Source organism: Pseudaquidulcibacter saccharophilus (assembly GCF_019455445.1).
Lineage (GTDB): Bacteria > Pseudomonadota > Alphaproteobacteria > Caulobacterales > Aquidulcibacteraceae > Pseudaquidulcibacter > Pseudaquidulcibacter saccharophilus.
In genome coordinates, this window is record NZ_JAHWUS010000002.1 from 1 (window position 1) to 230,686 (window position 230,686).

General features: G+C 41.4%; 223 protein-coding genes, 7 tRNA genes, 1 pseudogene and 1 riboswitch (1 of these 232 cut by a window edge). Of the genes and pseudogenes, 132 read left to right on the plus strand and 99 right to left on the minus strand.

Annotated features, from left to right (window positions below):
• Positions 1-136: pseudogene (locus KXV15_RS05670) on the minus strand (UTP--glucose-1-phosphate uridylyltransferase); the annotation flags it as partial.
• A 344-nt stretch (positions 137-480) separates the two neighbouring features.
• Here KXV15_RS05670 and KXV15_RS05675 point away from each other — a divergent pair.
• Together KXV15_RS05675 and KXV15_RS05680 are read left to right on the plus strand one after the other, a co-directional pair.
• Positions 481-1,368, plus strand: coding sequence for a glycoside hydrolase family 16 protein (locus KXV15_RS05675; RefSeq protein ID WP_240007212.1), 888 nt, complete (start codon positions 481-483; stop codon positions 1,366-1,368).
• A gap of 459 nt (positions 1,369-1,827) precedes the next feature.
• Positions 1,828-2,532 (plus strand): sugar transferase, encoded by a 705-nt coding sequence (locus tag KXV15_RS05680; protein WP_240007213.1) that lies wholly within the window; start codon positions 1,828-1,830, stop codon positions 2,530-2,532.
• 38 nt (positions 2,533-2,570) lie between these two features.
• Here KXV15_RS05680 and KXV15_RS05685 read toward each other — a convergent pair whose 3' ends face one another.
• From KXV15_RS05685 to KXV15_RS05710, 6 genes are all read right to left on the minus strand, one after another.
• Entirely contained in the window at positions 2,571-2,918 is a 348-nt protein-coding gene (locus KXV15_RS05685; protein ID WP_240007214.1) for a VanZ family protein, read from the minus strand.
• Positions 2,919-3,089: 171 nt separating this feature from the next.
• On the minus strand, positions 3,090-4,376 hold the full coding sequence (locus tag KXV15_RS05690) for an O-antigen ligase family protein (protein ID WP_240007215.1): 1,287 nt from the start codon (positions 4,374-4,376) through the stop codon (positions 3,090-3,092).
• 208 nt (positions 4,377-4,584) lie between these two features.
• The gene (locus tag KXV15_RS05695) at positions 4,585-5,622 is read right to left on the minus strand and encodes a glycosyltransferase family 2 protein (protein WP_240007216.1); all 1,038 of its coding nucleotides are present in this window, start codon (positions 5,620-5,622) and stop codon (positions 4,585-4,587) included.
• A gap of 152 nt (positions 5,623-5,774) precedes the next feature.
• Entirely contained in the window at positions 5,775-6,674 is a 900-nt protein-coding gene (locus KXV15_RS05700) for a glycosyltransferase family 8 protein (RefSeq protein ID WP_240007217.1), read from the minus strand.
• A gap of 11 nt (positions 6,675-6,685) precedes the next feature.
• On the minus strand, positions 6,686-7,678 hold the full coding sequence (locus KXV15_RS05705) for a glycosyltransferase family 2 protein (protein WP_240007218.1): 993 nt from the start codon (positions 7,676-7,678) through the stop codon (positions 6,686-6,688).
• Between the two features lie 8 nt (positions 7,679-7,686).
• The gene (locus KXV15_RS05710; protein WP_240007219.1) at positions 7,687-8,619 is read right to left on the minus strand and encodes a glycosyltransferase; all 933 of its coding nucleotides are present in this window, start codon (positions 8,617-8,619) and stop codon (positions 7,687-7,689) included.
• Between the two features lie 237 nt (positions 8,620-8,856).
• Here KXV15_RS05710 and KXV15_RS05715 point away from each other — a divergent pair, with 237 nt between their 5' ends.
• The 4 genes from KXV15_RS05715 to KXV15_RS05730 all read left to right on the plus strand — a co-directional run bounded on the left by KXV15_RS05715 (position 8,857) and on the right by KXV15_RS05730 (position 13,845).
• Positions 8,857-10,314: a lipopolysaccharide biosynthesis protein gene (locus KXV15_RS05715; RefSeq protein WP_240007220.1), complete on the plus strand. Its 1,458-nt coding sequence runs from the start codon at positions 8,857-8,859 to the stop codon at positions 10,312-10,314.
• Positions 10,315-10,371: 57 nt separating this feature from the next.
• Positions 10,372-11,385 carry a polysaccharide pyruvyl transferase family protein gene (locus KXV15_RS05720; protein ID WP_240007221.1) on the plus strand — a complete coding sequence of 338 codons (1,014 nt, stop codon included), beginning with the start codon at positions 10,372-10,374 and terminating at the stop codon, positions 11,383-11,385.
• A gap of 310 nt (positions 11,386-11,695) precedes the next feature.
• The gene (locus KXV15_RS05725) at positions 11,696-12,901 is read left to right on the plus strand and encodes a glycosyltransferase family 2 protein (RefSeq protein WP_240007222.1); all 1,206 of its coding nucleotides are present in this window, start codon (positions 11,696-11,698) and stop codon (positions 12,899-12,901) included.
• Entirely contained in the window at positions 12,898-13,845 is a 948-nt protein-coding gene (locus KXV15_RS05730; RefSeq protein ID WP_240007223.1) for a glycosyltransferase family 2 protein, read from the plus strand. The genes KXV15_RS05725 and KXV15_RS05730 overlap by 4 nt, the downstream gene beginning before the upstream one ends.
• Here the strand turns inward: KXV15_RS05730 and KXV15_RS05735 are convergent.
• The 6 genes from KXV15_RS05735 to KXV15_RS05760 form a co-directional block, all read right to left on the minus strand.
• On the minus strand, positions 13,842-15,596 hold the full coding sequence (locus KXV15_RS05735) for an ABC transporter ATP-binding protein (protein WP_240007224.1): 1,755 nt from the start codon (positions 15,594-15,596) through the stop codon (positions 13,842-13,844). The two genes, KXV15_RS05730 and KXV15_RS05735, sit on opposite strands and share 4 nt — an antisense overlap.
• Positions 15,586-16,473: a phosphoenolpyruvate carboxykinase (ATP) gene (locus KXV15_RS05740; protein ID WP_240007225.1), complete on the minus strand. Its 888-nt coding sequence runs from the start codon at positions 16,471-16,473 to the stop codon at positions 15,586-15,588. The genes KXV15_RS05735 and KXV15_RS05740 overlap by 11 nt, the downstream gene beginning before the upstream one ends.
• Positions 16,474-18,348, minus strand: a complete 1,875-nt coding sequence (locus KXV15_RS05745; RefSeq protein WP_240007226.1) for an asparagine synthase-related protein — start codon at positions 18,346-18,348, stop codon at positions 16,474-16,476. It abuts the gene before it with no gap.
• Positions 18,349-18,352: 4 nt separating this feature from the next.
• A complete protein-coding gene (locus tag KXV15_RS05750) occupies positions 18,353-18,742 on the minus strand; it encodes a lasso peptide biosynthesis B2 protein (RefSeq protein ID WP_240007227.1) in 390 nt (129 codons plus the stop codon).
• 1 nt (position 18,743) lies between these two features.
• Complete coding sequence (locus tag KXV15_RS05755) at positions 18,744-19,034, minus strand: PqqD family protein (RefSeq protein WP_240007228.1); 291 nt, start codon at positions 19,032-19,034, stop codon at positions 18,744-18,746.
• Positions 19,035-19,119: 85 nt separating this feature from the next.
• Positions 19,120-19,272 (minus strand): lasso RiPP family leader peptide-containing protein, encoded by a 153-nt coding sequence (locus KXV15_RS05760; RefSeq protein WP_240007229.1) that lies wholly within the window; start codon positions 19,270-19,272, stop codon positions 19,120-19,122.
• 685 nt (positions 19,273-19,957) lie between these two features.
• On the opposite strand from KXV15_RS05760, the gene KXV15_RS05765 reads away from it, so the two are divergent.
• The 4 genes from KXV15_RS05765 (at position 19,958) to KXV15_RS05780 (ending at position 24,403) form a co-directional block, all read left to right on the plus strand.
• Positions 19,958-21,073, plus strand: coding sequence for a glycosyltransferase family protein (locus KXV15_RS05765; protein WP_240007230.1), 1,116 nt, complete (start codon positions 19,958-19,960; stop codon positions 21,071-21,073).
• 6 nt (positions 21,074-21,079) lie between these two features.
• The gene (locus KXV15_RS05770) at positions 21,080-22,081 is read left to right on the plus strand and encodes a glycosyltransferase family 2 protein (RefSeq protein WP_240007231.1); all 1,002 of its coding nucleotides are present in this window, start codon (positions 21,080-21,082) and stop codon (positions 22,079-22,081) included.
• Between the two features lie 178 nt (positions 22,082-22,259).
• The gene (locus KXV15_RS05775; RefSeq protein WP_240007232.1) at positions 22,260-23,324 is read left to right on the plus strand and encodes a glycosyltransferase family 4 protein; all 1,065 of its coding nucleotides are present in this window, start codon (positions 22,260-22,262) and stop codon (positions 23,322-23,324) included.
• A 20-nt stretch (positions 23,325-23,344) separates the two neighbouring features.
• Positions 23,345-24,403 (plus strand): nucleotidyltransferase family protein, encoded by a 1,059-nt coding sequence (locus tag KXV15_RS05780; protein WP_240007233.1) that lies wholly within the window; start codon positions 23,345-23,347, stop codon positions 24,401-24,403.
• A 16-nt stretch (positions 24,404-24,419) separates the two neighbouring features.
• Here the strand turns inward: KXV15_RS05780 and KXV15_RS05785 are convergent, their stop codons facing one another.
• The 7 genes from KXV15_RS05785 to KXV15_RS05815 form a co-directional block, all read right to left on the minus strand.
• The gene (locus KXV15_RS05785) at positions 24,420-26,570 is read right to left on the minus strand and encodes a GumC family protein (protein WP_240007234.1); all 2,151 of its coding nucleotides are present in this window, start codon (positions 26,568-26,570) and stop codon (positions 24,420-24,422) included.
• Positions 26,571-26,737: 167 nt separating this feature from the next.
• The gene (locus KXV15_RS05790; RefSeq protein WP_240007235.1) at positions 26,738-27,994 is read right to left on the minus strand and encodes an outer membrane beta-barrel protein; all 1,257 of its coding nucleotides are present in this window, start codon (positions 27,992-27,994) and stop codon (positions 26,738-26,740) included.
• 63 nt (positions 27,995-28,057) lie between these two features.
• Positions 28,058-28,957 carry a polysaccharide biosynthesis/export family protein gene (locus KXV15_RS05795; RefSeq protein ID WP_240007236.1) on the minus strand — a complete coding sequence of 300 codons (900 nt, stop codon included), beginning with the start codon at positions 28,955-28,957 and terminating at the stop codon, positions 28,058-28,060.
• A 34-nt stretch (positions 28,958-28,991) separates the two neighbouring features.
• Complete coding sequence (locus tag KXV15_RS05800) at positions 28,992-29,759, minus strand: metallophosphoesterase (protein ID WP_240007237.1); 768 nt, start codon at positions 29,757-29,759, stop codon at positions 28,992-28,994.
• Between the two features lie 248 nt (positions 29,760-30,007).
• Positions 30,008-30,097: transfer RNA gene (locus KXV15_RS05805), tRNA-Ser, on the minus strand.
• A 213-nt stretch (positions 30,098-30,310) separates the two neighbouring features.
• Complete coding sequence (locus KXV15_RS05810; protein ID WP_240007238.1) at positions 30,311-31,981, minus strand: MFS transporter; 1,671 nt, start codon at positions 31,979-31,981, stop codon at positions 30,311-30,313.
• A 164-nt stretch (positions 31,982-32,145) separates the two neighbouring features.
• On the minus strand, positions 32,146-33,477 hold the full coding sequence (locus KXV15_RS05815) for a DcaP family trimeric outer membrane transporter (RefSeq protein ID WP_240007239.1): 1,332 nt from the start codon (positions 33,475-33,477) through the stop codon (positions 32,146-32,148).
• Positions 33,478-33,784: 307 nt separating this feature from the next.
• Between KXV15_RS05815 and KXV15_RS05820 the strand changes: the two genes are divergently transcribed.
• On the plus strand, positions 33,785-34,411 hold the full coding sequence (locus KXV15_RS05820) for a response regulator transcription factor (RefSeq protein WP_240007240.1): 627 nt from the start codon (positions 33,785-33,787) through the stop codon (positions 34,409-34,411).
• 702 nt (positions 34,412-35,113) lie between these two features.
• Here the strand turns inward: KXV15_RS05820 and KXV15_RS05825 are convergent.
• The 4 genes from KXV15_RS05825 to KXV15_RS05840 all read right to left on the minus strand — a co-directional run bounded on the left by KXV15_RS05825 (position 35,114) and on the right by KXV15_RS05840 (position 40,820).
• Complete coding sequence (locus KXV15_RS05825) at positions 35,114-35,812, minus strand: hypothetical protein (RefSeq protein ID WP_240007241.1); 699 nt, start codon at positions 35,810-35,812, stop codon at positions 35,114-35,116.
• A gap of 120 nt (positions 35,813-35,932) precedes the next feature.
• On the minus strand, positions 35,933-39,304 hold the full coding sequence (locus KXV15_RS05830) for a hybrid sensor histidine kinase/response regulator (protein WP_240007242.1): 3,372 nt from the start codon (positions 39,302-39,304) through the stop codon (positions 35,933-35,935).
• Between the two features lie 56 nt (positions 39,305-39,360).
• On the minus strand, positions 39,361-39,810 hold the full coding sequence (locus tag KXV15_RS05835; protein WP_240007243.1) for an NfeD family protein: 450 nt from the start codon (positions 39,808-39,810) through the stop codon (positions 39,361-39,363).
• A 14-nt stretch (positions 39,811-39,824) separates the two neighbouring features.
• The gene (locus KXV15_RS05840; RefSeq protein ID WP_240007244.1) at positions 39,825-40,820 is read right to left on the minus strand and encodes an SPFH domain-containing protein; all 996 of its coding nucleotides are present in this window, start codon (positions 40,818-40,820) and stop codon (positions 39,825-39,827) included.
• Positions 40,821-41,445: 625 nt separating this feature from the next.
• On the opposite strand from KXV15_RS05840, the gene KXV15_RS05845 reads away from it, so the two are divergent.
• The 6 genes from KXV15_RS05845 (at position 41,446) to KXV15_RS05870 (ending at position 48,647) form a co-directional block, all read left to right on the plus strand.
• Positions 41,446-43,398: a S46 family peptidase gene (locus KXV15_RS05845; protein WP_240007245.1), complete on the plus strand. Its 1,953-nt coding sequence runs from the start codon at positions 41,446-41,448 to the stop codon at positions 43,396-43,398.
• 79 nt (positions 43,399-43,477) lie between these two features.
• Positions 43,478-43,562, plus strand: a riboswitch (glycine riboswitch).
• 158 nt (positions 43,563-43,720) lie between these two features.
• Entirely contained in the window at positions 43,721-44,866 is a 1,146-nt protein-coding gene (gene gcvT, locus KXV15_RS05850) for a glycine cleavage system aminomethyltransferase GcvT (RefSeq protein WP_240007246.1), read from the plus strand.
• A 17-nt stretch (positions 44,867-44,883) separates the two neighbouring features.
• Entirely contained in the window at positions 44,884-45,255 is a 372-nt protein-coding gene (gene gcvH / locus KXV15_RS05855; RefSeq protein WP_240007247.1) for a glycine cleavage system protein GcvH, read from the plus strand.
• A 9-nt stretch (positions 45,256-45,264) separates the two neighbouring features.
• Positions 45,265-46,623: an aminomethyl-transferring glycine dehydrogenase subunit GcvPA gene (gene gcvPA / locus KXV15_RS05860; protein WP_240007248.1), complete on the plus strand. Its 1,359-nt coding sequence runs from the start codon at positions 45,265-45,267 to the stop codon at positions 46,621-46,623.
• Positions 46,623-48,110, plus strand: a complete 1,488-nt coding sequence (gene gcvPB / locus KXV15_RS05865) for an aminomethyl-transferring glycine dehydrogenase subunit GcvPB (RefSeq protein ID WP_240007249.1) — start codon at positions 46,623-46,625, stop codon at positions 48,108-48,110. The genes gcvPA and gcvPB overlap by 1 nt, the downstream gene beginning before the upstream one ends.
• A gap of 174 nt (positions 48,111-48,284) precedes the next feature.
• Positions 48,285-48,647, plus strand: a complete 363-nt coding sequence (locus tag KXV15_RS05870) for a nuclear transport factor 2 family protein (RefSeq protein ID WP_240007250.1) — start codon at positions 48,285-48,287, stop codon at positions 48,645-48,647.
• Here the strand turns inward: KXV15_RS05870 and KXV15_RS05875 are convergent.
• The 4 genes from KXV15_RS05875 to KXV15_RS05890 form a co-directional block, all read right to left on the minus strand.
• Positions 48,610-50,019: an ATP-binding cassette domain-containing protein gene (locus tag KXV15_RS05875; protein ID WP_240007251.1), complete on the minus strand. Its 1,410-nt coding sequence runs from the start codon at positions 50,017-50,019 to the stop codon at positions 48,610-48,612. The two genes, KXV15_RS05870 and KXV15_RS05875, sit on opposite strands and share 38 nt — an antisense overlap.
• Before the next feature lie 133 nt (positions 50,020-50,152).
• Positions 50,153-50,719: a hypothetical protein gene (locus KXV15_RS05880; RefSeq protein ID WP_240007252.1), complete on the minus strand. Its 567-nt coding sequence runs from the start codon at positions 50,717-50,719 to the stop codon at positions 50,153-50,155.
• A 9-nt stretch (positions 50,720-50,728) separates the two neighbouring features.
• Positions 50,729-51,409, minus strand: coding sequence for a response regulator (locus KXV15_RS05885; protein WP_240007253.1), 681 nt, complete (start codon positions 51,407-51,409; stop codon positions 50,729-50,731).
• A gap of 25 nt (positions 51,410-51,434) precedes the next feature.
• Positions 51,435-51,935, minus strand: a complete 501-nt coding sequence (locus KXV15_RS05890; RefSeq protein WP_240007254.1) for a MarR family winged helix-turn-helix transcriptional regulator — start codon at positions 51,933-51,935, stop codon at positions 51,435-51,437.
• Positions 51,936-52,066: 131 nt separating this feature from the next.
• Here KXV15_RS05890 and KXV15_RS05895 point away from each other — a divergent pair, with 131 nt between their 5' ends.
• The 3 genes from KXV15_RS05895 (at position 52,067) to KXV15_RS05905 (ending at position 54,231) form a co-directional block, all read left to right on the plus strand.
• Positions 52,067-52,936 (plus strand): branched-chain amino acid aminotransferase, encoded by an 870-nt coding sequence (locus tag KXV15_RS05895; protein ID WP_240007255.1) that lies wholly within the window; start codon positions 52,067-52,069, stop codon positions 52,934-52,936.
• A gap of 19 nt (positions 52,937-52,955) precedes the next feature.
• A complete protein-coding gene (locus KXV15_RS05900; RefSeq protein WP_240007256.1) occupies positions 52,956-53,669 on the plus strand; it encodes a hypothetical protein in 714 nt (237 codons plus the stop codon).
• A 220-nt stretch (positions 53,670-53,889) separates the two neighbouring features.
• Positions 53,890-54,231: a gamma-glutamylcyclotransferase family protein gene (locus KXV15_RS05905; RefSeq protein ID WP_240007257.1), complete on the plus strand. Its 342-nt coding sequence runs from the start codon at positions 53,890-53,892 to the stop codon at positions 54,229-54,231.
• 1 nt (position 54,232) lies between these two features.
• On the opposite strand, the gene KXV15_RS05910 is transcribed toward KXV15_RS05905, so the two are convergent.
• Positions 54,233-54,691: an NUDIX domain-containing protein gene (locus tag KXV15_RS05910; RefSeq protein WP_240007258.1), complete on the minus strand. Its 459-nt coding sequence runs from the start codon at positions 54,689-54,691 to the stop codon at positions 54,233-54,235.
• A gap of 84 nt (positions 54,692-54,775) precedes the next feature.
• Between KXV15_RS05910 and KXV15_RS05915 the strand changes: the two genes are divergently transcribed.
• On the plus strand, positions 54,776-55,393 hold the full coding sequence (locus tag KXV15_RS05915) for a glutathione S-transferase family protein (RefSeq protein ID WP_240007259.1): 618 nt from the start codon (positions 54,776-54,778) through the stop codon (positions 55,391-55,393).
• Between the two features lie 174 nt (positions 55,394-55,567).
• Here KXV15_RS05915 and KXV15_RS05920 read toward each other — a convergent pair whose 3' ends face one another.
• A complete protein-coding gene (locus KXV15_RS05920) occupies positions 55,568-57,025 on the minus strand; it encodes a response regulator (RefSeq protein WP_240007260.1) in 1,458 nt (485 codons plus the stop codon).
• 206 nt (positions 57,026-57,231) lie between these two features.
• On the opposite strand from KXV15_RS05920, the gene folB reads away from it, so the two are divergent.
• Positions 57,232-57,744 carry a dihydroneopterin aldolase gene (gene folB / locus KXV15_RS05925; protein WP_240007261.1) on the plus strand — a complete coding sequence of 171 codons (513 nt, stop codon included), beginning with the start codon at positions 57,232-57,234 and terminating at the stop codon, positions 57,742-57,744.
• A 1-nt stretch (position 57,745) separates the two neighbouring features.
• On the opposite strand, the gene KXV15_RS05930 is transcribed toward folB, so the two are convergent.
• From KXV15_RS05930 to uvrC, 3 genes are all read right to left on the minus strand, one after another.
• A complete protein-coding gene (locus tag KXV15_RS05930) occupies positions 57,746-59,107 on the minus strand; it encodes a globin-coupled sensor protein (RefSeq protein ID WP_240007262.1) in 1,362 nt (453 codons plus the stop codon).
• Between the two features lie 178 nt (positions 59,108-59,285).
• Positions 59,286-59,873, minus strand: a complete 588-nt coding sequence (locus KXV15_RS05935) for a CDP-alcohol phosphatidyltransferase family protein (protein ID WP_240007263.1) — start codon at positions 59,871-59,873, stop codon at positions 59,286-59,288.
• Positions 59,870-61,783 (minus strand): excinuclease ABC subunit UvrC, encoded by a 1,914-nt coding sequence (gene uvrC, locus KXV15_RS05940; protein WP_240007264.1) that lies wholly within the window; start codon positions 61,781-61,783, stop codon positions 59,870-59,872. The genes KXV15_RS05935 and uvrC overlap by 4 nt, the downstream gene beginning before the upstream one ends.
• Positions 61,784-61,860: 77 nt before the next feature.
• On the opposite strand from uvrC, the gene KXV15_RS05945 reads away from it, so the two are divergent.
• Both KXV15_RS05945 and murB read left to right on the plus strand, forming a co-directional pair.
• Positions 61,861-62,247, plus strand: coding sequence for a YbaN family protein (locus KXV15_RS05945; RefSeq protein WP_240007265.1), 387 nt, complete (start codon positions 61,861-61,863; stop codon positions 62,245-62,247).
• Between the two features lie 37 nt (positions 62,248-62,284).
• A complete protein-coding gene (murB, locus tag KXV15_RS05950) occupies positions 62,285-63,211 on the plus strand; it encodes a UDP-N-acetylmuramate dehydrogenase (protein ID WP_240007266.1) in 927 nt (308 codons plus the stop codon).
• Here murB and KXV15_RS05955 read toward each other — a convergent pair whose 3' ends face one another.
• From KXV15_RS05955 to KXV15_RS06005, 11 genes are all read right to left on the minus strand, one after another.
• A complete protein-coding gene (locus KXV15_RS05955) occupies positions 63,212-64,321 on the minus strand; it encodes an acyltransferase family protein (RefSeq protein WP_240007267.1) in 1,110 nt (369 codons plus the stop codon).
• 88 nt (positions 64,322-64,409) lie between these two features.
• Positions 64,410-64,904 carry a F0F1 ATP synthase subunit B family protein gene (locus KXV15_RS05960; protein ID WP_240007268.1) on the minus strand — a complete coding sequence of 165 codons (495 nt, stop codon included), beginning with the start codon at positions 64,902-64,904 and terminating at the stop codon, positions 64,410-64,412.
• On the minus strand, positions 64,904-65,449 hold the full coding sequence (locus KXV15_RS05965) for a F0F1 ATP synthase subunit B family protein (protein WP_240007269.1): 546 nt from the start codon (positions 65,447-65,449) through the stop codon (positions 64,904-64,906). The genes KXV15_RS05960 and KXV15_RS05965 overlap by 1 nt, the downstream gene beginning before the upstream one ends.
• A 101-nt stretch (positions 65,450-65,550) precedes the next feature.
• On the minus strand, positions 65,551-65,778 hold the full coding sequence (locus tag KXV15_RS05970; protein WP_240007270.1) for a F0F1 ATP synthase subunit C: 228 nt from the start codon (positions 65,776-65,778) through the stop codon (positions 65,551-65,553).
• Positions 65,779-65,833: 55 nt separating this feature from the next.
• On the minus strand, positions 65,834-66,589 hold the full coding sequence (locus tag KXV15_RS05975) for a F0F1 ATP synthase subunit A (protein ID WP_240007271.1): 756 nt from the start codon (positions 66,587-66,589) through the stop codon (positions 65,834-65,836).
• A gap of 28 nt (positions 66,590-66,617) precedes the next feature.
• Positions 66,618-66,968 carry an AtpZ/AtpI family protein gene (locus KXV15_RS05980; RefSeq protein WP_240007272.1) on the minus strand — a complete coding sequence of 117 codons (351 nt, stop codon included), beginning with the start codon at positions 66,966-66,968 and terminating at the stop codon, positions 66,618-66,620.
• A 176-nt stretch (positions 66,969-67,144) separates the two neighbouring features.
• Positions 67,145-70,609 (minus strand): chromosome segregation protein SMC, encoded by a 3,465-nt coding sequence (gene smc, locus KXV15_RS05985; RefSeq protein ID WP_240007753.1) that lies wholly within the window; start codon positions 70,607-70,609, stop codon positions 67,145-67,147.
• Between the two features lie 24 nt (positions 70,610-70,633).
• On the minus strand, positions 70,634-71,266 hold the full coding sequence (locus KXV15_RS05990) for a thioredoxin domain-containing protein (protein ID WP_240007273.1): 633 nt from the start codon (positions 71,264-71,266) through the stop codon (positions 70,634-70,636).
• Between the two features lie 27 nt (positions 71,267-71,293).
• Positions 71,294-71,968, minus strand: a complete 675-nt coding sequence (locus tag KXV15_RS05995) for a DsbA family protein (RefSeq protein WP_240007274.1) — start codon at positions 71,966-71,968, stop codon at positions 71,294-71,296.
• 29 nt (positions 71,969-71,997) lie between these two features.
• Positions 71,998-72,555: a DciA family protein gene (locus KXV15_RS06000; RefSeq protein ID WP_240007275.1), complete on the minus strand. Its 558-nt coding sequence runs from the start codon at positions 72,553-72,555 to the stop codon at positions 71,998-72,000.
• A gap of 58 nt (positions 72,556-72,613) precedes the next feature.
• Complete coding sequence (locus KXV15_RS06005; RefSeq protein ID WP_240007754.1) at positions 72,614-73,645, minus strand: site-specific DNA-methyltransferase; 1,032 nt, start codon at positions 73,643-73,645, stop codon at positions 72,614-72,616.
• Between the two features lie 200 nt (positions 73,646-73,845).
• Here KXV15_RS06005 and KXV15_RS06010 point away from each other — a divergent pair, with 200 nt between their 5' ends.
• A complete protein-coding gene (locus tag KXV15_RS06010; RefSeq protein ID WP_338050418.1) occupies positions 73,846-74,214 on the plus strand; it encodes a type IIL restriction-modification enzyme MmeI in 369 nt (122 codons plus the stop codon).
• Positions 74,215-74,273: 59 nt separating this feature from the next.
• Positions 74,274-74,603, plus strand: a complete 330-nt coding sequence (locus KXV15_RS06015) for a terminase small subunit (RefSeq protein WP_240007277.1) — start codon at positions 74,274-74,276, stop codon at positions 74,601-74,603.
• 5 nt (positions 74,604-74,608) lie between these two features.
• Here KXV15_RS06015 and KXV15_RS06020 read toward each other — a convergent pair whose 3' ends face one another.
• Positions 74,609-75,229 carry a ribonuclease HII gene (locus KXV15_RS06020; protein ID WP_240007278.1) on the minus strand — a complete coding sequence of 207 codons (621 nt, stop codon included), beginning with the start codon at positions 75,227-75,229 and terminating at the stop codon, positions 74,609-74,611.
• 199 nt (positions 75,230-75,428) lie between these two features.
• On the opposite strand from KXV15_RS06020, the gene KXV15_RS06025 reads away from it, so the two are divergent.
• The 3 genes from KXV15_RS06025 (at position 75,429) to spbR (ending at position 77,278) form a co-directional block, all read left to right on the plus strand.
• Positions 75,429-75,713 carry a hypothetical protein gene (locus KXV15_RS06025; RefSeq protein WP_240007279.1) on the plus strand — a complete coding sequence of 95 codons (285 nt, stop codon included), beginning with the start codon at positions 75,429-75,431 and terminating at the stop codon, positions 75,711-75,713.
• Positions 75,714-75,792: 79 nt separating this feature from the next.
• Positions 75,793-75,987 (plus strand): hypothetical protein, encoded by a 195-nt coding sequence (locus KXV15_RS06030; protein ID WP_240007280.1) that lies wholly within the window; start codon positions 75,793-75,795, stop codon positions 75,985-75,987.
• 139 nt (positions 75,988-76,126) lie between these two features.
• Positions 76,127-77,278: a SpbR family protein gene (spbR, locus tag KXV15_RS06035; RefSeq protein WP_240007281.1), complete on the plus strand. Its 1,152-nt coding sequence runs from the start codon at positions 76,127-76,129 to the stop codon at positions 77,276-77,278.
• 72 nt (positions 77,279-77,350) lie between these two features.
• On the opposite strand, the gene KXV15_RS06040 is transcribed toward spbR, so the two are convergent.
• The 3 genes from KXV15_RS06040 to KXV15_RS06050 form a co-directional block, all read right to left on the minus strand.
• On the minus strand, positions 77,351-77,842 hold the full coding sequence (locus KXV15_RS06040) for an Hpt domain-containing protein (protein ID WP_240007282.1): 492 nt from the start codon (positions 77,840-77,842) through the stop codon (positions 77,351-77,353).
• Between the two features lie 100 nt (positions 77,843-77,942).
• Complete coding sequence (locus KXV15_RS06045; RefSeq protein ID WP_240007283.1) at positions 77,943-78,722, minus strand: NAD kinase; 780 nt, start codon at positions 78,720-78,722, stop codon at positions 77,943-77,945.
• A gap of 68 nt (positions 78,723-78,790) precedes the next feature.
• Positions 78,791-79,771 (minus strand): DUF2336 domain-containing protein, encoded by a 981-nt coding sequence (locus KXV15_RS06050; RefSeq protein WP_240007284.1) that lies wholly within the window; start codon positions 79,769-79,771, stop codon positions 78,791-78,793.
• Between the two features lie 90 nt (positions 79,772-79,861).
• Between KXV15_RS06050 and KXV15_RS06055 the strand changes: the two genes are divergently transcribed.
• On the plus strand, positions 79,862-80,554 hold the full coding sequence (locus KXV15_RS06055) for a hypothetical protein (protein ID WP_240007285.1): 693 nt from the start codon (positions 79,862-79,864) through the stop codon (positions 80,552-80,554).
• Positions 80,555-80,604: 50 nt separating this feature from the next.
• On the opposite strand, the gene ftsZ is transcribed toward KXV15_RS06055, so the two are convergent.
• Positions 80,605-82,140, minus strand: coding sequence for a cell division protein FtsZ (gene ftsZ / locus KXV15_RS06060; RefSeq protein ID WP_240007286.1), 1,536 nt, complete (start codon positions 82,138-82,140; stop codon positions 80,605-80,607).
• Positions 82,141-82,479: 339 nt separating this feature from the next.
• Between ftsZ and tldD the strand changes: the two genes are divergently transcribed.
• Positions 82,480-83,901 carry a metalloprotease TldD gene (tldD, locus tag KXV15_RS06065; RefSeq protein WP_420830574.1) on the plus strand — a complete coding sequence of 474 codons (1,422 nt, stop codon included), beginning with the start codon at positions 82,480-82,482 and terminating at the stop codon, positions 83,899-83,901.
• A gap of 99 nt (positions 83,902-84,000) precedes the next feature.
• Here the strand turns inward: tldD and KXV15_RS06070 are convergent, their stop codons facing one another.
• Positions 84,001-84,978, minus strand: coding sequence for a quinone oxidoreductase family protein (locus KXV15_RS06070; protein ID WP_240007288.1), 978 nt, complete (start codon positions 84,976-84,978; stop codon positions 84,001-84,003).
• Between the two features lie 4 nt (positions 84,979-84,982).
• On the minus strand, positions 84,983-85,771 hold the full coding sequence (locus KXV15_RS06075; RefSeq protein WP_240007289.1) for an SDR family NAD(P)-dependent oxidoreductase: 789 nt from the start codon (positions 85,769-85,771) through the stop codon (positions 84,983-84,985).
• A gap of 108 nt (positions 85,772-85,879) precedes the next feature.
• Here KXV15_RS06075 and KXV15_RS06080 point away from each other — a divergent pair, with 108 nt between their 5' ends.
• Positions 85,880-86,584, plus strand: a complete 705-nt coding sequence (locus KXV15_RS06080) for a pirin family protein (RefSeq protein WP_240007290.1) — start codon at positions 85,880-85,882, stop codon at positions 86,582-86,584.
• On the opposite strand, the gene KXV15_RS06085 is transcribed toward KXV15_RS06080, so the two are convergent.
• From KXV15_RS06085 to KXV15_RS06115, 7 genes are all read right to left on the minus strand, one after another.
• Complete coding sequence (locus tag KXV15_RS06085; protein WP_240007291.1) at positions 86,581-87,126, minus strand: hypothetical protein; 546 nt, start codon at positions 87,124-87,126, stop codon at positions 86,581-86,583. The genes KXV15_RS06080 and KXV15_RS06085 overlap by 4 nt on opposite strands.
• 2 nt (positions 87,127-87,128) lie before the next feature.
• A complete protein-coding gene (locus tag KXV15_RS06090; RefSeq protein WP_240007292.1) occupies positions 87,129-87,917 on the minus strand; it encodes an alpha/beta hydrolase in 789 nt (262 codons plus the stop codon).
• A complete protein-coding gene (locus KXV15_RS06095; protein ID WP_240007293.1) occupies positions 87,918-88,406 on the minus strand; it encodes an RNA pyrophosphohydrolase in 489 nt (162 codons plus the stop codon).
• 79 nt (positions 88,407-88,485) lie between these two features.
• Positions 88,486-89,799: a divergent polysaccharide deacetylase family protein gene (locus KXV15_RS06100; protein ID WP_240007294.1), complete on the minus strand. Its 1,314-nt coding sequence runs from the start codon at positions 89,797-89,799 to the stop codon at positions 88,486-88,488.
• A 637-nt stretch (positions 89,800-90,436) separates the two neighbouring features.
• The gene (locus KXV15_RS06105) at positions 90,437-90,886 is read right to left on the minus strand and encodes a hypothetical protein (protein ID WP_240007295.1); all 450 of its coding nucleotides are present in this window, start codon (positions 90,884-90,886) and stop codon (positions 90,437-90,439) included.
• A 3-nt stretch (positions 90,887-90,889) separates the two neighbouring features.
• Positions 90,890-91,216, minus strand: coding sequence for a rod-binding protein (locus tag KXV15_RS06110; protein WP_240007296.1), 327 nt, complete (start codon positions 91,214-91,216; stop codon positions 90,890-90,892).
• 8 nt (positions 91,217-91,224) lie between these two features.
• Positions 91,225-92,319: a flagellar basal body P-ring protein FlgI gene (locus tag KXV15_RS06115; protein WP_240007297.1), complete on the minus strand. Its 1,095-nt coding sequence runs from the start codon at positions 92,317-92,319 to the stop codon at positions 91,225-91,227.
• A 256-nt stretch (positions 92,320-92,575) separates the two neighbouring features.
• Between KXV15_RS06115 and KXV15_RS06120 the strand changes: the two genes are divergently transcribed.
• The 5 genes from KXV15_RS06120 to KXV15_RS06140 all read left to right on the plus strand — a co-directional run bounded on the left by KXV15_RS06120 (position 92,576) and on the right by KXV15_RS06140 (position 94,874).
• Positions 92,576-92,992 (plus strand): flagellar assembly protein FliX, encoded by a 417-nt coding sequence (locus KXV15_RS06120; RefSeq protein WP_240007298.1) that lies wholly within the window; start codon positions 92,576-92,578, stop codon positions 92,990-92,992.
• A 238-nt stretch (positions 92,993-93,230) separates the two neighbouring features.
• Positions 93,231-93,644 (plus strand): RNA polymerase-binding protein DksA, encoded by a 414-nt coding sequence (dksA, locus tag KXV15_RS06125; RefSeq protein WP_240007755.1) that lies wholly within the window; start codon positions 93,231-93,233, stop codon positions 93,642-93,644.
• A gap of 105 nt (positions 93,645-93,749) precedes the next feature.
• Positions 93,750-93,826, plus strand: a tRNA-Arg gene (locus KXV15_RS06130).
• 161 nt (positions 93,827-93,987) lie between these two features.
• Positions 93,988-94,482: a hypothetical protein gene (locus KXV15_RS06135; protein WP_240007299.1), complete on the plus strand. Its 495-nt coding sequence runs from the start codon at positions 93,988-93,990 to the stop codon at positions 94,480-94,482.
• 86 nt (positions 94,483-94,568) lie between these two features.
• Positions 94,569-94,874, plus strand: coding sequence for an ETC complex I subunit (locus KXV15_RS06140; RefSeq protein WP_240007300.1), 306 nt, complete (start codon positions 94,569-94,571; stop codon positions 94,872-94,874).
• 67 nt (positions 94,875-94,941) lie between these two features.
• Here the strand turns inward: KXV15_RS06140 and KXV15_RS06145 are convergent, their stop codons facing one another.
• The gene (locus tag KXV15_RS06145) at positions 94,942-95,310 is read right to left on the minus strand and encodes a DUF805 domain-containing protein (RefSeq protein WP_240007301.1); all 369 of its coding nucleotides are present in this window, start codon (positions 95,308-95,310) and stop codon (positions 94,942-94,944) included.
• Between the two features lie 65 nt (positions 95,311-95,375).
• Complete coding sequence (gene uvrA, locus KXV15_RS06150; RefSeq protein WP_240007302.1) at positions 95,376-98,246, minus strand: excinuclease ABC subunit UvrA; 2,871 nt, start codon at positions 98,244-98,246, stop codon at positions 95,376-95,378.
• Positions 98,247-98,421: 175 nt separating this feature from the next.
• Between uvrA and ssb the strand changes: the two genes are divergently transcribed.
• The 10 genes from ssb to tgt all read left to right on the plus strand — a co-directional run bounded on the left by ssb (position 98,422) and on the right by tgt (position 108,223).
• The gene (gene ssb, locus KXV15_RS06155) at positions 98,422-98,913 is read left to right on the plus strand and encodes a single-stranded DNA-binding protein (protein WP_240007303.1); all 492 of its coding nucleotides are present in this window, start codon (positions 98,422-98,424) and stop codon (positions 98,911-98,913) included.
• Between the two features lie 112 nt (positions 98,914-99,025).
• The gene (locus tag KXV15_RS06160) at positions 99,026-99,421 is read left to right on the plus strand and encodes a GFA family protein (protein ID WP_240007304.1); all 396 of its coding nucleotides are present in this window, start codon (positions 99,026-99,028) and stop codon (positions 99,419-99,421) included.
• Positions 99,422-99,548: 127 nt separating this feature from the next.
• Complete coding sequence (gene gyrA, locus KXV15_RS06165; RefSeq protein ID WP_240007305.1) at positions 99,549-102,380, plus strand: DNA gyrase subunit A; 2,832 nt, start codon at positions 99,549-99,551, stop codon at positions 102,378-102,380.
• A 190-nt stretch (positions 102,381-102,570) separates the two neighbouring features.
• Positions 102,571-103,089, plus strand: coding sequence for a pantetheine-phosphate adenylyltransferase (gene coaD, locus KXV15_RS06170; protein WP_240007306.1), 519 nt, complete (start codon positions 102,571-102,573; stop codon positions 103,087-103,089).
• A gap of 4 nt (positions 103,090-103,093) precedes the next feature.
• On the plus strand, positions 103,094-103,948 hold the full coding sequence (locus KXV15_RS06175) for a peptidylprolyl isomerase (RefSeq protein WP_275671578.1): 855 nt from the start codon (positions 103,094-103,096) through the stop codon (positions 103,946-103,948).
• A 142-nt stretch (positions 103,949-104,090) separates the two neighbouring features.
• Positions 104,091-104,705, plus strand: coding sequence for a superoxide dismutase (locus tag KXV15_RS06180; protein ID WP_240007307.1), 615 nt, complete (start codon positions 104,091-104,093; stop codon positions 104,703-104,705).
• A gap of 71 nt (positions 104,706-104,776) precedes the next feature.
• A complete protein-coding gene (locus KXV15_RS06185; protein WP_240007308.1) occupies positions 104,777-105,523 on the plus strand; it encodes a COG4705 family protein in 747 nt (248 codons plus the stop codon).
• Between the two features lie 79 nt (positions 105,524-105,602).
• Positions 105,603-106,055 (plus strand): peptidylprolyl isomerase, encoded by a 453-nt coding sequence (locus tag KXV15_RS06190; RefSeq protein ID WP_240007309.1) that lies wholly within the window; start codon positions 105,603-105,605, stop codon positions 106,053-106,055.
• A complete protein-coding gene (queA, locus tag KXV15_RS06195) occupies positions 106,055-107,119 on the plus strand; it encodes a tRNA preQ1(34) S-adenosylmethionine ribosyltransferase-isomerase QueA (protein WP_240007310.1) in 1,065 nt (354 codons plus the stop codon). Before KXV15_RS06190 ends, queA begins: the two co-directional genes overlap by 1 nt.
• The gene (gene tgt, locus KXV15_RS06200) at positions 107,120-108,223 is read left to right on the plus strand and encodes a tRNA guanosine(34) transglycosylase Tgt (protein ID WP_240007311.1); all 1,104 of its coding nucleotides are present in this window, start codon (positions 107,120-107,122) and stop codon (positions 108,221-108,223) included.
• A 4-nt stretch (positions 108,224-108,227) separates the two neighbouring features.
• On the opposite strand, the gene KXV15_RS06205 is transcribed toward tgt, so the two are convergent.
• On the minus strand, positions 108,228-108,749 hold the full coding sequence (locus tag KXV15_RS06205) for a hypothetical protein (protein WP_240007312.1): 522 nt from the start codon (positions 108,747-108,749) through the stop codon (positions 108,228-108,230).
• Positions 108,750-109,010: 261 nt separating this feature from the next.
• Between KXV15_RS06205 and KXV15_RS06210 the strand changes: the two genes are divergently transcribed.
• From KXV15_RS06210 to KXV15_RS06220, 3 genes are all read left to right on the plus strand, one after another.
• Positions 109,011-109,085, plus strand: a tRNA-Lys gene (locus KXV15_RS06210).
• A 270-nt stretch (positions 109,086-109,355) separates the two neighbouring features.
• Positions 109,356-110,537: an SH3 domain-containing protein gene (locus KXV15_RS06215; protein ID WP_240007313.1), complete on the plus strand. Its 1,182-nt coding sequence runs from the start codon at positions 109,356-109,358 to the stop codon at positions 110,535-110,537.
• Positions 110,538-110,615: 78 nt separating this feature from the next.
• Complete coding sequence (locus tag KXV15_RS06220) at positions 110,616-111,683, plus strand: SH3 domain-containing protein (protein ID WP_240007314.1); 1,068 nt, start codon at positions 110,616-110,618, stop codon at positions 111,681-111,683.
• A gap of 64 nt (positions 111,684-111,747) precedes the next feature.
• On the opposite strand, the gene KXV15_RS06225 is transcribed toward KXV15_RS06220, so the two are convergent.
• Positions 111,748-112,233 carry an outer membrane protein assembly factor BamE gene (locus tag KXV15_RS06225; protein WP_240007315.1) on the minus strand — a complete coding sequence of 162 codons (486 nt, stop codon included), beginning with the start codon at positions 112,231-112,233 and terminating at the stop codon, positions 111,748-111,750.
• 36 nt (positions 112,234-112,269) lie between these two features.
• On the opposite strand from KXV15_RS06225, the gene KXV15_RS06230 reads away from it, so the two are divergent.
• From KXV15_RS06230 to KXV15_RS06265, 8 genes are all read left to right on the plus strand, one after another.
• Positions 112,270-112,848 (plus strand): ubiquinol-cytochrome C chaperone family protein, encoded by a 579-nt coding sequence (locus KXV15_RS06230; RefSeq protein WP_240007316.1) that lies wholly within the window; start codon positions 112,270-112,272, stop codon positions 112,846-112,848.
• A 73-nt stretch (positions 112,849-112,921) separates the two neighbouring features.
• Positions 112,922-114,016, plus strand: coding sequence for a phosphate acyltransferase PlsX (gene plsX / locus KXV15_RS06235; protein ID WP_240007317.1), 1,095 nt, complete (start codon positions 112,922-112,924; stop codon positions 114,014-114,016).
• An 86-nt stretch (positions 114,017-114,102) separates the two neighbouring features.
• Positions 114,103-115,074: a beta-ketoacyl-ACP synthase III gene (locus KXV15_RS06240; RefSeq protein WP_240007318.1), complete on the plus strand. Its 972-nt coding sequence runs from the start codon at positions 114,103-114,105 to the stop codon at positions 115,072-115,074.
• A 152-nt stretch (positions 115,075-115,226) separates the two neighbouring features.
• Positions 115,227-115,517, plus strand: coding sequence for an integration host factor subunit alpha (locus KXV15_RS06245; protein ID WP_240007319.1), 291 nt, complete (start codon positions 115,227-115,229; stop codon positions 115,515-115,517).
• Position 115,518: 1 nt separating this feature from the next.
• Positions 115,519-116,004: a MerR family transcriptional regulator gene (locus KXV15_RS06250; protein ID WP_240007320.1), complete on the plus strand. Its 486-nt coding sequence runs from the start codon at positions 115,519-115,521 to the stop codon at positions 116,002-116,004.
• Positions 116,001-116,531: a GNAT family N-acetyltransferase gene (locus KXV15_RS06255; protein ID WP_240007321.1), complete on the plus strand. Its 531-nt coding sequence runs from the start codon at positions 116,001-116,003 to the stop codon at positions 116,529-116,531. Before KXV15_RS06250 ends, KXV15_RS06255 begins: the two co-directional genes overlap by 4 nt.
• Before the next feature lie 103 nt (positions 116,532-116,634).
• Positions 116,635-116,711 (plus strand) — tRNA-Pro (locus tag KXV15_RS06260).
• Positions 116,712-116,787: 76 nt separating this feature from the next.
• Entirely contained in the window at positions 116,788-117,468 is a 681-nt protein-coding gene (locus KXV15_RS06265) for a GNAT family N-acetyltransferase (RefSeq protein WP_240007322.1), read from the plus strand.
• Positions 117,469-117,549: 81 nt separating this feature from the next.
• On the opposite strand, the gene KXV15_RS06270 is transcribed toward KXV15_RS06265, so the two are convergent.
• Both KXV15_RS06270 and KXV15_RS06275 read right to left on the minus strand, forming a co-directional pair.
• A tRNA-Asn gene (locus KXV15_RS06270) sits at positions 117,550-117,625 on the minus strand.
• 474 nt (positions 117,626-118,099) lie between these two features.
• Positions 118,100-118,173: transfer RNA gene (locus KXV15_RS06275), tRNA-Cys, on the minus strand.
• Between the two features lie 208 nt (positions 118,174-118,381).
• On the opposite strand from KXV15_RS06275, the gene KXV15_RS06280 reads away from it, so the two are divergent.
• From KXV15_RS06280 to KXV15_RS06295, 4 genes are all read left to right on the plus strand, one after another.
• The gene (locus tag KXV15_RS06280) at positions 118,382-119,002 is read left to right on the plus strand and encodes a protein-L-isoaspartate O-methyltransferase family protein (protein WP_240007323.1); all 621 of its coding nucleotides are present in this window, start codon (positions 118,382-118,384) and stop codon (positions 119,000-119,002) included.
• Between the two features lie 139 nt (positions 119,003-119,141).
• Positions 119,142-119,858, plus strand: coding sequence for a DUF2497 domain-containing protein (locus tag KXV15_RS06285; RefSeq protein ID WP_240007324.1), 717 nt, complete (start codon positions 119,142-119,144; stop codon positions 119,856-119,858).
• Positions 119,859-120,025: 167 nt separating this feature from the next.
• Entirely contained in the window at positions 120,026-122,752 is a 2,727-nt protein-coding gene (locus tag KXV15_RS06290) for a valine--tRNA ligase (RefSeq protein WP_240007325.1), read from the plus strand.
• A gap of 126 nt (positions 122,753-122,878) precedes the next feature.
• Positions 122,879-123,403: an RBBP9/YdeN family alpha/beta hydrolase gene (locus KXV15_RS06295; protein ID WP_240007326.1), complete on the plus strand. Its 525-nt coding sequence runs from the start codon at positions 122,879-122,881 to the stop codon at positions 123,401-123,403.
• An 88-nt stretch (positions 123,404-123,491) separates the two neighbouring features.
• Here the strand turns inward: KXV15_RS06295 and KXV15_RS06300 are convergent, their stop codons facing one another.
• From KXV15_RS06300 to aspS, 3 genes are all read right to left on the minus strand, one after another.
• Entirely contained in the window at positions 123,492-125,366 is a 1,875-nt protein-coding gene (locus KXV15_RS06300; protein ID WP_240007327.1) for an AMP-binding protein, read from the minus strand.
• Positions 125,367-126,068: 702 nt separating this feature from the next.
• Complete coding sequence (locus KXV15_RS06305; RefSeq protein WP_240007328.1) at positions 126,069-127,598, minus strand: pentapeptide repeat-containing protein; 1,530 nt, start codon at positions 127,596-127,598, stop codon at positions 126,069-126,071.
• A gap of 79 nt (positions 127,599-127,677) precedes the next feature.
• Entirely contained in the window at positions 127,678-129,459 is a 1,782-nt protein-coding gene (aspS, locus tag KXV15_RS06310; protein ID WP_240007757.1) for an aspartate--tRNA ligase, read from the minus strand.
• A 172-nt stretch (positions 129,460-129,631) separates the two neighbouring features.
• On the opposite strand from aspS, the gene rnd reads away from it, so the two are divergent.
• Positions 129,632-130,801 carry a ribonuclease D gene (gene rnd, locus KXV15_RS06315; protein ID WP_240007329.1) on the plus strand — a complete coding sequence of 390 codons (1,170 nt, stop codon included), beginning with the start codon at positions 129,632-129,634 and terminating at the stop codon, positions 130,799-130,801.
• A 2-nt stretch (positions 130,802-130,803) separates the two neighbouring features.
• Here the strand turns inward: rnd and KXV15_RS06320 are convergent, their stop codons facing one another.
• Complete coding sequence (locus KXV15_RS06320) at positions 130,804-131,193, minus strand: Hpt domain-containing protein (RefSeq protein ID WP_240007330.1); 390 nt, start codon at positions 131,191-131,193, stop codon at positions 130,804-130,806.
• Between the two features lie 133 nt (positions 131,194-131,326).
• Here KXV15_RS06320 and KXV15_RS06325 point away from each other — a divergent pair, with 133 nt between their 5' ends.
• From KXV15_RS06325 to KXV15_RS06340, 4 genes are all read left to right on the plus strand, one after another.
• A complete protein-coding gene (locus KXV15_RS06325) occupies positions 131,327-132,304 on the plus strand; it encodes a hypothetical protein (protein ID WP_240007331.1) in 978 nt (325 codons plus the stop codon).
• Positions 132,305-132,442: 138 nt separating this feature from the next.
• Positions 132,443-133,423 carry a hypothetical protein gene (locus tag KXV15_RS06330; protein WP_240007332.1) on the plus strand — a complete coding sequence of 327 codons (981 nt, stop codon included), beginning with the start codon at positions 132,443-132,445 and terminating at the stop codon, positions 133,421-133,423.
• Positions 133,424-133,429: 6 nt separating this feature from the next.
• Entirely contained in the window at positions 133,430-134,035 is a 606-nt protein-coding gene (locus tag KXV15_RS06335; protein WP_240007333.1) for a TMEM175 family protein, read from the plus strand.
• A gap of 127 nt (positions 134,036-134,162) precedes the next feature.
• A complete protein-coding gene (locus KXV15_RS06340) occupies positions 134,163-135,713 on the plus strand; it encodes a YifB family Mg chelatase-like AAA ATPase (protein ID WP_240007334.1) in 1,551 nt (516 codons plus the stop codon).
• Here the strand turns inward: KXV15_RS06340 and dut are convergent, their stop codons facing one another.
• Positions 135,714-136,187 carry a dUTP diphosphatase gene (gene dut / locus KXV15_RS06345; protein ID WP_240007758.1) on the minus strand — a complete coding sequence of 158 codons (474 nt, stop codon included), beginning with the start codon at positions 136,185-136,187 and terminating at the stop codon, positions 135,714-135,716. It abuts the gene before it with no gap.
• 239 nt (positions 136,188-136,426) lie between these two features.
• Positions 136,427-136,768, minus strand: coding sequence for a hypothetical protein (locus tag KXV15_RS06350; protein ID WP_240007335.1), 342 nt, complete (start codon positions 136,766-136,768; stop codon positions 136,427-136,429).
• Positions 136,769-136,881: 113 nt separating this feature from the next.
• Here KXV15_RS06350 and KXV15_RS06355 point away from each other — a divergent pair, with 113 nt between their 5' ends.
• From KXV15_RS06355 to KXV15_RS06405, 11 genes are all read left to right on the plus strand, one after another.
• Entirely contained in the window at positions 136,882-138,834 is a 1,953-nt protein-coding gene (locus KXV15_RS06355; RefSeq protein ID WP_240007336.1) for a S9 family peptidase, read from the plus strand.
• A gap of 86 nt (positions 138,835-138,920) precedes the next feature.
• Positions 138,921-140,129 carry a threonine ammonia-lyase gene (locus KXV15_RS06360; RefSeq protein ID WP_240007337.1) on the plus strand — a complete coding sequence of 403 codons (1,209 nt, stop codon included), beginning with the start codon at positions 138,921-138,923 and terminating at the stop codon, positions 140,127-140,129.
• A 21-nt stretch (positions 140,130-140,150) separates the two neighbouring features.
• A complete protein-coding gene (locus KXV15_RS06365; RefSeq protein ID WP_240007338.1) occupies positions 140,151-140,768 on the plus strand; it encodes an FKBP-type peptidyl-prolyl cis-trans isomerase in 618 nt (205 codons plus the stop codon).
• A 24-nt stretch (positions 140,769-140,792) separates the two neighbouring features.
• Positions 140,793-141,938: an acetylornithine deacetylase gene (gene argE, locus KXV15_RS06370; RefSeq protein ID WP_240007339.1), complete on the plus strand. Its 1,146-nt coding sequence runs from the start codon at positions 140,793-140,795 to the stop codon at positions 141,936-141,938.
• 119 nt (positions 141,939-142,057) lie between these two features.
• Entirely contained in the window at positions 142,058-142,924 is an 867-nt protein-coding gene (gene motA / locus KXV15_RS06375; RefSeq protein ID WP_240007340.1) for a flagellar motor stator protein MotA, read from the plus strand.
• A gap of 489 nt (positions 142,925-143,413) precedes the next feature.
• Positions 143,414-143,674 carry a hypothetical protein gene (locus KXV15_RS06380; RefSeq protein ID WP_240007341.1) on the plus strand — a complete coding sequence of 87 codons (261 nt, stop codon included), beginning with the start codon at positions 143,414-143,416 and terminating at the stop codon, positions 143,672-143,674.
• A gap of 95 nt (positions 143,675-143,769) precedes the next feature.
• On the plus strand, positions 143,770-145,527 hold the full coding sequence (gene mnmC2, locus KXV15_RS06385) for a tRNA (5-methylaminomethyl-2-thiouridine)(34)-methyltransferase MnmC2 (RefSeq protein ID WP_240007342.1): 1,758 nt from the start codon (positions 143,770-143,772) through the stop codon (positions 145,525-145,527).
• A 40-nt stretch (positions 145,528-145,567) separates the two neighbouring features.
• On the plus strand, positions 145,568-146,371 hold the full coding sequence (locus KXV15_RS06390; protein ID WP_240007343.1) for a WecB/TagA/CpsF family glycosyltransferase: 804 nt from the start codon (positions 145,568-145,570) through the stop codon (positions 146,369-146,371).
• Between the two features lie 48 nt (positions 146,372-146,419).
• The gene (locus KXV15_RS06395; RefSeq protein WP_240007344.1) at positions 146,420-146,980 is read left to right on the plus strand and encodes a hypothetical protein; all 561 of its coding nucleotides are present in this window, start codon (positions 146,420-146,422) and stop codon (positions 146,978-146,980) included.
• Between the two features lie 89 nt (positions 146,981-147,069).
• A complete protein-coding gene (locus KXV15_RS06400) occupies positions 147,070-148,551 on the plus strand; it encodes a lytic murein transglycosylase (RefSeq protein ID WP_240007345.1) in 1,482 nt (493 codons plus the stop codon).
• Positions 148,552-148,663: 112 nt separating this feature from the next.
• Entirely contained in the window at positions 148,664-149,089 is a 426-nt protein-coding gene (locus tag KXV15_RS06405) for a hypothetical protein (protein WP_240007346.1), read from the plus strand.
• A 34-nt stretch (positions 149,090-149,123) separates the two neighbouring features.
• Here the strand turns inward: KXV15_RS06405 and KXV15_RS06410 are convergent, their stop codons facing one another.
• Entirely contained in the window at positions 149,124-150,548 is a 1,425-nt protein-coding gene (locus KXV15_RS06410; protein WP_240007347.1) for a cryptochrome/photolyase family protein, read from the minus strand.
• Positions 150,548-151,105 (minus strand): YqgE/AlgH family protein, encoded by a 558-nt coding sequence (locus tag KXV15_RS06415; RefSeq protein WP_240007348.1) that lies wholly within the window; start codon positions 151,103-151,105, stop codon positions 150,548-150,550. The genes KXV15_RS06410 and KXV15_RS06415 overlap by 1 nt, the downstream gene beginning before the upstream one ends.
• 123 nt (positions 151,106-151,228) lie before the next feature.
• On the opposite strand from KXV15_RS06415, the gene KXV15_RS06420 reads away from it, so the two are divergent.
• From KXV15_RS06420 to KXV15_RS06455, 8 genes are all read left to right on the plus strand, one after another.
• Entirely contained in the window at positions 151,229-151,711 is a 483-nt protein-coding gene (locus KXV15_RS06420; RefSeq protein WP_240007349.1) for a peroxiredoxin, read from the plus strand.
• On the plus strand, positions 151,708-152,118 hold the full coding sequence (locus KXV15_RS06425; protein ID WP_240007350.1) for a GtrA family protein: 411 nt from the start codon (positions 151,708-151,710) through the stop codon (positions 152,116-152,118). Before KXV15_RS06420 ends, KXV15_RS06425 begins: the two co-directional genes overlap by 4 nt.
• Complete coding sequence (locus KXV15_RS06430) at positions 152,115-152,858, plus strand: ABC transporter ATP-binding protein (RefSeq protein ID WP_240007351.1); 744 nt, start codon at positions 152,115-152,117, stop codon at positions 152,856-152,858. Before KXV15_RS06425 ends, KXV15_RS06430 begins: the two co-directional genes overlap by 4 nt.
• Positions 152,855-154,444 carry a hypothetical protein gene (locus tag KXV15_RS06435; RefSeq protein WP_240007352.1) on the plus strand — a complete coding sequence of 530 codons (1,590 nt, stop codon included), beginning with the start codon at positions 152,855-152,857 and terminating at the stop codon, positions 154,442-154,444. The genes KXV15_RS06430 and KXV15_RS06435 overlap by 4 nt, the downstream gene beginning before the upstream one ends.
• Before the next feature lie 14 nt (positions 154,445-154,458).
• A complete protein-coding gene (gene dnaG / locus KXV15_RS06440; RefSeq protein ID WP_240007353.1) occupies positions 154,459-156,363 on the plus strand; it encodes a DNA primase in 1,905 nt (634 codons plus the stop codon).
• An 85-nt stretch (positions 156,364-156,448) separates the two neighbouring features.
• Entirely contained in the window at positions 156,449-158,428 is a 1,980-nt protein-coding gene (gene rpoD, locus KXV15_RS06445) for an RNA polymerase sigma factor RpoD (RefSeq protein ID WP_240007354.1), read from the plus strand.
• Positions 158,429-158,480: 52 nt separating this feature from the next.
• Complete coding sequence (locus KXV15_RS06450) at positions 158,481-158,960, plus strand: hypothetical protein (RefSeq protein WP_240007355.1); 480 nt, start codon at positions 158,481-158,483, stop codon at positions 158,958-158,960.
• A 46-nt stretch (positions 158,961-159,006) separates the two neighbouring features.
• The gene (locus KXV15_RS06455; protein ID WP_240007356.1) at positions 159,007-159,678 is read left to right on the plus strand and encodes a DUF1345 domain-containing protein; all 672 of its coding nucleotides are present in this window, start codon (positions 159,007-159,009) and stop codon (positions 159,676-159,678) included.
• Here KXV15_RS06455 and KXV15_RS06460 read toward each other — a convergent pair.
• The 4 genes from KXV15_RS06460 to KXV15_RS06475 form a co-directional block, all read right to left on the minus strand.
• Positions 159,675-160,211: a GNAT family N-acetyltransferase gene (locus KXV15_RS06460; RefSeq protein ID WP_240007357.1), complete on the minus strand. Its 537-nt coding sequence runs from the start codon at positions 160,209-160,211 to the stop codon at positions 159,675-159,677. The genes KXV15_RS06455 and KXV15_RS06460 overlap by 4 nt on opposite strands.
• 124 nt (positions 160,212-160,335) lie before the next feature.
• Positions 160,336-161,877, minus strand: a complete 1,542-nt coding sequence (locus tag KXV15_RS06465; protein ID WP_338050424.1) for a 2-isopropylmalate synthase — start codon at positions 161,875-161,877, stop codon at positions 160,336-160,338.
• 103 nt (positions 161,878-161,980) lie between these two features.
• A complete protein-coding gene (locus KXV15_RS06470; protein ID WP_240007358.1) occupies positions 161,981-162,715 on the minus strand; it encodes a TVP38/TMEM64 family protein in 735 nt (244 codons plus the stop codon).
• A 93-nt stretch (positions 162,716-162,808) separates the two neighbouring features.
• On the minus strand, positions 162,809-164,086 hold the full coding sequence (locus KXV15_RS06475; RefSeq protein ID WP_240007359.1) for an O-acetylhomoserine aminocarboxypropyltransferase: 1,278 nt from the start codon (positions 164,084-164,086) through the stop codon (positions 162,809-162,811).
• 114 nt (positions 164,087-164,200) lie between these two features.
• Between KXV15_RS06475 and KXV15_RS06480 the strand changes: the two genes are divergently transcribed.
• Together KXV15_RS06480 and KXV15_RS06485 are read left to right on the plus strand one after the other, a co-directional pair.
• The gene (locus tag KXV15_RS06480) at positions 164,201-164,710 is read left to right on the plus strand and encodes a DUF1697 domain-containing protein (RefSeq protein ID WP_240007360.1); all 510 of its coding nucleotides are present in this window, start codon (positions 164,201-164,203) and stop codon (positions 164,708-164,710) included.
• Positions 164,711-164,744: 34 nt separating this feature from the next.
• On the plus strand, positions 164,745-166,502 hold the full coding sequence (locus KXV15_RS06485; protein ID WP_240007361.1) for an amidohydrolase: 1,758 nt from the start codon (positions 164,745-164,747) through the stop codon (positions 166,500-166,502).
• Here KXV15_RS06485 and KXV15_RS06490 read toward each other — a convergent pair whose 3' ends face one another.
• Entirely contained in the window at positions 166,503-167,186 is a 684-nt protein-coding gene (locus tag KXV15_RS06490) for a hypothetical protein (protein WP_240007362.1), read from the minus strand.
• Positions 167,187-167,340: 154 nt separating this feature from the next.
• On the minus strand, positions 167,341-170,049 hold the full coding sequence (locus tag KXV15_RS06495) for a TonB-dependent receptor plug domain-containing protein (protein ID WP_240007363.1): 2,709 nt from the start codon (positions 170,047-170,049) through the stop codon (positions 167,341-167,343).
• A gap of 169 nt (positions 170,050-170,218) precedes the next feature.
• Between KXV15_RS06495 and KXV15_RS06500 the strand changes: the two genes are divergently transcribed.
• The 5 genes from KXV15_RS06500 to KXV15_RS06520 all read left to right on the plus strand — a co-directional run bounded on the left by KXV15_RS06500 (position 170,219) and on the right by KXV15_RS06520 (position 176,840).
• Positions 170,219-172,189 (plus strand): isoaspartyl peptidase/L-asparaginase, encoded by a 1,971-nt coding sequence (locus tag KXV15_RS06500; RefSeq protein ID WP_240007364.1) that lies wholly within the window; start codon positions 170,219-170,221, stop codon positions 172,187-172,189.
• Between the two features lie 79 nt (positions 172,190-172,268).
• Entirely contained in the window at positions 172,269-172,625 is a 357-nt protein-coding gene (panD, locus tag KXV15_RS06505) for an aspartate 1-decarboxylase (protein ID WP_240007365.1), read from the plus strand.
• Positions 172,626-172,850: 225 nt separating this feature from the next.
• On the plus strand, positions 172,851-174,740 hold the full coding sequence (locus tag KXV15_RS06510; protein WP_240007366.1) for a potassium transporter Kup: 1,890 nt from the start codon (positions 172,851-172,853) through the stop codon (positions 174,738-174,740).
• A gap of 8 nt (positions 174,741-174,748) precedes the next feature.
• Entirely contained in the window at positions 174,749-176,158 is a 1,410-nt protein-coding gene (locus tag KXV15_RS06515; RefSeq protein ID WP_240007367.1) for a DUF4118 domain-containing protein, read from the plus strand.
• Positions 176,151-176,840 carry a response regulator gene (locus KXV15_RS06520; protein WP_240007368.1) on the plus strand — a complete coding sequence of 230 codons (690 nt, stop codon included), beginning with the start codon at positions 176,151-176,153 and terminating at the stop codon, positions 176,838-176,840. The genes KXV15_RS06515 and KXV15_RS06520 overlap by 8 nt, the downstream gene beginning before the upstream one ends.
• Before the next feature lie 4 nt (positions 176,841-176,844).
• Here the strand turns inward: KXV15_RS06520 and KXV15_RS06525 are convergent, their stop codons facing one another.
• Together KXV15_RS06525 and KXV15_RS06530 are read right to left on the minus strand one after the other, a co-directional pair.
• Complete coding sequence (locus KXV15_RS06525) at positions 176,845-177,063, minus strand: hypothetical protein (protein WP_240007369.1); 219 nt, start codon at positions 177,061-177,063, stop codon at positions 176,845-176,847.
• Positions 177,064-177,215: 152 nt separating this feature from the next.
• The gene (locus tag KXV15_RS06530) at positions 177,216-178,442 is read right to left on the minus strand and encodes a lytic murein transglycosylase (RefSeq protein ID WP_240007370.1); all 1,227 of its coding nucleotides are present in this window, start codon (positions 178,440-178,442) and stop codon (positions 177,216-177,218) included.
• A 365-nt stretch (positions 178,443-178,807) separates the two neighbouring features.
• Between KXV15_RS06530 and KXV15_RS06535 the strand changes: the two genes are divergently transcribed.
• The 3 genes from KXV15_RS06535 (at position 178,808) to KXV15_RS06545 (ending at position 182,916) form a co-directional block, all read left to right on the plus strand.
• On the plus strand, positions 178,808-180,001 hold the full coding sequence (locus KXV15_RS06535; protein WP_240007371.1) for a mechanosensitive ion channel: 1,194 nt from the start codon (positions 178,808-178,810) through the stop codon (positions 179,999-180,001).
• Between the two features lie 132 nt (positions 180,002-180,133).
• The gene (carA, locus tag KXV15_RS06540) at positions 180,134-181,315 is read left to right on the plus strand and encodes a glutamine-hydrolyzing carbamoyl-phosphate synthase small subunit (RefSeq protein WP_240007372.1); all 1,182 of its coding nucleotides are present in this window, start codon (positions 180,134-180,136) and stop codon (positions 181,313-181,315) included.
• Between the two features lie 38 nt (positions 181,316-181,353).
• Positions 181,354-182,916 (plus strand): peptide ABC transporter substrate-binding protein, encoded by a 1,563-nt coding sequence (locus KXV15_RS06545; protein WP_240007373.1) that lies wholly within the window; start codon positions 181,354-181,356, stop codon positions 182,914-182,916.
• A 99-nt stretch (positions 182,917-183,015) separates the two neighbouring features.
• Here the strand turns inward: KXV15_RS06545 and KXV15_RS13460 are convergent, their stop codons facing one another.
• A complete protein-coding gene (locus tag KXV15_RS13460) occupies positions 183,016-183,819 on the minus strand; it encodes an OmpA family protein (protein ID WP_338050425.1) in 804 nt (267 codons plus the stop codon).
• A 243-nt stretch (positions 183,820-184,062) separates the two neighbouring features.
• Here KXV15_RS13460 and hisS point away from each other — a divergent pair, with 243 nt between their 5' ends.
• From hisS to KXV15_RS06575, 5 genes are all read left to right on the plus strand, one after another.
• Complete coding sequence (hisS, locus tag KXV15_RS06555; protein ID WP_240007374.1) at positions 184,063-185,541, plus strand: histidine--tRNA ligase; 1,479 nt, start codon at positions 184,063-184,065, stop codon at positions 185,539-185,541.
• Entirely contained in the window at positions 185,534-186,640 is a 1,107-nt protein-coding gene (locus tag KXV15_RS06560) for an ATP phosphoribosyltransferase regulatory subunit (protein ID WP_240007375.1), read from the plus strand. Before hisS ends, KXV15_RS06560 begins: the two co-directional genes overlap by 8 nt.
• On the plus strand, positions 186,640-187,338 hold the full coding sequence (gene hisG, locus KXV15_RS06565; RefSeq protein WP_240007376.1) for an ATP phosphoribosyltransferase: 699 nt from the start codon (positions 186,640-186,642) through the stop codon (positions 187,336-187,338). Before KXV15_RS06560 ends, hisG begins: the two co-directional genes overlap by 1 nt.
• Positions 187,339-187,413: 75 nt before the next feature.
• Positions 187,414-187,749 (plus strand): hypothetical protein, encoded by a 336-nt coding sequence (locus tag KXV15_RS06570; protein WP_240007377.1) that lies wholly within the window; start codon positions 187,414-187,416, stop codon positions 187,747-187,749.
• 1 nt (position 187,750) lies between these two features.
• Entirely contained in the window at positions 187,751-188,152 is a 402-nt protein-coding gene (locus KXV15_RS06575) for a cell division protein ZapA (protein ID WP_240007378.1), read from the plus strand.
• 13 nt (positions 188,153-188,165) lie between these two features.
• Here the strand turns inward: KXV15_RS06575 and KXV15_RS06580 are convergent, their stop codons facing one another.
• Positions 188,166-188,924: an SDR family oxidoreductase gene (locus KXV15_RS06580; RefSeq protein WP_240007379.1), complete on the minus strand. Its 759-nt coding sequence runs from the start codon at positions 188,922-188,924 to the stop codon at positions 188,166-188,168.
• 104 nt (positions 188,925-189,028) lie between these two features.
• Here KXV15_RS06580 and KXV15_RS06585 point away from each other — a divergent pair, with 104 nt between their 5' ends.
• The 6 genes from KXV15_RS06585 (at position 189,029) to KXV15_RS06610 (ending at position 195,157) form a co-directional block, all read left to right on the plus strand.
• Positions 189,029-189,352: an ArsR/SmtB family transcription factor gene (locus tag KXV15_RS06585; RefSeq protein ID WP_240007380.1), complete on the plus strand. Its 324-nt coding sequence runs from the start codon at positions 189,029-189,031 to the stop codon at positions 189,350-189,352.
• A gap of 157 nt (positions 189,353-189,509) precedes the next feature.
• Entirely contained in the window at positions 189,510-190,961 is a 1,452-nt protein-coding gene (locus tag KXV15_RS06590) for a circularly permuted type 2 ATP-grasp protein (RefSeq protein WP_240007381.1), read from the plus strand.
• A complete protein-coding gene (locus KXV15_RS06595; protein WP_240007382.1) occupies positions 190,962-191,894 on the plus strand; it encodes an alpha-E domain-containing protein in 933 nt (310 codons plus the stop codon).
• A 6-nt stretch (positions 191,895-191,900) separates the two neighbouring features.
• A complete protein-coding gene (locus KXV15_RS06600) occupies positions 191,901-192,731 on the plus strand; it encodes a transglutaminase family protein (protein ID WP_240007383.1) in 831 nt (276 codons plus the stop codon).
• A gap of 114 nt (positions 192,732-192,845) precedes the next feature.
• The gene (locus tag KXV15_RS06605) at positions 192,846-193,592 is read left to right on the plus strand and encodes a proteasome-type protease (RefSeq protein ID WP_240007384.1); all 747 of its coding nucleotides are present in this window, start codon (positions 192,846-192,848) and stop codon (positions 193,590-193,592) included.
• A 20-nt stretch (positions 193,593-193,612) separates the two neighbouring features.
• The gene (locus KXV15_RS06610) at positions 193,613-195,157 is read left to right on the plus strand and encodes an amidase (protein ID WP_240007385.1); all 1,545 of its coding nucleotides are present in this window, start codon (positions 193,613-193,615) and stop codon (positions 195,155-195,157) included.
• Here the strand turns inward: KXV15_RS06610 and KXV15_RS06615 are convergent.
• From KXV15_RS06615 to KXV15_RS06630, 4 genes are all read right to left on the minus strand, one after another.
• Positions 195,154-196,536, minus strand: a complete 1,383-nt coding sequence (locus tag KXV15_RS06615; protein ID WP_240007386.1) for an FAD-binding oxidoreductase — start codon at positions 196,534-196,536, stop codon at positions 195,154-195,156. The genes KXV15_RS06610 and KXV15_RS06615 overlap by 4 nt on opposite strands.
• A gap of 12 nt (positions 196,537-196,548) precedes the next feature.
• Positions 196,549-197,724, minus strand: coding sequence for a vWA domain-containing protein (locus tag KXV15_RS06620; RefSeq protein WP_240007387.1), 1,176 nt, complete (start codon positions 197,722-197,724; stop codon positions 196,549-196,551).
• Positions 197,725-197,809: 85 nt separating this feature from the next.
• Positions 197,810-198,214 (minus strand): DUF3597 domain-containing protein, encoded by a 405-nt coding sequence (locus KXV15_RS06625; RefSeq protein ID WP_240007388.1) that lies wholly within the window; start codon positions 198,212-198,214, stop codon positions 197,810-197,812.
• Between the two features lie 83 nt (positions 198,215-198,297).
• Positions 198,298-200,211 (minus strand): CocE/NonD family hydrolase, encoded by a 1,914-nt coding sequence (locus tag KXV15_RS06630; RefSeq protein WP_240007389.1) that lies wholly within the window; start codon positions 200,209-200,211, stop codon positions 198,298-198,300.
• A 98-nt stretch (positions 200,212-200,309) separates the two neighbouring features.
• Here KXV15_RS06630 and KXV15_RS06635 point away from each other — a divergent pair, with 98 nt between their 5' ends.
• Positions 200,310-200,783, plus strand: a complete 474-nt coding sequence (locus KXV15_RS06635) for a cupin domain-containing protein (protein WP_240007390.1) — start codon at positions 200,310-200,312, stop codon at positions 200,781-200,783.
• On the opposite strand, the gene KXV15_RS06640 is transcribed toward KXV15_RS06635, so the two are convergent.
• Positions 200,780-201,493 carry a dienelactone hydrolase family protein gene (locus KXV15_RS06640; protein ID WP_240007391.1) on the minus strand — a complete coding sequence of 238 codons (714 nt, stop codon included), beginning with the start codon at positions 201,491-201,493 and terminating at the stop codon, positions 200,780-200,782. The genes KXV15_RS06635 and KXV15_RS06640 overlap by 4 nt on opposite strands.
• A 290-nt stretch (positions 201,494-201,783) precedes the next feature.
• Here KXV15_RS06640 and KXV15_RS06645 point away from each other — a divergent pair, with 290 nt between their 5' ends.
• Entirely contained in the window at positions 201,784-202,275 is a 492-nt protein-coding gene (locus tag KXV15_RS06645) for an Lrp/AsnC family transcriptional regulator (RefSeq protein ID WP_240007392.1), read from the plus strand.
• A gap of 23 nt (positions 202,276-202,298) precedes the next feature.
• On the opposite strand, the gene KXV15_RS06650 is transcribed toward KXV15_RS06645, so the two are convergent.
• Positions 202,299-202,814 (minus strand): hypothetical protein, encoded by a 516-nt coding sequence (locus KXV15_RS06650; protein WP_240007393.1) that lies wholly within the window; start codon positions 202,812-202,814, stop codon positions 202,299-202,301.
• A 64-nt stretch (positions 202,815-202,878) separates the two neighbouring features.
• On the minus strand, positions 202,879-204,144 hold the full coding sequence (locus KXV15_RS06655; RefSeq protein ID WP_240007394.1) for a DNA recombination protein RmuC: 1,266 nt from the start codon (positions 204,142-204,144) through the stop codon (positions 202,879-202,881).
• Positions 204,145-204,386: 242 nt separating this feature from the next.
• Between KXV15_RS06655 and KXV15_RS06660 the strand changes: the two genes are divergently transcribed.
• A complete protein-coding gene (locus KXV15_RS06660) occupies positions 204,387-204,644 on the plus strand; it encodes a YjhX family toxin (protein ID WP_240007395.1) in 258 nt (85 codons plus the stop codon).
• 59 nt (positions 204,645-204,703) lie between these two features.
• Here KXV15_RS06660 and KXV15_RS06665 read toward each other — a convergent pair whose 3' ends face one another.
• The 3 genes from KXV15_RS06665 to KXV15_RS06675 form a co-directional block, all read right to left on the minus strand.
• Positions 204,704-205,807: a M48 family metalloprotease gene (locus KXV15_RS06665; protein WP_240007396.1), complete on the minus strand. Its 1,104-nt coding sequence runs from the start codon at positions 205,805-205,807 to the stop codon at positions 204,704-204,706.
• Entirely contained in the window at positions 205,804-206,859 is a 1,056-nt protein-coding gene (locus KXV15_RS06670; RefSeq protein WP_240007397.1) for a DUF898 domain-containing protein, read from the minus strand. The genes KXV15_RS06665 and KXV15_RS06670 overlap by 4 nt, the downstream gene beginning before the upstream one ends.
• Positions 206,860-206,924: 65 nt before the next feature.
• Complete coding sequence (locus KXV15_RS06675) at positions 206,925-207,416, minus strand: Lrp/AsnC family transcriptional regulator (RefSeq protein WP_240007761.1); 492 nt, start codon at positions 207,414-207,416, stop codon at positions 206,925-206,927.
• 291 nt (positions 207,417-207,707) lie between these two features.
• On the opposite strand from KXV15_RS06675, the gene KXV15_RS06680 reads away from it, so the two are divergent.
• The 4 genes from KXV15_RS06680 (at position 207,708) to KXV15_RS06695 (ending at position 210,724) form a co-directional block, all read left to right on the plus strand.
• Positions 207,708-207,784: transfer RNA gene (locus KXV15_RS06680), tRNA-Met, on the plus strand.
• A 197-nt stretch (positions 207,785-207,981) separates the two neighbouring features.
• Positions 207,982-208,683: a 7-cyano-7-deazaguanine synthase QueC gene (queC, locus tag KXV15_RS06685; protein WP_240007398.1), complete on the plus strand. Its 702-nt coding sequence runs from the start codon at positions 207,982-207,984 to the stop codon at positions 208,681-208,683.
• 154 nt (positions 208,684-208,837) lie between these two features.
• Positions 208,838-209,479: a 7-carboxy-7-deazaguanine synthase gene (gene queE / locus KXV15_RS06690; protein ID WP_240007399.1), complete on the plus strand. Its 642-nt coding sequence runs from the start codon at positions 208,838-208,840 to the stop codon at positions 209,477-209,479.
• 60 nt (positions 209,480-209,539) lie between these two features.
• Positions 209,540-210,724, plus strand: a complete 1,185-nt coding sequence (locus KXV15_RS06695) for an acyltransferase family protein (RefSeq protein WP_240007400.1) — start codon at positions 209,540-209,542, stop codon at positions 210,722-210,724.
• Position 210,725: 1 nt separating this feature from the next.
• Here KXV15_RS06695 and KXV15_RS06700 read toward each other — a convergent pair whose 3' ends face one another.
• Positions 210,726-211,721, minus strand: a complete 996-nt coding sequence (locus KXV15_RS06700) for an RNA methyltransferase (protein ID WP_240007401.1) — start codon at positions 211,719-211,721, stop codon at positions 210,726-210,728.
• Between the two features lie 170 nt (positions 211,722-211,891).
• On the opposite strand from KXV15_RS06700, the gene KXV15_RS06705 reads away from it, so the two are divergent.
• The 3 genes from KXV15_RS06705 to KXV15_RS06715 all read left to right on the plus strand — a co-directional run bounded on the left by KXV15_RS06705 (position 211,892) and on the right by KXV15_RS06715 (position 213,846).
• Positions 211,892-212,461: a hypothetical protein gene (locus KXV15_RS06705; protein ID WP_240007402.1), complete on the plus strand. Its 570-nt coding sequence runs from the start codon at positions 211,892-211,894 to the stop codon at positions 212,459-212,461.
• Between the two features lie 141 nt (positions 212,462-212,602).
• Positions 212,603-213,211, plus strand: a complete 609-nt coding sequence (locus KXV15_RS06710) for a hypothetical protein (protein ID WP_240007403.1) — start codon at positions 212,603-212,605, stop codon at positions 213,209-213,211.
• Positions 213,212-213,249: 38 nt separating this feature from the next.
• Positions 213,250-213,846 (plus strand): hypothetical protein, encoded by a 597-nt coding sequence (locus KXV15_RS06715; protein WP_240007404.1) that lies wholly within the window; start codon positions 213,250-213,252, stop codon positions 213,844-213,846.
• A 37-nt stretch (positions 213,847-213,883) separates the two neighbouring features.
• Here the strand turns inward: KXV15_RS06715 and KXV15_RS06720 are convergent, their stop codons facing one another.
• On the minus strand, positions 213,884-214,075 hold the full coding sequence (locus KXV15_RS06720; protein WP_240007405.1) for a hypothetical protein: 192 nt from the start codon (positions 214,073-214,075) through the stop codon (positions 213,884-213,886).
• A gap of 146 nt (positions 214,076-214,221) precedes the next feature.
• Between KXV15_RS06720 and KXV15_RS06725 the strand changes: the two genes are divergently transcribed.
• The 7 genes from KXV15_RS06725 (at position 214,222) to KXV15_RS06755 (ending at position 218,894) form a co-directional block, all read left to right on the plus strand.
• Positions 214,222-214,542 (plus strand): terminase small subunit, encoded by a 321-nt coding sequence (locus tag KXV15_RS06725; RefSeq protein WP_240007406.1) that lies wholly within the window; start codon positions 214,222-214,224, stop codon positions 214,540-214,542.
• 109 nt (positions 214,543-214,651) lie between these two features.
• Positions 214,652-215,869 (plus strand): NADP-dependent isocitrate dehydrogenase, encoded by a 1,218-nt coding sequence (locus tag KXV15_RS06730; protein WP_240007407.1) that lies wholly within the window; start codon positions 214,652-214,654, stop codon positions 215,867-215,869.
• A gap of 179 nt (positions 215,870-216,048) precedes the next feature.
• Positions 216,049-216,378, plus strand: a complete 330-nt coding sequence (locus tag KXV15_RS06735) for a hypothetical protein (protein WP_240007408.1) — start codon at positions 216,049-216,051, stop codon at positions 216,376-216,378.
• 112 nt (positions 216,379-216,490) lie between these two features.
• Positions 216,491-217,027: a hypothetical protein gene (locus KXV15_RS06740; RefSeq protein WP_240007409.1), complete on the plus strand. Its 537-nt coding sequence runs from the start codon at positions 216,491-216,493 to the stop codon at positions 217,025-217,027.
• Between the two features lie 4 nt (positions 217,028-217,031).
• Positions 217,032-217,673 carry a hypothetical protein gene (locus KXV15_RS06745; RefSeq protein ID WP_240007410.1) on the plus strand — a complete coding sequence of 214 codons (642 nt, stop codon included), beginning with the start codon at positions 217,032-217,034 and terminating at the stop codon, positions 217,671-217,673.
• Between the two features lie 17 nt (positions 217,674-217,690).
• Entirely contained in the window at positions 217,691-218,284 is a 594-nt protein-coding gene (locus KXV15_RS06750; protein WP_240007411.1) for a hypothetical protein, read from the plus strand.
• Positions 218,285-218,366: 82 nt separating this feature from the next.
• A complete protein-coding gene (locus KXV15_RS06755) occupies positions 218,367-218,894 on the plus strand; it encodes a hypothetical protein (RefSeq protein ID WP_240007412.1) in 528 nt (175 codons plus the stop codon).
• Here the strand turns inward: KXV15_RS06755 and hspQ are convergent.
• On the minus strand, positions 218,891-219,226 hold the full coding sequence (gene hspQ, locus KXV15_RS06760; RefSeq protein WP_240007413.1) for a heat shock protein HspQ: 336 nt from the start codon (positions 219,224-219,226) through the stop codon (positions 218,891-218,893). The genes KXV15_RS06755 and hspQ overlap by 4 nt on opposite strands.
• Before the next feature lie 83 nt (positions 219,227-219,309).
• Here hspQ and KXV15_RS06765 point away from each other — a divergent pair, with 83 nt between their 5' ends.
• From KXV15_RS06765 to KXV15_RS06785, 5 genes are read left to right on the plus strand one after another with little or no spacing between them, the layout of a single operon-like run.
• Positions 219,310-220,032: an RlmE family RNA methyltransferase gene (locus KXV15_RS06765; protein WP_240007414.1), complete on the plus strand. Its 723-nt coding sequence runs from the start codon at positions 219,310-219,312 to the stop codon at positions 220,030-220,032.
• Positions 220,033-220,092: 60 nt separating this feature from the next.
• Positions 220,093-221,565, plus strand: coding sequence for an IMP dehydrogenase (gene guaB, locus KXV15_RS06770; RefSeq protein ID WP_338050433.1), 1,473 nt, complete (start codon positions 220,093-220,095; stop codon positions 221,563-221,565).
• Entirely contained in the window at positions 221,566-222,864 is a 1,299-nt protein-coding gene (locus tag KXV15_RS06775; protein ID WP_240007416.1) for an RsmB/NOP family class I SAM-dependent RNA methyltransferase, read from the plus strand.
• An 11-nt stretch (positions 222,865-222,875) separates the two neighbouring features.
• A complete protein-coding gene (guaA, locus tag KXV15_RS06780) occupies positions 222,876-224,444 on the plus strand; it encodes a glutamine-hydrolyzing GMP synthase (RefSeq protein WP_240007417.1) in 1,569 nt (522 codons plus the stop codon).
• A 3-nt stretch (positions 224,445-224,447) separates the two neighbouring features.
• Positions 224,448-225,101: an FMN-binding negative transcriptional regulator gene (locus KXV15_RS06785; protein ID WP_240007418.1), complete on the plus strand. Its 654-nt coding sequence runs from the start codon at positions 224,448-224,450 to the stop codon at positions 225,099-225,101.
• 8 nt (positions 225,102-225,109) lie between these two features.
• Here the strand turns inward: KXV15_RS06785 and KXV15_RS06790 are convergent, their stop codons facing one another.
• On the minus strand, positions 225,110-225,511 hold the full coding sequence (locus tag KXV15_RS06790; protein ID WP_240007419.1) for a winged helix-turn-helix transcriptional regulator: 402 nt from the start codon (positions 225,509-225,511) through the stop codon (positions 225,110-225,112).
• Between the two features lie 99 nt (positions 225,512-225,610).
• On the opposite strand from KXV15_RS06790, the gene KXV15_RS06795 reads away from it, so the two are divergent.
• Genes KXV15_RS06795 through KXV15_RS06805 form a run of 3 tightly spaced genes read left to right on the plus strand, consistent with a single transcriptional unit; the run spans position 225,611 to position 227,148 of the window.
• Positions 225,611-226,462 carry an SDR family oxidoreductase gene (locus KXV15_RS06795; protein WP_240007420.1) on the plus strand — a complete coding sequence of 284 codons (852 nt, stop codon included), beginning with the start codon at positions 225,611-225,613 and terminating at the stop codon, positions 226,460-226,462.
• A 23-nt stretch (positions 226,463-226,485) separates the two neighbouring features.
• Complete coding sequence (locus tag KXV15_RS06800; protein ID WP_240007421.1) at positions 226,486-226,920, plus strand: GNAT family acetyltransferase; 435 nt, start codon at positions 226,486-226,488, stop codon at positions 226,918-226,920.
• Between the two features lie 21 nt (positions 226,921-226,941).
• Positions 226,942-227,148, plus strand: a complete 207-nt coding sequence (locus tag KXV15_RS06805) for a zinc ribbon domain-containing protein (protein WP_240007422.1) — start codon at positions 226,942-226,944, stop codon at positions 227,146-227,148.
• Here the strand turns inward: KXV15_RS06805 and KXV15_RS06810 are convergent.
• The 3 genes from KXV15_RS06810 to ychF form a co-directional block, all read right to left on the minus strand.
• Positions 227,145-228,113 carry a bile acid:sodium symporter family protein gene (locus tag KXV15_RS06810; protein ID WP_240007423.1) on the minus strand — a complete coding sequence of 323 codons (969 nt, stop codon included), beginning with the start codon at positions 228,111-228,113 and terminating at the stop codon, positions 227,145-227,147. The two genes, KXV15_RS06805 and KXV15_RS06810, sit on opposite strands and share 4 nt — an antisense overlap.
• A gap of 12 nt (positions 228,114-228,125) precedes the next feature.
• The gene (locus tag KXV15_RS06815; protein WP_240007424.1) at positions 228,126-230,045 is read right to left on the minus strand and encodes a D-alanyl-D-alanine carboxypeptidase; all 1,920 of its coding nucleotides are present in this window, start codon (positions 230,043-230,045) and stop codon (positions 228,126-228,128) included.
• Between the two features lie 505 nt (positions 230,046-230,550).
• Positions 230,551-230,686, minus strand: partial view of a redox-regulated ATPase YchF gene (gene ychF, locus KXV15_RS06820; protein WP_240007762.1) — the end only. It continues 965 nt past the right edge of the window; only the last 136 of its 1,101 coding nucleotides appear in the window; the start codon falls outside the window, past its right edge; its stop codon occupies positions 230,551-230,553.

Below are 230,686 nucleotides of genomic sequence, written 5' to 3' on the forward strand. Positions count from 1 at the left end.
CATCAACAACCCAGTGAACCGCAGGTCTATCAAATACCGGAAGCATTTCTTTTGGTAAGCTCTTGGTCGCCGGCAATACTCTTGTCCCAAATCCCGCCACTGGCAATATCGCCTTACGAATCTTTTTCTTATTCATATTTTTTTCCATTTTCGAATATTAATTTGTTCTTATTATTATTTTTTCGGGTATTATTACACGAGGAAGTTATGGGCAACTTTGTAGGGTTGGCTATCCTACACATTATCAATAGCGCATTAAATTTAATCAAAATTAGAAATTGGTGCGAAAGTTTTAGCCGATTTTCACATTTTTCAGCAAAATTATTGTAGTAATATATAAAGTTTATGATTTACCAAAATATTCAGCTTTTATTTTTATGCCCTAGCACTTATAGTGCCACAAAGTGTCATATTATTCATATAACCAAAACAAACAAATTAAAATTACTGGCAATGACGCTTTAATGACGGGATAGCAAAATGAAACTTACAACTGCTATATTGGTATTTCTTATTGCCGTAGGTGCAATAATTATCAACCGTAAGACTATTGAAGCCGCAGCATTCGAACAGGTTGCAGGTTATAAAAGCAATTTGCCATCTTATGTTCCCAAAAACTATAAACTAATTTGGGCAGAAGATTTTAATGACGGAACGCGCCCCAATCCGAAATATTGGAATTATAGTACATATGCCAATAATGTTCTTTGGTGGCATAATGAACGACAATATTATACCGATAATAATGAGAAAAATGCTCGCATTCAAAAAGGCGAATTAATTATAGAGGCGCATAATGAAAAACTTGACCATGCGCCAGGCTGGGTAGGGCAGGAGTTCTCATCAGCTAGGTTGACAACTGAAGGTAAGAAAAATTTCAAATATGGTTTCTTTGATGTAAGGGCAAAGCTAACCTGTGCCAAGGGATCTTGGCCTGCGATATGGATGATGGGTGAAAAGCCACAATCTTCTTGGCCAAAAGATGGCGAAATTGATATTATGGAACATGTATCATTTAACCCGCAGACTATTTATGGTTCTGCGCATAATGAATATTCCGAAAAACACGGCATTAAATATACCGGAAGCGCTAATATTAAAAATCCTTGCGGTGAGTATCATAATTATCAGATTGATTGGCGCCCTGATTATATAGCATATCTTGTGGATGGGAATGAATATTATAGATTTTCAAAAAGCGTTTCTGGTGATGGTACGCCAGCTGATTATCAAAAATGGCCATTCAACCATAATTTCTATCTAATACTAAACGTGGCTGTCGGTGGTGCGTGGGGTGGGCAACAAGGAATTGACCCAAGTCAATACCCTGGACAAATGGCAGTAGATTATATTCACGTATATCAATAAAAGTTGAGTCAATGATCCGACAAAAACGCAACAAATATAGGCAATCTCGTTAACCATAAAAATTAACTATTAACCTATTACGCAGGGTAATTATAGATATAATCTATTAAAAATGCGCAAATCAATAAAAATTATTCATATAAGAAAAATCTAAAATATTTTAACTAAAACGCCGTTTTAACCTTTTAAGTAATTGAATATAAAAAGAAAAAATATGATTTTTGAAAAATTCCCCAATTTAGGGAATATCAATTTTAAAGAATCCAAGCGCGCGTAATGCTGATGAACTGTAACCAAAGTTTTAACAATATATAATCAAATCTATACAATTAGGGCTTAAAAATTAAGCAAACCCAGTGATTTTTGCATTGCAGCATGCGATTTGATTGACCTTGGGTTTGTTGGGCATGTATTAAACTGAAAAGACGGATAACACCGAAGCTACTAAATGGTAAGAATATGATGGAAGCAGTTTTAAGAAAAAGACATAATGTAAATGTTGCTGATGGCGAGAGAAATCAAAGCCAAGCAGGAAGCAACATTTATGAATCCAATGTTGAGCTGTTTACTCGTGCTTGCGATATTGCTCTAAGCGTTGCCGCCTTGGTTTTCTTGGCGCCAGTTTTGTTTACAGTTGCACTATTTGTTTATTTGCAAGATGGCGGCCCGATTTTCTATGGGCAAGACAGAATTGGTAAAAACGGCAAAAAATTTAAGTGCTATAAATTTCGCTCGATGCTTGTAGATTCTGCGGAGCGTCTTGAGAAACTTTTGGCGACCGATGCAGAAGCTCGTGAAGAGTGGGAAAGGGATCATAAATTAAAAAATGACCCTCGAATCACAAAGTTCGGCAATTTTATTAGAAAAACAAGCCTTGATGAGTTTCCGCAACTTTGGAACGTAATTAAAGGTGAAATGAGCCTAGTTGGACCGCGTCCAATTGTTTATAATGAAATTGTTAAATATGGCTCTTCATTCAGATATTATAAATCTGTTAAGCCAGGCATTACAGGCATGTGGCAAGTTTCAGGCCGTAACAACATTGATTATGTTCGCCGTGTTGCTATTGACCGTAAGTTTGTACAATCAAAAAGCGCGTTCTTGTATCTTTACATTATTTTTGCAACCGTTCCTGCGGTATTGGCGCAAAAAGGCTCATATTAATATAAAGAATAAATCGCATGAAATTCAAGCCCGTTGGTTTACCACGGGCTTGTTCTTCTTTCTGGGGCGCGGTTATTTTTGCTATATATTCCGCGTGAATAAAGTGGAAGTATAGCAAGGGTTATGCCAATTGCATCGGCGCACCAATCATAGAAATTCGCATCACGACCAACGAATCCTTGTAGCAATTCGCTCAAGGTTGCGTAGCCAAGCATGATAACAAAAATATCAAATTTTCGAATTGTTTGTAGAACACCAAGTGACATACAGGTCACTACATAAAAGGCAACAAAGTGCATAAATTTATCATTTATGCCAATTGCACTTTCTTCTTTGCTAAACGGTCCCAGTAATAAAACCGATAATAAGACGATCGCTAATGTCAAAATAGAATAGCTGATCACCTTGAAGATGTCACTTCTTTGCATCTATACCCACCATATTTTTTATATGATTAATCTTTCTGATTAAGGGCATTATAGCAGGCAAAGAATAAATTTTACTTAACAATAGCCTTGATTTTATAGGTTTTGGCCACGCAGGCAGATACAAGTGACCTAAGCGCTTTTTACTCTGTTATTTGCGTAATATCTATATCCACTCATTGCGGCTTTTATAGATGGTTTAAAGGCATAGGTAATGGCAATGATTGAAATGATTGATGACATTGAAAATTGAATGAAAAGCGGCACTTCAACCATGCTACGGATGATATAAAAGAATAAAATCACCGCAAAGAATAATGTAATTCTATCAGGTTTTGTAATCGCATTTTTCAGGCTGATGAAAAAACCGGTATAAAGAAGGAATGATTGGTAAAGCACGCCCAAAATACCAATTTCAACAGCGTTTGAAATATACATATTATGGAAGTGGAAGCCGGTTCGGCTTCCGATTAGAAATTTTTGCCAGAAATATTCTGCTGGCGGATTTCCCTTTACCCAAAAAGCTTGGAATCCTAATCCTAAAACTGGTTTTTCTTTAATAAGGCCAATACCATAATCCCATAATTCAGTTCTCCCGGTAAGGGTTGGGTCTTTGCCCAAAAATGTCAAAACCGCATTTTGAATGTAATCAAAATTCATAACAATTATCACACCAATTAATGCAGACAAAACGGCAGTGAAAATAGTTATCAACCAGCGGGCCTGAATATTAACTCCTTGAATGAGCATAATATAAACACCAAAACCAATAGTGGGTAAAAGCGCCATAAAGGCACCAGCTGATTGCGATTTAATAAATAGAGGGAAACACAATAGAAATACGAAAAATGCGATTACGTTATAAATGCGGTTGTTATGTTTAAACATCATCGCACTAAGTGATAAAATCATAAGGATTGAAATCATATCTGCAAATTGGTTCTTACTTGCGAAAATACCCTGCCAAGGGCGATCCGGAAGGTTGCGCCCAAAAACCAAGCAAATAATCAATGTGATTATATAGGTGGAAAGTAATACGTTAAATAAAAGGGATGGCTTAATCCGAAGTGCTATTAATATTGCAATTACAAATGTCAAAATTAATTGTATTGCGTGCCTAAATGTATCTTGTGGAAAAATTGACCACGAAATGCTTGCCAAACAAAAGATCGGGAAAAGTAAAATGAACCAGTTAGATAGCAAATCATGAATACTCTTTTTGATATCGGTCGCAAGAAGCGCTAAGCCAAAAATCAAGAATATAGCCGCAGAATATTTGCCAAAAAGCGGGTCAAGAATGATGGCAACCAATGATAAGGTGATAAGCGCGCTATCAACAAAATCTTGAATAATTTTGTTACGTTTTTGAAGGGCAATCTTTCGCGCAGTGAAAACCTCCTGTGTACTAAAAGTTGCCATTCTTAACGCCCTCTTTCACTTCAAATATTCCATTTTGCCTTTGGCAAATTATTATGCTTATAACCTGCGACGCTTAAATATGATATAGATTTTATTGTCAAATTTTTGAATTTAAAATCCGACAAAAAAAGCAATATCCAACATTATTGCATTATTTTAAATCGAAATATGCTATTAATCGTTACACTAAACCCATTGTTTTGCATTTTTATAACGTCAACATTGCCTTAAATCCTAATAGCTTTTTATAAAATTCATGACGGTTAAAACGCAATGTTACTAGCTTGTTTACCAAATCATTTGGCGCGATGAATAGTGCCGAAAACCAGGCAATATTTGATAATTTACCCTTTAATGAACTGCACGAGACAAGTGAAAGCTTTATACCGTTTTTGAATAATTTAAAGCTGCTATCGTTTTCATAGCCACTATATTTTTGCCCTAATTTTCTGGCAATCAGGCGATAGTTTACAAAAACAAGCTCGTTATCAAGAAAATTATCATCGGGCAGGGGATAGTTTAACAATTTTGCATTGTTTTTTAAAAGCTCGAATTCTGCGGTTCTTATATCAATGCTATATGAAAAATCTGGAACTTTATGCTGTTCGCCCGATTTGTTGCGCCGGCTAAGGTTGTTACTATGAACCCGATATTGCCCAAGTGGATAGGGGATTGTTATTATATCACCATAAAGGGGGGCAATGGTGTTTAATGCCCCATCCTGTGGCCCAACATCTAATGGCATAATTTGGGCCAAGAATTTTTTTGAATAGGCATTTCCAGAAGTAACTGGCCAAATATAAGTTCCGGTTTTGTCAAATTGCTTTCGCGCGGCGGCTTGATCATAATCATTAGAAAATTTGCAAAAACAACGACCAACTTTTTCACCAGTCGCGTCAATTAATTCTAAATCAAATTGAACCTTTGCAGCCTTATTATTCCAATGCTTTACAACTTCTTCCATGGCATTTGGGGACAATGCGTCATCGGCATCAAGGAATAAAATTATGTCACCAGTTGCTTTTTTATAGCCAAAATTACGCGCGTCACTTACACCGCCATTTTCTTTGCTAAGGCTTATAATCTTATTGCCATAGCCTTGAATGATTTTTGGTGAATTATCGGTTGAACCATCATCAACAACAATAATCTCGTCAACCGCAATAGTTTGTGCCAAGACACTATCAATCGCGTGTGCAACATATTTTTCATAATTATATACGGTAATAATTATTGTAGTTTTCAAGCGGTTTCCGAATAATGATGCAATGTATATTTGATTTACAGAGTAGTTTGATTCTATAAATATTTTTTCTTTTAAGACATTAGATAGTTATAATTTAAACAGATTTGCCTATATAAATGAAATATTGCCAATATTTTGAATTATTTTTGACTTTATTTAGCTAGTATACTTTTAAGTTTGTAATACTGGTAAACGGCATAGGATTTAAATATATAAAACCAACTTAATTTCTTTTGTCTTATATATTCATTTGCAAAAGGTGTTTTTAATAGGGCTTTGACATAAAGCCAACGTAAAGGATGCCACTCATCATTCTTCCAAGGCTTATATGCTTCTGTAAAGTGTATGATATTTGGTTTATATCTTAAGTTGTTATAAAGATTGTTGTTTTGATTATCTTCATAAAGGAATTTTCGTTGATAGTTCCATGAAATGTCAATTGCTTTCCAATTACCAAATAATGCAACATTTAAGGCATCTTGATCTGAATATTCGCATTTTTTTTCGTTTTTTCGCAATACATCAATAGATTTCTTGAAAAAACTATATCTTCTAATCTGTGTCATATCTAAAAGCATGATACCAGCGTTAAAATAGCCTGCATCAGTTTCAAAACCCCACTTTTTGGCAAATTCAAATGAATTTACGCCTGGATCAGTAACTGCTGCACATGACTTACCATCAAGTTGCTCGTCCCAAAGTAGTCTAACATTTCCGCATACCGTAATATCTACATCAAGATATAGAATTTTATCTAATTGCGTGGGGAGTAAGTCATCCATTAAAAGCCTTAAATACGTTGCTTTTGAAATATAACCTACTTCTTTAAAATTGATGTCATCATCATTCTCAACTTTTATCCAATTTATTTTAATCTTTGGTACAGATTTTTCGACTTTATTTTGAAGTTCTTCATCAATATCACTATGAATTACATAAACTTCGTACGAATTATCCTTACCATAATCTTGAACTGATACGAGCATGGCAGCCAAGTGGGGGGCGTAATTTTTATCAAGTCCGCAGGCAATTCTTATAACATCTAAACTCATTTTTTGTACCGTTAATTAGGTTTATATATGCCGAATAATTTTGCAAACCCAACCGTACTAAAAAAAAATATTACGTCAGGTATTTGTTTTGGGCTTTCTCTGAGTAAAGATATAAGTTCATCTGGAACTTTTCTATTCTTTACAAATTTCCTGATGATGAAAAAGGCATAATCAAAACCAAAATTGAAATAAGTTTTCCTTATCATTTGTTTGTTTTCACTTGATAAATTTTTTATTTTTAAAACATACCAGAAAGATATAAAGCGATCTCGTGCAATTAATAATCTACTAGGGCTGTCCCAATTAGTATATTCATTAAAAAAAATATTAATCCCATCTGCGCATGTTACCAATTTTTCTTTAGTAAAAATGATTTTATTTGCCCTTGCTATTAACTCTGTGAAAAATAGTATATCTTCACCTGCATTTTTTATATTGATATTAAAGATAAGCCCTTCCAAAAGTGCTTTTTTAAATGCAACAGTGGATGCATGGGTAATAAAATAATTTAGGTTGCAATTAATTAAATCTTCTTTTTCAATTTCAAAGTTGTTATTTCCGATATCTTTTATACTATAACCGCCTTCAAAAAATGCGTTTTTCATTATTGAATCATAAGAACCTAATCTTTCGTGGTCACAGAAGAAGAAATCCGCTCCGTTTTTTAATGCATTAATGCTTGATTGAATCTTGTTAGGATGCCAAAAATCATCAGAATCCATAAAGAGTACAATTTCTGTATTATCAGATATATTCGCAATTCCAGTATTTCTTGCCCCAGAAACTCCCGCGTTTTTTTGTTTTATAATTTTTGGTTTAATGCAATTTGTGAAATTTATTCCATCTACTTCTGCTTCTGCGGGTATTGGGGATTCATCGTCAACAATTAAAATTTCTATATTGACGTTATCATCAAGTTTTTGAAGCGCAATTGAATCAATGGCACGTCTTAAAATGCCAGGCTTCTTTTGATAATATGGTATAATAATTGATATATTTGACATGTGTAATTCTATTTATAAGATAAAAATCCATTGTAGAAATTATTCTCAATCAAAAACTCTAGAGACTTTTTCGTGTTTTTTAATTGTTTAAACCAGTGGTACTTCAGAAATGTAATGAAATATTCTTTATAAACCCAAAAAGGCTTGTTGTTTATCTTATATCTACCACTTACTTGTCTTATAAAATTATATTTACCTTCGGTAGATAAATAAGCAGCAGTTTCGCCAACTGATTGATAATAAATTGCAATATATTCCTTGGTAAGGCGTTTGGCGGGAATGTAATGGAATACTTTTGAAACAGGATTCCAGATACCCGATTTGTGTTTTCTCATAAGTTTTATAATTACATCAGTCTCTTCGCCAAGCCTTTTAATTAAAGGGCTGACGCCAAGGTTAATATCATAAATTTCTTCACGCTGTTCCTTGGCTCTGACTGCAAAATTTGCGCCATACGGCAGCATATTTTTATCAACTGACAGAGAGATATATTCATCACCGAGGTTTCTTGTGGCAACGATATGCTCAAGCAATTTTGCATTCTCAACCCACCATTTCGGAAATTCTGTTTCTGCAACTGGTTCTACGACACCACCAAAAACAACGGCATCTGGATATTTTTTAAAAGCTTCTACATAGCCAACAAGCCATTTTTCATCGACTTTTACGTCGTCATCGGTCCAGCATATATATTCACCAGTGGCATTTTTTACGCCGGTGTTGCGGGCATTCGATAGGCCAGGGGTTTCTTCAATAACGCTTCTAATTGGAAGTTTGTCTTTATATGAATTTATAACTTCTTGTGTATTATCACTACTGCCGTTATCGACGAGAAGCATTTCCCAATCTTCGGATGGTTTATCCATCGCAATAAAACTGTCTAATACATTGCAAAGTTGTGAAGCGCGGTTTCTGGTACATATTATAACTGTTACAAACATTCTCTATCCGTATTTTTGTTTTGAGCTTATAGCCATGGTAAGGGGTAATTGATACGGAATTATTGCAAATTTGCAATAAATTAGGCGGATTGACTAATTTTTAGGCTAAATAACAGCGATTAACCATAAAGCTGTTATAATGTTCTGTGTATAAATTGAATTTAACGTGAAACGCTTGCTTTAAGCACGAATTTTGGCTTGATTGCCAAATTGAGATAGAGGTTGAGTATGAATGAAATGAAGGGCAAATTAGCACAAGGTGCAATTTGGATATTTGCCTCTCGTATGGTTGTAAACCTCTTGTCACTCATAAGCACCATTTTGCTTGCAAGGTTGCTTACACCCGAAGATTTCGGTTTGGTGGCGATGGCAACAGCAGTTCTTGCAATTGTTTCTGCGGTTACGGATTTACCAATCAGCTCAGTTTTGGTGCAACGCGACCACGTTGAAGATGTGCATTATGATAATTGTTTTTCAATCGGGCTTTTGCGTGGCATAATAATAACGATATTGTTTGCATTAATCGCATACCCCGTATCCGTAATGTTTAAAGATCCACGCTTGATTGCGTTGATGTTCGTGCTTGGCCTAACAAGTTTTATTCCCAATCTGAACAATCCTAAACTAGCAATTTTTACTCGCGATTTAGTTTTTTGGCAGACTTTGGTAATGGATGCATCGTCAAAGCTAATCGGCCTTATAATTGCTGCTGCAATTGCGATAATTTATAAATCATATTGGGCTTTGGTAATTGGTTCATTGGCAACACAATTGGTATCTCTTGCAATTTCATATGTCCTTATACCATATCTACCGCGTCTGAACTTTTCTAAATTTAAAGAGTTTTTCCACTACTCTATATGGCTATCCTTGGGGCAGGCGTTGCAGCAACTAAATTGGAAACTAGACCAATTTTTAATCGGTGTATTTCTTGGCAAGGCGCCACTCGGTATTTATACTTTTGCCGATAATCTTTCTAATCTTCCCACGCGTGAGGCAACAATGCCAATTGGGAATACATTGTTTCCGGCATATTCAAGGCTAAAAAATGATAAGGAAAAACTGAAACGGGCGTTTTTGCTTTCACAAAAAGTTCTTTTGGCCGTCGCTTTGCCAATTGGTTTTGGTTTTGCCGCAATCGCACCTTTGCTTATTAAGCTTGCTGTCGGTACCAAGTGGGATCAGGCCATTCCCATGATACAAGTAATGTCAATTGTGTTTGCATATATTACTATAAATACACCAACACAGCATCTTGCGATGGCAATGGGGGAAACAAAAGAGCTTTTTTACCGTGACATAGTATATTTCGCTATCCGTGTTCCATTTATTATTGCGGGTCTGCTTATGGGTGGACTTATGGGAATTGTTTATGGTCGCTGTATTTCAAGTGTGATTGGTTCATTGGTTGTGATGAATATTGCAAAGAAAACCATTGATGCAAGCCTATGGGAACAGATGATGGGGTCTTTGCGATACTTAGTGGCAGCAACATTAATGTTTTTAGGTGTAAGTTGGCTCGGAAATAATAGCGTTTTAATGGGTTTTAACGACTATATAAAAATCACGTTTCAGGTTTTGGCGGGCGGGATTATATATCCGCTTGTGTCATTAATTCTTTGGTTGATACTAGGAAGACCATCTGGCGTAGAGAATGAAATAATAAAGGTTACAAGTAAAATTTTTCAAAAATAAGCGCATTATGAGCAATTAAATTCGTTAATAATAAAATGTATAGGCTAAGGTTCGGCTATGGAAAATAACATAAAAAAAGAAAGCAATATTGAATGTGTGAATCGAATTTCAAGTGAACTTAGAAGAACATACGAATACACAGCTGGCTACAATGAAAATGGGTATTACCTTCTTGATTTTCCCGACCATGCAAATGTTGGTGACAGCGCAATTTGGGTGGGAGAAGAAATTGTCTTAAACGAAATTGATGACAGAGATGCAATTAAAACATCTCTTGTAGATGACAAAGATATCCCAAAAATTAAAGCTGATACAATTATTTACTTGCATGGCGGTGGTAATTTTGGTGATATTTGGCCTGCACATCAAAATTATAGGAATAACGTCCTAAAAAACTTCAAAAATAATCCTGTGGTTCAGTTACCGCAATCAATTCATTTTGAAAATCACGACAATATAAAAGAAACCGCTGATGCCATTAAAGGGCATCCGAATTTTACGCTTTTGGTGCGTGACAACGAAAGCTTTGAATTTGCAAACAAGCATTTTGAGTGTCAAACCATCCTTTGCCCAGACAGTGCATTTGCAATTGGCCCTTTAAATAGAACTGTACCGATTAAGTATGATGTATTGCTGCTTTTGCGAACAGATAAAGAAACAAAATTCGGCAATTCCAAAGTATCGGTTCCAAATAATTGGCATATTTGCGATTGGCTCGATGACGACCCAAATATGTTTAAAACCGCATTGTGGAAGGTTAGGATAGATGCAATTAAATCATTTAATATTTCCGAATTTTCCAAAGCAAGACGTGAGTTCAATTATTATAATACCCTTGCAAATATGCGTGTTAAACGTGGGCTTGACTTATTATCCAGAGGGAAAATTATTATAACGGATCGGCTGCATGTCCATATATTATCGACATTATTGGGCATACCGCATATCGTGTTGGATAATAATTATCAAAAAATAAAGCGTTTTTCGAATGCATTCAATACATCTTGGGATGGGGTGCATTGGGCATCAACCATTGAAGAAGCAATCGAACTCGCAAAGACTATTGTTTAAATGTTTGTTTTTTTGCTTTGTTATAATATATTCTGACAACAAAGCATGCGAAAAATGATAAAAAAACTATCAATCTGTTAATGGCACAGGTCTTTGCACATCATTATGGGTATAAACCTAATTTGAAAGATGTATTAAAGTTCACCATTAATGATTATGGTGATTTGAAGTTAATGATCAGAATGGTCATTAAAATGTTATTGCCATAATTTAGAAACTAAAGACATTGTTTTTATGGTGACGGGCTCTGTAAAAACTTAGGTTGGTATTTGGGATAATTCCCAATAATTATAAAATATTGGGTTTTGGGATGACAAATTTAATTTCGGTTATAATTGCCAATTATAATTCGGCGTGTTTTATCGAGGAAACAGTAAACAGCATTATTGAGCAAACTCATAAAAATATCGAAATTATTATTGTTGACGATATCTCAAGCGATAACAGCATCGATGTCATCACAAAATTGCAATTAAAGCATCCTGAAATCACGCTTTGTGTAAACAAAGTTAATGGTGGCCCGGCATTCACGCGCAATAATGGCTTTGCCAAAGTGAAAGGGGATTGGGTCGCGATTGTTGATTCTGATGACATAATCCACAAAGACCGCTTTAAACGTCTATTAGATTTTGCCACAAAGCAGGGTGCGGATATCGTTGCCGATGATTTATTGCATTTCTATGAAAAAACCAATGAAATCAATTTTTTGCTTGAGGAAAAGAAGTATTGCACCCCCTATAAAGTAGAGGCTGCGGAATATATCCTTTCAAATTCTACACGAAGTGGCTTGCCGGTTATGGGGTATCTAAAGCCGTTTTTCCGGCGGGAATTGCTTGAGAAATATTCATATAATCAGGATCTTATAATCGCCGAAGATTATGACTTTTTATTGCGAATGCTGCTTGATGGTAAACAGTTTTGGATATTGCCAGAGCCATTATATTTCTATCGCAAACATTCAAATTCCATATCATATCGCCTTTCAGAGGGGACGATTGATAAAATGATTTCCGCGCAAAATCAGCTGCTTGCAACAATTGGAAGTCAGAATAATGAAATAATGGCGGCTTTCAAATATCGTGAAAAATCTTTGTTGCGGGATTTGTATTTTCAATCATTAATTACCGCAATAAAACGACCAAAACCTTTGCGGATAATTGGTCTTATTTTTGCGAAACCTGTGATTCTAATTGATTTGTATAATTCTGCGGCTTCTGGTCTTTTAAGAAGAATAAAGGAATTTTTTGCCAAATTTGATTTTGTTGTTGACCGTGTAAATCGGATTAAAATTAGACGCCAAAGAAAAGTGATTAATTCATCGGGTAATAAATATGATTTGGCAAATCCTGAAGCAATAGATTTCTCAGATAATTTTTTGCTAAAAGCTTATTTAAAGCTAGTAAATTTGGTAGGCATTGATAAATTTAAAAATCAAAAGGGGCGGGATAAGCTTTATGATTATTTCCGCTGGTCGGCACAGGCGCGCGGAATTACAGAATTAAAGGACAAGATTTGACAACGGTAACTGTTATTATTGCTGCCAAAAATGCGTCACCTTATATTCGGCGTGCAATTACTTCTGCGCTGGGTGACAAATATATCAAAGAAATTATTGTTGTTGACGATGGCTCAAGCGATAACACTTCGCAAATTGTCGAAGCCATGATGGCACAAAATGATATAATCCGCCTTATAAAGAATCCAAAAAGCCTTGGACCTTCTGCGGCACGCAATGCAGCTATCAAGCAAAGCAAATGTGAATATATATCGATTTTGGATGCCGATGATTACTTCCTTGAGAATCGCTTTGAAAAATTCTTCAATTGCCAAGATTGGGATATAATCGCCGACAATATAATTTTTTTTGAGGCAGGGCGTAATGTCGAAATCCCCCAATATGATTCTAGTGGGGTTTTGACGTTAAATCTGGCGGAGTTCATTGATAATAATATAAGTAAATATGGCAAAAATCGCAAAGAATGGGGCTTTTTGAAGCCTGTGATAAGAAAGCAGTTTTTACTTGATCATAATATAAAATATGATGAAGCAGTCAAACTTGGTGAAGATTTTGACATTTATTGCCGGCTTTTAATTGCCAATGCACGCTTTAAAATACTGAAAGAGTGTGGCTACGCCGCTGAAGTTCGCCCAAATTCGTTAAGCGCCAGCCATAATTCAGCACATCTTTTGGGGCTTTTGAATGTTTATAAAAATCTGGATGGGCAGATAAAAGATAAAGATGCCGCAAAGGTCCTTAAAACTGCGCTTTATAGACGTAATAAAGCTTATCAACTTGCCAAATTCCTAGAAGAAAAAAACGAAAAGGGTTGGGGCTTTGCCCTTAAAAGTCTTGCAGGTAATGCGGTGATGTTTGTCGATGTTATCGTAACACTTATACTTTTGAAAATCCCATTGTTTCGTCATACCGGCACAAGCCTGCATGGGCAAATTCTTATTTAATTTTGCAATTGCCTTTTTATATTGCCGTTTTCAATCTCATAGACTTCATCAGCTATATCGAGCAATTTATGATTATGGGTAATCAATAATATAGAGGTGTCATCCTTTAATTGCGCAATTGTTTCGGTAAGTTTGCGGGTGTTTTCCACATCCAACGCGCTTGTAAATTCGTCGAGAATTAAAAGTTTTGGATTTCGCAAAAGGGCGCGTGAGATTGAAATTCTTTGCCGTTCGCCGCCCGATAATCTTATTGCGCCTTCACCAATTTTGGTTTCGATTCCGTTTGGTAGGTTGTCAACAAATTCATTGGCGCTGGCTTTTATTAATGCCTGCTCAAGTTCTTCGTCTGTGGCATCTGGCTTGGCAATCAAAAGGTTATCACGCACGCTTGCCGACATAATGAAGGTATCTTGTGGTACATAGCTTACTTGCGTGCGCCACGCCTTGAATAGATTTGGCGTTAATGGCATGCGATCAATAATAATTTCCCCCTTGGTAGGAACCATAAGCCCCATAAGAAGGTCCACAAATGTGCTTTTACCGCTTCCCGATGGGCCAATTAATGCGGTGATTTTTCCGCCCATAATATTTAGATTTACGTTATTTAAAACGGTCCCTGCGCCATAATCAAAACTTAAATCTTTGAAAATAATACGGTCATTATAAACAACTTCTGTATTATCATCTTCATTTATATTTTCTTTGTGGCTTTCAAAATATTTGATAATGCTAATAATTTCTGTAAAGGCAGCGACGTTTAAAAGCAGGTTTTGTATTTGATTTTGTATTTCACTAAATCGCGGCGCAATTCGCATGAATATTAACAATAATAACAATAATTTAGTGAAATTTATGTGGAAAATTGCATATGCGACATAGGTGAAAATACATGCAAAGCCGGCGGTTATTGCACTGCTTAGCATGCTTCCATTTGATGATACGCGTGTTGTGTCGATGGTTATGTCTTTTAATGTCGCAAGATTATTTGCAAATGTACCAACAAATTGATTTTCCGCATTATAGCTTTTGGTGACTTTTATACCGTCCAAAAAATCACCAATAGTACGAAATTGTTTGCTATATTCTTCTGATAATTTACTGCCGATTTTGGCGGTATATTTGCGGAACGGGCTTTGAATTGCAAATGCAATGACCCCAAATACAATTGCTGTAAGCGTCATTTTTACAGAGATTATCATTGATAAAACAAGATATGCAAATAGGAAAAATGAACTTTGCACAATCATCAAAAGGCTGGCGAATGCGGCATGTGTGCGGTTGATTTCGCCATTTAACTTATGCTCAATATCGGTGTTCTTATAAATTCCAAGTGCCGACCATTTCGCATTGGCAATGCTTTTAAATAAATCAATCCGTAATTTGTTTACTAAATCGGTAATCAGTTCAATCATAAAGATTGATCTGTGCCGCATTAACAGTGCACCAAAAAGAACCACTATGAAATAGAATGATAAGATGTGCCATAATGCAAAATTAAATTCATGCCCGGCAATTACAGTCGAAAAATTATCGGTTTGTGATGTCCCATTGGCTATTTGGTTTTTACTTAACACCCCAAGCAACGGCAGCAATAAGAATACAGATAAGTTTTCCGTAACGCCATTGGCAATAATAAAAAATATGACCTGAATTGTCTTACTTTTGGCATTTGAATAAACATAGTTCGCCATATCCAAAATCGGGCGATACATTCCAATTTTACTATGTGGATTGCCTTTATTATCTGCCAATATCTTCCCGCACCAATTCAATAGTTTCCTGTATTCTGTCGATATATGCAGGAACAATAAGTTTTTTTACCAAGCCGTTTTTGGCAACTTCGACCGATTTTTTCATCACATCAGCAGAGAAACCGCCACCCATGGCATCCCTTTGGTAATAGTATGAAAACCGCATCATTGCTTCAAAACCGTCTTTAACCGAATAATCAATTATTTGGGCTTTTTCACCACGTTCCAAAACGTAAGTTCGCCCTAATTTTAAGGCTTCTGACGCAAAATGCGTGCCAAGGCCTAATTGTTGTTTTTCGAGACCTGGGAATTCAATTTTGGGCAATAAATCCCCAAAACTTAGGTCAATATTGGCAAGCAAATCATCGGTAACTTTCATTTGTGGAAAGCCGGATAAAATCTTGAAACCATCTTCAAAATTAATTGGCATGACATCGTCGGTAATTAGGTTATAGCCTTTGGAGATGAAGGCGGCAGACGTTGTAGATTTTCCGGCCCCTTTGTCGCCCATAAAACCAACTGCGAGGCCGTCCATCTCGATTGCATTTGCGTGCATCACTAGATTGCCTCTAAGCTGCAGTATAAGGCCCATAACCATTCCCATAAGTGGGTATATTACCAGCTCTTCTGGGCAATCGTACATTTCAACAAAAACTTCACTGGCATTGCGAATGTGGAATTTGGCAACAATCGTAAAGTCTAAATATTGCTCATCTGGCGAGAAATACCATGGACAATTGCCAATACGTTCAAGAAAAGTGGGGTCAATTACTGATTTGTGAACGGTAATATCGTGGGGTTGTTGATTGCATTCTATCAAACCATCGAGTTTGAAATCCGATGCAATTATGAGGTTATACGCCTTATAGTAATACATCTATTTCCCCTCTGCCTTGAATGAATCTAAAAAATAGCTAAGCGCGACCGCTTTCCAGATGTTTTGTAATAATCTATGCTCTTTAAACTTTTTGCCTCTAAATAACTTGGGCAATTCTTGTCTTAATAATTTTGTATCAAGATAATTTTCAAGCATTTTATTGTTTTCTAGAATGTCTTCTATTTCTTTTGCGTGATGAACTTTTAGGCCATTATTAATATGTACTGAAAAATCGAGTTTGGTTTTACGCCATTGTATTTTTTCTGGCAAAATGCCGTCCATGGCGTTGCGCATTATCAGGCGCGTCCATTCCTCATCCATGCTCTCTTCGGCACCAAGAGTAACACAAAATTCAATCAATCGTTTGTCATAAAATGGCATCCTTAGCTCAACACCACTTTTTGCCGCAAGAAATTCAAGGCTTTCGGTAACTATCGTAAAGAACTGGGAATTAAAATAATTTACGCGCGAATCCTGCTCACTATCGGCGGGGGTTTCATGCACAATTGGTTTTTGAAAAGCATAGCCTTTTTTGAAATAAACACTTACAGGCTTGTTAAATAGGTTGATTAGTTTGTGATATAAGCGCCCAAGTTTATAACTGCCTTTAAAGCCAGAATAACGTAAGAAGAGGGGGATAAACATCTCCAGGCGCGATTCCGCGAATAAGCCCGATGCCGCCTTAGTGGTTTTCCAAAGTTTGCGCCATTGTTTGGCTTTGGCCAGTTCAAAAAGGCGAACATTACCAAAAGCAATCACTTCGTCACCACCAGAGCCATCCAATATAACATCAAACCCTTGTTCATTTATTTTTTTATAAAATATTGCATTCATGGCTTGCCCAGGGGCAAAAACAAGTTTTTTTGAGGTGCTTATTAAATCATTCACACCTTCTAAGGATGGGTAATTATCAAATGCAATAAAATGCGGGTTAAAATGACCATTGTTTACAAGTGCTTCAATATATTCACGCTCACTTAATTGGGGCGTTTTGTCAAAGACAATTGAAAAAGTATCAAGTTTTGCATCTGAATTACGCTCTTTTATAATTGCTGCGCATGCTGATATTGATGAGGAATCAAGACCACCACTGACAAGACTTGCAACCGGTTTTGCCCCGCGTATTCGGCATTCAACAGCTTGAAAAAACAACTCTTTCAATTTTTGGGTTTTATCAATTGTTTCATCAACATCTGGTGGGCGTTTTAATTGCCAATATTTTGTTATTTGCAAACCATTTTTCGGTGAAAAGCAAAGATAGCTTCCGCCATCAAGGCGTAATATATTTCCAAAAGTTACACTTTGTGTCTCAATTAAAAGTGATTGGGCAAATGCATATATTTGGTCAGGATCAACATCAGAAAGGCCAAGGTCTTGAAATGGTTTGCCTGGCGCAATTAATGATCTTAAATCACTAGAGACAAGGAAGCCATTATCGTCATGCCGAAAGAATAATGGCTTTAGGCCTAAATGATCGCGGAACGCATAAAGGCAGTTTTGTTTAGTATCGACAATTATCACTGAAAAATCACCGACAATATGTGAAACAAAATCAACGCCCCATTTCAAATAGGCTTGTAAAAATAATTCGCCTTCAGAAATTTTATTTTTTTTGATTTTAAGGGCGGCGATTAATTCGTCACGGTTATCAATACGTGCATCACAGCTAAGATATATTTCATCATTGCTGAAAATTTTTGGTTTTTGCGGGTCTTCTGGTAGGCGGCGAGTATATGCAAGCCCAAGCCCATGTTTACCAATTTCTATTGTGGCGTTTCCGTCTTTGGCGCGATAATTTTGGGCTTCTAATAGATTGTTTAAAACCGCGTTGGTCTGTTTTTTATCTTTAAGGTATGTACCAACAACCCCACTCATAACATTATCCCATATCCATCAATGATTTATATTTGGCAAGCTGACCTTCTTCATTGCCAAGGATAATGGTTTCTCCAGACATAAGCCAGGCGTGGGCGTTTAATTTCCCAGAATCATCTTTATAAACACCGATTCTAATGGTTGAGGTGTAGCCTTTGTTTTTTAATGCGGCGCGTCCAGCAAGTGCACGTGACAAGCATGTTGCGCCAAAAACAAAGCGTGAGGTTTTGAAAATCATTCTGCCAACCCACTTTGCATAGCTTTCTGGGGCTATGTTTCCAAATTGGTCGCCTTTGATTTTAATATTCTCAAATGTATTGAAAACAATAAATAATCGATAATAGATATTTAGGGATGTGAATTTAAGCACTGAGATAAAATTTTTAAAGTCCATTTCAGACCGCCTGCTGTGAAACCTCAACAAGTCCGAAATTTGACAGGTCGTTGAGAATTTTGATTAAATCATTCTCTATAATCTCTGCTTTTACATCATATTGTTCTAATAACTTTTCTGTCAAACTTGCAACCTTTGTAGGTTCCGCAATATTTGCCCAGATAAAATTTGTTGTACCGTTCAGGTTGAAATAACTTCCAGATTTAAGATCCAGCAAAGCTGCGCCAGAATCAAGTTCACACACCACAACATCTTTTGATGCGCACACAACAGTCTCTGCATTAATCTCCAAGTAGTTACTCCGTTTATTATAAGCCGTTAAAGCTTATGATTATAGGTCAGGGTTGGGGGATTATGCCCAACCCTGAAAGCCCATATTAGTTTGAAAATGTAAGTTGATCTTTTGGAGTTTTTGGAGGGAATACAGCATCTGTATAAGTGCCGTCGCCCGCAGCCAAAGTAACTGAACCAAAATCACCTACTTTTTCGATAGAAGGTGCTTCATAAGCAATTTTTGAATTGGTAACCATCGATTTTTTCCTTGTTTAAGATGGCGGGATAATCCCACCATTAGTAATTGCACCATAACGGTGAAATTTAATCAATCATTAACTATAAACTTTATATGAATTTTTTGTGAATCGCAAAAAAATGGCAAATGCGACCATTTCGTGCAAAAAATGGATGCAAATTCCCCTTATACGCGAGTTATATTGGTTAATATGCTTGCAATTGGCTACCATCTAGTAGAGTGGGCGCGGTTCCACTTGTCACTAAACGCTAAAAGCGGTTTAAAAACGGTGCTTTTAGTCTGTAATTTTATCAGTTTCTCCTGCTATTTTACTGCATAAAAAAATCAAAAGACTGATTTTTGTGCAAATAAAACTACTAAAACTAGTAATTAGCACTGAAATTCGATACTCAAAAAAGCAAAGATTGCGATTTTGATGTTGCTTTTTGCGAATCTATATCACCATTTTTATAGCTTGAGTAACAAATCTGGCGAGAATGAGGCGCGCTACAAAAAAGATTCTTGTATGGTGTAGATTATATTAAATTTGTCGTAATTGCCTATTATGTAATCATCGACCGCCAATGTTGTTAATGAGCACCGCTAAATGTACTAAGTTTTAACGGTTTTGTTTATAAACAAATATATTCTTTATGGTAATTATATAATTACGGACATTTATCCAGAATTGTGGAAGCTTTAGTTTGAAAATATTATATCTGGTTCATGATTTGAATGACGCTGCGGTGGCAAAGCGTACCACAATGTTTAAAGCAGGACGCGCAGATATATTAATTGCCGGTTTTCGGCGTGGTCAGGAAGTTGTATCTAATATAAATGGTAATGTTCCAATTAATTTGGGGCAGACTTTTAATGGTAAGTTTTTTCAAAGAATAAAATTAGCAATAACAAAATTCGGATTTTTAAAATCCCAAATCGGGCAGGGGCGTTTTGATGTCATTGTTGCCCGTAATTTAGAAACCTTGGGGATTGGTTATTATCTTTTAAAGGCTGGTTATGCCGATAAGTTGGTTTACGAATGTCTTGATATTCATAAGATGATGCTAAGGGGTGACTTTATTGGTAAGGTATTACGCTTTATTGAGCGGCACTTTTTAAAAAAATGCGATGCAATAATGACAAGTTCACCCGCGTTTATCGAAAACTATTTTTCTGCACTTCAAAAGGTTACTAACAGGGTTATTTTGCTTGAAAATAAGGTTTTTAATGAAAAACCTTTGGGTGCAAAAATTGCAAAAATAAATAAAACTTATGCAAACCCTTTGCAAATTGGCTGGTTTGGGGTTTTACGTTGTAAAAAATCGCTTAAAATACTTTCCGAATTTGCGTTAAATATGAAAGGCGCGGTTGAGATTATTCTGCGTGGTAAGCCTGCATATGAAATTATGACTGATTTCGATGAAGTTGTTGCGCAAAACCCTTATCTAAAGTTTTGTGGCCCTTATAAAGCGCCAGATGATTTATATGATATATATAATGAGGTTAACTTTACCTGGGCGATAGATTTTTATGAGGAAGGACAAAATTCGAAATGGCTTTTGCCAAACCGACTATATGAGGGGTGTTTGTATAAAAGCATCCCAATAGTACAGGATGGAACCGAAACCGCAAATTATTTAAATAAATTGGGAATTGGCATTATGTTAGAAGATGTTTCACCTAACTCATTGGCGAAACTTTTTACAAATTTGGATGCTAATGTTTATAATAATCTACAAACGAAACTGATGAATGTGGATCCAAAATGCTTTATTGCGGACGAGGGGGATTGCATAAGTTTGATCAGGGATTTGAATTAAAACAAAATGACAATTAAAAAGAATGAAGAATTAAAAGACACATTAATAATTATTCCTTGTTTAAATGAGGAAGCCCATATCGCACATTTATTGGAATGGCTAACTTCTGAATATCAAGATAAAGGGGCAACAATTATCGTTGCCGATGGCGGTAGTACGGACAGCACGATTACGATTATTAAAGATATCGCAAGCCGTAATCCATCGCTTAAATATCTTCATAACCCTAAAAAACTACAAAGTGCGGCGGTTAATCTTGCGGTTAAAGAATATAGTAACGGCAAAAAATATTTAATTCGTATTGATGCGCACTCAAAATATCCCAAAGATTATTGTAGCAAATTAATTGAAGAAGCAGAAAAAATTGATTGCGATTCAATTACTGTTTCAATGCTATCGATTGGTAGTGATGGGTTTCAGATGCTTGCTGCATTGGCGCAAAACTCCAAACTTGGGAATGGTGGTTCTGTTCATCGCCTTTTGTCAGAGGGCCAATATGTTGACCACGGGCACCACGCGTTAATGAAGATTGAGGCGTTTAGTGCGGTTGGTGGCTATGATGAAACTTATTCACATAATGAAGATGCCGAACTTGACATAAGGCTTCGTCAGGCAAACTTTAAGATTTGGCACACTGCGACAACCTTCATTGAATATTTCCCGCGCGATAATCCCGCACGGCTTTTCCGCCAATATGTTTCATATGGTAAGGGGCGTGCCAAAAGCTATCTAAAGCATAAGTATAAGCTTAAATTACGACAATTATTACCAATAATGGTTTTTCCTGCGGCAGTTTTGGCTCTAATTGGTGTTTTCACTAATATTATTCTGGCTTTGCCATTTGTTTTATGGTTATTGGCAAGCGTTTTATTGGCATTGGATCTTGCAATTAAAGAAAAGAAAATAGCTGGGTTCTTTGCAATATTTCCTGCTGTGATAATGCACTTTTCATGGTCATTTGGCTTCTGGGCGGGGCTGTTTTTAGAGAAACTAAAGAATGATAAATAACAAAGAACCAAAAACCTATATATTAACCAATCAACGGGTGTTTCGTTCCGAATCTGGCAGTACAAAATATTTACTAGGAATTGCATCATACTTGCATAATGCAGGATGCAAAATGAACCTTATTTATTGCTCAAAATCTATGTTTGGGCGTTTGCCGTTTTTTACCTTATCTGAAGAAATGAAAATTTTTGAAACCATTAGGGTACGTGAAGGCATTAAAATTGGTAATTTGGTTTTCACACTTAATCTAAAATCTTATTTTGATGCTTTTATTTATTTAACCGAACGGGTTTTGCAAAAGCTTAAAATAATAAAAGAAGGCTTTACAGAGCCTGCACCATATTCGGTTTCATACCCGTTATCGCAAAATGATATTAAATTTGTGGACGATATCATTGCAGGTGATGCCGATATTTTAATTGCGGATTATTGCTATCTTACCAAGGCATTTCCCAAGCCAAGTGGCGGCTTCAACCCGCGCAAATATGTCGTAATGCATGACTTTATATCTCAAAGATTTGATGATTTTAAAGCATCTGGCACAAAAGAAAAAACCAGCTTCTTAACATTTGAAGATGAAATGGCATTGTTATCAAATGCTGATATTGTTATCGCAATTCAAAAAGAAGAGGCCGACAAGATAAAAAATGGGCTTCACGCCGGAACCGATGTCGTGGTTTGCCCGATTGCTGCCGATATATATGATAAATTTAATGCAAAAGACGCCAATAATGTTTTGTTTCTTGGTTCTGGTGCTGCGCCCAATGTTGACGGTATTTTGTGGTTCATTAGTGAGGTTTGGCCAAAGATAATTGAAAAAAATCCAAATGCCAGATTGAAAATTGCCGGCTCGGTTTGTTCAAAAATCAATGTCGATAACCCTACAATTGAATTAATGGGCATTGTTGACGATTTGGTTGGATTTTACCAATCAGGAAACATTGTTATTTCACCACTTAGATTGGGCTCTGGGTTAAAAGTAAAGCTTATTGAGGCCGCAGGGCATGCGAAGGCTGTTGTTGCTACCACAATCACACTTCAGGGCGTATATGACGAATTTAAAGATGCGCTTGTAATAGCTGATGAAGCAAATGATTTTGCAAATGCAATTATAAATCTGCTTGACGATAATAAAAAGCGTGAAATATTATCAGAAAATATACTTAATGTTGCTAAACAATATTTCTCTAATGAAGCAGTAAACCGCCCGTTATTGGAAGATTTATCTTTGCACATCAAATAGTATTTATTATTGGGGTTTTTTTGTACAATATCTGTGACTTAATTTTGGGGCATATTGAGGGGCAATCAATTAAAAATGAATTGTTTGACGATGACGCCGCTTTGTCAGGTCTTATAAATATTGCCAGAAAGAATAAATTGCCATTGTTGTTACGCTCTGCGCTATTATCAATTGATGGCGTTAAGGTGCCACAAGAACTGGAAAGCCTTTACCGCGCAACTTGTTTCACCAATATGCAACTTATTCACATGGCAAAATATATTAGTGGTGTCCTTAAACAAGAGGGGATTGACCACTTTTTTTATAAAGGACCATTGCAACAAAAAACGCTTTATGGAAACTTCTTTTCGAAACCTAGTGTTGATATTGATTTTAATGTAAGGCTCAAGGATTTTTCCGCCGCTCGTGAACTGTTGATTAAAAATGGCTTCGAGCTACAAAATAGAACCCAAGGAATATGGTGGACTTATTTTTTGGGCGAACAAACTCTTTTCAATTACAAAATCACAAATCAATCAGTGGATATTCACCATCGCTTGCAGCAGCCCGGTGCACCACAACCACATAATTATGATTTTTTCTTTGAAAACAATGACTTTATAGAGTTTGGTGATATTTCATTACGGGTTTTAAACGTCAAACAGACGTTGGTGGTTGCTGCAATGAATATGATTAAAAGCCTGCTACACCGTGAACATATGGGGGGGCATGCGCTTGATATTATAATGTGCCTTCGTAAACTTGGTGCGGATGATATACGTGATCTAAAGCAAAGATTACGTCAATATGGGCTTTATAATTCTGTTAGCATTTGTTCGCGAATGGCGTGTTTATTATTTAAGATCAGCGATAATTTCAATGATACCGAGATTGAGATCGCTTATGATGAAAAAAATCTATATGAGGTTATGATTGCAAATCCGCAAAACATCAAGCTTCATCCAAAGCGCAAATTATTCATGATGAAATTATGTGATGACAAGGGTGGGCAATATTTTAAAGAACTAATCCGACTTATTGCCTCGGATACCGCCCACTTTGTTCTGCATGGAAATGAAACGAGCATTAAAAACGATTAATGCCCGTTTTTCATTATTAATTCTTCAAATAACGTAGATACTCGTCACTCTTGTAATATGAGCCTTCTTTGTGGCCATAATAGCTTGATTGACGGTAATTAACCTGGGTAAGAACCAAGCCAGCAAGGTTTGCATTTGAATCTTCAATAATGTTTGCCGCAGCACTTGTGGCACGTTTTGGTGTCTTTCGCCAACGTGACAATAGAATTGTTGCATCAGCCAATTTAGTCAATGGACGGCTATCTGAAACCGGAAGCAAAGGTGCGGTATCAAAGATAATAAGGTCATAGCGGCCTTTTAAAACTTCAATTGCTTTTTTCATGCCTTCAGAGCCAAAAATATCACGTGCGGTCGCAGAGCCTTCTGACATCAGGATATAATCAACACCAGTTTTGTCATGTTGTATGATTTCATCAAGAGACGCATCATTGTTCAAATATTCAAGCAAACCTGCCTGCGGGCGTGAAGCAACAGTAGAACTTAGCGATTGTCTTCTGATATCACAATCCACAACTAAAACAGACTGACCAGACAATGCGGCAACGGTCGCCATACAAATTGAAGTCGTTGTTTTACCTTCTTTCGGGAACGCAGAAGTGATAGCAACAGTTTTTACGGATTCACCGGCCTTGGAATACAAAATTGTTGCACGCAAAGAACGGAAACCTTCAGCAAATGTTGAAAGCGGGTTTTGGATAATATAATCGCGCGGCGTGCCTTTAAACTTGCTCATAAGTTTAAGGGTTGAGCGAAGGTCATAGATACTGCCAAGGTATTGAATGCCAAGTTTTTGTTCAACATCATTTGCAGAATTTATGCCAACATCAAATAATTTGCGGATTATGAAATAAACCAAACCTGCAAATATACCACACATTATGCCAAGTAGGATTACAAGTGATTTAATAGGTGAACTAGGGCGGCTTGGAACAGCTGCATTTGAAACTATTCTCGCATCGGCCTTGATACCGCCTTCACGAGCCGCGATTTCTTTGGATTTATCCAAATAAGTCTCATAAAGAGTTTGTGCAGAGTTCGCCTGTGTTTGTAAATTGTTCAATTGGCTTGCGTATTGGTTGTTATGCGCCAAAGTTGATTGGGCGTTTGCCAATGCGCTTTGCATAGATGCTAGCTTATCACGTTTAACAATATACTGCCCATATAAGTCATTTACGATACGGTTGGTTTCAGCATTGATGTTTTTATCAATTACAATAACCTTCTGCGAGGCTTCCATATATTTAGGGTGTTTAGGGCCATAACGTGTTGCAAGGCTTGCAAGATCAGATGCTGCTTCGGCACGTCTTGTTTTAAGGCTTTGAATAACGCTTGAATCAAGTGCGTCCGAACCATTAGCCATACTTCTGCCAGATGTAGCTTTGGCAACTTCCCAACGTGATTTTGCTTCGGCAGCTTCAGAAGAAAGTTGTGCAACTTGCTGCGAATACAAGGAAATATCTTGCTCAATCATTCTGATGCCATCAGGGCTTCTTAGTTGATTAGAAAGCTTAAAGTTTTCCAAAGTTTCTTTGGCAGCAAAAGCCTGATCGCGAAGTTTGCTTTCGTTTTGTGAAACTAGCAATTTAGCATTATTGGTTGCGACCAATTTTGCATCCAATTGTTGTTCGATATATAGGCGCGCCCACTCATTCGCAATTCGTGCCGATTTTTCAGCAGAAAGTGAATTATAATTGATATCGATAACGCGGGTTAAGCCAACACGTTTAACCAAAAGTCCAGCTAATACACGGTTTACAACGCGTTCTTTCAATAATTGAGAGTTTGCATTCTGTGCAGCAGTACCCGCATATTGACCTGCAAATTCTGGATCGTCATATAATCTAAGTGAATTTATTACGGCTTCGGCAATTGACGAAGATTTTAAAACCTCAACCTCGGTATCAACCTGCGCGGTGTCGGTAGGCAAACCAGATACAACTGAATCATTGGTAAGTTCGTTATAAGGTCTTGGATCAATGATGATTGATGATGTCGCAGTATATCTTTTAGGTGCTTGAAGATTGGGAACGATTACCGCAACCGCCACAATTGCAGAGATAAGCAATATAGACGCCAAAAAGCGCATAAAATCAGCAAACAAAGACCCTAAATCAAAGGGCGATATCATCGGCAGATTTTCGTCAACAGTATCTTGTTTTCTTATCATTTCCAACTCTTCTGTACCGTCCTGATAATCCACACGGATTACCACACTAAATTTGTCTGGACACTTACTATTTCTATTTAGTTAATCGCAATTATAACGACTGAATAGCAATACAATCTGCCCGTTTTTTATCGCAATATGCCAACATTAAGTCACTTTTTGACTTTTTAATAAGCATAAACCAAACCCAAGCCAATTACATTTGAGGTGTAATCAGCCACCGAATTGGCGCCTTTTGAGTCAAGTTTAGAATATTTATACATAAACTTTGCGACATAATTTCTATTAATTCTGTATATTGCATCAAGTGATACAGAGTTACGGTTATCATTCCTGTCAATCAAAGAATAATCACCGGCTGAATTAGAAAAACCAACAGAAATTATTGAATTTCTGAAAAGCTCATAATCAACTTTGATGCCATAATTCGTGTATTTATAGCCAGGTAGCGCCGCAACCGTGCTTTCCTCTGTGCTTTGAGAGAAATCTACGGTAACGCTTGTTCTTCTTGTTGGATACCAACTTGCTTTACCTGAATATGGTGAGCTGGAACGTGTTCCATAAAGTGGGTTATCGTAATTTTGATCCTGTTTACCAACTTTGATTTCACCAGTTATAAGGTCCGTAATGTCAAAACTTGTTCCAAGGTAAACGGCGTTACTTGTTGAATCTAGATTATTGACATTGTTGTCATAGCTTATTTTTCTAGGCTCATAAGAAACAAAAAATGATAGGCTAGGGGAGGAGGCATATTCCGCACGAATTGAACCGCTAATTTCACTTCTGTCGCGATACGATTGATCGATTATTGTACCTTGAAACGATTTCACATTGCTGAATGAATATTTATCGTTATTGATTGTAAAAACGGTTCTTAGGCGGTTAAATTCTTTATTATAAGATAATTGGGAATTAAACCTTCTTACATCGATGGTTTCTGCAGCATCAGTTACAGAATAGGTTTCGCCGCGCGGCTCACCATAACCAGAATAACCTAATTGGCCGCTAAGATAGTCAAAACCAATAATATCAAGCTTTCCATTGGCCTGTGCTTTGAAATCGCTGAAGCTATTGGAGCTATTGCTAGTATATTCGCTATAGCCATAATTACCAAGGAACGACAAACTATGACGTCCCCAATCAGAACTAATTCTAATTTCTGGTTTAATTGTAATTATGCTGTCTGATGTTTTATTGCTATTTAGATAATAAATATTGTCATTATATGCCGCATTAACCGCAATCTGTGGGAATGCGGTGAAACCACCCATTTTTATGCCAAGTGGTGCATATTCGTTTGGTACACGATTAGATACTGTTGCGTTTCTATCACGAGCAAATGATGATTGAGCATAAGATGCATTAACAAAGCCAAGGCTTGTCGCCAGCATCAAAGACCCCAATAATAACCGCTTCGAAATCATTAGATATACCCTAGTAACAAATCCGTTTAAATCGCAGGATGTTGTTTGAAATTATATTAAACCTTAGAAAATTCGTTCCGCAATTCTTATGGTATCGCCAGGACTTACGTAAATAATACCATTGATTGGAACTTCGGTTTCGACTTGCTCTTTTTCGTGTTTTACAAAAAACTTACGTTTGTCGGCACGGTATGTATATCCCCCGCCGATTGCGATTGCGTTATCAAGTACGAGGCCGGAACTATATGGGTACATTCCAGGTTTATTAACCTCACCAAGGATATAGAACGGTCTAAAGCCTATCACTTCTGCGGTAACTTGTGGGTCACGCAAATATTCGCCTTTTAAAGCTTTGGTAACTGCCATACGAACTTGTTCAAGTGTTTTTCCAGATGCCTGAACTTCGCCGATAAGTGGGAAAGATACATTTCCTTCGCTTGAAACCGCGAATTCACCGCTAAGATCGGGTTCGCCGTAAACGCTAATACGAACCTTGTCACCTACACCAAGTTTATAGAAATTTTTAACATCAATTGGTTCTGGGTCGGGACGTGTAGAATATGTGATGTTATTTTGTGATGTTGTATAGGCTTGATTGGCAATAGCATCCATTTCCGCCGGATTTTTTGCCTCGGCCACGATTGCATTAGGCTGCGGCGCAGCTTGCACTGGTGGGGCAACATCTGCAGGCTTTTTCATAAAGCCAAGCATAGGTTTTTTTTCAGGCTTTGGCGCTTTTACTGGTTTTGCTTGTGGTGCAGGTGCCGCCACAACTTCAGCAGAAGGGGAAGACACTTCTTCTGAGCTATAATTACCACTAACTTTAATTGAATTTGCACGCGCCAACTGATCTTTCGCAATTACATCTTCGCTAAACGGTTTTAGCGCAGCATCAGTCGATTGGCAGCCCGCTACGCAAAGCACAGCCGAGCATATAAAAAGTTTAATAAACTTCTTGTGCATTACCAATATCCCCATCACCAATTTATACTTTTAGTTACACGTTAGAATCATTTAAATCAATCTTTAAATTATTCTGATTCACTTGTATTATTTTATATTTATCAGATTTAATATAGATTGCAGAAAGTTTTCCAGTCGCAAATGCCCCTGTATCAATCCCAATTCTGGTTCTTGTTACAACAGGATCAGTAACAATAGTATGACCATGAACGACCATATATGAGCTTGGTTTGCGATGGTTTAGAAATTCATCCCTTATTCCGGTTAAATCTTGTTCGTTTTGCTTGTCTAATGACACACTTGGACGCACGCCAGCATGGACAAAAAGAAAGTCGCCGGCAACAAAATAATTCTCCAAATTATTGTAGAAAACATAATGTTTTTGCGGCAAGTTTTTGGTTAATTCCTCTTGCACCTGATGCCAATAGGTTTCATTATTTGTACGTGAAATTATTGGCACGCCATAAGACGCAAGGCACGTATCACCACCATATTTACACCACGATAACCCGAAACTATAATCTTCTAGGAAATAAAGGATGGCGCGTTCATGATTTCCTTTTAGAAATATAGTTTCACCGAATGAACTTCTATTGGGGTGATTGTCAAAATTGCTAAGAAAATCAATAACTTCTTTTGACTTCATGCCGCGGTCTATATAATCACCAAGAAAAATTAGCCGTGGTTTTACGGAAGATTTGGCGAATTCATCGACCAATCTGTCAATCATCATTTCTAATAGATCCAACCGGCCATGAATGTCGCCAATTGCTACGGTTGGGAAGTCGATATTGTAATTCATAATTCGATTATAAACCAAAAATAAAACACATAATTACCATATTAAAAAAATTGCAGCAAATTTTTCAAGCGCTATTATTTAAGCGATTTATGCCTAAATAATAAGCGAATTTCCGCCTAATTAGACAATAGTAATTTATAAAATAAAAGAATTTAATAACGCATATCTAAGCTTTATAAAAAAGTGTAATTCTGCTCACCCTAAAATTTAACAATAAAAAAAGCCCCCTTGCGGGGGCTTCTTGATTATGGCGGACAGGGTGGGATTCGAACCCACGGTAGACTTCCACCTACGGCGGTTTTCAAGACCGCTGCCTTAAACCGCTCGGCCACCTGTCCTTGCCTATAAAGCGGTTGAAACGACATATAGATAAGGCAAAAACCTTGCAAGCCCTAATCGCAGCATTTTGGTGTGCCGTTGCAGACAAATAGCTGTTTTGGTGCAAAAAAAGCGGCGGTTATTACACCGCCGCTGAAAAGAGGGACTAATGATATATAAAGCATCGTGCGAAAAATTGGATACCGATTTCCCGCACATTGATGCGATATAGACTAGTCAATATTGCGCTTATAAGTTTCTGGTAGGAATAGCATACCAAGAACAAAAGTCGCAGCCGCAATAATGACTGGGTACCAAAGGCCATGATAAATATCGCCTTTGGCCGCCACCATCGCAAATGAGATGGTAGGCAAGAATCCGCCGAACCAGCCGTTACCGATGTGATATGGCAATGACATAGAGGTGTAGCGAATATTGGTAGGGAACAATTCGACAAGCATCGCCGCGATTGGTCCATAAACCATGGTTACAAGCAGAACCAAATAGAACAGAATTGCAATAACCATTGGTTTATTCATGGTTTTTGGATCTGCTTTTTCAGGATAGCCTGCAGTTTTAAGATCGCCTTTAACAGCGTCTTGGAACTTTTTGATTGCGTCTTTTTTCGCGTCACCTTTTAATGTTTCCACTTTTGGTGCTTCGAAAACTTTATCGCCAATTTTAACAACCGCTGTTGTGCCAGCAGGTGCATCTTGTTGAGCATAGCTTACAGCTTGTTTAGCAAGGAAGTTCTTCGCAACGTCGCAAGATTTGCTATCAAATTTTTGTTTACCCACAGGGTCAAACTGAATAGAGCAATCTGCTTTGTTCACGACAACTGTTACTGGTGAAGATGAAACCGCTTTCGCATATGCAGGGTTAGCGGCCGCAGTTAATGCCTTAAATACTGGGAAATAAGTCACAGCAGCAAGGATCAAGCCAACCATAATGATTGGTTTACGACCAATTTTATCAGACAACCAACCAAAGATTACGAAGAATGGTGTGCCAAGTGCCAATGCAATTGCAATTAGGATGTTGGCTTCAAGAGAGTCGATTTTAAGCGTTTTTTCAAGGAAGAATAACGCATAGAATTGACCAGAATACCAAACAACTGCCTGACCTGCTACTGCACCAAACAAGCAGATTAGAACGTATTTCAAATTGCCCCATTTACCAAATGCTTCGGTAAGAGGTGCTTTTGAACGTGTGCCTTCATCTTTCATTTTTTGGTAAACAGGTGACTCGCTTAGTTTCAAGCGGATAACCATAGATACGGCAAGCAAGAAAATGGAAACAAGGAATGGAATACGCCAGCCCCAGTTTTCAAAGGTTTCTTTTGGCATACCAACTTTACATGCCATAACCACCAAAAGTGCTGCAAACAAACCGAATGTTGCGGTTGTTTGGATCCAAGAGGTGTAAAGACCACGTTTGTCGTTTGGCGCGTGTTCCGCAACATAGGTTGCCGCACCACCGTATTCACCACCCAATGCAAGACCTTGGATAAGGCGCATTACAAGCAATAGGATTGGTGCACCGATGTTAAGAACATCAAAACCAGGAAGAACACCAACGCCAAATGTTGATAGACCCATTAAACCCATTGTTACCAAGAAGGTATTTTTACGACCAACAAGGTCGCCGATGCGTCCAAAAACGATTGCACCGAACGGACGAACCGCAAAGCCAGCAGCAAATGCAGCAAGTGCAAAAATAAAGCCGGTGGTTTCGTCAACGTTTGAGAAGAAATGTTTTGAGATTTGAGAAGCAAGAAGACCATAAAGATAGAAATCATACCATTCAAAAACTGTACCTAATGAGGATGCCCCGATAACAAGCTTTTCGTCTTGTAGCGCCTTGTGGTGCTTCGGCAGGTCCTCATATTCTTTTTCTGTAATCATTAAAATACTCCCTTGTATTTATAGGTATAGTCATACCATTGGCGTTGACGCCAAATGGCAGAAGCCTCTTTGGGCATATTATTTATGCCTCTATTTAAATTATATTATGGGGAGGAGTTCAGGCTGAAATAAATTCAGCCTGAAACAAATTAGTTTGATAGCAATTAGAATGCGTATTTTGCAGCGAATTCAATTCTATCAATTGTGCCATTAACGCCGCCAAATAATTCTCTTTCGGCGTGGCGATATTCAACACCGAAATCAACTTTTGGAACCGGTGAATAGAAATAGTTGATGGCAATGCTATCAAGGCGTTTTGTGATTGATGATGGGTTTGTAACCACATCTGGTAAATCAGCCTGATGCAAACCTGCCATAATGTTGATGCGTGAAGTTGGTGAAACCGCAAATTTAACAGATGCAAATGCGTTAGTTGTCGCAATTGCTTCAAGGCTGTTTGCAGTTGTAATCGCATCAGGCGTTGCCGCAGCAGCCATATAACGACCAATACCTTCACCATAAGTAACCATGAAGGTTGCTTTATGTTGTTTTTTCGCACCAAATGGAATTGCACCCGCCGCAGAAACACCGGCACCGGTTGCAGTTTCATCAAATGTGCCGCTTGCGTTTACAACGCGCAATTGGCGACCAACAGCAGCAATCGAGAACTCACCAATAGAGTTTTTAAAGTTCAAACGTGCTGCAATATCTGGAACATTATCGTCATCGTTTGAAGTCACAGAAGCCGAGTTAATAGCAGATGTAAGGGTTTGCGGGTTTTCAAGTGAAACCATGAAGTTCGCATTGTTTGAAATCTTTTTGGTATAACGAACAAGTGCTTGGCGAACGAACACTGTACCATCCAAAGTGCCTGCATAATCAGTTGATTCAGGAAGAACCGCAGGGTTTTGGAAAGTTGACCAATCTTGACCAACAGTAATGTTATCAAGGGTTACGAATGCGCGGCGAAGGGCAGGGGCATACGCGTTGGTTGCGTTTTGTGTACCTGCACCAGGGCTCGCTTGGAAGTCGCCTTCGATATATGCAGTAAGCGTGTGACCAGCAAGGTTTGAGTTAACAGTTGCCGTCATACGGGTTTGTTTTGCGTTTGCAGTAAACGCATTATAGCTTTTGCCATTGCCAACCGCGATACCCTGACCAAGGTAGAAATCGCGCAATGTGTCACTTGTTGGTTTGCCCGCAGAATATTCGGTGAAAGATCCAACAGTTTTAACAAAGCCGCTAAATTTAACGGTTGGACCAGATGGCGCAGCAGCAGCAGCAGGTGCCGGAGCAGCGGCAGCAGCAGGCAACATATCCGGTTGATGTTTTGCTTTTGCAAGTTCGGTTTGAAGAACCGATACGGTTGCTTCTAATTGTTTAAGCCTAGCTTCTAATTCTACTTCTTTTGCAGATTGTGCAAACGCCGCAGCAGGTGCAGAAAGAGCAACCGCAGCAGTAGTAGCCAATAGAATCATTTTATTTCTAAGTTTCATGTTTCGCTCCCCTAAGGAATCCGGCAAATATTCTTTTGCATACTCTTATAGTTAGTATTACGGATTTGTATAATAATTGCTTTGAGAAACGTTTTCCGATAGATAGACAATGGTCTATCATCCGAAAGACTGATAAAGCGCAGATAAAGCGCAGATAAAGCGCAAATTCGCAAGTGCGAATGTATTGATAAATATTGTGAAATATTTATAACAGCGATTGAAACATAAAGTGTGTCGGGGTTAATGGGGTTTTAATATGCCTGTGTTATGCAATCCGAAATACTTAATATCTATGCTAGGATAAGGCATGAAAAACGAAATTCTGATTGTTGATGATCACCCGCTTTTTCGTCAGGCTTTGGTGATTGCGGCATCTAATATTGACGCAAACGCAAATATTTTAGAGGCCGGAACCCTTGATGAGGCATTGTCTGCCGCTGGTAATGCAAAAAATCTTAAGCTTGTCTTGCTTGATTTAAAAATTCCGGGTGCCAATGGTTATTCTGGTGTCGCCCTTATCCATGCCGAAGTTCCTAATACGCCAATCTTGGTAATTTCTGGTGCCGATGCCCAAAAAGCGGCACAAGAAGCAAAACGATTCGGCGCAATTGGCTTTATTGGCAAAGACAACGACCTTGGCAAAATTGAAGAAGCCATCGGAACCGCGCTTAAGGATGGCAAGATTGACGATTCCTCTAGTGCCGGCGATAGCGAACTTGACGCAATGGCACAAAAAGTTGCCTCATTAACACCAATGCAATTACGCGTGCTTTTGGGGGTTCTAAACGGTCGCCTGAACAAACAAATCGCCTATGATTTGGGTATTTCAGAAGCAACAGTAAAGGCGCATTTAACCGCCATTTTCAAAAAACTTGATGTCGGCAATCGCACCCAAGCCGCCCTTGCCGCCCAGGCATTGGGAATTGGGAACTAGAATTAATAATTCAGAATTAACTCCTTCCCTTTAGGGAAGGTGGACGCGAAGCGGACGGAAGGGTGGCTTTGTCACCCCAATAACAAAATATTATCATTCAACATAACTAGCCCCAATATTTACAATGTGTAACAGCGATTATTTTTTAAAAAATAATTGATAATCAATTGGTTAATCTGATTATCGGTGCATTTCTTTTGAATTACCCCAAAACGTTGACATTTGTTGACATCCACCAAATTTAACACCGGCAAAAAACCTGACATTTCCTGACATACCCAAGCCACACCAATCAATTTAGCAAAAACCAACGCACATGAATATTAAAGGCATTTATTCAGGTGGGGATAGATGGATTAAGGATTTGCCCCCTCAGTCACGATAAATCGTGACAGCTCCCCCGTAAACAGGGGAGCATGGCAGCAATCTTTGTTCTCCCCTGCATTAGCGGAGGAGGTGGCTTACGAAGCAAGTCGGAGGGGGGCTGCTTCCCCCTTTAAGGGAAATGTCCATAATGGAATTAAGTATGCAAAACATAAAATAATAAAAATATGGCAGCTTTAATTGATATCATGTTACCGCTTTAGTAATAATGTTAACAAGAAACACGCCCTTGTTTGTTGAACGATTATATGCGTCCATATAAAGAATGGTATTCAATTAAATCATTTGACGAACTAATTGGCGTATCTGTCATTTCAATCATTCCTTAATAAAATCAATAAAGCTTAAACCCCTATAAACTATATCAACTTCAGGTCTTTTTTCATTTTCAAGCGTATCAAAGGTAAAATATTTTCCACGAAATGTCTTTTTAAATGAAGTTATCTCGTCCCTTATCCAAGGAATGACTTGCTCAACTTGCCCATAAGTCGCAGGCTCATTGGTTTTCGCAACCTCAATAGAAGTAATTTCCACACCTTCGCCAAAGTATTGCTCAATATTGTCTTTCATAACTGCTTTAACAGTATAAGGGTCATTAACGTCAGTAAAAGTGACGAACCTATATCTATAATCCGTATAATCACCTGATTTCACTTTGCCAGTTTCCCAAACATCACTTACCCGCCATGGGCTATAGCCATCTCGATAATTTGGGTCATCACTAATAAAATAGGTAAACAACAAAAACAGATATTTCCCATCAACATTGACAACTACGGCTTCGCCTTTTTTCTCACTGCTATCGCCACCGCCCAAGCCCAATAAAGGTGTTGCCCAATCTTTTACTTTGTAATTTATTATTTGTTGAATTGTTGAGCCCGAATAAGTTCTGCCATTTGCCTCGACACTGACAGTTATTTTATAATTATATTCGTACTTATCAGCAGTGTCACAGCCAGAAACCAATAAACCGAAAAAAAAGGCAATAACACTTCGCTTTCGTAAGTTTATAAACATAAACTATATCCCTTGATATTAAAACTGCGCCACCAACCTAACATAGTTCAATGTAGGAAATGTAAACATTTTACGCATAGTCAATTGCTTCAGGAACGATAATCAATCATCCCCGATGGACTACAAATTATCATCAATCCATTGCGTAAGGAATTTTGCTTTTAGGGGTTTGCGGAAAATATCTATCCCAAGTTCTAATGCCTGCGCCTGTGCCACCTCAATTGGTTTGGCGGTAATGATTGCGGCCTTTGCGCTTGGGTTGGTTTTTAATAATTCCTGCGCCAAATCCAGCCCGTTTTTATCGCCGCCCAATTCATAATCAAGCAACATGGCGTTATATGTGCCATTTTTGGCGATTGCCTCGTCATAAGAACCCGCAATATCAAAATCATAACCAAGCGCAGAAATTAATTCATTCATGCCTTTGCGTACGCGGGCATCATCATCAACAATAAGGAATTTCTTTTTATCTGTGGTGATTTTTGGTGCATCGGGTTTTATTATGCGTGTTTCTTCTTCTTTTAGTTTTTCACCATCTTCGGGTTTTTTAATCAATGGCAATGATAATGAGAAACGGCTGCCTTGATCCTCAATACTTTTAAGGTCGATTTTACCACCAATAAGGCGTGCGGTTCGTTCCACAATTGAAAGGCCAAGGCCCATCCCCGGTTCAACCTCCCGTGGGAGGCGTTCAAACTCACGGAAGATTTTTTCCTGAAAGCTTTGTGGAATGCCTTCTCCGGTATCGTAAACCTCTATTGAAACGGTTTTTCCGCGTTTGCGCACCCCAAGTAAGACCCCGCCGTCTTTTGTATATTTAATCGCATTGGAAACAAGGTTTTGCACAATAGAGCGGAATAGGGTGGGGTCGGTGTTAACCCATAAATCATTGGCGATGAATTTTAATTTTAACCCCTTTTCCAAAGCCACGGGGGTCAAAAGATTGATAATCTCTTGGCATTTATCTTTAACAGACATGTCGCGCGGTTGCGGCACAATCCCACCGGCATCAAGTTTGGAAATATCAAGCAGGCGACGCAAAAGCTTTTCGGCGCCCTCAATTGATTGGTCAATATTATGCAATAATTGTTTGTTTTGCGCCTCAATCTTTCTATCGAGTGCCGAAGTGAAAAGACGCGCAGCATGAAGTGGTTGCAACAGATCGTGGCTTGCCGCCGCCAAGAAACGGGTTTTATCTGATGCCGCTTGGGATAAGGCTTTGTTGGCGACTTTTAACTCTTTGGTGCGGGCGTCAACGCGGCGTTCAAGTTCACCACGGGCTTTTTCAAGTGCTTGGCGGGCGCGGGCTTCTGCGGTGATGTCGGTAAAACAGCTAACATAACCACCACCCGGCATTGGGCCACCAACGGTTTTAAAAACCCGACCGTCTTCACGCACCCGCTCAAAAGAGTGGCGTTGGCGGCGACGCATGTGGTTAAGGCGGCGTTCAACATGGTTTTCAACCTCACCTGGGCCGCATTCACCGTGCATTGCGTTATATCTTATAAGGTCGGCAACTGGTGCGCCAACCCGCACCATTCCAGGTGGATAATTGAATAAATCAAGATAACGACTATTCCACGCCACAAGTCTTTGGTGGCGATCAATAACGCTTACGCCGGGGTCGATGTGTTCAAGAGTTGCGGCAAGAATATCCTTGGAAAAACGTAAAGATTGTCCAGAATAATCAAGCATTTGCGCAACATCGGAAATGGTAAGACTTGAACCCGATAATGCCGACGACATCAATGCGCGTGCCGATGGTGCACCGATTACTGATGCAATCAAACGTTCGGCCTCGCGGGCGGTGGCGCGGTCGATTGGGGCGTGAATATCTTTGATATTGGCGAAATGCTCATTGGTTTGCTCTTCGCCAACAAAGCGGCGCACCAATTCAAGAAGGTCATTTTTTGTGGTTACTTTGCCAACCCGAACTTTTGAGCCAAATTCAATTAAAATCCTTGGAACCTGTAATTTGCGCGCACTGGTTAGGAAATGCACAAATAAATTTGCCCCGATTGACCACAATGTTCCATGGGTAATCGGGCTAAGACCATTGAAACCAAAAAGTCCATAGGGGTTGAAAATAGTTCCTTCGAGTGGGTGTAAAATCACTTGTGGCAGGATGGTTGGTAATAATAATGTATAGGCCCAAACCACCAAACCAGTTACAAGTGCGGATTTTGCGGCAATTGGATCACGATTTGGGGAATAAACCGCCATTATCAAAACTGGCGCAAATTGTGCCACGGCGGCAAAGCCAATCAAACCAATGGTTGCGAGTGATGATGAGTCTGGAATTAGGCTCGCATAAATAAAGGCAATCGCCATAAGTGCGAAAATGGTAAGGCGGCGAATAAGCAACATGGTCTCGCCAAAATTGGCATTTTTCGACCAGCGCGGGTTTTGCAAAAGAATTGGCGCAATCAAATCATTGGAAACCATGGTCGAAAGCGCGATGGTTTCGACCATAACCATGCCGGTTGCCGCCGAAAAGCCACCTACAAACACAAATAACGCAAGCGAGTTAAAACCCTGATGCAATGGCATATCAATTACCAACATATCCGCACTTTTGCCGCCGGGCATAATGGCAAAACTTGCAAGGGCGATTGGCAAAACAATCAAGGTTGTAAGCAAAAGATAAGTTATAAAACCCGTCCTTGCATTGGAAATGTCTGACGATGCGTTTGATTGGATAATCCCAATATAAAATTGGCGCGGAAGACAAATAATTGCGACTGCTGCCAATGCGCCAAAAACAAAGAAATCAATTGATAAATTGGCAGGGGAAAAATTATTCAACATCTGCCCAAGGGCAAAATTTTGCGATGCGGCAGGGGCCTTTAAAAACACAAAAATCGCAAATACACCTATGGAAATAAAGGCCGCAAGTTTTACAATCGATTCAACAGAAATCGCGAATAAAACCCCGTCATTGCGACTTGCAGAATCATAAGTTCGCGTTCCAAAAACCGTTGCGAAAAGGGTTAATGTAACGGCGGTAATTGCCATTGGGCCAACAATATCTTCGGCGCCCGAAAGGCGGGCATATGATGTGCCAACCGAGCGTAGTTGCAATGCCAAATATGGCACAATCCCCAATAGCGCCAATATGGTTACAAGTGCGGCGATGCCGCGTGAATTGGAAAATCGTGATCCAATAAAATGGGAAATCGAGGTTGCGTTTTCAAACTTTACCGCCTCGATTAAGCGTTCAAGGAATGGTGTGGCAAAACCAAATAATAATATTGGCCCCAAATAAATTGGCAAATAGTTCCAACCTTCGGCAACCGCAGTACCTACTGCGCCATAAAATGTCCAAGAAGTACAAAAAACCGCAAGCGCAAGATTATAGGCAATAAAACGCAAGCGGTTTGAATAACGTGGTGCGCCATTGTTTTGCATGCGCGGGCTTTTGGCCCAAAATGCAAGGGCAAAAAGCGCCATTGCATAAAGCGCCGCAACGATAAAGATTACTGTTCCTGACATTTATTTTCCCACCGGATATTAGTAATTAATGCCTAAAACCCAGTATGGCAAGACGCTTATGTTACTGGCTCAATAACCAAGGTTGCGCCGTCAACCGCAACTACTTTTAGGCTTTCACCGGCTTTGGGATTGGTTTTTGCGGTGGCCCGCCACCGTGTATCGCCATGTTTTACCGCGCCGATACCACCAACAAAATCATCGCTTACTATAACCATTTGCCCAATAAGGCGGACATTTGGATTATTAATATCTTCATTGACTTGTTTTGGCGGTGGTGGGAATAATTTACGCCCAAAAACCACCGTGATTACAGAAATAATTGAGAATATAATTACCTCACCGGTCATGCCAATATTGGGAAATATGGCGACAATTAAGGTTGTTATAAATGCCGCCACCGCAATCCAAAGAAGATACATGGTTCCGGTAAAAAGCTCTGCCACCAAAAGGAAAACGCCAATCGTTGCCCAAACCCAAATCCCACTTTGTAAAAAAGTCTCAAGCATATATTCTTCCCAATTTATTTTTTAACCGAAGGAATTGATGTCGAATTATCGGCACTTGTTTTTGAACTATCGATTAGTGTTTTAATCCCCTCAACCGCACCGGCAAGTGATGCCATATCCGCAGGGACAATAACCGTTCTCTGTTGCGGTGAAGATGCAAGTTTTCCAAATGCCTCAATATATTTTTGGGCAAGGAAATAGTTAATTGCTTGAACGTCACCACTTGCAATTGCTTCTGATACGGCCTTGGTTGCGTTGGCTTCGGCTTCGGCTGAACGTTCGCGTGCTTCGGCATCGCGGAATGCGGCTTCTTTGCGGGCTTCTGCTTCAAGGATGGTTGCCTGTTTCAATCCTTCGGCACGAAGAATTGCGGCAGCTCTTGAACCCTCTGCTTCGGTGATATCGGCACGTTTGTCACGCTCTGCCTTCATTTGGCGCGCCATGGCTTCGGACAAATTCGCAGGTGGCGTAATATCCTTAATTTCAATACGCACAACTTTTACGCCCCAAGGGGTCGTTGCGGCATCAATTGTATGCAGCAACTTGCCATTGATTGTGTCGCGTTGTGATAATACCTCATCAAGCTCCATCGAGCCGATAACGGTACGCAAATTGGTAAGTACAAGGTTGGAAATCGCCATACGAAGATTTTCGACTTCATACGCTGCTTTGGCGGCGTCATATACTTGGGTAAATACTACGGCATCGCATGAAACCATCGCGTTATCGCGCGTGATAACTTCTTGACGCGGAACATCAAAAACCGATTCCATTATCGAGATTTTATGCCCCACCGTCTCAACAAAGGGTAACAGAAAACTAATGCCTGGATGAAGAGTTCTTGTATAACGCCCAAATTGTTCAACTGTGAATTGATAACCTTGCGGAACAATCTTTACTGTTGAAGAAACCAAGGCAATTGCCAAGACGAAAAATACCAAAGAGAAAATTCCTGCACCAAATTCACCAAGAATTGATGGGATTAATGCAAGATTAGACAATATAGCCATTTATAACACCTTTACTAAGAGTTTGTAATTTTGCAATTTCTATGAATCTTTGCAAGCAAAATCGCATATTTTGCCTGTCAAATTATTTGAAGCATAGATTCCAATTGCTCTAAATTTTCTGTGGATAAGTTTTGAGGGTGATTAATAAGACGCTGATTCGTTTTGATTTTATGATTCGCAATATTGTTCACTTTTTTCTTGCAAATTTTGCTTTTTGTAATACACTTTTTCTCAAGAGCAAAGTAATAATTTGCCAATACCAAAAGCAGACTAGCGCGTATTTATGTATTGCAGACGCAATATCTATGACGCAGTCGGTGGGCGTGTTTGGAAATGTTGTTTTATACTTAAACAATACTTAATCATTATTATGATTATTAGTGTTATTACTTTGCTCCCTTATTCCCTATCATGAGGGATGGCGGGGGATGTCTTGGGTGTTTATTACAACCGCGGCATCCCCAAAATTATTTTGGCTCAAAATTATATGCCCCAAAATTCATTTTAAACGGTAGGTCGCGATACCATATACTTTATTCTCTTTGCGCAATCTAAAATTATTCAATAAATAGGAATTTGTGATTCAAATTAGTTTGTTTTTGAACGTGTTTTTAGATTGCGTGTTATGAATTATAAAATTGTCCCTGCGTTGGTCTCGGTTGCTTCTATATTTGTTGGTTCGGTTGCATTTGCAGAAGAGGGGATGTGGTCATATGACAAATTACCAACAGAGCAAATGGCCAATAAATACGGTGTCAAATTCACACCACAAGAAATTGATAAAATTATGCGCGCAAGTGTACGGGTCAATGAGGTTTGTTCGGGCGCATTTGTTTCGCCAAATGGTTTAATTCAAACCAATAGTCATTGTCTTTTCGATATTTATGCCGAAAATGATGATTTTGGCAAACAAACAACGGATAACGGCTATATTGCCCAATCACCAAAAAATGAGCGCAAGCTTCAAGACTTTTCAATACAGTTTTTTGATGGCTCAATTTACCCAGATATGGGTGCTGAAAAGGTGGTTGCCAGCGAACTTGCAACATATCACGTTAAATTTTGCGGCAATAAAGAAATTTCCGAATGTAAAGTTTTTATCGAGGGTAAATCCGGCAGATTACGTGTCGATAGCTATAAAACCATAAAAGATGTTCGATTAGCTTTTTTACCGGAAATGAATGTTGGGCTATTTGGCTTTATGAAGGATAATTTCCGCTTTCCGCATTATTCGGTGGATGTGGCCTATATTCGTGCCTATGATAAAGATGGCAAGCCATTAAATTCAAACAATTATTTTAAATGGTCAACCATAGAGCCAAAAAGGGACGATGTAATGTTTACATCAGGATATCCTGGGGTTTCGTTCCGCAATCGTACCTATAATCAAATATTGTTTGAATTTAATACAATGCACAAAGTATTGATGGAGTTGAATGGCGCCGCCATCAGTAAAATAATAAAAAATAATAAAGCACCAAACAAAGGCGAAATTTTTGAACTTAAAAACTCATATGATGCATTTAGTGCGGTTCAAGATAGTATTGATAATGGCGCAATAAAAAAATCCAAAGATGAAGAAGAAGCGATTGTTAGAAATTATCTTTCAAAAAAGCCTAATGAATTGAGTGCTGCGGCGGATCCTTGGATAAAATCGCAAGATGCCGGAGATGTGGCAACAATGAAAACATTGCACGGTCTATTCATGAAATTGGCATTGATGGAAGTTTCGCCATACGTCATGAAAATTGCAATGCCTGAAGAAGTATTGATGCATGATGGCCACGACATCTTAAACAAACCATCAAGTTTTGACGCAGCAAGTGAAAAAATAAAAATTGCAAGTTGGGGCGATGCAATTGTTAAAACGCTTGATAAGGATGATGTACCATTATTTTTGCAAAATAATACGCCCGACGAGTTTGCAGATAAATTAATTGCCGAATGCCCAGAGTTTTTTGATGCGAAAAATCCCGTGGCAAAGAAACCAAAGTCATGTGATAAACAACCACTGTTAAAACAATTAAGCCGCATGATGAACTTTACCGCAATGAAATATGGTATGATTTACAGTAATATTGCGGACGGCGTAGGGTCGCATGAAGTTATCGAACAAATAAAAGAATTAAAAGCAAAGTCAGATCCCGCGCGCTTTGATTATAGCGATGCCGATAACGAATTGCGCTTTTCATATGGAATAATTCGCCCTGATGAGAATTCAGATGTAATAAGCACCAAACTTGGCGATTTTTATGGGCAAGAAAATAAAGAATTTGATCGGATTTTGCCAAAAAAATGGAAAGATGCAAAGACAAAACTAAACCGCGAAACCACAATGAACTTTCTTTCAACCAATGATGTTGTGGGCGGTAATTCAGGATCCCCAATTTTTAACAAAGATTTGGTTATGATTGGTTCTGTCTTTGATGGTAATCAGGAATCAGCAGGGAACATGTATTTCTTTAGCAATAAAATGCGGACAATTTCTGTTTCTAATGCAGCTATTTCAGAAGCATTGAGCAAAGTTTATAATGATAACTGGCTAATTGATGAACTAAAGACAGGGATAATTCAATAAAATAAGGGGGTGAAATATTTCCCCTAAACTATAAAGCAAATTAACGCTTGACCGTTTTAAATTAAACTGGCAAGAGCAAAATCATTAAGCGGGAGAGTGTTTTAAAAACCGCCGAAGGAGCAACCGCCCCGGAAACTCTCAGGCAAAAGGACCGCTTGATACATATATCGCTGGAGAGCGTGGGCAACCACCGCCGAAGGAGCAAATCGGAATGATTCAATAGGATAATTTCGGCTAAAACTCTCAGGTCCAAAACAGCAGGGGCGCAAGTTGGCGGGTAAAACCGCATGCGCAATTGACTCAAAGTTTTGGAATGGGCGGTATGACAGAAAATCTAAAAGCAACAATCTTATCAAATTTATGGGCCGAAATGGGCGGTAAAATGGTCGGCTTTGCCGGCTATAATATGCCTGTGCAATTTAAAGAAGGCGTTGTCAAAGAACATCTTTGGACACGTGAAAACGCAGGTCTTTTTGATGTTTCCCACATGGGACCTTGTTATATTCATTTAAAAGATAAAGGCGATTTAAACCCCGAAGAATCGCATATCAAAATTGCCAAAATCCTTGAACAGGTTTTACCATGCGATATTCAAGGGCTTAAAATCGGGCAAATCCGTTATACCACATTGCTAAATGATGATGGTGGCGTGATTGATGATTTGATGGTGGCACGCGATGCACGGGGAAGCCTTTATGTGGTTGTTAATGCAGGCGGCAAAGAAGAAGATTTTGCGATTTTTGAAAAAGTTGGCGCTGGAGAGCTTGTGGTTGAACGCCTTGATATGAATGGCCTTATCGCCCTTCAAGGGCCAAAGGCAAAAGAGGTTATTAAATCTGTTGCCGTCGAAGCAACCAATCTAAACTTTATGAATTTCGCGCATTTCAAAAGCGAATTTGGCGCGCTTATTATTGCCCGTTCAGGCTATACCGGCGAAGATGGTTTTGAAATTCTTGTATTGGCGGATAATGGCGTAAAATTATGCGAATTCCTGCTGGCAAATGATGATGTAAAGCCGATTGGCCTTGGTGCACGTGACAGCTTGCGCCTAGAAGCGGGGCTTTGCCTTTATGGTCATGACCTTGACCAAACAATTTCACCAATCGAAGCTGATTTGAAATGGACCATTCAAAAATGCCGCCGCGAACGCGGTGATTTCAATGGTTCGGCACGTATCCTTGATGAACTTGCCAATAAGCCAAAACGTTTGCGAGTTGGCATAGAATTTTTGGACAAAGCCCCAGCGCGTGAAGGCGTTGAAATTCATTCAAAAGATGGTCGTAAAATTGGTGTGATTACATCTGGTGGCTTTGGGCCATCTGTTGGGACACCGATTGCAATGGGCTATGTTGAAACCGAATTTGCCGCAATTGGCACTGAAATAGATCTAATTGTGCGTGGTACGCCGCGCCCTGCGAAAATTGGTGCATTACCTTATGTGCCGCATAATTATTACAAACCTGCATAAACTTCCGGAGAGTTGAGATGACTGTTAAATTTACCCAAGAACATGAATGGATTAAAATCGAAGGCGATGTGGCGTCATTTGGTATTACTGCCTATGCCGCAGAGCAATTGGGCGACGTGGTTTATGTTGAACTGCCAGAAGTTGGCAAAACCATCAAAACCGGTGATGCTGTTGCGGTTGTTGAAAGCGTGAAAGCTGCATCGGACGTTTATGCGCCAGTTTCTGGTGAAGTTGTTGAAGCCAATGAAGAGCTTTCAGCAAGCCCAGAAAAAGTTTCCGAAGATGCCGAAGGCGAAGGTTGGTTTGCAAAAATCAAATTATCGGATGCGTCTGAACTTGATGGCTTAATGGACGTTGATGCCTACAAAGCCTTTCTTGAAAGCCTATAAGGACTAAAAATGCGTTATTTGCCGCTTAATGATGATGACCGCAAATCAATGCTTGAGACCATTGGGGTTTCAAACATTGATGAATTGTTCAAAGATATTCCTGAAAGTGCGCGCCTTGATGGCCCCGTTCACGGTTTGCCAATGGTGCAAAGTGAAATGGCGGTTGCCCGCACTTTGGGGAAAATGGCGGGTAAGAACACACCTGCTGCAAATGTTCCGTTTTTCTGTGGGGCGGGGGCGTATAAGCACCATGTTCCGGCAACTGTTGATCATATTATTCAACGTTCGGAATTTTTGACATCCTATACCCCTTATCAGCCAGAAATCGCACAAGGCACATTGCAAAGCCTGTTTGAATTCCAAACCCAGGTGGCGCGCCTTTTGGATTGCGATGTTGCCAATGCCTCTATGTATGACGGTTCAACCGCTTGTGCAGAGGCGGTGGTAATGGCGGCACGGGTTACCAAACGTAAAAAGGTCATTTTCTCTGGCGGTATTCATCCGCATTATTTTGCGGCGGCGCATATTCTTGCCGATAATATCGGGATTGAAATTGTGGCTCTGGACCCTGCTGTTGACGGCGAAAAAGCGGTTATTGAACATATCGATGCCGACACTGCTGCTGTGGTGGTTTCATGCCCGAATGTGTTCGGTACAATTACAGATTTGTCTGATATTGCTCAGGCGGCAACCGCCAAGGGCGCATTATCAATCGGTGTTTTCACCGAGGTGATGGCATTCGGCCTTATCGAACCTTTGGGTGCGATGGGCATTGATATTGTGGTCGGTGAGGGGCAGTCAATTGGCAACGCCCTAAACTTTGGCGGTCCTTATGTTGGGCTATTTGCAACGCGCGAAAAATTCATTCGCCAAATGCCGGGTCGCCTTGCAGGGCAAACCGTGGATTTGGATGGAAAGCGTGGTTTTGTTCTTACCCTTTCCACCCGCGAGCAGCATATTCGCCGTGAAAAAGCGACATCAAACATTTGCACAAACTCCGGTCTTTGTGCGCTTGCCTTTACCATTCACATGACTTTGTTGGGTGAAAAGGGGCTTGAACAAACTGCAATTCTAAACCATGAGGCAGCAATCAAAACGGCCAAGGCATTAGGCGAAATTGCGGGTGTTGAGGTTTTGACCAAAACTTTCTTCAATGAAATTGCGGTTAAATTGCCAATGAACGCCACCGAAGTGGTGCAAAAAATGGCGGATGCTGGTGTGTTGGGCGGCGTTCCATTCAGCCGTCTTAACAAAGACGCTACTGATTTTGAAAACGTTCTTCTAATCGCGGCAACCGAAGTAACAACCGATGACGATATTGCCGAATTGGTATCAGTTTTGACCAACATTTTGAAAGGTGCAATCTAATGACAATTGAAACTTTCACTGGTGCAAAGGCACTTTTGCAAAAAACTGAATTATTATTCGAATATGGTAGTGTTGATAAAACCGGCATTGATACCGTAAAGCCAGAAGGATTGGCAGACAATCTTGGCGGTTTAAAACGTAAAGCAAAGCCAAATTTGCCAGCCTTAACCGAGCCAGAGGCAATGCGCCATTATATTCGCCTGTCACAGCGTAATTATGCGATTGATTTAGGTATGTTCCCACTTGGAAGCTGCACAATGAAGCATAACCCGCGCCTAAACGAGGCCATGGCAAGATTGCCAGGGTTTAGCGATATTCACCCACTTCAGCCGCAATCAACCGTTCAGGGTGCTTTAGAACTTATTGATACATTGTCTGATTGGTTGTTGAAACTTACTGGTATGAAGGCGGTTGCAATGTCGCCAAAAGCTGGTGCGCACGGCGAATTATGTGGTATGTTGGCAATCCGTGCGGCACTTGATGCCCGTGGATTACAGGCACGAAAAAAGGTTCTTGTGCCAAAATCAGCACATGGCACCAACCCTGCAACCGCTGCCCAAGCGGGCTTTGAAGTGGTTGAGGTTGCCCAAACTGCGGACGGTCGCGTTGATGTTGAAGATTTCAAAGCAAAAATCACCGAAGATACTGCGGCCTGTATGATTACCAACCCCAACACTTGCGGTCTTTTTGAACACCAAATCAAAGAAATTGCCGACCTTATCCATGCGGCTGGCGGTTATTTTTATTGCGATGGCGCGAACTTTAACGCCATTGTTGGCAAGGTTCGTGTGGCGGATTTAGGCGTTGATGCCATGCACATCAATCTTCACAAAACCTTCTCAACCCCGCATGGCGGCGGTGGCCCTGGTTCTGGTCCGACTGTTTTGTCGGATGCATTGGCGGCATTTGCCCCGGTTCCTTGGGTGGTTAATGATGGTGATGGCTTTAAACTTCTTGAGCATAAGGAAGGTGAAGCAGCACAGGCATTCGGGCGTATGGTTGCATTCCATGGGCAAATGGGAATGTATGTTCGTGCATTGTCTTATATGATGTCACATGGCGCGGACGGCCTGAAACAAGTTTCCGAAGATGCGGTTTTGAATGCCAATTATATCCTTGCATCCCTAAAAGATGTTATGACACCGGCGTTTGACGGCTATTGCATGCACGAAGCCTTGTTTGATGACAAATTCCTAGAAGGAACAGGCGTTACCACACTAGATTTCGCCAAGGCGATGATTGATGAAGGTTTCCACCCAATGACCATGTATTTCCCATTGGTTGTTCATGGTGCAATGCTTATCGAGCCAACCGAAACCGAGAGCAAACATACATTGGATGATTTCATCAAATCAATGCGTGGCTTGGCTGCGGCGGCAAAATCAAACGACAAGTCACGGTTTGATCACGCACCACACCTTGCCCCAAGCAAGCGTTTGGATGAGACACAAGCGGCACGCAAGCCTGTGTTGAAAATGGCTGATTAGTTCGTCCTCTTCTCCTTCCCCGAAAACGGGGGAGGAGATTTGCGCTTCATAGGCAGTCATACTGCTAAGGCAAATTGCCATGCTTTATAGGCAATAATTGAACTTTCACAAACAAAAGCTATCAAAAGACTAAAAAAGCTTGCACCAATTGCAAAGCTATGGGACATTAACTCCATGAGTCTTGAGGATATAAAAAACAAAATCTTGGCTTTCGAGCCTATTTTCCACCATCCCGAATTGGGCACAAAACGGGAAGATTTCGCGCGCGTAATGGGTGATGATTATTGGGAAACCGGCGCAAGCGGTAAACGCTATGACCGTGAATATATCCTTGATGTCCTTGAAGAAAGATATTCAAAGCCATTTGAAGACGAATGGAAAATTACTGATGCCAAGGTGCAACCACTAAAGACGAATTTATATTTATTCACCTATATACTTGATAAAGGTGGTCGCACTTCTAGCCGTTCAACAATTTGGGAAGAAACCGAAAACGGCTTTATTGCCCATTACCATCAAGGAACGATTGTGGAATAAATCCGCCAATTTGTTCAACAAAACCTTCATCATGGCTTATAAGTAATATTGCGCCGCCAAACCCTTGTAGTGCTTGGATTAATATTTCACGCGAGTTGATATCTAAATTATTGGTTGGCTCATCAAGTAATAATATTTGTGGCGGGTTTGGTGCGCAAAACGCGATTGCTAATGCCGCGCGTAATTTTTCCCCGCCCGACAATGTCCCCGTAATTTTTAGCGCGTCTTTGTTGCGGAATTTGAAACGCGCCAATTTAGCATAAATTTGATTATCATTTAATTCGGGGTGATAGTGGCGCACATTGTCAAAAATCGACAATTCACTTTTCATAAGCCCAAGGTTTTGATCAAGATAGGCAAATGGTGCATTTATTTTTATCTGCCCGCGTTGTGGAAATAATTCACCCATAATATGGCGTAATAATGTGGTTTTTCCTGAACCATTTTTACCGCGCAACCATATACGTTCGTTCCCCACAATTTGCATTGAGAAATTGCTTAAGATTTGGGTTTGGTATCCAAAGCTAATGTTTTGAATATCAATCATAATTTTGCTGTTTGGGACCGTAATTTCGGGCAAATCAAAATGAAGTGGGGCAATAATTTCAAGCTGTGATCTGGCATTATTTAATGCGTCTTGTGCCAATTCGTTTTGCCGTGCATTAAGGCCGATATTGCGCCCCGCACTTTGTTCAGCGCGGTTCTTTTGCGCATCAAGCAAGATTTTAGGGGCATCGTTTTTCGCACGCTTTTTATTTCCCATTGCATTGCGCTTTTGTTGCTTTTCAATGCGTTTTTGGTTTTCAAGCCTTGTGCGCTTTTCATTATTTTGTGCGGATTTTAAATCATGCGTGGCTTTGGCAATTTGGCGTTGTTTTAAAGCCTTAAATTCATGATAATTACCGCTAAAAACCTGAATACCCAAGTGCGTGATTTCGATAATAATTTCGGCAAGGTTTAGAATCCGCTCATCATGGCTAATGAAGATTATGCCGCCAATGTAGTTTGAAATTTCGCGCGAAAGCCATTTGACGGCATCACTATCAAGATTGTTTGACGGCTCATCAAGCAATATGAAATCACTATTGCCCATGAAAGCCTCACGCAATCTAGCAATTTGGATTTGTCCGCCTGATTTTGCGTCACGGCTTTGTGGGAATTGCGGGCAAAATTGGGTTGTGCCATCAATTTTGATTTTGCCATCACTTGGCAAAATTTCCCCCATAATAAGGCGTAAAAACGTGGTTTTACCAACCCCATTATTGCCAATAATCGCAATTTTTGTGGGCGGCAAAGATAGGGTGATATTATCAAAAATTTTTATGAAATTAGGGGTGTTATAGGAAACACCCGATAAAGAAATATGCGGCATAATCCCTCCAAAAAGATTGTTAAACAAAATTTTCAAAGCAATTAATTCATCTCGCACCTTTGGTTAGGGTTTACGGTTAGCAATTTATTCGATTGGCAAATCATATTTCAAATATTTGAAAATGTAAATTATTTTATTCTTCTTTCTTAAATTTAATGCTAAGGTTACCGCTTAAATTATGAGTGTCTATACAGGTTTTTTGGTTAAAAAAACTGTGTTCAATAGGTGCGGTATCATTCTTTGTTTCAATTAGGTAGGGAATATAATAATTCGATGGAAAATTGTTTACTTCAAGCCAAATTATTTCATCTTTGGCTAAAGCAATTACCGAGAATGTGTTATTAACATCGTTATTATTATACGTGTTTGCATTGGCAATATAATATTTTCTTTTTCCGACCTCTTTATACTTCTTTAAATATTTTTCCAATTTTGATGCTTCTACTTCCCAATCATTTTGCTCATCAAAGAAAGGGGAGTGAACGCAAATTGCGTCAAATTTTTTGCTAATGCTAAATTCACAGTCTTTAATGGCTGAAGCATTATATTTTTGGGTTTCGGAAAAGGCTTTGCTTATTTCTGAGCAACTTTTAATTACAACATAATTGCCAGATTTTATTGCGTTTTTATGTGAGTTCTGACCATTATCGCAACCAGTTTGCAAGATGATAAGTAACAATAAAAACCATTTAAGTTTCATATAAACACCTCAAATATCGGGTGCCAATCTATAACCCTGTCCGCGTATGGTTTGCAGATACATTGGTTCGGCGGAATTGGGTTCTAGTTTGCGCCTAAGGCGCGCCACCTGTACGTCAATTGAGCGATCGGCGGCAACACCCGCTTTGCGCGCCAATTCTTCACGCGTAACCACTGCACCGGAACGGGTTGCAAGTTCGCGCATAAGTGACTTTTCAGTTTCGGTAAGGCGGATAATTATCCCCTCACGCTTTAATTCATCGCGTGTAAGGTCATAGGTGGTGTCACCAAATGTCATGGCGGTTTGCACCGGTGCAGGTTTTACACGACGCAAAATATTGGCAATCCGTAGTGCCAATTCTTCGGGTTCAAATGGTTTAGGAAGGTAATCATCCGCGCCCGCCGATAATCCTTCAATCCTATCATTGGCTTCGCCGCGTGCGGTCAAAAGTAGGATAGGGGTGTTGCGTTCATTGCGCACAAATTTGGTCAATGAAATGCCATCTTCGCCCGGCATCATGATGTCAAAAATCAAAAGGTCAAAATCAATGGCGTCAATCAACTCGCGTGCTTCGGCGGCATCTTTGGCGGTGGAAACACCATAGTTTTTGGACATTAAAAAACGCTTCAAAAGCTGACGTATGCGGTCGTCATCATCAACAATTAGTAGATGCGCATTTTGTGTTCCCATGATTTCCTCTTGTTACAAATTCATTTTATATATTTTTGGCAATATGGCTTTCGCCCAAAATTGCCCACAATACTTGATCCGAGCCATAAACCGCATCCGCACCGGCATTACGATAGGCGCGGGCGATAATATCGCGCATTGGTGTTGTTATACGCGCCAGCTCATTTGTGCCATTAACACTTAATTGCAATATTTTACGGCGTTTGTCACGGCGGTCCGTGGTGATTATAACCAAATCTTCGGCAATTAATTTGCGCAGGATTTTATTCAATGCCTGTTTGGTCATGGCAAGGCGGGAGGCAAGGTTTAAAACCGTATCATTGCGGGCATGAATTGCGATTAATGTCCTTATGTCGGCCCAATTATATTTTGAATTTTCGTCATCACTTTCGCAAATTGCCTTTAGCTTGGCGGCAACTTCAAAAATTGTGGCAATGCCAAAGCCCAATTCAGAATCACGAAGGAATAATCGTGAATGGCTTTCGGCATCAGGAATAGAAAGGTTAAAGGGGTTTATAACTGCCATATTTTTTTTAAAATCTTGCGAAAATCAAAACAAGGGTGCATAGGTTTTTTGTTATTACAGAATATCGCATTCGCCATGCGAAGCAATGTTCTAAATGTAAAATCACATATATTTAAAATAAAGGTATAATTATGGATTTTGTTGCCTATGATGATCGTGATGGATGGATTTGGCTTGATGGAAGTTTTGTTCCTTGGCGTGAAGCAAAAGTCCATGTCTTAACCCATGCACTTCACTATGGTTCATCAGTATTTGAAGGCGAACGTGCCTATGATGGCACTATTTTTGAATGTCATCGCCATTCCGAACGTTTGATTAATTCTGGCAATATTTTGGGCATGAAGGCACCTTTTACCGCCGATGAAATGGACAAGGTAAAATATGAAGCCATGGCAAAAAATGGTTTTGATAATTGCTATGTTCGTGCCTTTATGTGGCGTGGTTCGGAAATGATGGGCGTTTCGGCGCAAAAAAATACTATTCATACGGCTGTGGCGGTGTGGCAATGGGGTGATTATTATTCCGATAAAATGAAGGGCATCAAAATGGGCAAGGCCAAATGGAAACGCCCGCACCCTGAAACTGCGCCATATAATGCAAAGGCCGCAGGTCTTTATATGATTTGCACCCTTTCAAAACATGCTGCCGAAGATGAAGGTTATGCCGATGCACTTATGCTTGATTGGCGTGGACAAATTGCCGAGGCGACATCTGCCAATATTTTCTTTATCAAAGACGGCGCAATTCATACCCCGACCCCTGATTGTTTCTTGAACGGTATTACCCGCCAAACCGTGATAAAAATCGCACAAGAAAAGGGATATGAAGTGATTGAACGCGCAATTTTCCCTGATGAATTGCCATCCTTCACTGAGTGTTTTACTACTGGCTCTGCTGCCGAGGTTACGCCGGTTCGTGAAATCGCAGGCATTGAGTTTAAGCCAGGGGCAATTTGCGAAGACCTTATGACTTCTTATGAAAAGTTGGTGCGCGGTAAATAATATTGAGCTGGGGGGCGATATGAAGTTAAAATCGATTGTAACAAAATTTTTGCTGTATATTGCCCCTGTTTTGGCTTTCGCCCCATCTATTACCTATGCAAAAGAGCCTGATATTAAGGTTCTTATGGAAAAAGGTAAGGCGGCATACGAAGCAATTGACGAGGCTTCACGTGATGCCTTTACAATTTCTTTTCCAAAATATCCGGGCAATGTGACCTTTGGTAAAATAGAACATACTGCATCTGGTCTTGTTTGTGAGTTTGGTGTGAATGATGAGGTTAAACTAATTGTTTTTGGGAAAGATGAGAATAATGTCCCAAATGACGTTGGTTGCGATGTTGTTTCACAATTTTCTGGAACGCGAACATTCTATGCGTTCAAGCCTAAAGGAACGCAGCAAGAATATTTTGACTATGCTAAAGCAGCGATAATAGCTCGGTTTGAAGGTGCGGTTGAAGATAACCAAGCACCAATGGATAGACTAAACAATTTATTCAATATTAAATATGAGTGGGAAGTTACCAAAGGCACACTCGCTGCCGCATATACCACCCCAAATGGAATGCATACTTCGGTATGGGTAAAGCCAAAAGGGGATTGGATGATTAAAATGCGCTATACTGATTATGGCGGTTTAGGGCATGCAGAATTTATATGGATGAATGAATGGAAGCAATTAGAACCAGAAAATGCCATAAAAGATGATGCCAATATTAAAAATATGCGGAAATAGTGTTTGGCCTTATTGGTCTATTGAATAGATTTCGTGCATCTATGGATGCTGTATGCAAATTTTACGCGCATAATATCTTAAAAGTTGCGGCAAAGGGTCGCAAAATTGCCTTTGCTTTAATTTTTTACTTGTCAATTTAAAAACTTTATTAAACATTTGTCCTTGCTCGAAAGGCGGCCTGCTGAAAATGCAGCCTGAGATGCAGAATAAGGAGGGATAAATGTCTCTTGATACTTTATTATTCTCGTATGGCACATTAAATCACCCAAATGTGCAGATTGCCACCTTTGGTCGTGTTCTTGAAGGTGAAGAAGACGCCGCGATTGGCTATGAACTTCAAGATATTCTCATCAATGATTTTGATGTGATTTCAAAAAGCGGAAAAACAACACACCAAATCCTTGTTGCCACTGATAAAAAGGATTCTGTGGTTTCCGGTAAATTATATTATGTTAGCCCACAAGAATTGCGCCATGCCGATGATTATGAGGTTGAACAATATGGTCGCCGTGAAATTACGCTTAAATCTGGCAAAAAGGCATGGGTTTATATGGCGATATAGATTACCAATCGGGTGAAATTGATTGTTGTCCCAATGCCTCTTTAATGCGGCATAGTGTTCCTTTTGTCGTGTCTGTTGGCAGATCATTAATTGCGAAAAACCCGCATTCCGCAATTTCATGGGCGCGGTTGGTTGGCTCACTTTCCCAAACATTGGTGTGATAAACCAAAACATGATCACCTTTAAAATTTGCAAAATTGGCGTGAATTGAGACAAGGTTCAAATTTTCTGGTGCAATCACAAGCCCGGCTTCTTCGCGTGCTTCCTTCATTGCCGCATAAAGTGCGGTTTCGCCTTTTTCAACGCCGCCACCAGGCAAGTGCCAGCCAGGGGTATAGGTATGTTTTACAAGACAAACCTTATTTTCCGCATTAATTGCAACAATCCTAACCCCCAATGTCATTGGGCGTTTTAGGCGGAAATAATTCTGAACCAAAAATTTGGTAATTGATTTTAACATATTGTGGAAATAAACAATTATTTTATAAAAAGCAACTTGCATGTTCGCTATATGTTCTGTAATGTGAGCATAAGGGAGGCAAATATGTCTGATAAATTGATATTGTTTACACATCCACGTTCACGTGGGCGAATTGCACGCAGAATGTTAGAAGAGCTTGGCGTTGATTATGAGGCGCGCGTTCTTGAATATGGTACACACAAAGAGGAATTGTTGAAATATAACCCAATGGGCAAGTTTCCAACCCTTTTGCATGGTGAAACTGTGGTTACAGAGGCGGCGGCAATCATAACCTATCTTGCGGATGCTTTTTGTGAAAAAGGGCTTGCGCCTGATGTTGGTTCAAAAGAGCGTGGTACCTATTATCGTTGGCTTTATTTTGCTTCCGGCCCAATGGAAGCGGCAATTATTGATAAGGTTTTGGGCGTAAATATTGACGCCGAAAAGAAGGCCTTTGTTGGCTATGGCTGCTATGATGATGTGGTCGCGACATTGGACAAAAAACTTAGCGCGGATGAATATGTTTTAGGTGACAGGTTCTCGGCGGCGGATGTCTATGTTGGTTCTAGCGTGCATTTCGGCCTACAATTTAAAACTTTGCCTGAATTGCCTAGTTTTGAACGTTACGCCAAACAGATTTTCTCGCGTGAGGCATTTATTCGGTCTGAAGCAATTGATGATAGACTATTGGGTATAAAATAAACGCAGGTTTTTACAAATTTGCGCACTTGATAAATTGCCCCAATACCGCTATGCGAATTGTGTTAGTTTTTATAGGGGAAACCAGATGGCAGCACTTTATGGTCTTTTGGCAATCGTAGTATTGTTTGCGGCATTAAACTTTGCCGAATACGGACGCCTTGATTAATCTTTGAATTAATTAATTGCAGATTTTTTTAGATTAACGCCATAACCAGCAAGGTTGTGGCGTTTTTCTTGTACCACTATCAATGCTTCATAAAGCTGATCAATCATTAGCGGCTTGGTTAAAAAGCCGTCCATTCCTGCTTCTTCACATAAAATCCGCGCTTCGGGTCTATTATCGGCAGTAAGCGCAAATATTGGGATTGTTTGATTAAATTTGCGAATTATTTTCGCCGCGTCCCAACCATTCATGATTGGCATGTGTAAATCCATTAATACCAAGTCAAAGTTCTGAATGCTAAACTTTTCAACGCAATCTTGTCCATTTTCGGTAATAACAACATTATGCCCAAGCTGGCTAAGGATTAGATTAATAACGCGCTGATTGGTTGGGTTATCTTCGGCAACCAAAATATCAAGGCATTCATTCTCATAATCGTCTGTATTTTCTTCACTACGCTCAAACGGCAAGACTACTTTTGCGATTGTGCCGCCATCTGGATTGGCGTTGATAAAGACTTCACCACCCAAAAGGCGCGCCATACGTTGTGATAATGCAAGACCCATATTAATGCCGCCATTATTGCGTGTGGTCGGATCTTTTTCAAAGCGGAACGGGTCGAAAATATGTTCAAGAACTTTTTCGTCAATTCCTGTGCCGGTGTCGGTAACAAGGAAAGTTACGCCATTCTCATCATAATTAGCTTCGACACAAACTTTGCCTTTTGCAGTGAATTTCACCGCATTATCACACAAATGCGAAACAATCCGCTCTGCATATTGTGGTGAGCCAATGAATTCAGCGTCCAAATCGTCACTGATTTCATATTCAAATCCAATATTTTTATCTTTTGCCAAGTTTTTGAATTGCTTGAAAATGGAAAGTAAAAGAGTTTTCGGATTAAAACTAATTAAATCAGGGGTTATTGGCTTGGTTCTGATATTTGAATAATCAAGAATGTCATCAATGCGCTGGGTAAGGTTTCTTGCCGCGTGCGATGTCATATCAAGAATTTCAATCTGGCTTTCAGTTAATCCAGTGGCGCGAAGCATAGCCGACAAATTCATAAGACTGTTAAGAGGGGTCTTTAATTCATGTGACATAGCGGCGATAAAGCGGCTGCGTGACAAATCCTCTTCATTAGATTCTTCATTGGAATTTGTTACTTCGTTATGGCTACGGCTTAGGTAGGCAACTTCAAGATTTGAATCCGTAGGAACAATATTTAAGAAATATTCGTGGCGTTTTCCATCTCGCCCTTGAATAGAGCAAACTTTTTCACCATGGCTTACTTGTAGGGCACGCAGAATATGAATTTGTGACCTTAAAGATGCAATGTTGTTATATCCCAACATCTTAAGTGCCGCTTTATTGGCAAATACAATTTCCCTGTCGCTAAAGACAACAATTGCCAGCGGAGAATGTTCGATAATGAACTCTAAGTTAAGTAATTTAACTTTATCAGTCATGTTTCTGTTTACTGCTTTCTGCCGAAAACAGGGTAAAATTCCGATACCCAGTTTATTTATTTTTGGACACGCTACCATGATATCGTTAACACTCTGTATAGAGCGCTGATTTTAATTGAAAAAATTCAGATTTATAATTTTCCGTCTCTTTTGGTTGCTTAAAAAACCAAAATTCGCTAAACGGTGTGCAAGAAAATAGGTGATATATGAAGGCGGATGCAATTACTGAAATGGGTGTTATTATGCGGCCTGGAATGAAAATTCGCCGCCCAAAAAGCATCACAAAAACTTCTGATGAAGTTGTTCAACCACCTGTGACAGGAACAATTGCTGAAACTGTGGCGCCAATAAATGTCACCACCAAGATTTATGTGAAATCATTGGAAATCAGCGCGCAATGCGGGGTTTATTCGCATGAATTTGGCAAAGACAGAAGCCTATTTATCGATATTGAAATTGATATGGTATCAAACAATATGGTCAGTGTTGATGACCTTAATCAGACCTATGATTATGATAGGCTGGCACAAATTGCACAGGATGTTGCATCATCAAAGCATTTTTATCTTATTGAATCCTATGCCGGTGAAGTGGCACAGACAATTTTGAATGATGCCCGCATTAGCGCGGTTAAGGTAAGGGTCGAAAAGCCCAATTCGGTTAAAAATGCGGCGGCTGCGGGCACTGAAATATATTGCACCCGCAACGTAACCCCGTAATTTATGCCGCGATAATATCGTGCATAAATGATTGTACTTCTGAACGTAGTATTTCTGCTTGTCTGCTAAGGTCTTGTGCCGCATAGACTACGTCTCGTGCGGCCGATCCGGTCTCCTCAGAACTCGCGGTGATTTCAACAATTTCACGCGATACCATCTCTGTGCCGATTGATGCTTCTTGGGTATTCCGTGAAATTTCAGCGGTGGTTGCGGTTTGCTCTTCAATTGCGGCATTTATCGCGATTGATACGGTATTTATTTCATCAATAGTTTTTTGAATTGATGAAATTGCATCGACGGCATTACTAGTAGCAGCCTGCATTTGATGGATTTGTTTTGATATTTCCTCGGTTGCCTGTGCGGTTTGTCCTGCAAGACTTTTAACCTCTGTGGCAACAACGGCAAAACCTTTTCCGGCTTCACCTGCGCGCGCGCTTTCGATTGTAGCATTTAATGCCAAAAGGTTTGTTTGTGCGGCAATGTCGGCAATTAATGAAACCACGGCGCCAATTTTGTCCGCAGCAGCCGATAATTCGTTCAATGTTTGCGATGAATGGCTGACCATTACAACCGCCTCTGAAGCAACTTTTGTATTTAATGCCACCTGTGATGCGATTTCTTGCACCGATGCCGACATTTCCTTTGTCGAGCTTGCAATTATGCTAACGTTTTCATTGGTTTGCTCTGCTGCGGCGGCCACATTGGTTGCTTTTTCAGAGCTTGATTCCGCAATTTCCGACATTGCCTTTGCGGTTACTGATAATTCAGTAGAGGCGGCGGCAACGGTCTCTACCACTTTTGAAACGCTGCTTTCAAATTTTCCTGCAATATCCTGAACCAGATGATCACGCTTTTTGGTTTCTTCTTCCAGATAAATGGAGATTGCAAAATCCATATCAAGCATTGCGGCTTTGGTAAAAGCGGAAACTTGTTGTTGCACTTTTTCGACAATATTATTTTTGTTGAACATCGATTTTGAATTATCGATTTGCGCAATAATTGCCTTCGAAATTTCGCTTATAATATAAGTATAACCACCAATATACCAACGAGGTTCAAGCCCAATGCGGGAGTGTGCTTGGCCAATTCGGCGAACAGAATTTACATAGTCTGTTGAAAATTCGCCTTCGGCAATTGCCGTCCAGTGTTTTAATTGCGCATTTTTTGCACCATCCATATGTGCACCATTTGCAAAGAATTTTGAAACATCTCCCCAGATTTTCACGTGATTATAAAAGCCATCAAGAACCGCTGGGAGCGCTTCCTTTATTATTGGTATCATCTCACGTAAAATTGATTTCGTTTCATCATCGATTTTGAGAAAACTAGTGCGTTGAGATATATTATAGTCGTTATTTGTCATTTTGCCCTCGCGAATTCGAAGGCGCTTGCAATCGTTTGTGCGCCTGATATAGGCTGATTATTGCCTCAAAGGTTTATGTATTATTAACAAAATCTAATATTGCGGTGCGACAAAAAGGCTTGTTTTGCCTATTTTTATTCAGGCATTGCTAAATGTTTATGCAGTGCTTTGTTTAGCTTTAAATTTTTTTATTTGCATTGAATTTTTGCAAATATTGCACGCCTGTAAAAAGTGACATAAGCGCGCCAACCAAAGTAACCAAAATTCCAACCATAATTAAATTTTTAAACCCAAATGCCATCGCACCGAGATAAATTGCCATTCCCAGCATGATAACTGCGGTCTTGGTTTTGGCGAGAAATGTTGCAGGCATTGAAAAACCGGTTTTTTCCGCCTCGCTGCGCATTTGCGTAACGAAATAGTCGCGTGCAGTTGTTGCCAAAAGCATGAAAACAATTGCACCCATAATTATAATTTTATCGAATTGTCCCGCCAACATTTCATAAATGCCGATACCAACTATGGTTAGGCCAACCAATAATTTATCGGCAAATAAATCAAGTTTTGCCCCAAGTTCAGATTTGGCATCCAAAGCACGTGCCAAAAAGCCATCAACCCAATCGGTTAAAGACGCAAATACGAATATCCCAAATGCCCAAACCACATAATCATGATTGCCGCCCAAGCTAAGGACAAGCAATATTACCAAAAGCGGAGTAAGGGCAATACGAAAAATCGTAAATATATTCGGTAGATGCTTCATCATTCACTCTGAAAATGGGCGTGGATTCGCTTTGCAATCTCTTCGCTTATATGTGGGGTTTCTGCAAGCTCTTTTACACTTGCGCCCGCAACACCTTTTGCCGAACCAAAGCGCGACATCAATGATTTTTTACGTAATGGGCCGATTCCTTCGATTTCATCCAATGGGTTTTTAACAAATTCCTTGCCCCGTTTTTGACGGTGCGCACCAATAACAAACCGGTGGGATTCATCGCGCAATCTTTGTAGGTAATAAAGAACCGGTGAATTAAGCTCAAGACGATAGGGGGCTTTGCCAACCTCGTGAAACTCTTCACGTCCGGCATTCCTATCAACACCTTTGGACATGGCAACGATTTTAAACATTTTATCGACCTCTAACTCACGGGCAACATCCAAAACGGCTGCAAGCTGTATCTGTCCACCGTCAATAATGATTAAATCAGGGCGGCTTTCATAGTCGTTTAAATCTTCTTTTATGCGGTTAAAACGGCGGGTGAAAACTTCGCGCATCATGGCAAAGTCATCGCCACCTTTGGCATTTTTTATCGTCCATTTGCGATATTGGTTTTTCATAAAACCTTCTGGACCCGCAACAATCATTGCGCCAACCGCATTTGTCCCTTGAATGTGGGAGTTATCGTAAACCTCGATACGTTCGGGTCGGGTTTCAAGATTGAATTGCTTTTGCACTTCGTCCAAAATTTTGCCGATTGCCCCTGTTTCAGAAAGACGGCGGCTAAGGGTGATTTGCGCATTTTTGATAACTTGTTCAAGAATATCTTTTTTATCGCCCTGTTTAGGGACAGATATACGCACTTTTGAACCCGCAAGCATTGAAAGCGCATCTTCCATCAATTGCTTTTGCAATGGCGGTTCATTCATAATTATCAAATCGGGTGGTGGGTTGGATTGGTAAAACTGCCCGATAAAACTATCCAAAACTTCTTGTGTTGATAATGATTTATCGTGTTTTGGGAAATATGCGCGGTTGCCCCAATGTTGGGTCGCACGGAAAAATGCAACTTCGATAATTGTCATGCCACCTTGTGAATGAATGGCGAATATATCGGCGTTTGCAAATGTTTGCGGATAAATGGATTGATTGGTGCGAATGCTTGCCAATGCCTTGATACGATCGCGTAGGATTGCCGCTTTTTCATAATCATAGACTTGGGCGGCATTATTCATCTGTTCGGCTAATTCATCTTGTAAAGCGCTTGATTTACCACGCAAAAACATGCGCGCACCGTCCACAAGTTCACGATAATCCAACTGATTGGTAAGATTTACACACGGTGCGGCACAGCGTTTAATTTGATAAAGCATACATGGGCGGGAGCGGTTCTCAAACTCCGCATCCGAACAGGTGCGCAGCATGAATGCCTTTTGCAAAATCGTGATGGAATCATTAACCGCCTGCCCACTGGCAAAGGGACCAAAATATTCGACACCTTTTTCGCGTGGGCCGCGATGTTTGGCAAGATAGGGGGAAGGGTGGTTAAGGCCGATTGCGATATATGGAAAACTCTTATCATCGCGCATCAATACGTTATAGCGTGGTTTAAGGCGGCGGATTAAATTCGCCTCAAGCAATAATGCCTCGGATTCGGTGTGCGTTATGGTGAATTCCATTGAACGCACCATTGCCAAAACCCGTGTTAATTGGTTGGTATGTGCCGCGCCGCGGGCATAGGTCGCCACCCGTTTTTTAAGGCTTTTGGCCTTGCCGACATAAAGAACCGCACCATCGGCACCAATCATTCGATAAACCCCCGGCGAATTAGGCAGGGTTTTATGATGTTCTTTGATGATTTCGATGCCAGTTTTTAAATCAAGATTTGCTTCAGGTATATTTCCACCCGTAGGCAAAGTGCCAATATCAATTTCTTCGGGTTTGTTTGCCTTATTCATAGAATTTAAATAAGCTGTCTCGTATAATTTTTAAAGATTGAATTGCAACAATATTTCTATTAAGAATAATTCTCAATATGACCAAAAACACAATTCTTAAAGCAATTGCCGGGTTATTTTTTGCATTAGGCTCCGTGGGGGCGTTTTTACCTGCCTTGCCAACCGTGCCGTTTTGGATTGTGGCGGCAATAATTTACCTAAAAGCCGATCCCGTAATGGCGCATAAAATCTTTGAACATAAGGTTTTTGGGAAAATAGTCGAAAATTTTGTTCGCCATGGTATAATAACCCGTAAATCAAAAATCGCGGCAATTGGCGGCTCATTATTGGTTGGCAGTATATCGCTTTATTTCATGCGCAATCATGCTTGGGGCTTTTGGTTTATGATTATCGGGCTTTTGATTGGAATGGTTTTTGTGGCGACACGACCGGAAACCATTAAAATTGAAACTAATGCGGAATAGCCCTTTTGTTTGGCTATAAATTTGCTATTACGAATCCATGTCTTTACTTGAAAAATTATCCCCTGCCTTAGTTTCGTCTGTTCGCGGTAAAATCGAAGAGAATATCAGCCTTGCACCCTTTACATGGTTTCGTGTTGGTGGCGCGGCAGAGCTGTTGTTTCAGCCTGCGGATACACAGGATTTGGCGGATTTTTTAAAAGCACTGCCCAAAGAAATTCCGGTTTATGTGATTGGTGTTGGCTCAAACCTTATTATCCGTGATGGTGGGGTAAAAGGGGTTGTTATTCGCCTTACGCCCAAGGGATTTGGCGGCATTAGTGTTGACGGGCTTCGTATTACTTCGGGGACAATGGTTCTTGATTCTATGCTTGCCAAAAAGGCGGCAGAGGCGGGGATTGCGGGCCTTGAATTTTACCGTGGCGTCCCTGGAACAATTGGCGGCGCATTGCGCATGAATGCCGGCTGCTATGAACAAGAAACCAAGGATGTATTGGTGGAATGTCAGGCGGTCAACCGTGACGGTGATATCATCACCTTTAAAAATGCCGATATGGGCTATACTTATCGCCATTGCGCATTGCCAGATGATTTGATTTTTGTTTCGGCAACTTTTGAAGGCACAAAGGATGCGCCGGAAGCGATTTTAGCGCGCATGGACGCCATTACTGCACGCCGCGAGAATTCCCAGCCAATTCGCGAAAAAACCGGCGGTTCAACCTTTAAAAACCCTGATCAGGTGCAATCGGGCGGCCGTAAGTCATGGCAAGTTATTGATGACGCTGGGCTACGCGGTTTTTCAATTGGCGATGCACAAATGAGTGAGAAGCATTGCAACTTCATGATTAACAAGGGTAATGCCAAAGCTTCCGATCTTGAGGCATTGGGCGAACATGTTATTAAAACCGTGAAAGAAACCCAAGGGGTTGACCTTCATTGGGAAATTAAACGCATCGGCGAAAAATAATTATTTCTTCAATAGCTTATGTGCCAGTTTTAATATTGGTTTTTCAAACATAATATGCAGAATTGCCGATGCAATGATTGCGGCAACGAATGCAATCGCACAGAATAAAAAATTATCTAAAAGCCCTTCGCGCGAGAAGCGTGCAAATATGCGCCCGGTGGCGGCAAAAATCGGCACGTGGATGAGGTATAAGGCATAGGACCAATCACCCAATTTGATTAATGGCTTTTTGGCTTTGAAGCCATCAAGTTCCAATACCACCATGCCATAAAGCAAAATTGCTGACGGAAGGCCGAAGTAAAAGACGCGCTCCCACTTAAGGGCAAAGAAATCCTGTGCAAAGCCTGCTACACGGGCAAAACTAAAGAAAAGCAATACTGCACCCAAAATTGCGGCAACGTCGCCATAGGGACGTTCTTTGCGGTTTTTGATGATGATTGCGACACCGGCACCCATAATAAATTCAAGCGTAAGTGGGTGAATAACAATTGCAAGAAATGGCGTCGGATTTTGGTTTGCCAGTGAAGCAAATGCAACCAATAAAGCCCAGCCAACAAGAAACGCTGGCATTAATTTTTTGGGCGCAAATAATATAAAGCCAAAAACGATATAAAACCAAAGCTCGTGAATAAGGGTCCAGCCAACAGCATGAAGCGGCAATGTTGCTTGTGGGATTAAAAGAAAAGATTTTAAAATATCGGGCGTTTCTTTATGGCTTTGGTAAACCCAATCTGGGTGGATGGTATAAACCACAAAAATTGCCCCCATCACCAACCACCATAATGGATAAATCCTTATGGCCCTTAATGCCCAGAATTTTGAAACATATTGTGGGGTAGGGGTGGAATTAAAATTTGACCACACCATCACAAAGCCGGAAATGACAAAGAATAAGTCAACACCGCCAAAGCCGCCCAATGCCCAATTGCCAAATAAAATCTCACCACCAAGCTTTAATTCAACCGCATGTAAATGCGCCATGGCAACAAAAAGTGCAGCAAGCCCGCGTAAAAATTGAATTTGCCCAATGTTTTTTGGAAGTCTGGTTTTGGTTGGTTCCTTTGTGTTTTGCTTCAAGGGGACTAATTCAATCAGATCTTCGCTTGGCATTATATTCTCCGAATCCGTTTCTTTTAAGCGCAAACAAAAAGCCCCGCAAGTGTGTCCTGCGGGGCTTTTTAAATTTTGTCTTTGAACCCTAGTTAAGTTCAGCTAGCTTTTTAGAAATATTTTTGATCGAAGAAGAAAGCAGCTCTGCACCGCCTTTCTTGGACGCGTCTTCAACCAACATTTTCTGGGCGATTTCAACCGCCGCATTTGAAGCAAACGCACGAACTTCGTCAATCGCAGCTTGTTCAGCGCGTGCAATACGCTCTGACGCAGCTTGTGTTTTGGCGGCAATATCGGCTTCTAATTGCTTCTTAGCCTGTGCTTTAAGTGTTTTCGCATCTTCTGCGGCCTGCTTAATCATTTCCTCAGCCTGTGCTTTCGCTTCTGACTGTTGTTTTTCATAAGAGGCGCGTAGCGCTTCTGCTTGTTCACGGAGTTTTTTTGCTTCTTCCAACTCGTTGGCAATTGCCTTTGATTGTTCATCAAGGCTTGCACCAACCGATGCCGGAACTTTTAAATAAAGCATAATTCCGATGAATACGAAAAAAGCAATCGCCGCAACTAAAGTAGCATCAAAATGCATTAGTTTGCCCCTTTCATTGCAGACTTAAGTAAAGTAGCAGTAGGTTTCTTGCCAGTGATACTTGTGAAAATATCACCTGCAATATCATAAATGCTTTCTGAAACTTCTTCAATTGCTTTGGTTTTCTGTTCGTTGATAACAGTAACCGCAGCCTGAATTTTTTCGTCAGCTTCAGACATAGCTTTCGCCTGTGCTTTTGCTGCCTCATCTTCAAGCTCTTTACGCATAGCGTCTAAAGTAGAGCGTGCTTCTTCTTTGGCATTATGATGTGCCAATTCAGCAGCTTTTTTCGCCCCTTCAGCCGCCGCAGTTTCATCAGCAGCTTTTTTCAAATCGCCTTCGATTGCGCCTTTGCGTGCTTCAAGTGTTTTGCCAATACGTGGAATAATCACGTTTGCCAAAATCAAATAAAGCGCACCAAAAGAAATCAAAAACCAGAAAAGCTGGTGTGGAAACAAAGACGCATCAAATGGAGGGAAACCCCCAGACGCACCTTCTGCGGCTCCATGCGCACCTTTTGCAACTTCATGTGCAACTTCTGACATTATAAATGCTCCGAATTGCTAAAGTATTGCTTTAGCGTCGTGCCAAGTGGAAATAGTCCGTTTGTTTGAATATCTTTATAAAAGATATTCAGGCGAAACTATTAAACAACGAACAACAACAAAATTGCGATAAGCAAAGAGAAGATACCCAATGCTTCTGTAACCGCAAAGCCGAAAATTAGGTTAGAAAACTGACCTTTAGCGGCAGAAGGGTTACGCAAAGAACCTTCCAAGAAGCTACCGAAGATGTTACCCACACCAATAGCAGCACCAATCATACCAAAACATGCAAGACCTGCACCAATAAATTTAGCGGCTTCCGCGTCCATTTTATACTCCTTAATTAAATGGATTAAAACTTATAACTCTAATAATCCCCTATACTTAGTGATCTCCAGCGTGTAGGGCATCGTTAAGATAAAGACAAGTAAGCAAAGTGAAAACAAACGCTTGTAAGAAAGCAACCAATGTTTCAAGTGCATACAACGCAACAGTCATGGCAAATGGTAGAACCGAACCGATTGCACCCAAAGCACCAAGACCAAGTAAGGTTGGAACAAAACCCGCAAACACTTTAACCAAAATGTGTCCGGCAAAAATATTTGCCCAAAGACGAACAGAGTGGCTTAAAGGACGAGAGAAGAAAGAAATAATTTCAATCGGGGTCACAATTATATAAAGTGGAAGTGGAACGCCCGATGGAACAAAAAGTTTAAAGAATTTAAGGCCGTTTTTCGCGAAACCAACAATAATAACGGTTGCGAAAACGATTAATGCCATTGCGGCAGTAATGATAATTTGTGATGTCGGTGTAAAGTTATACGCAAACAAACCAACCATATTCAAAGTAAAGATGAATAGGAAAAGCGTCATAACCAACGGGAAGAACATTTTCACGCCTTTTGAACCCGCCGCACCATATAGGTTATCATAAACAAATTTATATGTGCTTTCGCCGATAAGCTGCATACGGCCTGGAACCATTGCTGCTTTGGCAGAAGACATCAACAAGAATGCAGCCGGAATAGCCGCACCCAAAAGCAAAAATGCACTGGCATTTGAGAATGAAATATCAACCCCGCCTAAATCCATAGGGATAATTCGCTCAATATGAAATTGATGCATAGGATCGTTTGACAATTTTCACTCCAATCAATTCTAAAGCAATTTAGTTATCTTCATCATCTGGGGAAGGGGGTAAATCCTGACCCAAAGGCTGGTTTTTAGAATATTCATTCCCAGCCCGAATGATGTTAACAACACCTGCGGCAAAACCTATACCAAGTCCCAACAAAAGAAACCAAGGTGTGGTTTTTAACCAATTATCAAGCCCAAGCCCCAAAAGCGCGCCCACCAAAATTGCCGAAACAAATTCAGACGCCATGCGCATCCCAAGACCCATCCCCGAATTGTTGTATGTTTCTTTTACAACCGGTTCTTTGGCCTTGATTGCAGCATTAACCTTGCGGCTAAGCTCTTCAAGAGTTTTGTGATGTGAATTATTGTCTCTATGACTCATATCTCAAAACCCACGAAAAACGTGAGATATAGGTATAGAATCCCGTCCCCACGCGGCGCGGAAACTAGTTTGCAAGCGCAAAATAGTCAAGCCAAATGAGTGTATAGAAAGTAATTTTTTCCGCAGGATAAGTTTTTCGCTTTAACTATCTGAAAATAAACAATAAAATTAAAATTTTAAGTATCGCTGGCTGCATTAATAAGTGTTTCTGCTCGACTAAGGTCTACTGAGACAAGTTGCGAAACACCTTTTTGTGCCATTGTAACGCCAAAAAGCCTGTCCATGCGTGCCATTGTGATGGGATGGTGGGTTATAACGATGAATCTGGTTTTGGTGCGGTTGCGCATTTCATTTAATAATGCGCAGAAGCGTTCAACATTGGCATCGTCTAATGGGGCGTCAATCTCGTCAAGAACTGAAAGCGGCGCAGGGTTTGATAAAAATACCGCAAAAATTAGTGCGGTCGCGGTTAATGCTTGTTCGCCACCACTCATCAGTGTCATGGATTGAAGACGTTTACCTGGTGGGCATGCGTAAACCTCAAGACCGCCACCAAGTGGGTCATCGGTTTCTGTAAGCGCTAAATGCGCCTGTCCACCATTAAATAGGGTGGTAAATAATTGTGAGAAATGGCCATTTACAATATCAAATGCTTTTATAAGTTTTTCACGACCCTCGGCATTGATTTCCTCGATGGCATTGCGCAATTTTTTTACGGCAGCGACAAGTTCATTGCGCTCATTATCAAGTTTTTGCGCGCGCTCACTTTGTTCTTTTAATTCAATATCGGCATTAAGGTTGACGCCGCCCAAATCATCGCGGTCTAAAAGCGCACGATTAAGGCGGCTTTGCGCCTTATCAACATCAAGCCCATTATATATATTGCCAAGGCGTTCTTGGGCATGGTTTTCCAAATCAACAGGATCGCAATCAAATTGATTGAGGATTTCGGTTTTTAAATCTTCCAATCGTTCAAGCCAACTTTGGCGGGTCGCTTGCAAACCGCTTTGGGTGGTCATTAATTGGGCGCGATTATTTTCAGATTGCCGCAGCGCGGATTGTAAATTGCGCAATTCACTTTCTGAAACAGCAAGAATGTCGGCGGCCTTGGCACGGCGTGCCTCGGCAAGTGGGAAATCACTTAGGGCTTTTTGGCGTTCCTGCTCAATTGCATCGGGCCTGCCGGATAGTTCATTTAAAACCAATTCAGTTTTTGCTTTTTCGGCTTCCAACTCTTTGATGCGGATAATGCAATTCTCTTTTCGTGCCGACCAATTATTTAATTGTGCTTTTAAACTTGCAATTTTTGCCTTTTGGCTTTCGGCCTCGGAATTAATTTGATTAATTTTGGCGCGAATATCGGCAAGGCTTTGGCGTTTTTGATTTAATGATACACTGCTTTCAGCAATAATGTTTTCAAGCTCATTACTAAGGCTGGATAGGCCCAATTGCTCTTCATTGAAAATATCGGTCTTTTCTTTAATCTCTTCTTCGATTTTTATATGGTTATGCTGCGCCTGTGCAAGGTTTTCGCGCGCCATTTCAATACGGTCATTATTACGTGTTTGAACCGCGATTAGGTCATTGAGATTTTTTTGGCAATTTTGCACATTCATCATCAGGCTTGGGTGCTTTGACCGCTCATTATTAGATTTATCGCGCAGTGATGCTAATGTTGATTTTGTTTTTGCCAGCTTTGCCGCGATTTCAGGGATTTGTGCTTTTAAAGGTTCTAATTCAGCCTCTAAAGCAATTATGCGGTTTTTTTGTTCGAGACGTTTTGCCTGTGCATTGGGGGCATTATGGGTTTTTATAAATCCGTCCCAGCGCTTTACGTCGCCTGCCAATGTTACATAACGACACCCCAAAGGTGGCAATATGCCTGAATTAAAAATGGCGTCATCGACAATTTTTATTGTGGCAAGCCTTGCCGCAAGTTCATTTGGCGCGGTAACAATTTCGGTAAGGCTTTGAGCCGTTTTTAAACTTTCATGCCATTCAATTTCGGGAATATCGGCACCATTCCAAAATATATCGCCATTTTTAAGGGTTGCGTCCAGATCTTCGCCAATTGCGGCGGCGAATGCTTTTTCAAAGCCTGCTTTCACATGTATTTGGGTGATAAGGGTGGATTGTTTGCCATCTTCACGCCCCAAAACCGCATTCAATGCCTTTATTTGCGCGAATATGGCATTAGATTTATTTTGCAAATCGTCATGGATGTTACGGTTTTCGCGGTCTTCGCCCTCTAGTTTTTGGAGTTCTGTAAGATAGGTTTTATAGTCCGCCTCGGCGCGTTCAATGGCTTTGACAGATTGTTCAAGCCGTTCTTTAGCTTGGGTAATTAATGTTTCATCAAGTTGGGCATTGCCCAAATCAATCACATCTTTTTCAAGACGGGCAACAATATTACCAAGACGTTGTTTTTCGCTTTCAAGCCTTGCTAATTCTTGTTTGCGTGAAAGAAGCTGGTTTTCGTTTTTTGCCTTACTGGCGATTGCTTCGTTTAATTTGCCTTCTATTTCTTTGATTTGGTCGTTTAACTCATTGGCAGATTTATTTAATTCGGCAATTTCTTCATCGGCAGTGGTTTCAAAATTATGGCTTTTTAACTCATCATTGGTTCTCGTGATTATTTCATCTGCTTCGCGGGCAATTTCATTTTCACGGGCAATGTCTTTATCCAAACGTTCAAGTGTGGCATTGGCATTGGCGGTTTTTTCGCTAATTTCTTGTAAGTCGCGTTCAAAAGCAAATTTTTTGATTTCAAGTTGGCGAATTACCGCCTCGGCAATTGCCATTTCTTGACGCGCGTCTGGTAATTTTTCTTCGACTTGTTCAATTGCGCGATTTGTCTGATTAATCTCAACCATATGGTCGCTGATTTGCAAATCAATTTCGTGGAGGCTTTGGTTAGTTTGCCCGACCGAACTTTCCATCGATTTATAACGATTATCAGCAAGATATGCCTGAAGCCCGCGTATAAGCCCCGCCAAACCACGGTAACGTTCGGCCTTTTGGGCTTGTTTTTTAAGGCTTGATACCTGTTCTTCTATGGTGATTATTATTTCACTTACACGTTCAAGATTTGCTTCGGTGGCGTTAAGTTTGATAACTGCTTCGTGCCGCCGCGCCTGAAGGCCCGAAATACCCGATGCCTCTTCTAAAACTTTTCGGCGGTTTTCAGGTTTGGCGTTTATAAGCTCGCTAACTTGGCCTTGGCGCACAAGGGCAGGGGAATTTGCGCCCGATGAAGCATCCGCAAATAAAAGCTGCACATCTTTGGCGCGCACCTCTTTACCATTAATGCGATATGTCGAACCAATACCACGACGAATTTTGCGCGATATTTCAATTATATCTTCAAAACGAAATGGATCGGGGGCAAGGTGGTCTGAATTATCGATTTTAAGGGTTACTTCAGCAATATCACGCTGCGGTCGCTCATCAGAGCCGGCAAAGATGACATCATCCATTTCCGCCCCACGCAATGCCTTGGCAGAGCTGGCGCCCATGACCCAGCGGATAGATTCAAGAATATTGGATTTTCCGCAACCATTTGGACCCACAATTCCGGTCAAACCCTCATTAATAGTGAATGTGACACCATCCACAAAGGATTTAAAACCCGAAATTTTCACTTCCAAAAGGTGCAAATTGTCCCCTTATTTCCTTTTTTTTGCTTTTGCCAAAAGCGCATGATCAATTCCCGGCTTTATGGCATTAAAGTCTAGTTCTTGAGTAGGGGCTAGTTTAACGATTTTACCATCAATTAAAATAGTTGGTGTGCTGTTTATCCCCAATTTTACGGCACCATTTTCGCTATTTTGTATGGCGGTAATTTTTGAAGGATCCGCAAGACAGGCTTTTATCTTATCAGAGGTAATTCCGGTTGTTTGATTGGCAACTGAAGTCAAATATGCCAATGCGCCGCCTGGGCTTTGTGCGCTTCGGAAAATTAGTGCCTGATTTTTGAAAAATGCATCAATCAGTTGATAGCGTTTCATGCCGCCTTCACAATCGGCGATTACCTGCATCCCCGCAGAAAGATTTTCAGGTGGGGTGGGAAGGGGGCGGAAAATATATTTAACCTTGCCGGTATCAATATATTGGGCCTTAAGTTTTGGGAATTCTTGGGTGGCAAAATGCGCACAATGTGAACAGGTTAAAGAGCCGTATTCAATCACTGTAACCGGTGCATTTGGCTTGCCAAGATAAAATTCCGTATTTTGCGCGGAAGATATTATGGGCAAAGAAAATGTTGCTGCGATAATTGTAATTAAGCCCAGTCTTTTCATTTTACTCTGCCCGATAATGATCCAAAATTATTTTGCTTTTGCCAATGCGGCACTTACCGCTTTTTCAATGTCACCATATTCATATTCACGGCCAACCGGAGGGGTAACGCGAACACCGTTTACAAATACGGTTGGGGTTGCATCAACCTTATCATGCTCTTCGCCATATTTCATTACATCAGCAAGAGTTTTAAGTTTCGCCTCATCCTTCATGCAATTGTCGAATTGGGTTTCATTCATGCCCGCAGATTGCGCAACTTTTAAAAGAGCTTGTTTTGCACCACCTGCTTGTGCAGAGACGTAAATATCCTGCTGCTGTGCCATTAATGCGTTAATCATGGCCTCACGCTTGCTAGGGTCAACGCAGCGACCCAAAAGGTGGCCAGCAGATGCCAAATCAACCGGCGGGGTCGGGAATTCACGGAAAACATAACGAACTTTACCAGGCTCAACTAGGTTTTGCATGATTTTTGGAACAATATTATTTTGGAAATTTGCACAGTGTGGACACATAACAGATGCATATTCAACAATAACTACTTTTGCATCTTTTGAGCCAACTGGAATGTCGCTTGCGATTTCGAATTCAGAAGTGCCTTTACCAACCGTCTTGGTTGCATCTTTTGAGCATGCGGTTAAACCAAGGCTAAGAGCCAATGTGGCGGCTGCGAAAATTGTTCCGATATTTCTTTTTGTAATCACCTGATCTTCTCCGTAAAAGCCTTTAAATATTAGTCAATATTTTTGATAATTGTGCTTAGATTGATTATTGCGCGTTTTAAACCATCTGAGTGTATATTTTGCAGTTTTCCTTCAATATTTTGCAATTCAGAGGCATCAAGAGGTTTAAGCGGTTTTGCTTTATTTTCATCATTGTTTAAAGTTACATTTTTTTTAAGTGGCGCGGCAATAAAACTTAGCTTGGAATAATTTGTTCCTGTGGAAAGGTTTATAAGCCCCAAAATCTCATCGGCGCGCATTTGCAAAAGCGCCACCGCAGAGGCATTGGCGCGCAATGTAACGGTTTTGCCCCTTAAGCTTTCGGGAAAGCAAATCTTGGCCAATTTTTCGCCAACCACCATTTGCCAATTCGCTTGAAGCTCTTTGATGCGATTGGGTTTTGTGTCTTTGGCAAAGGGCAAAATTTTGCCAAGCGCATTCTTAAGCGGTTTTTCACTTATTGAAAATTTGCGCCCGCGCCGCATCGCAAGATAGGATAGCGCCATATCTTCCAAATCTTTATCAAGTTTTGGGGTGGCATCATTGCTATTTTGCGGGTCGGAATTCATCGCCCAATATTACACAGCCATACGGTTTTTAACAAGTAGATTTGGCTTTATACCGCAATTATGCCGCAAGTTTTTGGCGTAATTGGTGGCGAAGGTGATCGATTGATTTTAAGCCGTCTTCAGTTTTGAAATGCCAATAGGTCCAACCATTACAAGCCGCTGAGTTTTGCGCAATCGCCCCCATGCGGTGAATTGAACCAACCAAATTGCCCATTGTGATTGACCCGTCACTACGAACCCGTGCCGAAATATCACCTTTTGGTGAGAAAATAGTATCACCAGAGCGTAACAAACCTTGTTCGATTAAATTGCCGAATGGAATGCGGGCTTCTTCGCGTTTTGATTTCATTGGTGTGGTGTCTTCAAGGCTTGCCGGAATAACCGCATCAATGCGTGCCTGTGCGGCAGTGGCATAGGTTTCATCGCGTTCAAGACCAATCCAGCGGCGGTTTAATGCCTTGGCAACTGCACCACTTGTACCAGAGCCAAAGAATGGATCAAGAATTAAGTCGCCGGGTTTGGTGGCGGCGGTGAAAATGCGGTGCAAAAGTGCCTCTGGCTTTTGGGTTGGGTGAACCTTGCGGCCATCATCATCTTTAAGACGTTCTGAGCCCGAACAAATTGGAATTGACCAATCAGAACGCATTTGCAAATCATCATTCATGACCTTTAGGGCGTCGTAATTGAATGTATATTTCTTCTGATTTGCCGATTTTGTTGCCCAAATTAGGGTTTCGTGGGCGTTGGTAAAGCGTGTGCCTTTAAAATTTGGCATTGGGTTGGATTTACGCCAAATAACATCATTCAAAATCCAAAAGCCCAAATCCTGCATGATTGCGCCAACGCGGAAAATATTGTGATAAGAGCCAATAACCCAAATCGTGGCATTGTCAGACATGCAATCGCGCGCAGCCTTAAGCCAATCACGGGTGAAATCATCATAGGCTTTGAAATTATCAAACCTGTCCCAATCATCATCCACGGCGTCAACCTTGGAATTATCCGGGCGCAATAAATCACCGCCTAGTTGCAAATTATATGGGGGGTCGGCAAAAACCATATCGGCACAGCCTTTTGGAAGTTTGCGCATATTTTCAATGCAATCCCCAAGGTGAATACGATTTTCAACAAGCTGGCTTAATTTCTCTTCAATTTTCTTAGTGGTCAAAGTAACGCCCCATCATCAATTAGGGGTATTAGAATCCTTTTTAGTTAACAAAAGATTCACGCTGATTCAAAAATCGAATCAGGTGATTCCTTTTTTGCAGTTGGGCTACGAAAAGTCACTATATGCGGCAAATATGCGGAAGGATGAAGAGTGATTACCAATACTCGTCATCACTAGTTTACAACAACTTCCCTTGGCCTGAAAACCCATCTGATGCCCAAAAACAGGATATTGAATTAAAGACACAGGCGGTTTTGGATGCGCGCGCAAAATTCCCTAATTCCACGCTTGCCGACCTCTACGACCCCCTAACCATGCCGCCCGAATTATTAAAGGCGCATCAGGCATTGGATAAAGCGGTCGATAAAGCATATCGCAAAGAACCATTTCCAAGCGAACGCGCCCGCGTTGAACATCTCTTTGAACAATATCAAAAACTTACCGCCCCATTATTGCCCGCTGAGGGTAAGAAGAAGCGAAAAGGGAAATAATTCCTTGGGGTATTTTTATATTTATCCCCCATTCCATTGGGCGATAATATAATTGTTTTATGCCACAATTATCAAACACACGACACGAAACCTTTGCGCGCGCTGTTGCAGAAGGTAAATCACAAACCCAAGCCTATATTTACGCCGGTTATTCCGAAAATGGTGCGGGTGCAAATGCCGCCAGATTGATAGCAAATGATAGTATTCGACAGCGTATTTTAGAAATTACAGAAACTATCAAAATTGAAACGGAAGCCGAGCAAAAAGACGCTTCAATCGGGGTTTTTAAAGAACTCGATAAGCTTATCAGAGGTGCAACAGGTTTGGGTCAATATTATGCGGTTTATCGGGCGGTTGCATTAAAGGCAAAGTTGAAGGGGTTGTTATAAATCTCCTACCCAACTGCAGTAGGGAGGAGTGCCTTGACCGGTTTAAAGCTTTTGCGATGCAGGGGGCAGGGGCCGTAGGTTTCAAGGGCGGCAATATGCACAGGCACGCCGTAACCCGCATTTTTATCAAACCCATATTGTGGATAAGTTTTGTGGGCGTTTTGCATAAATTCATCGCGCGCAGTTTTGGCAAGAATTGATGCGGCGGCAATCGATAATGAAAGGCTGTCACCCTTTATGATTGTTTTTGTGGGGATGCCAAGTTTGGGATCGCGGTTACCGTCCACAAGTGCAAAATCGGCGGCGGTTTTAAGGCCGCTTAATGCTTCACGCATTGCCTTAAAGGTTGCTTGCAAGATGTTGATTTCATCAATGGTTTCGGCATCGATAAAAGCAACATGCCACGCGATTGCCATTTCTTTTATTTGGGGGGCGAGTTCGTCACGCTTTTTCGCGCTTAGCTTTTTTGAATCGTTTAATCCTTGGGGGATTTTGCCCGCGTCAAGAATTACTGCGGCTGCTGTAACTGGGCCGGCCCACGGGCCACGCCCGGCCTCATCAATGCCACAGATTGATTTTGCGCCAAATTCAGAACTTACCCACAATTCATTAGAGAAATCAGTCATTTCTTCCAGATACACCAAAACATATTATTCACAAATATTATTTCATAACCGTGCCAAACCCTCTTGTGCAATGGTGCAAAACTTAATAGTTTGTTAATTGCCGCGATGAGACCCGAAAAGTGTGAAGCGGTTTTCGGACAAGTCGAAGAGCAAAATCGCTACAGCGATTTTTTTTTAATAATAATGGTGGGCTAAGAATATGAACAACAAAAATGAACCAAGTCAGTTTGATGCTTATGTGAAGGCCGAAGCAGATGAACCTGTTTTCACACTATTGGCACGCGACCCCATGTCACCTGCTTTGATTGAAGCATGGGCTTATTTACGTTCTGGCCAAATTGGCGCAGCAGAGATTGCGTTTAAACAAGCTATTGATGCGGCATCGGCATTTGATCCACAAATGCCAGGTGAGGCACAAATCCGTTCTGCATTCGAAGTTGCCGAAGAATCCCGCAAATGGTTGCGTAATAAATTGGTACGCTAAAACTGGCGTAAGGTTTGCAACTCTCCCAATTGAAGAAAATTCAGTCTCAAAATGGGACTATTTGGGGAAAGTGAGCGGTATGTTTATCGATTATACACAAAAAGTTTTGCGTAATGTTGGCGCGGTATGGTTCTTGTCACTTGTTGGAATCACTGTTGCGATGTTGCCAATTACCATTATCAGCATGTTTGGAACTGTTCCGCAGGATCCACTGTTTTGGGGTTTTTGCGCAGTGCTTGGCGGCGGTGCAATTGGCTTTTTATTACGCCGGTAATCACTGTTAAAATCGCCTCTTTGGGGCAAATGTAAAGATATTATTAACCATAAAATTGCACGATTATAAATAGTCGAATCAAGACACAGCTTTGTCATGTGGGGTTGTGTCCGACTTTGTAATTTGGGTGTAATTTATAATGGGCGTCAATACTTTACGAGTTAATCTCACTGAAAACGATATTCGTTCCTTGGTTAAGGGCGATACAGACGAGGATAAGGCGCTTGCTTGCTATCGTTTGTGCCGTCATATTGATACCGCTCAAATAACTGATGAAGAAAGGCATTTTGCCGAAGAAATTCTTCGTCTTGTGGTTAAAGGTGCTGCTGAACGTGTAAGACGTGCATTGGCAATCACGCTTAAATCTTCCCCAAATCTTCCATCCGATGTTGCCGCAGTGCTTGCCAAAGATATCGAGGCAATCGCACTTCCGGTGCTTGAATTCTCACCAACCCTTACTGATGCCGATTTAGTGGAAATCCTTGAGGCGGCAGAACCTGTGCGCCAAATCGCAATTTCAAGACGCGAAGAATTATCTTCAAAAGTTACTGATGCGATTTGTGAACACGGGGTTTCGGTTGCGATTAATAACGCGCTTCACAATATCAAAGCTGAATTTTCGGAAAATGGTTTATCCAAAGCCATTGAGCGTTTCCCAACCGCAAGCGATATTGCAATGGCAATGGCGGAACGACCAATATTGCCGCTTATTATTGCTGAAAAAATTGCAACCAAGTTTAGTGGTCAAGTATTTGATAAATTGGTTGAACGTCACGCACTTCCGCCACAGCTTGCTATTGATATTGCCAATGACACCCGCGAACGTGCAAGTCTGGACTTAATTGCCCAAGCAAGCATGCAGGCGGATTTGCGCCGCTATGTGCAGCAGCTTAACCTTAATGGTAAACTTACGCCATCATTTGTTTTACGGGCATTATGCCAAGGTGAGGTGAGGTTGGTTGAATATGCAATGGCTGAACTTGCCGGCATCGAACACTCTAAAGCATGGCTTTTGGTGCATGATGGTGGCACATTGGGGCTTCGTGCCATTTTTGATCGCGCGCATATGCCAAGTAATATTTATCCTGCTTTTCGTGCCGCTATTGATGTTCTTCACGAAACTGAATTCGATGGCAGCATGGATGACAAAGCCCGCTTTAGAAAGCGTATGATTGAACGTGTGCTTACTCGCTTCCAATCTATCCCTGATGAAGATGTTCGTTATCTTTTGGATAAACTTGATGTTCCTATTGAGGATGTGGTTCAAGATTCACGATTTGCCGCTGCGTAAATTCAAATAAATCATAAAATTAAAGCCGGGGTCATGCCCCGGCTTTAATTTTTAATATCTGTATGAATTATTCTATTCAGGCTCACCATATACGGCAACACGTTTGGTCAATTCTTTTAATAGTTCGTGACCAATTGGGTGCGTGTCCAGCTTGATACGTTGGCGAACCGATGCATTAATTGCCTCTACATGCGCCGTAAGAAGCTCGATAGGTGCTTTGTCGCGACCTTCTGGGCTATCGATAAGACGGCATAGAGACGCTGCAAATTGTGAAACAATCGGATAGCCGTATGTTGCTCCCAAGCCTTTTAAATCGTGTGCAGTACGATAAAAAGCCTCAATATCTTTAACTGAATGCGCTGGGTTAAGAATAACTTTATGGGCTTCTAATAATTTATTTAGCTCATCGTGCAGCCATTCTTCAAAATTGCTCGACATATTTGCAATAGCAGCTTCAGCGCGTGCAATTGCCTCTGCATCAAAGCCTTTTAAACGACCACCAAGTTTCATTTTCAGGCGATTTGGTGGGTTAAATACTTGTGGCTGTTCGTCTTCGGCTGGCATATTTGTTCCTCTTCATATTTCCCTAGTGAAGGCAACATACAGCAATAGCCCTAAATAAAGGTTACTAATTTAGTGATTTTCGAAAATTTTACATAATTTTTTAAATTGCAAACTGCTCGGTCAAAATTCGCTCGTCATGCGGCCTGTCTTGGTCGAACAAAATATGCATTGAACGCGTAAAGTCGAATTCAATTCTTATATTGGTTATATTTCGAAATTCACGGTTATCCGCAGAAACTGCAACTGGGCGTAATTCAGGATCACTTATACGGAATTCAACCTTTGAATTATCGCGTAATATTGCCCCGCGCCATCTTCTTGGGCGGAATACGCTTATTGGGGTAAGTGCCATCAGGCCGCTGCCGATGGGTAATATCGGACCATATGCGGAAAGATTATAGGCGGTGGATCCTGCAGGGCTTGATAAAATCATGCCGTCGCAAACAATATCCGAAATTCTTTCTTTATCATCGACATAAATATTAAGATGTGCGGTTTGATGGGTTTGCCGTAAAAGCGAAACTTCATTAATTGCATATTCGCAATATTCTTTGCCATTTATATCGGTTGCCGTCATTTTTAATGGGTGGATTGTAATTGGATTTGCATTCTCAATGCGTTCAATTAAACCTTCTTCGGCATAATCATTCATTAGAAAACCGATTGTGCCCTGATTAAGGCCATAAACCGGAATATTATCGTCCATATGCCGCCTTAAAGTTTCCAGCATAAGGCCATCACCACCCAGGGCAACGATAACATTGGCATTTCTTTCGGGAACTGCACCGTATAAATGGCGCAAACGTACCAAGGCTTGTTGTGCCTCTGGTTTGGCACTCGCGATAAAGGCAATTCTATCTAGGATGTTATTGTTTTCCATAAGGCATCCTTATGGCTTTATAAATCTTTTAGGTCAATGGTATTTTATTGCACAACTTGACGCATATATTATTCGTCAAACTTGTTGTGAAGCATTCCAACGGCACGAGGTACTGTGACCGTAATCCAGAAAACAAGTGCATCTTTGCTTTCTTGCTGGCTTAGATGTTTTGTTTCTTTCAAATATTTGTTTCGGATATTTTCAACGGTGCTAACATCCAAATCCATTGCGCGAACAAGCAATGTATAATGTTGTAAATTACCGGTATCCAGCGCGGCCTTTAATTTATATGGAGAAATTCCAAAATGTGCGGCACAACATTTAATGAAGGCGCCGTTATGGCCATTTTGTAACTGGTCTAGGCATTCACTTACTGAAACTTCGCCAACATATACAGTGTCATCGGGTTCATTTTGTTGTGCGTGTTCTGTTTTATTGTCGTTGCTTTGCTCTTTAAATTCTTTGGTGAAGATTTCTGTTATTTGTTTTGACAAATCTTCAGGAATGTCGGAGCGAACCGCAAACAAACCAATTGCATCAACATTATCTTTTAATACTTGAATATACTTGTCATAAGTATTTTTTGAAATTTTTGCGGTTAGGTTTTTCCCAACTTCTGCAGCAATTTCAGAGTTATTGGTTTCGGCAAGTGCATCAGTAATCCCTTCGCCAATATTTGGGCGCTTTGCAATTAAAACCTGATGATCAAAACCCTTTCTTTTAATAACACCAATCAAAGTGTCATCGCTTAGGTTATTTGAAAAATTTAGGACTGGCCCTGCATATTCAATATCATCTTCGGCAATTGTCGCCAAAATATTTTCAGGTGACGCAGCATTAATGGCCAATGCATTTACCAATTGCGCCTTAACGCCATTAGGTAGGTAATTATATAATTGGTTTATGATAGACGTGAATAACGCCAGTTGTTGCTCAGATAGTTCATCTTTGCATCCCAAAAATTCTTGTGAAGTCAACTTCACAAGCTCAAGACGACTTTCATCTGATTTGTCATGGGCTAAATTAATAAGGGATGATAAATTCTTCATATTGCTATTATTTCTTATTTTGATAAAAAATGTGTAAAGAAATAATATTCAATGACATGAATATACTAATGTCTGCCTTGTGGGGGCAAAATGGGGCGTATTTGGCAATATAATATTTGCTTGGGATTGTTGTTATTTTTCCCTAATATTGCCTTTTCTGGCGCATGGATACCACGAGAAGGTAAAACTGAATTAATTGCAAGTATTAATACTGTTGGTAATGATCAAAACCATAACACTTCATTCGAATATTACATCGCACGTGGCTTACGCACTGATTCAGCGTTTATATTTTCGCAAAATCTTAAAATGTATAAAGATTTTCCGGCGATTTCTAAAACTGATTTCAAATTGCAATTTAAATTATTACAGGGGAATGGGTTAATTCTATCTTCGCAATTTGGAATAAGCACTATTGATAGCGTGCAAATAAACTACCGCGAAAATAATATGATTTATAATATGCTTTTGGGGTACGGATTTGGAAAAAATTGGCTAAATCTTGAATATGGGGACGAAGGCTGCCTTGGCGAATATCAAAAAACTTCTGAAATTACGTTCGGCAGACATGTTTATAAAAAAGACTTGCTCATTTTAAAGCAGTTTAGGGCGGGCTGCGATTATTACAATGATAATAATAATTTCCAGATTAGCTATATAAAGCGATTTAATAATAATTTGGGAATTGAATTTGGTTTACGCCAAAGTATTGCCCGTGCAAGATTTGATAATAGCGAAAATATAAATCAGGGTTTTATAGTATCATTATGGAAGAGATACTAAAAAGCGCGGCTAAAAAATAACCGCGCTTTTTTCATTTTATTTTAGAGAGATTAGTTTGCCTGTCTGCGAAGGAATGCAGGGATTGAATAATCATCATCATTGATGTCATCATTATACATTGGTTCGTCATTAGGTTCGATATTTTCTTGGTAAGTGTCCTCTTGAGTAGGACGTGGTTTTGGGCGACCAAAAATATTCAAAAGACCAGCGCCACTGCTGCGGTGAGGTTGTGCATGTGATTGCTCAACTGGTTTTTTAGGTGCTGGTTGAGCTGGTTGTGCAGGTTGATAGTTTTGGGTGCGTTGATTTGCTAGTTCACGCTGTGCTTCACGAACCAAATGCTGTTGTGAGTTGATGTCATAATGTGGACGCTCTGGCTCTTGCAAAGGCATTTGTGCTTGAACTGGTTCTTGCTGATGATGAATAGGTTCACGTGCAGTCATTGGCAATTCAGGCTCTTGAACGATTTGTTGTGGCTGCGGCTGCGGTTGCGGCGCAGGAGTAGGCGCAGATGCATAAGTTTCACGTTGGGTTACACGAACAACTTGGATTGGTTGTTGTGGTGCAGATGCCTGAACGGTACGTGCGCTTTGCATTTCTGGAACTGGTTGAACAACTGAATCTTCATCAATACCAGATGCCACCACAGAAACGCGGATTTTGCCTTCTAATGCTTCGTCAAAGGTTGAGCCAACGATGATGTTTGCTTCTGGATCAACTTCGTCTTTAACTTGATTAGCTGCTTCGTCTAATTCGAACAGGGTCATGTCATTACCACCAGTTACGTGGATAAGGACAGCTTTTGCACCTTTTAATGAAACGTCTTCAAGCAGTGGGTTATTGATGGCAAGGTTTGCCGCTTTGCGTGCGCGGTCATCACCCTCTGCTTCGCCGGTTCCCATCATTGCTTTGCCCATGCAAGACATAACAGATTTAACATCCGCAAAGTCAAGGTTGATAAGGCCAGGCATAATCATAAGGTCGGTAACGCCACGAACGCCTGAATGAAGCACTTTGTCAGCCATTTGGAAGGCTTGTTGGAAAGTGGTTTTATCATTGGCAACGCGGAAAAGGTTTTGGTTTGGAATTACAATCAATGTATCAACATTTTTTTGAAGTTCAGACAAACCAGCATCCGCCATTTTCATGCGGCGTGTGCCTTCAAAATGGAATGGTTTGGTAACAACTGCCACGGTCAAAATACCCATTTCACGAGCGGTGCGTGCGATAATTGGCGCTGCACCAGTACCTGTGCCGCCGCCCATACCAGCAGTGATGAACACCATATGCGCATCGCCAAGATGTTCCATGATTTCTGCTTGGCTTTCTTCAGCAGCAGCCATACCAATTTGTGGGTTTGCGCCGGCGCCAAGACCTTGTGTAGTGTTAAGGCCGATTTGAATTTTACGTTCTGCTTTAGAGCGGTGAAGTGCTTGGGAATCTGTATTCGCAACCACAAAGTCAACGCCTTGAAGATTGTCTTCAATCATGTTGTTAACGGCATTGCCACCTGCGCCGCCAACGCCGAATACGACAATGCGTGGTGAAAGTTCAGTTGTTGCAAGTGCATTAAGGCGTAAAACCATTGGTCTGCTCCGAATATTAGTTCTTAATAAATTGGTAAACATAATCTCAATTAATTTGCTTAAGAGAATCTTAACGCGGAGTATTAATTTGCTGATTATATGAATATTTTTCACTCAGAAATCATTGAAAAACAACATTTTTTCTTAAAAACTATATCTAATCAGAAGGTTAAAGGGTTTTATTGATAGTGCGAATTAGAATTCCCTCGTAAAAAGCCATTAAAAGTAAATTTTAAGGCGTTAAAGTGTTAATTTCTTCAGAAAATATAATTACATTTTGTCCGTTTATTTTTGCACAAACACCCCCTAAATATAAAATTAGTAAAAATGGACAATAAAATGACGACCAATATTAATGATTCAGACCTAACTACCCGCGCATTAACAGAAGGTGCACAGGAAATTCTTTCCAACGCACTTTTAGGCGCCGATGACGGTGAGATTTATCTTGAAAATACCCGCTCTGAAACCTTTTTATGGGATGATGGTCGTCTTAAATCCGCAGGCTTTGATTCAGAAGAAGGATTCGGGTTGCGCGTGGTTTCGGGTGAGGCAACGGGTTATGCCCATTCCAATGAAATCTCCAAGGCATCATTCATGCGCGCCAGCGAAGCCGCACAATTAGCAAAACGTGGCAAGGGCTTTAAACTTGGCGACGCACCACAAAAAACCAACCGCAAATTATATGATGATGTGGACCCCCTAAGCGCGCCAAGTTTTGAAAGCAAGATTGAAACCCTAGCACAGGTTGATTCCTATGTTCGCGGCAAAGATTCGCGTGTTGTACAGGTTTCGGTTTCAATGGCGGCATCAAAAAAGGATATTGCAATCATTCGCAATGACCGCGACATTGCCACCGATCACCGCCCTTTGGTGCGGGTGAATGTTTCGGTAACACTTGAAAAAGATGGTCGCCGTGAAACGGGCTCATCGGGCGCGGGCGCACGTATGATGTATGATAATTATATCGAAGATAGCAAAATCAAGGCTATTGCCGATGAGGCACTTCGTATCGCTTCTGTTAATCTAGAGGCAATTGCCGCACCTGCTGGTGAAATGGATGTTGTTCTTGGTGCCGGTTGGGCAGGTGTATTGCTTCATGAGGCCGTGGGGCACGGACTTGAAGGTGATTTTAACCGCAAAGGCACAAGCGCATTTTCGGGCAAAATTGGGCAACAAGTTGCCGCAAAAGGTGTAACCGTTGTTGATGACGGCACATTACAAGATCGCCGTGGCTCTTTAACAATCGATGATGAAGGCACACCAACCGAACGCACGGTTTTAATCGAAAACGGTATTTTGGTTGGCTATATGCAAGACCGCCTAAATGCCCGATTAATGGGTGAAAAATCGACTGGAAACGGTCGCCGTGAAAGCTTTGCCTATGCGCCAATCCCACGTATGACCAATACTTTTATGGAATCTGGTGATAATGACCCACAGGAAATTATCGCATCTTTGAAGAAAGGCATTTATTGCGCGGCACTTGGTGGCGGGCAGGTTGATATTACATCGGGCAAATTTGTATTTCAAACGTCTGAGGCCTATTTGGTTGAAAATGGCAAAATCATTGCCCCGGTAAAAGGCGTAACCCTAATCGGTGATGGCCCAACCGCATTGACCAAAATCTCCATGATTGGCAATGATTCCAAACTTGATGAAGGTGTTGGAACCTGTGGCAAAGGCGGGCAGGGCGTTCCAGTTGGCGTTGGCCAACCAACCGTTATGATACATGGTCTTACAGTGGGCGGGGCAGGGTAAGCCGTTCAAGTCGCCACCCTCGCTTCGCTCACTCAGCGACTTGGGATATAGGAAAAGAATTTTTTAAAAGGCACTTTGAAGAAAGTGCCTTTTGTGTTTTCACACCACCAACACGCTCGCGCCCGTGGTTTTGCGGCTTGTTAAATCTTTATGTGCGGTCGCAACATCCGAAAGCGCGTATTTCTGATTAATTTCGATTTTAATTATGCCTTTGGCGATTAGGTCGAATAATTCTCCTGCACTTTCAAGCAAGGTTGCACGATCGGGATTATAGGCAAAAAGGTTAGGGCGGGTTACAAACAGCGAACCTTTGCGGTTTAACAGGCCGATATCAAATGGCGGAACCGCCCCCGAAGATTGCCCAAAGCTAACAAATAATCCCAATGGTTTGATAATGTTTAATGAGCCGTCAAAAGTATCCTTACCAACGCTATCATAAACCACGTCGTATTTTTTGCCGCCATTTAATTCAAGCGCGGGTTTAACAAAATCACCTGCTTTGTAATCAATAACTTCGTCAAAGCCGTGTGCCTTGGCAAGCGCGCATTTTTCCGCACCGCCCGCAGTGCCGATAACTTTTGCACCCAAATGATGCGCCCATTGCCCGAATATAAGGCCAACGCCACCGGCGGCAGCATGGTAAAAAATTGAATGTTCAGGGCCAACCTTAAAAGTGCGACGTAATAAATATTGTGCGGTTAAACCTTTTAACAAACATGCCGCCGCAACTTCTTCGGAAACCCCATCGGGAAGGGGGATAACCTCATCGGCATTTATCGCGCGATATGTGCAATATGAACCAAGACCACCGGTATAACAAACCCGTTGACCAATTTCAAAGCCTGTCACTTCTTCGCCAATTTCGGCAATAGTCCCTGCGGCTTCTGCACCCAAAACCACTGGAAAGGGTGGTGTCGGATAAAAACCAGAGCGGAAATAAGTATCAATAAAGTTTAGACCGACCGCGGTTTGTTTAATCAAAACCTGCCCTGCTTTTGGCTTAGGGGTTGGAAGGGTTTGATATTCAAGAACACTTTCATCGCCATATGAATTGATAATTATTGCCTTGTTTTCCATTATTTTAATCCCTGTTTACCGCAAAGCCCGCAAATGCTTGTTGCACCGGCATGATTTCAAGCGTGTTGATATTAATATGCGCTGGCAGTTTTAGTACGCTTTCAACCGTTAGGGCAATATCATCTGCCGAAAGTGGTTTCATGCCTTTATAAACATTATCGGCGGCTGATTTGTCACCCTTGAAACGCACCAATGAGAATTCGGTTTCGCACATGCCTGGCTCAATATTGGTAACGCGGATATTTTTCCCAAGTAAATCGGCACGAAGGTTTAAGGAGAATTGATGCACAAATGCCTTGGTTGCCCCATAAACATTGCCGCCAACATAAGGATAAGTTCCAGCAACCGAACCCATATTTATAATGTCACCACGATTATTTTTGACCATAATCTCAAGCACGTGGCGCGTTACATGCACAAGTGCGCGGACATTGGTATCAATCATAGTGTCCCAATCGGAAAGGTTTGCCGCATCCGCGCCGCCAAGCCCAAGTGCCAGACCAGCATTGTTGAATAAAATATCAATATCAGCAAAATCAGATGGCAGGGTTTTGATACATTCTTCGATTTTGTCAGTGTCGGTTAAATCGAGCGTTCTAGTTAATAATTGCCCGCTTCCTAATTCTTCAACCAATTCATCAAGTCGTTCTTCGCGGCGACCGGTTGCGATAACTTTGCCACCAGCAGCAATAATACGGCGTGTTAATGCCGCCCCAAAGCCTGATGTAGCACCGGTTATAAAGGCAATTTTTCCCTTTGCCCAATTGTTTTCTTGCTTTATTGATTGTTCCATAATATTCCTGCTATGCGAAAATGTTTGGTTTTTATACGATGTCGTGAAATTGTATTCAGAGTTGCAATGCTTATTTTAGAGGAAACAGCACAATAAGGAAATAATATAATGGCAATTTATCACAGAAAATCTGAAGAAAGAGGTGCCGCAAACCACGGTTGGCTTGATACCAAATATAGCTTCTCTTTTTCAAACTATTATGATCCTAATTTTATGGGCTTTGGCCCGCTTCGGGTTATTAATGATGACCGCATTGCCGGCGGTGGTGGTTTTCCAACCCACCCGCACGATAATATGGAAATCGTAACCTATGTTCTTGAAGGTGCATTGGCACATAAGGATTCAATGGGCAATGGCACAACTATTAATGCCGGTGATGTGCAGCGTATGAGTGCGGGAACCGGTGTTCGCCATTCTGAATTCAATGCGTCTGACAAAATTGGCGTTCATCTTTTGCAAATTTGGATTATGCCCGACAAAGATGGTTATGAGCCATCTTATGAGCAGAAACAATTTACACGCGGTGACAAACTTGGCAATCTTAGACTTGTGGCATCAAATGACGGCCGTGATGGTTCGGTATCAATCCATCAAAAAGCCAATATTTATGCGGCAATCTTTAATGATGGCGATAGTGCCGAACTAAACCTTGCAAAAGGTCAAGGCGTTTGGGTTCAAGTTGCCAAAGGTGGTATTGTGGTTGTTAACGATACCGAGCTTAAACAAGGTGATGGTCTCGCGATTTGGGAAACCGATAAAGTGACCATCAAAGGCAAAGAAGAAGCCGAATTTTTGGTTTTTGAATTGGGTTAAACCTGTTTGAATTCTTTTCTTTGCCCGATTTCATAGGCAAATAATGCCACATCATCGGCATTATAAAGACGATATATAACCGGCATATTTTTAGATTTACCTTCGTATAATTCGGGAACAAGGAAATTTAGCCCAACAATATGTCCGGTTTCGTGAATTATTGTAACCACACGATTCCTCAAGTTGGTTTCAAAAAACGGCGTGCCAAGTTTTATGGTCCTCCCCAGAAACATGGCACGCCCCATTTTATTGCCAATATTCGCGGCTTTTATCCGGTATTTATTGCCGTCATCACCCAAAACATTCGCAATTTTTCTAATTGTCTTAAGGGCGGATTTAAGAACATATTGATTATTCTTGCCAAAATGCTTTTGCAAAGTTTTTAAGATAATTTGTGAATTTGGCGATAATTGCCCCGAATACTCTTCGCGTGCTACTTCCAGCAAATTAATAGCAATTTTTAGGTATTCACGTGCAATTTCTTGGGCATGGACGATTTTTTTGATTTCTTTGGCGGGAAGGTTTTCGATTATTTTTGCCATGCTTAAGCCGTTTTGGCTAACCAGTTTAAAATATCTTTTGCGACATCTTCTGCATTTGGTTCCATGGTTATCATATGCGCATGATCGGGATATTCGATATATTCGCCACCAATTCGCGCATATTTCTCGCCAATCTTGCGCACCAAAGGAATGATACAAGTTCTATCATGGAATGACCCAATGGTTAGGGTAGGGACATTGATTTTATTTTCATCAATGATACCGGTTTTATTTTCGTCGGCATATGGATTTACGATATTTTCAAGCGCCAGCCCCGATTCATAAACCATGGTTTTATGAATTGCCAATCTTTCTTTTTCGGGGATTTTGTTTAATGCCAAAAAGTCGAGCGATAAATCATCGATTTTATATGAAAAACCAGGGCGTTTTAATTTCAACTCCCCAATAAAACTTAAACCCATTTGAATGCCTTCATTAAAGCAATCGCCGGGGGCGGCGGGGGTTATAAATACCGATTTATTTGACAACCCCATTTCTGTAAGCTTTTGGGTAATTAAACCGCCCATCGAATGCCCGATAATAATAGGCTTTTGGCCTGTATCTTCGGTTATTTCATGGGCAAGCTCACTCGCTTCATCGACCATGTCTTGTAATGACATTTTTGATAGTGAGTGTGGCGGGTGCCTGTGCATACGCAAATCGGGGAAAAGTGTTGGCGTAAAACACTCATAGCCCGCCTGTTTAAAAAGCGGGACAAACTTTGCCCAAATGATATTTGTTGCAAAAGCGCCGTGTATGAATAAAACGGGTTTGGAACTTCCTTCACCCATTTATGCGGCAAACCTTGCGAAATGCTCGATAACCTGAAGATAGACGCCACGTTTAAAAGGCACAACCAAATCAGGTAAAAGTGCAGGCTTTTCCCAACGCCAATCATCAAACTCGATTTGCTTGTGACCATCAAGTTTTATGTCATTGTCATCGCCATTGAAGCGCATGGCATACCAAATTTGTGCCTGCCCTTTGTAGTGGTTTAGTTTGCTTTTGCGCATTGATTCAGGAAAATCATAACAAAGCCATTCATTGGTGCGTGCCAATATCTCGACCTTGGACGAATCTATTCCTGTCTCCTCAGTTAGTTCGCGTAATGCGGCATCAACGACACGTTCCCCGTGATCGATTCCCCCTTGCGGAGTTTGCCAACAATACGCACCGCGAAAGCCGCGTCTGCGGCCAATCCATGCCTTGCCATCTTGGTTAAAAACCAAGAGACCGACATTCGGGCGGTATAAATCAGGTGGTGGTGGTAATAATTCCATAATTATTCAGCATAAACTAAATAATATCAAACTTCTATATCAGACATAAGTTATGTGACAAATTTTACACAATTTTTGGCTAATTGGTCATTGCTGAAACCGGCGCCAAAACGATGCCGCGCGATTTCGCCTGTGATGCCCATGATGAAATCTGATCAATGGTTACCGCATAACCAACCCCAAAGCCAATCGAATAGCCACGTTGTCCCGCAAGTGCTTCTAATGCGCCTAATTGGGCATTAATATCACTTGCAGAAGGTCGCTGGTCAATCAGGCGGTCGGCATTAGATGACTTTAGGCCTGCACCCTTTGCAAATTGCCCTAGCCCATTTGTTGTGCCATCAGACACAAAGCCAAGACCACGCGCTTTTAGCATTTTCATAATTGAGGTTGCAGGCCCCGCAGAACCCGCAAGTTTTCCACCCAAATAATTGGTAACACCAAAATAGCCAGTTGCACGAGATAATGAGAATTCAAGGCGGTGTTGGTTTTCCTCTGCCGAAGCACTTGAAAGAATCGTTTGTGGACCGGGGTCATTATCAGGGTAATCATATGGTTCCATTGGAATTTCAATCAAAACCTCATGCCCCTTTGCGCGCGCTTTATTTATCCAACCTTGAAGGTTATCGGCGGTGGGAACAAATGATAGTGTCACCTCGGATGGCAGTTGATTAATCGCCCGTTCGGTAATGCGGGAATTAAGACCAAGACCACCAACCACAAGCGCAATTTTTGGCGCGCCAGTTGCCGCAAATGGGCGTTTATAGGCGTCAAATGGCGTGCGTCCATCTGATGAAACGATTGGCAATGGGCCAATGCCCGCCATTTGGGTAAGGCCTGAAATCGGTGCAGATGGCAGTGGCGCACCGCTGGCATAAGAAACCGCACCACGGGTAATGTTTACGCCGTTTTCGTTATTAGTAACCAATGTTGTCTTGGTATCCATTTGCGGTGCCAATATGCGTGCTTGCCCACTATTGGGGGCAGGTGGCGCAATTGCCGCCTCGGCAACGCTTCTGGCATGGGGTTCGTTTGCATTTGCGCCATGCGGCGAGGTTTTTTCTTCTTGTAAAGAATCAAGTTGCAAACCCTGTACCCATGGTGACATAGAACCATCAGGAATGCGCCAAGCCATTGCCTGCAAAACGCCATTTGGATTTTGTTCGGTGTTGGTGATTTCGGAAACTTGACCATTTGCAGGAAGTTGCGCAGGTGGTTGATAATGTGGAACATCAAGTTCAATTCTTGGTCCAACATCTCTTGGGTTTCCAGTGACTTCGATTGCACCTGCACCCGCAACCGTAATTGCGCCAATCCCAAGAAATGCCTTGGCAAAATGGGTCATTCCAACCAATAAGGGTTTTTGATTTAAAAACGCGCTTGCAGCCGCCATTTTGATTTCCTGATTTTCTATCAATTTATAAATTCTTAATGCGCTATTTTGGTTAGCGAATTCTTAACATTTTGCCGCACCAAACTATGATTAAGGAAAATTACGAATTTTGTCATACAGGAATTTTATGAAATAAAATGTCCGGTATCTCGGTCACTGAACCAATATTCAAACAATATTTCACGTAATGTAACCATTTTACCCCCTTTTGTGACCATTTTTAACATTGTTTTTCATAAAACATCCTTTGAAAAGTTATTAATAATCAATTGGTTGTGCTGAAATAGCATCGGTTTTTTTTATGCAATGCCCCAAAAATGCTGACATTTGTTGACATTTTGCCGTCCTCCACCACGCATTGATTTTGCATTTATGCCCATATCATAAGGGATAAAGTAGGGTGGTGGATAGTGTTTCTTAAATGTTGGAGTTTGCGTGCCTTGCTTCTCCCTTGCGGGGAAGCTGTCGCCGAAGGCGACTGAAGGGGGGCGGCTATTCAAAATTACGAATTACGTATTTTGTCATGACCTTCAAAATTGCAAAGCAATTTGTCCGGTATCTTGTGGTTTATACAGTTAGATACCGGACATTTTGTTTCACAAAATTCCGGTATGACAAAATCCGTAATCCGTAATTTCTACGCTTTTCTATCCAGTGCGATTGCGGTGGTGTTTGCGCGGGCTGGGGCGGTTTTTATGCCGCCTGCGCCATATGAAATTGGGGTAGGGCGCGCGTTCATTGCCTCTTTGGCGATTGCCTGAACCAAACCTTCGGTAAGGCGCATTTTTCTTTCCAAGGCGTTTTCATGTTTTTCCATTAAATCGCGAAATTTTTCGGTGCAATCACGCAATGCGGCTTTTAATGCCGGATTACCAGATTGAAGCAAATCAGGGTTTTGGGCGATGCGTCTTGTCTCGCTTGAATATGCGGCGGCAAGGCGCGAAACCTCATCATTAAGGGGTTTTACGTCGGTTAATTCATTTGAATCAAGTGCGGTAAGTTGGTTTTGCGTTATCTCGCACAGGCGTTTTGTCAAAAGCACCATTTGCTCAAGATAATCATTTGTGTCTTTTGCGATCAAAGCCATGAATTACTCCTGCGCCAATGGTATTGCTTGGGTTTTTTGTGCGGCTTCTTGGATTTTAAGGATTTCACCTTTTACAGCAGTGGCAATTCCAACCCCGTTGGTGTGTGAAATTGCCTTTGCATATTCATCGTATAAAAATGGCTTGAAGGCGCGTTCGCCCGCGCCGCCGCCAAATTCTGAATCCGACATGTCATTATCTGTATCAGAGAATGACAAAAGCTGTGACAGAACCATTTGTTCAAATTGCTTTGCCACTTTGTCGGCGTGTGCCTCACCAGTGATTTTGGAATTAATGCTTCCAAGTGTCTGGGCGACTATGTTTGCGCTCATGTTACTCATCACATTACCTCAATATCTGCTTGGATTGCGCCGGCGGCTTTTAGCGCCTGCAAAATCTGAATTAAGTCACGTGGGTTAACCCCAAGGGCATTAAGACCCGCCACCAGTTCACGAAGTGGCACACCGCCCCGAACCATGGTCAAATCGCCTTTATCTTCTTCAACTTTGATGGTTGATGATGGAACTGCTGCGGTCTGGCCCTGAGAGAATGGGGCAGGTTGGGAAACGCTTGGGTTTTCGCCGACAGAGATTGTCAAATTACCCTGTGCCACAGCAACGGTAGAGACCTTAACATTCTCACCCATAACTACGATGCCGGATGATTCATCAACCACAATTTTTGCAGGGCTATCGGGGATAACTTGAAGGTTTTCAATGCGGGCAATCAAATTCGCCATATTACCAGGGTAGCCAATAGGCTTCATCAAGGTTACGCTTGATGGGTTTTCAACGATTGCCGCCTCTATACCAAGGTTTTTGTTGATTTCTGCCGCAATACGTTTTGCGGTGGTGAAATCTGGGTTGCGTAATGATAGGCGCAGCTCAGTCATATTGGCGAGGTTGAAATTAGTTTCAAGTTCGATTGTCGCGCCATTGGCAACGCGGCCATTTGTGGTAACACCGCGACCGATTTTTGAGCCTGATTTACCGCTTGCTTCAAAGCCACCAATTGTAAGCTGCCCCTGGGCAACGGCATAAACATTGCCATCCGCGCCGCGTAATGGGGTAACGCTTAGTGTGCCGCCTTCAAGGCTTTTGGCATCACCAATTGATGAAACATTGACGTCGATTTTTGTGCCAACAGTGGCAAAAGGAGGCAAGGTTGCAGTAACCCAAACCACGGCAACGTTTTTAGTTTGCATAGAGGTTTGATCACGAACGTTTGTTCCCATTGGCTCAAGCGAATTTTCAAGCAATTGCTTTGTCATCGGGCTATTACGCAAATTATCGCCAGTTCCAGGCAAACCAAATACAAGGCCAACGCCGACAAGCTGGTTATCGCGAACCCCTTCAACCGAGGTCATATCCTTAATTCTTGAACCACTGCCGGCCGCGTTCGCCACCGTAAAGGGGGCAAAAATTAACAAAGCCAAAGCAAAGAGAACAGGTTTAAATGATTTCAACACGGTATAATTTGCCTTAAAGTTAAATAAAAACATTATCCGAAATTACAATGCGAAATCCGTGCCAATTGACGATTTATATAATGTGTTGATTTTAAAGCAAAAATATTATTAATTTCTGATAATAAATTACCTATTAGGCAATTTTTGCCCAATTGATTAAATTTTATCAAATGCTTATAGTAAATTAACCAAATATTATGAATACAAACCTATATTTTAAAGCATGAAAATCGAAGGCGTTTCATCATCTGTGGCAGCACAAAATAGGAAAGCAGAAAAAATCGCTGCTTCTGGTTTTGCTGTACCTAATCAAGCGGCACCAAAGGCTGGTGCAGCGCAAACGCCAATTCCATCTAGTGCGATAAGTTCGCTTGATTCACTTTTGGCACTTCAGGCCGAAGACACACCACAAGAGCGCCGCCGCCGTGCAATTTCACGTGCTGATTCGCTACTTGATCAGCTTGATGATTTGCGTGTTGCAACGCTTTCTGGTCGTGTAATGCATTCCCAAATTTCAAAACTTGCCTCGTCACTGCGTGAGCGCCTCGAAGGTGTTGATGACGAAAAATTGCAATCAATTCTGGATGATATCGAATTGCGTGCAGAGGTTGAGTTAGCCAAGCTTGAAAAAAGTTTGTAATTAATTGGGCTAGCATCTGCTAAAAAAACTAACTTAGTGGCATTTTTACACATCAATTACAGTAGAAGCAGTTTGTCAAAAGACCTCACTACGACTATATGCGCAAATTAAATAAAGCATACATGGCACTTTAGGAATTCTAGTGCACTTTGAGAATTCTAGTACTGGTGGAGGGCTGAGGATGACGCAGATTACATCCAATGAATATAGCGCAGATGTTAGCGAAAAGATCCGTAAAATGGACGAAGATCTGGGCAATTACATACCAACTGATGACGAACCATTCATGAATGAACGTCAGCTTCAATTTTTCCGTGTGAAACTTGAAAAATGGAAAGCTGATATTCTCGCCGATAGTCAAAATACAATATCTCACTTGCAAATTGATTCAATCAACTTGCCGGATTCAATTGATCGCGCATCGGCTGAAACCGAAAAAGGTATTGAACTTCGCACCCGCGATCGCCAACGTAAACTTATTGCCAAAATCGATGAAGCAATTAAACGCATCGATGAAGGTGAATATGGTTATTGCGAAGAAACCGGTGAGCCGATTTCACTTGGTCGTTTGATTGCCCGTCCGATTGCGACACTCTCCTTAGAGGCACAAGAACGCCACGAACGCCAAGAAAGAGTTCATAGAGACGACTAATAATTCGTACTTTGATGCATTTTTTGAGGAATATGGGGCAATTTATGCAATTGCCCTATTTTTTTTGTTATGATTTCGGGTAAAAGACGCGAGTTCTGGCAAAATGGCTCCGTAGCTCAGCTGGATAGAGCATCCGCCTTCTAAGCGGACGGTCACTGGTTCGAATCCAGTCGGAGTCGCCATTCTTTTCAAAGGCATTTTTCAAAGACATATTGGCTATAAACTAACCAGAACGCCTATTTTTTGATGTTTTGTGCATTCTGCATGGAATATTTATATTTTTGCCTAATTCAATCACAATTTTGTGCCAAGATATAGGCGAAAGTTGGTGTGAAGAATCAAAATGAAAAAGATGATTTTGCCATTGGTGGCGTTTTTATCTGCTTGCAGCTTTATTGGTAATGAGCCGCCAAAAATTAAATCTACCCATGTGCCTGAAACTGATCTTGAGTATGTTTATTATAATTATGATATCTATTCCCAAGATTTTACTGCGGATAGAAATGTTTTGGGAATTGCCGAGGCAATAAAGGACACCGTAAAATCACTTCAGGCGCAGAAAAACAGCGAATATAAAAATATAAAATATGTTGATTTCAATTTCCGGCTTGTGAATCCGAATAAACCTAGTGAAACCCTTGATTATGCGGAATTTGTTATTCCTTATAATACGGCGATGCACGCAAATATTTCAAAAGACAAACCTGTTGATTATCTTGATATGGAAAATGACTTCTGGTTCAAAGATGAAATGAGTAATGTTGTTGTTGAAAGCTTTTGTGCAGATTTGCGTTTTGGGCCCAGCCGTTTTTGTAATCTGGTTGATGCAGGTGTTTAAGGCGGGTTCTAATCACTATTATAATGAATTTTGCACTTTACAAATTTTGTAAATTTTGTAGGCACATAATGGAATGAGAGGGAATTATGGGCGCACGTATTTATTCACCTGCGAAAAATCCGTTACAATCAGGTCGTGGCAAACTTGGCATCTGGGTTCTTGAATTTGAACCACAAGGCGCAAAGACCAAAGATCCACTTATGGGCTGGACATCTTCGGGTGACACTTTGCAGCAATTGAAAATGACTTTCCATTCTAAAGAGGCGGCAATTGAATATGCCACCAAAAACAATATTCCATATGATTTAGAAGAACCAAAACCGGTTAAACGTATTATTCGTGCCTATGCCGATAATTTTTCGATGAACCGCAAAGAACCTTGGTCACACTAAAAAAACAATATGCTACAAAAAAAAGCCCTGCATCGCAGGGCTTTTGTTTTATGATATGGCTCGTGTTTTATGCGATTTGTTTTGGGTTTGGCCCATAAATGTTTTCAGGTTCAGAATCTTTTACCATGAAATAAATTAAAACAATCGCGCCGAAGAACGGTATAAGGGCAATCAACAGCCACCAAGCACTTTTACCAATGTCATGCAATCTGCGGAATGAAACGGCAAGACCGGGAACCAAAGCCACAAGGCTATAAAGCCCACTTAATGGACCTGATCCCGCGCTTTTGAAAATTACACCATCTATAACGGCAAGAAGAACTGCAACAATTATGTTGGCAAGCGTGAAAAGCCAATATTCACGTCTGCGGGCGCGGCCTTTAAAATCACTCCAATTTAAAAAGACGCTTTTATAGTTTTCAACGATTTCGTTCATTAAAATCCCCTGTTATTAAATTTAATTCATGATAGCAGTGGAATGTAACAATGCAAGGACAATTACTATTTATTGCGCCGTTTACGCCTTTGTTCATGGACTTCTAATGTGTGTTTTAAGTATTTGCCGGTGTGGGTATCTGTTTTGGCAACATCTTCTGGTGTGCCTTGGGCAATAATTTGCCCGCCGCCGTCACCGCCTTCTGGCCCAAGATCAATAATCCAATCGGCAGTTTTAATAACATCAAGATTATGTTCAATAATCACAATTGTATTACCGCCTTCGGCAAGTTCTTGTAAAACCTCCATTAATTTGCGGGTATCTTCAAAGTGAAGACCGGTTGTTGGTTCATCAAGAATATAAAAGGTGCGCCCGGTTGAACGTTTTGCAAGCTCTTTTGCAAGTTTTACCCGTTGTGCTTCCCCACCTGAAAGTGTGGTTGCGGGTTGCCCGATTTTTATATAACCAAGCCCAACACGGCTAAGCGTTAGCAATTTGTCGCGAATTGCCGGAACCGCACCAAAAAAGTCCGCACCTTCATCAACCGTCATTTCAAGGACGTCGGCAATGGATTTGTTGCGATAACGAACGTCCAATGTTTCGCGATTATAGCGATGACCATTACAAGTGTCACAAGTAACGTAAACGTCGGGCAAGAAGTGCATTTCAATCTTTTGAACCCCGTCACCTTGGCATGCCTCACAGCGACCACCTTTTACGTTAAAGCTAAAACGACCAGGGCCATAACCACGTGCCTTTGCCTCTGGTAAATTGGCAAACCATTGGCGAATGGGATCAAATGTTCCGGTATAGGTTGCGGGGTTGGAGCGCGGCGTGCGCCCAATTGGTGATTGGTCAATATCAATCACTTTATCAAGATGGTGATACCCCTCTATATCCTCATAAGGGGCGGGGTGTTCGGACGCACCATTAAGGCGGCGTGCCAAAATTTTATAAAGAGTTTCGATAATAAGTGTTGATTTTCCGCCACCAGAAACCCCAGTGATGCAGGTCATAAGCCCAAGTGGCAAATTAAGCGTAACGTTTTTAAGGTTATTGCCAGTTGCACCCTTTAACACCAACATTTTGTTTTTATTGGGTTTACGGCGTTTGGCAGGAATTGGAACCTCAAGTTCGCCACGCAAATATGCGCCGGTAATACTTGTTGGGTGGTTTTCAATATCTTTTGGTGTGCCTTGGGCGATAACTTCACCACCATGTATGCCGGCGCGAAGCCCCATATCAATAACATGATCTGCGGTTAGGATTGCCTCCTCATCATGTTCGACCACCAAAACGCTATTACCCAAATCGCGCAAACCTTTTAGAGATTCCAAAAGCAAAGTATTATCGCGCTGATGCAGGCCAATTGATGGCTCGTCCAAAACATATAAAACCCCAGTCAGGCCAGAGCCAATTTGTGAGGCAAGGCGAATACGTTGGCTTTCCCCACCCGAAAGCGTTGCCGAACCACGGTGCAGTGTTAAATAATCAAGCCCGACATTGACCAAGAACCGCAATCTTTCACGAATTTCTTTTAAAATCCGTGCGCCAATTTCTTTTTGACGGTCACTTAGGACATTATTCAAATCTTCAAACCATTGGTGGGCGTTACGGATTGAAAAAGTGCTGGCTTCACTAATATCAAGGCTATTGATTTTTACCGCCAATGCTTCAGGGCGGAGGCGTTTGCCGCCACAAGAAGGGCAGGTTTGCGCCGATTGGTATTTTTCCAAATCATCGCGTATCCAATTGGAATCAGTATCGCGCCAACGGCGTTCAAGATTTGGTAAAACGCCTTCAAAAACCTTGGTGGTTTCATAACGGCGATTGCCATCTTCATAAATAAATTGAATTTTTTCTTTACCAGAACCAAACATAATTGTGTGGCGGGTTTCGGGTTTTAATTCTTTCCACGGTGTGGTGATTTTATCGCCCATATGCTCACAAATAGCTTGTAAGGTTTGGAAATAAAGCGGTGAATTACCCTTTGACCATGGGGCAACAGCGCCATTTTGAATGGTTTTATCGGTTTCGGGAACAATTAAATCAGGGTCAAATTTCAACTGCACCCCAAGGCCGTCGCAGGTTGGGCAGGCACCATTAGGATTATTGAATGAAAATAGACGCGGTTCAATTTCGGCAATCGTAAAGCCAGAAACCGGGCAGGCAAATTTTTGCGAGAAAATTATTGGTTCTTTTGTGTTGTCCTTGTCGGCAAATTCAACAATCGCAATCCCATCGGCAAGTTTGCATGCGGTTTCAAAGCTGTCGGCAAGACGGGTTTCAAGACCTTCTTTGACAACAATCCTATCAACAACAATTTCGATTGAATGTTTGAATTTTTTATCAAGCTCTGGCGCTTCATCTAATGTATAAAATTCACCATCGATGCGCGCACGGGTAAGACCTTGCTTAATCCAGGATTTGATTTCGGTTTTAAATTCCCCCTTGCGGTCACGCACAACGGGTGCAAGCAAATAAAGGCGTGAACCATCTGGCAGAGCCATAACGCGATCAACCATTTGCGAGATTGATTGGCTTTCAATCGGTAGTCCTGTTGCCGGAGAATAGGGGACCCCAACCCGCGCCCATAAAAGACGCATATAATCGTGAATTTCGGTTACAGTTCCCACGGTTGAACGTGGGTTTTTGGATGTGGTTTTTTGTTCAATCGAAATTGCGGGTGACAATCCCTCAATGGCATCAACATCGGGTTTTTGCATCATTTCAAGGAATTGCCGTGCGTAGGCAGAAAGGCTTTCGACATAGCGTCTTTGCCCCTCTGCATAAATGGTGTCAAAGGCAAGTGATGATTTACCCGAACCCGACATACCAGTTAAAACCACGAAGCGACCACGCGGAATTTCAACATTGATGTTTTTGAGATTATGCACGCGCGCACCGCGAATTCTTATGGTTTTGCTCTCGCTCATCTTATTCCCTGATTAAGATTTAGAATCGACTTGGCTTTTGAAAATACTAGAACATAGTGTGAACAAAATATAGGCGGTCAAGTGTAAAAACTCTTGCCACGATTTTGTAAAGCTATATAAGGGTTGGCTTAGTTTTTTTAAAGGGTAAAGCCCAAATTGTTGTATAAGGTGTAGTATGGCTGGTTCGGTAAATAAAGTGATTTTGATTGGCAATTTGGGACGTGACCCGGAGATTCGTTCATTCCCATCGGGTGACCGCGTTGCGAATTTCTCAATTGCAACCTCCGAAAATTGGCGCGACCGCAACACTGGCGAGCGTAAAGAGCGCACAGAATGGCATAATATCGTGGTGCGTGGCGAAGGCTTGGTAAAAGTTGTTGAAAACTATGTTAAAAAGGGTTCAAAACTTTATATCGAAGGCTCGCTTCATACACGTAAGTGGCAGGATCAAAATGGCCAAGACAGATATACAACCGAAGTTGTGATTAGTGGCTTTGGCGGTTCTTTGACAATGCTTGATGGTCGTTCTGGTGGCGGTGGCTCATCTGATTCATATGGCGGCGGCGATGATTCTTACGGTAGCTCTAGCTATGGCGAACCACGCCAAGGCAGTGGTGAAAAACAATCATTCTCTAATGACACCATTGATGATGATATTCCGTTCTAGGAAATTTTAAAATATTACGCTTTGCGTATTTATTTGACGTTTTATTATAAAATGGCTTAGTGTCGGCTAAGCCATTTTTAATAACTAAATCATTGTTCCTTTGGGGTGCAAAATGCCAGATTTAAAAACCTTTCACGGCTCTTGCCATTGTGGCGCGGTTGAATTTGAGGTTCAGGCGCGGGTTGATGAGGAAATTCGTGAATGTACTTGTTCAATGTGTGAACGCACGGGGTTTATTCACTTGATTGTTTCTAATTCGCGTTTCAAAATTACCAAAGGCGAAGAAAATCTTACCCATTATAAATTCAATACTGGCGTTGCCGACCATACATTTTGCAAGATTTGTGGCGTAAAAGCGTTTTATGTTCCGCGGTCTAATCCCGATGGAATGTCGGTTAATGTACGCTGTATTGATGGTTATCCTGATTTGCCTTTTAAAACGGTCGCGCCATTCAATGGCAAAAACTGGGAACAGGAAAAATCCATAAGGCATTTATCACAAGATTAAATATAGATTGAATGGGCATTTTACCCACAGTCTGATTTGTCGTTCTACTTCCAAACTGCTAGTATGAAAAACCAATTATAAAAAATTCGATTCGTGCAAGAGAGCGCGAAAAACAAAAGGTATTATTTTGTCAAACGAAGATAATGAAAACGAATTAGAAGTAAATTCAGGTGGTGAAGGTGAAAATAATGGCGGCGGTCGCCCACCCATCAATGAAGATGGTATCGAACCGATTGCCATTGAGGATGAGTTAAAGTCATCATACCTCGACTATGCCATGAGCGTGATTGTTTCACGTGCCCTTCCTGATGCGCGTGACGGTTTAAAACCAGTTCACCGTCGTATTTTATACGCAATGTATGACGAAGGTTTTACGCCTGATAAAAAGTTTGTGAAATCGGCGCAAACTGTTGGTGCGGTTATGGCGAAATACCACCCGCATGGTGACAGTGCGATTTACGATGCAATGGTGCGCATGGCGCAGCCATTCTCAATGTCTCTTATGCTGGTTGATGGTCAGGGTAACTTTGGTTCGGTTGACGGTGACCCACCTGCTGCGATGCGTTATACGGAATCACGTTTATCAAAGGCGGCAATTCCGCTTTTGGATGAAATGTATGAAGACACCGTTGAGTTTGTTGAAAACTATGACGGTTCTTTCCGCGAACCTGCGGTTTTGCCGGCAAAATATCCAAATCTTTTGGTAAATGGTGCGGGCGGTATCGCGGTTGGTATGGCAACCAATATCCCACCACACAATTTGGGTGAAGTTTGTAACGCCGCCCTAGCTATGCTTGAAAATCCAGATATTTCGGATAACGAAATTCTTGAAATTATCCCTGGTCCTGATTTTCCTACTGGCGCGCAAATTGTTGGCCGTGCCGGTGCGCGTAAAGGCTTGCTTGAAGGTCGTGGCTCTGTGGTTATGCGTGCGACTTCTACGGTTGAAAAAATACGTGGTGAGCGTGAGGCAATTATCGTTACCGAAATTCCATACCAAGTGAATAAAGCGGCAATGATTGAAAAAATCTCGGAACTTGCGCGCGAAAAACGTATCGAGGGGATTTCGGCACTGCGTGACGAATCTGACCGCAAAGGTATGCGCGTTGTTATTGAAATCAAACGCGATGCCTCTGCCGAGGTGGTTTTAAACCAGCTTTATAAATATACCCAACTTCAGACATCTTTTGGTGTTAATATGTTGGCGCTGGTGGATAGATTACCAATCCAGATGAATGTTCGCACAATGTTGCAAACTTTCTTGCGTTTCCGCGAAACAGTTATCACCAACCGCACTCGTTTCCGTCTTAACAAGGCGCGTGATCGTGGGCATGATTTGGTTGGTTTGGCGATTGCGGTTGCCAACATTGATGAAGTGGTGCAACTTATTCGTAATGCACCCGATCCTGCTGCTGCACGTGAGGCATTATTGGCGCGTGATTGGCCGGCAAAAGATTTGGCGCCACTTATTGCCCTTATTGCCGACCCGCGTTCACATCTAACCGATGGTAATACGGTTCGTTTATCGGAAACACAGGCGCGGGCAATTCTTGATTTGCGCTTGCAACGTCTTACTGGCCTTGGTCGCGAAGAATTATGGAATGAAGTTAACTCACTTTCTGAAAAGATTGCTGATTTGCTTGAAATCCTACGCTCACGCGCCCGCATTATTGAGCTTATTCGTAGTGAACTTGTTTCAGTGCGTGATCAGTTTGCGGTTCCACGTCGTTCAATCTTTATCGAGGCTGGCCTTGATATGGAAGATGAAGACTTTATCGAGCGTGAGGATATGGTCGTAACCCTTTCTCACCAAGGTTATATTAAACGTACTGCGCTTTCTCAATATCGTGCGCAAAACCGTGGTGGTCGCGGCAGAAGTGGCATGAATACCAAGGATGAAGATTGGGTGGTTGGTCTATTTGCGGCATCAACGCATACACCAATTCTATTCTTCACCAACAAAGGCTTGGTTTACCGTGAAAAAGTTTGGCGCTTGCCACAAGGGGATCCGCGCACAAAGGGTCGTTCGGTTGCCAATATCCTTGCATTTGAACAAGGCGAAAGAATTCAATCGGTTCTTGCCTTGCCAGAGGATGAGGGAACATGGGAAAACCTTGAATTAATGTTCGCCACCAAAAAAGGCACAGTGCGCCGTAACTCATTGCTTGATTTCCAACGCATTTCACGTGGCGGTAAAATTGCGATGAAGTTTGATAGTGAAGATGATGCAATTATCAATGTTGCGATTTGCGCACCCGAAGATGATGTGCTTTTGACCACTAAAAACGGGCAATGTATCCGCTTTAGAGCAACCGATGTCCGCGTCTTTAAAGGTCGCGATTCAATGGGGGTTCGCGGTATAAACCTTGCGGCGGGCGATGAAGTTATTTCAATGTCTGTCATCAAAAATGTTGATACCGAGGCATGGGAACGCACCGCATATATCAAACGTTCACGTGCTGAACGCGGTGAAGCCCTTGAGGATAATGAGGTTGAAGTAGAAGAAACCGAAGTGGTTTCTGATAATGGCCTTGATGATAGCCGCTATCAACAACTAAAAGAATTTGAGCAATTCATTCTTGCGGTTACTGATGATGGCTATGGTAAGCGTTCTTCTTCATACGAATATCGTGTAACTGGCCGTGGTGGTAAAGGTATCGTTGCCCATAAACTTGTTCGCAAAGATACTTCATTGGTTGCTGCTTTTGCGGTTAATGATGCCGATGATTTGATGATGGTAACTGATGGTGGACAGTTAATCCGCACCAAAGTTGCCCAAATCGGTATCAAAGGGCGCGCAACCCAAGGGGTTCGCCTTATCCGTGTTGGCGATGATGAAAAAGTTGTATCAGTTGAACGTCTTGATGAGCCGGAAGGGGATGATGAAACAGTTGATGTTGAAAACATCGCTGAAAATGAAAACCCCGAGGTAACAGCAGAAACACCAACTGAAGAATAAACAAAAGCCGCCCCTTAAAGGCGGCTTTTTTTGTCTTACAAAATTGCGGTAATTTAACATCAGCACCCGTATTTTTGGTTTATATACATGCGTGTCCTGATTTATTGTGAAATTGGTTGATTTATTTTTGCAATTGGGTTTGGTAAAGTGACCCAGAATTAGAATAAACCAAATTTTTTAGGGGAATGTTATGGCAAAATTAGGTGAACCAAGAGTAGGGCTTTACCCAGGAACTTTTGACCCCATAACATTCGGTCATCTTGATATTATTCGCCGGGCGGTGAAAATTTTTGATGAACTTGTGATTGGCGTTGCCGTAAACCGCGATAAAGGGCCTCTGTTTACTTTAGAGGAACGTGTGGCGATGGTTGAAAACGAAATTCGCCATATTCGCACCGATGCGGTTATTCGTGCCGTGCCTATGGATGGTCTTTTGATGCAGTTTGCCGTTGAACATAAGGCAAATTGTATTGTTCGCGGTCTGCGTGCGGTTGCCGATTTCGAATATGAATTCCAAATGGTTGGCATGAACCAAAAACTTAATTCCGATATTGAAACTGTATTTTTTATGGCTGCACCACAGCATCAGGCAATTGCTTCACGTCTGGTTAAGGAAATATATCGTTTAGGTGGTGAGGTCGAGAAATTTGTTCCCGATGGCGTAAAACAGGCATTAAAGGAGAAACTGGGTGACCAGAAGCAAAAATAATAAAATGAAAAACATTCTTATTAAAACCGGTATTGCCGCAATTAGCCTTATGTTGGCAGGGCAGGCGGCATTTGCACAAGATGCAACCACCAATATTGATATGTCAAAAGTGGTTTTTAAACCGATTGATCCAGAAAATGTTATCGTGATTGATACCACAAAGGGTCAGATTATTGTTGCTCTTTCGCCCGATATTGCCCCAAACCATGTTGAGCGTATCAAAACACTTGTAAGACAAGGCTTTTATGATGGCGTGGTTTTTCACCGTGTTATTGATGGCTTTATGGATCAAACTGGTGACCCAACCGGAACCGGAACTGGTGGTTCACAATTGCCTGATTTAAAGGCTGAATTCACATTTTCTCGCGGTAAAGATAGCCCGTTTGTAGAAGCTGCTACAATTAATGGCAGAAGTCTTGGTTATTTTGGTTTCTTGCCTGCAACCTCACAACCAAGCGCACTTTTAAGCATCATCAAAAGCGGTCAATTAACGGCATTTGCCAATCATTGCGAAGGCACGGCATCAATGGCACGCGCAATGGACCCCGATAGCGGTAATAGCCAATTCTTTTTAATGCGCGGCGAAACCCCTGCTTTGAACGCAAAATATAGTGTTTGGGGGCGTGTGGTTTCCGGCGTTGATGTGGTTAAGGCCATCAAAATCGGTGAGCCGGTGGTTGACCCCGATAAAATGATTAAAGTGCAGGTTTTGGCCGATATAAAAGATAAAAACCGCCCAAAAGCTTTTTATGAAGATCCAAATTCAAACTATTTTAAACAACGCCTTGCAGCCGAAGTTACAGCCAAGGGCGATAGTTTTAACAATTGTAGTTTTGAGCCATTGGTAAAGGCACAATAATCGTCAAATTTCCATTTATATATTATGGAATTATGATAATTTAGCGTTTTTATATGATTTGCTGATTGCATTTTTATTAGTGCAGTCCTATCTATGCTCTGTGCTATTTTGTCGCATCTAAAATTAGAAAAGGAATCTGAAAATGGCTTTTGAACTTCCCGCTTTACCTTATGCTGATGATGCTCTTGAACCTCATTATTCTGCAAATACCTTCAGCTATCACCATAAAAAACACCACAATACCTATGTTGTGAACCTTAACAATCTTATCAAAGATACTGAATTTGAAGGTAAAACTTTGGTTGAGATTATTTTGGCGTCTGCTGGTAAAAACCCTGGTGTTTTCAATAACTCTGCACAGGTTTGGAACCATACATTCTTCTGGAACTCTATGTCACCAAATGGCGGCGGCGCACCAACTGGCGCAATTGCTGATAAAATCGCGGCTGATTTTGGTTCATATGATAACTTTGTTACTGAATTCAAAAATGCTGGCGCAACCCAATTTGGTTCTGGCTGGGCGTGGTTGGTTCTTGGAACTGATGGCAAGCTAAAAGTAACCAAAACCCCAAATGCTGAAACCCCGCTTACTGCTGGTGAAAAACCAATCATTACTTGTGACGTTTGGGAACACGCTTATTACCTTGATTACCAAAACCTTCGTCCAAAATTCCTAGAAGTTTTCCTTGAAAAACTTGTAAATTGGGAATTTGCGAATGAAATGCTTGCTGGCAAAGAATTCAGCGGTGATAAATAACATTTAATATGTAATTACATATATTCATGTTAAAAAGGGGTTCGTTAGACCCCCTTTTTTATTGGTTGTTTATGACAAATAATTATACAAAAATCGCCCAAGTTACTTTTGTTTTTTGGGTTTTGAAAATCATTGCAACCACATTGGGTGAGACCTTAGGTGACTTTATTTCAATGTCGCTAAACCTTGGTTACCTAACCGGAATTATGATTACATTTTCTGCATTATTCGTGATTTTATTGATGCAAATTCGTGCCGATAAATATTATTCATGGCTTTTCTGGCTTGCCATAATTGGAACCACAACCGCAGGGACAGAAATTTCCGATTTTATGGATAGAAGTTTGCACCTTGGTTATATCGGTGGGTCAATTTTATTATCGACATTATTATTAATTGCCTTATTTATATGGCATCGTATCGAAGGGAATGTTTCGGTAAATGCAATAAGTAACAAACGTACGGAAATCTTTTTTTGGTGTGCCGTACTAATTTCCAATAGTTTGGGAACCGCATTTGGCGATTATCTTGTTGATGATTTGGGGCTTTCTTATATAGCGGGAGCCATGGCAACATCTGCAATAATTGTGGTTGTTCTTGCATTGCACTATTTTACGAAAATCAATGAAACAATTTTGTTTTGGGTGGCGTTCATTTTTACAAGACCGTTTGGCGCAACTTTTGGCGATTTTCTAACCAAGCCATTAGAAAGCGGTGGGCTTAACCTTCCGCGTGATTATGCGTCAATCGCGGCGGTTATGCTTTTTATCCTGATTTTGTATTTTTCCGAAAATTATAAAAAACGTGCTGTAAGGTAATTGCAATAATAGTTTCCATATCAATCTATATGTGATATTTGGCGCGGCAATTTTTAAGCATTATTCAAAAGGGATAAAAATGGCTGACGGAAATACATTGGTATTCGAACTTGATACTGGTACAGTTAAAATCGAACTTCGCCCTGATTTGGCACCAAACCACGTTGCCCGCATCAAAGAACTTGTAAACGAAGGTTTTTATGACGGCATTATCTTCCACCGCGTAATTGATGGCTTTATGGCCCAAGGTGGTTGCCCGAATGGTACTGGTATGGGTGGTTCTAAAAAGCCTGACCTTAAAGCAGAATTCAACGCAGAACCACATGTTCGTGGTGTATGCTCTATGGCGCGTACAAACTATCCGCACTCTGCAAATAGCCAATTCTTCATCTGCCTTGATGATGCGACATTCCTTGATCGCCAATACACTGTTTGGGGTGTGGTTAAAGAAGGTATGGATGCAGTTGACGCACTTCCAAAAGGTGAGCCACCACGCAACCCTGGTAAAATTATCAAAGCAACTATCGAGTAATGCTTTTATCTGATTTCGATTTTGAATTAGATGACGAATTAATCGCGCTTCGCCCGGCGGCAAAGCGCGATTTTTCGCGTTTGCTTTATGTGGACCCTAATCAGAATGAAATAAAAGATTATATTTTTCATGACTTGCCATCATTGCTTCGGGCAGGGGATGTTTTGGTTTTTAATAATTCCAAAACCATTCGCGCCCAATTGGACGGCATACGCCACGCGCGTGACGAAAATTCCAAAGACGTGGCAATCAATGTCAATCTTCATAAAAACACTGCCCCAGATGTTTGGCGGGCTTTTTGTAAGCCGGCAAAAAGATTGCATCAGGGGGATAGAATTGTTTTTTCGCCCGAACTTTCTGCAATTGTTTTGGAAAAAGACGATGGCGGTGACATTGCGTTGCAGTTTTCAAAAGCGGGTGATGAATTATTGCACGCGATTGATGGTATTGGTCACATGCCTTTGCCGCCCTATATCGGCCTAAAACGCGCGGTCGATGAAAAAGATGAAAGTGATTACCAAACTACCTATGCGGCAATCGAGGGGTCGGTTGCTACCCCAACCGCTGGTTTGCACTTTACCACAGAAATTTTGGATGAATTGCGCAATATAGGGGTTGAAACCCATTTTTTAACGCTTCACGTTGGTGCGGGAACCTTTTTGCCCGTTAAGTCAGAAAATATTTCCGAACATAAAATGCATTCAGAATATTTTGAAATTTCTGAAGAAACCGCAAATGCACTTAATAAAGCCAAGGGAGAGGGGCGGCGCGTGATTTGTGTTGGCACAACCTCTTTACGCTCAATTGAAAGTGCGCTTGACGAAAGTGGTCATGTAACTGCGGTAAAAAAAGAAACCGATATATTTTTGCACCCCGGCAAACAAGTTCGTTTTGTTGATGCCTTGATTTCCAACTTCCACTTGCCAAAATCGACACTTTTGATGTTAATGTCGGCATTCGCAGGGATTGATGAGGTAAAGGCCGCATACCAACATGCCATTAAAAATAAATACCGCTTTTTCTCTTATGGTGATGCGGGTTTATGGATTAAGAAGGTTATATAAGTGTTTGAATTTAAAATAAATGCTACACAAGGCAGAGCACGTACCGGAATATTAAAAACCCCGCGCGGTGATATTCGTACCCCTGCATTCATGCCGGTTGGCACTGCGGCAACTGTAAAGGCATTAACTGTGCCACAAGTTAAGGCGACTGGTGCGGATATAATCCTCGCGAATACTTATCACCTTATGCTTAGACCAGGTGGTGAGCGGCTAAAACGTCTTGGCGGTGTGCATGAATTTATGCGTTGGGACAAGCCTTTGTTGACTGATTCTGGTGGTTTTCAGGTTTGGTCATTATCTAGTTTGCGCACAATCACCGAAGAGGGTGTGACTTTTGCAAGCCATATCGATGGTTCGCGCCACAAACTTACGCCCGAATCATGCATGGATATTCAAGCGGATCAGATTGGCTCTGATATTATTATGCAGCTTGATGAATGCACAAAGTTTGGTTCAACGCACAAAGAAGCCCAAGATTCGATGGAATTATCACTTCGGTGGGGGCAAAGGTGCAAGAATCATTTTGGTGACCGCGAAACCCAAAACCTTTTCGGTATTGTACAAGGTTCGGTTTTCCCTGGCTTACGCGAACGCTCAGCGAAATCGTTGGTTGATATGGGCTTTGATGGCTTTGCTATCGGCGGTCTTGCGGTCGGGGAAGGGCATGAAACCATGTGTGAAGTTATCGACTTTACTGTGCCACACCTTCCAAATGCACGCCCACGCTATTTAATGGGCGTTGGCAAACCGATTGATATTTTAGAATCAGTCGCGCGCGGCGTTGATATGTTTGATTGTGTTTTACCAACCCGTGCTGGTCGCCACGGTCAGGCTTGGACATGGGATGGACCAATCAACATAAAAAATGCCAAATTTATCGAAGATTTATCGCCACTTGATTCTGCTGTGAATTGTGAAGCTAGCCAAAATTATTCCAAGGCTTATTTAAACCACCTCTTTAAATGCGGTGAGATATTGGGGCAAACTTTACTAAGCTGGCACAATATCGCGTTTTATCAGGATATGATGCAAAAGATTCGCGCGGCAATTGCCGGCGGCTATTTTGACGAATTCGCAAATGAATTACGGGCAAAGTGGAAATAATTATTTATTGCCCACGGCATTTCTTTGCTTCGGCAAGGCCATTTAGATAGCCACGGCGAATCTTACCCATTTCATACGCCTTATTTAGCTTTTTATCACGCTTTTCAGCGCCAGTTAGCTTGCGAACAATGCCGCGTGCCGGAATAATTCCCGTTGCCGCAGAATTTATTGCGTCATTCGTAGCTTCTACAGCTAAATCAGAGCTTTGCTCGGACAGGGTCTTTTTATCTTCGCGTGCCTTCATGATGGGGTCGGGACCAAGTGCCTTATCAAGCTCTGACAATTGGTAATTAATCCAATCGCAATCAACAACTTCGGGCGTCGCATACGGGTCCGTAATCTGTGCAAGCGTCGGTGGAATATCGGTTTTGATAAGGTTTAAATCCTTAAATGGCTGCGAAATAATCTTACCAGCAGCGTTTTTTGTACCATCTTCAGCATTCTTGGAAGATGCACAAGACGTCAATCCCAAGGTAGCCAGTGTCAAAGAGGAAATAATAAGACCGCATTTAAAATACCTATTCATAAACACACCTCATAAAATTAGTCCCTCGAAAACAGATAATATAAAAATGATATTATATAGAAAATACAATTACAACCAAGTCATGCTATAATTAAGGCTAATTTAATTTAAACAGCGCTGTAACATGCTGTAAAAACAGGGTGTATCTGCAATTAAGTGTAAAAAGCTGCTTAAAATGTGAGAATAAGTGCGCATAAGAGATTGACGTTTTGTCTTAAATCGCTAAACCGCACACCTCAATTGTTGAACGACAATTTTGATGGGCCGGTAGCTCAGCGGTAGAGCACCCGACTTTTAATCGAGTGGTCGTGGGTTCGATCCCCACCCGGCCCACCATTCACAAAAAGCCACTCCTTCGGGAGTGGCTTTTTTGTTTTCATATTCCCACCTTCGTCGCTTTGCTCCTCACTCAGGAATTTGTGGAATAAAGACAATAAAAATTGAAAAGCGTGGTTTCCAATTTTTATTGACATAAATTTTTGTATTTTTTGGCTCGGGGTGAACGACATGATTTACATCGAATTAAAAATACTTTCATCTTTTGCCGAATTTACAACATAATCAAATAATATTAGGTTTGAAAGATTCTGTTTTCGGGGAAATGTAATGTTAAGAAAAGGTCGGTGTTCAAATAATGTTGATAAATGTTCTTTGGCTGCAAGCGGTAAATTATTGCCATATGCGGGCATCGGCAGCATTTGTCCTGAATGTGGCGCGCCATTGGCGTTGGTGGCATCTGATGATGCCACAGACACAACACGCGAAGCAGAAACTGTAATGCCTGGTCAGCGCCGTAGGGCGGCGCCACAGCCTGTTTATGAAGAAGAGCCATCACGTGGGTTGGAAATTGCCAAAATCGCGGCGATTGTCGTTATTATTGCCGGTGGTGTGTTCCTTGGCCTTCGCATGATGGATAATCACAACAAGGGTAATCAGGAAACTGTTGCAAGTAATGAAACTGTGGCACCAAGCAATGATTATCAGGTTGAAGATTTTGCCGAACCGCAGATGTTAAAAACATTGGCCAGCACACCTGCTTACGATACACCAGCAGAAGGTAAAGCAATCGCCACAATTGGCGAAGGTGTTGCCGTTGATGTAACTGGGCAAACCACATACAATGGTAAAAATTATTACCGTGTTTCAATCCCATATAAACAAGGTATGATTGGCTATGTTGCCGCAGAGCAGCTTGTACCAGTTAATCAGGACGGCTCATTAATCGGTCAGCCACAGATTGAGGATGCAACGCCACCAGCACCTGTTATTTCAGATGTAACTGAACAAGCACCGGCAATTCTGTATGTAAATTCGGATAAAGCTAATATTCGTGAAGGTGTCGGGCCAACTGCTAAGAAAATTGCTGAGGCATTAAAGGGTGATACTTTAACCGCATCCGCAACCCGAACTCTTGATGGAAAATTATGGTATCGTGTTACATTGCCAAGTGGCGGTGAGGGGTGGGTATCTGCGACTTTATTATCATCGCAAAAGCCATCAATGGAGCCGGTTAAAACAAGTGGTCTGAAAACTTATGAAACTGGTGATGCAAGCAAAGTCACAATCAATAGCGGAAGCAATGTCGTAATAAGTTCTGAATCGGCAAATCTTCGAAATGATTCTAATGCGTCATCTGCTGATAATATTGTCTCAAAGCTTGATAAAGGAACCGTTCTAAAGGTTAGTGACGTAAAAGTTGTTGACGGAACCACATGGCTTCACGTGCAGTCAAAGGCACTTGGGGTTGATGGTTGGGTTTCAAAAGCAACTGTCAAACCTTTGAACTAATGGCTAAAGCAGCTTGCGAATAATTTTTCGAGCGGTATAGAAATTATAGCGCGGTAATACTTGCCTTGGGATATATCTATGCAGCCTAATGATGACGATGATTATTCAGTTTCAAAAAGGTCTCGTCCTGTGAAAAAGAAAGCACTTTCCGGTGCAACATTTTTTATATTTGCGCTTGCAGGTATTGTTGCTGTGGGCGTGGGCGGTTACTTTGCCCTCGATTATATGAGCAAGTATAATGGTGGCAGCCAATTAAAAGAACCAACCCTTAATTCTTATAAAACGCTTGATAAAGTTGAATTAAGGGCGCAGCCATCAATGGGGGCAAAAATCATTGCAACCTTAAAAGAAGAAACGATTTTATCGGGAAAATCTGCTGGAAAAGTAGATAGTGTTGAATGGTTAGAAGTAACTGCGGCTGATGGCTCACACGGCTTTTTACCTGCAAACAGTGTTGCGCAAATCGACACTAATGTAGATTTGTCACAAGTTAAGAATGAAACTGTTGGTATATTAACAACAACTGCGGTGAACATTCGCGCCATTCCGTCATTAACTGGTCAGGTCATCGGAACAATTGATGGTGGAACCAGAATTACGGCCACTGGAACCATTATCTCGCAGGGGGAGCAATGGTATAGGCTTGATTTTGGTAAAGATGGCAAAGGTTTTATTATGGGGCGCTTTACAGCCCCTGATGAAGATAAAGAAGCCTTGAAAAATGCCACTGGTGCAGGGGTTGGTGTTGTTGGCATCGTAAATTCAATTACCAACCTTCAGGCAACGCCTTTTTCAGAGTCACGCATAATGCAACCATTGCTTATGAATGATGTTGTTTCGGTAATCGGACAAACAAAATCAGATGATTGGTGGTATATTGTTCGCCTAAGTGATGGAACACAAGGTTTCGTCCCAAGAAATGCAATCACAATACCGGCAACACAAAATAAATGGATGTATTCAGATGGAACCGAAGCGCCGGGGCCAAATATTCCAAAGGCAGTTAATGATACTGGCACAACGACAACTACGCAATCAACGCCAGAGGCTGTTAATATGAATAATGGTGCAGAGCCGCCGATTGCAAATGCGCCGCCCAAGGATAAAACCGAACAAAAACCAATTGGTGCAGAACCGCCTAAATAGAAATAAAAAAGCGCCTAAAAAATTAGGCGCTTTTTTATTAGTCTAAACGTTTGTCGGCTTGTTTTTATCGGTTTGTTCTAGGACCACCAGCAGCCGATGGAAGGTTTGGATCTTGTCCAGGCAATTGAACTGGCGCACGACCAACCGAGCCAAAGATTTGCTCTAGGAAAGTTATTTCACGACCACGGGTTGGGGTCTTATGCTTGTCATAATCAATTACGCGACCATCAGCCAATGTATATTGGCGGACTTGTGAAACTGTATCGGCATCATCAAAGCTAATGGCAGTGATATGACGCTCGGTAGTTTTTGGTTTTAAAAATGCTTCTTGGCTTTGGGTTGATGAAATATAGTACCAGACTTGGTCATCGAACGTACCAGTTTGCGAAGGGTTGCCATATTTACTAAGCAAGCTAGTTTTGCTATCAGAGCCGACATTGGCGCTAACCAAGCTTTCGTCATAAGTAACAAAACCATGTTTACTGATGATTGGGCTGCATGCGCCAAGAGCAAAACAACAAATCAAACTGGCAAAAAGGGTGGTTCTCATCTATTTATCCTAAAATTTGCACCAACGAGCCTGCAAATGACTAGCTTTGTTAAGAGTTTGGTTCAAGTTAAAAGCGCATCAAACATACAGGTAAAAATGTTTTCTTTTTTCAAAAATCAGAAATTAATCGACGAAGCAAGTGACACTTTGTTAATAGAGTTGAATAAATATGCCCGCAATCCCAAGTTTTTTGGGGATGAAAAAGTGTCCGATGACCCTGATGGTCGTTTTGAAATGGTGGCATTGTTTGCAACGCCTTTTTTTATGGCGCTTTCGGGTCGTGATGAGTTTTCATCACGTGTTTCGCAAAAATTGTTTGATAAAATTTTTAAAAGCTTTGATGATGCGATGCGGCTTTTGGGAGTTGGTGATTTGGCGGTGGGAAAGCGTATAAAGGCACTTTCTGAAAGCTTTTATGGTCGTCAAAAATCGTACAAAGAAGCGATCGAGTCAGGTGATAAGGTTTTATTTGAAAACAAAATTGCATTGAATGTTTTTTCAAAAACTGTGTCTGATAATAAAATTGAAAAAATTCTGTGCGAAGAGGTTGGGGCGCTATATGAACGTCTTAAACAACTGCCAACTGCGGAAATTTTGGCAAATTGTAAAAAATAATATATATCGCAAGAAAATAATCTGAAGTTTCTGCTTTGGGGGCAGGGCTATATTTTGAGGATTTTAGATTTTAATGGAAATATCCAATTCCGGTGAGAATGCAAAAATCTCACAGAATGTCGTTACATTATCTATTGATGTTATGGGTGGCGATTATGCCCCAGACGAAATTATAAAAGGCATAAATCTATTTGCTAAAACAAATGGTGATGTGCATTTTTTACTTCATGGCATTGAGAATGAAATAAATAAACGCCTTGCTGCTGCGCCAGATATAAAGAATTATACAATTATCCATTCTGACGAAGTGGTTGGCATGGATGCCAAACCATCACAGGCAATGCGTCGTAAAAACACCTCTATGTGGGGGGCAATTGAAAGCGTGAAGAAAAACGTGGCTCATGCGGCGGTTTCGGCGGGTAACACTGGCGCATTAATGGCGATTTCAAACCTGCAATTACGTACGCTAAAAGGGGTTCACCGCCCGGCAATTACGGCATCTTGGCCCAATCCAAATGGTGGACGCTCTGTTGTTCTGGATGTTGGTGCAAATGTTGACAGTGATCCAGACCAATTAGTTGAATTTGCAATCATGGGCGAGGCATTCGCCAAAGCAATTTACGACATCAAAGAACCTTCTATCGGGCTATTAAATGTTGGAACCGAAGATCAAAAAGGCCATGAAGAAGTTCGTGAGGCGATGCGCCTTTTGCGTGAACATGGTGAAACCCTTGGGCTAAATGTTTATGGCTTTGTTGAAGGTAATGATATTTCAATGGGAACAACCGACGTTGTTGTTACCGATGGTTTTACCGGCAATATTGCACTTAAATCAGCGGAAGGCGCGGCGAAATTCATCGCAAAATTATTGAAAGATTCATTAAAGGCCGACCCATTATCAATGCTTGGCGCTGTTATCGCCAGCAATGGTTTCAATAGATTAAAGAAAATTATGGATCCGGCAAATTTTAATGGTGGCGTATTCCTTGGGCTTAATGGTTTGGTTGTTAAGTCGCATGGTGGAACCAACGCAAAGGGCTTTGCCAACGCGCTTGAGGTGGCATTAAAGCTTGCAAAATCGGATTATAATAAGTTCATTGCCAATAATCTTGAACGCCTTGAACGAGTTCGTAGCGAGGTCAAAGAGCCTGCTATGGCTGATAAATAATTTTGCATTTGCGATTTATATGTTTAAAGCAATGACCTATTAATTTACTCATGTGAATAGTATGTGTGCACGATACGGGGTTTAATATGCCAATAGTTTCAGTAGTTTCATCATTATGTGCGGTTACGCCAGAACGAGCTGTGGGTAACGATGAACTTGCGCGTATGGTTGATACTTCTGATGAATGGATTTCAGCGCGTACTGGTATCAAATCCCGTTATGTTGCTTCACCACTTGAAACCACATCTGTTTTGGGGGCGCAGGCGGCAAAATTGGCAATTGAAGAAGCGGGTCTAAAGCCCGAAGATATTGATCTTATTGTCTGTGCAACTTCAACCCCCGATAAGACGTTTCCGTCAACGGCGACATTGATTCAAGCAAAGTTGGGCTGCAAAGTTGCGACTGCATTTGATGTTCAGGCTGTTTGCTCTGGCTTTGTTTATGGGATTGGCATTGTTGATGCCTTGGTTAAATCTGGTCAGGCAAAAAATGCGATTCTAATTGGCGCGGATACTTTCTCACGCATAATGGATTGGTCAGACCGGGCAACCTGTGTGCTTTTTGGCGATGGGGCAGGTGCTGCTGTTATTCAAGGTGTTGATGCCAATGAGGCAAAAGGCAAGGGCATTCTTGCAAGTGTTCTAAATGCCGATGGTAAATATGCCGATATTTTGAATGTTGACGGCGGCGCATCTTCTAATGCGCGCGTTGGTAAATTGCGTATGGAAGGGCAGGCGGTTTTCAAACATGCTGTAACCAATATTTCTAGCGCGATTGAAGAATGTTGTGAAAAAGCTGGTCGTCCGGTTTCAGACATTGATTGGTTTGTTCCGCATCAGGCAAATAAACGAATCCTTGATGGCGTTGCAAAGCGTTTGGGTATCCCTGAAGAAAAAGTTGTAGTTACCGTTGATGTTCATGGTAATACTTCTGCGGCATCGGTTCCATTGGCATATGATTTTGCCAAAAAAGACGGGCGCATCAAAAAAGGTGATTTGGTTCTATTCGAAGCCATGGGCGGCGGCCTTACTTGGGGTGCAGCATTAGTGCAGTTATAAGTAGAAATGTAATAAAACTGGGTATTAGGTTTCTCGCATCTGCAATAATTTACACTTTTTAACATATAATCTAAAATTTTCTCTTTACGATACTGAATTTGTTGGATTAATATATCCATGATTATTATTGTATGTAAGAAATAGGGGGAATTATGGCTGAGACACTAACTAGAGCACATTTAATTGATGTTATTGGGCGTGAATTGGGACTTTCCCGTACTGATGGAGCACAATTATTAGAATCAATGCTCGAACATATCGTTCTCACACTTGAAAGCGGTAAAATTGTTAAACTTGCAAGATTCGGAAACTTTGCGATTCGTGATAAGGCACCACGGGTTGGTCGTAACCCTAAAACCGGTGTTGAGGCAAATATCTGTGCACGTCGTGTTGTTACTTTCAAACCTTCGCAAATGCTTAGGGCGCGCGTAGAAAGAGGATAAATTGTCAGATTATGGCGGTGCGAACCTTAAGGCCCCAGAGGCTTTTCGTACGATTTCAGAAGCAAGCGATGAAATCGGTGTGGCACCGCATGTTCTGCGATTTTGGGAAGGTAAATTTCCGCTTTTAAAACCGCTAAAGCGTGGTGGGGGCCGGCGATTCTACCGGGTTCAGGATATGGCGCTATTGCGTGGCCTAAAGATTCTTCTTCAAGATGAAGGTTATACGATAAAAGGCGTTCAGAAATTGATTCGTGATAATGGTATTCAATTTATCCGTGAACGTGGCATAGGCATCAGTATAGCTGAAGAAAACTATGCTCCTGAGGTTGCCGAAACGCACGCCACGCCTTCTACACCTGAAACCAAAAAATCCCCTCCACCTAGCTTTAGCAACAGCAATAAGGCAATGGGGCTACGGCTGCGGCAAACCCTAATTAAATTAGAGGCCGCACGACGACATTTGGACAAGGTTTTGCCACCACAATGACCGATAACATTACCATCCGTGAAGCGAACGCTAATGATATTGCGCGCATCGAGTATTTAGTAGAGACCACATATCGTGGCGAAGACTCTAAAAAGGGTTGGACTACTGAATTTAACCTTCTTGCCGGTACCCGTTTGCAAAAGGGGGAAATTGCGGCGGCGCTTGCCGATAAAGCCAATCAATTTTTCGTTGCCGAGCGTGACAATATTGTCGTTGGGGTTATTTGCGTTAACAAAAATGGTGACTGGATAGAATTTGGTAAATTTTCGGTGGATCCTGAAATGCAAGGTTTGGGAATCGGCAAGATGTTGATTGCCAAAGTCGAAGACTTTGTAAGAAATATATGGGGCGCCGATAAATTAAAGCTAAGCGTGATTTCAATCCGCAAAGAATTGGTCGATTTTTACGCGCGTTATGGCTTTAAAGATACTGGCCAAAGAATAGATTTTATAAAAATCCATCCCTATGTTGAACTAAAAGACGGGGTTTCCGATTTTGAAGTTATTATTATGGAAAAATCTGTATAGGTTTTACCATTGTGAGGAATGTTTAATCAAAAAATCCAGGCGCTTCTAATTATGCCAATTGCACTTGCGCGCAATAAGTCTTTTTATTAATTCACAATTTATTCGGAGTATAGCGCAGCCTGGTAGCGCACTTGTCTGGGGGACAAGGGGTCGTGGGTTCGAATCCCGCTACTCCGACCATTGGCAATAAATCCATCAAAATTTTCACTTGTTATAAAATGCGTCTGTCGCTAATAAGCGGACAACGGGGACGATTTTGACCAAACATATTCTTGATAAACCGGCGTATAATTCACTTATTACACATCATAAAATTAGGGCGCAGGGTGATAAATTTGCAATTGCCATGCTACCAGAATTTGGTCCGTTCGCAGGTGTAAGCGAATATACAAAAGCGGCATTTGATGCACTTTATGAACTTGAAATTGGCGATGATGGTTTTTGGCTTTTAGATACTTTTCCAATTGAGCCGTTGGGTGGTTTTGAAATTGTGGCGCGCGCGCATTGCCACCAAATGATTCTTGATAACCTCCCGCCTGAGGTTGATGAAACCGGTGTGGTTACACTTGGTAAAAGTGATCTTGCAGAGATGTATGAATTGGCAAAACTATGCAATCCTGGCCCATTTGCCACAAACACTGGTGAAATTGGTGAGTTTATCGGAATGTTTGATGAAAATCGTTTAATTGCCATGATGGGTGAGCGGTTTAGAATGCCTGAATTCACAGAAATGACCGCACTTTCAACCCATCCTGATTATCGTGGGCGCGGGATGGGGGCAAAATTATTTGCCATTACGGCAAGACGCATTTTAAAGCGTGGTGATACCCCATTCCTTCATGTTTATTCGGAAAACGAAAAGGGAATAAAGCTATATGAAAAACTTGGCTTTAAATTCCGAAGCGATATTCACGTTACAATTATAAAAAAGAAGTGATTGCCAATTGCTTGCAATTGCGGGCAATAAAAAACGCAGGTGCTGAGACCTGCGTTGATTAAATCCTTCGGTAAGGAAAAGTGGCTCCCCGAGCAGGGCTCGAACCTGCGACCCAGCGATTAACAGTCGCTTGCTCTACCGACTGAGCTATCGAGGAACACTGTGGGCGGGTGTTTAAGCAAGTTATAAAAACTTAGCAAGACCCAATTGCAGACAAATTACACTAAATCGACAAAAACGCAATAAATATAGGTGATTAGAGCTGAATTTTAGTCTGTAATTGCAATGGATAGGTGAAAAATTCAAAAACCAGAACCAGAAATCACAAAAAAGAAAAGCGAGGAATAAAATTCCTCGCCTGAAAGTGTTGGGTATGGTGGGGTGTCTAAAGAGAAGACACTAATTCTTTTTAGCGATTCATGGTTAACAACGGGTTAACGGAATTATTAAAATTTATAATTTTGTAATAAATTGAATTAATAAGGTTTTTTACTGCCCTGAAAGCATGTGTCCAGATTAATGCGTAAATAATGCCGAATTTGTTGGCTAATGAAGTTAAAAAATAGAATCAAAATCTCGCATGCGCTATTGTATGCGTTTAGTATTATTGGCGTGTGGATTGGATATTTTTTGGAGGCCTCGCCCAGAATCGAACTGGGGTTCACGGATTTGCAATCCGCTGCGTAACCACTCCGCCACGAGGCCATATGCTAAATAACGGCATTTGAATAAAGCCGCTTTTGAGTTCGCGCTATCTATCAGCAGAAATAGACTTAAACAATTAAAAAAAGCGTAAAAAAATAAAATTTATGCAGCGCAAGCGATATTTAAAGCATTTACACGTTGCAAGTTTTTTTACAAAGTGAGATATGCGGTTACCAATTGTAATCAAAATACTAAGGGATAATGAATCGTGAGCGTTGATTTTAAAGTTGCCCGTAAGAATATGCTTGAAAGCCAGGTTCGTACCAATGATGTAAGCGACAAAAAGCTGATTGAAGCTATTTTGAAAACCCCGCGTGAGGAGTTTACAAATGGCGACAAAAACTTTGCCTATGCGGAAATTGAACTTCCGACTGCATCTGGTCGCAATATTATGAAGGCGCGTGACTTTTCTAAGCTTGCGCAGGCGGCCGGCGTTACTGAAGGCGCCGAAGTTTTGGTTATTGGCGGCGCGTCACTATATTCTGCGGCAATCTTTGCCGAAATTGGCGCAAAAGTTACTGTTATCGATACTGTTGATTGCGCATTTGATGGTGTCACAACCGTCAAAGGTGACATTGCGACATTAAAAGAAGTTTCTGACAAGAAATTTGATGTTGTTTTTGTTGACGGTGCCGTTGAGACTATACCAACTGAATGGTTCGCTGCTGTTAAAGATGGCGGAAACCTTGCATTATTCAAATATGAAAATGGTCGCTCTTCTGGGCTTTTGTATGTGATTTCTGGAAATACACATTCATATCGTTCTTTGTTCGAGGCAAATGTTTCAAAGTTGTCTGAACTTAATGCCAAAAAAGAATTTGTATTTTAATCTGTTGACCAATACCGTTTTATTTTAACAGAAAATTATCTATATTTACCAAATGATAAGTTTCTGGACGTTATTAGTGAAATCAGTTTATTCTATAAGCCGTTTTATTGATTCGGGGCTTAATTTTTAAGGGGGCGACATGAGCGCGGCAGAAGCACAATCAGAACCAACCATGGAAGAGATTTTGGCGTCTATTCGTCGTATTATCTCTGAAGATGATGCCCCAAAGGCTGCTGCGGAAGAATCTCCTGATGAGGTTCTGGACTTGCAGCAGGCTGCTGAACCAGTCTTTGAACCAGCGCCGGAACCAGTTGCTGAAACTGTTTCGCCTGACTTTGACTTTGACGCATTGCCAATGGATGACGATTTCGCAGAGGTTGCTGTTGAAGAGCCTGTGGTCGCATTTGACGAGCCGGATGAAATCATCGCCGTTGATCGTGAGCCAGAATTCGAACCAGAACCTATGGTCGAATTTGATGCATTTCCTGAACCAGAGCCAGAACCTATTCCACAGCCTGTTATGGAAGATAGCGCACCGCCGCCAATTTTCATGTCGGAACCCGTTCAAGCTCCTGCGCCACAGCCACAGGCTTCTTATCAGCCTAAAGTTATCCCGCCGCATCTTGAGGAAACAATTGGCTTGATTGGTGCGGATGCCGCAAATGCAGCGTCAGAAGCATTTGCAAAATTGGGTCCTGCGATGCCTGGTCATTTTGCATCTGGTCCATCAGTTGAAGAATTGGTTGCTTATTTGCTTAAACCAATGCTTAAAGATTGGCTTGATAAAAACCTTCCACGTATTGTTGAAGAACGCGTCGAGGCCGAGCTTGCAAGGATTGCGCGCCGCGGTTTTTAGGCGGGGATAGGGTAGATTGACATTTGGTCTATCCCAGAAAATGACCCATATACTGGTAAAATCATAAAAAAACGCTGATTTTACGCAATTTATATCTTCAAAAATAAAGCCCGTGCGTATAATACGGGCTTTATTTTTTAATATTTGCGGATTGTCGCAGGGTAAACATGTTAGAACCGAATTTTTCGTCAAAATCACAAGAAGCTGAAATTTATAAGAATTGGGAAGACGCGGGCGCGTTTAAACCAGATATGGAAGGCAATAAAGCACCATATTCAATGGTCATACCGCCGCCAAACGTTACCGGCTCTTTGCACCTTGGGCACGCCCTAAACAATACTTTGCAAGATATACTTGCACGGTTTGAACGTATGCGTGGTAAATCGGTTTTATGGCAACCTGGCCTTGACCATGCCGGTATTGCAACGCAAATGGTAGTTGAACGCCAACTTGCCCAAGCCGGTGGCAATGAAAGCCGTGCTTCTTTGGGGCGTGAAAAATTTATCGAGCGGGTTTGGCAATGGAAAGCGGAATCAGGCGGCACAATTGTTTCACAGCTTAAACGTCTTGGCGCATCATGTGATTGGTCACGTGAACGTTTCACAATGGATGAAGGGCTTAGCGAAGCAGTATTAAAAGTATTTGTACAGCTTCATAAAGAAGGTCTTATTTACCGTGCCAAACGTTTGGTGAATTGGGATCCGCATTTTGAAACCGCAATTTCCGACCTTGAAGTTATCAATGAAGAAAAGGCGGGGCATTTCTGGCATTTCAAATATCCGCTTGAAAATGGCGAAACTTATGAATTCCCGATTGCTTATGATGAAGAAGGCAATCCAACCGAATACGAAACCCGCAATTATATTTCAATTGCCACCACACGTCCTGAAACCATGTTGGGCGATGGCGCGGTTGCGGTTCATCCATCTGATAAACGTTATGCGTCGATTGTTGGTAAAAAAGTTCTTTTGCCACTTGCTGATCGTTATATTCCAATCATTGCCGATGAATATCCGGATCCTGACTTTGGTTCGGGTGCGGTGAAAATTACCGGCGCGCACGATTTTAATGACTATAAGGTTGCGCAACGCCACAATTTGCCAATGTATGAATTGATGGATACCAAGGCACGCATGGCGGATGCCGATTTTATCCCTGCCAAATATCGCGGTCTTGATAGATTTGAAGCGCGCAAACAAATTGTTGCCGATATTGATGAACTTGGGCTTTTGCTTGAGGTTGAAGATAAAACTATTTCCCAACCAATTGGCGATCGTTCGGGCGTGGTAATCGAACCAATGTTGACCGACCAATGGTATGTTGACGCCAAAACCTTATCTGTTCCGGCATTAGAGGCGGTAAAAAGCGGCAACGTGACCTTTACCCCCGATAATTGGAAAGAAACCTATTTCCAATGGCTTGAAAATATCGAGCCATGGTGCATTTCACGCCAATTATGGTGGGGGCATCGTATTCCGGCTTGGTATGATGAAAATGGCAATATTTTCGTTGAATTGACCGAAGAAGAAGCACAAAAGGCAGCAGACGAAAAAAATGGCGCGCCAACCAAATTAAAGCGTGATGAAGACGTTCTCGATACATGGTTTTCATCTGGTCTTTGGCCGTTTTCAACACTTGGTTGGCCTGAAAAGACTGAATATTTGGATAAATTCTATCCAACAACTACACTCGTAACCATGTTTGATATTATCTTCTTCTGGGTTGCCAGAATGATGATGATGGGTATTCATTTTACCGGTAAAGCACCATTTAAAAACATCATTATCCACTCTCGCGTTGTCGATGAAAAGGGTAAGAAAATGTCAAAGTCAAAGGGCAATATTATTGACCCTGTGCCTTTGATTGATGAATATGGTGCGGATGCCTTGCGCTTCTGTCTCGCGATTGCTGCTGGTCCTGGTCGTGACATTCGTATGAGTGCGAAACGGGTTGAAGGTTATCGCAATTTTGGCACAAAATTATGGAATGCGGCACGCTTCTGCCAAATGAATGAATGTGTAAGCGATGCGGAATTTAATCCTGAAAATGTTACACACACATTGAATAAATGGATTGTCTCCCAAGTTGCCCGCACGGCAAAAGACATTGAACGCAACCTTGAAAGCTTTAGATTTGATGAGGCTGCGGGAACTTTATATTCCTTTATTTGGAATATTTTCTGTGATTGGTATTTGGAACTTATCAAGCCACTATTAAATGGTGAAGATGAAGAGTTAAAAGCCGAAACCCGCAAAACCGCCGCATGGGTAATTGATGAAATCTTGAAATTGCTTCATCCATTCATGCCATTCATTACCGAAGAATTGTGGGGCAAGGTTGCGGAATTTGGTCATGGTCGCGAAGACATGCTTATTAACCAAGCATGGCCAAAATATCCGTTGGCACTTATTAATGACGATGTAGAAAAAGAAATCGCATGGGTGATTGATTTGATTTCTGGCATTCGTTCATTGCGCGCCGAAACCAATATCAATGCCGGCACAAAAATCACCGCGATTTTGGTGGGTGGAACCCAAGACAGCGTTAATTTGCTTGAGAAATATCAAGACGTTATTGACCGTTTGGCACGCCTTGAATATTCGACATCTGCCAATGAAACACCAAAAGGTTCGGTGACATTTGTTCATAATGAGGCGGTGGTTGCATTGCCGCTTGCGGGCGTTTTGGATGTTGAGGCCGAAAAAGTTCGCCTTTCAAAAGAAGTTGCGCGCTGTATTGCCGAAATCAAAAAGATTGAAGGCAAATTGGGTAATGAAAACTTTGTTGCCCGCGCCCCGCAAGAAGTTGTTGATGAGCAGAAGGAACGTCTTGCTGGTTATCAAAACGAAAAAGACAAATATTCCAATGCATTATCAAAATTGGATGAGATTTAAATAAAAAATCCCCCTTTCATGAAAATTTGGAAGGGGGTTTTTTATTTTTCTATTTGCCCGAATAATTACAGAATAGATTTCTGTATAAAGCTATTTAATATGCGCTATGCGGTGTTTAAATGGGTTATGGCAAAATATTATATTATCCCTGGTTATAGCAAGAACACACCCGAACATTGGCAAAGTGTTTGGGCGAATGTCATTCCCAATGCCCAAACTATTGAACAAGACAAATGGGAAGACGTTCACAAGAATGATTGGATTGCCCGCATCGAGGAAACCCTTGCGAATGAGGATTTATCACAAGTCATCCTAATCGGTCATTCATTGGGTGTTGCCACGATTTTGCATTGGGCAAAGGAATATGGGCATTCGGTACGGGGCGCGCTTTTGGTTGCGCCAACCGATGTTGATGATTTGCCGGAACCAATTGCGGCACATGGCTTTACCCCCATGCCGCTTGAAAAATTGCCTTTCCCGTCAATCATTATTGCCAGTGAAAATGACGTTTGGATTTCATTGAAACGCGCCCAAGAATATGCCGAACTTTGGGGTTCGGAATTTGTGAATGTTGGCAAACTTGGCCATATCAATGCCGATAGCAATTTGGGCGAATGGCAAGACGGGCAGGGGGTATTAAAGCGCCTTTAAAATGCAAAATTATGCCCAAAAAAGTTTTACCCCTGCCTTACGACAGGGGTATTGTTTTTGTTTCCATCCCTTGAAAACGTGAAACCTACTAGTATTCGTGGCCCATAGCTTCTTTGATGTATTTTAATGCTTCTGAATCCTCGATAGTAGCCGGAGTATCAACATTTTCACCAGATGCAATCTTACGAATTGTCGCACGTAGGATTTTACCAGAACGAGTTTTTGGAAGCTTTTCAACAATGTGAACATCCTTGAATGCCGCAACCGGACCAATCTCTTTACGGACAAGCGCGATTAATTCGTAAACCAACACGCCGTGTTCGATATATTGACCAGATTTAAGCACAACGAATGCAAGCGGGTGTTCACCTTTAAGCGGGTCAGGAACGCCAATAACCGCGCTTTCAGCAACCGCAGCATGGGTCGCAACCACTTGTTCCATTTGACCAGTTGATAGGCGGTGACCGGCAACGTTGATGATGTCGTCAATACGGCTCATAACGTGGACGCGACCGTCTTTATCAATCATACCTGCGTCGCCGGCAGTGTAATAGCCAGGGTGGCGTTCAAGATATGATTTAACGAAGTGGTCGTGCTTTTGCCAAAGTGTCGGCAAGCAGCCCGGAGGAAGCGGAAGTTTAATCGCAATTTCGCCAATTTCATCTGGGCCAAGGTGGGTTTGATCTTCGGCGATAACATGAATGTCAAAGCCCGGAACCGGATGCCCCGCAGAGCCAGCCAAGGTTTCGGTACGCCCCAAACCAACGCAGGTCGCCATAGCCGGCCAACCGGTTTCGGTTTGCCACCAATGGTCAATAACGGGCATTTTAAGGTTATCTTCGGCCCATTTCACAGTGTCTGGGTCGGCACGTTCACCGGCAAGGTAAAGTGCGCGCAAATTGCGTGTACCTTCGTTTTTAATGAAAAGTGCATCAGGGTCATCACGGCGCACGGCGCGAATTGCGGTTGGTGCGGTAAAGAATACTTTTACGTCATAATCACGGATAACGCGCCAGAAAGTTCCGGCATTTGGCGTGCCAACTGGCTTACCTTCAAATATCACGGTGGTTGAACCGTTCAAAAGCGGTGCATAAGCGATATAAGAGTGACCAACCACCCAACCAAAGTCAGATGCCGACCAGAATACTTCACCCGGTGCAAGGTTATAAACCGCAGGCATAGACCATTTAAGTGCGGTTGCATAACCACCACTGTCACGAACCACGCCTTTTGGAATACCAGTAGTGCCAGATGTATAAAGGATATAAAGTGGATCGGTTGATTTAACCGGAACGCATGGATGTGGTGCCGCTTTTTGATAAGCACGCGCCCAGTTTACATCTGCATCAGGGTCAAGCAAATTAGAGTGAACTTCGCGTTGGAAAATTACCGCTTTTTCAACCTTATGCTCGGCGATTTGGCGCGCCGCGTCCAAAAGTGGTTTATATTCAACCAAACGACCGGGTTCGATACCAACCGATGCCGACATGATAAGTTTTGGCTTTGCGTCATCGATACGTTTTGCAAGCTCTGGTGCAGCGAACCCGCCAAACACCATAGAGTGAATTGCACCAAGACGCGCACAAGCAAGCATTGCAAACAAGGTTTCAGGAATCATTGGCATATAAATAATTACGCGGTCGCCCTTGGTAACGCCCAAATCGGCAATCATACCGGCAACGCGTGAAACCTGTTCTTGAACATCTTTATAGCTATATTTTTTGACGGTGTTGGTAACCGGGCTATCATAAATAACCGCAAGCTGATCACCACGACCAGCCTCAACATGGCGGTCAATTGCGTTATAGCATACGTTTAATTCGCCATCCGCAAACCAGCCTTCACCCTCTGTATATCCGGTGGTTGGTTTTTTATACCACGTGATTTGTTCGGCCGCCTCTAGCCAAAAAGTATCACGGTCTTCGATAGATTTACGATAGGCTTCTGTGTATAGGTCTGTCACATTATTCCCCAGTTGCAGTTGTTTAGGTAGATTTTTGGTGATTATTGTTTTTGAGGGCAACAGATTAGCAAAAACGCATAACAAAACATCATGGCAATAAGTCTAATCATACTAAAGGCTAGGGGATTGAGATTAAGGATTAAGAATTTAACTCCTTCCCTTTTAGCGAGGTTACTCGCGTTATCGAAAAAGTCTGCAACTTTTTCGCGCTCGAAAAGCGGGAAGGTGGATTTTGCGTAGCAAAAGACGGAAGGGTGGCTTCTGCTTCACCAAAACCCGCCCCATAATTCACAAAATGTAACCATTTTTTCCTATTTCCACCATTTTGTAACCTCAAATAATTTCAATAAAGTGATTATTAATCAGTTAGTTAAGTTGATTGTTGGCGCGTATTTTGTGGCTTATCGCGAAATGTTGACATTTGTTGACATCCAAAAACCCTGACATTTCCTGACATCCCAAAACCGCACCCATCAATCCAACCAAACTAACTCGCCATGAATATTAATGGCATTTATCAATGCGGGGATAGACTGGGATTAAGGATTGTCCTCTTGCGAAGCGGAAGGAGGGGGCTTTGCTTCCCCCTTGCGGGGAAGCTGTCGCGTAGCGACTGAAGGGGGTCGGCGAAGGTGCAAATACCGCAACATTAGCAAATTGTACCATTAGCAGTGCATTTAAATTAACTAAATGGACGCAAAGCTAAACCTGATACCGCCTACGAATTGCCAAACCAAACAAAAACACAAGAATAATTGAAAACAGGTTTTGTAAAAATGCGACTATGCGGTCAATGACCGATAAAAATAAATTATTATTCTCCATAAAACCTATGAAATCTAGCCATTTGGTGTCGCCTTTGAATGAACCAAGCACCATTTGCGAAGCGGAAATTACAAAGCCGTCAACAAGCGCATTCCAAGAAAACACCACATCGCCTTGATGAATTAATGTGAATGCCTGTGTCGTAAGATAGATTAGAGACGGGACAAGCCACAATAAAAACAACCATATTAACGGCTTGGTTAGTGATAACCCATTCCCAGAAAATGTATCATATAATTGTTCAAGACTAAACGATGATAAAAATCTTTTGATTATTGATTTTCTACTATTTATTTTATTGATTTGTAGTCTCGCATAATGTTCGATGTCGTAATATACCCATTCTGCTTGCTTATCATTAACCAAGTTCATTTGTTTATTTAACTCTTGCGTTCCAGATATTACGCGAGACCAGAATTCATAATTAGTAATATATTTATTATTAATATCTTCGGAATGATTATCTAATATCTTATTTGGCAATATGAAGTTTCTATGATTTCCAAGTTTTGTTTTTGTTACAAATAGTTTTTTAGATATTGTGCAATTGAAAATTATATGAGGGGGAAATACTTTATCGGTAAGTATTGATAGACCTGATGAAAATTCTGATCTAGAAATATTCCAAGCAAATAAATTTTCTGGACTGATTTTATCCAATTTAAAATCAACATTTTCTCTAAATTTTGATTCAATGATATTTATTATTGTATCTTTGCATTCTGAGTTTCTTATCAATACATCTTTTATAAATTTTGCTTTAACAATGTTTAGTTTACACAACGTGTTTGAGTGATTTGAAATACTTATTAAACTAAAATTTCCATTAATTTCACTATTACTTATTGTTAAGCTATCAAAATTACATGAACTAAAAACTAGGCTTCTAAAATTGCATTCATGTATGTTTGCTTCTCCTATAAAGTTGCAATTTATAAAACTAATATTTTCTTCAAAATTAGCTTTAAATAAAATTATATTTTCAATTGTACTATTAGAAATCCTTGATATATTTGCCTTATTAATTGATCCAAAGATAATGCACTGATTTAATGTAAAGCCATTTTTTGCTTTACTGGTTATAACGTCAAGTGTTGTTCCATCAATTGCCATGCCAGAAATATGATTGTGAAATGTTTCAAATGGAGAGGCAAATTGGCGTAAGTTTGAAGTTTCTTTTTCCGTAGAAATACCATTTTCCCATTTTAATGGTGCTTGTAATATGTGCCATAATTCACCATCAGGGTCTTTTATCAAATAGCCGTCATTAAGCATCATATCTTCTAATGGAGCAAGAATTTGATACCCTTTTCTTTCTTCATATTGTGCCTTCAAAATAGGTTTCATATTATTGTCTTTGGAATTCCATTTATACTTATCCCAATTAAGTTCTTTTAATTCAGTCAACGATTCCCCCACCAACAAAAAAAGCCACTCAATCATGAGTGGCTTTTGTATGATTGTTATTGCATGGTTGCAATAGAAATTATTCTGGTAAAACGACCCGCAAGTTCAACTCACGCAATTGTTTGTTGGTTGCTTCGTTTGGTGCTTGCATCATCAAATCTTGCGCGTTTTGGTTCATTGGGAACATGGTTACTTCACGGATGTTTGGTGTATCCGCCAAAAGCATAACCATACGATCAACGCCCGGTGCAAGACCGCCGTGTGGTGGTGCGCCGTAACGGAATGCGTTTAACATACCGCCGAATTTATCTTCAACCACGCTTGCGTCATAGCCCGCGATTTCAAATGCCTTAAGCATGATTTCAGGGCGGTGGTTACGAATTGCACCCGAAGAAAGTTCCACACCATTACATACGATGTCATATTGATAGGCATCAATAGTAAGTGGGTCTTTGGTCAATAATGCTTCCATGCCGCCTTGTGGCATAGAGAATGGGTTGTGCGAGAAGTCGATTTTCTTTTCGTCTTCATTGTATTCAAACATTGGGAAATCAACAATCCAGCAGAAGCGGTAAACATTCTTCTCACAGATTTCGAGTTCTTCACCAATTCTATTACGTGCTTGGCCCGCAAGTTTTGCAGCCTTATCTTCTGTGTCGGCCGCAAAGAATACCGCGTCACCTTCGTCAACGCCCGCAATTTCTTTAAGGCGTGCAATGGCTTCTGGGGCAAAGAATTTTGCGATTGGCCCTTTGGCTTCGCCATCTTTAAAGGTGATATAGCCAAGACCCGCCGCCTGCATATCTTTGCGCGCCCATTCATTCAATTTATCAAAGAATGAACGTGGTTTGTCGGCTGCTTTAGGGGCAGGGATGGCGCGAACCACACCGCCTTTGTCGATAACGCCTTTGAATGCGCCAAAGGTCACGTCTTCACGGGTGAATACTTCGGTAACGTCAGAAATAATCAATGGGTTACGAAGGTCAGGCTTATCAGAGCCGTATTTCAACATTGCATCGCGGTATTTGATGCGAGTGAATGGTGCGGAATCCGCTTCCCATGTCGAAAACTCGCTAAATACGCCAGAAAGAACCGGTTCGATTGCCGCGAATACGTCGTCTTGGGTCACAAAGCTCATCTCGATATCGAGCTGATAGAATTCACCAGGTGAACGGTCGGCGCGTGCATCTTCATCACGGAAACAAGGCGCGATTTGGAAATAACGGTCAAAACCTGCAACCATGATTAATTGTTTAAACTGCTGCGGTGCTTGTGGAAGCGCATAGAATTTACCCGGATGAAGGCGTGATGGAACCAAAAAGTCACGCGCACCTTCTGGTGAAGAAGCAGTCAAGATAGGGGTTTGGAATTCAAAGAAGCCCGCATCATTCATTCTGCGGCGAAGTGATGAAATCACATTTGAACGCAACATAATGTTTTTGTGCAAAGTTTCGCGGCGCAAATCAAGGAAGCGGTAACGCAGGCGAACATCTTCTGGATAGTCCAACTCACCGAATACAGGAACAGGAAGATCTTGGGTAACTTCTGAAAGCACCTCAATGCCTTCAACGCGCAATTCAATTGCGCCGGTTGCCAAATCAGAATTTTCTGTGCCCGGTTCACGTTTGATAACCTCACCCTCAATGGCGACAACAGATTCGGCGCGAAGGTGGGTTAATTTATCAAAATTTGGATTGGTTGGGCCGCAAACCACCTGTGTAATGCCGTAATGGTCGCGCAAATCGATGAATGCAACACCGCCATGATCACGGCGACGGTGAATCCAACCTGCTATTTTAACTTTTTTACCAACGTCAGTTTCGCGTAACTGACCACAAGTGTGTGTGCGATATGTCATGATAAACCTTTTGAAATTTGCCGCTTTATTAGCAGATTTTGCTTTTGTATCAAAAACAATTTCAGTATTCACGGGAATTAACTGCTTTTGGCTTGCCTAAATTGGGCTTAACACCTTACATATTAACAACAAATGAGTCATAGAGAGAAAAAATCGCAACTAAAAGGCAGTCTTAATGAATCTTATTAAAACAACCGAAGAATTATCTGCGGTATGTGGGGATTTAGCCAAACAGGAATTTATCGCCATTGATACCGAATTCATGCGCGAAACAACTTATTGGCCAAAATTATGTTTGATTCAAATTGCTGCGGGTGAAATTGAGATTATTATTGACCCATTGGCGGAAAATATTGATCTTTCACCACTTGTCGCCATTCTTTTGGATGAAAAAATCCTAAAAGTATTTCATGCCCCGCGTCAGGATTTGGAAATATTCTATCGCATTATGGGCAAAACCTTACCTAAACCGGTTTTTGATACCCAAACAGCCGCAATGGCATTGGGGCTTGGTGAACAGGTTTCGTATGACGGGCTTATTAATGCGCTTTTGGGGATTCATGTTGATAAAACCCATCGCTTCACTGATTGGGCCCTAAGACCTTTAAGCCAAAATCAGCTTAATTACGCCATTGCCGATGTAACCTATCTTCGCGATGCCTATCCGATAATTGTTGAACGCCTTCAGGAATTGGGGCGTACTAATTGGGTTTTGGAAGAAATGGAACATTTCACCAATCCTGATTTATACGATACAACACCGACAAATGCGTGGAAGCGCCTAAAACCAAAAAAATTCAATACTGAATATATGGCGGCATTTTTTGCGGCGGCAACATGGCGCGAATGGTATGCGCAGGAAAAAGATATTCCGCGCGGTCGTACTTTAAAAGATGATGCAATTTTTGAAATTGCCGAACAAAAACCACGTACTCCCGAAGCAATGGACAAAATGCGTGCCATTCCAAAGGGTTTTGGCAAATCTAAAGGCGGTATGGCACTTTTAGAAGCCTTAAACGAAGCCATGGAATCACCAGAAGAATTCGCGCCAAAGGCGTCGCGTCCAAAGCCAAACCCATCCGGCATTGGTGCAATTACCGAATTATTGAAAGTTCTGCTTCGCGCTGTTTCCGAGGATTTGGGTGTTGCACCGCGTTTAATCGCAAGCACCAATGACCTTGAGGCAATTGCGATTTCTGATGATGCCGATACACCTGCACTTCAGGGGTGGCGGCGTGAGATTTTTGGGGAAAAAGCCTTAAAACTAAAACATGGTGAGTTTGGCCTTGCGATAAAAGGCAAAAAAGTCACCATAAGCGAGTTGCAAAAGGCAATTGCGGAATAGGTTTATCCCTTCAACAATTCCATATTTAATTTATGCTCAACATTTGCGATTTCGGTTGTTGCGGCATCAAGGGTTTGCAAAATTTGTTCACGCCAAACGAACTTTTCATCGCGCGATAATTGCCGTGAACGTGCCTCTTCTTCGGCGCGGGCGCAAATTTCGCCCAATTCCCACGCGCCAATTGATTTGGCAGAGCCTTTGATAGTATGTGCCGCAACCATAAAATCTGGGGTAGGGGTATCGGGCGACAATAGTTTTTCCCACATTTCAGCCTGTTGACGGAAAATTCCCAACACTTCAAGCATTAAATTTTTGTCATCACCAGCCATTCTTTGCAAATGCGCGACATCAATAACTGGTCCTGATTTATGGATTTCTGTGAAATCTGACACTATTTAGCCCCTTTTTATGGTTAACATATCTTCTAATTATGAAAAATCCGTTCATATTGTGGTCAGGAAAGCTATTTTACAATTGTTACCGTTGGGAATGCTTAGAATAAGTATTTCTTGAAAGGAGTATATGATGGAAAAAGCTTCATCAAATATGGGTTTAAGACGTTCAAGTGTCGCTTTTATGGCGCTTATGGTGGGCGGTTCATTAATCGCATCATCGGCGTTTGCTGCACCAGGAGATTATCGCAATGATCGCGATGAAAACCGTGGTAGTGAGGTGAAAATTCACCGCACACCAGAGCGCAACCCAAATTATGTTCCGCAGCAGAGACAAACCCCGCCGCCGACCATGACTGCACCTGTTGCTCGTGAGAATCCACAGCCGCAACAAAGCTATTCACCACGCCCAGATAATCGCCCAGATAATCGTAATGAGCGTTTCAGCCAGAATAACAGGCCGCAACCACGTGATAATAACGATGGTAATGCATGGCGCGATAATCGTGGCGATAATAATTATCGTGGCAATGACAATCGCGGTGGTTATAATAATGCCCCACGTCCACAACCAGCGCCACAACCGCAATATAACAATAATTATCGCAATAATAATGGATATCGCACACCGCAATATGGCAATGACCATCGTCGTGATAATGACAGAAATGACTATTACCGCCACGATAATGACAAACGCCGTTTTGAATATTCTGACCGTAGCGGAAGCCGTTATTGGGGGCCATATGGTAATTGGACCCGTTGGAATTATTCATGGGGTGATCCAAATACATATGCCCGCCGTTGGGGCTTTGATGGCTATGACGCCCGCAGAGGGTGGCGCCGTGGAAGCACTTGGTACGCATACCCATCTCTTTGGAGTAATTGGGGTGGTTGGTATTCCTTCTTCCTATCCGGTGGGAACTGGGCATTCAGCTATAATGATGGCTATTCACCTTATGGCGGTTACGGCGATGACTGCATGCGTGTTCAAGCCCGCGATTGGTATCGCGGTGGCCGCGCGGTCGTAAGCTATGTCGTTTGTGAAAATGGCTGGGGTGATTGGCGCGAAGTGCCGGGAACTCGTCAATTTGAATATTGGACATATTAACATTTTCAAGCTCAAAATAATTAGCGCCCCTAAATAGAGATATTTGGGGGCGTTTATCTTGGTGTGTTATAAAATATTTGACAAATAAAATTATATGCATAGTCCTATGGGGCATGATTTAATAATTGGGGACATTAAATGAAACAGGATATTTCAAGACGCGGTTTGCTTTTGGGCGCTGGTATGGCGGCATTGTCATCACCGGCATTGGCACAAGTTCCCGGTCTTGGTGGATTGGGTGGGATTATTGGTGACAATCTTCCAAAAGTTGCAAACGGCCTTAGCCTTACAAGTCTCGCGGGGAATCGCGACCTGATTACAACCTCCTTAAAAGATGCAAAATATGGCGTGCCATCAATGGATAATTTTGTCCCGCCAGTGCCTAAAAAATCACTTAAAGTTCTTCAAAGAAATAGTGTTGGTGCATTTGTTTTGACTGCGGGATATTTTGATTTTCACGCTCAATCATACTGTTTCCATGCCGGAACGCATGGCCCAGGCGGTGGTGATGCCTATCTTTATGCGCCAACTTTGGGTTCTGCGGCGGCGCTTATTACCCAAATTCGTCAAAATTCATTTCTAAACCCAGATATTGAACAGCATGATATTCAATCACTGATTTGGGCAATTTTATCGCGTGCAAAATTTGAAACCCTAAGCCCAGAGTTACAGGCCGTTGCCGCACGATTAATGACGAAACAGCAATTGCTAACACTAAACCGTAGTGCGCTTGACGTTATTCCGCCATCGGTTTTGAATAAAACCATTCTTCAAGCACCCCCAGCATTGCAGCAGGCATTACGTGCAGAGGGGCAGATTAGATCGCTTCTAAGTTCAGGCGGTTCTTATGCATCTATTGAACGCGTTGCCGTTTTAACGGGTGATGCACCATGGGGCGCAGGAAGTATCGAGACACCACAAACACGTTGGTCGCTTCATCCTGATGGTTATTATATTCGCTTTACCCCAAGTGGTTATAGCCATACCTATGTTGAAGTTTGGGTAGAAAAGACATCAAAAGCCATTGGCAAAATCCTTGATTTATGCACACATGTTGCAGTTCCTTGTAATACTTCAAGGCAAAGACTTGGCCAATCAAACCGTGAAAAGAAAGCATAATAATAAATGAGTGAAGGTGAAAAATTCTATATTTCCAAATCGCGTCTTGAGGCATTTTCCGACGGCGTAATCGCAATTATCATAACCATTATGGTCTTGGAAATTAAGGTTCCGCATGGCCATGATTGGGCGGCGTTAAAACCTCTTGCACCGGTGTTTTTCACCTATATCTTAAGCTTTATTTATGTTGGGATTTATTGGAATAACCACCACCATTTACTTGCGGCGGCAAAACGCATCAATGGGGCAGCAATGTGGGCCAATTTACATTTGTTATTTTGGCTTTCACTTTTGCCATTCTCCGCAGGTTTTATGGGGGAAAACCATTTTGAAATGTTGCCAACCGCGATTTATGGCTTTGTCCTTTTAATGGCGTCAATTGCATATGGCATTTTGGCAAAAACCCTTATCTTCCTTAGCGGTAAAGATAGCGCCATTGCCAAGGCATATGATAAAGCGGGTTATAAAGAGATTTTATCGACCACATCTTATTTAGTTGCGGTTGGTTTATCCTTCTTTGTGCCTGCTGTATCATTGGTTATTTATCATTTGGTGGCGTTATTGTGGGTGATTCCCGATAGGCGTATTGAAAAATTGGTTGATAATAAATAGTTCAAAAAACCACTTGCGTTCTATAAATGTTCTGCTAAAGTTCTCTTTATGGCCCGTGCAATCGTTTGGTTGTGGATGTTTCGGTTGCGAAATGATTTGGTCGTGATTTGCTTTTGGGGGCGTGATAATGGTCGCAAAAATTGTAACTTATGCATTTGATGGCGCAAAGGCGCGCCATGTTGATGTTCAGGTGCAGATAACCGATTGCGGATCAAATCCATATTTTGCGATTGTTGGCCTTGCCGATAAGGCGGTTGGCGAAAGCCGTGAACGTGTTCGTTCTGCTTTTGCCTCTATTGGTTTGGCTTTACCGAATAAACGGGTGGTTGTTAATTTATCACCCGCCGATTTACCTAAAGAGGGTTCGCATTATGATGCACCAATTGCCCTTGGCATTTTGACCGAAATGGGGGTTTTACCATCCGATGCGCTTGATGGGCTTTCGTGTATGGGTGAATTGGGGCTTGATGGTTCATGGCTTATGGTTGCAGGCGCATTACCCGCGGCAATTGCGGCATTGGAAGAAGAGCTTACTTTTATTTGCCCACACGATTCTGCGCCCGAGGCTGCGTGGTCTGGTGGCAAGGTAATTGGCATCAAAAGCCTTATGGGATTTATAAACCATATTCGGGGCCTAGAGGTGATTGCACCCGCAAAGGCCGGCGAATTACTTGATGATGTTGGTTTACCAGATTTACGTGATGTGCGCGGGCAAGAACAGGCAAAGCGCGCGTTAGAGGTTGCGGCAGCCGGCGGGCATAATCTTTTAATGTGTGGTCCGCCCGGGGCGGGAAAATCCATGCTTGCGGCAAGATTGCCATCAATTTTGCCACCGCTTGACGCCTGGGAATTACTTGATGTTTCAATGATACATTCAGTTGCGGGGGTATTGGCAAAAGGTTCATTAAACCGCCATCGCCCATTCCGCGCACCACACCATTCGGCGTCGATGGCGGCACTTACTGGCGGGGGCAATCGTGCAAAGCCCGGTGAAATTTCACTTGCCCACAATGGGGTTTTATTCCTTGATGAATTACCTGAATTTGGTGTGCAGGCACTTGATGCATTGCGTCAGCCCCTTGAAACTGGTGAGGTTGTGGTTGCGCGCGCCAATCGCCATGTAACTTATCCTGCCCGTTTTCAGCTTGTGGCCGCGATGAACCCGTGTCGCTGTGGCGCTGCGGGTGGTCGTACCTGTGGCAAGGCACCAAAATGCATGGCGCAATATCAATCGCGCATTTCTGGCCCATTACTTGATCGTATAGATATTCAGATTGATTTGCCGGCGGTAACGGTTTCTGATTTGTCATTACCCCCACCAGCAGAAGGTTCAAAAGAAGTTGCGGCACGTGTGAAATCTGCACGTGATATTCAGACACAAAGATATAAGGATTTGGGGCTTAGCCACGCTTTAAACACCGTTATATCTGGTGATTTGCTTGATAAGTTTGCCACTCCTGATGTGGCGGGTCGTGAATTGCTTACACGTGCCGCCGATACAATGCGGCTTTCGGCGCGTGCCTATCACCGCACTTTAAAGGTGGCGCGTACAATTGCCGATTTGGATGGTGTTGATGGCGTAAAAAGAATTCATGTCGCCGAGGCTTTGGCATACAGGCGCACCGACCCAATGGAAGAGGCGGTAAATATTGGAAATATCACCAAGGTTCGTGGCTGATTAACCAGATACACCAGTTGAACCGAAACCACCTTCGCCGCGTTCGGTGGCATCAAGTGCGTCTACTTCTAGCCATGCTGCTTGGGTAACGGGTGCAATTACCATTTGCGCAATACGATCACCCCTTTGGATGCGGAATGCCTCCCAACCATGATTGATAAGGATAATGCCAACTTCACCACGGTAATCGGCATCAATCGTGCCGGGGCTATTGAGGCAGGTAATACCATTTTTTAACGCAAGACCGGAACGAGGGCGGATTTGTGCCTCATAACCCGGAGGCAACGCAATTTTTAAACCAGTTGGAATTAATGCGCGACGCCCAGGAAGAATATCAATGTGCTCTTTTTCACCCAGTGCCGCACGCAAATCCATGCCCGCTGATTGTTCGGTTTCATATTTTGGCATTTGCAAATCGCCGAAATGCGGCAATTTTTCAACGGTAATTAATGGTTTCACAGGTGGCAGATTCATTTGCGGGGGAAGGCTTTCAATTTTTGGTGCGCTTGTTTTATTGGTTACAATGGTTGCGGCGACTTCGGTAACTTCCAAAGTATTTTCTTCGGCAGTTTTTACAGGCTCTTTATCCTTTGTAACAGCTTTCTTGACCAAAGCTCTTTTATTCTTAGTGCCAAAGATACCCATACAAACCCCCACCTTTATAAAAGATTTTATGGTGTTTATTTGTGGTGATTCAATGAAAAATCAAAATATTATTGTGCGCTAACCTTAACTTTTGCAAGTTCGCCAAAATTAATTGCAGGGATTTTCTTGCCGCCACCCGGAAAGTCATCGTCATCGTCATCATTCTTATGCATGGTCATAACGCCAATACCCATCGAAACCGCGCCAAATGTGATGGCAAAAAATAAATAGAGCAATGGATAAACAATATATTCAATATGGTTCATATGGGCGAGGGTGCGCAACCCACCAACATCAAGCACAAAAAATGAAGTAAGAATCAACCAGCCAGTACCAACCCCAATGGCAAGAAACTTTGCCAAAAGGCGAAACATTTTACGTTTTGACCGTCTGTAATTATGATTTTCCATTTTTTACCGAGCAATTTGAAAAATTGTTGCACAAAACTTTTACACCAGATTTGACAATAATAATTTTGTGACAGATTGTTACCTTATTGAGATTTAAACACGGATGGTTTGATATGTCTAATAAAAAATTTGCTTTATTTTGTGCTGGTGCAGTAATCGCCTTAAATTGTTGCATTTTCCACACTACATTTGCACAAGAGGCAGTTAAAGAGGTTAAAAAGGGCAATTTAATAACCCAAAATGTGCCTGAAACTCCGGCGGATATAAAAGAAAAATTGATTCAATATCAAAACGTGCGTGGGGCAGGGCTTGCAGGTTTCACGCCTGATGGTGGTGTTTTGATAACCACACGTTTTGCACAGACGAATCAAGTGCATTTGGTAAAAACCCCATTGGGCGCGCGTAACCAAATTACATTTTATGACGAGCGTATTTTATCAGTCGAAACCCGCCCACATTCAAAACAATTCGTTTTCTCAAAAGATACAGGTGGTGATGAATTCTTTCAATATTTCTTATATGATCTTGAAACCGGAAAAACCAAACAATTAACCGAAGCGGGCACAAGAAATGAGAATTTGATATTCTCAAAAGACGGCAAAAAAATTGCCTATTCGGTTTCTCGCTCCGGCAGCCCAACCCGAGAGATAATGGTTATGGATATTGATAATCCGGCATCTGCAAAAATGGTTTATAAGGCCGATGGCGGTTATGGGGTTTATGATTTTTCACCAGATGGTAAAAAACTTTTGATGGGAAAATATATTTCGGTTCAAAAATCGGAACGCGGAATTTTGGATATTGAAAGCGGCGCCTATACGCCAATTACCCCAAAGCTTGAAGTTTCATATGATGGCGGTTTCTTTAGTAATGATGGAAACACAATCTATCTTACAACCGATGAAAACTCCCAATTCGCATATGGAGTTGCGCTTGATTTAAAGACTGAAAAGCGCACACGTATCACACCAGTTCAAAATTGGGATGTTGCGGGAATGGCGGCATCCGAAAGCGGAAATAAATTATTATATGTTGTGAATGAGGGTGGGTTTTCAAAGGCATATTTAACCGATACCAAAGGCACAGCACCTAAAGAACTTGCGATACCGAATGGCGTTTCTGGCGATTTCAAATGGAACGGTGATGAACAAATTGGTTTTTCTCTAAGCTCGGCAACGACATCATCAGACGCATTTGTATATTCATTGGCGGATAATAAAATCACCCGCTGGACAGAGAGTGAAATTGGCGGATTAAACCCAAAAACTTTTGTAGAGCCAAAACTTATCAATTATCCAACATTTGATAAAGTTAATGGCAAGCAGCGACAAATCCCTGCATTCATTTATGAACCAACCACACCAGGTAAGCATCCGGTGATTATTTCAATTCACGGCGGCCCAGAAAGCCAGTCAACACCATCATTTTCATCGGCCTATCAATATTGGGTCAATGAGCTTGGGGCGGTTGTGGTTGTGCCAAATGTTCGCGGCTCAAACGGCTATGGCAAAGAATATGTAAGCCTTGATAATGGCTTTAAGCGTGAAGATAGCGTAAAAGACATTGGCGCATTGATTGATTATCTTGGCACTTTGCCAAATGTCGATAAGGATAAAATTGCGGTATATGGCGGCTCTTATGGTGGTTATATGGTGCTTGCTTCAATGACCAATTTTAATGATAAACTTGCGGGTGGTGTGGACATCGTTGGCATTTCAAACTTTGTGACATTCTTGAAAAATACCCAAGGCTATCGGGTTGATTTGCGCCGTGTTGAATATGGTGATGAGCGGGATCCCAAAATGCGCGAATTCCAAGAAAAAATTGCGCCTTTGAACAATGCACAAAAAATCACCAAGCCTATGTTCGTTATCCAAGGTGCGAATGATCCACGTGTGCCGCGTTCAGAGGCCGAACAAATGGTAACAAAAATCCGTGCCAATGGCGGCAAGGTTTGGTATATGTTGGCACTAGATGAAGGGCATGGTTTTTCCAAAAAGAATAACCGTGACGCCCAAAGAGAAGCAGAAACCCTATTCTTTAAGGAAATTTTTGGAATAAAATAGGCGAAATATTATGACTTCCACGGTTGCTTTGGCGACGTTTAGGCGGTAGTTAGCGTTTTTCTCAAAAGTAATCCAAACATATAATCATGACAGTAACTGTAAAAGACATTCAAAAAGCCCGCGAAAACATCCAAGGCAAAGTTAAATATTCACCAATGGAATATTCAAAAACTTTGTCTGAGATTACGGGGGCCGAGGTTTGGATTAAGTTTGAAAATTTTCAATTCACTGCGGCCTTCAAAGAACGCGGTGCATTGAATAAATTATTGTCACTAAATGATGATGAAAAGCATCGCGGTGTTATCGCCATGAGTGCGGGAAACCATGCCCAAGGGGTTGCATATCATGCGGCGCTGCTTGGTATTCCTGCAACAATTGTTATGCCAGAGGGGACACCATTCACCAAAATTGAGCATACAAGAAGACATGGCGCACGCGTTATAATTCATGGTCGTAATTTGGTGGAGGCATCAAATTTTGCCCATAAAACCTGTGATGAAGAAGGGTTGGTCTTTGTTCACCCTTATGATGATGAGTTAATCATTGCAGGGCAGGGAACATTGGGTTTTGAAATGCTTGAAACCGTGCCAGAGCTTGAAACCTTGGTCATTCCGGTTGGTGGTGGCGGCTTGATTTCCGGTATCGCTATTGCTGCAAAGCATCTAAAGCCTGAAATTGAAATCATTGGGGTCGAACCTGCAATGTATCCGTCAATGAATGCTGCATTGCGCCAATTAAAAGACGTTAAATGCGAAGGGCAGACAATTGCCGAAGGTATCGCTGTTAAAGAAGTCGGCGAAATCACCAAAGAAATCTGCCGCGAATTTGTTCGTGAAGTGGTTGAGGTTGGCGAATCCGAACTTGAACAAGCGGTCAATCTTTTCTGCAACGTTGAGAAAACTATTGCCGAAGGGGCGGGCGCTGCGGGCCTTGCCGCACTTTTGTCATATCCTGAAAAGTTCAAAGGCAAAAAAGTTGGCTTGATTTTGTCGGGTGGTAACATTGACCCACGCCTTTTGGCATCGGTTTTGACCCGCTCTTTGGTGCGTGAAAAACGTATTGTGCGGATGCGCGTGATTGGTGATGATCGCCCTGGGCTTTTGGGTGTGGTTTCTAATATTATCGGCTCTAGTGGTGGTAACATAATCGAGGTTGCGCATAATCGCCTTGCCCTTGATGTGCCGGCAAAGGGTGCGGAATTCGATATTATGGTTGAAAGCCGTGATGCCCAACACACGCAAGAAATTATCGAGGCTTTGACCGAAGCAGGTTATCCGCCGCGCGCAAATTCATAATTTAAAGATACAGGATTGCACATGTTTGCCATTAAAAGAAGTTTGCTTCCCGTCATTATGCTTGGTCTTTTGGCTGGCGCTTGTTCCCCAAAACCACAAGAAGCCGCAAAACCACCTGAGGGTTCAATTGCGGCAACGGCACAGGCAAATCTTGAAACCGCCGATAAGTTTCTTGCCGAAAACAAGGTTAAACCCGGTGTCATTACCACCAAAAGCGGTTTGCAATATCAGGTGCTTGCGAGCGGTAATAAAAATGCGCCAATGCCAAAATATGATTCAATCGTTCGTGTGAATTACGAGGGCAAATTGCTTGATGGCAGTGTGTTTGATTCATCATATAATCGCGGTGTTGCAGCAGAGTTTCCGGTGGCAAACCTTATACCAGGTTGGGTTGAGGCATTATTATTAATGCACGAAGGCGATGAGTTTGTTCTTTGGGTTTCGCCAAATCTTGGTTATGGACCGGCAAGCCTTCCGACTGGTTGCGGGGTTGACTTGCCTTGTCAAATACCTGCAAACTCACTTTTGATTTTTAAGATGAAGCTTGAAAAAGTTATTGGTGCCAATGATGTTGGCGGTGATGCGGGCGGTGATTTCAATGCCGTGGGTGCAGCAAGCGAAGAGAGCCAACAACATTAATGATATGATTTAAAGGGGATTTGCGTGGATTTGTACGAAGATACAATAGGCATTTTAGAAAAGCTAATTGGTTTTGATACGGTTTCACGTAATTCAAATTTAAACTTCATATATTGGGTTGATACCTACCTTAAAACATATGGCGCAAAGACCATTCGTATCAATTCGGATGACGACAATAAATGCAATTTAATCGCCGTCTTTGGCCCAGAGGTTGAAGGCGGCATTGTCTTTTCTGGGCATAGTGATGTTGTCCCTGTTGATGGACAAGATTGGCATAGCAATCCATTTGAATTAATCGAAAAAGACGGCAAATTATTCGGGCGTGGCACATGTGACATGAAGGCGTTTTCGGCATGTTTTCTTGCCTATGTACCATTCATCCAAAGCCTTAAGCTGTCGCGGCCAATTTATTATGCGCTTTCATATGATGAAGAAGTGGGCTGCCTTGGTGCGCCGCGCATGGTTGAATATATCGCGCAAAACTTTCCGCCAATTAATGCCGTGATTGTTGGCGAACCAACCGATATGAAGGTCGTGTCGGGGCATAAAGGCATCGCAAGTTTCATTATTGAAATTACGGGACATGAGGCGCATTCAAGCCGAACAGATAAAGGCGTCTCCGCGATTATGGAGGCAATTCCATTATTATCGCTTATCCGTCAATTGGGTGAAAAATATCGCAAAGCTGATAGTTTATTTACCCCATCTGGCACTACCATGACAATTGGAACTATTGAAGGTGGAACCGCCGTAAATATATTGGCGCGCCAATGCAAATTTGCGTTTGATATTCGCTATGAACCTGATTTCAACCTTGATGAATTGATAAATATTATAAAAGACGCGGTTGATGATGTTGATAAAAGCATAAAAGCGCGCGCACCAGACGGTGGGGCGGTTTTAAAAGTTCGTTCAAGAACGCCGGCTTTAAGCATTGTTTCTGATTCATCTGCCGAAAATCTTTGCCGTGCTGTAAATGGTGATAATGATATTATTGCCGTTTCTTATGCCGCCGAAGCAGGTCTATTTCAGGCGCAAAATATGCCAACCATTATCTGTGGACCAGGCTCTATTTTGCAGGCGCACCAGCCAGATGAATATGTTGAAACTGATCAAATCAAAAAGTGTTTACAGTTTTTGGAAAAAATAATTTGTACTCAAATCTAAATAATTTGCAGTAAAAGCACGCCAAAACGCAATTTATCAACATTTTGTAAACCCAAAATCCACTTAACGTTAATTCTTATACTTTAAAAGAGTACAAAATTATCGTCAGGGATGACTTCATGTTTCTTGCTATTGGTATTGTAATAGTTTTTGTAATGATTTTTGGTGGCTACCTTTTGGGTGGTGGACACCTTGAGGCTGTTATCGAGGCTGCTCCGACAGAATTGATCGTTATCCTTGGTGGCGCAATTGGTGCGATGGTTATTGGTAACTCGCTTGATACATTAAAAGGTGTTGGTGGTGGCTTTGCTAAAATTGCTGCTGGTCCAAAGTGGAAAAAGCAAGATTATACTGATTTATTATTGCTATTATTCTCACTTACCAAATTAATGAAGTCAAAAGGGGTTGTGGCATTAGAGGCGCATATCGAAAAACCTTCAGAAAGCGCAATTTTTTCCCGTTACCCAAAAATCCTTAAAGACCACCATTCGGTTCATTTTATCTGTGATACCTTACGTATGATGACCATGAACCTTGATGATCCGCATCAGGTCGAAGCCAATATGGAAAAACAATTAGAAAAACATCATCATGAGGCACATCTTCCGTCACATGCTTTGCAAAACATGGCGGATGGTCTTCCTGCACTTGGTATCGTTGCGGCGGTTTTGGGTATTGTTAAAACAATGGGCGCAATTACCGAGCCACCAGCAATTCTTGGTACAATGATTGGTCACGCGTTGGTAGGTACGTTTTTGGGCGTGTTCTTGGCGTATGGTTTGATTGCCCCAATGGCGGCAAGACTTGGACAAATCGTTGATGAAGAACATCAGTTTTATGTGATTATTATGGATGTATTGGTTGCCCACCTGCATGGCAATGCGGCACAGGTTTCAGCAGAAATTGGGCGTGGTTCTGTGCCATCTTCTATCCAACCTTCTTTTGCTGTTCTTGAAGAAGCGATAGGCAATCTACCAAACGATTGATTCTAGTTTTAATATTATTCGTAAGGCCGCATCTATTTATTATGGATGCGGCTTTTTTATTTGATTTGTCGATTCTGTAATATTGGCGCTTTTTTAGATATAAATTCTGATTACGCTTAATTATTAGGCGAATTACTGCAAAATTTTCATTTAATATGTGGCATTTTTGCAAACTCTATTCTTTGCCCATTCTTAGGTTTGTATATATCCTATGCCAATGCATGGTTTAATGCTCTTATGTGTAACCTATTGAAAATAAATATAAAAATTACAATTTTTTTATCTGGCATCGCTGCATTTTGTCCAAATTCATAATCAGCTATGCCTTAAAACAACGTATTTTCCGTCTTATCTATGCAAAAACGCATAAATACGAACACAGAAAAATATGGTTATAGGGCTTGCACGAAATGAAATTTCAGCTAAATCGGCATTAATGCGTGCGTTTCTTATGGGGCTCGCAGAGAAACTTAATTGAGGATGTTTTCAATGATCGAGCTCAAAAAGCTTTTCGCTGCTACCGCTGTTGTAGCTCTTCTTGGTGTTGCTGCTTGTGGCAAACCTGCTGAACCTGCTGCTGAAGCTGCTAACGCTGCTGACAATGCTGTAGACGCTGCTGCTAACGCAACTGACGTTGCTGCTGACGCTGCTGCTAACGCTACTGACGCTGCTGCTGCTGCTGCTACTAACGCTGCTGACGTTGCAACTGATGCTGCTGCTAATGCGGTTGACGCTGCTGCTAAACACTAATTTTTAGCAGATTAGTTTTACAAGGCCGCTCCTTAACAGGGCGGCCTTTTTCATTTAATAATACATTCTATCATATTGCTGTGATGGAGGATAAAATGGGCGATGGGCGGCGTTCTGAAGAGACCAAGATTGTTTTTGATGAAAACAATATACCAGTGTCTTTGGAATATGATGATCCATTTTATTCAAAAGCCGATGGTTTTTTGGAAACCGAGGCTGTTTTTCTTAAGCCGTGCAATATCCCCGAAGCATTCACACAAAAGAACGGGTTTGTAATTGCCGAAACCGGCTTTGGAACTGGTTTAAATTTTCTAGTTACCCTTAAAAAATGGATTGAAACGCCTAATAAGCGCGGTGTCCTCCATTTTATTAGCTTTGAAAAGCATATTATGCCGCTGGAAATTGCCCGTGCTGCGCATTCCAATTGGCCAGAAATTGACGAACTTTCTAGGAAACTAACTGCTAAATTCCCAAAAGCTATGAAGGGTGTGCAGCGTATTTGGTTTGATGAATATAATGTCGCGCTTACATTGGTGGTTGGCGATATTGATGACACAATCAAAGAAATGAATTTCAAGGCCGATGCTTGGTTCCTTGACGGTTTTGCACCGGCAAGAAATCCTAAAATGTGGTCAATGCATCTTTTTAATGAAATAAGACGCCTTTCTAAACCTGATGTAAAAATTGGAACTTATAGCGTTGCAAGGATTATCCGCGATAATCTTGATGCCGCAGGGTTTAAACACGCGAAACGTGAAGGTTTTGCCAATAAACGTGAACGCCTAGAGGCATGGTTAGAAGGTGAAGAAGAGCCCGAAAAGTCAATCCAAAAAGTTGCGATTATCGGCGGCGGTATTGCAGGGGCTTGTTTATATAATGCCTTTAAAAAACGCGGTATCAATGCGGATGTTTTCGATGATGACCCCGAACATATTGCGAAGGCAAGCGGCAATTATGCCGGCCTTATAATGCCACGCATAGATCGGCAGCCAACAACACAAGCATGTTTTTTTACAAACTCATTTATTTATGCCCATTTCTTTTATCAGAATATGCCGGAAGAAGCTTTTGTTCCGCTTGAAATAAATGAATACCCAAAGGCAGAGCGTGATTTTCAAAAACTTGAAATGTTTAAAGGTTTACCACCTTTGCCAGACGATGTTTTGGGTTTTGGTGATGATTATTTTATTCACCGCGCGGGTGGTAAAATTATGCCGCAAAAAATCCTTAAAGAACTGTTCCAAGATGCTGTAATAATTAATAAAAAAATCAATCATATTGAATTTGACAATGATAAATACACATTATCTTCTTCTGATGAAAAATATCAAAATTATGATTATGTGATTATTGCTAATGGCACTGGTGTCAATGAATTTGATAGCATTGAATTCCCAGTCGGTGGCAAGGCTGGTGTCGTAAGTATTTCACCGCATAATTATGAAATTACAATCCCCAAAGCCGGTAAAGGTTATTGCCTTGAACACGAGGGTAACACAATTTTTGGGGCAACTTTTGATGCCATTGAACTTGGCGATGGTCCAGAAATTACAAATACGCATCATCAACGCAATCATCGTGTTTTGTCTGAATTTGCGCCGGAGCTTGCCGAAAAAATCGGTTTTAACGACTTAAAAGGGCGGGCATCGGTTCGGGTTGTATCCAAAGATAAACTGCCGATTGCAGGGCAAATTGACGGCGGGATTTATGCGCTTGGTGCGCTTGGGTCACGTGGGTTTTCAACCGCACCAATTCTGGCTGAGACTATTGTAAGTGAAATTGTTGAAGAGCCTGTGCCATTTTTCAAAGAAATAAGGGCATTAACCGAAGCGCACCGTTTTAAGGTGCAGTGATATAAATCCAATTTAAACCAATTTGCGCTATTATCCGCCTATGAATAATAGCACAATTGAAACCGAATACCCCGAAGATACGTTATTGCTTGACCGCCGTGGTGAAAACCGCGTCGTTGAATTTATGGGGATTAATTTTGCCCCAATTGATGATAGCGTTTTATTAAACCGAATTCTTGAGCATATTAAAAACCAAGAAAACTTCGGGTATTTCGTAAATCCTAATGTTGATGTTGTGGTGAAAACCCATGCCAACCCCTTATGGCAAAAGCTTATTAATGAAGCGTGGTTGTGTGTTTCCGATAGTCGTATTTTGGAATTATTGGCAAAATTCTCTGGAATTACACTTCCCGCGTGTCCGGGTTCTTCCTTGGTTGAGAATATTTTTGAAAATGTTTTAGAGCCAGATGAAGTGGTCAATATTGTCGGTGGCGATTCCGAGCTTGTTGAAATTGTAAAGCAAAAATACGGCCTCAAAAATGTGAATTTTTATGAGCCACCAATGGGTTTAAAAGATAAGCCCGATGAAATTGAAAAATGTGCAAAGTTTTTATTTGAAAATCCGGCGCGGTTTCATTTCTTATGTGTTGGTAACCCGCAACAAATGATGGTTGCCAATGCAGCCCTAAAATATAAAGGGATGAAGGGGGTTGCGCTTTGTGTTGGTGCTTCTTTGGACTTTATTGGCGGTCGTACAAAGAGAGCGCCTGAATTGCTGCAAAGACTTCGTCTTGAATGGCTGTTTAGACTGCTTTCAGAGCCAAAAAGACTTTGGCGTCGCTATTTGGTTGAAGGTCCTGCAATATTCAAAATTTGGCTTGATTGGCGCGCATCGCGGAAATAGAAGATAATTTTTCTTGCATTCAAGTGATTTGGCGGGCATTTAGAATTTATGCGTGCAAGAGTCTTTTTTCCATTAGTTTTATTATTGGCATTGGCATTAATTTCTTATGCCTTGTCACCGCTTTATTTAAAAAAGCCTGCTACTGGCCAAAATTATACGCATTCAAAAGTCGGTCTATATCTTGATGGCAATAATCTAAATAACATCATTGAATATGATAAAAAGAACTTTGCCGTTTCATTAGCGCCGGGGACGGCATCACCACAGGCTGGACCACGTTTCATTGCAAAAGCAAAGAGTGATGGTAGCGCGGGCGTTATATTTAATTTACCGCCATCATTGGTTGCCGAGCTGTCGCAAAAGCCGGCACGCGCAATAATTTTAAATTATCAACCAATTGGCACTGCGCCGGCTGGCTTTGTTAAATTCACCTTTATTGATGATAAAAATAGTGCCCAAAGTTTTGAAGTAACCAATCCAAAAGGCAATAAATTTTCGCGCTTTAGCTTTATTGGCGAGCGGAAAGTTATAAAGCAAATAGTTATCAATCCTGCTCTTGAAGGTGATAATCATGGCATCGAGCTTATGGCGGTCGTGATTGAAAATTAATCACTTAAACTATTTGTATTGTTACAAATCATTATAATCTCTGCTCATATTTTGCCACATTATTGTTAAAATATAGAGATTAATGCATAATGGAAAAGATGATGAATAAAAAACTTATGTTTGCGGTTTCTTCAATGGTTATTGCGGCAGGGATTACATTTGCTGCCTGCGCCCAAGATACGCCGCCACCTTATGCACCACCGGCCTTTGCGACCTCTGGGGATGATACTTTTGATAAATGGCGGCTTGATTTTGTGTCACGCGCTGTGAATATCGACCGTAAAGATCCAAAAATTATTGAGGAGATGCTTACAGGGCTTACCCCAAGCAGTACCGTAAATAAATTAAACAATAACCAGCCGGAAGTTTTAAAACCAATCGGTGATTATGTGGCATCCGCAGTTTCGCAAGCACGTATTAATGATGGTCGCGCTAATTATCTGGCAAAGACCCCAATTTTAAGCGAGCTTGCGTCTAAATACGGGGTCCCGCTTGAGGTTGCAGTTGCCATTTGGGGCATGGAAACTTCGTATGGCGCCAATAAAGGTTCAACCGATGTTGTGCGTGCCCTTGCCACGCTTGCCTATGATGGGCGCCGTAAAGATTTGGGCGAAAATGAATTGTTGGCGGTTGCCGATATTTTAAAGAATAATGATGCAACACGGGAAATGTTAATTGGCTCATGGGCTGGTGCAATGGGGCATACGCAATTCATGCCTTCATCATATCTTAAATGGGCCATTGATGGTGATAACGACGGCAAACGTAATATTTGGGGGGACGATAATGATGCCCTTGCGTCAACTATAAATTATCTTGCCTCTGTTGGCTGGAAAGCAGGCGAACCATGGGGCAAAGAAGTCAATTTAAAAGACGGTTTTGACTATTCACTTGCTGATGGAACATTTCATTCAATTGAATATTGGCGCCAAAATGGTGTGACCGATGTTTGGGTATCTGATGGCTGGCAATGCACAGGCAGCACCAATCCATCATGCGGTAATGGGGTTATGAAAACCACCGAAGTTCCCGCAAATTGGCAGGCATATCTTCTTGTTCCGGCGGGCGCACACGGGCCAAAATTTTTGGTTGGCGTGAATTATAAAGCCATAAAGCATTATAATAATTCTGATTCATATGCGCTTTCGGTTGGTCTTCTTGCCGATCAGATTTCTGGCAAAGCCAAACTATCTTCAAGTTTTGCCAATGCAGACCCGCTTGTAACCCGTACGCAGGCAAAGGAATTGCAATTATTATTGACCAATCTTGGTTATGATGTTGGCGTGATTGATGGTGCACCAGGTGCCAAGACAAGAGTGGCACTGCAAAACTTCCAAAAATCGCATAATATGGTTGCCGATGGCTATCCTTCACAGATTGCATTGCAAAGCATAAAGGCCGCAACCGGAATGTTTAGTTCGGATGCATTACCGGATGATATGTCGCAAAATTCTGTTGATACATTGCCAACCGATGCCAGTGGAAATCCAGTTCCAATTCGTATGTTTGGACCACCAAAAACACCTGAAAAAACAACGCCTTCAAAGAATAACTTAAATAAAACCAAATGAAATAAAAAAGTGATTATTTAATTGTGAAAGTTTTGTTATTAGAAGCTTTGGATTATTGCAAATAGTGCCAATAAAAACTATATATAAAGACTGGCAATTAAAGGAGTTTTAGATGTCATTTGATCCAAAAGAATTATTGAATAAAGTAGGCGGCAACGATTTGGTTAAAAACATTTCCGATAAAGTTGGTGTTGGCGCTGAACAGGCACAAAATGTTGCCCATGACTTATTGGCAAAGGCGCAAGAAACTGGCTCCGGTCTTGTTGATAATGCTGAAGAAGTTGCTGCGAAACTTGGCGTTCCTGTTGAAAAAGTTCAGGAAATTGCAAAAAATCTTGGCGGTACTTTACAAGAAAAAGCCGGCGAACTTGGCGAAATGGCAAGTGGTGCATTTGGTGGCGTTCTTGATAAAATCAAAGCAAGCCCACTTGGCGATGCAATGAACAAGCTTGATAAAGATGGCGATGGCAACCCAATCAATGATATTGTTGATGGTGCAAAAAATGTTATCGGCGGCATCTTTGGCAAAAAAGACTAATTAGTCTTTTATGAATAGATTTTATTGGGGGCGGTTATTCCGCCCCTTTTATTTTGCCATATGCAAAAAGCGTTTTCTCACGTGCCGTTTTATGATTTACTATCGGAAGGGGATAGGTTTTTCCCATAATAATTCCCGCATTTGATAAGATTTCTTTGGGCGCAGTTGACGGCTCATGTATATATTTATTTGGCAATTTTACTAATTCCGGCAACCAGCGTTTAATATATTTCCCATCTGCATCAAATTTTTGTGATTGTGTTGTTGGGTTAAAAATCCTGAAATAAGGGGCGGCGTCCATGCCACATCCCGCAACCCATTGCCATGACGCCGGATTATTGGCGTAATCGGCATCAAGCAAGCAATCCCAAAACCATTGTTCGCCATATTGCCAATCAATCAATAAATCTTTGACCAAAAAACTTGCCACAATCATACGTACACGGTTGTGCATGTATCCAGTTTGCCATAATTCGCGCATTCCGGCATCAATAATTGGAAAGCCGGTTTGCCCGCTTTGCCACGCAATAAGCAAATTTTCATCATTATCCCATTCAATCGCCGAAAATTGCTGTTTAATAGGCTTTGTTGCCATATCAGGATAAGCAATTAACAAATGGTAAGAAAACTCACGCCATGCTAGTTCAGATAGGAATTTTTGATAATTACCAATTGGCGCCCCATGGCATTTTAAATTTACAATATCCCAAATTTGCGCAGGGCTTATTTCACCAAATCGCAAATGTGGTGATAGTAGGGATGTGGCCGCCAATGCCGGAAAATCACGACCCTCGGAATAAATATTTATTTTGCTGTTCAAAAACTTTTCTAATTTTTGAAACGCCGTAACTTCACCAATTTCCCACTCTGCAAAACCCTCTGCCCAATTGGGTTTGGTTGGCAATAATCCCCAATCGTCAAGATTATCCGATTGTATTCCTCCGGCAAATGGGATGATTTTATCGGGTTTGGCAAATGGTGTTCTTATATGATTTGATTGTTGCAATGCCTTGAAAAATGGGGTGAAAACCTGAAATGCAGTGCCTTGTTTGTTGGTGATCTTTTCAGGCTCAATTAAAAGATTACCGCCAAAACGCCTAAATTCAATTTCCGTATTTTGATATTTTTCATGCAGACTTTTTTCAAGTCTTACATCATGTTTTGTATAGCTTCGAGTGCAATATATTGCCTTGGCATTGGTTTTATTTTGTATTTCTTCAATGATTTTTTGCGTATCGCCACGCCGTAATATTAGCTTTACACCATGCTTTGCAAAGTCATTGCCAAGCGAATTCAACGAATGATGCAGCCACCACAATGATGCACCACCCAATTTAACTTTATCATCAAGAACAAAAACGGGTATCACCGCCGAGTGTTTGGCAGCATGAAGAAGTGCAGGGTGGTCGGTTAGACGTAATTCATTGCGCAACAGCACAATGCATACTGATTGTGTCATCAGGCATTCCCACAGATTGTTGAAAGCCTTTTGGGATCAATATTCATTAAAAGCATTGAATGTTGCCATTTTGATTCTGCGCTACTTTTTGAAAAAATAAGTTCTTCATCGGCATCGCCAACCAACCAGATATTATTGGAAACTTCATCTTCCAATTGCCCCGCGCCCCAGCCAGAATATCCCATTGCAATCAGGCTTTTTGATGGGCCAACATCATTCATAATTGCTTCGATAATATCTTTTGAAACCGTTAGTGATAGGTTGAGATTTACATCACAGCTAGAGGCATCAATCCAATCATTGGAATGTAAAACAAAGCCGCGCTCTGGTTGGCATGGGCCGCCGTCATAAATTGGTGGGTTTTTTATTTTTTCGCTGGCGCTAATTCCTAATTGTTCGCCAATTTCACCCAAAGAAAGGTTTTTAATCTGCTTGTTTAAAACTATGCCAAAAGCGTGTTCGTCATCATGTTCGCAAATAAGGATAATTCCATGACGGAAACGTGGGTCATCCATCTGTGGGGTAGCAGTAATGATTTTTCCGCTTAAATATCCCATATTAAAACCAATCTTTACACTCGGGAATTAATCCACAAGATTTGTAATCTTGCAAGTCCGTAAAATGTATTTATTGTGCCTTTAGTTCTTAAGACTATATCACAAATTTAAAGAGAGAATAATATGCCAATTGATAATGGCGATAAACTACCGCAACAATCATTTATAATTGCTTCTGATAATGGTCCGAAACATGTTGATTTTAATGAATTATTTTCAGGGAAAACAGTTGTAATATTTGGGCTTCCTGGTGCATTTACCCCAACATGTAGCGCCAAACATCTTCCTTCCTATCAAAAAAATGCCGCTGCATTAAATGCAAAAGGCGTTGATAAAATCATCTGTATGTCCGTTAATGATGCGTTTGTGATGCAAGCGTGGGCAAAAAGCCAAGACATAAGCGATGATATTATCATGCTTGCTGATGGTAATTGCGACTTTACCAAGGCATTGGGTCTTGAATTAGATGGCACAAAATTTGGTATGGGAACACGTTGTCAGCGTTTCGCATTATTGGCAAAAGATGGAGTTGTAAGCCGTATTTTCATTGAACAAGCCGGGGAATACAAGGTTTCAGCCGCCGAATATATGTTGGCAAATATATGATTGAGGTAAAGGACTTGAAAAAGCATTTACCGCATCTTTTCGAACTTGCCCGTTTTTTGGTGGTTGGTGGCGGTGGCGCCGTTGTCAATTATTTCATGGTGCAATGGGGCTTAAATGCGTTTCCTAATCTATATAAACCGATAATTACGGTTACATGCCACGCCTTGTTGATTGTACCAGTTTATCTTTTACAGCGCAGCTTTACCTTCCGCTCGGATGCCAATCATGTGCAGGCATTTCCCAAATATTTCACCACCCAATTGGTTTCATTAGGGATTAATTTTACAATTTCGACTATTATTTTCCCAATATTTCACATTGATAATAAAATTGGGGCAATTTTGGTGATTGGTTTGACGTCGATATTGTCAATGTTGGCATTAAAATTCTGGGCATTTAAAAAATGAGCGTAAACGCATTAAATGTGGAAAGCCTTTCCAAAAGTTTTGGCGACAAAAAGGCGGTAAATTCGCTGAACCTATCTCTTGAGGCAGGTGAATTTTATGCTTTTTTGGGTTCAAATGGTGCAGGAAAAACCACAACAATGCGAATGATTTCAGGGCTTTTGGCGCCTGATAGCGGTGCGATTGAGGTTTTCGGCATTAATGTTCTTGAAAACCCAATCCAAGCCAAAGAAATCATGGCGTGGCTTCCTGATGAGCCACTATTATACGATAAATTATCGCCGATTGAATATTTGGAATTTGTGGCAGGTCTATGGAAACTCGACGGTAATCGTGCGGCATCACTTGCCGAAGATTTGCTAAAACGGTTTGAATTATGGGACGTTAAAGACAAAAGATGTGAAGGTTTTTCACGTGGCATGAAGCAAAAAACAGCAATTTGCGGGGCTTTGCTGCATGAGCCAAAGTTGCTCTTGATGGATGAACCTTTTTCAGGGTTAGATGCCGCCATTGCCCGCGATTTAAAAGAATTGTTGAATGAAAAAACCAAAGAGGGTGCAACCATAATTCTTACAACGCATGTTCTTGAAATTGCCGAGAAACTTGCGCGTAAAATTGGCATTATTCACAATGGATTATTGTTATCGCAAGGCACACTTGATGAATTGCGTGAAGAAAATGAAATGGCTGGAAAATCGCTTGAAGATATCTTCCTTACGCTGATTGATAGGCAAAAAGCATGAGCGATGTGGTTTTCAAAACACCGAAATTAAAGCCCGGATCGGCGTTTTGGCTTGCCATAAACCAATTAAAGCGTGAATTTAGAATGCGCCAAAATAATAGCGGCGCAAAGGCAATTATCGGCAGATTGTTTTTTATTGGCATTATCATGCTTGCAATATTTGGGGCCGGGCAATCCGTAAAAATGCTTTATACAGGCGGGTATGAACTTGGCTACGGCTTTTATCTTACCGCAGGAAAAAAACTATTAGGCTTGTTTTCTGGCCTATTATTCATGAGCCTGATGACGGCCTTTATGTATTTTTCCGATCGTGGTGATTTGGATTTATTATTATCATCACCATTAAAACCAAAAGATATTGCCATTGGGCGGATATTGGTAAGCACGTTTCGTACATTGATGATGTTTTTGATGTTTGGCGCAATGTTTCTTGGCAATGCGGCAATAAGTGTTCGCCATGAATTATTCACTTTTATCCCTGTTGCCATTGGCTTGTCATTGTTTGAAGGTGGCGTTGGCTTTATGTTGGCGCGGGCTTTATTATTAAAATTCGGTCTTTCAAATGGTCGCAAGATTTCACAAATCCTTGGCTTTGGCGGCATTGCGGCGGGTACAATATATCTGCAAACTTCGCGCATTAGTCATTCCTCTGGAAAAATGACGGATTTGTTTGCCTATCATGGCAATTATTCAATGACCGATAACATGTTGGTTTGGTTTGGTCATGCGCTTTTGGGCAATTGGGTAAATGCGCTTTTGGTTATGGTGGCAGGCATATTGGTTTTTATGGGCATTATGAATTCGATGGGCAATGCCTTTGCCAAAGATGTCGCAAATATTGCGGGGCAAACCGAATTATCACCAGATGTAAAGCGCAAAAGTAATAAAATCGCTTTTTCAAAAAATGCGGATTTTATTATCCTTCGCAAGGAATTATTATCAATCATGCGCGATCCAATAACGATTGTGCAAATGATTATACCGCTTGCGGCCTTTGTCCCGATATTCATGACATTGTCTGGGAAAAATGACATTGACACGGGCGTGGTACAGTATGTTTTTGCGCCGCTTACTGTCTTTGCAACCGCAACCATGACCTCAACCTTGGCATGGATGGTGGCATCGGTTGAGGAGGCGCGTGACTTATTAAAATCATCGCCCATTAGCATGGCAAGAATCTATTTATTCAAAGGGTTGGTTGCCTTTATTCCCGCATTTTTTGAATTTGCAATTCTTTCGCCAATATTGCTTAAACTTGGCATAATGAAATTTGTGATAATTTTATTCTTCACAATCTTTGCCAATTTATCGGTAATTTTGATTGAATTTGCCAATATAAAACCATCCAGAAGACCTAAAATGATGCAAAAACCAGATAGGGCGATAACAAGCATTATCTTTGTAATGATTTTGGTTTTGATATGGTCAATTGCCGCCGGTGTGGCGCTTTATAATTTCTGGTTTGGGCTTTTGGTTTCACTGCTTGCAATCATTGTTAATTGGTTTGGAATTAATGGCGAAAAAGAAGGGCAAGAAAACCAAATTAAATCTATATGGCAGAAACAATTGGATTCTTCCAAAAGTTAATATATGGGTATTTAATGTCCCGTAATGTTGCCAACCGTTTTGAGCGCGCTTTTCTTGACCAAGTGCTGAACAGAACCTCTATTACCTCGGTGGTAGGGCGCAAAGTTACTTGGGACAAGAAAAAGTCAAATCCTGCGCGTGGCGATATGTGGGCCTGTTGCCCGTTTCATGGCGAAAAAACCCCATCTTTCCACTCGCTTGAAGATCGTGGGATTTACCACTGCTTTGGTTGTGGGGCGACTGGCAATGCCTTTGATTTTCTTATCAATACCGAAAATATGGAATTTTATGAGGCAGTTGAAGAATTGGCGCATCTTGCGGGCATGGAAATTCCAAAATCTGCGGTAATTCCGAAAGAAGTAATTGATAAGACCGAAAGGGTTTATGCCGCACTTGATAAAGCGCGCGAAATTTACGCCGCCGAATTGCAAAACCCTAGTGGAAAATCTGCGCGCGAATATTTGCAGAAACGCGGCCTTAACCAGCGCGATTGGGCAAACTTTTCATTGGGATATTCACCCAATAATCGCACTTTTATACGTGACAAACTTACTGGTCTTGGTTTTGCGCTTGAACACCTTATTGATGCGGGTTTGGTGCGCAAAGGTGATGATGGGCAAACCTATGATTATTTTCGTAACCGCGTCATGTTTGCCATTGAGGATAATAAGGGGCGGGCGATTTCATTTGGTGCGCGCACGCTTGACCCCGATGGCATGCCCAAATACCTAAATGGCCCAGAGAGTGTTGTCTTTTCAAAAGGCAATAATCTATATCGCTATAAAAACGCGCGCTCTTTAATCAAAAGTCATCCATTGGTTATTTCCGAAGGTTATATGGATGTTATTGCGCTTGAAAAAGCAGGTATTCCTGCGGTTGCGCCACTTGGAACCGCACTAACCGAAGAGCAGATGACACTTGCGTGGCGTATGTTTAGTATGCCGATACTTTGCTTTGATGGTGATTCTGCTGGGCAGAATGCGGCGGTGCGTTCGCTAAATCGTGCTTTGCCACTGATAAATTCTTTTAAATCATTCCGCTTTGCAATTTTGCCAAATGGGCAAGATCCAGACGACATAATTAAGAATGAAGGCAAAACGAAATTGCTTGAAGTTTTGTCGAATGCACAAAGCCTTACCCAATTTTTATTTAATTCCGAGGCGGCAAGCATAGGCATAGATAGTGCGGAGGCGCGCGCATCATTACGTAAATCATTGCGTACACGGGCAAACGAAATTAGTGATGAAGACCTTAAAAATGAAGTCAATCTTGAGCTAAAACGCCTATTAGATAAGTCTTTGGGGCGGGATCAGGAAAATACTGCAAAACAAAACTTTACTAATAATCGCAATACTTCATTCACGCGCAATAAAAAAAATTCCTCTTATGAAGCGTCACAAGAGCTTAAGCAAAGCGTGAAACAAAATCCGCAAAATATAAATTCACGCACCGCAATGGTAAAACGAAAACGAAGCCTAACCGACCTTTTGGTGGCTGTAATTTTATGCCCGCAATTGCTTGAATATGGTCTTGAAACGCTCGCGGAATTGGATTTTGGTGATTCTGCACTTGACTCATTGAGAAATGCTATTTTAGACATTAATAATCACGGTGAAACACTTGATTTTCAGACGGTACATCACCATCTGCAATCTTTGAACAACAAACCAGCCATTTTGTTACTGGAGGGCATTAAAAAAATTCCAATCAACCCTTATGTGAAAAAGGGTATGGATTTTGAAACCATTAAAACAAATTGGCACAATGCCTTGCTTCGTGAAGAAGAATTCAAAGCGATTTTTACCGAAACAAAACGTTCTGAATTGGAAAGATTTATCGAAGAGGGCGAAGAAGAGGGGTATCACAAATTTTCAAATCTAATTAACGAACGTCAAAAGTTATCAAAAGACGGTAATTAGGTCGGATTTTTTGTGAAAATAATATTAACTTATGCAATGTAAAGCATAATTAAATGAAATTGCTGGCTTTGGAGGCATCTGGTCTATGACCGAAAAAAACGAAGTTGAACAAATCGAAGATAAAGAGAATTCAGAAAATTCTACATTGGATACCAATGTCGCCGCTGTGAAAAAATTTATTAAAGACGCGAAAAAACGCGGCTTCGTCACGCTTGACGAAATTAATAAATATTTTCCGCAAGATGAATTTTCGTCCGAACAATTGGATGAAATTATGGCGCAATTGTCTGATTTGGGAATTAATATCACTGAAAATGAAGAAGATACAGAATCCGAATCAACTGCGGTAACTGTACAATCTTCAACTTCGGTTGTTGCCACCCAAACCGGTAACACCAAAGAAGGCCAAGACAGAACCGATGATCCGGTTCGTATGTATCTGCGTGAAATGGGTGCGGTTGAGCTTCTTTCCCGTGAGGGTGAGATTGCAATTGCAAAACGTATTGAGGCCGGCCGTGACGCAATGATACGTGGTCTTTGCGAAAGCCCGCTTACATTCGAAGCGATTATGGTATGGCGCGATGAGCTTCAGTCTGGTCGCGTTCTTTTGCGCGAAATTATTGACCTTGAGGCAACATATGGTGCCGAAAACTCAACTGGCCAAGTCGATGAAGAAGAGGACGACGAGGATGAGGAAGAAGATCTTCCAATCGCTCGTGGTGGCGAAGATATTGACGAAGTTGAACTAGAGCGTCGTCGCCAAAAGGCCCGCGAAGAAGCCGAAGAAGACGAGGGTGCGGTTATTTCCATGTCTGCCATGGAGACCGAGCTTCGTGAAGGCATTATGAAAGTGCTTGACGAAATCGCAAGCCACTTTGACGAATTCCGTAATCTTAAGGATCGTTCGGTTGATGCCCGTATTGGCGGCAGAAAATTTTCAACTGATGATGCGGCGGCAATGGAAACATTGCAAAACAAAATCATTGATGAACTAAAGTCATTGAAACTTAACAATGCCCGTATCGAGGCATTGATTGAGCAGCTTTATACAATCAACAAACGCCTAATCCAATCCGAAGCGCGCCTTATGCGTCTTGCGGAAACTTGCGGTGTGGCGCGCCCTGATTTTATCAAAGAGCACCAAGGTCATGAAATGGACTTTGATTGGCTTGATAAAATTTCATCAAAGTCAAAATCATGGACCCGTTTTGCGGGTGAATTCCGTGAAAAAGCCGATGATATTCGCCATGAAATCTTTGCATTGGCATCTGAATCAGGTGTGCCAATCGATGAATTCCGCCGCATTGTGCAAACCGTACAAAAAGGCGAACGTGAAGCGCGTATTGCGAAAAAAGAAATGGTCGAGGCGAACCTTCGCTTGGTTATTTCAATCGCGAAAAAATATACCAACCGTGGTCTGCAATTCCTTGATTTGATTCAAGAAGGCAATATCGGCCTTATGAAGGCGGTTGATAAATTTGAATATCGCCGTGGTTACAAATTCTCAACCTATGCAACATGGTGGATTAGACAGGCAATTACCCGTTCAATCGCCGACCAGGCGCGGACCATTCGTATTCCGGTTCACATGATTGAAACCATCAACAAATTGGTTCGTACTTCGCGCCAAATGTTGCATGAAATCGGTCGTGAACCAACACCTGAAGAATTGGCAACCAAATTATCACTGCCGCTTGAAAAAGTGCGCAAGGTTATGAAAATCGCAAAAGAGCCTATCTCACTTGAAACCCCTGTGGGTGACGAAGAAGATTCACATCTTGGTGATTTCATCGAAGATAAGAATGCGGTTATCCCAATTGATGCCGCCATTCAGTCAAACCTTCGTGAAAACGTTACAATGGTTCTTGCGTCCCTTACCCCGCGTGAGGAACGTGTGCTTAGGATGCGTTTTGGTATTGGCATGAACACCGACCACACCCTCGAAGAGGTTGGTCAACAGTTTAGCGTTACCCGCGAACGTATTCGCCAAATCGAGGCGAAAGCACTACGCAAACTAAAACATCCAAGCCGTTCAAGAAGACTTCGTTCTTTCTTGGATAATTAATTAAAAATTGTCACCCCGCATTTTTTGCGGGGTCTTTTTTACATTTATTTCCATGCCAATCCAACTTACCCCCAAACATAACGAAGCCGCCGGCAATTTGATTAATCTCTTTATCAAATATGCCAAAGCGGGCGAAATCGGCGAAGATGCAGGCTATTTAGCGGCATTTTTGGGATTGATTGCGGGGCGTGAAGTTGCCAAAGAACCCACACAAAATAACGTTGCCGAATTGGTGGAATTTTTAATGTGGGTTGGCGAGGTTTTAAAGTTTTCACCCGTAATTATGGGCGGCGAAACACTATCTGCCGAAGCATCGGACGAAATCCTTAGGCTAATCGCTAAAGAAGCTGCCGAAATTAATGCCGCATTTTTTGATGATTATTTCCCCCCAAATGAACGTGCGAATATAGCACTTTTGGCGGTGGCAAATGCGGTTGAATATTTTGGAAATGATAAAGAGCCATTCACCTTCACAACCGCATCGTCATTGGCATTGGGCGGGTTGGTTTATGGTTCAAATATATCTGTATGATATGGATTAATTATCCAATCTGCGATAATAAATTTATATGGCAATCATGGCAAAGCGAATCCCATATGTTTCCAATTTTTTAAACCATCCGCGTATGTTAATTGCGGCGGGTTTTGGCGTTGTATCTTATTTCACCACACAAAGCTTTTTTCATTTTCGCGATGTTACTGATTTGGTTATTGCGTGGAATGTTGGCGCGCTTATTTACATGCTTTTGTGTATGGAATTGATTTTCTCACCGAATGCAAAAATAAAAACCCGCGCCAAGCAACATGATGAGAATGAATGGGTAATATTACTTGTGTCGTCTTTGGCGGCATTTTCATCGATTGCGGCAATTATTGGTGAATTGGGTGTTGCATCAAAAGCAATTGGATTTTTGAAATTTGTCCATATTGGTATGGCGGTGGTAACACTTTTAAATTCATGGTCATTTATCCATTTGGCATTTACTCTGCACTATGCGCATGAATATTATTCGCACACGGATTGGGAAACAAAGCCAGCAATAATATTCCCGGACACTAAAGAGCCAAATTATTTCGACTTCCTCTATTTTTCGTTTGTAATTGGCACATCGGGGCAGACTGCGGATGTTGCGTTCGGCAATACAAAAACCCGCCGTGTGGGGCTTATTCATTGTATTTTGGCATATTTATTCAATGCCACCATCCTTGCGCTTATGATAAATATCGCGGCCAGCCTAATCGGAAGCTAAAGCGGTTTATCCATCATTACAATGCCTAAGGTCTCACCATTCGGAAGTGGGGTTTCGAGTTTTTCAATCTCTTTATAGCCGTGCTTTTCATAAAACGGCACACCGGTAAGGGTTGCGCCAAGTGCGCATTTTTTAAAACCTGCTTTGCGCGCCGCATTTTCGCAATGTTCAAGAATGACTGCCCCAAGCCCGCGCCGTGCAAAATCGGGGTGAATAAAAAATGCCCGAACGCGCGCGGCATCATTTGCGGGATCAAGTTTTTCTGGTTCGGCGCTGGTAAGTGTATCGGCGCCAAACATTGCCTTGCGATAACTCCAGCCGCCGCAGCCGGCAATTTTACCGCCTACCTCAATAATGAAATAGGTTTGATCTTTTAAAAGATTGGTATCAACCCCAAAAACCGTTCCCAAGGCGGCATCACGTTGGGATTTTGAATATTCACCTGCCTGAAGCCCGTGAACCGATTTTTCGATTAAATCTTTTATTGCGTCTATATCGCCCAAAGTGGCGTTGCGGATGGTTGGTTGTGTCATGCCTAAGATTTGCAAATTTTACAATTGCCCGCAAGTTAATATCTGGCAATTACAATAATTTTGTTCGTAAATACAAAAAAGGAGGCAATTTGATTGCCCCCTTTAAAGTTACTTTTGGAAAGTTTTAACCCGCTGCTTTCTGCCCGCCGCTATGGCGTTCCTTTTTGGCAATTAGGCGGTTTAATGCGCCAACATATGCCTTGGCAGATGCCACCAATGTATCGGCATCCGATGCGCGCGCCGAAGTGACATATTCACCATCAGAAAGCCTAACCGAAACTTCGGCTTGTGCGTCTGTTCCTTCGGTGACCGCGTGAACTTGATAAAGCTCTAGTACCGCATCATGTGGAATTAATGCGCGAATGGCATTAAAGACAGCATCAACAGGGCCATTGCCGCGTTGGGTTGTCCATTTGTTTTCGCCATTAATTTCCAAGTCAAGCTCGGCAGTTTGTGGGCCATCGGTTCCCGCAACCACACGAAGGCGTTTAACCTTTACGGTATCGGCGATATAGGCGGCGGCATCGTCCACAAGGGCAACAATATCATCGTCATAAACGAATTTTTTGCGATCTGCCAAATCTTTGAAGCGTTGGAAGGCATCCAAGAATGCATTATCGGCAAGTTCATAACCAAGTGCCGATAATTTGTCCTTGAACGCATGGCGACCCGAATGTTTGCCCATTACAAGATTGGTTGCACCTTGCCCAACGGTTTCAGGATTCATGATTTCATAGGTTTCGGCATTTTTTAACATGCCGTCTTGGTGAATACCGCTTTCATGGGCAAAGGCGTTTTTGCCAACAATTGCTTTATTGTATTGCACAGGGAAACCAGTAATACGCGAAACCATTTTTGATGCCGTAGTAAGGCGTGTGGTTTCAATCTTGGTTTCATACGGCAAGGCATTGCGACGCACCCGAAGCGCCATGACAATTTCTTCCAATGCCGCATTGCCCGCACGTTCACCAAGGCCATTTATGGCGCATTCAATTTGGCGTGCGCCGTTTAAAACCGCACTCAAAGAATTGGCAACCGCAAGGCCAAGGTCATTATGGCAGTGCGCCGAGAAGATAACCTTGTCCGCACCCGGAACGTTTTCAATCAAATCCTTGAAAATCGCGCCATATTCCTCTGGGAAGGAATAGCCAACAGTATCAGGGATGTTGATTGTGGTTGCGCCCGCCTTGATGGCAATTTCAACCGCACGGCGCAAAAAGTCACGCTCGGTACGGGTGGCATCTTCGGCCGACCATTCAACCTCGGCAACTAAATTACGTGCCAAAGTGACGGAATCATGGATTTTTTCCAAAACTTTTTCCGGCTCCATTTGCAATTTATATTTCATATGCAAAGGGGAGGTGGAAATGAATGTATGAATCCGTGACCGCGCCGCAGGTTTAACTGCCTCAGCACAGCGTTCAATATCTTTTTGACCTGCGCGTGAAAGCCCGCAAATCGTGCTTTCTTTGATGATTTTGGAAATGGCGTTTACTGCCTCGAAATCACCTTGCGAAGCGATTGGAAAACCTGCTTCGATAATATCAACGCGCATATCTTCCAGGAGTTTTGCAAGATCCAATTTTTCTTCAAGTGTCATTGATGCGCCTGGGGATTGTTCACCATCACGCATTGTTGTGTCGAAGATAAATACTTGCTCGCTCACTGTAAAATTCCTTTCTCTTCCGCGAAAATTTTGCGGAAGCGACAAAATAGTGAAATTTTTTGCCTTTTCAAGTTAAAAAAGTGCTTTTGAGAGGAAAATATGTCTAATTTTCCTGCTTTTGCTCTGCGGCAATTTGACGTTTAAGGAAAAACGGGCGAACTACGAATACAATCAGCGCCCAAATGGCGGCGGCGGCAATGAAAAACAATATAGCAGACAGGTTTTCACCTTGTAAAACTTTGCCGATTCCATGTGCGCCAAATGCCACCAAAAGGATTTTTGGCAAAATGCCCAATCCGGTTCCGGCAATGAACCATGATGCCCGAACATTTGATGCACCCAAAGCAAGATTTACCAAAATGAATGGGCCGGTTGGAACTTGGCGTACCATAAAACTGGTTAGGAATCCATTATTTCCAATAAAACTTAAAAGTCGTCCGCCTTTTGTGCCAATTAGTTTACGAACGGCGTCGGCGCCACCTAAACGCCCGATGATATAGCCAACAGTTGCCGAAACCATTGTGGCAACCCATGACATTATAACCCCTTCGGATGTGCCAAAAACGGCAACTGTAGCGGCGATTAAAACAAATTGTGGCGCACCCAAAAATGCCAAAAGTGTGAACATTGCGGTTACAGCAATTGCCGACCACCATTGACCACGCAGACCACGTAAAAAATCCGCCAAATCACCTTGGTTAAAGTCAATAAAAAACATACCAACCGCAAGGACAACGCCCGCTACACTAAAAAGTGCAAATGCAATCCACACCGCTTTTTGCGATGTCGATTCCATTTCGGTAAAATATTTTATTGCTTTATCAAAAATCTTTGGCATCGCCCGCCATATAAAGCATTTTGCCAAATATTGAAATTAATTTGGCATTAGAATCTCCACCCCGCATTTGGCGGGGCGGAGTGGCAAAGTGTCTTAACCCAATGCCTGTTCCAAATCGGCAATCAAATCATCGGCATCTTCGATACCAATAGATAGGCGAACTACTTCTGGGCCTGCGCCTGCGGCTGATTTTTGTTCATCGGTCAGCTGTTTATGGGTGGTTGATGCAGGGTGAATAACAAGCGAGCGTGTGTCACCAATATTTGCAAGGTGCGAGAATAGTTTTAATTTTGAAACCAATTCAATACCTGCTTCATATCCGCCTTTTAGGCCAAAGGTAAACACCGCACCCGCGCCATTTGGCGATAATTTTTCCGCCAACGCACGATTTGGGCTTGATTCAAGGCCGGAATATTTCACATAGGCAACTTTTGGATGCTGCTCTAAATACTCTGCAACCAAGGTCGCGTTATGAACATGGCGTTCCATGCGCAGCGCAAGGGTTTCCATTCCGGTTAAAATTAAAAACGCATTAAATGGCGATAGAGCAGGGCCCAAATCACGTAATCCCAATGCCCTAACCGCAATTGCGAAGGCAATATTGCCAAATGCGTTGCCAATATTAAGACCTGAATATTCAGGTCTATCCGCACTTAAAAGTGGGTATCGGTCGTCACCAACCCAGTTAAAATTGCCACCATCAACAATTAAACCACCCAGTGAGTTACCATGCCCACCAAGGAATTTGGTTGCCGAATGAATTACGATATTTGCACCATGTTCAAAAGGTTTAATAAGATATGGGGTTGCCATTGTGTTATCAACAATCAGCGGAATATTATGCTTTTTCGCGATTGCGGCAATTGCCGGAATATCAACAACTTCGCCCGCAGGGTTGGCAACAGATTCAACAAATATTGCCTTGGTTTTTGGGGTGATTGCATCTTCAAATGATTGGATATTGTTAATATCCGCCCATTTTACATGCCAATCAAATGATTTGTATGAATTGTTAAACTGATTAATAGAGCCACCATATAATTGCTTGGCGGCAATGAATTCGTCACCTGGTTGCAATAATGCGTGAAATGTCAAAAACTCTGCGGCATGGCCGGATGCAACCGCAAGGGCGGCTGTGCCACCTTCTAATGCCGCGATTTTACCCTCTAATGCTGCGTTGGTTGGGTTAGTTAGGCGTGAATAGATATTGCCAAATGCCTGAAGCCCAAAAAGGCTTGCGGCATGATCAACATCATCAAAAACAAAACTTGCGGTTTGATAGATTGGGGTGATGCGTGCATTGGTGGTTGGATCGGGTGCGGTACCTGCATGAACTGCTAAAGTGGAAATACCTTGTGGTTTGTCTGACATTTGTTTGCCCTCATATTGCATTTGTATAATTTTATTGCATCACCTGATAAACTTATTAATCTTGGTTTCAAGAAAAATATTTTGTTTTACTGACTACGAATAGAAAATCTAATCATGAAAAAATATGTGGCATTTTTGCGGGCGGTTAATGTCGGTGGAACCGGACAAATACCCATGTCTGAATTAAAAAATATTTGTGATGAATTGGGGTTTTTATCAGCAAAAACCTATATCGCCAGCGGCAATGTATTGTTTAAAAGCAATCTTGAAGCAGACGAAGTTAAGCAATTATTAGAAGCCAAATTAGAAGAATATTTCGGCAAATATTGCGAAACCTATATAAAAACCAGTTTGGAACTTGTTGATATTATTGATGAAAATCCATTTAAAGACCATAAGCCTAATCGAGTAATTTGTTATTTTTTAAATCAAATGCCTAATGATGCACTTTTGGGGGTTAAAAACCAAAAGGATGAGGAAATAATAAAAACCAAATCTGCAATTTTCATTCATTATGGTGAAGGTATGGCGGCAACGAAATTGCAAACCCCATGGTTAAAATCTGCTACGGGGCGCAATATAAATACAATCAGCAAAATTTGTGAATTGTTACAACAAATTTGATTTGCAAAGCGAAATTTTATGCTAGCTTGTTGAAATGAAAAAATTTCTTCTTATCACTGCTGCCGCCCTGTTTTTCTCAACCCCAGTTATGGCACAAGACTATGTGCTTTATAACGGCAAGGTTTTTACCGCCACCGATCAAACAAAGGCGACCGCAATTGTGGTTTCTGATGGCATTATAAAATATGTTGGCAATGATAAAGCGGCATTAAAACTTTTGCCAAAGGCGAAAAAAATTAATGCCGCTGGCAATACAATTATGCCGGGGCTTATTGATGCACATATGCACCCACAATCTGGCGGGCTTCGCATGTCTGGCTGTTCATTAAATTATCTATCTTTAACGATGGATGAGATGAATGCACGCATTCAAAAATGCCTTGATGAAGACAAAGATGCAGGGCCAAATGATTGGCTTGTGGTTGCCGCATGGTTTGAACAGGAAATGAAGCCAACGGGTTTTGTCCCAAACTATAAGGATTTTGACGCATTAAAAACCACCCGTCCGATTTTTATTCGAAATTCATTTGGACATGCCGCGCAATTAAACCGCAAAGCGGTCGAACTTATTGATTTAAAAAATCAAAAAGAACGTGCGGGTGGAATGATTGTTCGTGACAAAGACGGAAACCCAACAGGGCGCCTTGAAGAAGCGGCACGCGATATTGTTTTTGAAATCTTGCCGCCACCAACTGAAAAGCAAAATTTGGTTGCCGCACAAACCGCAATAAAGGCAATGAATGCGCAGGGGATAACATCAATTTTTGATGCCTATACCGATATTGAAACCATGACGGCCTATCAAACCATTCAAAAAGCGGGTGAACTTACACTGCGTCCGCATTTTGCGGTTCTGGTTGATTTGGATAAAGAGCCAAATATGGACAAGGCGGTTGATGAGGTTTTGCGGGAACGCAAAATGTTTGATCAAGGGAAAGCCAAGGTTCAACCCAGCCTTAGTGTGCATTCTGCCAAAATATTCCTTGATGGTACAAATGCTTTGCCATCATTAACCGGTGCGATGCTTGAACCATATTTTGAAGAAAAAGACGGCAAATGGGTGCAGGGGGCAAATTATGGTGTGAAACCATATATTGAAACCGAAAAACTATCTGAATTAATGCTAAAACTTACCAATGCAGGGATTGATACGCATATTCATACTGATGGTGATCGCGCGGTTCGTGTTGCCCTTGATGCCACCGAGAAAATGCAAGAAAACTTCCGCAAACAAGGCAAGGGCGACCCAATGGTTCGCACTGCGCTTGCCCATTGTGAACTTGTTGCACCCGAAGATTTTGGACGCTTTAAAAAGCTTGGGGTGCTTCCGGTATTATCTTTCCAATGGGAAAGACCGGCGGCAGATACATGGGAAGGGTCAAAAGATGTATTTGGGCCAAAGCGCTTTGCCTTAATTGAGCCTGCTGGTTATTTGCATGATGCAGGGGCAAAAATTGTTTATGGTTCCGATTGGCCGGTTGACCCACTTGATGAATGGTTGGCAATTCAGATTGGTGTTACCCGCATGGCGTTGCCAGAAGACCGCGCAAAATACCCAGAAAGATTGGGCAAGGACCCCGGCCTAAGCCTTGATAGTGCATTAAAGGCAATTACCATTAATGCCGCATATTCACTGCATAGTGAGAAATATACAGGCTCACTAGAAAAGGGAAAATATGCCGATATAATCGTGCTTGATCGCGATTTATTCAAAACCAAAGCAGATGAAATCAGCAAGACCAAGGTTAAAATGACATTTGTTGGCGGAAAATTGGTTTATGAAGGGAAATAATTAATTCCCTTCGGATGGATAATATACCTTTTGAATGTTTCCTACTGCTTTGTCGGGAACGATTTTCCATTTTTTGGCGGCATCTTTTGCTGCGGTGGCATAAAAATATGAATAGCCAACTTCGTTCGGAACGGAACATTTTACCTTTAATGTTGCGTTATCAGCCCATTTTAATGGTTGGCATGGGATTTCAAAAATTGTCGGATCTTCGAGATGCTTGATGTCATAAAATGTCAAGCCGCCGCCGCCCGTCATGCCGTCCATTGTATCGAAACCGGTTGCAATGGTTTTGCCATCAGGGGATGCAGACGGCGTTGCATCAAATTCGACCTTTTCTTTATCTAGCGCCCAAATCTCATAATTGTACCATTCATAACCCATATTGAAGACTACGGGATATGCCTCAATTTTAGAGGTTTTGGGGTTGAAAAGATTTATTGCCCCAAAAAATGAAGTGGTAACACAATCGTCGTCTATGCTTTGATATTCGCAATCAACTTTCTTGAAGCCGTGTAATTCTTTGCCATTTTTATAAATCAAAAGCTCCGCCTTGGTGCGCTTGGCAAGGGTAGGATAGCTTTTTAATGCGACAGCCTCGTGTTTTTCGTCTGGTATGGTTTGTGCGATTGCCCCCCCAGAAATAAAACTGAATGCTAAGACACTTAAAATAATTGTATTTTTCAATTCCCAATCCCCTAAAAGCTATCAACTTACAATGCGTTATTATAATTATTTTTGACTTAATTATGGCAAAATTAACAGCCCAAAACAAAACCGCCCAAAACAAAACCGCACAGGAAATAATTCCTGTGCGGTAAGTAGTGTCATAACTTATGAATTAGAATTTATAAGTTAATTCTAAATAGTAGCTTCTGCCAGTCGCATCAAACCAAGATGTGTCATAATAAGGATATGATCTATAGGTTGGGTCTTTACCTGGTTTGGTGTCTAGAAGGTTTCTAACTGTGAATGAAAGGTTCGCCTTGTCATTAATGTCATACTGAATATTGGCATTATACAAATAGCTTGGTTTCACATAATCATCTTCGTTCCAGTTTTGGAATTTGCCAAGTCTGGTTCCTGACAAAGTTGCGGTTAGAGGGCCTTTAGACATAGAAATTGATGCGTTAGATTTTTGCGCAGGTATATAATAACTGCTGTCAGCGGCAAGCATATCAAGTTTTGCATCACCGGCATATTTAACAATAGTATGATCAAATACTTCAGTGTGGCCTAGGCTAATTCTGTATTTTGCAAAATTAGAAACGATGTTGAAATGTGCTTCAACGTCAATACCTGAAGTTTTTTGTTCAGACACGTTATATGGAGAGACATAAACAGTTTGAATATCTCCTGCTTGAGGGCCTGTTGTATAACGGACAACACGTGAAAGTGCATCAACGCATGCCGCAGAAGATGTGTTTACAGTGTTTCCATCAATGTCGGTGCCAAGTTTACAAGCTGCTTCATCACGCAATATTTGTGAAATTGGAATGTCTTGAACTTCGTCTTTAAGTGTTACATTGAAATAATCGATTGAGATATCGAATAATTTATTCGGTTGCCAAACTGTACCAAGGTTAAAGCTGTTTGAAGTTTCTGGGTCAAGTTTAGATGTTCCTTGGCGAATTTCTAAGAAAGATTTTGAATAATCTTCGTTTGCATAGCAATCTCCACCGTTATCCACACGGCACTGGTAAACGTCATAATCAGTTGGGTGGTAAAGGTCAGGTTTTGCAAAGATGTAATGCAAATCAGGTGCACGGAAACCAGTTCCATATGCGGCGCGAAGCAATAATGAATTTACAGGGCGATACTCAAGGCCGGCATTATATGTTACCTCACCCATATCACCACCGCTAAATTTGTATTTATCGTAACGCGCGGCAAAGTTTGCATCTAGTTTATCTAGAATTGGTGCTTTCAATTCCACACCAATTGCACCGTGTGTTCTGCTACCACCACCATCAGTTGCCGCATAACCATAATAATAACCAAAGTTAGTTGAGTTAGCTGATGGGTTAATATCATAAGATTGTTTGTCCAACTCCGCGATTAATGCAAAGCCAACATCACCTGCAGGAAGTGTGAACAATGAATCTTTGTTCAAAACGAATGACACGCCACCATTTGAGCTATCAGCTTTTGAAACAAACGTTTCAGAAATTGATGCATATTGTGCAGGAGTTAAAGGTTTAAGGAAGTTTGCGATTGGAACATCAAAGTCAGTGCCATAAGATGAGCCAAGGAAGAACGCATTTGCTTTTGAGGCAACTATTAGAGGAATACGCATTTCGGCATTAGCTTTTGAGTAATTGCCAGTAACTTCATAGTTCCAACCATCACCAAAAGAGTTTTTAAACCCGAGTGTTGCTGAAATAGTTTTTGATTTCGCGCGTGTCATCATATTGTTGATGCCACCAGCCTCTTCTGGTGTGAAAATGCGAACAAATGAGCCATAAACATCGGTTGCAGCGTTGTAATAATATGCTTCGTTGCCATCGATATCTTGGTATTGCCAAGATGGAATGCGGCGTAACAATTTAGTGTTCGATTGACCAATCATGATGTCGGCAAAGATAGATGCCGTGTCAGAAAGTTCGTAATTCATGCTTGTGAAAGTGTTCAAGCTTGATTTATCACTAGTCATAGTTCTTTGTGGAAGAACATTATAAGAGCCGCAATATGGTTCATCCCAATAGTTAGTTTGATATGATACTGTTCCATAAAACTGACCAGAAACTGCAGAGCAATCATTTGGGCCAACGCTGCCGTATGCGTCGTAATCATAGTCATATTCGCCATATACAACTTCTGGACGTTTCGTTTTTGCATATGGTGAATCAAGGTTTGAATCCTGAATATTGCGTTGGTATCCAAAAATTGGATCCTGTTTGAAATATTCAGCACCAAAAACAAGGCTAAATTTATCTTTTTCAAAACCTGTTGAAACTGAAAGACGGTCAGATGCGCCACCGCCATGTTCAGTAATACCGTGTTTATATGAAAGTGTTGTCCCGTCAGCTTTTTTCTTAAGATTAAAGTTTACAACGCCAGAAATCGCGTCAGAGCCGTAAATAGCCGATGCAGAGCCAGACAAGATTTCCATTTTATCAATCATGGAAGTTGGAATTGCTGAAATATCTGTAAAGTTAGAAATCCCGCCGTAAGGTAATGGGAAGTCAGCGATGCGGCGACCATTAACCATTACGAGTGTATGGTTTGGTCCAAGACCGCGTAAATCAACAGTGGTTGCGCCAGGTGTTGTAACTGCAACGGTTCCGTTTTGCTGTCCGTATGTTTCACCACCGTTTTGGGTAGAGGCTTTTAAAATATCTGGAACCGAGCTGTAACCACCGGCTTTGATTTGAGTTGAATCAACGACGGTTACCGGCGCTGGGCCTTCTTTATTGATGCGCTTAATGCGGGAGCCAAGGACCGTAACCGTTCCTTCACTGCTAGTTTGTTCTTGTGCAAAAGCAGGCAATGCAATGAGTGCCGAGAGGCTTACGCCCAAAATTAATGCAGACTTCTTAAATTTCATCATTTTTCAACCCCTGATTAGACTGACAATAAAAAAGCTTTTCAGCTTGGTTTTTTTGAGTTATGCCTTAGATGTTATAACAATCAACCATATTTTGTAAACAGAATTACATTTTATACATTTTTATACACGTGTGAAACTTTTTTGTCACATTTTTAACAAAAGGTGTCCAATGAAACGAATAATAACATTTATACTCAGCCTGTTGCTGCCCATAATTTGTGCGGGAACGGCGAATGCCAAGGGGGTCGATTACAAAACTTTTGTAATCGGTGATGAAACTAAACCGACTGTGAATAAGCCAGAATTCTCACTTTTATTAAGTGGTGGTGGCGATTGGCCATATGAGGCATTTCGCATTTTTGCTAAAAAATCAGGCAATGGGCATCTTGTTTATTTGCGTGCGCCTGATGAAAGTTTTGATGATAAAGAACTTCAAGCCGCACAAAACGAATTTTATAACGATATTGGTGGTTTCTCATCTGTAAGAACCATCGCGTTTTATGACCGTAAAGCGGCATATGATCCATTTATCTTGGAAAAAATCAAAAATGCGGACGCAATTTTCTTGGCGGGCGGCGACCAAAGTCGTTATATCAATTATTGGAAAGGCACACCGCTTGCCGATGCTTTGAATGCACATATAAAGGCAAATAAGCCGTTTGGTGGCACGTCGGCCGGTTTGGCAGTTCAGGGTGAATTTCTATATTCATGCGCCGATAGTGTTTCAGTGGTTTCAGAAGAAGCCCTAAAAAATCCATTGGATAAAAGGAGTTCTATCGAAACTGATTTCATTAAAACTGATATTATGAAAGGCATTTTCACCGATAGTCACTTTAAAGAGCGTGACCGTTTGGGCCGTCTTGTAAGCTTTGTTCACAAAGCGCAATCAATGTATAAACAAAAAATCTATGGTCTTGGCATCGATGAACAGACTGTGCTTTTGGTTGATGGCGATGGTATCGGTAAAGTATATTCCAACACTGGCGGCTATGCGTGGTTGTTTGACAATATTCCAATCAATACTACAAACCCAAAAGCTGCGCTAAAGTTACAAGATGTGAAGGCAACTGCGGTTGCATCATATTCAACCATCAATTTAGCCACAAAGCAGGTGGATAATCCTGCGTTTATAAGAAATTACAATGTGGAGAACGGCAAATTGGTTACAAAAGCAAAATGGTCATTAGCGATTCACGGCGGTGCAGGTGTGCTTGAGCCGGGTGATATGTCACCAGAAAAAGAAAAACTATACCGTGCAGGTCTTGATGCATCATTAGCAGCAGGGCAGGCAGTATTGGAAAAAGGCGGATCTTCATTGGATGCCGTAGAAGCCGCAGTAAGAGTTATGGAAGACAATCCATTATTCAATGCCGGCAAAGGTGCGGTATTCACTGCACAAGGCACTAATGAGCTTGATGCAGCAATTATGGATGGTGCTTCATTAAAAGCGGGCGCTGTTGCCGGTGTTACCCGCACCAAAAACCCAATTTCTCTTGCCCGCAAAGTTATGGAGAAATCAGGCCGTCTGATGCTTGCGCGCGACGGTGCAGATCGATTCTCAATTGAAAATGGCTTAGAACAAGTTGATCCAAGCTATTATTATACAGATGAGCGTTGGCAGCAGTTGCAATTATGGCGTGCCAAAAAATTCAGTGAAATCGATCAAACCCATAAATTTGGTACTGTTGGTGCGGTTGCGCTTGACCAAAATGGCAATCTTGCGGCGGCAACTTCGACCGGTGGCCTAACCGGTAAAGTATTCGGTCGTATTGGCGACACACCAATCATTGGCGCGGGTACAATTGCGGTAAATGGCTATGCGGCAGTATCATGTACAGGAACCGGTGAATATTTCATCCGCGAAAGTGCAGGGCGCCAAATCGTTGATCGTATGAGATGGAATCACCAAGATATTCACTCTGCGGCATATGACACAATCATGAGCATTGGTGCATTGGGTGGCGATGGCGGCCTTATCGCAATGGACAAAGATGGCAATGCCGCATTCGCAATTAATGATGTTGGCATGTATCGCGGTTTCGTTTCATCGGATGAAACCAAACGCCTAACCTCAATCTATCCAGTGGATGTGATTAAGGCGGAAGGCAAAGCAGCAAAAACCTCAAACGAAATGCACTAATATTATTAATTTGCAAAATTGATATCATGAATTTAAAAGGCGGTCTTTATGCACCGCCTTTTTCTTTTGGAGCAATCAAATGCAAATTGAAATGTTACGAACCAAACTTCACCGCGTCACGACAACACGGGCGGATTTGAATTATGAGGGTTCAATTTCAATTGACCGCGATTTTATGGATGCCGCAGGGCTTTTTGCCAATGAAAAAGTGGATGTGCTTGATATTAACAATGGCGCACGTTTCACCACTTATGTTATCGAGGCAGAACGGGGTTCAAAAACCATTGGTGTAAATGGTGCGGCGGCGCGTTTAGTGCAAACCGATGATAAATTAATCGTCATTTCTTATTGCAGTATTGATATCAATGATGCGCCAACCCACAAGCCAAAAGTGGTTTTGTTTGATGATGATAATGTAATCAAAGAAATCATCTAATCTATACAGAAAATATACGCGCTAATAAGAAAATATACGCCTTTTATATCCGCCAAGAATTACAATCAAAGCATTAGAAAGAGTGCTTGGAAATGTTTTTCATACGGGTTTTGATAATTGCTGGAACTTTGGCGGTAATTATATTCATGGTCTTGATGAAACTTATTAATCCGTCACAAAATGACTGATTAACAGGCCTCTTGCTATTTGTTTGCAGAGGGTTTTATGGAAGATAGTAATTTATCCAAAAGGCAAAGTTTCTTATCATTGGCTTTGGGATCTGTTGGGGTGGTATTTGGCGATATTGGAACCAGCCCCTTTTATGCAATGCGCGAATCGCTTGCGCATGTTCGTCAGGGAATGCCGCTTGAAACATCGGTAATCGGCGTAACTTCTTTGATTGTTTGGGCGCTTATTCTAATTGTTTCAGTGAAATACGTTATATTTCTAATGCGGGCCGATAATAATGGCGAAGGCGGAACACTTGCATTAATGACAATTGCCCAAAAATTTCTTGGTAAAGCCTCGGGCTGGGCGTTTTTTGCGGGTATTCTGGGTGCGGCATTCTTTTATGGTGACGGTATCATTACACCCGCGGTTTCGGTTTTGGGTGCAATCGAGGGGTTGAAATTAGCGCCATCAATTGGCGAAAGCCTCACCCCATTCATTCCGGCATTTGCGACCGTAATTTTGATAATATTATTCTTGTTCCAATCAAAAGGAACGCATGCGGTGGCACAATGGTTTGGGCCAATAACATTGATTTGGTTTGTTGCCTTGGCATGGCTTGGCTTGCTTCATATTTTTGATGACAAGTCTTTGCGCATTTTGGCGGCAATTAACCCACTTTCCGCTGTTATGTTTATAATGCACGATGGCATGAATTCACTTGTGGTTCTTGGTGCAGTATTTCTTGCGGTTACAGGTGCCGAAGCCTTATATGCTGATATGGGGCATTTTGGGAAAAACCCAATTCGTGCCGCATGGTTTGTGGTTGCGTTCCCATGCCTTGCTATAAATTACTTTGGACAGGGGGCATATGTAATTGCCCACCCAGAGGCGGCAAAAGATCCGTTTTGGATGATGGTTCCACATTTTGCCTTTTGGCCAATTATGATTTTGGCAACGCTTGCCGCCATTATTGCTTCACAGGCTGTTATTACTGGCGCATTTTCGGTGACCCAACAGGCGGTGCAATTGGGGTTATTGCCGCGTATGCAAATTACCAGAACTTCGGAAACCCAGGCAGGGCAGATATATGTTGGCCAAATAAATAGCTTGCTATTAATTGGGGTTTTGATGTTGGTCTTTATTTTTAAAAACTCATCAGCCTTAACCTATGCCTATGGTATGGCAATTACTGGCACAATGTTGATAAGTACATTACTTGCGATACCGGTCATTGCCCATCTTTGGAATTGGCGTTTGTGGCAGGCAATTATATTATTCGTGCCATTCTTGTTTGTTGATTGTGTCTTTATTTCTGCGCAATTGTTGAAAATACCGCATGGTGCATGGATGCCGCTTGCGCTTGGTGGTGCAATTGTCATTATCATCATTAGCTGGACTAAGGGGGCGCATTTATTATCGGAAAGAAGCCGCAAAGATTCGGTTCCTTTAAAAGACCTTTTAAAGGCGCTTGAATATCGCCCTGTCCACCGTGTTCGTGGTATGGCAGTATTTTTAACGTCTGATGTTGATATTGCGCCGGTCGCACTTACCCATAATCTAAAGCATAATCATATTTTGCATGAAAACATTATAATTATGAAGGTTGAAACCACCGAAACCCCACGGGTTGTGGAAAAAGACCGCCTTGAAATTATTCCGGTCAGCAATGAGATAAACAAAGTCATTGTTAGATATGGCTTTATGGAAAGCCCAAATATCCCCAAAGCCATGAGCATGTGTCGGCAAAAAGGTTTGAAATTTGATATTATGTCAACCTCATTCTTTTTAGGGCGGCGTAAAGTGGTTGCAGGTAAAAATCCATTTATTACCGCTTTGCAGATCTATCTTTTCATATTCCTTATGAAAAACTCAACTAATGCCACCGACTTCTTTAAAATCCCATCGGGAAGGGTCGTTGAACTAGGAACCCAAGTGGTGATATAATGCGCCTCATGCAGATACAAAACCGCACAAGACAAATTTTGGTGAATTACTCGTTTGCGCTTGCTGCGGTTTTGGTTTGCACTCTTTTATGCCTTCCTCTTCGTGAAAGGGTCGATGCCATAAGCCTTACGATGGTTTATTTGGCGGGGGTGGTAATTGCTGCGGCGCGCCTTGGGATTGGGCCGGCAATTTTTACAAGCTTTTTAAGCGTGTTGGCATTTAATTTCTTTTTCACAAAGCCCTATCACAGTTTTGAATTTTATGATGCCTCATATTATTTTACTTTTAGTGTGATGCTTATAACCTCTTTGATTGTTGGTTCTATGACCGCGCAATTATCGCGACTGTTGAAGCAAACCCGTGATGAAGAACGCGACACGCACGCGCTTTATGATTTTGCACGTGGCCTTAGTGAGCTTAAGTCAAAAGAAGAAATAATTGAATTTACAAAAGAATTTGTTGGAAATTTTTTTGGTGGCAAATGCGTTTTTGCCAATGAATTATCAAATAATTCGGCTTCGCAATTATGTGATAATGTCTCAGATGCAAGTGTAATTATTACGAATCGAAGTGTCGTGGCGGACGATTTTTCCAAAAATGATATTATCATGCACCGCACTTTTGCCGGCTTGGCTTCGAGTGCAATTGCCCGTGCCGAAGCGGATGAAAAAGCGGCACTTTATCGTTTTGAAAGTGATAATGAACATTTGCGCAATATGTTATTATCATCTTTGGCGCATGATTTACGCACCCCGCTAACTATCCTTAATGGCACGCTTAGCAATCTATTTAAACACCGCAAAAGTTTGCCGCGTGAAGGCGTTAATGAGCTAACTTCAATGTCGATCCAGTTGAATAGATTGCAAAATTTTGTCGCGAATTCACTTCGTATGGCTTCGATATCTTCGGGGGCAATAAAATTAAACTGCGAAACCTATACTATTCAAGAAATTATTGGCGCAGCCATAACACGGATCGAACCGCAAAAGGAAAATCGCAAAATATTATCCACCATTAATGGTGTTATACCAATGGTTTCGGTTGATGGCGCATTAATGGAGCAGGTGATTTTCAATATCCTTGATAATGCCATAAAGCATACCAAGCCCGATGGTGAAATTCGGGTTATAATCTCTAATAATGTCGATAGGATTGAAATTGCCATAAAAGATAATGGTGACGGATTGCGCGAAGGAAGCGAACAATACATATTTGAAAAGTTTTATTCAGATAGGGAACAGGGGCATAATAATTCCGGCACAGGTCTTGGGCTTGCGATTTGCAAAGCAATTGTCAAAGCACATGGCGGAAATATAAGTGCAAAAAATGTTGAACCACCCGAAAGGGGGGCAATATTTGCCATAAACCTACCGATAGCTTTAAAACTATCGACAGAAAGCGCGATTAATCATGACTAATCCACCCAAAATCCTTATCGTAGAAGATGAAAGCGAAATTAGAAAGTTCTTAAAAGTCGCGCTGCAAAGCAATAATATTCAATCAGTTGAATGCGACAATGCGCGTGATGTGCCGGCACAAATCATTGGCACAAGACCGGATGTGATTATTCTTGACCTTGGTTTGCCCGATAAGGATGGGCAAGAATTGATTCAAGAGATACGTGAATGGTCGAAAACACCAATCATTGTGCTTTCGGCGCGCTTTGCCGAAATTGAGAAAGTGCAGGCGCTTGAAAACGGTGCCGATGACTATTTGATAAAACCATTTTCGACCGCCGAACTGTTGGCAAGGATTAAGGTTGCACTCCGCCATGCAAATAATGGCGGTGATGATGGCTATCTTATCGAGATTGGTGACTTACAAGTTGATTTATCCAAACGCCAAGTAACCTTTTGCGGCAATGAAATCAAACTAACTCCAATTGAATACAAACTACTTACCGAACTTGGCAAGAATGCCGGTAAAGTTATAACTCATTCGCAATTATTATATGCGGTGTGGGGAAAGCGCGCCAATTTGGATTCATCATATCTTCGCATTCACATACAGCATCTGCGCGAAAAAATTGGGGATGACCCCATGAACCCAAAATATATTTTCACAATCCCTGGAATTGGTTATAAAACAAGGGGTAGTTGATGATTTAGTGGATTGTTGGGCTTTCGCGATCAATACGACCACAAACCACATCTTCAATTAGTGTTTTCACGCTGCGCCATGCGTCTGCGGCGCCATATGAACCATCGTCTTCAAGTTCACAAATTGCGTTATCGGCAACCGAAAGTGCATTTTCACCATGAACATCAAATAATGCCCATGCAATGTGTGTAAGGCTATCGATATGTAAAAAATCTAATTGCATTTTTATCTCCAACGTTTTGGAGTTTGCAATCCGCGTGCCATAGATTTACCGCTGATTAATAACGACTTTTAAGCGGTGATTAACTATAAAGTGAAAATTTTACCGTTTTAACGCTGCAATAATTGCACAATTTTCGCTTCATAAGGATAATATTACCGCCCGCTTTCAAGTGACTTGATTTTATCATATGCCACCTGTCCCAATCTGCCATTAAATGTAAGATTATGAGCCTTGTAATACTCCTTTAAAGCATCATTGGTTTTCTTGCCGATTATGCCATCGGGTTGGCCGACATCATATCCTTTTGCGGTGAGGATTTGTTGAATTTCGCGGCGCATTGCCCGTGAAATACCTGGGTCATTGGTTGACCATTTTCCAATTACACCTTTGCCACCTTTGATGCGGTCGGCAAGTATATTAACCGCCAGTGCATAAGAAGTGGCCGGATTATATGAATAAACGGCATTAAAGTTTCGCCCAACCAGAAACGCAGGGCTATTGCGACCACCAGGGAATATTAAGCCATATCTGATTTCGCTGTCTTCAAGCTCATTGCCATCGGCAAGTTTTACCCCAAGCGCTTTCCATTGGCTAAGGCTCTTTTTGGCGTTTCGCCCAATCGCACCATTATAAGTGCTTGGCACAATAACTTCATAGCCCCATTTTTGGGTTTGATCCCATCCCGATTTTTTAAGGAAATTCGCAGTGGAGGCGAGGGCGTCTTTTGGTTCGCCAACAATATTTTTTATTCCGTCACCATTGCCATCTGCGGCAAGGCGCCAGAATGTAGATGGCATGAATTGCGTATGTCCAAATGCCCCAGCCCATGAACCATTGAATTGGCTAAGTGGGACGTGACCATTTGCCGTAATCCTTATGGCTTCGACAAGTTCGCTATTAAAATATGCAGCGCGTCTGCCGCCGCCACAGCCCAAAGTGCCAAGGGCGTTTATAATATTGCTTTTGCCCATTACTTTGCCATAATCAGTTTCAACGCCCCAAATGGCAACAACTGTTGCAGGGTCAACGCCATATTGAATGCCAAGATTATATAAAAAGTCTTTTTGCGATAAATATGCCTTTGCGCCATCTGTTGCGCGTTCATCATCAACTACACCTGCGAGATAGTCCCAAATTTTTAGATTGCTTTCAGGTTGGGCGCGTGATGCCGCAATTATTTTTTCATCTGGTACATAAAGCCCATCAATTGACGCCATTGCGGCTGCTTCGGATGCACCTTTTGCAATTGCTTTACGGGCCGCATTACCAAGGCATTCCATATAATTAGAATTTTTTTGCGGTTCGGTTTTATCACTTGATTGCATGGTCGCATCGTTTGCGAATGCAAGTACAAATGAAAATAAAGCAATTGCGGACATGACTACTCCCTAAAGTTTATAATATTTCATGATGAACGCGAAAATTATTATTGGTGGGTTTGCCAGAAATGTAAACATCACCATTTGGAATCAAATCAATTGGTCGATTAATTCGCAATCCAAAATAAATTATTGCAAATAATTATTTTATAAATAGGATATGTTTTACGGCAAACAAAGTATAGTTAATCTTAAAAATTATATATTTAAAGACAAGAACATATATAATATAAAATATTGATTTTAATAATTATAATATAATGTAAAATAGTTAATAATATTAACCTTTTTTACGGTTTGAATATTTACTTGAAAAAATCTCGCTGTTAATAAAACTGCAATCTTAACTTAACAGGGGGTTAATTATGGATGGTGCATTACAAGGTGACGTGGTCACAAATGTAACGAATTTGGTCGTACAATGGGGGCCAAGAATTTTATCAGCATTGATTATTTTGGTTATCGCGCATTTGGTTGCAAAAGGCGTGAAATGGGGCTTGGCAAAAGCAATAAATGCTTTGCCAATCGCAAAAACAGCAAATGCAGGTGCTTCAATAGAGGCTTCGTTGGGAGCACGTTTGGGTGAAATCGGCTATTGGTTGGTTTATCTTGTTGGATTAATTGCGGTTCTTAACACGCTTGGTTTGTCAGAAGTTGTTGCGCCTTTGAATAATTTGGTTGCTGGTTTCTTTGCATTCTTGCCAAATGTTGTTGGGGCAGCGATTATTTTCTTCATTGGTTGGGTGGTTGCAATGGTTACACGCCGTGTTATCGCATCAACCGTTGCGGCGTTTGATGTTGGTCCAATGGCACAAAAAATTGGTCTAAAAGACATTACTTCTGAAGGCCTTGCCAAAGCAGTAAGCCAAGTGGTTTTTGTTCTAATCATTATTCCTGTGGCAATTGCCGGCCTTCAGGCATTGAAAATTAGTGCGATTTCAGACCCTGCAGTTGCGGTTCTAAGCTCGATACTTGCGACATTGCCAAAATTGATTGGTGCATCACTAATTCTTGGCGTTTCATTCTTTATCGCACGTTGGGTTGGCGGTCTTATTGAACAAACATTGCCAACAATCGGTTTTGATAATTCTGTTAAACAGCTTGGTTTGTTTGCTGATGCAGAGGAGGGTGAAAACCCTGCTACTAAAGCAGTTTCATGGGTTGCAACGTTTGCAATCATGTTGTTTGCGGCAATTGAAGCTGCCAAAATGCTTGATTTCCAAGTTGGTGCGGTAATCATCACCCAGCTTTTGACTTTGGCAGGCAAAGTCTTGTTCGGCGGTATCATTATTGCGGCGGGTGCAATGATTGCGAATATTATTGCCAATGCGATTTCTCGTAGCGGCGGTGCAAGTGCAACAACAGCTTCACAAATCGCTAAATGGGCAACTATCGTCCTTACAACAGCTATGGGTCTTCGCTTTATGGGCCTTGCAGACGACATCATTAATATGGCGTTTGGCATTATCCTTGGTGCGGCTGCGGTTGCTGCGGCAATTGCATTTGGCGTTGGCGGTCGTGATGCGGCTGGTAAATTGCTTGATAAGTGGCTTAAATAATCATTTTCCAACTAAAAACCAAAAAGCGGGGGTTCGCCTCCGCTTTTTTTATGCTTATTTTACAAAAAAAGTGCCGCTACTGATTGACCACGAAATTCTATCAGCTAAAAGACCCAAAATCGGAGTAATAAATTGACCAACCAACCTAAATTTGCCCCAAAAAAGACGGGCGTTTTAGTGCTTGCCGACGGAACTGCTTTTTACGGACAGGGTTTTGGCGCAATCGGGGAAAATATCGGTGAAGTTTGCTTTAATACAGCAATTACCGGCTATCAGGAAATTCTGACAGATCCTTCTTATAATAACCAAATAATCGCTTTTACTGCGCCGCATATCGGCAATGTCGGCACGAATGATGAAGATGAAGAGGCAAATTCAACGCCTGCTAAGTCTGGCGCAATTGGCATGATTTGCCGCGCGCTTCCAACTGTGCCGTCAAATTGGCGCTCAACGCTTGATTTGCCTAATTGGTTACTAAAGCGTGGGATTGTTGGTCTTGCAGGAATTGATACGCGCGCAATAACCCATTTGATTCGCGAAAAGGGTATGCAGCATGGCGCAATCGCCCATAGCCCCGATGGCAAATTTGATATTGCCGCCTTGGCACAAAAAGCAAAGGAATGGTCTGGCCTTGAAGGTCTTGATCTTGCCAAAAAAGTTTCAACCGACAAAGAATATGATTTCGCTGAAAGCGCTTGGCATTGGAATGAGGGTGTAAAAGACCTTGCCAATCCAAAATATCATGTTGTTTTGATGGATTTTGGTGCCAAAGCGAATATTTTGCGCGATCTTGGTGAAATTGGTGCCAAGGTTAGTGTTGTTAGCGCTGATGCAAGTTTTGACGATATTATGGCGCTTAAGCCAGATGGCGTAATGCTTTCTAATGGTCCTGGCGACCCTGCGGCAACTGGTGAATATGCGGTTGTTACAATCAAGAAACTTGTTGATGCGGGCGTGCCTATTTTTGGTATTTGTTTGGGGCACCAAATGCTTGGCTTGGCATTAGGCGGCAAAACCATAAAAATGAAACAAGGACACCATGGTGCAAATCACCCTGTAAAAGATTTGCAATCTGGAAAAGTTGAAATTGTTTCAATGAATCATGGTTTTGCGGTTGATGGCGATAGCTTGCCTGAAAATGTTGTTGCAACCCATGTTTCACTTTTTGATGGTTCAAATTGCGGGATTTCAACGATTGGCGGCAAGGTGTTTTCTGTTCAATACCACCCAGAGGCGAGCCCAGGGCCAAAAGATTCGTTTTACCTATTCAAACAATTTGCCAAGAACATGGATTTACACAAAGCGAACGTCTGATAGCTTGACATAGTTGCTAAAATAATCACTCTTGTACGATGAATTCAATTAATCGTAGGCAAATTACAACTTTTATGGCGGCGGGGCTTATTAGTCCTTCTATACTATCTGCATGTTCTAAAAAGGTACCTGAAAAAGGCATTATGCGCATTGCATTACGCGGTGAGGCAGACAGCCTTGACCCCTTTAGGGCAGAGTTTGCGATTGCTGATCTTATATTCCCGCAATATCTTTTGCCACTGGTTGGTTTTGGCGATAATAGCACAACAATCCCATCGATTGCATCATCATGGGAGGGCGTTGATAATTTCACGAGTTGGATTTTTACATTAAATCCAAATCTTAAATGGTCTGATGGTGCGCCATTAACTGCAAATGACGTTCTGCAAAGCTTTAGACGTGGTGCAAATTGGAAAACTGCATTTCCAGATGCGCCAGAGCTTTATTCAATAAAAGGCTATGAAGAAATAATAAAAAACAAAGGTAATCCAGAGGATATTGGCGTTAGCATTGTTGCACCTAATAAAATCAAGATTGACCTTGTTGCGCCCGAGGCACAATTTCCTGCACAATTGCGGGAGTTCTATCCGATTCCGACCCATGTTTTTAATAAATATGGTGATGATTGGACCAAATTAGAAAATATTGTGGTTTCGGGGCCATATAAGCCTGTTATTTATAACCAAACGCGTATCAGGTTTGCCAAAAACCCAAATGGTGATTGGGCGTCATTGGGCTTTAACCCTAATCTTCCAAACATGATTGACGTTGATACAGTGCAAGAATCTGCAACCCGTATAAGAATGTATCAGGCGGGTGATGTTGATTTATCACAAGATCCGGCATTGTTGCGTTATACCGATTTGAAAGAGAAATATGGTGACAAATTCCTACGGATGCCTGCACCACTTTTGATTTATATCTCTTTAAACACGAAGCGCCCACAGCTTCAGGATATGGATATAAGGCGTGCTTTGGGCATGGCGATTAATCGTGAGATTATTTCACATAATCTTTTGCGTGATGCGGTTCATCCTGCAAATCGTATGGTCCGTACAGAGCCGTTATTACCATTTGACCGTGAAGGTGCACGAAAAATTCTTGAGGCAAAGGGCTATAATGCCAATAATCCACTAAAACTTGATTTATTGGTTCCCAAGGATGACCGTGAACGTGCGGCGGTGCAAATTGTCAATTCCTGGAAACAAATTGGGGTTGAGGCGACAATTTCAAGCACTGATTCATCTGCAATATCGGCGCGTCTTAATGGGCATGATTTTGATGCCGCATTGGTGAAAATTGATAAAGGCCTAAAAACCGATCCGATTGATTTGATGGCAAGTTTTGCCAGCGGTGGAAACGCATATTCGCATCAATGGATTAATCATGATTTTGATGCGGCGCTTAAAAAAGCGCGTTCAATTGCCGATGAAAAACAACGCCATGAGGCAGTTTTAGCGGCAGAAAAATATATTATTGATGAGGCGCCAATCTTGCCGATTTGGTTTGGTGATTCCGCATGGCTTATTTCTGACAGAATAAAAGGTGGTCGCAAAGGCATCCCACCGGTTATTTGGCCAACATTGGAATTAAAAAGTTAGAGAATTTCGGTAAGACGAAGACCAAACAATGTATGAGGTAGGAAAAGTTTTTGACTTTTCCGTAAGCCGAAGACCAGAAAAAAAGAAAAACTGCCGTCACTATTCCGGTTTTTCTTGTACCTTGAACTCGATACGGCGGTTTTTCGCATCGGCTTCTGGGGTGTCGCTTTTATCAAGCGGTATGCTTTCCCCATAGCCTTTTATTTTTAATTCAGTGGCGTTGACACCTTTGCCGATTATATAGTCGGCAACCGCCTGTGCACGGCGTTCTGATAATGCCTGATTTGCACCAGCATCGCCTTTGGTATCAGTATGCCCGCCAACCTCTACAACATAACCAACGCATTTAATTGCGACATTGGAAAGCCCATCAAGCAATGGTTTTGAATCATCGGAAATCATTGCGCTGCCTGAATTGAAATTTATTACGCGCCCATCAAGCAATGTATTATAGGCACTTTGGCAGGCTTCTTTTTCGGGCTTATTGCCCAAGGTTGAAGTTGCATCAGGAATTTCAGCGACTTCTTGTCCATTGATTGTAATTTGGTTTTCAAAAGCTAGAATGTCAGATTTGCCATCAAGTTTCTTCTCTGAAATTGCTTGCAAAATTGCATTTTGGGCGGTTTCAAAAGCTGAAATTCGGGTTGAAGCATCCTTGGCATCACCCTTTATTGCCAAAACGCCTTTTTCGAAAGTTGCGTGCGCAAAAGTAAAGCCGGATGACATAAGTTTATTGGTTGCGATTTTTGCCCAATCATTTGTTTCTTCGGCTTTTATGATTGGTTTTTCTTTTTTAATGCTTGTGCCGATACACAAACCAACCGTCGCAACCCCCATAATTGATGCAAGACCAACAACGCCAATTGCAATTGCTTTACGTTTTTTGCTTTTTACATCGCTCATAATATTGCCATTCTTTATTGTTTTTGCGTTTACGAGATGTCTGGCTTTATTAGGAATCTTTCGAATTTCCAACCTGAATTTTATTATTTATCAGTAAAAAGGCAATATTCAGCCCAAATTAATGCACTTAATAAAAAAAATGTGTATAGGCGGGTTCAAATTTTTACTTTTTGTGGCTAGAGCATTTTGTAAAAAAGTGACGCAAATCTGTGTCGCAAATTATTTTGGAAAATAGGAAAAACAATGGACGACAAAAAAGATATTATCCGCCCGATTGCGCGTAATCCGCGTGGTTTTAGCGATTTTCGCGGGGCTGGTCTTTTGCATCGTCATGAGGTTGTTTCAAAAATTCTTGGCGCTTATCAAAAATCTGGTTTTGAATATCTTGAAACTCCGGCGTTTGAATACGCCGATTGTTTAGGTAAGTTTTTGCCAGATTCTGATCGCCCTAATGAAGGCGTGTTCGCGCTTTTGGATGATGACGAGCAATGGATGGCATTGCGTTATGACCTAACTGCACCATTGGCGCGCTTTGTGGCACAAAATTTTGATGCCTTGCCAAAGCCATTCCGCCGTTGTGCTGCTGGTCCTGTATGGCGCAACGAAAAGCCTGGCCCTGGTCGCTTCCGTGAGTTTTGGCAATGTGACGCCGATATAATTGGTTCACCAAGACCAGAAGCTGATGCCGAAATTATTGCAACACTTTCAAATGGTCTTGCTGCCACCGGTATTGATAAATCAAAATTCGTGGTCAAGGTTTCAAATCGCAAATTACTTGATGGTTTGTTGGGTGATATTGGTGTTGATCCTGCTGATACTTTCAAAAAGCTTACAATTTTGCGCGCGGTCGATAAATTAGATCGCCTTGGTGAAGAGGGGGTTGCCCTTCTGCTTGGCGCAGGGCGCAAAGATGCCTCTGGTGACTTTACCAAAGGGGCAGGGCTTGATGAAAAATCAATCGCCAAAGTAATTGCCTTTACCCAAACCAAACGCGAAACCCGCCAAGCATCACTTGATGCATTGTCAAATGTTATCGGCAATACCGAAATTGGTAATGAAGGTCTTGAAGAGCTATCAAAAATCTCTCTAACTCTTGCGGCACTTGGTCTTGATGAGGCATCTGCCGAATTTGATCCCGCAATTGTTCGTGGTCTTGAATATTATACTGGTACAGTGTTTGAAGCCGAATTCCTTGGCGAAACCATTGATGAAAAAGGTAATCCGGTTCGGTTTGGTTCGGTAGGTTCTGGTGGGCGTTATGACGATCTTGTTATGCGCTTCAAGGGGGAGCGGGTTCCAGCAACGGGATGTTCAATTGGGGTTTCGCGCCTTTTGGCGGCGCTTTCACTTTCTGAAAGCGAAAAACCGGCTGAAACTGGCCCCGTGGTTATTCTGGCGATGGATAATGACCAAATCGCAGGATATTTCCAAATGGCACAAGAACTGCGTAATGCAGGCATTTCCGCCGAGGTTTATCTTGGAACTTCTGGCATGAAGGCGCAAATGAAATATGCCGACCGTCGCAATGCGCCATTGGTAATTATGGAAGGCTCAAATGAGCGTGCAGAAGGTATTGTAACCATCAAAGATTTGGCACTCGGTGCAAAACTTGCGACACAAATTTCAGATAATGAAGAATGGCGTAAAGGCCGCCCTGCGCAATCAGTGGTTAATCGTAGCGATCTTGCTGCCGAAGTTAAAAAGTTATTGTCCGATGATTGATATTCAACAAAGCGTAAAAATTAAAAACACCCTTGCCCAAAATGGCGGTGAATGGGTTGATTTGCCATTGCTTTTGCCGTCTTCAACCGTGCTTGAATTAGCGGGCGAGGGGTTAAGGCCACGCCTATATTTCGCCAATTCACCAGATGGCGAAGAATTATGCTTACGGGCGGATTTGACAATCCCTGCGGCAGTGACTTTTATTGAAAGTGGTGCAAAGCAGGCGATTTATTTATGCTCTGGCAAGGTGTTTCGCGCGCAAAAGGAAAACGGCGTAAATCCTGAATTCCGCCAAATGGGTATCGAAAGATATGGCGATAGCGACAAGCAAATCGCAGACTTTGAAGTTTTTTCATCAATCTACAAAACCTGCAAAACCATTGGTTTGAATGGTGGGCGTCTTATTTTATCTGATGGTGGGTTGGTTGAAAGAATTCTTAAAACTGCAAATCTTCCTGCCGTTTGGCGTGAATATTTTATGCCACAGGCCAATGTTGTTTCCGAGCTTTTGAAACGAATTAATTTGGCAACAATTCCAAATACAGATGCGCCGACCGCGATTGAAAAGTCTTTATTGGCAATTCAAAACGACCAAGAAGCGGCAAATCTTGTCGAAGAAATACTTGATATTTCTAAATTAAAACAAGGTCTTGCGCGCGACACGTTGGATATTGCCAAGCGCCTTCGGCAAAAAGCGAAACGCCAAACCGCAGAGCCATTATCAAAAGAAATTGCCAATATTTTGCAAGAGGTTTTGCAATTAAAAGGCACGCCAAGCACGGTTTTTGAAAAAGTGCAGTCTTTGGGCAAATCAATCGGTGTTGATTTTACCGACTGGGCCAAGGAATGGGATTTAAAAATACAAAAAATTCAAACTGTTATTGATGCAGACTGTGAAGTTATTTTCGATGTCGCAATGCCAAAACGTTTTGAATATTATGATGGTATTCGTTTTGAGATTTTCACCAAAGATAGCGATAAATCATTGGCAAGTGGTGGGCGTTATGATGGCTTGATTGCCGAGCTTACTAAGGGTGAAAAGAATATTTCTGCGGTTGGTGCGGTAATTCGACCAGAAGTAATTTTAGGGGGCAAATAATGGCGGGTGATGAAATCATTTTTGGTTTGCCTTCTAAAGGTCGCCTAAAAGAACAATGTGAAGCGTGGCTTGTAAAGCGCGGGCTTTTCCTAAAGCAAACCGGTGGTGAGCGCGGTTATGCCGCCCATTTTGACGGTGAGCCGATGGTTGAAGTTCGCCTTATGTCATCTTCTGAAATCTCTAAATCATTGCTTGCGGGTGAAATGCACCTTGGGATTACTGGCGAAGATTTAATCCGTGAACAAAGCCCAAAATCAGATGAACAAGTAGAGTTTGTTCACAAACTTGGCTTTGGTCGCGCCGACGTGGTGGTTGCTGTTCCCGATGGTTGGATTGATGTTTCAACGATGGGCGACCTTGCCGAGGTTGCAAGCGATATACGCCGTACAAGCGGAAAGCGTATGCGTATTGCCACCAAATTTGCCCGCCTTACGACCGAATTTTTTGAAAAATGTGGTGTGTTGGATTACCGCATTGTTTATTCTGGTTCGGCAACCGAGGGGGCGCCGGCAAATGGCATTGCCGAGGCAATTGTTGATATTACCACATCGGGCGCAACATTAATTGCCAATAATCTTAAAATCATTGATGACGGTTTGATTTTATCGTCACAAGCCTGTTTGATAAAATCACGAACTGCAATACTATCTCCCAAGCAATCCGCTTTAATGAATGAATTAACACGGAAATTTGGATAATTTTCTTGCACATTTTGTAATATTTGTCACAATGCAAATAAAAGTTTTGGTTGCTTTGAACCCTAAGGGATGAAAATGTCCGATATTGCCCATTCTTCTGAAGACTTAAAAAGTGCGGTGTTTCGATTTGATAAATCGCTTACCAATCTTGAACATTGTTTAGGGCAGGCGGTTGCCAAAATTGCCGAACTTGGGCGATCAACTGGTTATGCTGATGCCAAGGCCGAAGTTGCACTGGCTTCAATTAATCAGGCTTCAATTAATCAATCATCGCTTGATGATGAGCTTGTTTCAAAAGAGCTTGAAATTGCCAAGGCACGTGAGCACGAACTTGAAGAGGCCGTCAAACACGCCCGTACCGCCCTTAATGAAGCTATTGAAGATATTAGAACCGTTTTAGGACCAGTTTAAAATGGCAAATGTAAGCATTGAGATTAATGGTCATAAATATAATATGGGCTGTGAAGATGGCCAAGAAGAGCATTTAATCCGTCTTGGTCGTTATTTTGATAACCATGTCAAAAACCTTGCCAAAGGGGTTGGGCAAATTGGTGATCAGCGCCTTTTTTTAATGGCGGCACTTTTGATTGCCGATGAAAATTACGAACAAAAGCAAAAGCTTGATGCCCTTCAGGCCGAACTGATGCGCCTTAAAGATGCGCGCCCGAATGGTGAAGAAGAAGTTCAGCAAGCCAGGCAGGCGGCAAAAGATATTGAATTTCGTGCCGTTGAAACTTTGGACGAAGTTACAAAAATCTTTCACCACGCTGCCGATCGGCTTGATGAGCTATCTGTCGAGCTTAATAAGGCATAATTACAGATTTGGCTTATACTTGTGCCAAGCCACCATCCACGCTTAATTCAATGCCATTGACATAGCTTGCACCATCAGAGGCAAGAAATAATACGACATCGGCAATTTCATCAGGTGTGGCGGCGCGTCCAGATGGTGCAGCTTGGGCAACATATTGTTTAAATCCTTCAATTGCTGCGGCATCCATCTTTAGGCCATTTTGCATAATTGGGGTAATTGTTACCCCAGGGCTAAGGGCATTAACGCGGATTTTACGTGCTTTTAAATCATTTGAAAATGACCTTGCAAATGAACGAACAGCGGCTTTTGATGCATTATAAAGGCTTAAATTGGGCATTCCTTTATTGGAAACAACTGATGCAGTAAGGATTACTGATGCACCGTCTAATGTATATGGCAATAATTCTTGCACCGTGAAAAATACACCTTTGACATTTATGTCAAAAGTTTTGTCAAATTCATCAGAAGATGTTGCGCCAAAAGAATTGTTTTCCGCAATACCGGCATTGGCAAAAACTACATCAAGTTTTTCACCGCTTGCTGCGACTGCTTCAACCATGGTTTTGATGCCATTAATTGTTCCGACGTCGGCAATAATTATTTCGGCACTGTCACCAATTAATTCTTTGGCGGCTTTTAAGGTGCTTTCATTGCGCCCAGTTATAAATACTTTTTTTGCGCCCAATTTTGCAAATTTGATTGCGGTTTCAAGGCCAATTCCGGTTGAGCCGCCGGTGATGAATACATTTTTTCCATTAAAATTATAAGGCATGTGGGGGTTCCTTTTGTAAAGTTCATTAGTGCGGAAAAAGCGAACTAATAGTTCGTAATTACCGAACTATTGAAATATGTCAAGCCTTATGTTATGAGGTTTATATGAGGCAAGAAAAACAACCACGCACTGAAGATTTGGTAATAACTGATATTTTATCGGCACTTGGTGACCCTGTGCGCTTTGCAATTGTGAAGCATTTGTATGAAAATAAATGTCAGCTTAATTGCACGCAGGCTGTTACGCCTTTTGCCAATATAGCCAAATCTACATTATCTGGTCATTTTCGGGTTCTGCGTGAAAGTGGGCTTATTAGTGTTCGTAAACAGGGTGTTGAAAATATAAATTCAGTTCGTGTTGACGATATTAATTCACGATTTCCCAACTTGTTGAATTCGATTTTAAGTAATGATTATAGTATTACTTAATACTCACTTCACAGTATTGCCTAAAATGTAATCAATAACGCATAATATTTACGCATTGAAATGTTGCGCTGCGACATTGCAAGTGCAATGTGCTTTTTTATGCGGCAAATATTTTCATTTATGCTTCATTTGATTTCGGAGAGGAATTTGAGAGCATATGAAAAAAACTGGCTTTGATGAAATGTGGGGCGGTGGAAACACACGTTCAATTCGCAAACCCTATTTAAGTTTTGCCAAATGGGTCGATGAAGTTTCTGTTGATGAAATGCTTGTCCGGCAAGCTAGTGCCGAGCAGATTTTCCGTAAAACTGGTATCACTTTTGCTGTCTATTCCAATGATGAGGCAGAAGAAAGAATTATTCCGTTTGATATTGTTCCGCGCATTATTGCCGGTGATGAATGGGATAAATTATCAGAAGGTCTTATCCAGCGCGCCAATGCCATAAATATGTTTCTTTCCGATATATATGGCAAAAAAGAAATCATGAAAGCGGGTATTTTGCCTGAAGATTTGATTTATGCAAATCCGCAATATCGCCTGCAAATGACTGTTATCAAGCCGCCACATGATGTTTGGTCACATATTTCGGGTATTGATATTGTGCGCACCGGCGCCGATGAATTCTTTGTCCTTGAAGATAATGCCAGAACCCCATCAGGTGTTAGCTATATGCTTGAAGATCGTGAAGCAATGCAAAGATTGTTTCCGTCATTAATTGAAAAACATAAGATTCGCCCTGTTAGCCAATATACTGATTATTTGATTGAAACCTTGCGTTCGGTTGCGCCACCAAATGCCAGTGCCGATCCAATGGTGGTTATTCTTACCCCTGGGCCATATAATTCCGCATTTTATGAACATTCATTCTTGGCAGACCGCACAGGTGCAGAACTGGTTGAAGGAAGTGATTTATTCGTAAAAGATCGCAAGGTATTCATGCGAACCACCGAGGGGCCACAACAAGTCGATGTTATTTACCGCCGTGTTGATGACGACTTCATCGACCCGTTAATGTTCAACCCTGATTCCATGTTGGGCGTGCCGGGTCTTATGGATGCCTATGCCCAAGGGAATGTAACGATTGTAAATGCCCCAGGAACAGGAATTGCCGATGATAAGGCGATTTATTCCTATATGCCAGAAATTATCAAATTCTATACTGGCAAGGATGCTATTATTCCAAATGTTGAGACCTATCGCTGCCGTGAGCCTGATAAGTTGAAATATGTAAATGATAATTTGGATAAATTGGTTGTGAAGTTGGTCGATGGATCTGGCGGCTATGGCATGTTGGTTGGACCAACCTCAACCAAGGCACAGATTGAAGATTTTAGAAAAGCACTATTAAAAGAACCCCATCGTTTTATTGCGCAGCCAACATTGGCGCTTTCAACCTGCCCAACCTTAACTGAAAAAGGGTTATGCCCGCGTCACGTTGATTTGCGTCCATTCATTTTGACGGGTTCAAATGGGGTTAAAATCGTCCCCGGTGGTCTTACACGTGTGGCATTGACCGAAGGCTCGTTGGTGGTCAACTCATCACAAGGTGGGGGAACCAAAGATACATGGGTGGTTGATGAAAATAATCTAAAAGTGGTGGAGGAATAGATGTTATCAAGAACTGCTTCTTCACTTTATTGGATTGGTCGCCATATTGAACGTGCAGACTTTACTGCGCGCCTAATTGATGCCGGCCTTAAATTTGATATGCTTCCCTTTAGCGAAAGCCCTTCTGGTATTCAGTCGGCGTTTGAGGCATCGGGAGCAACCTTGATTTATCCGGGTGATAAGGCCAAGGCCAAGCGTAAGCAAATTATCAATTTCATGTGCTTTGACGAAAGTAACCAAAGCTCTGTGATTTCATGCTTTGGCAAGGCGCGCCACGATGCTCGCGCGGTTCGTACCGCTTTAACCCGTGAAGTTTTTGAAGAATTAAATGAGGCATGGCTAAACTTTAAAAAAGTTCAAAATGCGGTCAAAAACGATGATTTTGGAACATTTGTTTCCTGGGTTGAGGATGTAGTGCGCGGTTTTGAAGGGGCATTACACCGGACAATGCTACGGAATGAATGTCTGTGGTTCATCCGCCTTGGTGCGGCGGTGGAACGTGCCGACAATACCGCAAGACTGTTGGACGTTAAATATCACGTCCTTTTACCAAGCAAAGAGCATATTGGCGGACCAATTGATCAAGCGCAATGGACAACACTTTTAAGAAGCGTTTCGGCAGAAACCGCATATCGGTGGCTTTATCGTGAAGGGCTTGTTGCGTGGGATGTTGCAGAACTCTTGATATTAAAACAAGAAATGCCGCGCTCACTTGCCGCTTGTATTTCTGAAATAAACCTTATTTTATCACGACTTCGTTCAAGTAACGGGCGAACAGGTGCGGCGGATAGAAAAGCGCGCGCCATAGAGAATAAAATAAAAGGCACCAATATAAATAATATCTTCCAATCTGGATTGCATGAATTTTTGGTGCAGTTTCAAATTGATAATAATTCATTGGGGCATTCAATTGCCGAACAATTCTTATTCTGATTTAAAATGCATATAGATATTGATCATATAACCAAATATTCGTTTTCCCATCCCACCAAGATGGTTATCCAGACTTTGCGTCTTACGCCGCAATCAAATTCGGTACAGAATATCTTGTCATGGGATATTAATGTTGATTGCGATGCCAAACTTAGTCCTTTTTACGATGCTTATGGAAATTTGTGCCATCTCTTGGCAATCGAAGAACCTGTGCAAGAGTTTTCAATCGAGGTTATTGGTTCGGTTGATACCTATTCAACATCTGGTGTAATTGCCGATTTGGACGCAAATTTCCCGCTTGCGGTTTATAAACGTTTTACGTCACTTGCTTGTTTTTCCCCTGAATTAAAAGAATTTGCATTCACTGTGGCAAATGAAAAAGACGATTTGGGAAAAGCGCATCAATTACTTGGTGAAATATATAAAATCATGCGCTTTGATACTTCGGCGACCGATGCGCAGACCGATGCGGTGCAAGCATTTGCGGCAAAATCAGGGGTCTGTCAGGATTATGCCCATATTTTCATTGCCTGTTCACGTCTTTTGGGAATGCCGTCACGCTATGTTTCTGGGCATTTGTTACGCCAAGACGGCGCAAATTTACAAGAGGCAAGCCACGCATGGGCGGAAACTTATATATCGGGTCTTGGTTGGGTTGCGTTTGACCCCGCAAACGGTATTTGTTCCGATGAGCATTATGTAAAAGTTGCCATTGGTCTTGATTACCGCGATGCCGCACCAATTGCGGGTGCAAGGTATGGAGGCGGACAAGAAACATTATCGGTCGGTTTGAATGTTCGTAAGGCAGGATTACAATTTCAGTCGCAATCGCAGTAATTATGATTGATTTATGACTTAACTATTGCTCTGTTATGACAAATAAGGAATCAATGGTTCTTTGTTTCTTTCGCCTTGGATTTTGGGGCGCTGAATTCGGGGGGAATTCTAAAAATGACCTATTGCGTGGGTATGTTGATTGATGCGGGGCTAATCATGATGGCCGACACGCGCACCAATGCCGGCATTGATAATGTCTCAACATTCAAGAAAATGCATATTTTTGAAGGCAAAGATAGGTTTATTTCAATTGCCACCGCAGGCAACCTTTCGGTTACGCAGGCGACACTTTCAAAACTTGAAGAAGGCATCAAAAATCCTGAAACCGATGAAGTTGAAACCCTTGAAACCGTTCCAACAATGTTTCGCGCCGCCGAACTTGTGGGCAAGGTTTTGCGTTCAACCCAATTGCAAATCAAAGCTGGCTACGAAGCAGAGGGGGTAAGCTTTGGCGCAACCATGCTTTTGGGGGGGCGTATTGGCGATGGGGCATTAAAACTATTTTTGATTTATGATGTTGGCAATTCGATTTCATGCGGTCGTGAAACGCCATACCTACAAATTGGTGAATTGAAATACGGCAAACCAATTCTTGACCGTGCGCTTACTTCTGAAACCCCATTTAATGAAGCGGTGAAACTTGGTTTGATTTCATTTGATTCAACCATGCGCTCTAATTTGGCGGTTGGCTTGCCGATTGATATTGTGATGCTTCGCAATATTCCAAATTCAAAACCGGCGTTTTACCGCGTTGAACGAACCGATCCTTATTTCCAAACCCTATCACGCGAATGGGGTATTAAATTACGTGAGGCGCAGGCATCAATACCACGCCCACCATTCGTTTCACCACTTGAATGATTTTTAAAAAGGCCATGCAAATGAAAACCAAAACCATTTTAATTGCGTCTTCATTTGCCTTGCTTGCTTCGCCTGCATTTGCGGACATTAATAAGGCGCGCCAAGCGCTTATAAATGAGATGCCAATCCCAGAGCTTGAAAATGCAATGGATAGCGGGGCATTCACTTCGGTCGAATTAACCCAAGCATCACTCGAGCGAATAAAGAAATATAATGGCAAATTGGGCGCGGTCTTAAACATAAACCCAGATGCACTTAGTGCCGCCAAGGCCGCAGATGCCGCCCGCAAAAATGGCGTCAAAAGCCCGATGTTGGGTATTCCAATTCTGGTAAAAGACAATGTTGATACATTGGATAAAATGCCAACCACGGCGGGTTCATTGGCATTAAAAGATAATTTTACGGGGCGCGATAATCCTGCGGTTGCCAAACTTCGTGCTGCTGGTGTTATAGTCCTTGGCAAGACCAATTTGTCCGAATGGGCTAATATGCGCGGCGATAGCTCCATAAGTGGTTGGAGTGGTTTGGGCGGGCAAACCCATAATCCATATGATTTAAAACGCACGACTTGCGGTTCATCATCGGGAACAGGGGCGGGGGTTTCGGCATCTTTTGCGGTGATTGGTATTGGTTCGGAAACCGATGGATCAATTATTTGCCCTTCTAATATGAATGGCTTGGTGGGATTAAAACCGACTGTCGGCCTTGTATCGCGCACCCATGTTATCCCCATTTCGGCAACTCAAGACACGCTGGGCGCAATGGGGCGTAATGTTATTGATGTTGCCATTATGACCAACATTATGGCGGGAACAGACCCGCTTGATAGTGCAACAATTGATGCGGATAATCATAAAATAGATTATTCGGCGGCAATGGGTGGCGCAAGCCTTGTTGGCAAGCGTCTTGGCATTTTGCGCGATAATATCGGTGATAATCCCAAAACCAATGCCGCATTCAACAAAACCGCCGAAAAGTTAAAAGCTGCGGGGGCAATATTGATTGAAATTCCCACCAATCGCCTACAACAAGTTAATGAGGGCGAAGGCGTGGTTTTGCATTATGAATTAAAGGATGGTTTGAATAAATATTTGGCGTCCACAAATTCAAAAATGCGCACGTTAAAAGATCTGATTGCATTTAATAATGCCAATGCCGACAAAGAGTTGCAATTCTTTGGGCAAGAAGACTTTATCAAGGCCGAGGCGACAACAGGGCTTGATGCACCCGAATATATCCACGCAATTAATCGTTCGCATGATTTGGCGGGGGCAAATTTAAATATCCTATTTGAAACCTACAAGCTCGATGCGCTAATTGGTCCATCATATGGTCCGGCGTGGCTGATTGATGATATTTATGGCGATCAATATAGTGGCAAATCCATGAGCGGCATGGCGGCTGTGGCGGGCTTCCCGCACCTTAGTGTGCCAATGGGGCAGGTGCAGGGGATGCCGGTTGGTTTATCCTTCATTGGCAAAAAATGGGATGAGGTGGGCATTTTATCGCTTGGTATCGCATTTGAAAACCTTGGGAAAATGCGTCAACCACCAAAGTTGGATTAAAGCAATTTCCCTGGATTCAATATCCCTTTGGGGTCAAGTGTTTGCTTTAATGAGCGCATGATATTTAGCTCAATCTCACTTCGCGAATTATGAAGGAAATCGCGCTTTTCAAGTCCTATGCCATGCTCGGCAGAGACAGAACCACCAAGTGATTTAAGCGGCGTGTAAACCAATTCTTCAATTTCGCGGTGGGTATTGTTTTCCCAAACTTTGGGCGAAACCGCAATATGAAGGTTGCCATCACCCAAATGACCGAAAACTGAAACCTGTGCAATATCGCCCCATTTTTCCTTAACATTTTGTGTTAAGTCATTGATATAATTATCCATATCCTTAATTGGCATCGAAACGTCAAATAATGCCAATGGTGACAAAAGCTCGTATAGACCTGCAATATCTTCACGAATTGCCCAGATTGATTTTGCCTGTGCTTCGGATTGCGCAATTACACCATCGACCAATAATTCATTTTCGGCAAATTCTGCAAAGCAATCGTCAAAATGCTCTTTATCCTTTTCAGGGTTTAACCCCCAGGTTTCAAAAATTGCGTAATAGGCGTGTTCTGTTGCCAATGGCGCAGGATTACGACCTGAATCCTTGGTCAAAAGGCGGTAATGATCACCCCACAAAACCTCAAATGAGGTTAGGTTGCCGCCAAAGGCGTTTGATGCCGCCTTGAAAATATTGGTCAGCGCCGCAAAATCATCAACCGCAACAAACGCCATATTTTTGGATTTGGTTTTGGGGTGAAGGCGTAAAACCGCCTTGGTTACAATGCCCAATGTGCCTTCTGCGCCAATGAATAATTGTTTTAAATCATAACCCGTGTTGTTTTTCAAAAGGCCATTAAGTGATGAAACAATTGTGCCATCCGCCAAAACGGCCTCGATCCCTAAAATTTGTTCGCGCGTCATACCGTAGCGAATTACGGTATTGCCGCCCGCATTGGTCGAAATATTGCCACCAATTGTGCATGAACCGCGTGCACCCAAATCAACCGCATAGTTTAAATCATGCTCTGATGCGACTTGATGAACTTTTTCAAGTGGTGTTCCGGCTTCCACCAACATGGTTTTACCGATTTCATCAACCGAAATAACTTTGTTCATACGCTCCAAAGAAATTTGAACCTGCTCTTTGGTGCAATCGGTGCCGTGCACTAAGCCTGTCAAACCACCAGAAGCAACAACGCCAATTGCATTATCGTTACAAATTTTCATAATTTGCGATAATTCTTCGGTGGTTTTGGGGCGCACAACACAAAGGGCGTTGCAAATGGTTTTATTTAACCAATCGCCAGAGCGTTTTTGAACATCTTCACCATGAATAACGCCGCTTTCGCCACAAATTGCGATGAATTTATTTATGATTTCGGTCATTTTTGCTCCCGTTTATTTATTCAATTCTTTCATGGCATTATCAAGCCCCTCTAACGTCATGGGAAACATGCGATGGGGGCCAATAATTTGCCGTATCATATCAGTTGATGCGCTATAATGCCAATAATCAGGCCGCACAGGATTTATCCATATAAGGTGTGGGAATTGATTTACCAAGCGTTCAAGCCATACTGCGCCGGCTTCTTCATTCCAATGCTCAACCGAGCCACCCTTCATTGCAATTTCATAGGGCGACATGGCGGCATCACCAACCACAACCACTTTATAATCGCCGGAATATTTATGCAAAACATCATATGTATCAATGCGTTCGGTATTGCGACGGTTATTTTTGTGCCATAGTGTTTCATATAGGCAATTATGGAAATAATAATGTTCAAAATGTTTGAATTCGGATTTTGAGGCGGAAAATAATTCTTCGCAAACTTTTATGTGATCATCCATCGAGCCACCAATATCGAACAATGCCAAAACCTTGACATTATTGCGGCGTTCCGGACGAAGAACGACATCAAGATAGCCATCCTTTGCAGTTTTGTTTATTGTGCCGGCCAGGTCCAATTCGTCAGCAGCGCCCATGCGCGCCCATTTGCGCAGACGTTTAAGGGCAACTTTGATGTTACGCGTGCCGATTTCGACATCATCATTTAAATCTTTAAATTCCCGTTTTTCCCAAACTTTTACGGCGCGGCGGTGGGTGCTTTGGCCGCCAATTCTTATGCCTTCGGGGTTATAGCCAGAATGCCCGAATGGTGATGTGCCGCCCGTACCAATCCATTTATTGCCGCCTTGATGCTTTTCCTTTTGCTCTTCAAGGCGTTGTTTTAAGGTTTCCATTAATTTGTCAAAACCACCCAATGCCTCGATTTGTTTTTTCTCTTCTTCCGTCAGATATTTTTGGGCGAGGGCATTTAGCCATTCGTCAGGGATTTCGGCGGATATTTCGCCATTAATGCCTTCAAGGCCTTTAAAAGTTTTGCCAAATATCAAATCAAATTTATCAAGATTACGTTCGTCCTTGATGAGTGATGTTCGGGCAAAATAATAAAAATCTTCAAGGCGTGTTGGGATAACTTCTTTTTCAAGACCTTCAAGCAGCATCAAATATTCTTTGAGAGAAACGGGAATTTTTGCATCCCTTAGGGCATAAAAGAATTTAAGCAACATAACGTAAATTTACATTTGTTTGCATTTTGTGCAAGAAATAAAAACGGGGGCAAAAGCCCCCGTAAATTATTTTTGAATTGGTGATTTATTTCAAATCATCTGGAACAACGCCACCATTTTTGGCAAGTTCATTCATAACCGCTTTATGAAGCCAAATATTCATTGATGCGCTGTCGTTTGTGTCACCAGTAAAGCCAAGCTCGCCGGCAAGCTCTTTGCGATTTTCAAGGCTTGAATCAAGTCCAAGTAATTTCATCAAATCGACAATTGAAACTTTCCAATTTAATTTTTGGCTATTATTGCTTGCCAAATTATCAAGTATGGCGGCGACATCGACCGCATCAATCGCAACTGGTTGCGGTGCAGCTGTTTGCGCAATAGGTGTTTCAACTGGCGCAGGTGCAGCAGCCTGCGGAGCCGGTGCAGGTGCAGGTGCTGCTTGTGCTTTGTGTCCAAATATTGCGTCTTTAATTTTTGAGAATATTCCCATTTTTTACTCCGTTGGTTTGCATCCCTCGGAATGTAAATTAAATTGATTGCAATATTGCGACAAGTAAAAATAATTTAAACCAATTATTTGTCCACAATCGGTAAGTAAATCGCACTTCCCATATTTGGCGCAAAGTGAACTTTTATTTCCGCTTTTTTATAATCCTCTGGTTTTGCATTGAAAATATTTGGCACAAAGGTTTGCGGATTGCGATCATAAAGTGGGAACAAGCTTGATTGTACTTGTACCATTATTTTATGACCTTTTTTAAATACGTGGTTTGCATTTGGCAGGCCGAATTTAAAATGTTCAATTTGGTCGGCTTTTAATGCACGTGGTGCCGCAAAACTATCAACATAGCGCCCACGGAAGATTTCCAAACCAACTGCAAGCTGATAGCCTTGTAATTCTGGGTGCATTGTATCTTCTTCAGGGTAAACATCGATAAGTTTAACAACATAATCGCCATCGGTTCCGCTGGTTGATGCAAATAAATCGACCATCGGTTGCCCCATAATATGAATATCTTTATCAAGGACGGGGCTTTCAAAAACCGCAACGTCAGGGCGATCTGAATATGGTCTTTGGTCGCTAACTAGCCATGGTTTCCACTGATTTGCATCGCGTGAATTTACCGGACGCATAACAAAGGGAATTGGTTTTGCGGGGTCGGAAATATATTCAACATCACCGCTTTGTGCCGGCGCACTAAAGCTTAGGCTATTGTTTACATTCAAATAAAGTGGGGTTTTAGGAGTTTTATTCCAATCCTTGGTTTCCTGCCACTCATCTTTACCGGTTGCATAGGTTAGGACAGGTGGGGTTTTGGGGTCGGGTGCGTCTTTCAAATAATGGTCTAGGAATGGCTTCATATATTTTACGCGCCATTCGGTTGCCGTGTCGCCCTTCCATTTGAATGGCCCAAGGTTATAGGCGTCATAATTAACTTGGGAATGGCGCCATGGGCCAATTACCAAATATAATTTGTCGTTATTTTTGTCTTTTGGTTCAAGGGTTTCATATAGTTTTGGTGCGCCATATGAATCTTCCTGATCCCATTGCCCAACCACAAGCATGGTTGGAACTTTTAATGGCATATCCTTTGCCCATTTATCGACAGCTTGTTTTGACCAGAAGTCGCTATAAGCTGGGTTCTGCATTAGTTTTTGGGCGAACGGATATTTTTCAATTCCCCATTTACGGGCATAGTCACCGGCAGATCCCGCAGAGAGAAATTTTAAATATTCATCACCGCCACCATTGGGAACATCATCATTATCGCCTTTATTGGTGGTCATTGCGGTGACATAATCAAATGTATTTTGGCGGAATGCACCATTATGGAACCAATCATCGCCCATCCAGCCATCAACCATCGGGCTTTGCGGAACAGAGGCCTTTAGGGCAGGGTGTGGGTTTATTGTGGCAACAAATGAAGTGAAGCCAAGGTAGCTAGATCCCGTAATGCCAACCTTGCCATTTGATTCCTTGACGTTTTTAACCAACCAATCAATTGTATCATAGGCATCAGTTGATTCATCGATGCCGGTTTTGTTTAACTCGCCGACAATTGGGCGGTTCATAATCATTTCGCCTTCTGAACCATTTCTGCCACGTATATCTTGATAAACGCGGATATAATTATCTTCGATAAATTCCTTATCCATAACTGGCAAAATTTCACTGGCTTTTAATGAAACATTGCGTGATGCCATTCTGCGGGCGTTATATGGCGTACGAGATAATAAAATAGGCGCATTTTTTGCATCCTTCTTCATTACAATCACCGTATAAAGTTTTACGCCATCGCGCATTGGCACCATTTCAACGCGTTTAATATAATCGGCTTCGGGGCGGGTGAAATCATAGTCTGGATACATTTCAGGCGTCATTGGCGTTACGGCCGTCGGTGCATTTTGTGCAATGGCAACAAGCGGTAATAAACCGACCCCGAATGATATTGCAAAAGCCGCCTTTAATGTTATGTTTTTAGACATGATGATTATTTCTCCGCATGATAGAATTTGGTGAAACCAAGGTTTAGAATGTTTTGAACAAAAATAAAGTTACCTTGGCATAATTTTGGATGGTTTTTATGAATAAGAAGAATGTTTTTGCAAAAGCGGTGGATATCGCACCAAATTCTAAGGTTTCACTTTATCCTGAACCATTTTATTCGATGATGAAATTACGCGAAAAAAGAAGGTTGGGCGACTATTTTGGGCTTTCAAAATTTGGTGTTAATCAGACAATAATAAAGCCAGGTGGCATATCTGCACTTTTTCACGCCCACAGCCATGAAGAAGAATTTATCTATATCCTAGAGGGTGAAGCAGTATTAAAAACCGACGATGGTGAGCATGTTTTATCCAAAGGAATGTGTGCGGGTTTTCCAGCCGGCGGCAATACCCACCAGCTTATGAATAAAAGCGATAAGGATGTCGTTTATCTTGAAATTGGTAATCGTGATGCAAATGACAGTGCTTCTTACCCCGATGATGATATTACCGCCCACAAAAATGCAGACGGTAATTGGGTTTTTAACCACAAAGATGGCACGCCATATTAATCCGCAAATGCTTCTTTTAAATGTGCTTCCATTAATGCAAAGGCGCGCTTTGCACTTTTTTCATTATAAACCAATCCGGCGTCATGGTTTTTGGCGTGCGGGTTGGTAAAGGCGTGTGATGTGCCGCCAAAGGCGTGAAGTTGCCAATCGGCATTGCGCGAGGTCATTTCTTTGCACCAATCAACCATCGCATCAGGCAAGGCGAGGGGGTCGTTAAATCCATGACAAGCAAGAACTTTGGCTTTGATATCCCCCTCATTATCAAGGCCGTTGGGATAGAAAAGCCCGTGGAAGCTAATGGCGGCTTTGATTTCATCGGTGCCAGAGCGCGCTAAATCCATCGCGCACATACCACCAAAGCAAAAACCGATGATTGCGATTTTGTTTTTATCGACAATGTTTAGCCCTTGGGCAAAATTTAATGCACCTGTTAAACGACCCAAAAGCTTGGCGCGATCTTCAACCAACGGCATCATAAGATGGGAATTATCGCCGGCTGGATTGCCGCGAACGCCTTTGCCATAAACGTCAATTGCGATACCTACATACCCAAGTTTTGCGAGATTTCTTGCGATGTTCTGGTCAAAATCACCTTGCCCAGCCCAAGCATGAGATATTAATACGGCAGGTTTTTTGCCTTCTCCTTCATACGCAATGAATGCTTCTGAAGTAATGTCGCCACCCTTATAGTCTTGGAAAATCTCGGTCATAATAAATCCCTTTGTTTGGCAATTGATATTAAATTATTGTGGCTTGTTCAAGGCTAATTTTTTAAGGTGACAAAACTTACGAGATATATTTTTATACGCCTAACAGAAAATAATTCTGCAAATATCTAGGGATTAAGATTAATTGTTTGGCATGTTGCCTTTAACAAGTTGAAAGATGGTGTAATACCGACTGACGCCATAATTTACATATTTACAAGAATATAATTCTTTTTTATAGGTTAATTTGTCGCTATAAAGGAATTATATTCGCATTTAGAGGGTTTTGTACCATGGGCGCACGTAAAGCAGGTAGTCTTGATAAAATTGACCGTAGAATAATAAAGGCACTTATGGAACGTGCCGATATACCTATTGCTGAGCTTGCAAAGAAGGCCGGTCTTTCACAAACCCCATGCTGGCAACGTGTCCAAAAGCTTGAGCAAAATGGTGTTATTCAAAAGCGGGTTGCAATTGTTGACCCCAAGGCAATCGGCCTAAATTTAACGGTTGTGGTTGCAATTGAGGCCAATGAACATACCGCAAATTGGCTTGCCAAATTTACCAATTACGTCACCAAGCACCCGCAGGTGGTTGATGTATTGCGCATGGCTGGCGATGTTGATTATGTTTTGAAATTAATTGTCGAAGACATGGCGTCATATGATAAATTTTACAAAGGCTTGATTGAAAATGTGCCTTTGAAAAATGTTTCATCACGCTTTGTTATGGAAACCATTAAAAACACAACGGTTCTTGCGGTTCCTGAACCTGAAGACGATTAAAAATCATCATAACAATTAGGGCTTTATTTTCCCGAGCAATCAAAATTATAGGTTTTCCAACCATACCAGCCTTGCTTGTCGCTATTGATATAGTTTTTATATTGTAATGATCTTTCGGCACGTAATTGGGCGTAATCTATACGCTCTCTATATTCATTATAGTGTTCTTGGAACGCGGTTTTTAGTTGTTCATTCATTGCGTTTAGTGGTTTGCAATATTTATGGCTATCGCCGCTTTTCTTTAGTTTGAACTTTTTGTTGAATTCATTGGAATATTCGCAATAATTTACAACAATATCTTTTAACCATGCGGGGCGGTTTGTTGATAATTCTGCGGATTTTACCAAATTGCAGGTTGATACCAATTTGTCTGCATATACACCCCAGTCACGAGCTTGGGATAAACCATACAATGCCTGTTCAATTTCATATAATGTTTTTGCTTCTGGTGATGAATTTGGGCTTTGGGCATTGCCAAGGTTTGGCGATAACCCCAACATCAGCCCCAATAACATAATTTTAATCGCGGATTTTTTCATACTAGCCCCCTGATATAATGAAACATATCATATGAAAACGACATTTTAAATATGTTGATTTTGACTACTCATCATCATCAAGCAAGTCGGTAATCGAAATCATATTTGCTTTGGTGGCGGGAATTTGTTCGGCATCAACATTCTTTAAGCTGCGATTAATGGCGCGCGTGCGGGTTTCGGCCTCGGTTACAGTTTTTTGGGCGGTGTCTAATTGCTTTCTAAGTTTATCCATAACGCCGCCATAATTGTTAAACTCACGCTTTGCAGCTTCCAAAATCTTCCATACTTCGGATGAGCGTTTCTCAATTGCCAAGGTTCTGAAACCCATTTGCAAACTGTTTAACAACGCCGCCAATGTGGTTGGGCCAGTGATTACAACGCGGTTTTTTGATTGTATTTCCTGTACAAGGCCGGGGCGGCGTATGATTTCGGCAAAAAGCCCTTCAGTCGGCAGATACATAATCGCAAAATCGGTTGAATAGGGTGGAAAGATATATTTATCCTGAATATCTTTTGCCTGTTTTTTAATTACTTTTTCAAGATTAGCACTTTGAAGATCAACGGCTTCGGCATTGCCGTCATCTTGTGCTTTGGCAAGGCGTTCGTAATCTTCTTGCGGAAACTTGGCATCAATGGCAAGAAAAACGGGGCTGTCTTGTTCTTTACCAGGTAATCTAACCGCAAATTCCACCAATTCACTAGAGGCGGGGTTGATGCGAACATTCTTGTCAAATTGGTTTGGGGTTAAAATATCTTGGAGTAGCATCTCAAGCTGAACCTCGCCCCAAGTGCCGCGTGATTTAACGTTTGTAAGCACACGTTTTAAATCACCAACCCCGGTGGCAAGGTTTTGCATTTCGCCAAGGCCTTTATGAACTTTTTCAAGATGATCTGAAACCTGTTTAAAACCTTCGCCAAGGCGTTCAGTCAAGGTCCCTTGAAGTTTTTCATCAACTGTTGCGCGCATTTGTTCTAATTTTTGCTCATTACCTTCGCGCAATTTATCAAGGCTTGTAATTAAGGTTTCAAGCAATGCCTTTGAATTTGCATCATTTTTATCAATTAGCCCTTGGAGTTTATTATTGCTTTCATTGCGAAAATCACGAAACCCACCGGATAATTCACTGCGCAATGCCCGCATTTCTTCAAATGAATTGCCAAGAAAATGCTTTAGGCCATTTTCCAAAACCTCAAGGCGGTAATTTATTTTTATTTGTGCCTTATTGGCTGATTCAAAACCTAGATAGCCGAATATTAATGCGCCAAGGGCAAATATAGCAGTAAGAATTGCAATTATAATTATTAGGTCTGGTGATGCGACGTTTGACAATTAAATAACCCCTTTTGTAGGATTGTGGCACATGTGTACGACAAATATGGGCATATGTTATAAGAATTGCAATTAACGCGCTTTTCGTCTATATAAAGCCAAATTATTGAGAGTTTTATGTCTGAGATTGTAGTAACCAAATAACCACATTGCCCTTGTTTATAGGGCCTTTTGTTGTGGTTTCGTGATGCGGCGGCTAATTGCCCCCGCAATTATTTGGTTATTTAATCGGAAATCCTAAAATGAATATATCACGGTCCGAACAACGGACTTTGCACGTGCTCGCAAAAGGTGGGCGCATTGCGCACTTTCGCGAAAATTCAAAAAACATAAATAAAGTAATATGTTATACGCGCGAAGGCCTTATTTTGGCAGATTGCACATTATATGTCTTTCAAAAATTAAGACAAAAAGGTCTTATAAAATCCAAAAATGGAGAGCCATATTCAATTAATTCTGATGGTCTAAGGACTGTTAGGGCGCAATTGGACAATAGATAAATTAAGGCGCCACCAGATTATTCTGGTGGCGTAATTTTTATTTTAAATTTTTTTGGTTATTAATCTTCGCTATTTGCATTGAACTTACATGCGTTACGCAAGTTAGACATGTCGGCTTCTGTTATTGCTGATATACCAGTTCGGTTGCCAATTATTTTTAGTGCATCATTGGTTCTTGTAATATATGACGGATGAGTTGATACTATTTCATCCAATGCATTATCCCTCAAATTAGATAATTTATGTAATTTTTTAAATGAGGTTCTGGCACCATCCGCCGAATAGCCGCTTGAAAGTAATAGTTCGATTGCTTCTCTGTCAGCCCTGCTTTCAACCTTTCTGCTATACCCGTAATCCATCATTTTTTGGGCTAAAGTAATCTTGGTTGCAGTATCGCCAGTTGATAAACCACCAAATAATGCATCAAATCCGGTTTTCTGTATCAAAGAAGTCATTGGATCACGGTTTTTTGCATGGCTAATTTCATGAGTAATAACCATTGATAATTCGTCACCCGTTAGTTTTCTAGCAAGTGAACAGAATACAACTATTTTATTTGCAGGAAGGGTGACTGCATTTATTGGTCCACCACGAACGAAATAAATGTCAATTGGATCATTAATGCCGGCTCTATTGCCTAGTTCACGTGTCCAAGCAAAAATTTTAAAAATGGTGGCCTTGTCTTCGTTTCTTGTATCTTCATCGGGAAGATCGCGCCCCTTTACAATATAATTAATTGCTTGCGCGGATATTTTATCTTCGCTTTTGAAGGGTATCATCTTTGCAATGCTTGGAGTAATAACAGGCCAAACAGTTAACGAGCCAATTATTACAACCCATGCAATAATACTAATCTTGGTGATTTTATTTTTGATTAGTTTATTGATTTCATGTGTGTTTTTTATTTGTGGCGCTTTGGTGGAGATTGTTTGAAGTATTTGACTATCTTTATTTGTTATAATGTAAGAAGTCTTTGAAAGACTTATCCTAAACTCATCATCTCTTTCACAGAAAAAATCCCTTTGCAATTCCTCGTAATAATATGATGATAAGTAGTTTTCTTCATAATCATATACTTTTATCAAATCATCCATTAACGCTAGGCGAACTAATCGTCCTGTCGCTTGGCTGCCGTCATAATAAATAATATCATGTTCCATCATATCGGGCTCATATCAAAATATGGAAGTTCCCAAGTGTCAGATATTCCTTCAGCCCTTGCGCTTATCTCTTCATTATGTTCAAAGATTGCATCAAGATTTTCAGGGGGGATATCAATCTCAAGATTATCGATGATGTATTTCCAATAAAATGAGGCCGTAAAAGGGGCTAAAAGCCCGAGAGATACGGTCATCAAAATTGCGTTTTTAAGGGTAACAAAAAGAAATCCTCTTGCCGTAATCTCAAGCCTGATGATGCAGCCATTAATTGAAATACGGTTTGCAATTTCTTGTAATGCTTTTGCGCGATAAAAAGCCATTGCGGTTACTAAAAATATCCAACTCATCGCAAAGTTTGCATACCCAAAAACTAATGTATAAAATTGAGAATTGCGGATAAGATCGAAGACGCCCAAATATTTTAGCAAAAAGTTCCATAAGGTAATTAGTATTAATGTTGAAAACCATCCGAGTGCAAATTCAGGATATAAATTAGTGCTTTTATTCTCGAAACAAAAACTTATGTTGCCCCACTTTGTGTTTTGCCAAACTCTTCTTGCCACAGATATGCGCATTTTGGGGTGCCACCAACCAAATGTAAGCGCTAATAGAATGTTGTGACCAAGAAAACGGAGTGCAAAACCAATTGCGCTCTTGGAAAGGGAAAAATTTATACCTTTCCAATATGTTCTATCCAAAATATATGCACGGGCGCGCCAAATCCCAATTCCAGAAATAAATGACAATAATAGATACAGGAAAAGTGCGATGAAGCTATAAATTAAAGGGTTTAAAGCTATTTGTGATAATTTTGATACCAGCCAAATTGGCCCAAATATCATGAACAATGCAATGCCAAAACCTTTGAATAATTCATCGCCAGTCCCTTTGTATTGAAATGGCTCTCCATCAAGGCGTGTTGAGCCCCATAGAAAGCCTCTTATATTGGCGCGCGCCCAAAACCTGTACAATGTCGCAGAGGCAATATTATATAATATATTACGCTTGGCTAATGGTTTGATGCATTCAAAAGAAGTGTCGGTTGTAATTTCCATAATACCCCCTAGTTAAAGGGGTATATGTATCTAAGGTAGAGGTCAATAAAATTATTGCTATGTAATTATTTTTTTACATTCAATTTGCTATTATCTAGTGGAATAGCGCTTGTACGTTTTGCAATTCGAATAACAATTCGTGATTGAACATCGGATACAAGGCCAATGCCAAGCAATTTATCACGTAAAAATGCGTCATAGGCGTGCATGTCAGAGGTTACGATACGCATCATGTAATCAACCGCGCCAGTGACAGTTGCACAATCAACAACTTCTGGCCAGCCAGCGATTTCTTCCTCGAATTTCTCAAGATTTTCACGGGTAGGCAATGCAAGTTTTACCGATGCCATAACTTCGAAATCAAGACCCAATTCTTCACGGTTTAACAAAGTAACGCGCTTTTGGATTACGCCAATTTCTTCAAGTCTCTTGATTCGTCTCCAACATGGTGAAGAAGACAGTCCAATTCTGTCGGCGATTTCAGCCACGGATAGCGCCGCGTCGTCTTGGATAAGCTCCAGAATGCGGAAATCAATTGCATCTAATTCCATTAATATACCCCCTAATAAAAATCCCAATAGGTATAATATTCGATAAAGTCCAGAGAAATTAGTTAAAAATTTCAATTATTTTTGCATAATTACATATATAGGGCAAGTATTTGTTTATATTTGCGGACGCAAAGCAATAAAACTAGACCAAAGTAAGGTTGTAAAAATAGCTAATATTAAAATTTATAATTGTTTGAGTGGTTGTTGCTATATAAAAAATCATTTGCAGCATAAATGTGATTTGTTACTTGCCACAAAATGAAAGCTGTAATAAAGCCCTCGGCTCGAAACCAACGTGGCTGGGTAGCTCAGCTGGTTAGAGCGCACGACTCATAATCGTGAGGTCGAGAGTTCAAGTCTCTCCCCCGCCACCACTTTCCCACAAAATAATTGTGGGGCTTTAGAACAGATTAAGTCTTGATTGAAAGACAATATCTAAAGCATAAAAATAACAAAATTACTAAATATTGGTCATTGTCATATTGCCCTGCGGCATATGAGTTACTTAGTCTTTTAATTGCAACTGATTAATGCTAATTGCCGATTTTGTAATTAGCTAAATAGATGCGACATGGATAAAAAAGATAGAAAAGCCTTGGTAATGTTTTCGGGTGGTCAAGACAGTGCTACCTGCCTTGCGTGGGCGCTTGAAAATTTTGAATCTGTTGAAACTATTGGCTTCGATTACGGACAACGCCATTCAGTAGAACTTGAACAGCGCAAAATTGTCCTTGCCGAAATGCGCAAATTATACCCGCATTGGAATGATATATTGGGTGAAGATTTTGTTCTCGATATTCCTGTATTGGGTCAAATATCTGATTGTGCCTTAACCAAAGAAGCTGAAATAACTTATGGCGAAAATGGTTTGCCAACCAGTTTTGTTCCGGCAAGAAATTTGCTTTTTATCGACCTTGCAGGTGCCTTAAGTTATCGCCGTGCAATTTATGATTTGGTCGGTGGAATGTGTGAAACCGATTTTTCTGGCTATCCTGATTGCCGTCGCCATACGATTGATTCATCGGCCAGAACCTTGTCGCTTGGCCTAGAGCAAAATTACCTTATCCATACGCCATTAATGCACATTAATAAGGCCCAGACATGGAAAATGGCGTTTGACCTTGGCGGGCAACAATTTGTTGATTTAGTTATTGAGCATACACATACATGCTATCTTGGTGATCGTACGCATCGGCATGATTGGGGCTATGGATGCGGTACATGTCCGGCGTGTGAGCTGCGTGCAAATGGATATTCTGAATGGATGGGGTAAAGGCAATGGAACGACCAGCGACCACGGGTCGCCGGCGGGTGTCCGCCGCGCCCGCGCAGGCATTTTGCAAGGCAAAATTAGCCGTGAGCGATAAAGATTTTCCGGCGTGTGAGCTGCGGGCAAATGGTTATCAAGAGTGGCGGGGCTGAACGCCATGACATATTCAATTAAAGAAATCTTTTTCACCCTCCAAGGGGAAGGTGCGCATTCAGGGCGCGCCGCGATCTTCTTGCGCTTTGCTGGATGTAACCTTTGGACCGGGCGTGAAGAAGACAGGTACAAAGCAATCTGCCAATTTTGCGATACGGATTTTGTCGGCACGGATGGTGAAAACGGCGGTAAATATGAAACCGCCGAAATGGTTGCCAATCTTGTCGATAAGATATGGTGCGACCATACAGAAAATCAAAACAGAAAATATATTGTTTGCACCGGTGGGGAGCCGTTGTTGCAAATTGATGCGCCGTTTATTGATGCGCTTCACCAAAAAGGTTTTACCATCGCCATTGAATCCAATGGCACAATAAAGGCACCAATTGGTATTGATTGGATTTGTATTAGCCCAAAAAAAGGTGCGCCGATTTTGCAAACTTCTGGCAGCGAACTAAAATTCGTTTATCCGCAAGAAGGGTTTGAACCACAGCAATTTGAAAGTTTGGACTTTCAAAATTTCTTTATTCAGCCAATGGATAACGAAAATTATGAAGAGAATTTGATTAAATGTGTGGTTTTTTGCCAGACCAATCCCAAATGGTCATTAAGTTTGCAAACCCACAAAATTATCAATATTCCTTAACCAAATTAAATTAGATTATGTTAATAACCCCTGTTACAAAGGGGGATTATGGCACCCTAATTGCGTAATGAATCCGAATTAAATGAGATTAACCAAATTGCGCCATTTTGGGGCGGGAGAAATAATAATATGGAATACCCAAATGACATAAAACCACTTACAGGGCTGCGCTTTATCGCTGCTTCGTGGTTGTTGATTTATTTTTTCTGGAAACGGTTGGGTTTAGAAGGCGCGGTTCCAGATGTTGTTGCTTTTGGCTATATGGGGGTCGATTTATTCTTTATCCTATCTGGTTTCGTGCTTGCGCATGTTTATGGCCCACAGGTTGAGGCAAAAAATTATAGCCATAAGGGGTTCATTTGGGCGCGTCTTGCCCGTATTTATCCATTACATATCCTTATGCTAAGTGTGATGATTGGTCTTTGGATTGTTGGTTCAAAACTCGGTTTTACTTATGATGCCTCTGCATTTGATGTAAGCCAAATTCCATTTCATATCGCATTGTTACAGGCTTGGGGCTTTGTTAATTCCGATGGTTGGAACTTCCCATCATGGTCAATTTCTGCGGAATGGTTTGCGTATTTAACTTTCCCAATTTCATTTTATTTGGCATCAAAATTCAAAAATTCTAAGATTGGTGGTTTGTTTGCCGTATCTGCATTGTTTGTGGCGATTTATATTCTTACTGCGCTAATTGGTAAGATGGAGCTTACAAATATGACTTGGGAAGGTGGTATTTTGCGCATTATCCCGGCATTTATGGCGGGTGTTATGTTGTGGTTTGTTGGCCGCGATATTCGCCTTGGCCAAAAGGCCGCTTATGCAGGGGTGTTTGCGTCATTCCTAATGCTTTTTGTGGCAATGACTATTTTTAAATCGCCAATGATGATTTGGTTTACGCTTGCGGCGATTGTATTCTTTTTTGCCGAAACTTCAAAATATGAAAATGGCGGCATTTGCTCTAACAAGGTTTGGGTTTACTTAGGCGAGGTTAGCTTTGCAATGTATATGGTTCACTTGCCGGTCGATATTTTGACTTGTAAAGGGATTATGAAATTTGCGACCGCATTCCATGAAAAACATCATTATATTTGTTTCTTTGCTGGTATGACGCTTAGTTTGATTGCCGCAATCACTGCCCATGAATTATTTGAAAAACCAGTGCGTAATTTTATGCGCACCCATACCCCGTCATGGATAAAAAAGGGAAAAAAGTCATTAAAACCGGTTGAAAATGCGGCCTAACTCATTCAATTCTATCGGTTTCAATTGAAATATATTTGATTTTATCTGTTTGCGAATAGATTAAAATTGCTTTTTTGCCTTCGATAATAATTTCTTTGATATCTGCATCATTCGGCAGTTTGTTTTCAAAAAACAGGCTGCCGTTTTGTTTTGCATCATTAAAAATATTGCGGATTTTTTCTTTTAATTCGGCGCGTCTTAATTCTTCAAAACGCCGTCTTGGCCCTTCGGCAATTACACGCAATGCGCCGCGAAATAAATTGATTTCACTTTCCGAAAATTGCGCGCGCACTAATGAATTCTTCAAGGTTTCAACCATGTTTTCACGCCGATCAGCGGGCCAAAAGAAACCAATTTCATCAAGTTCGGAAATTAAAAAATCAAACAAATTCTCAAAATATTTACGTGGTGCGGCTTCATGGCTTGCTATATTCCAACCATCTGGCATTTTATCGCCATCACGGACCGCCCAAAGATATGAGAATACCGCAACAGATTGCGCCAAATTAAGGCTTGGGAATTTAAAATCGGTCGGATAGGTAACTATATAATCGGCGGAGATTAAATCAATTTGATCAAGCCCAAGCCGCTCATTACCAAATAGCACCACCGGCCTATGTCCGTCTTTTATTGCCTGTGAAATAAGTTTTACTGCTTCGGATGGGCTAATTAATGGCTTGTCTAATTGGCGCGGTGTGCCAGAGGTGGCGAAAATAATTGTCTTGTCTTGGGTTGCTTCTGACGTGGTGTTGCAAAGCCTTGCATCATCCAAAATCCAGCTTGCCCCCGCTGAAACCGCAGTGGCCTTTTCATTCGGGAAGCCGTCACGCGGATTAACAATGATTAGTTCAGATAAGCCGAAATTTGCCATTGCGCGCGCCGCCGCACCAATATTTTCCCCCATCTGCGGCTTTATAAGTGCAATAGCAGGGGCAGGGGGCGGTGGCGGCAATGCCGCACGATCAGCATTGGAGGGAAGGGGCTTAGAAGTGGTCATTCATGTGATTTATTATTTAAAAATCATAATTGCAACTAACAATGTAATAAAGCAATTATAGAGTAATGATTGAATGTTATACAACCTTGACTGTTTGCAAATGTCGGGGTTTAAAATATACACTATGTTAAAATCATAAGTAATATTTCAAATGAATATAGGTGGTAAATATGAATAACGAAGATATTGAAAAATCACCAAATGAAACGGCGTCTTATGAAGTTAAGGAAGAAGCCAAGTTTTATGTTGTATCAAGCGAAAAATTTTGGATTTTGACAATTGCTTCGTTGGGTTTTTATACTTTGGTTTATTATTTTTTAAATTGGGAAGCATATAGAAATGCTACCCGAAAAGATATATCGCCGTTTTGGCGCACAATTACCTTTCCGTATTTTGTGTTTGATTTCCGCGATAAAGTAAAAGAATTGTGTGATGAGAAAGATGTAAAAACGGGGTATGAATTCGATATTTTACCCTTTGCTATGGTATTAACATACGTCTTGTCGTCGCTTATTGTTTATAAACAAACAGACTCTGGCAGTTTTCATTATGGGTTATTCGGCGCTGGTATGGCAATTAGTATTTTCCAATCACGATTTAGAAAATTTATCAATATTGCTAGCGGTGATGAACTTGGCGAAAGTAACAGTAAACTAAGCCTAGAAAATTATTTCTGGCTTGGGTTATTATGGTTCTTGTTAATTTTATCTCTTATGTTTGTTAAGGCAAAATATTTGTAAGTTTAAGGTGGATATCTTAGGTATAATAATTTTACCAAAAAGACCAATTGGGGTGTTGACTAGCTTTTACCATTATGTAATCTTGAGTATATTAAGTTGTATTCCCCCCCGCCCATCAGCAAAAATGTTTGGAGTTTAGTAATGACTGTTACGACAACATACGAATTTGAGAATTGTGAAACTGCACCTCCGTTTTATGTAGTTTCACCAGTTAAATTACTGCTCCTCACAATATTTACATTTGGTTGTTATAATGTTTTTTGGCTTTATCAAAATTGGAAAGCATATTCGAAATATAATGAGAAAAAAATCTCTCCATTATTTCGATCAATTTTCGCCCCATTTTTTATCTATGACTTGTTAAAATCAGCCCGTGAGCATGGTGACGGAAAAGCAATCTCCGATATGGCCGTTGTCATTGTTTCTATGGCATATATTATTTTATTCTTCATAGTCGGATTTTCACTTGTACCAAATCCAATGGGGCATTTAATTATTAGTTTTCATTTCTCTTACTTAAACGGTACTGGGCTATTATTAATTGGTCTTATGTTTTGGATTCAGTGGCGGCTTAATATCATCTGTGGCGATGAGTTTGGAAAATCAAACGATAAGTTAAGCATAGAAAATTTTGTTTGGATTGGATTTATGTGGGTTGCATTTACCAGTGCTTTTATCTGGAGCGGTGCAAATAAAGAAGAAGCAGCCAAATGGGGACTTACAACTAATTTCACCGTCACTAAGGATTAGTATTTAAAATTCAATAATTATTTTTAAGTGATAATTTTATGAGCCAAGATAGCGTTTTGCAATCAAATGATAATGGATATTTATGCTTATCATCTGGTGATTTATCGGGCGTTATAATAGGTAGTTTTGGATTATATAATAGCAGGTGGATTTCATCTCAATGGCACAGTAATGCAATATCAAGCATAAATAGTTTTAGCAAATTTTTTGCATTAATAGGTAATTTTTCACTCCCATTTCTTATATCAACAATATGGAAGATTGAAATATCCGAAAGAAAATATAAGCCACACTTTGTAATATTGTATTTACTAGCATTTCTTAGAATTATAGTCAGTATTACGAAAATTGTTATTCTAATTCATTGCTTAAATGAAAATGATGGGTTGGGTTTGTTCAATTTATTGCTTTGGAATTTTTATATATATCCAATTGGGTTGATTTTATCCGTCTTAATTTCTGTTCTTATTCAGAAACATATAAATAGAATAGCAGGCTTTGAAATTGATTTTAGTGCCTCAAATAAGGGATTAGGCATTTTAATATTGCCAATTTCAATACAAGTGTTGGCATATATATTTTTTCCAATAACAAATTTTCTAATAATGCTTTTTACTATTGGTTATCGTGTTTGAGGTATTGAACGCCTTAAATAATATAAGGAAATAGAATTTAACCATTCCTACTCAACCTTTCAAACCGTTCCTCCAATTCCTTCATTAAATCGTCGCGTTGTTTTTGGCGTGATTGATAGTCTTCTGGTGCATGGTTTGCGCCGATTAATCGCGAAATCTTTACGACTTTTTCTAAAATCACTAATTGCCTCCGTGCGCTTTCGGTTTCGCCATCAATAAGTGATTGCAAAATTCGTTCGCGCACTTTGGCAAAAGTTCGTCTAATTCCTTGTTGGTAGTTGGGGTTTTATTCATCGTATTATTATTGCACCTAAAAGATTTGGGGTGGATAGGGGGGCGCAATCCCCATTTTTTATACCCGTCATAAAATATGCCATGACTTATGAACCATTACCAAATCCAAAACACGAAAAATTCGCCCTTGCACTTGCGCGGGGTATGTCCAAAGAAAATGCCTATGCCGAAGCAGGGTTTATTGGCGGGCGGACTGCCGCAAGCCGATTGTCAACAAATGTCAACATTTTGGCGCGTGTGCAAAAATTGCAAGAAATTGCGCAAAATCGCAATGAAATCAATGTTGATACATTGTTACAAGAACTCGAAAAAGCGCGAAAATTGTCAATTTCTTTGGGGCAAGGCAGCGCCGCCGTTTTGGCAACAATGAGCAAAGCAAAATTATTAGGGTTGATGAAATGATTAATTCCAAAGTCGCACTGAAAAAAATACAAAACCTACTAGATTTTATTGTCACTTTCGCTATTGGTAGCGGCATCAAGGGCAATTAATAATTTACGAAAGGTTCGTTATGTCTAAAATTAAAGTTGCAAATCCGGTTGTCGATCTCGATGGCGACGAAATGACCCGTATCATCTGGTCAATGATTAAAGAATATTTGATTTTCCCATATCTTGATTTGCCAATCGAATATTATGACCTTTCTGTTGAAAATCGCGATGCCACCGATGACCAAGTTACTATCGATGCTGCAAAAGCAATCCAAAAATATAATGTTGGTATCAAATGCGCGACCATCACCCCAGATGAAGCACGTGTTACCGAGTTTAATTTGAAAAAAATGTGGAAATCACCAAACGGCACAATCCGTAACATCCTTGGTGGTGTGGTTTTCCGTGAACCTATCATTTGCCAAAACGTTCCACGCCTTGTCCCTGGTTGGACTGCGCCAATCGTTGTTGGTCGTCACGCATTTGGTGACCAGTATAAAGCAACAGATTTCAAAGTTCCTTCTGCTGGTAAACTAACTATGAAATTTACCCCAGATGATGGCGGCGAAGAAATTGAATACGAAGTATTCCAATATCCTGGTGCCGGTGTTGCAATGGGTATGTATAACCTTGATGAATCAATTCGTGAATTTGCGCGCGCGTCATTCAACTATGGCTTGCTTCGCAATTGGCCGGTTTATCTATCAACCAAAAATACAATTCTTAAGGCTTATGACGGCCGTTTCAAAGATATTTTCCAAGAAACTTTTGATGCAGAGTTCAAAGATAAATTTGCGGCTGCTGGCATCGTTTACGAACACCGTTTGATTGACGATTTGGTGGCTTCTGCACTTAAATGGTCTGGTAAATTCATTTGGGCTTGTAAAAACTATGACGGCGACGTGCAGTCTGACATGGTTGCACAAGGCTTTGGTTCATTGGGCTTGATGACGTCTGTATTGATGACCCCAGATGGCAAAACCATCGAAGCCGAAGCGGCACACGGTACTGTTACCCGCCACTATCGCCAACATCAAAAAGGCGAAAAAACTTCTACCAACTCAATTGCTTCAATCTTTGCTTGGACCCGTGGTCTTGCACACCGTGCGAAACTTGATGACAATGCTGAATTGGCGAAATTCTCTGCTACTTTGGAAAAAGTTGTGGTTGATACCGTTGAAAGCGGCTTCATGACAAAAGACTTGGCTCTATTGGTTGGTGACGAGCAAAAATGGCTTACCACTGAGGGCTTCTTGAAAAAAGTTGCTGAAAACCTAGAAGCAGCAATGGCTGCGTAATAGCGTCAAATTGGTGCGTCGAAATTTTTTGAAATAGTTCACTATTACAAAAAATTTTCTCCTACCACTTTTTAGCTATTACTTGCCATTGATGGCGAAAATTGAATTTATTAAAGGCGCGAATTTCGGTTCGCGCTTTTTTTGTCAACAAGGCAAATTATTTGTGATAGACTCAATAAATGATTGAGAATTACCAATGGCAAATAACTGATTACGGTCTTGAAACCAATGTGGGGCAGAATGAATATGCCATTTCGGTTGCTGAATTGTTCAAAACTTTCAACTATGAGGGAATTGAACTATTTTATTCACTAATCCTACTGATGGGGCGAGAATGGGTTATTCGTGATGATATTGTCGAAATTTATCCTCTCGCGGTTAAATATCACGCTAAAAAACATGCTATTAATTTCAATCAAGAAATTCTTATGCGTTCAATTGAGTTTTATATTGATAATGATACTTGGCTAAAATCACGCCCAATTAAAGCGTTTATGCATAAATTATAAAATAAAATTACAAGTTACAGATTTACCTAATTTTAGTCATATATTCGCCTTAATTAAATTTAATTAATGCCGCCGTTAAATTGGCAATTATATTTCAAAAAGAGGGGAAATTATGAAAAGGAAGTTGCTTGGACTTGTGGTTACAAGTCTTACTTTTATCGCTGCACCAGTTTTTGCAAAAGACACAAGTGAATATAAAAAAGCGCTTGCTGCATGTAAGGCATTTGATGCAGATACTTTTGTTAAAAGCGTGTCCTCTGACAAGAGGGTCTTGAAAAAATTCACACCCAAAGATGTATATTTTGGAACTTTAGAGGCAAATAGTGAAACTGTTTATGAGGTAAAATATTCGCCAAAAGATTTTTCTTTTCCATACTCTTATGTAGGAAAAAATATCGATAATGAAGATTTATGGGTCGATAAATCTACTTTGAGTGATGAGTATCCCACTTATGCAAAAGTCAATATTTCACGTGATGATACCAATCAATTGAAAGTGCGTTGGCAGATTGCGGAATATGAAATCGCAGAAAAAGGCAAGGTAGGGAAATTTATAAGCACATCTGGCAAAATCCAGCAAATGGAATTCAGTCCGAACGGCAAAAATAATTGTTGGGAATTATCTGCTGTTTATAATGTGAAAGAATAATATGATGAAAGCATCTAATATTGCTTTGGTCTTATCATTATTTGCGGTTTCATCTTGCGGCGCATTGAATAATAAAATTAACAAAGAAGTGGCGATTAACAAAAAGACGCTTATTAATTTTAGGGTCGATTTGATAAATCCTGATAGCAAAATGGCAAATGGTTTTGATAATCCCGCATTTAAACAGCTTCATGCTGATTTGGCAGAGGTTCTGCCGGATTTTAAACAAAACATTTGTGTTAATAGTCCAAATGCACCTTTAACAGATGAAATTATTTCTAAATGTGCCGGCAATCAAAATTTTACAATTGGTGACATGATTGAAGATGCCACATCAATAGGTGTTTATGACCTAAACAAAGATGGTAAAGAAGATCTCATAATCGCAATGGGCGGCAATACTGGTCTCTCTGGTCTTGGTACATGTGGTGCAAGGCAATATCGGTTTTATGAGAATATTGGGAATGATTACCGCCCAATCGGCAAAGTGAATGTATTGAATGCGCAAACGCTTTATGTTTATGACAATGCCGGAAAAAACAAGTTTTCAAGCTTGTTATGGAAAAGTGAAATTGGCTGCGATGGTAATCCGTTAAAAGGTGAAAGCTATCAAAGTTACGATTATAAAAAAGCAAGTTATTATTAAATAACGAGGGGGAATAAATGAAATTTTCTGGTGCCTTGTTGGTTACATGCCTTTTGGTTGCTTCAAATGCTTATGCCGGCACAAAATATCCCATGCCTTTGATTTGGGATTATAATCCAACACAACAAATAAGAACTACATTATGGGAAAAGCCAACCATAAAAAATGACTTGACCGAAGTTTACAACGATTGGGTAAAAAGAAATTGTTATGGTATCGATGACATTGCGGCATGTGTTGCCGGCAATCCTGGATATTCCCAAAATGGTTTATTTGACGATATTGCAATCGCCACACCCGATTTAAACAATGATGGTAAGCGCGATTTGATATTATATATGGGTTCAAATACTGGGCTTATGGGGTCTGGCTCTTGTGCAATGACAGATGTTTGGTTTTATGAAAACACAGGCACAGATTATCGCAATATTGGCAAAAGCGGTTTTGTTGTACGGGCTGATATTGCGCTTGGTGCCCCAAAGGCAAAGGGTAAATTTCGCGACATAGTTACAAATATCAAAAATGATAGCTGTAATAATGGCAAAAAAATCCCGCCACAAATTGATAAATATAATTATAAAACAAATTCTTATTACGATAACGAAGGATAAATATTTTATGAAATACATTGCTTCTTTAGCTTTAATTTCATGCCTTTTCGCAAGTTCCGCCAATGCAAAAGGAAAATACCCAATGGAATTGATTTGGGATAGCGGTCCTTCGCAGAATGTGCGCACTGAATTAGTTTCAAAGCCAACGATAAAAGCTGATATTCAACAAGCCTATGATGGTTGGGTTGAAAATAATTGCTATGGTCAAAAAGACTATGAGGCATGTCTGAAAAACCCACCTAAGCCACCGCTTACAGATGTTTTTGATGTGCTCGCGGTTGCAACACCAGATTTAAACAATGACGGTAAGCGTGATTTAATTATCTATATAAGTGGTGAAACCGGAATGTCTGGCAATGGTCGTTGTGGTATCATGGAAGTTTGGTTCTATGAAAATATTGGAACAGATTATCGCAGCCTTGGGAAGTCAGAATTTTTACATTCTAACCAATTCTATTTGGGTGCACCAAAATCAAAAGGAAAGTTCCGAGATATTATTACAAAAGATGTTGATGGCTTTTGTTCCGGTGAAAAGAAGCCTAAATTTATAGGAAATCCCTATGATTATAAGAAGGGCGTATATTTCCCATTATATATTGAAACACACTAATTTCTTAGGCCACCAACCAAGGAGTATTTCCCGATTTTTGGATTGAATTCGCGGAAATATTCCTGAATTTGTGGATGTTCAATTGGAATACCGCTTTCATCTGGCATCAAATTCTGCTCGGAGACATATGCAAGATAATGGGTTTCATCATTTTCCGCCAACAAATGATAAAATGGCTGATTACGATCTGGGCGCATGTCTTCGGGGATGGAATTATACCATTCTTCACTATTTGCGAAAACTGGGTCAATATCAATGATAACACCGCGAAACGAAAATAAACGGTGCTGAACAATTTGTCCTATCCCATATTTTGCAGTTTTTACCAGCATATCAATCTCCATTGAAGGCTTAATCAAGAAATAGGTATGCTTTCGGGCTTTTACAATAATGAGTTTTCGTCTATTTGCATAATATGAGTGAAACAGAAAACACCGATGATAACAAAAGACGCAGGCGCGTTACAACACCTGATAAAAAGGTTTTGCGCGGTGATGCGCATGAAAAGGTTCGTACTGCCAAAAAACGGTCCGTGCAATCGGCACGCTGGCTAGAGCGGCAATTAAACGACCCTTATGTAAAACTTGCGCAGGCAGAAGGTTGGCGCTCGCGTGCGGCATTCAAAATTATTGAGATTGATGATGCCTTCAAAATTTTTAAAAAGGATGCCAAAATTCTTGACCTTGGCGCTGCACCTGGTGGCTGGTCACAGGTTGCGATGAAACGTGGTGCCAAAAATATTGCCGCAATTGATTTACTTGATATTGATCCAATTGATGGTGTCGAAATTTTTAAAGGCGACTTTTGCGATAATGAAATGCAAAATGCTATTATAGCCTCACTTGGTGGTGCGCCTGATGTTATAATGTCTGATATGGCTGCCAACACTGTTGGTCACAGGCAAACCGACCACATTCGTACAATTGCGCTTGCCGAACTCGCCGCCGATTTTGCCATTGAGTTTTTAAAGCCAGGTGGGCATTTTGTGTCAAAAGTTTTTCAAGGTGGCTCGCAAATTGATATGTTGAACCGCTTAAAACACAATTTTAAAACCGTGAAACATTTCAAACCAAATTCATCCCGCAAAGAAAGTGTAGAGTTATTTTTGGTCGCACTTCATAAAAAGGATAAAATATAATACTAACGTCTTGACAAAATACCGATTCCCAAAGTATTAGCCGCCATGTTTGACCATAAAATTAAAATCCGTGACGCCCTGACATTCGATGATGTATTGCTCGAGCCATGCGCGTCAAATATCCTTCCCGCTGCTGTTGATGTCAAAACTCGCCTTGCAGGTGACATCACTCTAAATATTCCTTTAATTTCTTCTGCAATGGATACCGTTACCGAAGCCCGCCTAGCAATCGCAATGGCGCAAGCTGGTGGCATGGGTATTATTCACCGCAACCTTGATGTTGAGGTGCAGGCAGACCACGTTCGCCAAGTTAAGCGCTTTGAAAGCGGAATGGTAATTAACCCAATCGTGGTTCACCCTGATATGACTGTTGGCCATATTCGCGCCATCAAAGAAGCTCGTGGCTTTACTGGTTTTCCAGTTGTTGAGCGTTCTGACGATGTTCGCGGTGGTAAGCTGGTTGGTATCGTTACAAATCGTGATATTCGCTTTGCCAATGATAGCCAAACTGTAAAAGAGGTTATGACCTATCAAAACCTTGTAACGGTTAAAGAAGGTGTTGACCTTGCAACCGCACAGGCGCTTTTACAAAAGCATAAAATCGAGCGTATTATCGTTGTCGATGAGGCCGAGCGTTGCGTAGGTCTTGTTACCGTAAAAGATATGGAAAAGTCACAAGCTTTCCCAAATTCATGCAAAGATGAATCTGGACGTCTTCGTGTCGGTGCGGCATCTACGACTGGTGATGATGGCTATAAACGTACCGAAGCATTAATTGAAGCTGGTGCCGATGTTGTGGTTATTGATACTGCGCACGGTCATTCTAAAATGGTTTTGGATTCTGTTGAAAAGGCAAAACGCATTTCCAACAAGGCAAAAATCATTGCAGGTAACGTTGCGACCTATGACGGTGCAAAGGCACTGATTGATGCAGGTGCTGATGCGATAAAAATTGGTATTGGTCCTGGTTCAATTTGTACAACCCGTATTGTTGCCGGTGTTGGTGTTCCACAATTAACCGCAATTATGGATGCGGTTGAAGCCGCACGGGGACAAAACATTCCTGTTATTGCCGATGGTGGTATTAAATTTTCTGGTGACCTTGCCAAGGCATTAGCGGCGGGTGCGTCAGTTGCTATGCTTGGTTCATTGCTTGCTGGCACAGAAGAAGCACCGGGCGAAGTTTTCCTTTACCAAGGGCGTTCATATAAGTCTTACCGTGGTATGGGTTCATTGGGTGCAATGGCGCGTGGTTCTGCGGATCGTTATTTCCAAAAAGAAGTAACTGATAGTATGAAATTGGTTCCTGAAGGCATTGAAGGACGTGTTCCGTTCAAAGGCCCTCTTAGCCCAATTTTACACCAATTAATTGGTGGTTTACGTGCGGCAATGGGCTATACTGGCTCTGCTAGTCTTGCGGATTTCCATGAACGTGCAAAATTTGTTCGTCTTACATCTGCTGGACTACGTGAAAGCCACGTTCATGATGTTGCGATTACTCGTGAAGCACCAAATTATCCGGTGGGTGGCTAAATGCGTGACGGTGCGCGCGTTCAGGCTGCAATTGAAGTATTAACCGACAGTGCCGAACATCACCGCCCACCCGCGCTTTCATTGCGTGATTGGGCGGTTAGGCATCGTTTTGCCGGCTCAAAAGATCGTTCGGCAATTGGTGATATTGTGTTTATGGCGCTGCGCGTTCGTGCGATGTCTGAATTTGCGCTTGAGGCGGAAACACCACGGGCATGGGCATTAGGTGCCTTGAAGTTTGGGTTTTCTTATGAAATCGAAAAAATTCAAGAGCTAGCAGTCGAAAATGAACATTCATTTGGCGCCTTAAGCCTTGAGGAAATTGAGGCATTAAGCAAGCCAGTTTCGGATGCACCACATTTCGTTTTGGGTAATTATCCAGATTGGCTTGATGAAAGCCTTGAAAGGATTTTTGGCGAAAATCGTGCTGTTGAAATGGCTGCAATGGCCAAACCTGCACCGCTTGATTTGCGTGCGAATGTTTTGAAAATAAATCGTGATGATTTAATTACAGAGCTTTCAACATCTCCCAAGCTTACTCAAAAGCCTGATGCAACCGCACTTTCGCCATGGGGCGTAAGAATTCCTTGGGGTAATGGGAAGAACTTCCCTTGGGCGACCGAATTTTCATACCTTAAAGGTGAATTTGAGGTGCAGGATGAGGCAAGCCAATTAGTTGCACTTTTAACAGGTGTAAAAGAAGGTATGTTAATTGCCGATGTTTGCGCTGGTGCGGGTGGTAAAACCCTTGCGCTTGCAATGATGGCAAATAATAATGCCAAAATCATTGCCTATGACAAAGATCAAAATCGGATTGCGCCAATATTTGAACGCCTAACTCGCGCGGGTGTAACATGCGTTGATGTTCGCACTCAAAGACGTGGGCATGAACTTGAAGATATTAATGGCAAATGCGACATAGTTTTGGTTGATGCACCATGCACCGGTTCGGGGACATGGCGACGCGCACCGGATACGAAATGGCGTATAAGCCCGCAAAATATTGAAACCCGTCAAAATAACCAACAAGAAGCATTATCAATTGCCGCCCCATTGGTTAAATCGGGCTCTTTGATTGCCTATGCAACTTGTTCAGTTTTACCAGAGGAAAATGATGATACAATTGGCAAATTCCTTGAAAATAATTCTGAATTCACGCTAAAACCAATTGATAAGCATTTAGAAGAATTGGGTTTCAGTCACTTGCTTGAAAAATGCCATAAAACTAAATATGGCATTCAGTTCACGCCATATAAATCAAATACAGATGGCTTTTATTTCGCGGTTATCGAAAAAAATTAGATGAGGACAAAATGACAAATATTGATAATAACAAGCACGAAATTGTGTTGATTGTTGATTTTGGCTCACAAGTGACCCAGCTTATCGCACGCCGTGTTCGTGAATGTGGTGTTTATTGCGAAGTTCATCCATATAATCGCACCGCAGAATTTCTAAAAACCCATTCGCCAAAGGCAATTATTTTCTCTGGCGGTCCTGACAGTGTATTGCGTGAAAATTCACCGCGTGCGCCAAAAGAGTGCTTTGAGCTTGGGGTTCCTATTCTTGGCATTTGTTATGGGCAACAAACCCTTATTACCCAATTGGGCGGCATTGTAGAGGGTGGACATGCGGCTGAATTTGGTCGTGCTGATGTAGAAGTCTTGAAGAATAGCCCACTTTATGACGGTATTTGGGAAAAAGGTGGCAAATACACCGTTTGGATGAGCCACGGTGACCGTGTTACCAAACTTCCAGAGGGCTTTGAAGTTCTTGCATTCTCTGAAAATGCACCATTTGCCATTGCCGCAAATGAGACCAAAAAGTACTATACCTTTATGTTCCACCCAGAAGTGGTTCATACGCCAGACGGCAAAGAATTAATCAATAACTTCCTGACCAAAATTGCTGGTTGCCATAATGACTGGTCAATGGCGGCATTCCGTGAAGAAGCAATTGCGAAAATACGTGCCCAAGTTGGTAAAGGTAAAGTAATTTGTGGTCTTTCTGGTGGGGTTGATTCATCGGTTGCTGCGGTTCTTATTCACGAGGCAATCGGCGACCAACTTACATGCGTATTCGTTGATCATGGTCTTTTGCGCGCGGGTGAAGCAGAACAAGTGGTCGATTTGTTCCGTAATCATTATAATATTCCGCTTATTCATGCCGATGAAAGCGAACGTTTCCTTGGGGCATTGGCGGGTGTTACCGACCCAGAGGTAAAACGCAAAACTATTGGTAAGCTTTTCATTGATGTATTTGAAGAAAAAGCCAAAGGTGTTGGTGGTGCAGAATTCCTTGCCCAAGGTACGCTTTACCCTGATGTTATTGAAAGCGTTTCATTTGATGGTGGTCCATCGGTTACCATTAAATCGCACCACAATGTTGGCGGCCTTCCAGAACGCATGAATATGAAATTGCTTGAACCATTGCGTGATTTGTTCAAAGACGAAGTGCGCGCATTAGGTGAAGAATTGGGGCTTAATCACCAATTCGTTTCACGCCATCCATTCCCTGGTCCTGGTCTTGCCATTCGTATTCCAGGCGATATTACACGTGAAAAATTGGAAATTTTGCGTAAGGCAGATGTCATTTATCTTGAAGAAATCCGCAATGCCGGTCTTTATGATAAAATATGGCAGGCGTTTACCGTATTGCTTCCGGTTAAAACTGTTGGTGTTATGGGTGATGGGCGAACATATGATTATGTTTGCACATTGCGTGCGGTAAATTCCACAGATGGCATGACTGCCGATTTCTATCCGTTTGAAATGTCATTCCTTGCACGTGTTTCAACACGAATTGTTAATGAAGTTAAAGGTATCAACCGCGTAACCTATGACATAACCTCAAAACCACCCGGCACGATTGAGTGGGAATAGTTTATGTACGTCCCTGAACATTTTAATGAAACTAACCGTTCAGAGATTGCAGCAATTGTTGAAAACTACCCGCTTGCGACATTGGTTGCCAATGGTTCGGGTGGTTTGATTGCAAACCATATCCCTATGCTTACAAAAAAGAACGGGGTAGGGGATATTATTGAATTTCATGGTCATATCTCACGCCACAATCAACTTTTTTCCGAAGTCGCTGATGGTGAGGAAGTGCTTTTGATTTACCGTGCTGAGGATTCTTACATAAGTCCGAATTGGTATCCATCAAAGCAGGAACATCATCGCCAAGTTCCAACCTGGAACTATCGTGCGGTTCATTTTTATGGCAATATTGAATTTACCGATGACATAACGTTTCTGCGAGTTTTGTTGGCGCGGCTTACCAATCATCATGAAGCAAAAATTGGTGAACAAAATCCGTGGAAAATGTCAGATGCGCCACGCGATTATATTGAAGGAATGATGCAGGAAATAATAGGCGTTAAAATCACAGTCACCGGATTTTTTGCCAAAAGCAAAATCAGCCAAAATAAGGCCTATAATGACTATGTATCGGTCCACGATAAACTGGAAGCAATTGGCAAAACCGATTTATCAAATGCTATGGCTCGCAAAGTTCGGGATTTGAAGCGTAATATATAGTTATCCAATTACTGAATTTTTGATTTATACTTCATTATATTGGGCAAGTTAATTTCAATCCAATCGACCAATGTTTCCATTCTTATTGCAATTTCTTTGCCCATTTCTGACAAAGAATATTCAACATGCGGTGGGATTACTGGATAGGCGGTTCGGATTATAAAACCATCTTGTTCAAGTGTTTGCAGTGTTTGGGAAAGCATTTTTTCAGAGACGCCTTGAAGTTTTCTTCTTAGATCACTGTAACGCAACGTGCCGCCTAAAAGTGCTACAAGTGCAAGAAGGCCCCATTTATTAGTAACGTGTTTAAAAATTTCACGAGATGGACATTTATCGGAAAACACCATTCCTCGTTCAATAGCCTTTGATATTGACCCTGTTGATAATTTTGTTTGAGAATTATTTTCCATTTAACTGTTGCTTTTTGATACTAACTTTTTTGTATGTACTTGTAAATAATATAGCTGAATAATAAATTCAAGCCCATAAACCAAAAAATGGAGATTGAAATGATTTTTATTGCTGCTGCAACATCACAATTGGGTAATTTGGTTATCCAATCACTTCTTGAAAAAATTCCGGCATCGCAAATTATTGCGGGCGTAAGAGATACGAACAAGGCGCAAAACTTAAGTGCCAAAGGCGTTACTTTAAGAATTGCCGATTATAATGACCCTGATGGTCTTGAACGCGCACTTTTGGGTGTTGATAAATTACTATTAATTTCATCTGGCGATATTGCCGCCAGCCGTCAACAGCAACATGCAAATGTTATTGATGCCGCAAAAAAAGCTGGCGTTGGTTTGATTGCTTACACATCTATTTTAAATGCAGACACATCCGAGCTTTTACTAGCTAAAGATCACCAAGAAACTGAAAAATACTTAAAAGCATCTGGCGTGCCTTATGTATTCTTACGTGACGGTTGGTATATTGAAAATTATACCGGTTCTATTCCTGTTGCCTTGCAGCATGGGGCAATTATAGGAGCATCTGGTGATGGTAAAATATCCGCAGCAGCACGAAAAGACTATGCAGAAGCTGCGGCAGTTGTTTTAACCTCAGATGGTCACGAAAACAAAATTTACGAATTGGCTGGGGATAATGCTTTCACCTTGAATGAATATGCCGATGAATTATCGAAACAAGTGGGTAAAACGATCCCTTATGTAAATCTTCCAAAAGATGAGTATGCGGCAGCATTGGTTGGTGCAGGGCTTCCTGAAGCACTTGTGAATATTTTGGCGGATTCTGATATTGGTGCTTCAAAGGGGCAGCTATATTCAAAAAGTAAAGACCTTGGTGGCTTAATAGGTCGCCCAACCACAACTTTAAAAGATGTGATTGCATCTTCAATATAATATTAAATTGGATATAGTGGGGCATGCATAATTTTGTCCCACAAATCCGTTGCTTTGTAGAAAAAGATCGTGAAGCGGTAATAGCACTATGGCAAGAATGCGAACTCATACGTTCTTGGAATGACCCAGACAAAGACATAGATCGCAAAGTTGCATTTCAGCCTGAATGGTTCTTTATAATGACTTATGGCGACAGTGTAATTGGCACAATTATGGCTGGTTACGATGGTCACCGTGGTAGTGTGTTTTATCTTGCCATAGCAAAAAAGTACCAAGGGCATGGGCTGGCTAGTAGATTAATGCAACATGCGGCAGATGAATTGAAAAAGGCTGGCTGTCCCAAAATAAATTTGATGGTACGTAGTAGCAATATTGAAGTTTGCACTTTTTATGACAAGATTGGCTACAAACAAGAAGACATAGTCTCTTATGGAAAGCGACTTATAAAAGACGATTAGATTTATTAATTGGGAGAAAGTATGGGCAATTCATTTCAATGCGTAAAATGTGGTCACGGTGATTATACATCTGAAAGAATTTCGACTGAGGGTGGGATTTTTTCCCGCTTTTTCAATGTTTCTACTAAAAAATTTACCGCAATATCATGCAGAAAATGCGGCTATACAGAGCTTTACAAAGGACATGCTTCACTGGGGGGTAAGATAGTAGATTTTATCGGTGGTTAACTGATTTTAGACGCGTATCTAGCCGCAATCACACTGCAAACCATTAATTGCAATTGGTGATAAATCATTGTTGGTAGGATGATTATTCCAAGCACAGGGCTTCCTGCAAATAATATTGCGGCAATTGGTGCGCCATTGGCAAGACTTTTTTTTGATCCGCAAAAAACGCCAGCAACCTCATCTTCATGGCTAAAGCCTAAGCTTTTGGCAGTTATGGTTGTTATAAACAATACTAATGCCAAAATTATTGCGACAATTGCAAATATCAAAACCAACTGTAACGCCGGAATTTTTGACCAAATATTTGAAATATTGGAATGACAAAAGGCAACAAAGACGATTAAAATAATTGTTGTTCTGTCAAGTGTGTTAATTATTTTCTTATTTTTTTGCAAAAACTCTTTCAAAATTGGGCGTAAAACTTGGCCCAAAATGAAAGGTATAAGCAGGGTTTTCATGATATCCAAAACGGCCCCAAGCACGTCCAAATGTCCACCATTTGTCGTTGCCGTTATTAATGAAATATAAAATGGGGTAATTATCATTCCCAATATACCGGAAAGGGTTGCGTTAAACACTGCACCAGCAACATTCCCTTTGCCAATTGCGGTCATTGCAACCGACGAAGATATAGTAGAGGGTAGGGCGCAGAGAAAAAATAGGCCTAAACGTACTTCAGGCGACAAAAAATCAAGTCCAAAATAAATTGCAAAACCTATTATAGGAAATAATACAAAAGTAGTTGCCTGTACCAAAAGGTGCAAACGCCAAGCTCCTAGGCCTGCTTTGATTGCACCAAATGAAAGATTTGCACCATGCAAAAAGAATACAAGGCTTATTCCCCAAGTTGTTACTAGGCCAAGGTGTAATGGAGAATTATCACCACCTAATTGAGGGAATATAAATGAAAAAATGACGGCCAGTAACATAGCAATTACAAAGCCGTCTATTTTTATAAGTTTCATTTTTTGCTTAGCTTATTTAACAATTGAACATTGACCGCCAGCAGATTTAACTGCTTTACACGCAAGGTTGGCCGCATCGTTTCCGAGTCCAGTAATGCGTGCACGAAACCAAGTTCCTCGCTCATCTTCAAACTTCACAACTTGTTTTGCCGCAAATGAAGGGAAATAAGACGACATCATAGCCAAAGTATTATTCGCATCTGATTTGGTTTTAAATGCACCAACTTGAACAATGGCATTGCCGCGCTGATTTTTAAGCGCCATTTGACGTGATTGTTCACGTTTAAGAGCAGCGTCACGTTCCTTGCTTTCAGCAAGAAGGCGTGCAGCTTCTTTTTGTTCAGCAAGTTTTTTTGCGGCATCTCGTGCCTTTTTTTCTGCAAGCTGACGTTTGGCTGCTTCTAATTTTTCATCGTGTTCAATTTGCGCAATGCGTTCATCTTCACGGGCTTTTGCCTCTAAACGCATTTTTTCAATTTCGTCAGAATTATTATTAGCCTGTGTCTCTAAAGAAGCCATAACCAAGCTATTATTTGTGGTTGCTTCTGGCACAGTAAACTCAAGGCCATTGTGGGGGTCGCTGTTGATGTTTGGTGTTGCTACCGCAGCCATAACAATTGGCGCTTGCGTATCTGTTTTTGGCTCTTCTATTTTACCACGCAAGTCCTCACTTGGAGTGTTCTCATTTTCAGACATTACCACAGGCGCCGATTGTGTTATTGGTGCACTGAATGACATAACAACTGGGTTAGAAGCCGTTGATTGAGTTTTGGTCTCAACTTTTACGGGGGGTGCAGCTGCCATCATTGTTGGGGTTGAAGTCTCTTCTGAACCTTCGTCATCGCCACTAGACGCTTTGATATCAACATCATCATTAGAGATATCTTTTTGATGATCTGTACGTTCGTTCATAGAAAACTTAACGGGAACTGGGGTTGGTGTCGGATTGTTTTGTGCCATATTATAGCTACGCTCGCTATATTTAGGCTGATCCATCAAAATTGCTTCAGCATCTGCACGATCATCTTCTGATAAATTTGCCAGAGAGTAATTTACACTTGGAGCTTGTGCATTTCGTATTACACCGATTTGATTGTATGATGCTTCTATAAGGTTTTCTACACGAAGATCGCGTTCACGCCACGAAGAACCACCCATTACAACTGTAACAAGGCGATGCCCACCACGGCTTGAAGTTGCTGCAAGATTATAACCAGATGCACGTGTTAAGCCTGTCTTTAAGCCATCAACACCTTCAACTTTTCCTACAAGGTGGTTATGGTTGTTAATCCGTTGACCATTATAAACCATGTATTCAGTGCTAAACCAATGATATTGACGCGGAAAATCACGGCGAATTGCGATTGCAAGTTTTGCCAGGTCTTCGGCAGTTGTGACTTGTTGTGAATTAGGAAGGCCAGAAGCATTTTTAAAGGTGGTATTACTCATACCAAGTTCATGTGCCTTTGCGGTCATACGTTCAGCAAAAGCAGATTCTGAACCTGCTAGTCGTTCAGCAACAGCAACTGCCGTGTCATTGGCTGATTTAGTTACAAGCGATAAAATTGCGGTCTCGACATCAACTGAATTGCCTGCACGGACACCAAGTTTTGTCGGGCTTTGGGATGCGGCATATTTTGAGTAAGTAATTTGGTCTTCAAAATTGATACGACCATCTTCAATAGCTTCAAACAGCAAATAAAGCGTCATAACTTTTGTAATAGAGGCCGGATAACGCTTTTCTGTTGCGTTCATTTCATGGAGAACAACACCATTGTCAGCATCAACAACAATCTCGGCACGTTTGCCACCGGCATAGCTTGGCGCGGCAAATGTTAATATTGAAACTGCACTTACCAATCCGATTGAAAACCTTGTGGTAAAATTCGTATTGCACAAAAAACGTGACTTGATGGTTTTAGTTTTAACCATGTTCTCTAACTTTTCCTAATCCCCTATTTTTCAATAGAAGGTTAATCCGCGCCCCAGCGGGCAAAAATTAGGCGGACATTATTTCCAACTTGGGTCGGCCCCATACTCAACCTATCAGCAGAATAAAAAATAAATCCCAGAAAAACAATCAAACCAGATGTTATTTTTCTATTTATGTCAAAAATTTAAGCTATTTCTGCGTATATTAGGCATATTCACTCATAAATTACTTAATAAAATATTATAAATTCATTAACCTTTGGGCGGTTTTTGATGGCGTTACACGTTGCTAATTGCGTATTAAAATGCCGCAAATTTGATATATTTGTCATCTAAGGTACGAATTTATTTATATTTTCGCTTTTTTTAATTTTTAAATTTTATGAGAATAAATCAATTTTTACGTAACATATATTTTTTGTAATGTTGAAAAGACAAGCTTCTGCTATGACTTATTTAAAAATAGGCCATAGCAGTGAATTATATTTATGGCGGAAAATATCTATTAGTTATTGAACCTAAAGTGCATTACATCACCATCTTGAACGATGTATTCTTTCCCCTCGAGGCGCATTTTACCGTTTTCTTTTGCACCTTGTTCACCGTTAAACTTTACGAAATCTTCGTAGGAAATAGTTTCA

Coding starts and splice junctions, on each gene's coding strand:
- KXV15_RS06495 (WP_240007363.1), bottom strand. CDS start 170,049: ATGATGAAATTTAAGAAGTCTGCATTAATTTTGGGCGTAAGCCTCTCG.
- KXV15_RS06795 (WP_240007420.1), top strand. CDS start 225,611: ATGATTTTTATTGCTGCTGCAACATCACAATTGGGTAATTTGGTTATC.
- KXV15_RS06590 (WP_240007381.1), top strand. CDS start 189,510: ATGAAAAAAACTGGCTTTGATGAAATGTGGGGCGGTGGAAACACACGT.
- KXV15_RS06710 (WP_240007403.1), top strand. CDS start 212,603: ATGACTGTTACGACAACATACGAATTTGAGAATTGTGAAACTGCACCT.
- KXV15_RS05905 (WP_240007257.1), top strand. CDS start 53,890: ATGTCTCTTGATACTTTATTATTCTCGTATGGCACATTAAATCACCCA.
- rpoD (WP_240007354.1), top strand. CDS start 156,449: ATGACCGAAAAAAACGAAGTTGAACAAATCGAAGATAAAGAGAATTCA.
- KXV15_RS06145 (WP_240007301.1), bottom strand. CDS start 95,310: ATGAACGAAATCGTTGAAAACTATAAAAGCGTCTTTTTAAATTGGAGT.
- KXV15_RS13460 (WP_338050425.1), bottom strand. CDS start 183,819: ATGAGCGATGTAAAAAGCAAAAAACGTAAAGCAATTGCAATTGGCGTT.
- KXV15_RS05820 (WP_240007240.1), top strand. CDS start 33,785: ATGAAAAACGAAATTCTGATTGTTGATGATCACCCGCTTTTTCGTCAG.
- KXV15_RS05835 (WP_240007243.1), bottom strand. CDS start 39,810: ATGCTTGAGACTTTTTTACAAAGTGGGATTTGGGTTTGGGCAACGATT.
- dut (WP_240007758.1), bottom strand. CDS start 136,187: ATGAATCTGCCACCTGTGAAACCATTAATTACCGTTGAAAAATTGCCG.
- KXV15_RS06810 (WP_240007423.1), bottom strand. CDS start 228,113: ATGAAACTTATAAAAATAGACGGCTTTGTAATTGCTATGTTACTGGCC.
- KXV15_RS05830 (WP_240007242.1), bottom strand. CDS start 39,304: ATGTCAGGAACAGTAATCTTTATCGTTGCGGCGCTTTATGCAATGGCG.
- mnmC2 (WP_240007342.1), top strand. CDS start 143,770: ATGGGCGATGGGCGGCGTTCTGAAGAGACCAAGATTGTTTTTGATGAA.
- KXV15_RS06615 (WP_240007386.1), bottom strand. CDS start 196,536: ATGACCGAAATCATAAATAAATTCATCGCAATTTGTGGCGAAAGCGGC.
- KXV15_RS06020 (WP_240007278.1), bottom strand. CDS start 75,229: ATGACTGATTTCTCTAATGAATTGTGGGTAAGTTCTGAATTTGGCGCA.
- KXV15_RS06470 (WP_240007358.1), bottom strand. CDS start 162,715: ATGCCAAAGATTTTTGATAAAGCAATAAAATATTTTACCGAAATGGAA.
- KXV15_RS06670 (WP_240007397.1), bottom strand. CDS start 206,859: ATGGAAATTACAACCGACACTTCTTTTGAATGCATCAAACCATTAGCC.
- KXV15_RS06650 (WP_240007393.1), bottom strand. CDS start 202,814: ATGAAAAAATCCGCGATTAAAATTATGTTATTGGGGCTGATGTTGGGG.
- hspQ (WP_240007413.1), bottom strand. CDS start 219,226: ATGCTGGTAAAAACTGCAAAATATGGGATAGGACAAATTGTTCAGCAC.
- KXV15_RS06325 (WP_240007331.1), top strand. CDS start 131,327: ATGGAAAAAGCTTCATCAAATATGGGTTTAAGACGTTCAAGTGTCGCT.
- KXV15_RS05800 (WP_240007237.1), bottom strand. CDS start 29,759: ATGAATTACAATATCGACTTCCCAACCGTAGCAATTGGCGACATTCAT.
- KXV15_RS06110 (WP_240007296.1), bottom strand. CDS start 91,216: ATGAGCGCAAACATAGTCGCCCAGACACTTGGAAGCATTAATTCCAAA.
- KXV15_RS06525 (WP_240007369.1), bottom strand. CDS start 177,063: ATGCAATTAGATTTTTTACATATCGATAGCCTTACACACATTGCATGG.
- KXV15_RS05815 (WP_240007239.1), bottom strand. CDS start 33,477: ATGAAACTTAGAAATAAAATGATTCTATTGGCTACTACTGCTGCGGTT.
- KXV15_RS06645 (WP_240007392.1), top strand. CDS start 201,784: ATGGGCGCACGTAAAGCAGGTAGTCTTGATAAAATTGACCGTAGAATA.
- KXV15_RS05785 (WP_240007234.1), bottom strand. CDS start 26,570: ATGATAAGAAAACAAGATACTGTTGACGAAAATCTGCCGATGATATCG.
- KXV15_RS05705 (WP_240007218.1), bottom strand. CDS start 7,678: ATGTCAAATATATCAATTATTATACCATATTATCAAAAGAAGCCTGGC.
- KXV15_RS06010 (WP_338050418.1), top strand. CDS start 73,846: ATGCGGCAAATATGCGGAAGGATGAAGAGTGATTACCAATACTCGTCA.
- KXV15_RS05930 (WP_240007262.1), bottom strand. CDS start 59,107: ATGACAAATAACGACTATAATATATCTCAACGCACTAGTTTTCTCAAA.
- dksA (WP_240007755.1), top strand. CDS start 93,231: ATGGACGAAGATCTGGGCAATTACATACCAACTGATGACGAACCATTC.
- KXV15_RS06220 (WP_240007314.1), top strand. CDS start 110,616: ATGCAGCCTAATGATGACGATGATTATTCAGTTTCAAAAAGGTCTCGT.
- KXV15_RS06365 (WP_240007338.1), top strand. CDS start 140,151: ATGTTTGCCATTAAAAGAAGTTTGCTTCCCGTCATTATGCTTGGTCTT.
- KXV15_RS05690 (WP_240007215.1), bottom strand. CDS start 4,376: ATGGCAACTTTTAGTACACAGGAGGTTTTCACTGCGCGAAAGATTGCC.
- KXV15_RS06425 (WP_240007350.1), top strand. CDS start 151,708: ATGATTGAGGTAAAGGACTTGAAAAAGCATTTACCGCATCTTTTCGAA.
- KXV15_RS06595 (WP_240007382.1), top strand. CDS start 190,962: ATGTTATCAAGAACTGCTTCTTCACTTTATTGGATTGGTCGCCATATT.
- gcvPB (WP_240007249.1), top strand. CDS start 46,623: ATGACAATTGAAACTTTCACTGGTGCAAAGGCACTTTTGCAAAAAACT.
- KXV15_RS06475 (WP_240007359.1), bottom strand. CDS start 164,086: ATGTCAGACAAACCACAAGGTATTTCCACTTTAGCAGTTCATGCAGGT.
- KXV15_RS05675 (WP_240007212.1), top strand. CDS start 481: ATGAAACTTACAACTGCTATATTGGTATTTCTTATTGCCGTAGGTGCA.
- spbR (WP_240007281.1), top strand. CDS start 76,127: ATGGGCGTCAATACTTTACGAGTTAATCTCACTGAAAACGATATTCGT.
- KXV15_RS06480 (WP_240007360.1), top strand. CDS start 164,201: ATGAAAAAATATGTGGCATTTTTGCGGGCGGTTAATGTCGGTGGAACC.
- KXV15_RS06805 (WP_240007422.1), top strand. CDS start 226,942: ATGGGCAATTCATTTCAATGCGTAAAATGTGGTCACGGTGATTATACA.
- KXV15_RS06775 (WP_240007416.1), top strand. CDS start 221,566: ATGCGTGACGGTGCGCGCGTTCAGGCTGCAATTGAAGTATTAACCGAC.
- KXV15_RS06100 (WP_240007294.1), bottom strand. CDS start 89,799: ATGGCGGCTGCAAGCGCGTTTTTAAATCAAAAACCCTTATTGGTTGGA.
- KXV15_RS05895 (WP_240007255.1), top strand. CDS start 52,067: ATGGATTTTGTTGCCTATGATGATCGTGATGGATGGATTTGGCTTGAT.
- KXV15_RS06715 (WP_240007404.1), top strand. CDS start 213,250: ATGAGCCAAGATAGCGTTTTGCAATCAAATGATAATGGATATTTATGC.
- KXV15_RS06105 (WP_240007295.1), bottom strand. CDS start 90,886: ATGGCTTTGATCGCAAAAGACACAAATGATTATCTTGAGCAAATGGTG.
- KXV15_RS06225 (WP_240007315.1), bottom strand. CDS start 112,233: ATGAGAACCACCCTTTTTGCCAGTTTGATTTGTTGTTTTGCTCTTGGC.
- KXV15_RS06075 (WP_240007289.1), bottom strand. CDS start 85,771: ATGGAACAATCAATAAAGCAAGAAAACAATTGGGCAAAGGGAAAAATT.
- KXV15_RS06455 (WP_240007356.1), top strand. CDS start 159,007: ATGGCAAAGCGAATCCCATATGTTTCCAATTTTTTAAACCATCCGCGT.
- KXV15_RS06460 (WP_240007357.1), bottom strand. CDS start 160,211: ATGACACAACCAACCATCCGCAACGCCACTTTGGGCGATATAGACGCA.
- KXV15_RS05760 (WP_240007229.1), bottom strand. CDS start 19,272: ATGGTTACCAATTCAAAAATTGCTTATGAAGCACCTTCTATCGAAAAA.
- KXV15_RS05720 (WP_240007221.1), top strand. CDS start 10,372: ATGGAAAATAACATAAAAAAAGAAAGCAATATTGAATGTGTGAATCGA.
- KXV15_RS05740 (WP_240007225.1), bottom strand. CDS start 16,473: ATGTATTACTATAAGGCGTATAACCTCATAATTGCATCGGATTTCAAA.
- KXV15_RS06230 (WP_240007316.1), top strand. CDS start 112,270: ATGACTAGCTTTGTTAAGAGTTTGGTTCAAGTTAAAAGCGCATCAAAC.
- KXV15_RS06740 (WP_240007409.1), top strand. CDS start 216,491: ATGAAAAGGAAGTTGCTTGGACTTGTGGTTACAAGTCTTACTTTTATC.
- KXV15_RS05710 (WP_240007219.1), bottom strand. CDS start 8,619: ATGTTTGTAACAGTTATAATATGTACCAGAAACCGCGCTTCACAACTT.
- KXV15_RS06430 (WP_240007351.1), top strand. CDS start 152,115: ATGAGCGTAAACGCATTAAATGTGGAAAGCCTTTCCAAAAGTTTTGGC.
- ssb (WP_240007303.1), top strand. CDS start 98,422: ATGGCTGGTTCGGTAAATAAAGTGATTTTGATTGGCAATTTGGGACGT.
- KXV15_RS06535 (WP_240007371.1), top strand. CDS start 178,808: ATGGATGGTGCATTACAAGGTGACGTGGTCACAAATGTAACGAATTTG.
- KXV15_RS06050 (WP_240007284.1), bottom strand. CDS start 79,771: ATGAAGAATTTATCATCCCTTATTAATTTAGCCCATGACAAATCAGAT.
- KXV15_RS06585 (WP_240007380.1), top strand. CDS start 189,029: ATGAGGCAAGAAAAACAACCACGCACTGAAGATTTGGTAATAACTGAT.
- KXV15_RS06765 (WP_240007414.1), top strand. CDS start 219,310: ATGAGTGAAACAGAAAACACCGATGATAACAAAAGACGCAGGCGCGTT.
- KXV15_RS05790 (WP_240007235.1), bottom strand. CDS start 27,994: ATGATTTCGAAGCGGTTATTATTGGGGTCTTTGATGCTGGCGACAAGC.
- coaD (WP_240007306.1), top strand. CDS start 102,571: ATGGCAAAATTAGGTGAACCAAGAGTAGGGCTTTACCCAGGAACTTTT.
- KXV15_RS06025 (WP_240007279.1), top strand. CDS start 75,429: ATGAACAACAAAAATGAACCAAGTCAGTTTGATGCTTATGTGAAGGCC.
- gcvT (WP_240007246.1), top strand. CDS start 43,721: ATGACAGAAAATCTAAAAGCAACAATCTTATCAAATTTATGGGCCGAA.
- KXV15_RS06750 (WP_240007411.1), top strand. CDS start 217,691: ATGAAATTTTCTGGTGCCTTGTTGGTTACATGCCTTTTGGTTGCTTCA.
- KXV15_RS06000 (WP_240007275.1), bottom strand. CDS start 72,555: ATGAATTCCGACCCGCAAAATAGCAATGATGCCACCCCAAAACTTGAT.
- rnd (WP_240007329.1), top strand. CDS start 129,632: ATGAATCTTATTAAAACAACCGAAGAATTATCTGCGGTATGTGGGGAT.
- KXV15_RS06640 (WP_240007391.1), bottom strand. CDS start 201,493: ATGACCGAGATTTTCCAAGACTATAAGGGTGGCGACATTACTTCAGAA.
- hisS (WP_240007374.1), top strand. CDS start 184,063: ATGGACGACAAAAAAGATATTATCCGCCCGATTGCGCGTAATCCGCGT.
- KXV15_RS06620 (WP_240007387.1), bottom strand. CDS start 197,724: ATGTTGCTTAAATTCTTTTATGCCCTAAGGGATGCAAAAATTCCCGTT.
- KXV15_RS05990 (WP_240007273.1), bottom strand. CDS start 71,266: ATGAAAAGACTGGGCTTAATTACAATTATCGCAGCAACATTTTCTTTG.
- KXV15_RS06630 (WP_240007389.1), bottom strand. CDS start 200,211: ATGTCTAAAAACATAACATTAAAGGCGGCTTTTGCAATATCATTCGGG.
- KXV15_RS06600 (WP_240007383.1), top strand. CDS start 191,901: ATGCATATAGATATTGATCATATAACCAAATATTCGTTTTCCCATCCC.
- KXV15_RS06605 (WP_240007384.1), top strand. CDS start 192,846: ATGACCTATTGCGTGGGTATGTTGATTGATGCGGGGCTAATCATGATG.
- KXV15_RS06245 (WP_240007319.1), top strand. CDS start 115,227: ATGGCTGAGACACTAACTAGAGCACATTTAATTGATGTTATTGGGCGT.
- KXV15_RS06215 (WP_240007313.1), top strand. CDS start 109,356: ATGTTAAGAAAAGGTCGGTGTTCAAATAATGTTGATAAATGTTCTTTG.
- KXV15_RS05900 (WP_240007256.1), top strand. CDS start 52,956: ATGAAGTTAAAATCGATTGTAACAAAATTTTTGCTGTATATTGCCCCT.
- KXV15_RS05825 (WP_240007241.1), bottom strand. CDS start 35,812: ATGTTTATAAACTTACGAAAGCGAAGTGTTATTGCCTTTTTTTTCGGT.
- panD (WP_240007365.1), top strand. CDS start 172,269: ATGCAAATTGAAATGTTACGAACCAAACTTCACCGCGTCACGACAACA.
- KXV15_RS06190 (WP_240007309.1), top strand. CDS start 105,603: ATGGCTGACGGAAATACATTGGTATTCGAACTTGATACTGGTACAGTT.
- KXV15_RS05795 (WP_240007236.1), bottom strand. CDS start 28,957: ATGCACAAGAAGTTTATTAAACTTTTTATATGCTCGGCTGTGCTTTGC.
- KXV15_RS06055 (WP_240007285.1), top strand. CDS start 79,862: ATGGGGCGTATTTGGCAATATAATATTTGCTTGGGATTGTTGTTATTT.
- ftsZ (WP_240007286.1), bottom strand. CDS start 82,140: ATGGTTTTACGCCTTAATGCACTTGCAACAACTGAACTTTCACCACGC.
- KXV15_RS06660 (WP_240007395.1), top strand. CDS start 204,387: ATGAATATATCACGGTCCGAACAACGGACTTTGCACGTGCTCGCAAAA.
- gcvH (WP_240007247.1), top strand. CDS start 44,884: ATGACTGTTAAATTTACCCAAGAACATGAATGGATTAAAATCGAAGGC.
- KXV15_RS05885 (WP_240007253.1), bottom strand. CDS start 51,409: ATGGGAACACAAAATGCGCATCTACTAATTGTTGATGATGACGACCGC.
- queC (WP_240007398.1), top strand. CDS start 207,982: ATGGATAAAAAAGATAGAAAAGCCTTGGTAATGTTTTCGGGTGGTCAA.
- KXV15_RS06450 (WP_240007355.1), top strand. CDS start 158,481: ATGCCAATCCAACTTACCCCCAAACATAACGAAGCCGCCGGCAATTTG.
- KXV15_RS06755 (WP_240007412.1), top strand. CDS start 218,367: ATGGAATTGATTTGGGATAGCGGTCCTTCGCAGAATGTGCGCACTGAA.
- KXV15_RS06140 (WP_240007300.1), top strand. CDS start 94,569: ATGGGCGCACGTATTTATTCACCTGCGAAAAATCCGTTACAATCAGGT.
- KXV15_RS06580 (WP_240007379.1), bottom strand. CDS start 188,924: ATGCCTTATAATTTTAATGGAAAAAATGTATTCATCACCGGCGGCTCA.
- queA (WP_240007310.1), top strand. CDS start 106,055: ATGCTTTTATCTGATTTCGATTTTGAATTAGATGACGAATTAATCGCG.
- KXV15_RS06635 (WP_240007390.1), top strand. CDS start 200,310: ATGAATAAGAAGAATGTTTTTGCAAAAGCGGTGGATATCGCACCAAAT.
- KXV15_RS06395 (WP_240007344.1), top strand. CDS start 146,420: ATGCGTGCAAGAGTCTTTTTTCCATTAGTTTTATTATTGGCATTGGCA.
- KXV15_RS06725 (WP_240007406.1), top strand. CDS start 214,222: ATGACTTATGAACCATTACCAAATCCAAAACACGAAAAATTCGCCCTT.
- KXV15_RS06800 (WP_240007421.1), top strand. CDS start 226,486: ATGCATAATTTTGTCCCACAAATCCGTTGCTTTGTAGAAAAAGATCGT.
- KXV15_RS06080 (WP_240007290.1), top strand. CDS start 85,880: ATGGCAATTTATCACAGAAAATCTGAAGAAAGAGGTGCCGCAAACCAC.
- KXV15_RS05935 (WP_240007263.1), bottom strand. CDS start 59,873: ATGATGAAGCATCTACCGAATATATTTACGATTTTTCGTATTGCCCTT.
- KXV15_RS06700 (WP_240007401.1), bottom strand. CDS start 211,721: ATGACCACTTCTAAGCCCCTTCCCTCCAATGCTGATCGTGCGGCATTG.
- KXV15_RS05750 (WP_240007227.1), bottom strand. CDS start 18,742: ATGGACTTTAAAAATTTTATCTCAGTGCTTAAATTCACATCCCTAAAT.
- KXV15_RS06410 (WP_240007347.1), bottom strand. CDS start 150,548: ATGACACAATCAGTATGCATTGTGCTGTTGCGCAATGAATTACGTCTA.
- gcvPA (WP_240007248.1), top strand. CDS start 45,265: ATGCGTTATTTGCCGCTTAATGATGATGACCGCAAATCAATGCTTGAG.
- KXV15_RS05715 (WP_240007220.1), top strand. CDS start 8,857: ATGAAGGGCAAATTAGCACAAGGTGCAATTTGGATATTTGCCTCTCGT.
- KXV15_RS05890 (WP_240007254.1), bottom strand. CDS start 51,935: ATGGCAGTTATAAACCCCTTTAACCTTTCTATTCCTGATGCCGAAAGC.
- KXV15_RS06095 (WP_240007293.1), bottom strand. CDS start 88,406: ATGGAATTATTACCACCACCACCTGATTTATACCGCCCGAATGTCGGT.
- KXV15_RS06435 (WP_240007352.1), top strand. CDS start 152,855: ATGAGCGATGTGGTTTTCAAAACACCGAAATTAAAGCCCGGATCGGCG.
- KXV15_RS06135 (WP_240007299.1), top strand. CDS start 93,988: ATGAAAAAGATGATTTTGCCATTGGTGGCGTTTTTATCTGCTTGCAGC.
- KXV15_RS05810 (WP_240007238.1), bottom strand. CDS start 31,981: ATGATTACAGAAAAAGAATATGAGGACCTGCCGAAGCACCACAAGGCG.
- KXV15_RS06160 (WP_240007304.1), top strand. CDS start 99,026: ATGCCAGATTTAAAAACCTTTCACGGCTCTTGCCATTGTGGCGCGGTT.
- uvrA (WP_240007302.1), bottom strand. CDS start 98,246: ATGAGCGAGAGCAAAACCATAAGAATTCGCGGTGCGCGCGTGCATAAT.
- KXV15_RS06295 (WP_240007326.1), top strand. CDS start 122,879: ATGGCAAAATATTATATTATCCCTGGTTATAGCAAGAACACACCCGAA.
- KXV15_RS06340 (WP_240007334.1), top strand. CDS start 134,163: ATGGTCGCAAAAATTGTAACTTATGCATTTGATGGCGCAAAGGCGCGC.
- KXV15_RS06005 (WP_240007754.1), bottom strand. CDS start 73,645: ATGCGCAAACTTCCAAAAGGCTGTGCCGATATGGTTTTTGCCGACCCC.
- KXV15_RS06625 (WP_240007388.1), bottom strand. CDS start 198,214: ATGGGAATATTCTCAAAAATTAAAGACGCAATATTTGGACACAAAGCA.
- KXV15_RS06205 (WP_240007312.1), bottom strand. CDS start 108,749: ATGAATAGGTATTTTAAATGCGGTCTTATTATTTCCTCTTTGACACTG.
- KXV15_RS06175 (WP_275671578.1), top strand. CDS start 103,094: ATGAAAAACATTCTTATTAAAACCGGTATTGCCGCAATTAGCCTTATG.
- KXV15_RS06330 (WP_240007332.1), top strand. CDS start 132,443: ATGAAACAGGATATTTCAAGACGCGGTTTGCTTTTGGGCGCTGGTATG.
- KXV15_RS06360 (WP_240007337.1), top strand. CDS start 138,921: ATGACAGTAACTGTAAAAGACATTCAAAAAGCCCGCGAAAACATCCAA.
- KXV15_RS06610 (WP_240007385.1), top strand. CDS start 193,613: ATGAAAACCAAAACCATTTTAATTGCGTCTTCATTTGCCTTGCTTGCT.
- KXV15_RS06015 (WP_240007277.1), top strand. CDS start 74,274: ATGCCACAATTATCAAACACACGACACGAAACCTTTGCGCGCGCTGTT.
- KXV15_RS05965 (WP_240007269.1), bottom strand. CDS start 65,449: ATGTCAGAAGTTGCACATGAAGTTGCAAAAGGTGCGCATGGAGCCGCA.
- KXV15_RS05920 (WP_240007260.1), bottom strand. CDS start 57,025: ATGACTGATAAAGTTAAATTACTTAACTTAGAGTTCATTATCGAACAT.
- KXV15_RS06520 (WP_240007368.1), top strand. CDS start 176,151: ATGACTAATCCACCCAAAATCCTTATCGTAGAAGATGAAAGCGAAATT.
- KXV15_RS06085 (WP_240007291.1), bottom strand. CDS start 87,126: ATGGCAAAAATAATCGAAAACCTTCCCGCCAAAGAAATCAAAAAAATC.
- plsX (WP_240007317.1), top strand. CDS start 112,922: ATGGAAATATCCAATTCCGGTGAGAATGCAAAAATCTCACAGAATGTC.
- KXV15_RS05970 (WP_240007270.1), bottom strand. CDS start 65,778: ATGGACGCGGAAGCCGCTAAATTTATTGGTGCAGGTCTTGCATGTTTT.
- KXV15_RS06415 (WP_240007348.1), bottom strand. CDS start 151,105: ATGGGATATTTAAGCGGAAAAATCATTACTGCTACCCCACAGATGGAT.
- KXV15_RS05980 (WP_240007272.1), bottom strand. CDS start 66,968: ATGAGTCATAGAGACAATAATTCACATCACAAAACTCTTGAAGAGCTT.
- KXV15_RS06120 (WP_240007298.1), top strand. CDS start 92,576: ATGAAAATCGAAGGCGTTTCATCATCTGTGGCAGCACAAAATAGGAAA.
- KXV15_RS06705 (WP_240007402.1), top strand. CDS start 211,892: ATGAATAACGAAGATATTGAAAAATCACCAAATGAAACGGCGTCTTAT.
- KXV15_RS06400 (WP_240007345.1), top strand. CDS start 147,070: ATGGAAAAGATGATGAATAAAAAACTTATGTTTGCGGTTTCTTCAATG.
- KXV15_RS05840 (WP_240007244.1), bottom strand. CDS start 40,820: ATGGCTATATTGTCTAATCTTGCATTAATCCCATCAATTCTTGGTGAA.
- KXV15_RS06090 (WP_240007292.1), bottom strand. CDS start 87,917: ATGGGTGAAGGAAGTTCCAAACCCGTTTTATTCATACACGGCGCTTTT.
- KXV15_RS06815 (WP_240007424.1), bottom strand. CDS start 230,045: ATGGTTAAAACTAAAACCATCAAGTCACGTTTTTTGTGCAATACGAAT.
- KXV15_RS06545 (WP_240007373.1), top strand. CDS start 181,354: ATGAATTCAATTAATCGTAGGCAAATTACAACTTTTATGGCGGCGGGG.
- murB (WP_240007266.1), top strand. CDS start 62,285: ATGTCTTTACTTGAAAAATTATCCCCTGCCTTAGTTTCGTCTGTTCGC.
- KXV15_RS06575 (WP_240007378.1), top strand. CDS start 187,751: ATGGCAAATGTAAGCATTGAGATTAATGGTCATAAATATAATATGGGC.
- guaA (WP_240007417.1), top strand. CDS start 222,876: ATGACAAATATTGATAATAACAAGCACGAAATTGTGTTGATTGTTGAT.
- KXV15_RS06570 (WP_240007377.1), top strand. CDS start 187,414: ATGTCCGATATTGCCCATTCTTCTGAAGACTTAAAAAGTGCGGTGTTT.
- KXV15_RS06510 (WP_240007366.1), top strand. CDS start 172,851: ATGGAAGATAGTAATTTATCCAAAAGGCAAAGTTTCTTATCATTGGCT.
- KXV15_RS06500 (WP_240007364.1), top strand. CDS start 170,219: ATGAAACGAATAATAACATTTATACTCAGCCTGTTGCTGCCCATAATT.
- KXV15_RS05845 (WP_240007245.1), top strand. CDS start 41,446: ATGAATTATAAAATTGTCCCTGCGTTGGTCTCGGTTGCTTCTATATTT.
- KXV15_RS06790 (WP_240007419.1), bottom strand. CDS start 225,511: ATGGAAAATAATTCTCAAACAAAATTATCAACAGGGTCAATATCAAAG.
- KXV15_RS06180 (WP_240007307.1), top strand. CDS start 104,091: ATGGCTTTTGAACTTCCCGCTTTACCTTATGCTGATGATGCTCTTGAA.
- KXV15_RS06405 (WP_240007346.1), top strand. CDS start 148,664: ATGTCATTTGATCCAAAAGAATTATTGAATAAAGTAGGCGGCAACGAT.
- KXV15_RS05770 (WP_240007231.1), top strand. CDS start 21,080: ATGACAATTAAAAAGAATGAAGAATTAAAAGACACATTAATAATTATT.
- KXV15_RS06240 (WP_240007318.1), top strand. CDS start 114,103: ATGCCAATAGTTTCAGTAGTTTCATCATTATGTGCGGTTACGCCAGAA.
- hisG (WP_240007376.1), top strand. CDS start 186,640: ATGGCGGGTGATGAAATCATTTTTGGTTTGCCTTCTAAAGGTCGCCTA.
- KXV15_RS05725 (WP_240007222.1), top strand. CDS start 11,696: ATGACAAATTTAATTTCGGTTATAATTGCCAATTATAATTCGGCGTGT.
- KXV15_RS05775 (WP_240007232.1), top strand. CDS start 22,260: ATGAAAATTTTTGAAACCATTAGGGTACGTGAAGGCATTAAAATTGGT.
- KXV15_RS06390 (WP_240007343.1), top strand. CDS start 145,568: ATGAATAATAGCACAATTGAAACCGAATACCCCGAAGATACGTTATTG.
- KXV15_RS05745 (WP_240007226.1), bottom strand. CDS start 18,348: ATGAGTGGGGTTGTTGGTACATACCTTAAAGATAAAAAACAGACCAAC.
- KXV15_RS06285 (WP_240007324.1), top strand. CDS start 119,142: ATGAGCGCGGCAGAAGCACAATCAGAACCAACCATGGAAGAGATTTTG.
- KXV15_RS06040 (WP_240007282.1), bottom strand. CDS start 77,842: ATGCCAGCCGAAGACGAACAGCCACAAGTATTTAACCCACCAAATCGC.
- KXV15_RS05880 (WP_240007252.1), bottom strand. CDS start 50,719: ATGAAACTTAAATGGTTTTTATTGTTACTTATCATCTTGCAAACTGGT.
- KXV15_RS06485 (WP_240007361.1), top strand. CDS start 164,745: ATGAAAAAATTTCTTCTTATCACTGCTGCCGCCCTGTTTTTCTCAACC.
- KXV15_RS06730 (WP_240007407.1), top strand. CDS start 214,652: ATGTCTAAAATTAAAGTTGCAAATCCGGTTGTCGATCTCGATGGCGAC.
- uvrC (WP_240007264.1), bottom strand. CDS start 61,783: ATGAATAAGGCAAACAAACCCGAAGAAATTGATATTGGCACTTTGCCT.
- KXV15_RS06745 (WP_240007410.1), top strand. CDS start 217,032: ATGAAAGCATCTAATATTGCTTTGGTCTTATCATTATTTGCGGTTTCA.
- KXV15_RS05870 (WP_240007250.1), top strand. CDS start 48,285: ATGAGTCTTGAGGATATAAAAAACAAAATCTTGGCTTTCGAGCCTATT.
- folB (WP_240007261.1), top strand. CDS start 57,232: ATGAAGGCGGATGCAATTACTGAAATGGGTGTTATTATGCGGCCTGGA.
- KXV15_RS06355 (WP_240007336.1), top strand. CDS start 136,882: ATGTCTAATAAAAAATTTGCTTTATTTTGTGCTGGTGCAGTAATCGCC.
- KXV15_RS05875 (WP_240007251.1), bottom strand. CDS start 50,019: ATGCCGCATATTTCTTTATCGGGTGTTTCCTATAACACCCCTAATTTC.
- KXV15_RS06335 (WP_240007333.1), top strand. CDS start 133,430: ATGAGTGAAGGTGAAAAATTCTATATTTCCAAATCGCGTCTTGAGGCA.
- KXV15_RS06290 (WP_240007325.1), top strand. CDS start 120,026: ATGTTAGAACCGAATTTTTCGTCAAAATCACAAGAAGCTGAAATTTAT.
- motA (WP_240007340.1), top strand. CDS start 142,058: ATGTTTCTTGCTATTGGTATTGTAATAGTTTTTGTAATGATTTTTGGT.
- KXV15_RS05680 (WP_240007213.1), top strand. CDS start 1,828: ATGATGGAAGCAGTTTTAAGAAAAAGACATAATGTAAATGTTGCTGAT.
- KXV15_RS06070 (WP_240007288.1), bottom strand. CDS start 84,978: ATGGAAAACAAGGCAATAATTATCAATTCATATGGCGATGAAAGTGTT.
- KXV15_RS06380 (WP_240007341.1), top strand. CDS start 143,414: ATGATCGAGCTCAAAAAGCTTTTCGCTGCTACCGCTGTTGTAGCTCTT.
- KXV15_RS06030 (WP_240007280.1), top strand. CDS start 75,793: ATGTTTATCGATTATACACAAAAAGTTTTGCGTAATGTTGGCGCGGTA.
- KXV15_RS05910 (WP_240007258.1), bottom strand. CDS start 54,691: ATGTTAAAATCAATTACCAAATTTTTGGTTCAGAATTATTTCCGCCTA.
- KXV15_RS06530 (WP_240007370.1), bottom strand. CDS start 178,442: ATGTCCGCAATTGCTTTATTTTCATTTGTACTTGCATTCGCAAACGAT.
- KXV15_RS05915 (WP_240007259.1), top strand. CDS start 54,776: ATGTCTGATAAATTGATATTGTTTACACATCCACGTTCACGTGGGCGA.
- KXV15_RS05955 (WP_240007267.1), bottom strand. CDS start 64,321: ATGCCAAGCGAAGATCTGATTGAATTAGTCCCCTTGAAGCAAAACACA.
- queE (WP_240007399.1), top strand. CDS start 208,838: ATGACATATTCAATTAAAGAAATCTTTTTCACCCTCCAAGGGGAAGGT.
- KXV15_RS06185 (WP_240007308.1), top strand. CDS start 104,777: ATGACAAATAATTATACAAAAATCGCCCAAGTTACTTTTGTTTTTTGG.
- KXV15_RS06560 (WP_240007375.1), top strand. CDS start 185,534: ATGATTGATATTCAACAAAGCGTAAAAATTAAAAACACCCTTGCCCAA.
- KXV15_RS05960 (WP_240007268.1), bottom strand. CDS start 64,904: ATGCATTTTGATGCTACTTTAGTTGCGGCGATTGCTTTTTTCGTATTC.
- KXV15_RS06515 (WP_240007367.1), top strand. CDS start 174,749: ATGCAGATACAAAACCGCACAAGACAAATTTTGGTGAATTACTCGTTT.
- KXV15_RS06045 (WP_240007283.1), bottom strand. CDS start 78,722: ATGGAAAACAATAACATCCTAGATAGAATTGCCTTTATCGCGAGTGCC.
- KXV15_RS06350 (WP_240007335.1), bottom strand. CDS start 136,768: ATGGAAAATCATAATTACAGACGGTCAAAACGTAAAATGTTTCGCCTT.
- KXV15_RS06255 (WP_240007321.1), top strand. CDS start 116,001: ATGACCGATAACATTACCATCCGTGAAGCGAACGCTAATGATATTGCG.
- KXV15_RS05945 (WP_240007265.1), top strand. CDS start 61,861: ATGACCAAAAACACAATTCTTAAAGCAATTGCCGGGTTATTTTTTGCA.
- KXV15_RS06735 (WP_240007408.1), top strand. CDS start 216,049: ATGATTGAGAATTACCAATGGCAAATAACTGATTACGGTCTTGAAACC.
- KXV15_RS05700 (WP_240007217.1), bottom strand. CDS start 6,674: ATGAGTTTAGATGTTATAAGAATTGCCTGCGGACTTGATAAAAATTAC.
- KXV15_RS06785 (WP_240007418.1), top strand. CDS start 224,448: ATGTACGTCCCTGAACATTTTAATGAAACTAACCGTTCAGAGATTGCA.
- KXV15_RS06420 (WP_240007349.1), top strand. CDS start 151,229: ATGCCAATTGATAATGGCGATAAACTACCGCAACAATCATTTATAATT.
- tldD (WP_420830574.1), top strand. CDS start 82,480: ATGACGACCAATATTAATGATTCAGACCTAACTACCCGCGCATTAACA.
- dnaG (WP_240007353.1), top strand. CDS start 154,459: ATGTCCCGTAATGTTGCCAACCGTTTTGAGCGCGCTTTTCTTGACCAA.
- KXV15_RS06665 (WP_240007396.1), bottom strand. CDS start 205,807: ATGATGGAACATGATATTATTTATTATGACGGCAGCCAAGCGACAGGA.